184 protein-coding genes, 8 tRNA genes and 3 pseudogenes (1 of these 195 cut by a window edge) are annotated in these 229,438 nt (G+C 73.0%); 73 read left to right on the top strand and 122 right to left on the bottom strand.

Annotated features, from left to right (window positions below):
• Window positions 1-320, bottom strand: the beginning of a protein-coding gene (locus ACIRBY_RS20835; protein ID WP_403902271.1) for an MFS transporter. 934 nt of this gene lie to the left of the window's left edge; the window shows 320 of its 1,254 coding nt (coding positions 1-320); its start codon is at window positions 318-320; the stop codon falls past the left edge of the window.
• Between the two features lie 245 nt (window positions 321-565).
• On the opposite strand from ACIRBY_RS20835, the gene ACIRBY_RS20830 reads away from it, so the two are divergent.
• The gene (locus ACIRBY_RS20830) at window positions 566-1,744 is read left to right on the top strand and encodes a glutamate--cysteine ligase (RefSeq protein ID WP_403902270.1); all 1,179 of its coding nucleotides are present in this window, start codon (window positions 566-568) and stop codon (window positions 1,742-1,744) included.
• A 100-nt stretch (window positions 1,745-1,844) separates the two neighbouring features.
• Here the strand turns inward: ACIRBY_RS20830 and ACIRBY_RS20825 are convergent, their stop codons facing one another.
• From ACIRBY_RS20825 to ACIRBY_RS20795, 7 genes are all read right to left on the bottom strand, one after another.
• Entirely contained in the window at window positions 1,845-3,713 is a 1,869-nt protein-coding gene (locus ACIRBY_RS20825) for a protease pro-enzyme activation domain-containing protein (protein WP_403902268.1), read from the bottom strand.
• Between the two features lie 139 nt (window positions 3,714-3,852).
• Complete coding sequence (locus ACIRBY_RS20820) at window positions 3,853-5,658, bottom strand: ABC transporter ATP-binding protein (protein ID WP_403902266.1); 1,806 nt, start codon at window positions 5,656-5,658, stop codon at window positions 3,853-3,855.
• The gene (locus tag ACIRBY_RS20815) at window positions 5,655-6,947 is read right to left on the bottom strand and encodes a helix-turn-helix domain-containing protein (RefSeq protein WP_403902265.1); all 1,293 of its coding nucleotides are present in this window, start codon (window positions 6,945-6,947) and stop codon (window positions 5,655-5,657) included. Before ACIRBY_RS20815 ends, ACIRBY_RS20820 begins: the two co-directional genes overlap by 4 nt.
• A 173-nt stretch (window positions 6,948-7,120) precedes the next feature.
• Window positions 7,121-8,338 (bottom strand): cupin domain-containing protein, encoded by a 1,218-nt coding sequence (locus ACIRBY_RS20810; RefSeq protein WP_403902263.1) that lies wholly within the window; start codon window positions 8,336-8,338, stop codon window positions 7,121-7,123.
• Window positions 8,335-10,995: a thiopeptide-type bacteriocin biosynthesis protein gene (locus tag ACIRBY_RS20805; protein WP_403902262.1), complete on the bottom strand. Its 2,661-nt coding sequence runs from the start codon at window positions 10,993-10,995 to the stop codon at window positions 8,335-8,337. Before ACIRBY_RS20805 ends, ACIRBY_RS20810 begins: the two co-directional genes overlap by 4 nt.
• A gap of 49 nt (window positions 10,996-11,044) precedes the next feature.
• A complete protein-coding gene (locus tag ACIRBY_RS20800; RefSeq protein ID WP_366453110.1) occupies window positions 11,045-11,191 on the bottom strand; it encodes a hypothetical protein in 147 nt (48 codons plus the stop codon).
• Window positions 11,192-11,732: 541 nt separating this feature from the next.
• Window positions 11,733-12,719 carry a LuxR C-terminal-related transcriptional regulator gene (locus ACIRBY_RS20795; RefSeq protein WP_403902261.1) on the bottom strand — a complete coding sequence of 329 codons (987 nt, stop codon included), beginning with the start codon at window positions 12,717-12,719 and terminating at the stop codon, window positions 11,733-11,735.
• 275 nt (window positions 12,720-12,994) lie between these two features.
• Between ACIRBY_RS20795 and ACIRBY_RS20790 the strand changes: the two genes are divergently transcribed.
• Window positions 12,995-13,195, top strand: a complete 201-nt coding sequence (locus tag ACIRBY_RS20790; protein WP_403902259.1) for a hypothetical protein — start codon at window positions 12,995-12,997, stop codon at window positions 13,193-13,195.
• Window positions 13,196-13,415: 220 nt separating this feature from the next.
• Here ACIRBY_RS20790 and ACIRBY_RS20785 read toward each other — a convergent pair.
• From ACIRBY_RS20785 to ACIRBY_RS20775, 3 genes are all read right to left on the bottom strand, one after another.
• Window positions 13,416-13,492: transfer RNA gene (locus tag ACIRBY_RS20785), tRNA-Ile, on the bottom strand.
• 184 nt (window positions 13,493-13,676) lie between these two features.
• Window positions 13,677-13,749: transfer RNA gene (locus ACIRBY_RS20780), tRNA-Asn, on the bottom strand.
• 5 nt (window positions 13,750-13,754) lie between these two features.
• A tRNA-Asn gene (locus ACIRBY_RS20775) sits at window positions 13,755-13,827 on the bottom strand.
• Window positions 13,828-13,973: 146 nt separating this feature from the next.
• On the opposite strand from ACIRBY_RS20775, the gene ACIRBY_RS20770 reads away from it, so the two are divergent.
• From ACIRBY_RS20770 to ACIRBY_RS20755, 4 genes are all read left to right on the top strand, one after another.
• On the top strand, window positions 13,974-14,273 hold the full coding sequence (locus tag ACIRBY_RS20770) for a YtxH domain-containing protein (protein ID WP_403902258.1): 300 nt from the start codon (window positions 13,974-13,976) through the stop codon (window positions 14,271-14,273).
• Window positions 14,274-14,313: 40 nt separating this feature from the next.
• Window positions 14,314-15,750, top strand: a complete 1,437-nt coding sequence (locus ACIRBY_RS20765; RefSeq protein WP_403902257.1) for an FGGY-family carbohydrate kinase — start codon at window positions 14,314-14,316, stop codon at window positions 15,748-15,750.
• Window positions 15,751-15,937: 187 nt separating this feature from the next.
• Window positions 15,938-17,671, top strand: coding sequence for an ABC transporter ATP-binding protein (locus tag ACIRBY_RS20760; RefSeq protein ID WP_403902255.1), 1,734 nt, complete (start codon window positions 15,938-15,940; stop codon window positions 17,669-17,671).
• Entirely contained in the window at window positions 17,668-19,590 is a 1,923-nt protein-coding gene (locus ACIRBY_RS20755) for an ABC transporter ATP-binding protein (RefSeq protein ID WP_403902254.1), read from the top strand. Before ACIRBY_RS20760 ends, ACIRBY_RS20755 begins: the two co-directional genes overlap by 4 nt.
• A gap of 61 nt (window positions 19,591-19,651) precedes the next feature.
• Here the strand turns inward: ACIRBY_RS20755 and ACIRBY_RS20750 are convergent, their stop codons facing one another.
• The 5 genes from ACIRBY_RS20750 to ACIRBY_RS20730 form a co-directional block, all read right to left on the bottom strand.
• A complete protein-coding gene (locus tag ACIRBY_RS20750; protein ID WP_403902364.1) occupies window positions 19,652-20,791 on the bottom strand; it encodes an RNA polymerase sigma factor in 1,140 nt (379 codons plus the stop codon).
• A 206-nt stretch (window positions 20,792-20,997) separates the two neighbouring features.
• On the bottom strand, window positions 20,998-21,672 hold the full coding sequence (locus ACIRBY_RS20745; RefSeq protein WP_366453102.1) for a DUF6445 family protein: 675 nt from the start codon (window positions 21,670-21,672) through the stop codon (window positions 20,998-21,000).
• A gap of 87 nt (window positions 21,673-21,759) precedes the next feature.
• Window positions 21,760-23,838: a molybdopterin oxidoreductase family protein gene (locus tag ACIRBY_RS20740; RefSeq protein WP_403902252.1), complete on the bottom strand. Its 2,079-nt coding sequence runs from the start codon at window positions 23,836-23,838 to the stop codon at window positions 21,760-21,762.
• 158 nt (window positions 23,839-23,996) lie between these two features.
• Entirely contained in the window at window positions 23,997-24,767 is a 771-nt protein-coding gene (locus ACIRBY_RS20735; protein WP_403902251.1) for a glucose 1-dehydrogenase, read from the bottom strand.
• Between the two features lie 49 nt (window positions 24,768-24,816).
• Window positions 24,817-25,524 (bottom strand): vancomycin high temperature exclusion protein, encoded by a 708-nt coding sequence (locus ACIRBY_RS20730; protein WP_403902250.1) that lies wholly within the window; start codon window positions 25,522-25,524, stop codon window positions 24,817-24,819.
• Window positions 25,525-25,698: 174 nt separating this feature from the next.
• Here ACIRBY_RS20730 and ACIRBY_RS20725 point away from each other — a divergent pair.
• From ACIRBY_RS20725 to dnaG, 4 genes and pseudogenes are all read left to right on the top strand, one after another.
• Window positions 25,699-26,567 (top strand): annotated as a pseudogene (locus tag ACIRBY_RS20725) (sirohydrochlorin chelatase).
• Between the two features lie 57 nt (window positions 26,568-26,624).
• Entirely contained in the window at window positions 26,625-27,941 is a 1,317-nt protein-coding gene (locus ACIRBY_RS20720; RefSeq protein ID WP_403902248.1) for a deoxyguanosinetriphosphate triphosphohydrolase, read from the top strand.
• Between the two features lie 93 nt (window positions 27,942-28,034).
• Entirely contained in the window at window positions 28,035-29,309 is a 1,275-nt protein-coding gene (locus tag ACIRBY_RS20715) for an NAD(P)/FAD-dependent oxidoreductase (protein ID WP_403902246.1), read from the top strand.
• Between the two features lie 34 nt (window positions 29,310-29,343).
• Window positions 29,344-31,254 (top strand): DNA primase, encoded by a 1,911-nt coding sequence (gene dnaG, locus ACIRBY_RS20710; protein WP_403902245.1) that lies wholly within the window; start codon window positions 29,344-29,346, stop codon window positions 31,252-31,254.
• Window position 31,255: 1 nt separating this feature from the next.
• On the opposite strand, the gene ACIRBY_RS20705 is transcribed toward dnaG, so the two are convergent.
• Complete coding sequence (locus ACIRBY_RS20705) at window positions 31,256-31,696, bottom strand: gamma-glutamylcyclotransferase family protein (protein ID WP_403902243.1); 441 nt, start codon at window positions 31,694-31,696, stop codon at window positions 31,256-31,258.
• Window positions 31,697-32,010: 314 nt separating this feature from the next.
• Here ACIRBY_RS20705 and ACIRBY_RS20700 point away from each other — a divergent pair, with 314 nt between their 5' ends.
• The 3 genes from ACIRBY_RS20700 (at window position 32,011) to ACIRBY_RS20690 (ending at window position 34,092) form a co-directional block, all read left to right on the top strand.
• Window positions 32,011-32,553: a hypothetical protein gene (locus tag ACIRBY_RS20700; RefSeq protein WP_403902242.1), complete on the top strand. Its 543-nt coding sequence runs from the start codon at window positions 32,011-32,013 to the stop codon at window positions 32,551-32,553.
• A 131-nt stretch (window positions 32,554-32,684) separates the two neighbouring features.
• Window positions 32,685-33,443, top strand: a complete 759-nt coding sequence (locus ACIRBY_RS20695; protein WP_403902241.1) for a class F sortase — start codon at window positions 32,685-32,687, stop codon at window positions 33,441-33,443.
• A 43-nt stretch (window positions 33,444-33,486) separates the two neighbouring features.
• The gene (locus ACIRBY_RS20690; protein ID WP_403902239.1) at window positions 33,487-34,092 is read left to right on the top strand and encodes a GNAT family N-acetyltransferase; all 606 of its coding nucleotides are present in this window, start codon (window positions 33,487-33,489) and stop codon (window positions 34,090-34,092) included.
• 39 nt (window positions 34,093-34,131) lie between these two features.
• Here ACIRBY_RS20690 and ACIRBY_RS20685 read toward each other — a convergent pair whose 3' ends face one another.
• Window positions 34,132-34,908 (bottom strand): sulfite exporter TauE/SafE family protein, encoded by a 777-nt coding sequence (locus tag ACIRBY_RS20685; protein WP_403902238.1) that lies wholly within the window; start codon window positions 34,906-34,908, stop codon window positions 34,132-34,134.
• Between the two features lie 195 nt (window positions 34,909-35,103).
• Here ACIRBY_RS20685 and ACIRBY_RS20680 point away from each other — a divergent pair, with 195 nt between their 5' ends.
• From ACIRBY_RS20680 to nirD, 3 genes are read left to right on the top strand one after another with little or no spacing between them, the layout of a single operon-like run.
• On the top strand, window positions 35,104-36,363 hold the full coding sequence (locus ACIRBY_RS20680) for an NAD(P)/FAD-dependent oxidoreductase (RefSeq protein WP_403902236.1): 1,260 nt from the start codon (window positions 35,104-35,106) through the stop codon (window positions 36,361-36,363).
• Between the two features lies 1 nt (window position 36,364).
• A complete protein-coding gene (nirB, locus tag ACIRBY_RS20675; RefSeq protein ID WP_403902235.1) occupies window positions 36,365-38,890 on the top strand; it encodes a nitrite reductase large subunit NirB in 2,526 nt (841 codons plus the stop codon).
• Window positions 38,887-39,219, top strand: a complete 333-nt coding sequence (nirD, locus tag ACIRBY_RS20670; RefSeq protein WP_366453091.1) for a nitrite reductase small subunit NirD — start codon at window positions 38,887-38,889, stop codon at window positions 39,217-39,219. The genes nirB and nirD overlap by 4 nt, the downstream gene beginning before the upstream one ends.
• 9 nt (window positions 39,220-39,228) lie before the next feature.
• On the opposite strand, the gene ACIRBY_RS20665 is transcribed toward nirD, so the two are convergent.
• From ACIRBY_RS20665 to dusB, 4 genes are all read right to left on the bottom strand, one after another.
• Window positions 39,229-39,636, bottom strand: coding sequence for a VOC family protein (locus tag ACIRBY_RS20665; protein WP_403902234.1), 408 nt, complete (start codon window positions 39,634-39,636; stop codon window positions 39,229-39,231).
• A 206-nt stretch (window positions 39,637-39,842) separates the two neighbouring features.
• Window positions 39,843-40,871, bottom strand: coding sequence for a helix-turn-helix domain-containing protein (locus tag ACIRBY_RS20660; protein WP_052291211.1), 1,029 nt, complete (start codon window positions 40,869-40,871; stop codon window positions 39,843-39,845).
• 455 nt (window positions 40,872-41,326) lie between these two features.
• On the bottom strand, window positions 41,327-44,035 hold the full coding sequence (ppdK, locus tag ACIRBY_RS20655; protein ID WP_403902233.1) for a pyruvate, phosphate dikinase: 2,709 nt from the start codon (window positions 44,033-44,035) through the stop codon (window positions 41,327-41,329).
• A gap of 366 nt (window positions 44,036-44,401) precedes the next feature.
• Window positions 44,402-45,544 (bottom strand): tRNA dihydrouridine synthase DusB, encoded by a 1,143-nt coding sequence (dusB, locus tag ACIRBY_RS20650; protein ID WP_390689089.1) that lies wholly within the window; start codon window positions 45,542-45,544, stop codon window positions 44,402-44,404.
• 51 nt (window positions 45,545-45,595) lie between these two features.
• On the opposite strand from dusB, the gene ACIRBY_RS20645 reads away from it, so the two are divergent.
• The 4 genes from ACIRBY_RS20645 (at window position 45,596) to ACIRBY_RS20630 (ending at window position 49,779) form a co-directional block, all read left to right on the top strand.
• On the top strand, window positions 45,596-47,119 hold the full coding sequence (locus ACIRBY_RS20645; protein WP_403902231.1) for an MFS transporter: 1,524 nt from the start codon (window positions 45,596-45,598) through the stop codon (window positions 47,117-47,119).
• A gap of 106 nt (window positions 47,120-47,225) precedes the next feature.
• Window positions 47,226-48,293, top strand: a complete 1,068-nt coding sequence (locus ACIRBY_RS20640; protein WP_403902230.1) for an aldo/keto reductase — start codon at window positions 47,226-47,228, stop codon at window positions 48,291-48,293.
• 21 nt (window positions 48,294-48,314) lie between these two features.
• Window positions 48,315-48,908: a TetR family transcriptional regulator gene (locus ACIRBY_RS20635; protein WP_403902228.1), complete on the top strand. Its 594-nt coding sequence runs from the start codon at window positions 48,315-48,317 to the stop codon at window positions 48,906-48,908.
• 82 nt (window positions 48,909-48,990) lie between these two features.
• Window positions 48,991-49,779: a VC0807 family protein gene (locus tag ACIRBY_RS20630; protein WP_403902227.1), complete on the top strand. Its 789-nt coding sequence runs from the start codon at window positions 48,991-48,993 to the stop codon at window positions 49,777-49,779.
• Between the two features lie 73 nt (window positions 49,780-49,852).
• On the opposite strand, the gene ACIRBY_RS20625 is transcribed toward ACIRBY_RS20630, so the two are convergent.
• Complete coding sequence (locus tag ACIRBY_RS20625) at window positions 49,853-51,235, bottom strand: glycine--tRNA ligase (protein WP_403902225.1); 1,383 nt, start codon at window positions 51,233-51,235, stop codon at window positions 49,853-49,855.
• A 155-nt stretch (window positions 51,236-51,390) separates the two neighbouring features.
• Here ACIRBY_RS20625 and ACIRBY_RS20620 point away from each other — a divergent pair, with 155 nt between their 5' ends.
• The 4 genes from ACIRBY_RS20620 to ACIRBY_RS20605 are packed head-to-tail and all read left to right on the top strand — an operon-like array spanning window position 51,391 to window position 54,529.
• Complete coding sequence (locus ACIRBY_RS20620; protein ID WP_403902224.1) at window positions 51,391-52,362, top strand: metal ABC transporter substrate-binding protein; 972 nt, start codon at window positions 51,391-51,393, stop codon at window positions 52,360-52,362.
• 26 nt (window positions 52,363-52,388) lie between these two features.
• A complete protein-coding gene (locus ACIRBY_RS20615) occupies window positions 52,389-53,183 on the top strand; it encodes a metal ABC transporter ATP-binding protein (RefSeq protein WP_403902223.1) in 795 nt (264 codons plus the stop codon).
• Window positions 53,183-54,049 (top strand): metal ABC transporter permease, encoded by an 867-nt coding sequence (locus ACIRBY_RS20610; RefSeq protein ID WP_403902222.1) that lies wholly within the window; start codon window positions 53,183-53,185, stop codon window positions 54,047-54,049. The genes ACIRBY_RS20615 and ACIRBY_RS20610 overlap by 1 nt, the downstream gene beginning before the upstream one ends.
• Before the next feature lie 51 nt (window positions 54,050-54,100).
• Complete coding sequence (locus ACIRBY_RS20605; RefSeq protein ID WP_150519707.1) at window positions 54,101-54,529, top strand: Fur family transcriptional regulator; 429 nt, start codon at window positions 54,101-54,103, stop codon at window positions 54,527-54,529.
• A 104-nt stretch (window positions 54,530-54,633) separates the two neighbouring features.
• Here ACIRBY_RS20605 and ACIRBY_RS20600 read toward each other — a convergent pair whose 3' ends face one another.
• The 5 genes from ACIRBY_RS20600 to leuA all read right to left on the bottom strand — a co-directional run bounded on the left by ACIRBY_RS20600 (window position 54,634) and on the right by leuA (window position 61,101).
• Entirely contained in the window at window positions 54,634-55,455 is an 822-nt protein-coding gene (locus tag ACIRBY_RS20600) for an isoprenyl transferase (RefSeq protein ID WP_403902221.1), read from the bottom strand.
• A gap of 23 nt (window positions 55,456-55,478) precedes the next feature.
• Window positions 55,479-56,225 (bottom strand): DNA repair protein RecO, encoded by a 747-nt coding sequence (recO, locus tag ACIRBY_RS20595; protein ID WP_403902219.1) that lies wholly within the window; start codon window positions 56,223-56,225, stop codon window positions 55,479-55,481.
• Between the two features lie 99 nt (window positions 56,226-56,324).
• Window positions 56,325-57,869, bottom strand: coding sequence for a nucleobase:cation symporter-2 family protein (locus tag ACIRBY_RS20590; RefSeq protein WP_403902218.1), 1,545 nt, complete (start codon window positions 57,867-57,869; stop codon window positions 56,325-56,327).
• A gap of 556 nt (window positions 57,870-58,425) precedes the next feature.
• Window positions 58,426-59,121, bottom strand: a complete 696-nt coding sequence (locus ACIRBY_RS20585) for a TerB family tellurite resistance protein (RefSeq protein WP_403902216.1) — start codon at window positions 59,119-59,121, stop codon at window positions 58,426-58,428.
• 216 nt (window positions 59,122-59,337) lie between these two features.
• Window positions 59,338-61,101 carry a 2-isopropylmalate synthase gene (gene leuA / locus ACIRBY_RS20580; RefSeq protein ID WP_403902214.1) on the bottom strand — a complete coding sequence of 588 codons (1,764 nt, stop codon included), beginning with the start codon at window positions 61,099-61,101 and terminating at the stop codon, window positions 59,338-59,340.
• 364 nt (window positions 61,102-61,465) lie between these two features.
• On the opposite strand from leuA, the gene ACIRBY_RS20575 reads away from it, so the two are divergent.
• From ACIRBY_RS20575 to ACIRBY_RS20565, 3 genes are all read left to right on the top strand, one after another.
• Window positions 61,466-62,545: a M4 family metallopeptidase gene (locus tag ACIRBY_RS20575; RefSeq protein WP_403902213.1), complete on the top strand. Its 1,080-nt coding sequence runs from the start codon at window positions 61,466-61,468 to the stop codon at window positions 62,543-62,545.
• A 39-nt stretch (window positions 62,546-62,584) separates the two neighbouring features.
• Window positions 62,585-62,857 (top strand): protealysin inhibitor emfourin, encoded by a 273-nt coding sequence (locus ACIRBY_RS20570; protein ID WP_403902212.1) that lies wholly within the window; start codon window positions 62,585-62,587, stop codon window positions 62,855-62,857.
• A 219-nt stretch (window positions 62,858-63,076) separates the two neighbouring features.
• On the top strand, window positions 63,077-63,757 hold the full coding sequence (locus ACIRBY_RS20565; protein ID WP_403902211.1) for an SAM-dependent methyltransferase: 681 nt from the start codon (window positions 63,077-63,079) through the stop codon (window positions 63,755-63,757).
• A gap of 21 nt (window positions 63,758-63,778) precedes the next feature.
• On the opposite strand, the gene era is transcribed toward ACIRBY_RS20565, so the two are convergent.
• The 3 genes from era to ACIRBY_RS20550 form a co-directional block, all read right to left on the bottom strand.
• Entirely contained in the window at window positions 63,779-64,729 is a 951-nt protein-coding gene (era, locus tag ACIRBY_RS20560; RefSeq protein ID WP_079426822.1) for a GTPase Era, read from the bottom strand.
• Between the two features lie 228 nt (window positions 64,730-64,957).
• On the bottom strand, window positions 64,958-66,172 hold the full coding sequence (locus tag ACIRBY_RS20555; RefSeq protein WP_403902209.1) for a beta-xylosidase: 1,215 nt from the start codon (window positions 66,170-66,172) through the stop codon (window positions 64,958-64,960).
• A 60-nt stretch (window positions 66,173-66,232) separates the two neighbouring features.
• A complete protein-coding gene (locus ACIRBY_RS20550; protein ID WP_403902208.1) occupies window positions 66,233-67,255 on the bottom strand; it encodes a GlxA family transcriptional regulator in 1,023 nt (340 codons plus the stop codon).
• A gap of 71 nt (window positions 67,256-67,326) precedes the next feature.
• Between ACIRBY_RS20550 and ACIRBY_RS20545 the strand changes: the two genes are divergently transcribed.
• Window positions 67,327-68,640, top strand: coding sequence for an MFS transporter (locus ACIRBY_RS20545; protein WP_403902207.1), 1,314 nt, complete (start codon window positions 67,327-67,329; stop codon window positions 68,638-68,640).
• 52 nt (window positions 68,641-68,692) lie between these two features.
• Here the strand turns inward: ACIRBY_RS20545 and ACIRBY_RS20540 are convergent, their stop codons facing one another.
• The 12 genes from ACIRBY_RS20540 to hrcA all read right to left on the bottom strand — a co-directional run bounded on the left by ACIRBY_RS20540 (window position 68,693) and on the right by hrcA (window position 79,469).
• Window positions 68,693-69,070 carry a cytidine deaminase gene (locus ACIRBY_RS20540; RefSeq protein WP_403902205.1) on the bottom strand — a complete coding sequence of 126 codons (378 nt, stop codon included), beginning with the start codon at window positions 69,068-69,070 and terminating at the stop codon, window positions 68,693-68,695.
• A 175-nt stretch (window positions 69,071-69,245) separates the two neighbouring features.
• Window positions 69,246-69,599 carry an MmcQ/YjbR family DNA-binding protein gene (locus ACIRBY_RS20535; protein ID WP_403902204.1) on the bottom strand — a complete coding sequence of 118 codons (354 nt, stop codon included), beginning with the start codon at window positions 69,597-69,599 and terminating at the stop codon, window positions 69,246-69,248.
• Window positions 69,596-70,903, bottom strand: a complete 1,308-nt coding sequence (locus ACIRBY_RS20530; RefSeq protein ID WP_403902203.1) for a hemolysin family protein — start codon at window positions 70,901-70,903, stop codon at window positions 69,596-69,598. The genes ACIRBY_RS20535 and ACIRBY_RS20530 overlap by 4 nt, the downstream gene beginning before the upstream one ends.
• The gene (gene ybeY / locus ACIRBY_RS20525; protein WP_366453064.1) at window positions 70,900-71,397 is read right to left on the bottom strand and encodes an rRNA maturation RNase YbeY; all 498 of its coding nucleotides are present in this window, start codon (window positions 71,395-71,397) and stop codon (window positions 70,900-70,902) included. The genes ACIRBY_RS20530 and ybeY overlap by 4 nt, the downstream gene beginning before the upstream one ends.
• A 13-nt stretch (window positions 71,398-71,410) precedes the next feature.
• Window positions 71,411-72,472, bottom strand: a complete 1,062-nt coding sequence (locus ACIRBY_RS20520; RefSeq protein WP_403902202.1) for a PhoH family protein — start codon at window positions 72,470-72,472, stop codon at window positions 71,411-71,413.
• A 203-nt stretch (window positions 72,473-72,675) separates the two neighbouring features.
• Entirely contained in the window at window positions 72,676-73,773 is a 1,098-nt protein-coding gene (locus tag ACIRBY_RS20515) for a carbohydrate kinase family protein (protein ID WP_403902200.1), read from the bottom strand.
• A gap of 158 nt (window positions 73,774-73,931) precedes the next feature.
• Window positions 73,932-74,834, bottom strand: coding sequence for a ribonuclease Z (locus ACIRBY_RS20510; protein WP_403902199.1), 903 nt, complete (start codon window positions 74,832-74,834; stop codon window positions 73,932-73,934).
• 6 nt (window positions 74,835-74,840) lie between these two features.
• Complete coding sequence (locus ACIRBY_RS20505) at window positions 74,841-75,200, bottom strand: histidine triad nucleotide-binding protein (RefSeq protein ID WP_366453060.1); 360 nt, start codon at window positions 75,198-75,200, stop codon at window positions 74,841-74,843.
• A gap of 121 nt (window positions 75,201-75,321) precedes the next feature.
• A complete protein-coding gene (locus ACIRBY_RS20500; protein ID WP_403902197.1) occupies window positions 75,322-76,068 on the bottom strand; it encodes a 16S rRNA (uracil(1498)-N(3))-methyltransferase in 747 nt (248 codons plus the stop codon).
• A complete protein-coding gene (locus tag ACIRBY_RS20495; protein ID WP_403902196.1) occupies window positions 76,065-77,156 on the bottom strand; it encodes a nitronate monooxygenase in 1,092 nt (363 codons plus the stop codon). The genes ACIRBY_RS20500 and ACIRBY_RS20495 overlap by 4 nt, the downstream gene beginning before the upstream one ends.
• Window positions 77,157-77,312: 156 nt before the next feature.
• Window positions 77,313-78,452, bottom strand: a complete 1,140-nt coding sequence (gene dnaJ / locus ACIRBY_RS20490; protein ID WP_403902194.1) for a molecular chaperone DnaJ — start codon at window positions 78,450-78,452, stop codon at window positions 77,313-77,315.
• Window positions 78,453-79,469, bottom strand: a complete 1,017-nt coding sequence (gene hrcA / locus ACIRBY_RS20485; RefSeq protein WP_042809531.1) for a heat-inducible transcriptional repressor HrcA — start codon at window positions 79,467-79,469, stop codon at window positions 78,453-78,455.
• Between the two features lie 167 nt (window positions 79,470-79,636).
• Here hrcA and ACIRBY_RS20480 point away from each other — a divergent pair, with 167 nt between their 5' ends.
• Together ACIRBY_RS20480 and ACIRBY_RS20475 are read left to right on the top strand one after the other, a co-directional pair.
• Window positions 79,637-80,368 (top strand): MBL fold metallo-hydrolase, encoded by a 732-nt coding sequence (locus tag ACIRBY_RS20480; protein ID WP_403902192.1) that lies wholly within the window; start codon window positions 79,637-79,639, stop codon window positions 80,366-80,368.
• Between the two features lie 28 nt (window positions 80,369-80,396).
• Window positions 80,397-81,206, top strand: coding sequence for a DUF3097 domain-containing protein (locus ACIRBY_RS20475; RefSeq protein WP_403902191.1), 810 nt, complete (start codon window positions 80,397-80,399; stop codon window positions 81,204-81,206).
• Between the two features lie 175 nt (window positions 81,207-81,381).
• On the opposite strand, the gene hemW is transcribed toward ACIRBY_RS20475, so the two are convergent.
• The 3 genes from hemW to lepA form a co-directional block, all read right to left on the bottom strand.
• Window positions 81,382-82,614, bottom strand: coding sequence for a radical SAM family heme chaperone HemW (gene hemW, locus ACIRBY_RS20470; RefSeq protein WP_403902189.1), 1,233 nt, complete (start codon window positions 82,612-82,614; stop codon window positions 81,382-81,384).
• 67 nt (window positions 82,615-82,681) lie between these two features.
• Complete coding sequence (locus tag ACIRBY_RS20465) at window positions 82,682-84,574, bottom strand: AMP-dependent synthetase/ligase (RefSeq protein WP_403902188.1); 1,893 nt, start codon at window positions 84,572-84,574, stop codon at window positions 82,682-82,684.
• 252 nt (window positions 84,575-84,826) lie between these two features.
• Complete coding sequence (gene lepA / locus ACIRBY_RS20460; RefSeq protein ID WP_403902187.1) at window positions 84,827-86,692, bottom strand: translation elongation factor 4; 1,866 nt, start codon at window positions 86,690-86,692, stop codon at window positions 84,827-84,829.
• A gap of 198 nt (window positions 86,693-86,890) precedes the next feature.
• On the opposite strand from lepA, the gene rpsT reads away from it, so the two are divergent.
• The gene (gene rpsT / locus ACIRBY_RS20455) at window positions 86,891-87,151 is read left to right on the top strand and encodes a 30S ribosomal protein S20 (RefSeq protein ID WP_030030523.1); all 261 of its coding nucleotides are present in this window, start codon (window positions 86,891-86,893) and stop codon (window positions 87,149-87,151) included.
• A 282-nt stretch (window positions 87,152-87,433) separates the two neighbouring features.
• Here the strand turns inward: rpsT and holA are convergent, their stop codons facing one another.
• Window positions 87,434-88,426 (bottom strand): DNA polymerase III subunit delta, encoded by a 993-nt coding sequence (holA, locus tag ACIRBY_RS20450; protein WP_403902186.1) that lies wholly within the window; start codon window positions 88,424-88,426, stop codon window positions 87,434-87,436.
• Window positions 88,427-88,487: 61 nt separating this feature from the next.
• Between holA and ACIRBY_RS20445 the strand changes: the two genes are divergently transcribed.
• Window positions 88,488-88,730, top strand: coding sequence for a hypothetical protein (locus ACIRBY_RS20445; RefSeq protein ID WP_403902185.1), 243 nt, complete (start codon window positions 88,488-88,490; stop codon window positions 88,728-88,730).
• 17 nt (window positions 88,731-88,747) lie between these two features.
• Here ACIRBY_RS20445 and ACIRBY_RS20440 read toward each other — a convergent pair whose 3' ends face one another.
• From ACIRBY_RS20440 to ACIRBY_RS20375, 14 genes and pseudogenes are all read right to left on the bottom strand, one after another.
• Window positions 88,748-89,629 (bottom strand): YceI family protein, encoded by an 882-nt coding sequence (locus ACIRBY_RS20440; RefSeq protein ID WP_403902184.1) that lies wholly within the window; start codon window positions 89,627-89,629, stop codon window positions 88,748-88,750.
• 118 nt (window positions 89,630-89,747) lie between these two features.
• Window positions 89,748-92,159, bottom strand: a pseudogene (locus ACIRBY_RS20435) (ComEC/Rec2 family competence protein); the annotation flags it as partial.
• A gap of 254 nt (window positions 92,160-92,413) precedes the next feature.
• Window positions 92,414-93,055 carry a helix-hairpin-helix domain-containing protein gene (locus ACIRBY_RS20430; protein WP_403902182.1) on the bottom strand — a complete coding sequence of 214 codons (642 nt, stop codon included), beginning with the start codon at window positions 93,053-93,055 and terminating at the stop codon, window positions 92,414-92,416.
• 505 nt (window positions 93,056-93,560) lie between these two features.
• Complete coding sequence (locus ACIRBY_RS20425) at window positions 93,561-94,406, bottom strand: DegV family protein (RefSeq protein ID WP_403902181.1); 846 nt, start codon at window positions 94,404-94,406, stop codon at window positions 93,561-93,563.
• Window positions 94,407-94,526: 120 nt separating this feature from the next.
• The gene (locus tag ACIRBY_RS20420) at window positions 94,527-95,312 is read right to left on the bottom strand and encodes a hypothetical protein (protein WP_403902180.1); all 786 of its coding nucleotides are present in this window, start codon (window positions 95,310-95,312) and stop codon (window positions 94,527-94,529) included.
• Between the two features lie 144 nt (window positions 95,313-95,456).
• On the bottom strand, window positions 95,457-98,327 hold the full coding sequence (gene leuS, locus ACIRBY_RS20415) for a leucine--tRNA ligase (RefSeq protein WP_403902179.1): 2,871 nt from the start codon (window positions 98,325-98,327) through the stop codon (window positions 95,457-95,459).
• 289 nt (window positions 98,328-98,616) lie between these two features.
• Window positions 98,617-98,689: transfer RNA gene (locus ACIRBY_RS20410), tRNA-Ala, on the bottom strand.
• A gap of 146 nt (window positions 98,690-98,835) precedes the next feature.
• On the bottom strand, window positions 98,836-99,069 hold the full coding sequence (locus ACIRBY_RS20405; RefSeq protein WP_007264019.1) for a hypothetical protein: 234 nt from the start codon (window positions 99,067-99,069) through the stop codon (window positions 98,836-98,838).
• Window positions 99,070-99,212: 143 nt separating this feature from the next.
• Window positions 99,213-99,285, bottom strand: a tRNA-Ala gene (locus tag ACIRBY_RS20400).
• Between the two features lie 113 nt (window positions 99,286-99,398).
• Window positions 99,399-100,079 carry a histidine phosphatase family protein gene (locus ACIRBY_RS20395; protein ID WP_403902363.1) on the bottom strand — a complete coding sequence of 227 codons (681 nt, stop codon included), beginning with the start codon at window positions 100,077-100,079 and terminating at the stop codon, window positions 99,399-99,401.
• On the bottom strand, window positions 100,076-100,522 hold the full coding sequence (gene rsfS / locus ACIRBY_RS20390) for a ribosome silencing factor (RefSeq protein ID WP_042815634.1): 447 nt from the start codon (window positions 100,520-100,522) through the stop codon (window positions 100,076-100,078). The genes ACIRBY_RS20395 and rsfS overlap by 4 nt, the downstream gene beginning before the upstream one ends.
• Window positions 100,523-100,588: 66 nt before the next feature.
• A complete protein-coding gene (locus tag ACIRBY_RS20385; RefSeq protein WP_403902178.1) occupies window positions 100,589-102,268 on the bottom strand; it encodes an LCP family protein in 1,680 nt (559 codons plus the stop codon).
• 26 nt (window positions 102,269-102,294) lie between these two features.
• Window positions 102,295-102,912 carry a nicotinate-nucleotide adenylyltransferase gene (gene nadD, locus ACIRBY_RS20380; RefSeq protein ID WP_079426883.1) on the bottom strand — a complete coding sequence of 206 codons (618 nt, stop codon included), beginning with the start codon at window positions 102,910-102,912 and terminating at the stop codon, window positions 102,295-102,297.
• Window positions 102,913-102,971: 59 nt separating this feature from the next.
• Window positions 102,972-103,139, bottom strand: a complete 168-nt coding sequence (locus tag ACIRBY_RS20375) for a hypothetical protein (RefSeq protein ID WP_366453043.1) — start codon at window positions 103,137-103,139, stop codon at window positions 102,972-102,974.
• A gap of 140 nt (window positions 103,140-103,279) precedes the next feature.
• On the opposite strand from ACIRBY_RS20375, the gene ACIRBY_RS20370 reads away from it, so the two are divergent.
• The gene (locus ACIRBY_RS20370) at window positions 103,280-104,368 is read left to right on the top strand and encodes a M48 family metallopeptidase (RefSeq protein WP_403902175.1); all 1,089 of its coding nucleotides are present in this window, start codon (window positions 103,280-103,282) and stop codon (window positions 104,366-104,368) included.
• Here ACIRBY_RS20370 and ACIRBY_RS20365 read toward each other — a convergent pair.
• The 7 genes from ACIRBY_RS20365 to ACIRBY_RS20335 form a co-directional block, all read right to left on the bottom strand.
• A complete protein-coding gene (locus ACIRBY_RS20365; protein WP_403902174.1) occupies window positions 104,352-105,614 on the bottom strand; it encodes a hypothetical protein in 1,263 nt (420 codons plus the stop codon). The two genes, ACIRBY_RS20370 and ACIRBY_RS20365, sit on opposite strands and share 17 nt — an antisense overlap.
• 68 nt (window positions 105,615-105,682) lie before the next feature.
• Window positions 105,683-106,216, bottom strand: coding sequence for a hypothetical protein (locus ACIRBY_RS20360; RefSeq protein ID WP_403902172.1), 534 nt, complete (start codon window positions 106,214-106,216; stop codon window positions 105,683-105,685).
• 77 nt (window positions 106,217-106,293) lie between these two features.
• A complete protein-coding gene (locus ACIRBY_RS20355) occupies window positions 106,294-107,577 on the bottom strand; it encodes a glutamate-5-semialdehyde dehydrogenase (RefSeq protein WP_403902170.1) in 1,284 nt (427 codons plus the stop codon).
• A 442-nt stretch (window positions 107,578-108,019) separates the two neighbouring features.
• Entirely contained in the window at window positions 108,020-108,427 is a 408-nt protein-coding gene (locus ACIRBY_RS20350; protein WP_351885046.1) for a hypothetical protein, read from the bottom strand.
• An 81-nt stretch (window positions 108,428-108,508) separates the two neighbouring features.
• Window positions 108,509-109,636: a glutamate 5-kinase gene (gene proB, locus ACIRBY_RS20345; RefSeq protein WP_042818108.1), complete on the bottom strand. Its 1,128-nt coding sequence runs from the start codon at window positions 109,634-109,636 to the stop codon at window positions 108,509-108,511.
• Window positions 109,637-109,718: 82 nt separating this feature from the next.
• On the bottom strand, window positions 109,719-110,165 hold the full coding sequence (locus tag ACIRBY_RS20340) for a GtrA family protein (protein ID WP_403902168.1): 447 nt from the start codon (window positions 110,163-110,165) through the stop codon (window positions 109,719-109,721).
• Complete coding sequence (locus ACIRBY_RS20335; protein WP_403902167.1) at window positions 110,162-111,139, bottom strand: glycosyltransferase family 2 protein; 978 nt, start codon at window positions 111,137-111,139, stop codon at window positions 110,162-110,164. The genes ACIRBY_RS20340 and ACIRBY_RS20335 overlap by 4 nt, the downstream gene beginning before the upstream one ends.
• A 159-nt stretch (window positions 111,140-111,298) precedes the next feature.
• Between ACIRBY_RS20335 and ACIRBY_RS20330 the strand changes: the two genes are divergently transcribed.
• Entirely contained in the window at window positions 111,299-114,169 is a 2,871-nt protein-coding gene (locus ACIRBY_RS20330) for a CDP-glycerol glycerophosphotransferase family protein (protein ID WP_403902165.1), read from the top strand.
• On the top strand, window positions 114,166-115,314 hold the full coding sequence (locus ACIRBY_RS20325; RefSeq protein WP_403902164.1) for a glycosyltransferase: 1,149 nt from the start codon (window positions 114,166-114,168) through the stop codon (window positions 115,312-115,314). The genes ACIRBY_RS20330 and ACIRBY_RS20325 overlap by 4 nt, the downstream gene beginning before the upstream one ends.
• A gap of 76 nt (window positions 115,315-115,390) precedes the next feature.
• Here ACIRBY_RS20325 and galE read toward each other — a convergent pair whose 3' ends face one another.
• The 18 genes from galE to ACIRBY_RS20235 form a co-directional block, all read right to left on the bottom strand.
• Window positions 115,391-116,407 carry a UDP-glucose 4-epimerase GalE gene (gene galE, locus ACIRBY_RS20320; protein WP_403902163.1) on the bottom strand — a complete coding sequence of 339 codons (1,017 nt, stop codon included), beginning with the start codon at window positions 116,405-116,407 and terminating at the stop codon, window positions 115,391-115,393.
• Between the two features lie 16 nt (window positions 116,408-116,423).
• The gene (locus ACIRBY_RS20315) at window positions 116,424-118,055 is read right to left on the bottom strand and encodes a glycosyltransferase family 2 protein (protein ID WP_403902161.1); all 1,632 of its coding nucleotides are present in this window, start codon (window positions 118,053-118,055) and stop codon (window positions 116,424-116,426) included.
• Between the two features lie 94 nt (window positions 118,056-118,149).
• Window positions 118,150-119,595, bottom strand: a complete 1,446-nt coding sequence (gene obgE, locus ACIRBY_RS20310) for a GTPase ObgE (RefSeq protein ID WP_403902160.1) — start codon at window positions 119,593-119,595, stop codon at window positions 118,150-118,152.
• Window positions 119,596-119,765: 170 nt separating this feature from the next.
• Window positions 119,766-120,020, bottom strand: coding sequence for a 50S ribosomal protein L27 (gene rpmA / locus ACIRBY_RS20305; RefSeq protein WP_007264038.1), 255 nt, complete (start codon window positions 120,018-120,020; stop codon window positions 119,766-119,768).
• 13 nt (window positions 120,021-120,033) lie between these two features.
• Window positions 120,034-120,354 (bottom strand): 50S ribosomal protein L21, encoded by a 321-nt coding sequence (gene rplU / locus ACIRBY_RS20300; RefSeq protein WP_042812502.1) that lies wholly within the window; start codon window positions 120,352-120,354, stop codon window positions 120,034-120,036.
• Window positions 120,355-120,635: 281 nt separating this feature from the next.
• On the bottom strand, window positions 120,636-124,727 hold the full coding sequence (locus ACIRBY_RS20295) for a ribonuclease E/G (protein WP_403902158.1): 4,092 nt from the start codon (window positions 124,725-124,727) through the stop codon (window positions 120,636-120,638).
• Between the two features lie 233 nt (window positions 124,728-124,960).
• Entirely contained in the window at window positions 124,961-125,740 is a 780-nt protein-coding gene (locus ACIRBY_RS20290) for a TIGR03936 family radical SAM-associated protein (protein WP_403902157.1), read from the bottom strand.
• 109 nt (window positions 125,741-125,849) lie between these two features.
• Window positions 125,850-126,791, bottom strand: coding sequence for a hypothetical protein (locus ACIRBY_RS20285; protein ID WP_403902155.1), 942 nt, complete (start codon window positions 126,789-126,791; stop codon window positions 125,850-125,852).
• A 116-nt stretch (window positions 126,792-126,907) separates the two neighbouring features.
• On the bottom strand, window positions 126,908-128,833 hold the full coding sequence (locus ACIRBY_RS20280; protein ID WP_403902153.1) for a TIGR03960 family B12-binding radical SAM protein: 1,926 nt from the start codon (window positions 128,831-128,833) through the stop codon (window positions 126,908-126,910).
• A gap of 72 nt (window positions 128,834-128,905) precedes the next feature.
• A complete protein-coding gene (locus ACIRBY_RS20275) occupies window positions 128,906-130,471 on the bottom strand; it encodes a CHAD domain-containing protein (RefSeq protein WP_403902152.1) in 1,566 nt (521 codons plus the stop codon).
• A 71-nt stretch (window positions 130,472-130,542) separates the two neighbouring features.
• Complete coding sequence (gene rodA / locus ACIRBY_RS20270; RefSeq protein ID WP_403902150.1) at window positions 130,543-131,742, bottom strand: rod shape-determining protein RodA; 1,200 nt, start codon at window positions 131,740-131,742, stop codon at window positions 130,543-130,545.
• A gap of 6 nt (window positions 131,743-131,748) precedes the next feature.
• The gene (gene mrdA, locus ACIRBY_RS20265; protein WP_403902148.1) at window positions 131,749-133,923 is read right to left on the bottom strand and encodes a penicillin-binding protein 2; all 2,175 of its coding nucleotides are present in this window, start codon (window positions 133,921-133,923) and stop codon (window positions 131,749-131,751) included.
• 13 nt (window positions 133,924-133,936) lie between these two features.
• Entirely contained in the window at window positions 133,937-134,632 is a 696-nt protein-coding gene (gene mreD / locus ACIRBY_RS20260; RefSeq protein WP_403902147.1) for a rod shape-determining protein MreD, read from the bottom strand.
• A gap of 12 nt (window positions 134,633-134,644) precedes the next feature.
• Window positions 134,645-135,592: a rod shape-determining protein MreC gene (gene mreC, locus ACIRBY_RS20255; RefSeq protein WP_403902146.1), complete on the bottom strand. Its 948-nt coding sequence runs from the start codon at window positions 135,590-135,592 to the stop codon at window positions 134,645-134,647.
• A gap of 165 nt (window positions 135,593-135,757) precedes the next feature.
• A complete protein-coding gene (locus ACIRBY_RS20250; RefSeq protein ID WP_008738981.1) occupies window positions 135,758-136,777 on the bottom strand; it encodes a rod shape-determining protein in 1,020 nt (339 codons plus the stop codon).
• A gap of 306 nt (window positions 136,778-137,083) precedes the next feature.
• On the bottom strand, window positions 137,084-137,494 hold the full coding sequence (gene ndk / locus ACIRBY_RS20245; protein ID WP_361136923.1) for a nucleoside-diphosphate kinase: 411 nt from the start codon (window positions 137,492-137,494) through the stop codon (window positions 137,084-137,086).
• 64 nt (window positions 137,495-137,558) lie between these two features.
• On the bottom strand, window positions 137,559-137,909 hold the full coding sequence (locus tag ACIRBY_RS20240; protein WP_366453020.1) for a DUF4233 domain-containing protein: 351 nt from the start codon (window positions 137,907-137,909) through the stop codon (window positions 137,559-137,561).
• A gap of 7 nt (window positions 137,910-137,916) precedes the next feature.
• Window positions 137,917-139,443 carry a bifunctional folylpolyglutamate synthase/dihydrofolate synthase gene (locus ACIRBY_RS20235; protein WP_403902145.1) on the bottom strand — a complete coding sequence of 509 codons (1,527 nt, stop codon included), beginning with the start codon at window positions 139,441-139,443 and terminating at the stop codon, window positions 137,917-137,919.
• A gap of 117 nt (window positions 139,444-139,560) precedes the next feature.
• Here ACIRBY_RS20235 and ACIRBY_RS20230 point away from each other — a divergent pair, with 117 nt between their 5' ends.
• Window positions 139,561-140,610 carry a rod shape-determining protein gene (locus ACIRBY_RS20230; RefSeq protein ID WP_403902143.1) on the top strand — a complete coding sequence of 350 codons (1,050 nt, stop codon included), beginning with the start codon at window positions 139,561-139,563 and terminating at the stop codon, window positions 140,608-140,610.
• Window positions 140,611-140,747: 137 nt separating this feature from the next.
• On the opposite strand, the gene ACIRBY_RS20225 is transcribed toward ACIRBY_RS20230, so the two are convergent.
• Window positions 140,748-141,896, bottom strand: a complete 1,149-nt coding sequence (locus ACIRBY_RS20225; protein WP_403902141.1) for a sensor histidine kinase — start codon at window positions 141,894-141,896, stop codon at window positions 140,748-140,750.
• 157 nt (window positions 141,897-142,053) lie between these two features.
• A complete protein-coding gene (locus ACIRBY_RS20220) occupies window positions 142,054-144,675 on the bottom strand; it encodes a valine--tRNA ligase (protein ID WP_403902140.1) in 2,622 nt (873 codons plus the stop codon).
• A 98-nt stretch (window positions 144,676-144,773) separates the two neighbouring features.
• Between ACIRBY_RS20220 and ACIRBY_RS20215 the strand changes: the two genes are divergently transcribed.
• Window positions 144,774-145,403 carry a hypothetical protein gene (locus ACIRBY_RS20215; RefSeq protein WP_403902139.1) on the top strand — a complete coding sequence of 210 codons (630 nt, stop codon included), beginning with the start codon at window positions 144,774-144,776 and terminating at the stop codon, window positions 145,401-145,403.
• A 93-nt stretch (window positions 145,404-145,496) separates the two neighbouring features.
• On the top strand, window positions 145,497-146,465 hold the full coding sequence (locus ACIRBY_RS20210; RefSeq protein WP_403902138.1) for a hypothetical protein: 969 nt from the start codon (window positions 145,497-145,499) through the stop codon (window positions 146,463-146,465).
• 75 nt (window positions 146,466-146,540) lie between these two features.
• On the opposite strand, the gene clpX is transcribed toward ACIRBY_RS20210, so the two are convergent.
• From clpX to ACIRBY_RS20185, 5 genes are all read right to left on the bottom strand, one after another.
• Complete coding sequence (clpX, locus tag ACIRBY_RS20205) at window positions 146,541-147,827, bottom strand: ATP-dependent Clp protease ATP-binding subunit ClpX (RefSeq protein WP_030297265.1); 1,287 nt, start codon at window positions 147,825-147,827, stop codon at window positions 146,541-146,543.
• A 153-nt stretch (window positions 147,828-147,980) separates the two neighbouring features.
• Complete coding sequence (locus ACIRBY_RS20200) at window positions 147,981-148,649, bottom strand: ATP-dependent Clp protease proteolytic subunit (protein WP_045947945.1); 669 nt, start codon at window positions 148,647-148,649, stop codon at window positions 147,981-147,983.
• Window positions 148,650-148,726: 77 nt separating this feature from the next.
• Window positions 148,727-149,344: an ATP-dependent Clp protease proteolytic subunit gene (locus ACIRBY_RS20195; protein ID WP_365145081.1), complete on the bottom strand. Its 618-nt coding sequence runs from the start codon at window positions 149,342-149,344 to the stop codon at window positions 148,727-148,729.
• 276 nt (window positions 149,345-149,620) lie between these two features.
• On the bottom strand, window positions 149,621-151,015 hold the full coding sequence (tig, locus tag ACIRBY_RS20190) for a trigger factor (protein WP_403902136.1): 1,395 nt from the start codon (window positions 151,013-151,015) through the stop codon (window positions 149,621-149,623).
• Between the two features lie 165 nt (window positions 151,016-151,180).
• A tRNA-Pro gene (locus tag ACIRBY_RS20185) sits at window positions 151,181-151,257 on the bottom strand.
• A 178-nt stretch (window positions 151,258-151,435) separates the two neighbouring features.
• Between ACIRBY_RS20185 and ACIRBY_RS20180 the strand changes: the two genes are divergently transcribed.
• Window positions 151,436-151,506, top strand: a tRNA-Gly gene (locus ACIRBY_RS20180).
• 82 nt (window positions 151,507-151,588) lie between these two features.
• Here the strand turns inward: ACIRBY_RS20180 and ACIRBY_RS20175 are convergent.
• The 4 genes from ACIRBY_RS20175 to ACIRBY_RS20160 form a co-directional block, all read right to left on the bottom strand.
• Window positions 151,589-151,783 carry a hypothetical protein gene (locus ACIRBY_RS20175; protein ID WP_030229627.1) on the bottom strand — a complete coding sequence of 65 codons (195 nt, stop codon included), beginning with the start codon at window positions 151,781-151,783 and terminating at the stop codon, window positions 151,589-151,591.
• Between the two features lie 164 nt (window positions 151,784-151,947).
• Window positions 151,948-152,403 (bottom strand): HD domain-containing protein, encoded by a 456-nt coding sequence (locus tag ACIRBY_RS20170; protein ID WP_403902134.1) that lies wholly within the window; start codon window positions 152,401-152,403, stop codon window positions 151,948-151,950.
• Window positions 152,400-153,788 (bottom strand): pyridoxal phosphate-dependent decarboxylase family protein, encoded by a 1,389-nt coding sequence (locus ACIRBY_RS20165; RefSeq protein WP_403902132.1) that lies wholly within the window; start codon window positions 153,786-153,788, stop codon window positions 152,400-152,402. Before ACIRBY_RS20165 ends, ACIRBY_RS20170 begins: the two co-directional genes overlap by 4 nt.
• A 176-nt stretch (window positions 153,789-153,964) precedes the next feature.
• The gene (locus ACIRBY_RS20160) at window positions 153,965-155,110 is read right to left on the bottom strand and encodes a PP2C family protein-serine/threonine phosphatase (protein WP_403902131.1); all 1,146 of its coding nucleotides are present in this window, start codon (window positions 155,108-155,110) and stop codon (window positions 153,965-153,967) included.
• 117 nt (window positions 155,111-155,227) lie between these two features.
• On the opposite strand from ACIRBY_RS20160, the gene ACIRBY_RS20155 reads away from it, so the two are divergent.
• Window positions 155,228-156,460: a GNAT family N-acetyltransferase gene (locus ACIRBY_RS20155; RefSeq protein WP_403902130.1), complete on the top strand. Its 1,233-nt coding sequence runs from the start codon at window positions 155,228-155,230 to the stop codon at window positions 156,458-156,460.
• A gap of 51 nt (window positions 156,461-156,511) precedes the next feature.
• On the opposite strand, the gene ACIRBY_RS20150 is transcribed toward ACIRBY_RS20155, so the two are convergent.
• Together ACIRBY_RS20150 and ACIRBY_RS20145 are read right to left on the bottom strand one after the other, a co-directional pair.
• Window positions 156,512-157,318 carry an Fpg/Nei family DNA glycosylase gene (locus tag ACIRBY_RS20150; RefSeq protein WP_403902128.1) on the bottom strand — a complete coding sequence of 269 codons (807 nt, stop codon included), beginning with the start codon at window positions 157,316-157,318 and terminating at the stop codon, window positions 156,512-156,514.
• A gap of 82 nt (window positions 157,319-157,400) precedes the next feature.
• A complete protein-coding gene (locus ACIRBY_RS20145) occupies window positions 157,401-157,889 on the bottom strand; it encodes a ribose-5-phosphate isomerase (RefSeq protein WP_403902127.1) in 489 nt (162 codons plus the stop codon).
• A 219-nt stretch (window positions 157,890-158,108) separates the two neighbouring features.
• On the opposite strand from ACIRBY_RS20145, the gene ACIRBY_RS20140 reads away from it, so the two are divergent.
• Entirely contained in the window at window positions 158,109-159,563 is a 1,455-nt protein-coding gene (locus ACIRBY_RS20140; protein WP_403902126.1) for an amino acid permease, read from the top strand.
• An 86-nt stretch (window positions 159,564-159,649) separates the two neighbouring features.
• On the opposite strand, the gene ACIRBY_RS20135 is transcribed toward ACIRBY_RS20140, so the two are convergent.
• A complete protein-coding gene (locus tag ACIRBY_RS20135; protein WP_403902125.1) occupies window positions 159,650-160,234 on the bottom strand; it encodes a biotin transporter BioY in 585 nt (194 codons plus the stop codon).
• Window positions 160,235-160,518: 284 nt separating this feature from the next.
• On the opposite strand from ACIRBY_RS20135, the gene ACIRBY_RS20130 reads away from it, so the two are divergent.
• The 3 genes from ACIRBY_RS20130 (at window position 160,519) to ACIRBY_RS20120 (ending at window position 164,300) form a co-directional block, all read left to right on the top strand.
• Window positions 160,519-161,916, top strand: a complete 1,398-nt coding sequence (locus tag ACIRBY_RS20130; RefSeq protein WP_403902123.1) for an amino acid permease — start codon at window positions 160,519-160,521, stop codon at window positions 161,914-161,916.
• A 154-nt stretch (window positions 161,917-162,070) separates the two neighbouring features.
• The gene (locus ACIRBY_RS20125) at window positions 162,071-163,471 is read left to right on the top strand and encodes an amino acid permease (protein WP_403902121.1); all 1,401 of its coding nucleotides are present in this window, start codon (window positions 162,071-162,073) and stop codon (window positions 163,469-163,471) included.
• Between the two features lie 172 nt (window positions 163,472-163,643).
• A complete protein-coding gene (locus ACIRBY_RS20120; protein WP_403902119.1) occupies window positions 163,644-164,300 on the top strand; it encodes a superoxide dismutase in 657 nt (218 codons plus the stop codon).
• 135 nt (window positions 164,301-164,435) lie between these two features.
• Here ACIRBY_RS20120 and ACIRBY_RS20115 read toward each other — a convergent pair whose 3' ends face one another.
• Complete coding sequence (locus tag ACIRBY_RS20115; protein ID WP_403902117.1) at window positions 164,436-165,083, bottom strand: DsbA family protein; 648 nt, start codon at window positions 165,081-165,083, stop codon at window positions 164,436-164,438.
• A gap of 125 nt (window positions 165,084-165,208) precedes the next feature.
• Between ACIRBY_RS20115 and pepN (ACIRBY_RS20110) the strand changes: the two genes are divergently transcribed.
• Together pepN (ACIRBY_RS20110) and ACIRBY_RS20105 are read left to right on the top strand one after the other, a co-directional pair.
• The gene (pepN, locus tag ACIRBY_RS20110) at window positions 165,209-167,755 is read left to right on the top strand and encodes an aminopeptidase N (RefSeq protein WP_403902115.1); all 2,547 of its coding nucleotides are present in this window, start codon (window positions 165,209-165,211) and stop codon (window positions 167,753-167,755) included.
• Between the two features lie 183 nt (window positions 167,756-167,938).
• Window positions 167,939-168,901, top strand: coding sequence for a hypothetical protein (locus tag ACIRBY_RS20105; protein WP_403902113.1), 963 nt, complete (start codon window positions 167,939-167,941; stop codon window positions 168,899-168,901).
• Here the strand turns inward: ACIRBY_RS20105 and ACIRBY_RS20100 are convergent.
• Both ACIRBY_RS20100 and ACIRBY_RS20095 read right to left on the bottom strand, forming a co-directional pair.
• On the bottom strand, window positions 168,877-169,821 hold the full coding sequence (locus ACIRBY_RS20100; protein WP_403902111.1) for a pyridoxamine 5'-phosphate oxidase family protein: 945 nt from the start codon (window positions 169,819-169,821) through the stop codon (window positions 168,877-168,879). The genes ACIRBY_RS20105 and ACIRBY_RS20100 overlap by 25 nt on opposite strands.
• Before the next feature lie 23 nt (window positions 169,822-169,844).
• Window positions 169,845-170,303 carry a VOC family protein gene (locus tag ACIRBY_RS20095; RefSeq protein WP_403902109.1) on the bottom strand — a complete coding sequence of 153 codons (459 nt, stop codon included), beginning with the start codon at window positions 170,301-170,303 and terminating at the stop codon, window positions 169,845-169,847.
• Between the two features lie 122 nt (window positions 170,304-170,425).
• On the opposite strand from ACIRBY_RS20095, the gene ACIRBY_RS20090 reads away from it, so the two are divergent.
• Both ACIRBY_RS20090 and ACIRBY_RS20085 read left to right on the top strand, forming a co-directional pair.
• Window positions 170,426-170,995 (top strand): CGNR zinc finger domain-containing protein, encoded by a 570-nt coding sequence (locus ACIRBY_RS20090; protein ID WP_403902108.1) that lies wholly within the window; start codon window positions 170,426-170,428, stop codon window positions 170,993-170,995.
• Window positions 170,996-171,268: 273 nt separating this feature from the next.
• On the top strand, window positions 171,269-174,601 hold the full coding sequence (locus tag ACIRBY_RS20085; RefSeq protein ID WP_403902107.1) for a S8 family serine peptidase: 3,333 nt from the start codon (window positions 171,269-171,271) through the stop codon (window positions 174,599-174,601).
• 84 nt (window positions 174,602-174,685) lie between these two features.
• Here the strand turns inward: ACIRBY_RS20085 and ACIRBY_RS20080 are convergent, their stop codons facing one another.
• Window positions 174,686-176,167: a M28 family metallopeptidase gene (locus ACIRBY_RS20080; protein WP_403902106.1), complete on the bottom strand. Its 1,482-nt coding sequence runs from the start codon at window positions 176,165-176,167 to the stop codon at window positions 174,686-174,688.
• A gap of 291 nt (window positions 176,168-176,458) precedes the next feature.
• Between ACIRBY_RS20080 and ACIRBY_RS20075 the strand changes: the two genes are divergently transcribed.
• Window positions 176,459-177,487 carry an aspartate-semialdehyde dehydrogenase gene (locus ACIRBY_RS20075; RefSeq protein ID WP_403902105.1) on the top strand — a complete coding sequence of 343 codons (1,029 nt, stop codon included), beginning with the start codon at window positions 176,459-176,461 and terminating at the stop codon, window positions 177,485-177,487.
• Between the two features lie 151 nt (window positions 177,488-177,638).
• The gene (gene pepN / locus ACIRBY_RS20070) at window positions 177,639-180,212 is read left to right on the top strand and encodes an aminopeptidase N (protein WP_403902103.1); all 2,574 of its coding nucleotides are present in this window, start codon (window positions 177,639-177,641) and stop codon (window positions 180,210-180,212) included.
• Window positions 180,213-180,517: 305 nt separating this feature from the next.
• Here the strand turns inward: pepN (ACIRBY_RS20070) and ACIRBY_RS20065 are convergent.
• The 4 genes and pseudogenes from ACIRBY_RS20065 to ACIRBY_RS20050 all read right to left on the bottom strand — a co-directional run bounded on the left by ACIRBY_RS20065 (window position 180,518) and on the right by ACIRBY_RS20050 (window position 183,980).
• Window positions 180,518-180,746, bottom strand: a pseudogene (locus ACIRBY_RS20065) (hypothetical protein).
• A gap of 202 nt (window positions 180,747-180,948) precedes the next feature.
• Window positions 180,949-181,851 carry a LysR family transcriptional regulator gene (locus ACIRBY_RS20060; RefSeq protein WP_403902102.1) on the bottom strand — a complete coding sequence of 301 codons (903 nt, stop codon included), beginning with the start codon at window positions 181,849-181,851 and terminating at the stop codon, window positions 180,949-180,951.
• Window positions 181,852-181,860: 9 nt separating this feature from the next.
• Complete coding sequence (locus ACIRBY_RS20055) at window positions 181,861-182,805, bottom strand: DMT family transporter (protein ID WP_403902101.1); 945 nt, start codon at window positions 182,803-182,805, stop codon at window positions 181,861-181,863.
• 206 nt (window positions 182,806-183,011) lie between these two features.
• The gene (locus ACIRBY_RS20050; RefSeq protein WP_403902099.1) at window positions 183,012-183,980 is read right to left on the bottom strand and encodes an EamA family transporter; all 969 of its coding nucleotides are present in this window, start codon (window positions 183,978-183,980) and stop codon (window positions 183,012-183,014) included.
• A gap of 159 nt (window positions 183,981-184,139) precedes the next feature.
• On the opposite strand from ACIRBY_RS20050, the gene ACIRBY_RS20045 reads away from it, so the two are divergent.
• Window positions 184,140-184,649, top strand: coding sequence for a MarR family winged helix-turn-helix transcriptional regulator (locus ACIRBY_RS20045; protein ID WP_403902098.1), 510 nt, complete (start codon window positions 184,140-184,142; stop codon window positions 184,647-184,649).
• Between the two features lie 132 nt (window positions 184,650-184,781).
• Here the strand turns inward: ACIRBY_RS20045 and ACIRBY_RS20040 are convergent, their stop codons facing one another.
• Genes ACIRBY_RS20040 through ACIRBY_RS20030 form a run of 3 tightly spaced genes read right to left on the bottom strand, consistent with a single transcriptional unit; the run spans window position 184,782 to window position 187,288 of the window.
• On the bottom strand, window positions 184,782-185,021 hold the full coding sequence (locus ACIRBY_RS20040; protein ID WP_042814142.1) for a hypothetical protein: 240 nt from the start codon (window positions 185,019-185,021) through the stop codon (window positions 184,782-184,784).
• A 20-nt stretch (window positions 185,022-185,041) separates the two neighbouring features.
• Entirely contained in the window at window positions 185,042-187,042 is a 2,001-nt protein-coding gene (locus ACIRBY_RS20035; RefSeq protein ID WP_403902096.1) for a 4-alpha-glucanotransferase, read from the bottom strand.
• An 18-nt stretch (window positions 187,043-187,060) separates the two neighbouring features.
• A complete protein-coding gene (locus tag ACIRBY_RS20030; protein ID WP_403902095.1) occupies window positions 187,061-187,288 on the bottom strand; it encodes a hypothetical protein in 228 nt (75 codons plus the stop codon).
• A 228-nt stretch (window positions 187,289-187,516) separates the two neighbouring features.
• Between ACIRBY_RS20030 and ACIRBY_RS20025 the strand changes: the two genes are divergently transcribed.
• Entirely contained in the window at window positions 187,517-190,519 is a 3,003-nt protein-coding gene (locus ACIRBY_RS20025; protein WP_403902094.1) for a beta-N-acetylglucosaminidase domain-containing protein, read from the top strand.
• Window positions 190,520-190,571: 52 nt separating this feature from the next.
• Here the strand turns inward: ACIRBY_RS20025 and ACIRBY_RS20020 are convergent, their stop codons facing one another.
• On the bottom strand, window positions 190,572-191,120 hold the full coding sequence (locus ACIRBY_RS20020; protein ID WP_403902092.1) for an HNH endonuclease: 549 nt from the start codon (window positions 191,118-191,120) through the stop codon (window positions 190,572-190,574).
• Between the two features lie 248 nt (window positions 191,121-191,368).
• Here ACIRBY_RS20020 and ACIRBY_RS20015 point away from each other — a divergent pair, with 248 nt between their 5' ends.
• From ACIRBY_RS20015 to ACIRBY_RS19950, 14 genes are all read left to right on the top strand, one after another.
• Window positions 191,369-192,445, top strand: coding sequence for a mechanosensitive ion channel family protein (locus ACIRBY_RS20015; protein WP_403902091.1), 1,077 nt, complete (start codon window positions 191,369-191,371; stop codon window positions 192,443-192,445).
• A gap of 125 nt (window positions 192,446-192,570) precedes the next feature.
• Complete coding sequence (locus ACIRBY_RS20010) at window positions 192,571-193,773, top strand: ROK family protein (protein WP_403902090.1); 1,203 nt, start codon at window positions 192,571-192,573, stop codon at window positions 193,771-193,773.
• A 92-nt stretch (window positions 193,774-193,865) separates the two neighbouring features.
• Window positions 193,866-195,209 carry an ABC transporter substrate-binding protein gene (locus ACIRBY_RS20005; protein WP_403902089.1) on the top strand — a complete coding sequence of 448 codons (1,344 nt, stop codon included), beginning with the start codon at window positions 193,866-193,868 and terminating at the stop codon, window positions 195,207-195,209.
• Between the two features lie 4 nt (window positions 195,210-195,213).
• Window positions 195,214-196,155 (top strand): carbohydrate ABC transporter permease, encoded by a 942-nt coding sequence (locus tag ACIRBY_RS20000; RefSeq protein ID WP_403902088.1) that lies wholly within the window; start codon window positions 195,214-195,216, stop codon window positions 196,153-196,155.
• The gene (locus ACIRBY_RS19995) at window positions 196,152-196,994 is read left to right on the top strand and encodes a carbohydrate ABC transporter permease (protein ID WP_403902086.1); all 843 of its coding nucleotides are present in this window, start codon (window positions 196,152-196,154) and stop codon (window positions 196,992-196,994) included. The genes ACIRBY_RS20000 and ACIRBY_RS19995 overlap by 4 nt, the downstream gene beginning before the upstream one ends.
• Window positions 196,995-196,999: 5 nt before the next feature.
• On the top strand, window positions 197,000-198,265 hold the full coding sequence (locus tag ACIRBY_RS19990; protein ID WP_403902085.1) for a 6-phospho-beta-glucosidase: 1,266 nt from the start codon (window positions 197,000-197,002) through the stop codon (window positions 198,263-198,265).
• Window positions 198,256-199,245 (top strand): N-acetylglucosamine kinase, encoded by a 990-nt coding sequence (locus tag ACIRBY_RS19985; RefSeq protein ID WP_403902084.1) that lies wholly within the window; start codon window positions 198,256-198,258, stop codon window positions 199,243-199,245. Before ACIRBY_RS19990 ends, ACIRBY_RS19985 begins: the two co-directional genes overlap by 10 nt.
• Before the next feature lie 200 nt (window positions 199,246-199,445).
• Window positions 199,446-200,831: a hypothetical protein gene (locus tag ACIRBY_RS19980; RefSeq protein WP_403902083.1), complete on the top strand. Its 1,386-nt coding sequence runs from the start codon at window positions 199,446-199,448 to the stop codon at window positions 200,829-200,831.
• A 5-nt stretch (window positions 200,832-200,836) separates the two neighbouring features.
• Window positions 200,837-201,862 carry a glutamate ABC transporter substrate-binding protein gene (locus tag ACIRBY_RS19975; protein ID WP_403902362.1) on the top strand — a complete coding sequence of 342 codons (1,026 nt, stop codon included), beginning with the start codon at window positions 200,837-200,839 and terminating at the stop codon, window positions 201,860-201,862.
• A gap of 68 nt (window positions 201,863-201,930) precedes the next feature.
• A complete protein-coding gene (locus ACIRBY_RS19970) occupies window positions 201,931-203,193 on the top strand; it encodes a hypothetical protein (protein WP_403902361.1) in 1,263 nt (420 codons plus the stop codon).
• The gene (locus tag ACIRBY_RS19965) at window positions 203,190-206,138 is read left to right on the top strand and encodes a tetratricopeptide repeat protein (RefSeq protein WP_403902081.1); all 2,949 of its coding nucleotides are present in this window, start codon (window positions 203,190-203,192) and stop codon (window positions 206,136-206,138) included. Before ACIRBY_RS19970 ends, ACIRBY_RS19965 begins: the two co-directional genes overlap by 4 nt.
• A gap of 3 nt (window positions 206,139-206,141) precedes the next feature.
• Window positions 206,142-208,277 (top strand): protein phosphatase 2C domain-containing protein, encoded by a 2,136-nt coding sequence (locus ACIRBY_RS19960; protein ID WP_403902080.1) that lies wholly within the window; start codon window positions 206,142-206,144, stop codon window positions 208,275-208,277.
• Window positions 208,278-208,350: 73 nt separating this feature from the next.
• On the top strand, window positions 208,351-209,676 hold the full coding sequence (locus tag ACIRBY_RS19955) for a VWA domain-containing protein (protein WP_403902079.1): 1,326 nt from the start codon (window positions 208,351-208,353) through the stop codon (window positions 209,674-209,676).
• Between the two features lie 16 nt (window positions 209,677-209,692).
• Entirely contained in the window at window positions 209,693-210,721 is a 1,029-nt protein-coding gene (locus tag ACIRBY_RS19950; RefSeq protein WP_403902077.1) for an FHA domain-containing protein, read from the top strand.
• Between the two features lie 12 nt (window positions 210,722-210,733).
• Here ACIRBY_RS19950 and ACIRBY_RS19945 read toward each other — a convergent pair whose 3' ends face one another.
• On the bottom strand, window positions 210,734-211,786 hold the full coding sequence (locus ACIRBY_RS19945) for a methyltransferase domain-containing protein (RefSeq protein WP_403902076.1): 1,053 nt from the start codon (window positions 211,784-211,786) through the stop codon (window positions 210,734-210,736).
• A 103-nt stretch (window positions 211,787-211,889) separates the two neighbouring features.
• Between ACIRBY_RS19945 and ACIRBY_RS19940 the strand changes: the two genes are divergently transcribed.
• A complete protein-coding gene (locus tag ACIRBY_RS19940) occupies window positions 211,890-212,294 on the top strand; it encodes a globin (RefSeq protein ID WP_042818584.1) in 405 nt (134 codons plus the stop codon).
• Between the two features lie 49 nt (window positions 212,295-212,343).
• On the opposite strand, the gene ACIRBY_RS19935 is transcribed toward ACIRBY_RS19940, so the two are convergent.
• From ACIRBY_RS19935 to ettA, 3 genes are read right to left on the bottom strand one after another with little or no spacing between them, the layout of a single operon-like run.
• Entirely contained in the window at window positions 212,344-213,072 is a 729-nt protein-coding gene (locus ACIRBY_RS19935; RefSeq protein WP_403902074.1) for a hypothetical protein, read from the bottom strand.
• Window positions 213,069-213,548, bottom strand: coding sequence for a thioesterase family protein (locus tag ACIRBY_RS19930; RefSeq protein WP_366455983.1), 480 nt, complete (start codon window positions 213,546-213,548; stop codon window positions 213,069-213,071). The genes ACIRBY_RS19935 and ACIRBY_RS19930 overlap by 4 nt, the downstream gene beginning before the upstream one ends.
• Window positions 213,549-213,557: 9 nt before the next feature.
• Window positions 213,558-215,222, bottom strand: a complete 1,665-nt coding sequence (gene ettA, locus ACIRBY_RS19925) for an energy-dependent translational throttle protein EttA (protein ID WP_366455982.1) — start codon at window positions 215,220-215,222, stop codon at window positions 213,558-213,560.
• Window positions 215,223-215,425: 203 nt separating this feature from the next.
• Between ettA and ACIRBY_RS19920 the strand changes: the two genes are divergently transcribed.
• Window positions 215,426-215,986 (top strand): hypothetical protein, encoded by a 561-nt coding sequence (locus tag ACIRBY_RS19920; RefSeq protein ID WP_403902072.1) that lies wholly within the window; start codon window positions 215,426-215,428, stop codon window positions 215,984-215,986.
• 2 nt (window positions 215,987-215,988) lie between these two features.
• Here ACIRBY_RS19920 and ACIRBY_RS19915 read toward each other — a convergent pair whose 3' ends face one another.
• The 5 genes from ACIRBY_RS19915 to ACIRBY_RS19895 form a co-directional block, all read right to left on the bottom strand.
• On the bottom strand, window positions 215,989-217,542 hold the full coding sequence (locus tag ACIRBY_RS19915; protein ID WP_403902071.1) for a bifunctional phosphatase PAP2/diacylglycerol kinase family protein: 1,554 nt from the start codon (window positions 217,540-217,542) through the stop codon (window positions 215,989-215,991).
• Between the two features lie 49 nt (window positions 217,543-217,591).
• Complete coding sequence (locus ACIRBY_RS19910; protein WP_403902069.1) at window positions 217,592-218,890, bottom strand: TQXA domain-containing protein; 1,299 nt, start codon at window positions 218,888-218,890, stop codon at window positions 217,592-217,594.
• A 188-nt stretch (window positions 218,891-219,078) separates the two neighbouring features.
• Window positions 219,079-219,486, bottom strand: a complete 408-nt coding sequence (locus ACIRBY_RS19905; RefSeq protein ID WP_403902067.1) for a single-stranded DNA-binding protein — start codon at window positions 219,484-219,486, stop codon at window positions 219,079-219,081.
• 101 nt (window positions 219,487-219,587) lie between these two features.
• Complete coding sequence (locus tag ACIRBY_RS19900; protein ID WP_403902065.1) at window positions 219,588-221,633, bottom strand: GTPase; 2,046 nt, start codon at window positions 221,631-221,633, stop codon at window positions 219,588-219,590.
• Between the two features lie 4 nt (window positions 221,634-221,637).
• Window positions 221,638-223,257, bottom strand: a complete 1,620-nt coding sequence (locus tag ACIRBY_RS19895) for a dynamin family protein (RefSeq protein ID WP_403902063.1) — start codon at window positions 223,255-223,257, stop codon at window positions 221,638-221,640.
• Between the two features lie 322 nt (window positions 223,258-223,579).
• On the opposite strand from ACIRBY_RS19895, the gene ACIRBY_RS19890 reads away from it, so the two are divergent.
• Window positions 223,580-223,652 (top strand) — tRNA-Arg (locus tag ACIRBY_RS19890).
• 345 nt (window positions 223,653-223,997) lie between these two features.
• Window positions 223,998-224,540, top strand: a complete 543-nt coding sequence (locus ACIRBY_RS19885) for a hypothetical protein (RefSeq protein ID WP_403902061.1) — start codon at window positions 223,998-224,000, stop codon at window positions 224,538-224,540.
• 4 nt (window positions 224,541-224,544) lie between these two features.
• Here the strand turns inward: ACIRBY_RS19885 and ACIRBY_RS19880 are convergent, their stop codons facing one another.
• The gene (locus ACIRBY_RS19880; RefSeq protein WP_403902059.1) at window positions 224,545-225,315 is read right to left on the bottom strand and encodes an alpha/beta fold hydrolase; all 771 of its coding nucleotides are present in this window, start codon (window positions 225,313-225,315) and stop codon (window positions 224,545-224,547) included.
• A gap of 82 nt (window positions 225,316-225,397) precedes the next feature.
• On the opposite strand from ACIRBY_RS19880, the gene ACIRBY_RS19875 reads away from it, so the two are divergent.
• The 3 genes from ACIRBY_RS19875 to ACIRBY_RS19865 all read left to right on the top strand — a co-directional run bounded on the left by ACIRBY_RS19875 (window position 225,398) and on the right by ACIRBY_RS19865 (window position 229,308).
• Window positions 225,398-226,099 (top strand): 4'-phosphopantetheinyl transferase family protein, encoded by a 702-nt coding sequence (locus tag ACIRBY_RS19875; protein WP_403902057.1) that lies wholly within the window; start codon window positions 225,398-225,400, stop codon window positions 226,097-226,099.
• 438 nt (window positions 226,100-226,537) lie between these two features.
• A complete protein-coding gene (locus ACIRBY_RS19870; RefSeq protein WP_403902055.1) occupies window positions 226,538-227,788 on the top strand; it encodes a S8 family peptidase in 1,251 nt (416 codons plus the stop codon).
• Between the two features lie 224 nt (window positions 227,789-228,012).
• Complete coding sequence (locus ACIRBY_RS19865) at window positions 228,013-229,308, top strand: hypothetical protein (RefSeq protein ID WP_403902053.1); 1,296 nt, start codon at window positions 228,013-228,015, stop codon at window positions 229,306-229,308.
• The last annotated feature ends 130 nt before the right edge of the window (window positions 229,309-229,438 follow it).

Genomic DNA, 229,438 nt, shown 5'->3' with positions numbered 1-229,438 from the left:
AGGCCGGCGGACAGGACGGTGAGCCCGATCTGGCTGTGGAGGCCGAGCTTGCGCCGGTCCACGGTGTCGGCGATGGCGCCGCCGTACAGGCCGAAGGCGACGAGCGGGACGAGGGAGAAGAGGCCGACCAGCCCGACGGAGAAGCTGGAGCCGGTGATCTCGTACACCTGGAGCGAGATCGCCAGGGCCGTCATGGCCTGGCCCATCCAGGAGATGGTGCCGCCCACCCACAGCCGTCTGTAGTGGGCGGAGGTGCGCAGGGGCGTCAGGTCGGCGAGTATGCGCCGCTTCGGTCGGGTCGGGGAGGCGGTACCGGTCACACGGGATGGTAACCGGACCTTTCTAGGGCGCTCCTGGAGCCCGGAGGGCGTTCATACGGGCATCACGCGCGCGCAACGCGCGACCGCACACCCGCACCGCGCGACCCATCCGGACCGGTGGTTTCAGTACGCGATCGGTCTTGCCGCTAACTCGCCATTATCGCCTGACATTTGACCGGATCGGCGTTGCGTCCCGGCCGCCTGTTCGGCTCATGATGAAAGACTCGTATGTCCAGGGAGGCGTAGTGATCGATCCTGGCAACAGCACCACGAGCACCAGTGACACCGGCCCCGCGGGCCACGGCCTGCGCACCGCGAGCGGTGTCACCACCCCCCTCACGGTCGGGGTCGAGGAAGAGTTCCTGCTCGTCGACGACCGCACCCTGCGGGTCGTCCCGGCCGCGCCGCTCGTCCTCGCCACCGCGGCCGGACTCCCCCAGCAGCTGCACCCCGAGGGGACCCGGTACCAGGTGGAGATCTCCACCCCGGTCGCCGACTCGGCGACCGGTCTGCGCGAGGAGCTCGCCGCCCTGCGGCGGACCCTCGCCGCGGCGGCCCGCGAGCACGGCTGCCGCCTGCTGGCCGCGCCCTCGCCCGTCGTGGCCGTCGAAGGTCCGCTGCACCTGACCGACGACGAGCCGCGCCAGCGCGAGCAGCACCGCCGCTTCGGCGCGCTGACCGACACCCTGGTCAGCTGCGGCCGTCACATCCACATCGGCACCCTCGACGTGGACACGGCGGTGGCGGTGTCCAACCGGGTCCGGCCCTGGCTGCCCACGCTGATCGCGCTGGCGGCCAACTCCCCCTTCTGGAACGGCCGCGACACCGGCCACTCCAGCTGGCGGGCGATGGCCTGGGCGGGCTGGCCCTCGGCGGGCCCGCCCCCGCACTTCCCGTCCACGGCCGATTTCCGGCGCTCGGTGCAGACCCTGCTCGGCTCCGGGGCCGCCCTGGACACCAAGATGGTCTACTGGGACCTCCGCCCCTCCGGGAACTGGCCCACGCTCGAGATCCGGGCGCCCGACATGTCCCCGGACATCGACACGGCCGTGCTCCAGGCGGAGCTGGGCCGCGCCCTGGTCTCCTCGGCGCTGCGCGACATCGCGGAGCAGCGACCCGAACCTCCCGTACGGGACGAGGTACTGCGCCTCGCGCGGTGGCGGGCGGCGCACGACGGCCTGGAGGGCTTCGGCCTGGACCCGTACACGGGCGCCGAGCTCCCGGCGGCCGACCTGGCGGAGGCCCTGCTCGACCTGGTCGCCCCGGACCTGGCCGCCGCCGGCGACCTGGACCACGCGGCGAAGACCCTGGGCGGGCTGCTGCGCGACGGCTCGGGCGCGGCCCGCCAGCGCGCGGCGTACGCCCGCCGCCAGGACCTGTCGGACGTCCTGCGCCACTTGGTGGAGGAGACGGAGAACGCCTGAGTCCTCCCGGAGGACCGAAAGGCCGCAGGCGCAGACCTCTCCGCCTGCGGCCGGTCCTGCCGCCCGGAAGCCGACACCGTGGTGCGGGGCGACGGGGTCGCTACAGCGGCGGACGGAGGTAGGCGCCGATGTACGCGGCGCCCGGCGACCCCAGGCCGGTGGTGTTGTCGAACCCCTTCGTCGCCCGGAGGCGGGCCGCGCCTTCGCCGTTCCTTCCGGTGGTCGCGAGGTAGGTCGACCACGGGCCTGTCTCGTTGGCCTGGTCCTCGTAACGGTTCACGGTCCAGGCCACGGGGTGATCCGCGCCCAGAGGGGTGTCCGTGACGTCGGTGATCGCGCCCGACCCGTGCAGAAGGTACAGGGCCGGGTTCGCGAAGCCCAGAGCCCGCCCGCCGCCGGCCTGCTGCACCAGAGCCTGCATCCCGGCGAACAGCGGGCAGGACAGGCTCGTACCGCCCGAGCGCCGTTCGCCGTAGTGCAGGTCCTTGCCGTCGGCCGTGGCGGTGGTTTCACCCACGAGCATGCCCGTCAGCGGATCGGCCACCAGCGCGATGTCGGGAACGACGCGCATGGCACGCTTCCCGGTCGCGCCTCCGGGGAGCGCCCTGCTCAGCGCTTCCGGCACGACCGGGGCCTGGTACCAGGGCTGTTCGTACATGATGCTGGTCCCGCCTCCCGTTCCCGCGACCCAGTCCCGCGGGTAGTCGCCCGGTGGAACGTCCCTCCATGTCCTGGCGTCGGCTCTGGCGGCGACACGGTACTGGCCCCAGCTCGTCTCGTGGGCGTAGGCACCGTTGGCACCCACGCTCAGGGAGGTACCGCCCACGGCGGTGACCAGGGGATCCGAGGCGGGGTAGTCCACCTGGAGCCGCCGGGACCCGCTGGCCCGCCCGGGACCGGTCGACGGATCCTCGTAGCCGGCGTCTCCGGACGCGACGTAGAAGCCGATCCCTTCGATCGCCCCCTGTTCGAAGACGCTGTGTGAGATGAGGCGTTCCTGCACCCCGTAGCCGTCCGTCGTCTCGCCCCACGAACAGCTGACGACGTCCGCCAGACGCAGGTCGACCACCTTCAGGAGGGCTTCGTTGAATGCGCTCGGGGTGCAGTTGCGCGCACCGACGTACACGATGTCCGCCTCCGGCGCCATCCCGTGCACGGCTTGGACGTCCTTCGTCTGCTCCCCGTACCAGGTGTTCGCGGAACAGCTGTCCAGCTGGTCCCAGACCTGGCTGTTGACCTCCCGGTACTGGCCCGGGCGCAGCGGTTCGCCGTGATCGTGCGAGTACCGCTCCAGGTCGGCCGCCATGGTGGGTGAGGTGTAGGCGTTGACGACGGCGATGGTGACGCCCTTGCCCGTCAGTCCGGGGTCGCGCACTCCGTAGGCTTCCCGGAGCTGCTCGGGTGTGTAGCCGCAGGGAGCCCAGGACACCACACGGCCGTCGGCTCCGGTGAACCCGCTGGGCTCCTCCTTGCCCACGGGACTGCACGGTCCTGGCGCACTGGGCTGAGGGCCCGGGGCCGGGAGTTCCGCAACGGCCGGGTGAGCCGTGTTCAGTCGGTCGAGTCCGGTCACCGTCAGGACGGCGGAGGCGAGCTCGTGCGGGATCGTGGGCGTCCGCGCGGGTGCGGTACCGCTCCGCCCGTGATCGTCGTAGGTGTGGAAGGGCACGGCGAGCGCCTTCTCCATCGCGCCCACCGGCCCTGAGACGCTGATGTAGTGAGCGGTCGTCTCCGTGGTCTTCAGCCCGTTCTTCCCGGCCCAGGCAGCCACCTGCTGCGACTGCAGGGCGGAAGGGCCGAAGCGTTCTTGGAATTCCGCCGGTGTGAGGAAGTGCCGGTAGAGGGGGTCGCGCGGCGTGGAAACCGCCTGGGCATAACGGGTGGCGGCCTCCGGGTCGCGCCCCGCCAGCCAGATCCGTGCTTCGACGGGCCCCTCCTCGGCCGCCTCCCCGCGGTCGGAGCCGGACATGGCCCAGGCGGGCCTTGCGATCGGCAAGGGAGTCCGCGCTTCCCCCGAGCCGACCAACCCCCCTGGTGCCAGGACGACCGTGCCAGTGACCAGCGGCAGGGCGATCGCACCGGCGAGGCCTGCCCGCTTCCGCCATCGGTTACGCATGTCGGCCGGCCTCCATGGGCTCGAGCTGGTTCTCGTCGGCGCGGGAGCCCCGCAGGAACATCGACGCATAGGTGCGTCCGAGGAGGAGGAGCTCATCGTGGCTGCCGCGCTCGGAGATCCTGCCGCCCTCGAGCACGACGATCTCGTCGGCGTCCCGCGTGGTGGAGAGGCGGTGCGCAATGGTGATCACCGTGCGCCCTGCCGCGAGAGTGTCCAGGGCCCGCTGGACCGACAGCTCGGTCTGGCTGTCCAGTGCACTGGTCGCCTCGTCCAGCACCAGGACGGGCGGGTTGCGGAGCAGGGTCCTGGCTATGGCTATCCGCTGGCGCTCCCCGCCCGACATGCGCAGCCCTCGCTGGCCGACGACCGTGTCGTATCCATCGGGAAGCCCCTCGATCAGATGATGGATCTGTGCGGCCTTGGCCGCTTCGACGAGCTCCTGGTCGGTGGCCTCCGGTTTGGCGAAGCGGAGGTTCTCGGCGATCGACGCGTGGAACAGGTAGGTCTCCTGGGACACGACTCCGATGCTCGAAGTGAGCGTGTGCGAGGCGAGCTTCCTCAGGTCGACACCATCGAGGGTGATGCGGCCGCCGGTGACGTCGTACAGCCTCGCGACGAGATAGCCGATGGTGGTCTTCCCGGCGCCCGTCTCGCCGACCACGGCCAGGCTGCCGCCCGCGGGGACGGTTATGTCGATTCCGCTCAGCGTCGGCGTGTCACCGTAGGAGAAGTCGACGTCCTCGAAACGGATGTGGCCCTCTACCTCCGCCAGTCGGACAGGCTCTTCCGGCTCGGCGATCGTCTTGGGGAGGTCCAGATACTCGAAGACGCGCTCGAAGAGGGCCAGGGATCCCTGAAGGGCCACACCGACACCCAGCAATGACAGGGTCGGACCGAAGAGCCCCTGCTGAAGGGAGACGAAGGCAATCAGCGTGCCGAGCGAAATGGCTGCGTGGCCCTGGGCCGCGGTCATCCCGCTCGACCAGTAGATCAGGACCGGCATCAACGACATGACCGTTTGAATGACCGACTGGCGCCATCGTCCCGCCATGCTGGACTGCACCTGCAGGTCGCAGAGGGCTCGCGATTCGGCGATGAAATCCTCGGACAGCTCCTTGGACCGGCCCATGGTGCGGCTGAGCAGGATGCCGCTCACCGACAGTCGCTCTTCGACCATCGCCGACATGGAAGCCATCTGCCGCTGCCGCTGCCGGATGAAGACGCGCCGGAGTTCACCCACTCGCCGACTGATCATGACGAACAGGGGAAGCACGGAGAACGACAACAGGGCCAGGCGCCAGTCCATGATCAGAAGAGCGATGGAGCTCGCGAGGACGGTCGTCAGGCTGGAGACCAGCGAACTGACGGTCGAGGTCACCGTCGCTTGCATGGCGCCGATGTCGTTCGCGATCCGCGACTGGACCTCACCGGTGCGCGTCCTGGTGAAGAACGCGAGCGGGAGTTCCTGCAGGTGCGCATATATCTGCGACCGCAGATCGTGCATGACACGCTGGCCGACCGAGGTCGAGATGTAGGACTCCAGAACGGATATCACACTACCCGTGACAGAGGCCAGCGACATTCCGAGCGCGAGCGCCGAAAGCAGCCCCGTACGCCCCTGAGGAAGGGCCGTGTCGAAAAGCTCCCGCACCATGATCGGAACCGTCAGCGCAATGAGGGACGCACTGGCGATGAGAATGACGACGACGAAGAGCCGCCCTCGGTAGGGCCGGAAAAGACGGACGATGCGGCGCACTGGGGCCCGGGTAGGCTTTTCCAGGAGGAAATCCTGCCTCATCCGCCTACCCCACCTTCCAGTTCATTTGCGTACCACCAGATCAGCTTGTTTATGCCATACGTTCCGGGCACCTCCTCCTCGAGGAGATGCATTTCGACAAGCCATTCAAGGGAGTCGGCGATTCCATCCACGCTCGGCCTTCCCTCGGGAAATAGCTCCACCACGCGACCGAATTCGAAATGAGCAGCACCCAGCCGGGCCAGACGCACGAAGACCTCAGCCACCAGCGGCGGAAGGTTGCGATAGGACCAGGAAAGGAGGGCCCGCACGCTGGAATGCGGATCGCCGGGAGCATCGAAGGCGCTGAGTGGCGTCTTTCTGGACACGAGCCGGGCGGCGAAGCCCGTCCGGCAGATGCACTGCCGGCGCCGGACGCGTTCGGCCACGAGTCGAATGGCCAACGGGCTGCCGTCGCAGAAGGCCAGCAACGCGTCGACCTCGTCGCGGCAGTGGGAACCTACCGCTCCGGCCAGCGACTCGAACAGCTCGAAGGCTTCCCTCCCGGGCAGGTAGCCGACGCGGTGGCGGTGCACGCCGTTGCGTACCACCAGTCCGGTCATGGCGTTCCTGCTGGTGATGACGACGCGGCAGTTCGGCGCGCCGGTCAGCAGCGGACGCACCTGCTCCACCGTGGCGGCGTTGTCGAGGACGATCAGCGACCTGCGGTCGGCGAGCGACGCGCGGAACATGGCCGAGCATTCCTCAAGAGTCAGCGGAATCTGATGATCCGGGACACCGTTGGCTCGCAGGAGCCTGCGGAGCGCATGCTCAGGACTCAGAGCCGGCCTCGCATCGAATCCACGTAAATCCACATACAGGACTTCACCGGAAAAACTCGCCGCCCGGTCATGCGCCCAGCGCAGCGCAACCGCCGTTTTACCCACTCCGGGGCCGCCGGACAAAAGAGTGACGGCAGCCCCTCCATCGCAATCACCGAGGCGCGTGTCCAGCCAGTCCAGCACGTCACGGCGCCCCACGAAGCCAGCCGGCTCCGGCGGCAGGTGAACGAGACCGGGCTTCGTTCCGTTGTGGCACCTCTCGGGGCCGTGGAAGCGGTCACGTGAACGGCGACTTCGCACCTGAGGCGGCATGTAGACCGATCCGATCAGTTCGGCGGTGGCGTTTTCACTGAGCCCCATGCCTTCGGCCACGAGCTTGAGCGACTGGCGGTAGGGTCGGCGCGTAGAGCCGCGCTCGATATCACGAATCGCCCGGACGCTCAAACCAGAATTTTCTGCCAACTGTTCCTGAGTAAGCCCCGATTCCACACGTAGCCGCTTGATATCCATGCCTATATCCCCCATGAATATGCACGCTACACGGGCCCCTTCATCTGAATGGTCAATTTCAGGCAAAGCTGCTGGTGGGTGGCGTGGAGCGGTTCGGCGGGTCTCGGGCGACCGGCTTCGCAAAGCCGGTCGCCCGCCCGGTCCACGCGGCCCTCGACAGGCGTCGAACCGGGTCAGAAGGTGAGGAGTCCCTCGCGGAGGAAGGTCTGCAGCAGGAGCATGCGACCCGGCTGGTCCAGGCGGCCCGGCAGGTCGGCGGCGCTGAAGGCGCCGCCCTGGTGCCCGGCGAGCCAGCGGACCTCCCGCTCGACCTGCCGCGGCAGGGCCACGGACTTGTTGTGGAACGCCACGGTCACCCGGGTGTCCGTGACCGCGGTGTGCGAGACGACTCCCGGCCGCCGCCGTACCGGCGTGGCAGGTGTCAGATCGCGGACGCGCTCCAGGTCGAGCAGATGTCCGCCGAGGGAAGGCGAGTTGACCGACACGGACTGCGTCACCGTCTCTTCGATCGCCCGCTCCGCGGACAGCCCTTCCTGGAGGACCCCCACGAGCTGCCGCAGGCGCTCCACGGCAGCGCGCTGGATGTCTTCGTCACCGGCGAGACCGGCCGGAACGCCCTGCCGGAACCGGACGTCCTCGTCGAAGAGCTTCTCCATCGCGCTCTGCAGGACGTTCGCCCAGCGGAGCGAATGGACACCGATGGTCAGGTGGACGGACGCCTCGTCGTTCGACGTGGCCGCGTGCACCACGCCGCGGGGGAGGTAGAGGAAGTCCCCGCGCTTCAGCGTGAGCTCCCGCTCGGGTACCGCGTCACCCGGGATCTCGTCCCCGAACTTCGGCCGTCCGGCCAACGGCAGCTCATAGGGAGCGCCGTAGAGCCTCCACTGCTTGCTGCCGTGGACCTGGGCCACGAGGACGTCGTGGGTGTCGTAGTGGGGCTTGAAGCCCTGCGCCTTGCCGGCGGGCGTCAGGTAGACGTTGACCTGGAACCCGGCGCCGAGCTCGGCCCCGAGGGCGTGGGTCAGCCTCTGCAGCGGCGCCCAGCGGTCGTCCAGGGAGTTCAGGACGACCGTGGATCCCCGCCGGTAGTGGTCGTAGATCGCTTCCAGCGTGTTGGCGCGGCCATGGGGCCCTCGCTGCGCCATCGCCTCGATCGGCGTCTCCTCGCCGTCCACCACGACACGGATGGTCTCGAAGCCGGGACCGGCCATCATCAGGAGCCGGTCCACATCGTCGAGCGTGAGCAGGTCGCCGTAGTGGTCCGGGGCATCCCGCTCGATGTGGAGGGGCTCCTTCTCCCAGTGATCGCGGAGGAAGAGCTCGGGTTCCACCGGGTCGATCAGGCGGGACAGGCCGAAGACGGCTTCGGGTGACGTCTCGTGACTGCTCATGTTCTTCCATCCTCCTGTTCATCGCCTCGGGGTACCGCCCGGGCGCGTTGTTCCAGCAGCTTGCGGACGGTCACGTCGTAGGCGAGCCGTTCCAGGCGTTGTACGTCGAGTGGGAAAAGGCGATTCATATGCATGTGGACGACCGAACGGAAGATCTCCTCTGCGACGGCCTCCGGAATCGGAGCCCCGTCGTGCGTGCTCCGCCGGAGCCTGCCCAGTACCGCAAGGATCTGTCCGGAGGTGGTGTGCTCCGCGAGGAAGGCGTCGAGCGGTTCCCGCACGTCCCGGAAGTACGTGCCGTATCTGCTCCCCAGCCGTCCGCCCTTCTCCCGCGGGCCGACCCGACGGCGCAGGACACCGATCAGCTGCTCTTCGCTCGGCGAATCGCCGTAGAATCCCCGAACCCAGCCGAGAAGGGCGGATACGGCGTGAAAGAGCCGGAGCTCTTCCGAGGGTGATTCCGCCAGCAGGTCGCTGACCAGGTCGCTGTCGAGGGCGAACAGCTCCTCCGCGAGGGAGATGCCCTGCGGGCCCCCGTATCGCACGGTTTCCGGCACGTAGCGGTCCGTACACGCTCTGCTGACGAGTCCCTGGGCGCGGAGCTCCTGGCCGAGCCCTTCAAGTGCCATGAAGACGGCCGCGCGGTCTGCTGCGCATGCGGGGCGTACGCGGAGGCGCACATGATGTCCGCCTTCGCCGTAACGGAGGAAGAACCAACTCGACACTTGTCCGCGCGAGCGCAGCCGGTCGACCCGGCTCCTCGCCCGCACGATCACCGAGTCCGCGGTGAAACTGCTGCAGTAGTACTTCCAATAGACCCATTCGTCCCCTGGAACAGGAGCGGCGAACACGGTGCGTCCGCGTGTACCGGCAGGCCGCGGTCCCTTCAAGGGGATGCAGACCTCCGCCACATGGCGGCCGCGCGGGCCGCTCACGGCCGGGCTCTCCACCTGGGGAACCTCACTGAACGCGAGTCGCCCCCGGCCGGCCGCCTTCTCGACGACGGCCTTCACGGCCCGCGGGGAGTCGAGGTCGACGGCCAGTACACGGTCTCCCGTGCCGCATCCGACCCAACGCCGGTCACCCAACCCCGGAAGCAGGTCACGCAGGACCGCCGCGGGGTTCGCCGAAGCGATCAGGCGCCGAACGCTTTCGGGCCCGACCGTCCAGCGTTCCGGGCGGACGATGACCCGGCCGCAGGTCACACGGGGCAAGTGGGAGAGCATGGACAGTCCTCCCCAGTGCCACCCCACCGACCGAACGCCGCTGATGTGGGCGAGGAGGCGGAACTGCGGATCGTTCGCCCGAAAGTCCACGGAGTGGGTCGAGTTGAGCTCCAGGACCACGCGACGGCCCGAAGCCGCCTCGCGCAGGGTGAAGCCGCGCTCGCCGAGGCTCAGCCGTAGCGAGCCCAGGTCCAGCGCGCCGCCTTCCGCGCCTCTCAGCGCGAGCGCCCGGGCATGGACGGCAGGCCGGAGGAGGACGTTGCCGATCCGTCCCCCCGGTGTGTGCACCAGCTCGGCGACGATCGGATCGTCGTCCTCGTGCCCCGCGGCGGCGAGCCACTGGTGCAGGGCCTGCTCGCGTTCCGGCCGCGACACGGCGAACCTGGCCAACGAGGCCAGGGGCGCCCGCTCCTGCCCGCTGAGCAGGACGGCGTCGAAGGCGTTCTCGTGGTTGTCCAGCAGTGCCGCCTGGACCGACCTGGCCACGCCGCGCTCCGCTGCCGGATGCGCCTCGATGTCGTAGGGCCGACCCGTCTCACGCCAGTGGTCGTAGGCGCGGAGGGCCGCCTCGGGCACACGCACCTCCCTGCGGGAGGTCCCCGGCCCGACCACTCCGGCCCTGCCGGCGAGCGCCGAACCCGCCGAGAGGGTCGTGTCCATGAGACCGGTGCGGAAGTCCAGCACCTCTCCCAGCGGGACCTCACCGCCCTCGTAACGGCGTTGGAATTCCTCCCGGAAGTCGGCGAGGGGATCCGGCTCGGCAAAAAGGATCTGGAGGCGGCGCAGGGTCCGGTCGAGCGACTCGACCAGTTCGCTCTCGACGTTGCTCCGAGTCGTCGTGAAGTCCAGATCGACATGGAAGCGAGCCTTGTCAGGTATTTTCGCAATGCCAGGAATTCCGCACGCCTCCCAGGCGGAATTCAGGCGGCCCGTGGAGACCTGTACAGCCGGCCGGGGGCCACAGACGGCCGAGACGAGACGCTGCAGGGAATCCGCCGCTTCCGAAGCGCCGTGGCTGCGAAGAATTCGCAGCGCAAGCTCGTGCGGTTCGCGGCCGGGTTCGAGCAGTCGAGGACTCTGACGCCCAGTGGCGGAGGTGACCACGGCCTCAAGCGCCGCCATGTCGATCCGGACGAAGGCCTGGTGCTCTGCGCGGTCCGCAAGCGTCAGCGACCGGTTCTCGGCCGTCTGCACGAACGCGGTGCCGGCCAGCAGGCCGAACGGCGTGGCCCGACTCGCCATCCTGGTCGCGTACCGTTCCACCGCCGCGCTCGCGTTGCGACCCGAACCCGCGGTCAGCGCGGTACCGGCCGCCAGGCCGATCGCCTGTTCGATGAATTCATCGGCCAGGCGACCGGCCCCGAAAGCCGGCCCTGAAATCTCGTCGACGCTCAGGCTGGCTGCCCTAAGGAGTACGACGGTTGATTCCATTACTCGACTTCCTTTACTTGCCGATCAACACGAGGAGAACGGGGTGGATTTACCAGTCCCGGTCGTCCACGCCATCCTCGTTCCAGTGGGCGAGGGAGAAGTCCCGGCCTCCCCGGTCGGCGTCGTTCGGCGTCACCACACCGGTCGGGTAGGCGATTTCGATGCTCGAAGCATCGAGCGAGTACTCCTCGTTCATGAGTGCTCCCCCTTCTGAATGGCGGCCGCAAGCCAACCCTGCGGCCCTTCGATCTCGATTCTGTTCCCCGCCCCGCGACGCCACCAGGCACTCCGAGAGGCAGACTCTCCGGCGAAGTCACCGGCGGGATGAACGATGCTGCCGGGGCCTGCGCAGACAAGCGGCGCGGACCGCAGTCCCTCGCAATCGACCTGGAGGGCTTCGGCGCCGACGGCCGCCGAGACGCAGGCCGAGAGCGGACAACGGGCCCTGCGCCCGGGGCGGTTGCGACGGCGGCGTGAAGCGGTACAGCAGCCGCAACGGGTGCCGCGGGCGGGCTCACGCCCGGTGGGCGGACTCCGTCGGCCGGGGCTGGTCGAGGCACGGCGTCCAGGACACGGCCACGCTGACGAGCGCCGCGTCCGGCTCCGCCTTCCAGCCGGCCTGTGGCGGTACCCCTCCCCCGCTCAGGCTTCGACGCCCTGTCAGGAGCCGGGACTCCTGACAGGGCAGCCGGAACCGGTTCCGCAGCGACCTCGCCCGACCCCTTCCGGGGCCGGTGTCAGAGCCAGCCCCGCTGGGCGGCCCTCAGGCCCGCCTCGAAGCGGCTGGTGGCGTTGAGGCGTTCCATCAGCCCGGACATCTGGCGGCGGACGGTCCGCAGGGAGACCCCGAGCCGCTTGCCGGCGGCCTCGTCGGTCATGCCGGAGGCCAGCAGCTTGAGGAGTTCCCGCTCGCCGGCGGTGATGCCGTCCTCCGGGGCCTGCTCGCGGGCGGCGCCGAGCGGGACGGCGGTCTCCCAGGTCTGCTCGAAGAGGGTGACGAGGGAGGCCACGATGCCGGGGGCGGTGGTGCACAGCGCACCCAGCCGGGAGTTCGCGGGGTCGATGGGGACCACGGCGGTCTTCCGGTCGAAGATCACCAGACGGGGCGGCAGGACCGGGCTGGTGCGCACCTGTCCGCCCCGGTCGGTGGTCCACTGGGCGTAGGCCAGGGTGGCCTGGTCGTTGCGGGCGCTGTCCTGGTAGACGACCCGCATCTGGATGCCGCGGGCCAGCGCCTCCTCGTCCAGCGGCTTCGACGCGTCCATGCTGGCCTGGGACTGGGCGCCGCCCGGCATGATCGCCAGGCATTCCGCGGCCAGCCCGCGGCCGAGGACCTCCAGCCGGGACTGGATGGCGTCGAGGCCCACGAGCCGCTCCGCCCCGTCGGTCTCGGTGTTCGGCCGCAGCCCCGCGAACTCGGCGACGGCGCGGGCCGCTGCCGCCTTGCTCAGCGCCAGCTCCTGCTGGCGGCGGAGCAGGTCCTCCTCCTGGCGGCGCAGGATCTGCTCCAGCCCCGCCTCGGGGCTGACGGCCCGCAGGCCGCCCGCGTTCTCCCGGGACGGAGTGAGCAGGTCCAGGTCGACGAGCCGGTCCAGCCCCTCGCGTACCTGGGCCTCGGCCATGTCGAGGCGGGCGCACAGCTCCGCCACTCCCCCCGTCGGATCCGCGAGCATCTCGCGGTAGACGGCCTCCACGTGCGTGTCCAGTCCCAATGCTTCCAGCATCTGTGCCCCCCGGCCCGGATCCTGACGGCGGACGACCGTCCGCCGACTCGAGCGATCTTAAAGGTGTGCAGGTCGGAGGCCCTAGGCGACATCATGGTGTCAGTCACTTTGGTGCCATCCGGGACCCCTTCTGCGGGCTCCCGCGGACCAGCAGGATGGTGTTCACCGGGACGGCGGGGCACGGAGCCCCACCCCAGGCCAGGGCCGCGAGGCCGGACCGGTACAGCGCGCAAGCCCACCGCTCCAGCCGACCGTGCCCGTCCCAGGGGGATTCCATGTCTCGCACCGCCCGCCTCGTCACCGCCGCCGCCCTCACCGCCCTGCTGTCCGCCGCCGCGACCGCCACGGCCACCGCCTCGGAGCAGACCCCGGGCGTCATCGGCTGGGACTCGGTCCGCGCCTCGGCCCCGGCCACCGCGAAGGTGATCGGCTGGGACTCGGCCCCGATGGACAAGAAGGTCATCGGCTGGGACTGACCGCCCCCTCACCACCCCCTGCGGTGGAGACGACGCGCGACGGCATACGAAGGCGGCCCCCCGGGGCCGCCTTCGCCGCGTTGCGGCACACGGGCCATGGCGCGCATCACACACCGGCCGGACCGGGCGCCCGGCCCCGGACGCAGAAGTGCCCCGCCCGGATCTCCCGGGTCGGGGCACTGATCGCGCTGGTCGCAACGTTTCTGCGACACGGGCCTCGTGGTGGGGCGGGTGGGACTCGAACCCACGGCCGACGGATTATGAGTCCGCTGCTCTAACCGGCTGAGCTACCGCCCCTTCACGGCGTGGCGCGTACATGTGTGCGCGCCGTCTGCCGCAGCATAGCCGCTCATACGATCTCCTGCTTCGGATGCCCCGCATGATCGGCTTCGCATGTCCAGAGAGACCGCGCTGGAGGCTGCCCGGTTCCGGGTCCGGGGCAAAAAGAAAGAGGACCCGACCGGGTCCTCTCCTCTTCTTGCTCCCCCGACTGGACTCGAACCAGTAACCTGCCGGTTAACAGCCGGCTGCTCTGCCAATTGAGCTACAGGGGACCGCGCTCCCCCGACTGGACTCGAACCAGTAACCTGCCGGTTAACAGCCGGCTGCTCTGCCAATTGAGCTACAGGGGATTGCTGCGGTGCCACGAACAGCCCACCTCCGGCCTTGCCGGGGGGCGAGCGCCCGTTGCGAGTCATAGATTAGCGCAAGCAGGGGGGTGCTCCGCCAATCGGTATCGCCAGCCGGCCGGGCACCGACACGACGAAGGGTGGCAGGCATGCGGTACAAGGTCACGTTCCTCGCCGGAGTGGCCCTCGGCTACGTGGTGGGAACCGCCGCGGGGCGGGAGCGGTACGAGCAGATGAAGAAGTCCGTCCGGCGCTTCGCGCAGAACCCGGTGGTGCGCAACGCCGCCGAGACGGCGGGGCAGAACGGGCGGGCGTTCGCGGGGAAGGCGTTCACCGCCGTCGGCGGCAAGGTCGGCGACGCCCTGCCGCCCTCCGTGGCCCGGCGGGTGCCCGGACTGCGGGAGCGGGGGCAGGGGTCCGAGGACGAGTGGGGAACCAGCAACACCTGACCCTCCTGGCAGGGCCGTTCGGTGGGGCAGAATTCTCCGCATGGGGATAGTCGCCGGGCTGGACAGCTCTTCCACCTTCACTCGCATCGTCGTCTGCGACACGGACACGGGCGCCGTGCTGCGCCAGGGCTACGCACCCCATCCGCAGCCGGCGGGCGAGGCGGTCCCGCACGAGACCGACCCGCAGGCCTGGCTGCTCTCCCTCGGCGAGGCCGCCGGCGGCGGGCTGCTGGAGGGCGTCCAGGCCATCGGGGTCTCCGCGCGGCGCGGCCTGCTGGCACTGGACGCACAGGGCGGGCCGGTCGGGCCCGCGCTGGTCGGCAACGACCGGCGCGGGCAGGTCGCCGCCGCCGACCTGGTCGAGGCGCTCGGCGGCAAGGCCGCCTGGACGGCGGCCGTGGGCTCGGTCCCGCACCCCGCGCAGCCGATCGTGAAGCTCGCCTGGCTGGCCCGTACCGACCCCGAGGCCGCGCGCCGGGTGGCGGTGCTGATGTCCCCGCACGACTGGCTCGTCTGGCAGTTGCTGGGCCGGCCCGCCCGCCGCACCACCGACCGGGCCGACGCCTCCGGGACCGGGTACTGGTCGGCGGCCACCGGCTCCTACCGGCCGGACCTGGTCGAGCTGGCGCTCGGGCACCAGGCGCTGCTGCCCGAGGTGCTCGGCCCGTGCGACGCCGCCGGGATGACCCCGGAGGGGCTGCTGATCTCCGCCGGGACCGGGGAGACCACGGCGGCCGTGCTCGGGCTGGGCCTGGGGCCGGGGGACGCGGTGGTCTCGCTGGGGGCCACCGGTTCGGTGATGGCCGTGCACCACGAGGCGCTGTCCGAGCCGGGCGGCCTGGTCACCTCCCTCGCCGACGCCGGCGGCATGCACCTGCCGGTGGTGAACACCTCCAACGCCGTACGGACCCTGCGCGGCACCGCCGACATGCTGGGAACCGACCTGGAGGGGCTGAGCGCGCTCGCGCTGAAGTCGACGCCGGGCGCCCACGGGCTCGTGCTCCTGCCGTACCTGGAGGGGGAGCGCACCCCGAACCTGCCGCACAGCGCCGGGACCCTCTCGGGGCTGCGCCGGGACTCGATGAAGCCGGAGCACCTGGCGCGGGCCGCGTTCGAGGGGATGCTGTGCGGGCTGGTCGACGCCCTCGACGTGCTGCGGCACCGGGGCGTGGGGATCCGGCGCGTGTTCCTGCTGGGCGCGGTGGCCGAGCTGCCCGCCGTACAGGCCGCCGCTCCGGGGCTGTTCGGGACGCAGGTCGTCGTGCCCGCCCCGGCGGACTACGCGGCGCTGGGCGCGGCCCGGCAGGCGGCGTGGGCGCTCGGGGTGCAGCAGGGCACGCTGGCCCCGCACACCCCGCCGCTGTGGCCGGCGTCGGCCGCGCAGGTCTTCGAGCCGGGCGAGGAGTTCGCGGCCTGGCAGGCGGTGCGCCACCAGTACGTCGCGACGCGGGAGCAGCTGCACCCGGGGGCCTTCTGAGCGGGAAGTGACAGCATGCGCGCCCGGTCCGCAAGGCCTTGCGCGTGCGGGTTCTGGCAGCAAGGGGACCTTGGCATGAAGAGGCCTCCTCCTTTTGACCCGGTTTTGCGAAAAGCGGTAGGGATCAAGCCTGCGCTTGGCACAAGATGGAGTGAACCCCCTCGATCTTGCCTACCGGAGCCTGCGCGTGCTCATACGACTTCTGCGGACGTACCTGCGTCCGCACCGGAAACCCATCGCCGCACTGGTGCTGCTGCAACTCCTGCAGACCAGTGCGAGCCTCTACCTGCCCACGCTCAACGCCGACATCATCGACCACGGTGTCGTCAGCGGTGACACGGGTTACATCCTGCGCTTCGGCGCACTGATGCTCGGTGTCTCGCTCGTCCAGCTCGTCTGCAACGTCGGGGCCGTCTACTTCGGTGCGCGGACCGCCGCCGCGCTGGGCCGCGACCTCCGCGCCGCCGTCTTCGACCGGGTGCAGAGCTTCTCCGCCCGCGAGCTGGGCCAGTTCGGCGCACCGTCGCTGATCACCCGTACGACCAACGACGTCCAGCAGGTCCAGATGCTGGCGCTGCTGACCTTCACGCTGATGGTCTCGGCGCCGATCATGTGCATCGGCGGCATCGCCATGGCGCTCTCCCTGGACGTGAAGCTGTCGGGCGTGCTGCTCGCCGTGGTCCCGGTGCTGGGCATCTCGGTCGGCGCGATCGTCTGGAGGACGCGCCCGCTGTTCCGCCGGATGCAGGAGCGTCTCGACGTGGTCAACCGGGTGCTGCGCGAGCAGATCACCGGCAACCGCGTGATCCGCGCCTTCGTCCGCGACGGCTACGAGGAGGAGCGTTTCCGCGGGGCGAACACCGAGCTGACCGGCGTCTCGCTGGCCTCGGGCCGGCTGCTCGCGCTGATGTTCCCCGTCGTCATCCTGGTCGTGAACATCTCCAGCGTGGCCGTCATCTGGTTCGGCGCGATGCGCGTGGACGGCCGGGAGATGGAGATCGGCCAGCTGACGGCCTTCCTCGCCTACCTGATGCAGATCGTGATGGCCGTGATGATGGCCACCTTCATGTTCATGATGGTGCCGCGCGCCGAGGTCTGCGCGGAGCGCATCCAGGAGGTCCTGGACACCGAGTCCAGCGTGGTCCCGCCCGCGGACCCGGTGCGTTCGGTGTCCCTGCGCGGCCGGCTGGAGCTGCGCGGCGCCGACTTCCACTACCCGGGCGCCGAGGTGCCGGTGCTGCGCGGGGTGGACCTGGTGGCCCGCCCCGGCGAGACCACGGCGGTGATCGGCTCCACCGGCAGCGGGAAGTCCACCCTGCTGGGCCTGGTGCCGCGGCTGTTCGACGCGACCGGCGGCGAGGTGCTCGTCGACGGCGAGGACGTGCGCCGGCTGGACCCGCAGCTGCTGGCCCGGACGGTCGGCATGGTGCCGCAGAAGCCGTACCTGTTCTCCGGCACCGTGGCCTCGAACCTGCGCTACGGGCGTCCGGACGCGACGGACGAGGAGCTGTGGCGGGCCCTGGAGGTGGCCCAGGCCAAGGAGTTCGTCTCCGAGCTGGAGCACGGCCTCGAAGCGCCCATCACCCAGGGCGGGACGAACGTCTCCGGCGGCCAGCGCCAGCGCCTGGCGATCGCCCGCACGCTGGTGCAGCGCCCGGAGATCTACCTCTTCGACGACTCATTCTCGGCCCTGGACTACGCGACGGACGCGGCGCTGCGCGCGGCTCTGGCCCGTGAGACGGAGGAGGCGACGGTGGTCATCGTCGCCCAGCGGGTCTCCACGATCCGCGACGCCGACCGGATCATCGTCCTCGACGAGGGCCAGGTGGTCGGCGAGGGCCGTCACCACGAGCTGATGGCCGGCAACGAGACCTACCGGGAGATCGTGCTCTCCCAGCTGACGGAGGCGGAGGCCGCATGAGCGGGCCCGGAGGACGGATGATGACGGGCTCGCCCCAGAGGTCCATGGACTTCAAGGGGTCGGGCAAGCGGCTGCTGGGGCAGCTGGCGAAGGACAAGGCGAAGCTGTGGGGCATGGTCGCGGCCGTGGTCGGCAGCGTCGGCTGTTCGGTGGTCGGGCCGAAGATCCTGGGCGAGGCCACGGACCTGGTGTTCGCGGGGATCGTCGGCCGGGAGATGCCCGAGGGCCTCACCAAGGAGCAGGCGCTGGAGGGACTGCGCGCGCAGGGGCACGGCGGCATGGCGGACATGCTGGCGAGCACCGACTTCACGCCGGGCGAGGGCATCGACTTCGGCGCCGTCGGGGTCGTGTCGCTCTGGGCGCTGGCGGTCTTCGTCATGGCGGCCCTGCTGATGCTGGTCGCGACGAGGCTGTCGAACCTCGTGCAGAACGGCATGGTGTACCGGATGCGCGAGGAGCTCCAGGCCAAGCTGTCGCGGCTGCCGCTGTCGTACTTCGACCAGCAGAAGCGCGGCGAGGTGCTGAGCCGGGCGACGAACGACATCGACAACATCGGGCAGACGCTCCAGCAGACGTTGGGTCAGCTGATGAACTCGCTGCTGACGATCGTCGGCGTGCTGGCGATGATGTTCTGGATCTCGCCGCTGCTGGCGCTGGTCGCGCTGGCGACCGTACCGGTGGCCATGGTGGTCGCGGCGAAGATCGGCAAGAAGTCGCAGCCGCAGTTCGTGGCCCAGTGGAAGAGCACCGGCGCGCTGAACGCCCACATCGAGGAGATGTACTCCGGCCACGCGCTGGTGAAGGTCTTCGGGCGGCAGAAGGAGTCGGCGGAGGTCTTCGCCGAGCAGAACGAGGAGCTGTACCGGGCCTCGTTCAAGGCGCAGCTGGTCAGCGGCATCATGCAGCCGGTGATGTTCTTCGTCTCGAACATCAACTACGTGCTGGTGGCGGTCGTCGGCGGTCTGCGGGTGGCCTCGGGCACCCTGTCGATCGGTGACGTGCAGGCGTTCATCCAGTACTCGCGCCAGTTCTCGATGCCGTTGACGCAGGTGGCGTCGATGGCGAACCTGGTGCAGTCCGGCGTCGCCTCGGCGGAGCGGGTGTACGAGCTGATGGACGCGCCCGAGCAGGAGCCGGACGCCGAGGTGCCGGAGCGCCCGCAGGAGCTGCGCGGACAGGTCGTCCTCGACAAGGTGGCCTTCCGCTACGAGCCGGACAAGCCGCTGATCGAGAACCTGTCGCTGCGCGTGGAGCCGGGCCAGACGGTCGCGATCGTCGGCCCCACCGGCGCGGGCAAGACCACGCTGGTCAACCTGCTGATGCGGTTCTACGAGGTCACCGGCGGCGAGATCGCCCTCGACGGGGTGGACATCGCGAAGATGACCCGCGAGGAGCTGCGCTCCGGGATCGGCATGGTCCTCCAGGACACCTGGCTGTTCGGCGGGACCATCGCGGAGAACATCGCGTACGGCGCCTCCCGCGAGGTCACGCGCGCCGAGATCGAGGAGGCCGCGCGGGCGGCGCACGCGGACCGGTTCGTCCGTACGCTGCCCGACGGCTACGACACGGTGCTCGACGACGAGGGCGCGGGCGTCAGCGCGGGCGAGAAGCAGCTGATCACGATCGCCCGGGCGTTCCTGTCGGACCCGGTGATCCTGGTGCTGGACGAGGCGACCAGCTCGGTGGACACCCGTACCGAGGTGCTGATCCAGAAGGCGATGGCCCGCCTGGCGCACGGCCGTACGTCGTTCGTGATCGCGCACCGCCTGTCGACGATCCGCGACGCCGACGTGATCCTGGTGATGGAGAGCGGCTCGATCGTGGAGCAGGGCACGCACCAGGAGCTGCTGGACGCGGACGGCGCGTACGCGCGGCTGTACGCGGCGCAGTTCGCGCAGGCGGTGGCCGAGGTCGACTGACCGGGTCACGCGCGAGCGGTGGGGGCGTCCTTCGGGGCGCCCCCTTCCCGTGGGGGCCCGGTCAGTCGAGGTAGCCGCGCAGCTGGTCCGCGAAGGCGTGGTCGCGGAGCTTGGCGAGGGTCTTGGACTCGATCTGGCGGATCCGTTCGCGGGTGACGCCGAAGATGCGGCCGATCTCCTCCAGGGTGCGCGGGCGGCCGTCGGCGAGCCCGTAGCGGAGCTGGACGACCTTGCGTTCGCGTTCGCCGAGGGTCGACAGGACGGCTTCGAGGTGTTCGCGCAGCAGGAAGAAGGCGGCGGACTCCATGGGGGAGGCGGCGTCGCCGTCCTCGATGAGGTCGCCGAGCGCGACGTCCTCCTCCTCGCCGACGGGGGCGTGCAGGGAGACCGGCTCCTGGGCGAGGCGCAGGACCTCCAGGACCCGTTCGGGGGTCAGTTCCAGGTGGAGGGCGACCTCTTCGGCGGTGGGCTCGTAGCCGCGTTCCTGGAGCATGCGGCGCTGGACGCGGACCACGCGGTTGATGAGTTCCACGACGTGGACGGGGACGCGGATGGTACGGGCCTGGTCGGCGAGGGCCCGTGACATCGCCTGGCGGATCCACCAGGTGGCGTAGGTGGAGAACTTGTAGCCGCGCGCGTAGTCGAACTTCTCGACGGCCCGGATCAGTCCGAGGTTGCCCTCCTGGACCAGGTCGAGCATGGTGAGCCCGCGGCCGACGTAGCGTTTGGCGACGGAGACGACGAGGCGCAGGTTGGACTCGATGAGCCTGCGTTTGGCCATCCGGCCCATGACGACGAGTTTGTCGAGGTCGACGGCGAGCTGGGAGCCGAGGTCGGCGGCGCCGCCGAGCCTCTCCTCGGCGAAGAGTCCCGCCTCCACCCGCCGGGCGAGTTCCACCTCCTCGGCGGCGGTGAGGAGGGGGATCCTCCCTATCTCGCGCAGGTACTGGCGGAAGAGGTCGGCGGAGGGTCCTCCCGCGGCCGGTCCCGCCGGCGACCGGCCGGGCTGCGGGGGTGCCGGCTCGATGAGTTCGAGCACCTCGGGCCCGTCGTCCCCGGCGTGCTCCGCGGCTGCGCGTGCGGCGGCGTCTGCGGTTTCGTCCACGGCCTCGACCTCGGCCTCTGCGGTTGCGACGGCGTCGGCGTGGAAGGGGCTGCCGGCGGGGTGGCTCACGTTCACGGTCAGGGTCCGGGTCTGCACGGGGGCGACCTCCAGGGGCTCCGAGGACGGTGGCACCGCACCTCAGTGTGGGGTACGACACATCGCCGCCACGAGGGGCGTGCGGGCATTTTCTGGGCCCGCTGCGTGACCGGATGGTTACCCCCCGGCGGCAACCCCGATGCGGATCGGACTCATGTCCGAGACGATCGGGGGCCGCCCGCGCCGGGCCCGTGCAGGGCGTCCGGTCAGGCCATCCAGAAGAAGACGGCCGTCATCCGCTTGTCCTCCAGGGTGGTGCCCCAGTAGCCGGTGGCGCTGTGGATCAGGTTGGCGGAGTAGAGCAGGAGGCGGTTGTAGCGGTGGGGGACGCGGAGGTCCTCGGTGAAGGAGTCCTCGGGGACGAAGCGGGTGCCGAGGGCGTCGACGAGGTTGTTGTGCGGGGCGAGGACCTGGTTGCCGCCGAGGACCCCGCCGGGGAGGCTCTGGCGGTAGAAGCTGGTGCCGCAGTCCTTGGGGATGCCGGGGGTGAGGTAGAGCACCGCGGCGTAGCGGCACACGGTCCGGGAGTCGGTGTGCGGGCGGGACTCGCACTCCCCCTCGCCGACGACCTGGACGCAGTTGTGGTTGAAGGTGCCGGCGCCGGCGGGGTCCTCGGCCCAGATCCGCTTCGCCCCGGTGGCCTGCCGCACCAGCTTCTCCACGTGGGCGAGCTCGTCCGGCTCCAGACCGGGCATGGCGCGCAGGCCGGGCCAGGGCTCGGGCTTGTGCGGGGCGCCCTGCACCCAGTCGCCCTTGGCGAGGCAGCGTTCCCGTACGGCGTCCACGTCGGGCAGGACGTTGTCCAGCACCCAGTAGTCGCGGCCGCGCGTGGGCTTGCGGTAGGGCAGCACGGGGAGGGTGTTCGGGGGTCGGAGTGACATGCGCGGAAGGCTAGTTGGGGCAGCTGTGAGGCTCCCCAAAGCGGGCGCCAAGACTGCGGCAAGAGATGGTCCGCGGCCGGACCGGCGCTAGGCCGGCTCCACGCGGACCGCGCAGACCTTGAACTCGGGCATCCGGGAGACGGGGTCCAGGGCGGGGTTGGTGAGGGTGTTGGCGCGGCCCTCGCCGTACCAGTGGAAGGGCATGAACACGGTGTCCGCCCGGATGGCGTCGGTGATCCGGGCCGGGGCCACCGCACGGCCGCGCCGCGAGGTGACGGCCAGCGGGGCGCCGTCGGCCACCCCGAGGCGGGCGGCGAGGCGCGGGTGGAGTTCCACGAAGGGGCCGGGCGCGGCCTCGTTGAGCTCGGGCACGCGGCGGGTCTGCGCCCCGGACTGGTACTGGGCGACGACCCTGCCGGTGGTGAGCAGCAGGGGGTATTCGGCGTCGGGGCTCTCGGCGGCCTCGCGGTGGGCGACGGGCGTGAAGCGGGCCCGGCCGTCCTCGGTGGCGAAGCGGTCGAGGAAGAGCCGGGGCGTTCCCGGGGAGCCCTCGGGGCAGGGCCAGAAGACGCCCTGTTCGGCGGTGATGCGGTCGTAGGAGATGCCGGAGTAGTCGGCGGGGCCGCCCTCGGAGGCGCGGCGCAGTTCCCCGAAGACCTCCTCGGGGTCGGTGGGGAACCCCTTCTCCACGCCGAGGCGGACGGCGAGGCCGTGCAGGACCTCCAGGTCGCTGCGGACGCCGGCGGGCGGGGTGAGGGCGCGGCGGCGCAGCAGGACGCGGCCCTCCAGGTTGGTGGTGGTGCCGGTCTCCTCCGCCCACTGGGTGACGGGCAGGACCACGTCGGCGAGGGCGGCCGTCTCGGAGAGGACGACGTCGGCGACGGCGAGGAAGTCCAGGGAGCGGACGCGTTCCTCGACGTGCGCGGCGCGGGGGGCGGAGACGACCGGGTTGGAGCCCATGAGCAGGAGGGCCTTCACGTCGGTGCCGAGGGCGTCGAGGAGTTCGTAGGCGCTGCGGCCGGGGCCGGGCAGGGTCTGCGGGTCGACGCCCCAGACCCGGGCGACGTGTTCCCGGGCGGCGGGGTCGGTGAGCTTGCGGTAGCCGGGGAGCTGGTCGGCCTTCTGGCCGTGTTCGCGGCCGCCCTGGCCGTTGCCCTGCCCGGTGAGGCAGCCGTAGCCGGAGAGGGGGCGGCCGGCGCGGCCGGTGGCGAGGCAGAGGTTGATCCAGGCGCCGACGGTGTCGGTGCCCTTGGCCTGCTGTTCGGGGCCGCGGGCGGTGAGCACCATGGCGGAGGAGGGGGCGCAGAACATCTCGACGGCGCGGCGCAGCCGGGGTACCGGGACGCCGGTGATCCGCTCGACGAGTTCGGGCCAGTGGGCCATCGCGGCGGCCCGGGCGTCCTCCCAGCCGGTGGTGCGGGCGGCGATGAACTCCGTGTCGGTGCGGCCCTCGGCGACGACGAGGTGCAGCAGGCCGAGGGCCAGGGCCAGGTCGGTGCCGGGGCGGGGGGCCAGGTGCAGGTCGGCGTGTTCGGCGGTGCGGGTGCGGCGGGGGTCCACGACGATGAGGGTGCCGCCGTTGGCCTTGAGCTCGGTGAGGTAGCGCAGGGCGGGGGGCATGGTCTCGGCGGGGTTGGAGCCGACGAGGATCACGCAGCCGGTGCGCGGGACGTCCTCCAGCGGGAAGGGCAGCCCGCGGTCGAGGCCGAAGGCGCGCTGGTGGGCGGCGGCGGCCGAGGACATGCAGAAGCGGCCGTTGTAGTCGATCTGCGAGGTGCCGAGGGCGACGCGGGCGAACTTCCCGAGGGCGTAGGCCTTCTCGTTGGTGAGGCCGCCGCCGCCGAAGACGCCGACCGCGTCGGGGCCGTGGGCGCGGCGGGTGCGGGCGAGGCCGGCGGCGACGGCGTCGAGGGCCTCCTCCCAGGTGGCCGGTACGAGCGGCCCGTCGGCGCGGGTACGGACCAGCGGCTCGGTGAGGCGCACCCGGGAGGAGAGCACGGCGGGGGCGGTGCGGCCCTTGCCGCAGAGCGCGCCCCGGTTCACGGGGAAGTCGGCCCGCTCCTCGACCGCGACGTCCTCGCCGTCGGGCCCGGGGCGCAGGTTCATGCCGCACTGCAGGGCGCAGTAGGGGCAGTGGGTGGGGATGGCTTCCTCGGTGCGGTGCATACGGGTCAGGGTGCGGGTGGGGTGTTACGCCGGGCCGCGCCGTTGCGTTACGGGCGGGGGTGCGGGGGCTCAGCGCGGGCGGACGGGGGCGGTGAGGCCCGGGCGGCGGGGGCCGGGGCTTCTCCCCGCCCCGCGCCGCGGCCCCGGGGCCGGGCCGGTTACCGGCCCGTCAGGTAGCGGACCGTCAGGCCCGCCGTCCAGCCGCCGTCGACGGCCAGCTCGGCGCCCGTCATGTAGGAGGCGGCGTCCGAGAGGAGGAAGGCGACGGCGGCCGCGATCTCCTCGGGAACGCCGACGCGGCCCAGCGGGGCGCCCGGGTAGTTGCCCTCCCCGGCCTGGATGCCCACCGGCGCCGTCATCGGGGTCAGGGTCATCCCCGGGTGGACCGAGTTCACCCGGATCCCCGCCTCCGCGAGCTCCACCGCACCGATCTTCGACAGTCCGCGCACGCCCCACTTGGAGGCGCCGTACCCGGCGGTCAGGGCCAGTCCGGTGAGCCCCGCGGCCGACGAGATGTTGACGATCGATCCGCCCCCGCCCGCCCGCAGCGGCGGGATCGCGGCCTTGATGCCGATGAACGTGCCGACCAGGTTGACCTCGACGCAGCGGCGGAAGTGCTCGACGCTCTCGTGCTCCAGGAACTGCCCGGTGGCGATGCCGGCGTTGTTGACCAGCCCGTCGAGCCGGCCGAACTCGGCGAGGGCGTGGTCCATTACCGCCTGCCAGTCGGCCTCGGCGGTGACGTCGTGGCGCAGGAAGCGGGCCGCGTCGCCGAGCTTCGCGGCGGTCTCGGCGCCCTCGGCCTCCAGCACGTCGGTGATCAGTACCCGGCCGCCGCCGTCGACGACGGCCTGCGCGGCGGCCGCGCCGAGGCCCCGGGCCCCTCCGGTGATGACGACGGCCTTGCCGCTCAGATCCACAACAGCCACGGTTCCACTCCCTCGGATATGACTAATCGGAATACCGGCGATCGCGGCGTCAGTCTGCCAGAGCGCCCAGCGCCCGCGACACCCCCTCCTCCTTGGGCCCGAGGAACCTGGGGGACGGCTCGAAGACGGCGTCGACGGCCGCCTTCCCGGCCGCGAAGACCTCGCGGACGCCGCCGTAGTACCAGGTGGCGTCGTGCGCGTTGTCGACGCCGACCCCGTACGCGTCGACGCCCGCGGCCCGGCACAGCGTGACCGCCCGGTGGATGTGGAAGCTCTGGCTGACCAGCACCGCCCGGCGCACCCCGAAGACCTCCCGGGCGCGGACGCAGGAGTCCCAGGTGTCGAAGCCGGCGAAGTCGCTGACGATCCGGGCGTCGGGAACCCCGTGCCCGGTGAGGTAGGTGCGCATCGCGTCGGGCTCGTCGTACTCGGTGCGGCTGTTGTCCCCGGTCACCAGGACGGCCTTCACCTTCCCGGCCCGGTACAGCTCGACGGCCGCGTCCAGGCGGGCCGCGAGGTAGGGGGTGGGCCGGCCGTCCCACAGCCCGGCCCCGAACACGACGGCCACCCCGGCGGCGGGCGCCCCCGTCGTGTCGCGCAGCCGGCCGGCGGCGGTGGCGTGGGTCCAGGCCGAGGGCAGCAGGGCCAGCACGCACAGCGCCATCACGGCCTGCACGGCCCGCCGCCGGGCCGCCACGGTGCGCGGCATCCGGTTGCGCAGGGCGCGCGCGATCCTGCTCGGGCGCGGTGTGCGCATGAACGTTCCCCCTGGTCGTCCCGCCGGGCGCGGTCGCCCGGCTCGCAGACCAGGACGCGCCGGGAGATCGCCCCGGTTTCAGCCCGGGGCGCCCGACCGGCGGTGTGAGGAGGCGGCAAACACCCGTCACCGCCGCGCAACGCACACGCAATCTGCGGCCCGCAGGATCGGTTCATGACGGAGCCGGTGCACCCTCCCGAAAGCCAGTCCCCCTTCTCCCCCTCCCTCCCCTTCGGCAGCGCGGCCGAGCTGCTGACCCGGATCACCGACCAGCTCGGCGCCCAGCTGAGCGGCGTGCGCCCGCCGCGCGCCCGGCCCCACGGAGCCCCCTCATGCACCCCACCCTCGTCGCCGTGGCCCACGGCAGCCGCGACCCCCGCGCCGCGCACACCGTCCTCGCCCTCCTCGAACGGGTCCGCGAGCTGCGTCCGCGTCTCGACGTCCGGCTCGGGCACGTCGAGCTGAACCGGCCGCTGCTCGCCGACACCCTGCGGGAGGCCACCGGCGCGGCGGTCCTCGTCCCCCTGCTGCTCGGGCGGGGGACCCACGTCAAACGGGACCTCCCCGCCGCCGCGGCCCGGGCCGGGCACCTGCGGACCCGGGTCGCGGCTCCGCTCGGCCCGCACCCGCTGCTGGTGGAGGCCCTGTTCGAGCGGCTGCTGGAGGCCGGCTGGCAGCCGGGCACGGCCGTCGTCCTGGCCTCGGCCGGCTCCCTCGACCCGGACTCCGCCGCCGACGCCCGCCGCGCCGCCGCCCTGCTCGCGGAGCGGATCGGCGGGGTGCCCGTGGTCACGGCGTACGCCTCGGCGGCCGCTCCGGGCGTGCCGGAGGCCGTACGGGCGCTCGCGGCGCGGGGCCACCGGGTCGCGGTGGCCTCGTACTTCGCCGCCCCGGGCCGCTTCGCCGCCGCGAGCGCGGCCGCCGCACCCGGTCCGGCGGCCGCCCCGCTGGGCGCCCACCCGGCCCTGGCCCGCCTCGTCCTGCACCGCTACGACGAGGCCCTGGCACGCCCGGCCCACCACCGGGAACTGGCCAGCGCCTGAGGGCGGGACGGGACCGGATCGCTCGGATTGTCGGTGTCTGCGGCTACCGTCTGAACCATGGAAGGCACCGCGCACACCCCCGCGTACGACTCCTACGACCCCGCCGCCACCGAGCGGTGGGCCCCCGAGCCCGACAAGCGGCCCGGACGGACCGCCTTCCAGCGCGACCGCGCCCGCGTGCTGCATTCGGCCGCGCTGCGCCGCCTCGCGGGGAAGACCCAGGTGGTCACCCCGGGCACCCGCTCCTACGACTGGGACGCGAGCCCGCGCACCCGGCTGACCCACTCGCTGGAGTGCGCGCAGGTCGGCCGGGAGCTCGGCGCGGCCCTCGGCTGCGATCCCGACCTGGTCGAGGCGGCCTGCCTCTCGCACGACATGGGCCACCCGCCGTTCGGCCACAACGGCGAGGAGGCCCTCAACGAGTTCGCCAAGGACTGCGGCGGCTTCGAGGGCAACGCCCAGTCGCTGCGCCTGCTGACCCGGCTGGAGCCCAAGCGGTTCGTGCCCGACCCGGCCACGGGCGACCCTGTGAGCGTCGGCCTCAACCTGACCCGGGCCTGCCTGGACGCCGCCACCAAGTACCCGTGGGCCCGCGGCGGGCACCCCACCGACCCCGACTCGGTCAAGTTCGGGGCCTACGAGGACGACCTGCCGGTCTTCGACTGGCTGCGCCGCGGCGCGCCCGCCGACCGCAAGTGCTTCGAGGCCCAGGTGATGGACTGGTCGGACGACGTCGCGTACTCGGTGCACGACTTCGAGGACGGCCTGCACGCCGGGCACCTCGACCCCAACCTGCTGTTCGCCGAGCCCGAGCGCACCGCCATCTGGCAGGTCGCCATCGGCCGGTACGTGCCCGCCGGCACCGAGCCCGAGGAGCTGCGCGAGGCCCTGGACCGGCTGATGGAGCAGGAGTGGTGGCCGCACGGCTACGACGGCTCGGCCGTGGCGCAGGCCCGCCTGAAGGACGCCACCAGCCAGCTGATCGGCCGGTTCTGCCTGGCCGCCGAGGGCGCCACCCGCGAGGCGTTCGGCCCCGGCCCGCTGACCCGGTACGCGGCGGAGCTGGTGGTGCCGCGCCGGGCGCGCAACGAGTGCGCCGTCCTGAAGGCGGTCGCCGACCTGTACGTGATGCAGCGCGACGAACAGGAGCGGCTGCGGGCCGACCAGCGCATCGTCCTGGCCGAACTCGCCGAGGCGCTCAGCGCCCGCGCGCCGGAGGGACTCGACCCGCAGTTCCGGGCGATCTTCGACGCGGCGCCGGACGACAAGGCCCGCAAGCGCGCGGTCATCGACCAGATCGCCTGCCTCACCGACGCTTCCGCCCGGTCCCTGCACGCCCGCCTCACCCGTCGCGGGCGGCGCGCCGAAGGGTGAGCCGATCGGGCCATTCCCCCTTCACGGGGCAGGCTCGGTGCGGGACGCTCGCATGTGGCCGCACATGGCGGAGAGGTTATGAGGAGGCATCAGGTGGTCGACGCACACCAGACGTTCATCATCGTCGGCGCGGGGCTGGCCGGGGCGAAGGCCGCCGAGACGCTGAGGTCGGAGGGGTTCACCGGCCGGGTGATCCTGATCGGCGACGAGCGCGACCATCCGTACGAGCGGCCCCCGCTGTCCAAGGGCTACCTGCTGGGCAAGGAGGAGCGCGACAGCGTCTTCGTGCACGAGCCGTCCTGGTACGCGGGCGCCGACATCGAGCTGCACCTGGGCCAGCCCGCCGTGCACCTGGACCGCGCGGCGAAGACGGTGCGCCTGGGTGACGGCACCCTGCTCCACTACGACAAGCTGCTCCTGGCGACCGGCTCCGAGCCGCGCCGCCTGGACATCCCGGGCACCGGCCTGGCCGGGGTGCACCACCTGCGCCGGCTCGCCCACGCCGACCTGCTGCGCAAGGCCCTGACCTCCCTGGGCCGCGACAACGGGCACCTGCTGATCGCGGGCGCGGGCTGGATCGGCCTGGAGGTGGCGGCCGCGGCCCGCTCCTACGGCGCCGAGGTGACCGTGGTCGAGCCGCTGCCCACCCCGCTGCACACGGTGCTCGGCCCTGAGATCGGCCAGTTCTTCGCGGACCTGCACGCCGAACACGGGGTGCGCTTCCACTTCGGGGCGACGCTGACGGAGATCGTCGGCCAGGACGGCATGGTGCTGGCCGCCCGTACGGACGACGGCGAGGAGCACCCGGCGCACGCCGTGCTCGCCGCGATCGGGGCGGCGCCGCGCACCGCGCTCGCCGAGACCTCCGGGCTGGCCCTGGTGGACCGGGAGCACGGCGGCGGGATCGCCGTGGACGCCTCGCTGCGCACCTCCGACCCGGACGTCTTCGCGGTCGGCGACGTGGCCGCCGCCCAGCACCCGGGGCTGGGGGCCCGGCTGCGGGTGGAGCACTGGGCCAACGCCCTCAACGGCGGGCCGGCCGCCGCGCGGGCGATGCTGGGGCAGGAGGTCTCGTACGAGCGGGTGCCGTACTTCTTCTCCGACCAGTACGACGTGGGCCTGGAGTACTCCGGGTACGCCCCGGCGGGCGGCTACGACCAGGTGCTGGTGCGCGGGGACGTGGGCAAGCGGGAGTTCATCGCGTTCTGGCTCTCCGGGGGCCGGGTGCTGGCCGGGATGAACGTGAACGTGTGGGACGTCACCGAGCACATCCAGAACCTGATCCGGTCGAAGGCCCCGGTGGACCGGGAAAAGCTGGCGGACCCGTCCGTTCCGCTCGACTCCCTGGTCCCGGCCGAGGGGGCCTGACGGGTTTGCCGCCGCCCCACCGTAGAATTCTCGGGTGGCAGGACGGATCAACGACGACGACGTGAAGGCGGTACGGGACGCGGTCCCGATCGACGCCGTGGTCTCGGAGTACCTCCAGCTGCGCAACGCCGGCGGCGGCAACCTCAAGGGCCTGTGCCCCTTCCACGACGAGAAGTCCCCGTCCTTCCAGGTCAGCCCGAGCAAGGGGCTCTACCACTGCTTCGGCTGCCAGGCCGGCGGGGACACCCTCGACTTCATCATGAAGATCGACCACCTCTCCTTCTCGGAGGCGGTCGAGCGGCTGGCCGGCCAGGCCGGCATCACCCTGCGCTACGAGGAGGGCGGCTACACCGCCGGCACCAGCGGCCGCGGGGAGCGGATCCGCCTGGTCGAGGCGCACAAGGCCGCCGCCCAGTTCTACGTGGACCAGCTCGGCGGCGCCGAGGCCGAGATCGCCCGCCGCTTCCTGGCGGAGCGCGGCTTCGACCAGGCGGCGGCCGGGCACTTCGGCGTGGGCTACAGCCCGGCGGGGTGGGACCACCTGACCCGGTTCCTGCGCGGGCGGGGCTTCAGCGACAAGGAGCTGATCCTCTCCGGGCTGGCCCAGGACAGCCGCAGCGGCAAGCCCATCGACCGCTTCCGCGGCCGGCTGATGTGGCCGATCCGGGACATCAGCGGCGAGGTGGTCGGCTTCGGCGCGCGCAAGCTGCGCGAGGACGACAACGGCCCCAAGTACCTGAACACCCCCGAGACGCCGATCTACAAGAAGTCCCAGGTGCTGTACGGCATCGACCTGGCCAAGAAGGAGATCGCGAAGACCTCCCGGGCCGTGGTCGTCGAGGGCTACACCGACGTGATGGCCTGCCACCTGGCCGGGGTCACCACCGCCATCGCCACCTGCGGCACCGCCTTCGGCGGGGAGCACATCAAGATCCTGCGCCGGCTGCTGATGGACAACGCCACCGCCGAGGTGATCTTCACCTTCGACGGCGACGCGGCCGGGCAGAAGGCCGCGCTGCGCGCCTTCGAGGACGACCAGAAGTTCGCGGCGGAGACCTCGATCGCGATCACCCCGGGCGGGATGGACCCCTGCGACCTGCGGCTCGCGCAGGGCGACACGGCCGTCTCCGGGCTGGTGGAGTCCCGCACCCCGCTGTTCGAGTTCGCACTGCGGCACATCGTGTCCCGGCACAACCTGGAGAACCCGGCCGGGCGCGCGGCCGCCCTGGACGAGGCCGCTCCCGTCGTCGCCGGGATCAAGAACATCGCGATCCAGCACGAGTCGGCGGTGCAGCTGGCGGGCATGCTGGGCATCCGCGACGAGCAGTTCGTGGTCAAGCGCGTCGCGCAGCAGGCCCGCTGGGCGCGCGAGCGCGGCCAGCAGTCGGCGCCGCGGCAGCCGCAGCAGTCCGGCCGCCGCTACGAGGAGGCCCCGGCCGCGCCCGCCGCGGCGCAGCCGAGCGGTCCCGCCCTGAACCTGCGCAGCCCGGCGCACCGCACGGAGCGGGAGCTCCTCAAGCTGGCGCTCCAGCGGCCGGCCCTGGTCTCCCCGGCGTTCGACGCGTACGGGGCCGACGAGTTCACCGCCCCGCCGTACGCGCAGGTCCGCCAGGCCATCCAGGACGCGGGCGGAGCCGCCCAGGGCACCGAGGACTACCTGGCGCGGGTGCGCGAGGCCGCCCCGAACGACACCGTGCGCGCGCTGGTGACGGAGCTGGCGGTGGAGGCCATCCACGCCAAGACGGTGGACGAGGTCTACGCGGGGGTCCAGCTGGTGCAGGTCCGCCTGCGCGCCGTGGACCGGCGGGTCCACGAGATCCAGGGCCAGATGGCCCGCCTCGGCCCCCAGGCCCCGCCGGAGCAGCACGCGGCGGTCCAGCAGGAGCTGTGGGTCCTCCAGCAGTACGGCCAGCGCCTGCGCAACCGCGGCGCGGAAGGACTGTGACCTACCGCCGCAGCCAGTCCCCGCCCGGTATCTCGGTCCCCGACCGGGCGAGCCGGCGGGCCAGCGGCGCGGCCGCCAGGTACACCCAGGCCCGCACCCGGCTCCCGTCGGGCCGGACGGCGTCCCGCGCCACCCGGTCGTAGACGTTCCCGGGGCGGTCCGGCCCGGCGTACTCCTCCAGCAGGTCCAGTGCGTCCAGCAGCTCCCCGTACGCGTCCGCGGCCGGGGTGACCAGTTCCCCGGCTATCACCGAGCCGGCCCGCTCCACCGCGTACGGGTACCCCGGGCCCTCGTACAGCACGGCGCCCGGCAGCCGGGCCGGCTCCTCGGCCGCGGTGCGGCCGCGCAGGAACAGGTCGTGGTTGACCTCCCCGGGCCGCAGCGTCCCGTACACGAAGAACGGCAGGACGCCGCCGGATCCCGGCTGTTCGACCGATGCCACGAGCCCCTCCTCCGATACACCGGCTCCGACTCCACCGGACCTGCGCGGGCCGGGCCCGAAGGCCCCCCTTTCCCGTGCACCCCCACCGTACGCACCGCTGCCGCACGATCGCCGGGCCCCCGTGCCGGTGTGGGTGCGCACCGACGCTTCACCCGGACGGGGTGGGGGCGCACGGATGGCCGCGCAGGGCCCCTGACGTGCCCGGACGGCATCGCGGAGGGCGGCCGGGGCGATATCTGACGAGGGGTCAGCAGGCGGCCGCCGGGCGGCCCGGTTTTCCTCGGAACACGACCCCGTGTCCCCTGGAGTGACCCATGCGCCGCAGGACCGCCCACGCGCTGACCGCCGCCGCACTGACCGCCGCCGCCTTCGCGGGCCCGGTCGCGGGAGCGGTGGCCGCCGCGGACCTCGGCATGCCGCCCTTCGCGCCGGGGGACTTCGCCGTGCTGGAGGTCTGGCCGAAGTCCGCGCTGCCGGGCACCACCGTCACCGTGAACACCAAGGCCTGCGGCCCGGGCGGGCATGCGGAGGGCGACGCCACCACCGTGGGCGGGGGCCGCTTCAAGCTGACGCCGGGCACCCACAAGGAGGTGGTGGCGGGCCAGTTCCAGGTCGCCCGCGACCTGCGGCCCGGCACCTACGGCATCGGCGCCACCTGCGCCGACGGCAAGTTCGCCACCGGCGACCTGGTCGTCACCGCGCACGGCCCCCAGGGCCACGTGCGCACCGGGGTGGGCGGTGGCACGTCCACCACCACGGACCCGGCCAAGATCGCGGCGGGAGCGGCAGTGCTGGCCGCGGCCGCCGTCGGCGGTACCTGGCTCCTGCGTCGCCGGGCGAGCGGCACGCGGAGCTGACGGGCGCCCACCGCGGCTGCGGCCGCGGTCCGACCGGTACCGCCCCCCGTCGCCCGCCCCGCGAGGTCCCCCCGTTCGCGGGGCCGGGCGACGGCCACTCCTGTCCACGGCGAGGCAAGGGGGTACGACGCATGGCCGGCGGCTTCCCGGGCTTCCGGGGCATCCGTGACATCCGGGAGGCCGCGCGCGCCCGCGGCCGCCGGCCCGGGTCCGGCGGGGGCGCGGATGACGGCCGCGGGCGGGACAGTGCCGGCCACGGGGCGCGCCCCGGTCCGGCGGCCCGGCGCGGGCGGGCCGGCCTGGTCGCGGTGGCCGTCTGCGTCGGCGTGTGGCTCATCACCACCGGGTCGAACGAGACCGTCCGGCCGCCGCTCCCCTCCCCCGCCGACGCCCTGAGTGCGCAGGCCGTCTACCCCGGGAGCATCGACCCGCTCCCCGGCTCTCCCCCGACCCGGATCCGGATCCCGGCCATCCGCGTGGACGCCCCGCTCACCGGGCTCGGCCTGGAGCGCGACGGCAGCCTCGAAGTGCCGCCGCCCGCCCGGGGCGACCTCGCGGGCTGGTACCGCGACGGGACCGCCCCGGGCGCGACCGGCACCGCCGTGATCGCGGGCCACGTGGACAACGCGAGCGGCCCGGCGGTCTTCTACCACCTGGGGGCGCTGCACCGGGGGGCCGTCATCGAGGTCGCCCGCGCGGACGGGCGCACGGCGGTGTTCACGGTCCACGCGGTCGCGGTATACGACGCGAAGTCCTTCCCCGACCGGCGCGTGTACGGCCCCTCGCCGCGCGCCGAGCTGCGGGTGATCACCTGCGGCGGGGGCTTCTCGCCGCGCACCGGCTACCAGGGCAACGTGGTCGTCTTCGCACACCTCACCGGGACCTACTGAACCGGGCACCCCGCCTTCCGGACCAAGATCATCAACTTGCAGAATGACCCTTATGTCGAAAACGAACACGCCCAGAGCAGCCACGATCGACGACGCCGCGGACCTCGGCCGGACCCTGGCCCGCGCCTTCGCCGACGACCCGATGATGTGCTGGTTCTTCCCCGACGAGACCACCCGCGAGGAAGGCCTGACCCGCTACTTCTCGACGATCTTCACCCGGCAGTACGGCCGTCACGGCTTCTGCGAGCGCACCGACCTGGCCGCTTCCTTCTGGGTGGCGCCGGAGGCGCAGGCCAAGGCCGTTCCGGACGCGGAGACCATCGCGGAGCTGACGGACATCCTCGGCGACACGGCCCCGCTGTTCCGCGAGGCCGTCGAGGCGGCCGCCGAGCACGCACCGCCGGAGGAGCACTGGTACCTGGCCGTGGTCGGAGCCGACCCGGCGGGCCAGGGCCAGGGGCACGGGGCCGCGCTGCTGCGCTCCGGCCTGGCCCGGGCCGACGCGGCGGGCCTGCCCGTCTACCTGGAGTCCTCCAAGGAGTCCAACCTGCCCTTCTACGAGCACTTCGGCTTCACGGTGCTCGGCGAGGCGCAGCTGCCCGGCGGCGGGCCGACCCTGTGGGTGATGCGCCGGGCCCCGCGCGCCTGACCCCTCGGCGGGTGCGGGGCCCACGGGTCCCGCACCCGCTCAGCCCCACTGCTCCAGGCCGAGCTTGACCACCAGCGCGCCGACGACCGTCAGCAGCACGCCCCGGACGAAGCCGCTGCCCTTCTTGAGGGCCATCCGCGCCCCGACCATGCCGCCGGCCAGGTTGAACACGGCCATCAGCGCGGCCAGCTGCCAGAAGACCGTCCCCTGGTAGGCGAACATCGCGAGCGCGCCCGCGTTGGTGCAGCAGTTGACGATCTTCGCGGTGGCGGAGGCGGCGACCAGGTCGAGGTGGAGCAGGGCGGTGAGGGCCAGTACCAGGAACGTTCCGGTGCCGGGTCCGACGAGGCCGTCGTAGAAGCCGATGCCCAGGCCGGCGAGGGCGATGGTGAGCAGCACCCGCTTCCGGGAGACCGGCGAGGCGGAGGGGGCGGCGCCGAAGCCCGGCTTGAAGATCACCACGGCGGCGACCACCACCAGCACGCCCATGATCAGCGGCCGCATGGTGTCCTTGCCGATCCCGCCGGCGAGTGCGGCCCCGCCGATCGAGCCGGCCAGCGCGGCCAGGCCGATCCGGACGGCGAGCTTCACGTCCACGGGGGTCTTGCGCGCGTAGGTGACGGCCGCTCCGGCCGTGCCGACGATGGCCACCGCCTTGTTGGTCCCCAGGACGTAGCCGGGTTGGGCGTGCGGCAGGCCGAGCAGCAGGGCGGGCAGGAGCAGCAGTCCGCCGCCGCCCACCACCGCGTCGATCCAGCCGGCCGCCGCGGCGGCCGTGCACAGCACGATGATCATGGTCGTTGATATGTCAGGCACGGACCCGACCCTAGGGAGCGGATCCGTGCATGTCCCATCGATCCCCGGAAAGTTGCGCGAAGCTTGAGGTTCACGGCCCGCGCCCGGCGGCGGGCGAAAGCCTCACCGGCCGCCGCCGCGGGCGCTGAGGCCGGCGTTCCGTCCGGGTAACAGGAGCGATGCCACGGGGAAACAGCCGCCCCGCACGCTCGTTCCATGACCTCTCAGCAGCGTGTGGTGGTGATCGGCGGCGGCCTGGCGGGCCTGCGGCTCGCCGCTCGGCTGGGACCGGCCGCCGCGGTGACCGTCCTCGGCGAGGAGTCCCGCGCCCCCTACAACCGGGTCCTGCTGGCGGAGGTGCTGGCCGGCCGGTACGCCCCCGACGTGGCCGCGCTCCCGGACCCGGGCCCGGTGCTGCGGCGCGGGGTGCGGGCGGTGCGGATCGACCGCGCCGCGCGGCGGGTGCACTGCGACGACGGCACGGCCCCGGAGTACGACGCCCTCGTGCTGGCCACCGGCTCGAACCCGGTCCTGCCGCCGCTGCGCGGGCTGTTCCCGCCCGGCGGCGGGGAACTCCCCGAGGGGGTGCACGCGTTCCGCACCATGGACGACTGCCTCGCCCTGGGCGCGGCCGTCCGTCCGGGCGTGCGCGCGGTGGTGATCGGCGGCGGGCTCCTCGGCGTCTCCGCGGCCCGGGCGCTGGCCGCCCGGGGCGCCCAGGTGGTCCTCGCCCAGCAGGCCGAACGACTGATGGAGCGGCAGCTCGACGCCGACGCCTCGGCGCTGCTGCACGCCCACCTGACCGCCCTCGGCGTGGAGATCCACACCGAGTGCCGCGTCAGGGGCCTGGCCACGACCGGTGCGCCGCCGCACGCAGCCCCTTCCCGGCCCGGCCGGGCCCACCGCAGGGTCACCGGGGCCGAGCTCGCCGACGGCTACCGGCTCGACGCCGACCTCGTCGTCCTCGCCTGCGGCGTGCGCCCCCGCACCGGACTGGCCCAGGCCGCCGGGCTGGAGGTCCGCAAGGGCGTCGTGGTCGACGACCGGCTGCGCACCGCCGACCCGTGCGTCCACGCCATCGGCGACTGCGCCGAGCACGCCGGCCGGCTCTACGGCCTGGCCGGGCCCGCCCTGGAGCAGGCCGACGCCCTCGCCGCCACCCTCTCCGGCTCCCCCACCGACTACACCGGCACCCGCACCCTGACCCGGCTCACCCTGGGCGGCGCCGACCGCCCCCTCGACCTCGCCGCCTTCGGCGACCCCACCCCGCTGCCCGGCGACGACGTGGTCCGCCTCGCCGACGCCACCCGCCGCACCTACCGCAAGGTCGTCCTGCGCGGCGACCGGCTCGTCGGCGGGGTCCTCCTCGGCGAGCTCTCCACCGTGGGGGCCCTGGCCCGCACCTGGGAGGGCGACGAGTCCCTGGACGCACCGCACGACATGTTCCACCTGCTCACCGACGACGGAGGCCACTGACATGACCGAGCCCCTGCCCGCGATCGTGCTCATCGGGCACGGCATGGTCGGCCAGCGCTACCTGGAGGCGCTCGCCGAACGCGGGGCCACCGCCACGCACCGCGTCACCGTGCTCTGCGAGGAGCCCCGGCCCGCCTACGACCGGGTGCACCTCACCTCGTACTTCTCCGGCAGCAGCCCCGAGGAGCTCTCCCTCACCCCGGCCGGCTTCATGGAGGAGCACGGCATCGAGCTGCACCTGGACGACCCCGCCGAGGCCGTCGACCGCGAGGCCCGCACCGTCACCTCGCGCTCCGGGCGCGTCTTCCCGTACGACGTCCTCGTCCTGGCGACCGGCAGCCACCCCTTCGTCCCGCCCGTCCCCGGCAAGGACGCCCCGGGCTGCTTCGTGTACCGCACCATCGAGGACCTCCTCGCGATCGAGGAGTACGCGAAGACCCGGTCCAACGGCGCCGTGGTCGGCGGCGGGCTCCTCGGGCTGGAGGCCGCCGGCGCCCTCCAGGGCCTCGGGCTCGCCACCCGCATCGTGGAGTTCGCGCCCCGGCTGATGCCCGTCCAGGTGGACGAGGGCGGCGGCGCGGCCCTGCTGCGCACCATCGAGGGCATGGGCCTGACCGTGCACACCGGCGTCGGCACCCAGGCGGTGCTGACCGGCGCGGACGGCTCCGTCACCGGGATGAGCCTGTCCGACGGGTCCACGGTCGACACCGAGCTCGTCGTCTTCTCCGCCGGGGTCCGCCCCCGCGACCAGCTCGGCCGTGACTGCGGCCTGGCCGTCGGCGAGCGCGGCGGGATCTCCGTCGACGCCCGCTGCCGCACCTCCGACCCGCGCGTGTACGCGATCGGCGAGTGCGCGCAGGCCGTCGACGGCCGCGTCTACGGCCTGGTCGCGCCCGGCTACGAGATGGCGGAGACCGCCGCCGAGGACCTGCTGGGCCGCGAACGGGAGTTCACCGGGGCCGACCTGTCCACCAAGCTCAAGCTGCTCGGCGTGGACGTGGCCTCCTTCGGCGACGCGCACGGCGCCGCCGAGGGCAGCCTGGACGTCGTCTGGTCCGACTCCCGCTCCGGGATCTACAAGAAGCTCGTCATGTCCTGCGAGGGGGTCCTGCTCGGCGGGGTGCTGGTCGGCGACGCCGACGCCTACGGGCTGCTGCGCCCGCTGACCGGCAGCGTCCCGCCCGTCGCCCCCGAGCAGCTGGTGCTGCCCGCCGGACTCGGCCCCGCCGCACAGCTCGGCCCGTCCGCGCTGCCCGACACCGCGGTGATCTGCTCCTGCCACAACGTCACCAAGAAGGCCATCACCGCCTGCTCGACCCTGCCCGAGGTCAAGAAGTGCACCAAGGCCGGGACCGGCTGCGGCGGCTGCCTCAAGGTGATCGGGCAGCTGCTGCCGCCCGCCGCCGACCCGGGGCTGTGCGGCTGCTTCGCGTACACCCGGGCGGAGCTGTACGAGATCGTCCGCACGCGGCGCCTCGCGTCGTTCCGGGAGCTCCTCGACGGGCACGGCCGGCCGGAGGCCCGGGGCGGCGAGGGCTGCGAGGTCTGCAAGCCCGCCGTCGGCTCGGTCATCGCCTCCCTCGCCCCCGCCGTGGGCGCCAGCGGCTACGTCCTCGACGGGGAGCAGGCCGCCCTCCAGGACACCAACGACCACTTCCTGGCGAACCTCCAGCGCAACGGCTCGTACTCGGTCGTCCCGCGCATCCCGGGGGGCGAGATCACCCCCGAGAAGCTGATCGTGATCGGCGAGGTGGCCCGCGACTTCGGCCTCTACACGAAGATCACCGGCGGCCAGCGCATCGACCTGTTCGGGGCGCGCGTGGAGCAGCTGCCGGGGATCTGGGCCCGGCTGGTCGACGCCGGCTTCGAGTCAGGGCACGCGTACGGCAAGGCCCTGCGGACGGTGAAGTCCTGCGTGGGGCAGACCTGGTGCCGCTACGGGGTCCAGGACAGCGTGCGGATGGCCATCGACCTGGAGCTGCGCTACCGGGGCCTGCGCGCCCCGCACAAGCTGAAGTCGGCGGTGTCCGGCTGCACCCGCGAGTGCGCGGAGGCGCAGAGCAAGGACTTCGGGGTCATCGCCACGGCCAACGGCTGGAACCTCTACGTCGGCGGCAACGGCGGCGCCGTCCCGCGCCACGCGGACCTGCTCGCGCAGGACCTGTCGGACGCCGAACTGGTGCGGCTCATCGACCGCTTCCTCATGTTCTACATCCGCACCGCCGACCGGCTGGAGCGGACCTCCACCTGGCTGGAGCGGCTGGAGGGGGGCCTGGACCACCTGCGGGACGTGGTGGTGCACGACTCGCTCGGGCTGTGCGCGGAGCTGGAGTCGCTGATGGCCGAGCACGTGGCGCACTACCGCGACGAATGGGCCGAGACGCTCCGGGACCCGGACCGGCTGCGGCGGTTCGTGTCCTTCGTGAACGCGCCCGGCGCCCCCGATCCGACCGTGAGGTTCGTCCCCGAGCGTGACCAGGTCAAGCCCGACCTGGCCGTCCTGACCATAGGAGGTCCTGTCCGATGACCGTCGAACTGCGCGTGGCCGAGGGCTGGCTGACGGTGTGCGAGCTGTCCTCGCTCACCCCGGGCCGCGGGGTCGCGGCCCTGCTCCCGGACGGGTCCCAGGCCGCGGTGTTCGTCGACCGCACCGGGCGCCCGTACGCGATCGGCAACCAGGACCCCTTCACCGGCGCGCAGGTGCTGTCGCGCGGGCTGGTGGGGTGGGCGGCGGGCCGGGCGTTCGTGGCCTCGCCGCTGCTGAAGCAGCGCTTCGACCTGGAGTCGGGGCGCTGCCTGGACGACGAGGAGGTGGCGGTCCGGACGTACCCGGTGCGGACCGCCGCGACCTCGTAGGGCGGAGGGTCAGCCCTGGACGACGGCCGGGTCCATCCACATGATCTCCCAGGTGTGGCCGTCGAGGTCGTCGAAGGCCCGGCCGTACATGACGCCGTGGTCCTGGGCGGGGCGGGGCTCGGTGGCGCCGGCCGCCAGGGCCCCGTCGACCAGCTCGTCGACCGCGGCGCGGCTCTCGGCGCTCAGGCAGAGCAGCACCTCGGAGGTGGTGCGGGCGTCCGCGATGGCCTTGTGGGTGAAGTCCTTGTAGCGGGCCTCGGTCAGGAACATCGCGACGATGCTGTCGGTGATGGGCATGGAGGCGCAGTTCTCGTCGGTGAACTGGGCGTTGAAGGAGTAGCCGAGCTTGCCCCAGAACGCCTTCGTGGCCTCCAGGTCGCTGACGGGCAGGTTGACGAAGATCATGGTGGAGGGCATCCCGGTGTCTCTTCTCTCTGGTGGGGCGCGGCGCGCGGCGCGCGTGCTCCGTTCGTTGCTGTCGAGAGGTAGACCGGGGCCGGCGCGGGAACTCATCGCCCCGCGCGGGATTTTCTTCGACTTTTTTCGACGGGCCAGGAAACCGCAGGTCAGTGCCGGTTCCAGGGCGGCGGCCGGAGGGGCCGCCGCCCTGGTGAACCGATCCTTCAGGAGACCACCGCGCCGCCCTTGAGGAGGGCCGCGCCCAGCGGGGTCACCGTGTGCAGGACGGCGTTGCCGTGGCGCAGGGTGGTCACCAGGCCCGCCTCGCGCATCACGCAGGCGTGCTGGCTCGCCGAGGCCAGGGAGACCCCGGCCCGGCGGGCGAGTTCGCTGGTGGTGGCCCCGTCGCCGATGGCCCGCAGCACCACCGAGCGGGTGTGGCCCACCAGCTTGCCCAGGGTGCGCTGGCGCTGTTCCTCGGCCGGCCGCGCGGCCTCCCCGCCGGCTCCGGCGGAGGCCAGCTGGGCGGCCGCCGGATAGACCAGCACGGGCGGCAGCTCCGGGTCGTGGAGGGTCACCGCGGTGCGCCGGCAGAAGAAGGACGGCTGGAGCAGCAGGCCGCGCCCCCGCAGCCGTACGTCCCGGTCCACCGGGTACTCGCATTCGAGCACCGGGGCCCGCCAGCGCAGCATCGGCGGCAGCGAGGCCAGCAGCTCGTCGGCGCCCCCGTCGAGGAGGGCGCGGCCGCGGGCGGCCCGCTCCGCCTCGATCTGGGCCTGGATGTGGGTCCAGTACGGTTCCACGGCCGCCCGGTGGTAGCCGCGCAGCTCGCCCAGCAGCCGGGGCAGGTGCTTGGTGCCGCCGTCCATGAACTCCCGCAGCCGGGTCGGCGGCGGGGTCCCGAAGGCCGCGCCGAAGCCCGCGGCGGCGCCCGCGCCCACCAGGGACAGTTCGTGGCGCAGCCGGTCCGCGTGGAGGCCGCGCAGGGCGTCGAGGCCGACGTCCCACCCGTACTGCCCCTCGGACGGGGTCAGGAAATCGGGGAAATAGCCGCGAGCCGGTATCAGCGCGCTCAGCAGCCTTGTTTCACCATTCAACCGGCTCCGGGCTTCCGTACGCCATTCGCCGAACAGCCGGGCGTCACGCCGGTCTCTTAAGCGATGAAAACTAAGAATCGTTTCCCACAACGCATCGGGACGCCCTGCCATCCGTACGCGTGCCAGGTCCACTCCAGTGAAATGGATACGCAGCACCGAACCCCCACCTGTGCAACCGCAATCCCCCCGCCCCACGAGTATGCATGCCGTCACACGTGGTCACCACGCCCTTTCGGCCACAGTTGAAACCCCTTTCGGCAGGGGCGTGACAAGCGAAATCCTGTACTCCGCCAGGCACACTCCGGCGCGACCGAAACGCTCCGTGAAGGCCGTGGGGGGCTTTGCGGGGCCTGGCGGTCGGTCGCACCGGGAAGCGCCGACGTGCCTGGCGGATAGGCGGCAGGCGGCGGACGGGTGGGGATCCGTCCGCCGCCTGGCGCCGTAATGACTTCGTTGAATATTCGCGAAACCCGGTCCGGGTGAGGCGCACGGGGCTTCCCGGGGCATCACGGGGCTTCCGGGCGGCTTCCCGGCGGCTTCCGAATAGTTGGAAGCGCCCGCCCCCGGCAGTCAGGGAACCGGGGGCGGGCGCTGTCGGGGGGGGGCCGGGCTCAGCGGCTGTCGGAGCCCTTGGCCTCGGCGGCGGCCCGGCCGGCCTCCAGGCGCGCCACCGGGATCCGGAACGGCGAGCAGGAGACGTAGTCGAGGCCGACCTCGTGGAAGAAGTGCACCGACTCGGGGTCGCCGCCGTGCTCGCCGCAGACGCCGAGCTTGAGGTCGGGGCGGGTGGCCCGGCCCTGCTGGACCGCGTGGCGCACGAGGGAGCCGACGCCGTCCTTGTCGATGGTCTCGAAGGGCGAGACCCCGAAGATGCCCTTCTCCAGGTAGGCGGTGAAGAAGCTGGCCTCGACGTCGTCGCGGGAGAAGCCCCACACCGTCTGGGTCAGGTCGTTCGTGCCGAAGGAGAAGAACTGCGCGGCCTCGGCGATCTGGGCGGCGGTCAGCGCGGCGCGCGGCAGCTCGATCATCGTGCCGACGCTGAGCTTGAGGCTGGTGCCGGTGGCGGCCTCGACCTCGGCGATGATCGCGTCGGCCTCCTCGCGGACGATCTCCAGCTCCTGGACGGTGCCGACGAGCGGGACCATGATCTCGGCCCGCGGGTCGCCCTTGGCGTTCTTGCGCTCGGCGGCTGCCTCGGCGATCGCCCGGACCTGCATGGCGAACAGGCCGGGGATGACCAGGCCGAGGCGGACGCCGCGCAGACCCAGCATCGGGTTCTGCTCGTGCAGCTTGTGCACGGCCTGGAGCAGGCGCAGGTCGTTCTCGTTGGCGTCCTGGCGGGACTCGGCGAGGGCGACGCGCACCGACAGCTCGGTGATGTCGGGCAGGAACTCGTGCAGCGGCGGGTCCAGGAGGCGGACGGTGACGGGCAGGCCGTCCATCGCCTCGAACAGCTCGACGAAGTCCTTCTTCTGCAGCGGCAGGAGGGCACTGAGTGCCTCCTCGCGCTCGGAGTCGGTGTCCGCGAGGATCAGGCGCTCGACCATCTCGCGGCGCTCGCCGAGGAACATGTGCTCGGTGCGGCACAGGCCGATGCCCTGGGCTCCGAAGCGGCGGGCGCGCAGCGCGTCCTCGGCGTTGTCGGCGTTGGCGCGCACCCGCAGGCGGCGGACGCGGTCGGCGTAGGCCATGATCCGGTGCACGGCGCCGACCAGCTCGTCGGCGTCGTCGGCGCCGGCGTGCATGCGGCCCTCGAAGTACTCGACGACCGGGGACGGTACGACGGGTACCTCGCCGAGGTAGACCTTGCCGGTGGAGCCGTCGATGGAGACGACGTCGCCCTCTTCGATGACCTGCCCGCCGACCGTCATCCGGCGGCGCTTGGTGTCGACGTCGAGGTCCTCGGCGCCGCAGACGCAGGTCTTGCCCATGCCGCGGGCGACGACGGCGGCGTGCGAGGTCTTGCCGCCGCGCGAGGTCAGGATGCCCTCGGAGGCGATCATGCCGTCGAGGTCGTCGGGGTTGGTCTCGCGGCGGATCAGGATGACCTTCTCGCCGGAGCGGGACCACTTGACGGCCGTGTAGGAGTCGAAGACGGCCTTGCCGACCGCCGCACCCGGGGAGGCGGCGATGCCGCGGCCCAGGAGGGTGGTCTGGGCGGACTCGTCGAAGCGCGGGAACATCAGCTGGGCCAGCTGGTGGCCGGTGACGCGCTGGAGGGCCTCGGCCTCGGAGATCAGGCCCTGGTCCACGAGCTGGGTGGCGATGCGGAAGGCGGCGCCGGCGGTGCGCTTGCCGACGCGGGTCTGGAGCATCCACAGCTGGCCGCGCTCGATGGTGAACTCGATGTCGCAGAGATCCTTGTAGTGGGTCTCCAGCTTCGTCATGATCGCCATGAGCTGGTCGTACGAGGCCTTGTCGATGGCCTCCAGGTCCGCGAGCGGCACGGTGTTGCGGATGCCCGCGACGACGTCCTCGCCCTGGGCGTTCTGCAGGTAGTCGCCGTAGACGCCGGCGTGGCCGCTGGCGGGGTCGCGGGTGAAGGCGACGCCGGTGCCCGAGTCGGGGCCGAGGTTGCCGAAGACCATGGAGCAGACGTTGACGGCGGTGCCCAGGTCGCCGGGGATGCGCTCCTGGCGGCGGTAGAGCTTGGCGCGGTCGGTGTTCCAGGAGTTGAAGACGGCCTCGACGGCGAGGTCGAGCTGCTCGCGGGCGTCCTGCGGGAACTCGCGGCCGGCCTCCTTCGCGACGATCTTCTTGAAGGCCTTGACCAGCTTCTTGAGGTCGGCGGCGTCGAGGTCGGTGTCGACGGTGACCTTCTTGGCGGCCTTGGCCGCGTCGAGGGCGTCCTCGAAGAGCTCGCCCTCGACGCCGAGGACGGTCTTGCCGAACATCTGGATGAGGCGGCGGTACGAGTCCCACGCGAAGCGCTCGTTGTCGGCCTGGGCGGCGAGGCCGACCACGGACTCGTCGGAGAGGCCGATGTTGAGGACCGTGTCCATCATGCCGGGCATGGAGAACTTGGCGCCGGATCGCACGGAGACCAGGAGCGGGTCGTCCGACTGGCCGAGCTTCTTGCCCATCTTCGCTTCGAGGGCGGCGAGGTGCGCGCTGACCTCGTCGCGCAGCTCGGCCGGGGCCGTGCCGCTCTCGAGGTAGACCTTGCAGGCCTCGGTGGTGATGGTGAAGCCGGGGGGGACCGGGAGACCGAGGTTGGTCATCTCGGCGAGGTTGGCCCCCTTGCCGCCGAGGAGGTCCTTGAGGTCCCGGTTGCCCTCGGTGAAGTCGTAGACGAACTTCTGATCTTTGTTTTCCGACACGGGTCTCGACTCCTCGAGGACTCGGGTGGCTGCCCTGACGGCCAGGAACATACCCAGATCGAAGGCTTATCGGTACGTCCACTTGGCGGTCATGAGGCCGTAACCACCCGTGCGCCACCGTATCGAAAGTAACCGGTCGGTAATGAGAACGCACAAACAGCGTTCACATCCCGAAGGGTGAGGTGCCCAGAAAGGCTTGATCCCGCTCGGATGAGCGATCATCGATACATTTGCGTTCAAGTCTTGAACGCACAAAGGGTGGCACCCAGTGCCACCCTTTGGAAGTCTTACCCGTGACTTACGCGCTCATCTGAGCGAAACCTCTCCCATGCGTGGCGTATATCACGCGCCCCGCAGGGCGATTTGTCAGCCTCCGGACGTGTCCAGCTCGGCGTCCTCGCTCACACCGGCGCAGTCGTACGGATCCTTCAACCAGCCGTCCGGCAGGACAACCCGGTTGTTTCCGGACGTCCGGCCCCGCGGTCCGTCCGCGCTCTCGGGCCACGCCTGGTCCAGGTCGAGCTCGCTCAGATGAGCGTCCAGCTCGGCCAGGGAGGAGACGACCGCCAGCTTCCCGCGCATCTCGGACCCGACCGAGAACCCCTTGAGGTACCAGGCCACGTGCTTACGGAAGTCGATCACCCCGCGCGCCTCGTCGCCGATCCACTCCCCCAGCAGCTGCGCGTGGCGCAGCATGGTGCGCTTGACCTCGCGCAGCACCGGCTTGTGGAAGTCCTCGGGACGGCCCTCGAAGGCCGCGACCAGGTCGTTGAAGAGCCAGGGCCGGCCCAGGCAGCCGCGCCCCACGACCACGCCGTCGCAGCCGGTCTCGCGGACCATGCGCAGCGCGTCCTCGGCGCACCAGATGTCGCCGTTGCCGAGCACCGGGATCTCCGGCACGTGCTCCTTGAGGCGGGCGATGGCCTCCCAGTCGGCGGTGCCGCCGTAGTGCTGGGCGGTGGTGCGGCCGTGCAGGGCGATGGCGGTCACCCCCTCCTCGACGGCGATCCGGCCGGCGTCGAGGTAGGTGAGGTGGTCGTCGTCGATGCCCTTGCGCATCTTCATGGTCACCGGCAGGTCGCCGGCGCCCGCCACGGCCTCGCGGAGGATGGCGCGCAGCAGGTGGCGCTTGTACGGCAGGGCGGAGCCGCCGCCCTTGCGGGTCACCTTGGGGACCGGGCAGCCGAAGTTGAGGTCGATGTGGTCGGCGCGGTCCTCCTCGACGATCATGCGGACCGCCTTGCCGACCGTCACGGGGTCCACCCCGTACAGCTGAATCGACCGCGGCTTTTCGGTCGCGTCGAAGTGGATCAGCTGCATGGTCTTCTCGTTGCGCTCGACCAGGGCGCGGGTCGTGATCATCTCGCTCACGAACAGCCCCTTGCCGCCCGAGAACTCGCGGCAGAGGGTCCGGAAGGGGGCGTTGGTGATGCCGGCCATCGGCGCGAGCACCACCGGGGGCTGCACGGTGTGCGGGCCGATCGCGAGGGGGGCGGGAAGCGTGGTCATCCCCCCATTGTCCCGCAGCGCCACTCCCTACTTATTCGTACGATCGGCGGTATGCATCACATGAGTGGCGTGGATCAGGCGGGCCGCCGGCGCCGCCTGCTCGTCCTGGCGGTCTGCTGCATGAGCCTGCTGATCGTCAGCCTGGACAACACCGTCCTGAACGTGGCCCTGCCGGCGATGCGCCGCGAGTTCGACGCCTCGGTCTCGGGGATGCAGTGGACCATCGACGCCTACACGCTGGTCATCGCCTCGCTGCTGATACTGGCCGGGTCCACGGCGGACCGGATCGGGCGGCGCAGGGTCTTCGCGTGGGGGCTGGTGCTGTTCACGGCCGGATCGGTGCTGTGCTCCCTGGCGCCCGGCCTCCACTGGCTCATCGCCTTCCGGATGGTCCAGGCCGTCGGCGGGGCGATGCTCAACCCCGTCGCCATGTCGATCATCACCAACACCTTCACCGACCCCAAGGAGCGCGCCCGGGCCATCGGCGTCTGGGGTGCGGTGGTCGGCATCTCCATGGCCGCCGGACCGCTGATCGGCGGCCTGCTGGTGGACTCGGTGGGCTGGCGGTCCATCTTCTGGGTCAACCTGCCGGTCGGGCTGCTCGCGCTGGCGCTGACCCTGCGCTTCGTACCGGAGTCCCGGTCCGAGCGTCCGCGCCGGCCGGATCCGGTGGGGCAGCTGCTGGTCGTGGTGCTGCTGGGCGGGATGACGTACGCGATCATCGAGGCGCCGGCCCAGGGCTGGAGCTCGCCGCCGATCCTCGGGTGCGCGCTGGGCGCGGCGGCGGCGCTGGGCGGGCTCCTGTTCTACGAGTCCCGGCGGACCGACCCGCTGATCGACCCCCGGTTCTTCCGCAGCGCCCCCTTCAGCGGGGCGACCGTGATCGCGGTGAGCACCTTCGCCTCGCTCTCCGGGTTCCTCTTCCTGACCACGCTCTACCTCCAGGAGGTGCGGGGGCTGAGCGCCCTGGACGCGGGGCTGCACATGCTGCCGATGGCCGCCTTCGCCTTCCTGTGCGCGCCGGTCTCGGGACGGCTGGTCGCCAACCACGGGCCCCGGCCGTCGCTGCTGGTGTCCGGGGTGGCCATGGGGGCGAGCGGGCTGCTGTTCGCGGCGTTCTCGGCGGAGGCCTCCAATCCGCTGATGTTCACCGGGTACGTGCTCTTCGGCATCGGCTTCGGGCTGGTCAACGCGCCGATCACCAACACGGCGCTGTCCGGGATGCCGCGCAGCCAGGCGGGGGTGGCGGCCGCGGTGGCCTCCACCAGCCGGCAGACCGGCGGGGCGCTCGGCGTGGCCGTCATAGGAGCGGTGCTGGCCGCCGGGACGGCGGGCGGGGCGGACTTCGCGACGGCGGCCCGGCCCGCCTGGTGGATCATCACCGGCTGCGCGTTCCTGGTGCTCGTCGTGGGCGCCGTCACCACCGGCCCGTGGGCCCGTGCCACCGCGCTGCGGACGGCCCGGGCGCTCGAACCGTCGCCGCCCTCCCCCGCCGCCCCGGCCCAGGGGCAGACCCCCGGACCCCGCAGGGACGGCGGGATGCCCCCGGCTCCGGGGCCCGCCCCGGCGGGCTGACCCCGGCGGCACCACGACCGTCCTCCCGATGCGCCACCCGGCGGCCCTGTCAGCCTCACGAGTGACAGATATTGAAATCTGTCACTCGTCATGCCATTCTCGTTCCATGACCACGAACGAGAACACCTCCGCGTCCCCCTCCACCGCCGCCGCCCGCCGGCTCGGAGCCACCGGGCCGTCCGTCTTCCCCCTGGGTCTGGGCTGCATGGGCATGTCCGCCCTCTACGGCGAGGCCGACCGGGCCGAGTCCCTGGCGACGATCCACGCCTTCCTGGAAGCCGCCCCCGCGGGCATGAACACGCTCCTGGACACCGGCGACTTCTACGGCATGGGCCACAACGAGCTGCTGATCGGCGAAGCCCTGCGCACCGCTCCCACCGCGGCCCGCGAGCAAGCCCTGACCAGCGTCAAGTTCGGCGCCCTGCGGACCGTCGAGGGCGGGTTCACCGGGTACGACGGGCGGCCTGAGGCCGTGAAGAACTTCCTGGCCTACTCGCTCCAGCGGCTCGGCCGGGACCACATCGACATCTACCGGATCGCCCGCGTGGACCCGGACGTCCCCATCGAGGAGACCGTCGGAGCCATCGCCGAGGCCGTGCAGGCGGGGCACGTCCGGCACATCGGCCTCTCGGAGGTCGGCGCGGACACCCTGCGCCGGGCCGCGGCGGTCGCCCCGATCTCGGACCTCCAGATCGAGTACTCGCTGATCTCGCGCGGCATCGAGGACCGGATCCTGCCGACCGCCCGGGAGCTCGGCATCGGCGTGACGGCGTACGGGGTGCTGTCCCGGGGCCTGATCAGCGGGCACTTCAGCCGCGACCGCGCGCTGGCGCCCGGCGACTTCCGCGGGATGAGCCCCCGCTTCCAGGGCGGGAACCTGGACCACAACCTCGACCTGGTCGAGGCCCTGCGCAAGGTCGCCGGGGAGAAGGGCGTGACCGTCGCCCAGATCGCGATCGCCTGGGTGCTCGCCCAGGGCCCGCGCCGCGGCGTCGACATCGTGCCGCTGGTGGGCGCCCGCCGCCGGGACCGGCTGACGGAGGCGCTCGGTGCGGCGGAGGTCGCGCTGACCGAGGCCGACCTGGCCGCCATCGAGGCCGCGGTCCCCGCCGGGGCCGCTTCCGGGGACCGGTATCCGGCGGCGCAGATGGCCCACCTCGACAGCGAGCACTGAGCTGGCGGTACGGTCGTACCCATGCCCTCCGCTGCTGCCGAGCCCCTGACCCCCGAGCGCATCCTCGAGACCACCGAGGAGGTGCTGCGCCGCTTCGGCCCCACCAAGGCGACCGTGGTGGACGTGGCGCGCGCCCTGGGCGTCAGCCACGGCAGCGTGTACCGGCACTTCCCCTCGAAGGCGGCGCTGCGCGAGGCCGTCACGGACCGCTGGCTCGCCAAGAGCGTGGTCATGCTGGAGGGGATCGCCTCGGCGCCGGGCGAGGCCGCCCCCTCCAAGCTGGAGTCCTGGCTGGAGGCCCTCTTCGAGGCCAAGCGCCACAAGGCGGGCGACGACCCGGAGCTGTTCGCGACGTACACGGTGCTGCTCACCGAGAACAGCGGGGTGGTCGACGCCCACCTGACGGAGCTGATCGACCAGCTGACCCGGATCATCGCCGAGGGCGTCACCGCCGGCACCCTGGCCGCGCCCGACGTACCGGCCGCCGCGCGCGCCGTCTTCGACGCCACCGGCCGGTTCCATGACCCCCAGTACGTGGCGGAGTGGCTCTCCCCCACGATCATCACGGAGTTCGAGGCGGTCGTCGCGCTCGTCATCCGGGGCCTGCGCGCCTGAACCGGCCCGTTCCACGCCCCGTTGGGCGGAATCAGGCGCTCCGGACGGCTTGGCGATCATTTTGAGCCGTGTCGACTTGTACATGCCATCGACAGTTCCTTACGGTCCCCTTACCGCACTACTCAAGCACGTTCCAGGGGGAACCTTGTCCACGGCATCAGCACAGCCCTCACCTCCCGCCCGCTCCGGCGGCGCCGCAGCCATCGGCTTGATCCTGACCATCGTGCTCAGCATCGTGGCGCCGATCGTCACCTACAACACCCTCGTCGACGACCACGGCTGGAGCGAGGCCTCGGCGCTGCTCGTCAGCGGCGCCTGGCCGGTGCTCGACACCGCCATCATGGTGGCCTGGCGGCGCAAGCTGGACGAGTTCGCCATCGTCACGCTGGTGTTCCTGGCGATCACCGCCGCCGTGTCCCTGATCGGCGCGAACTCCACGCGGGCCCTGCTCGTCAAGGACTCCGCCGTCACGGGGCTGTTCGGGCTCCTGTGCCTGGCCACGCTGCTCGCGCCGCGTCCGCTGATGTTCTACTTCGGCCGGAAGTTCGGCACGGACGGCACCCCGGAGGGCGTGGCGTACTACAACGGCCTGTGGCAGTTCGAGGGCTTCCGCAACGCCCAGCGCCGCATGACCCTGGTCTGGGGCGTGGTCTACCTGATCGAGGCGGCGGTCCGGATCGCCCTGTCGTACGTCCTGGACACCTCCACCATGGTGACCATCAGCCCGTTCATGATCTACGGCACGCTCGGCGGGCTGGCCCTCTGGACGATCGGCTTCGTCAAGCGGACCAAGGCCGAGGGCGAGAGGCGCGCCGCCGCGAACGCCGCCGCCGCGGCCGCGGCCGCGCAGGCCGAGAGCTCGGCGGCCTGACCGCCGCACACGGGGAAAGGCCGGTGGCCCGGTGCGCGGATCGCGCACCGGGCCACCGGCCTTCGAGCGGGAACTAGCAGCCCAGCAGACGGCTGCCGAGGTAGGTCTGGATCTGGTCCAGGGAGACGCGCTCCTGCTTCATGGTGTCGCGCTCGCGCACGGTCACCGCGTTGTCGTCCAGGGTGTCGAAGTCGACGGTGACGCAGAACGGCGTACCGATCTCGTCCTGGCGGCGGTAGCGGCGGCCGATGGCGCCCGCGTCGTCGAACTCGATGTTCCAGTTCTTGCGCAGGTCGGCGGCCAGGCCCTTGGCCTTCGGCGACAGCTGCGGGTTGCGGGACAGCGGCAGGACGGCGACCTTGATCGGGGCCAGGCGCGGGTCGAAGCGCATCACGGTGCGCTTCTCCATGACGCCCTTGGCGTTCGGGGCCTCGTCCTCGACGTACGCGTCGAGCATGAAGGCGAGCATGGCGCGGTTGACACCGGCCGCCGGCTCGATGACGAACGGGGTGTAGCGCTCGCCGGCCTCCTGGTCGAAGTAGGTGAGGTCGGTGCCCGAGGCGGCGGAGTGCGCCTTCAGGTCGTAGTCCGTGCGGTTGGCGACGCCCTCGAGCTCGGAGAACTCACTGCCACCGAAGTTGAAGCGGTACTCGATGTCGGCGGTGCGCTTCGAGTAGTGGGACAGCTTCTCCTTCGGGTGCTCGTACCAGCGCATGTTCTCCTCGCGCATGCCCAGGCCGCGGTACCAGTTCCACCGCTCCTGCATCCAGTACTCCTGCCACTGCTCGTCCTCGCCCGGCTTGACGAAGAACTCCATCTCCATCTGCTCGAACTCGCGCGTGCGGAAGATGAAGTTGCCCGGCGTGATCTCGTTGCGGAAGGACTTGCCCATCTGCGCGATGCCGAACGGGGGCTTGCGGCGCGAGGTGGTCTGGACGTGGGCGAAGTTGGTGAAGATGCCCTGGGCGGTCTCGGGGCGCAGGTACGCCTTCGAGCCCGTGTCCTGGGTCGGGCCGAGGTGGGTCTCCAGCATGCCGGAGAACTGCTTCGGCTCGGTGAACTGGCCCTTCACGCCGCAGTGCGGGCAGTTGATGTCGGCGAGGCCGTTCTCGGGGAGGCGGCCGTGCTTGGCCTCGTAGGCCTCTTCGAGGTGGTCCGCGCGGTGACGCTTGTGGCAGGCGGTGCACTCGGTCAGCGGGTCCGAGAAGGTCGCGACGTGGCCGGAGGCCACCCAGACCTCGGGGGCCAGGATCACCGAGGAGTCGAGGCCGACGATGTCCTCGCGTCCGGTGACCATCGCCTTCCACCACTGGCGCTTGATGTTCTCCTTGAGCTCGACACCCAGCGGACCGTAGTCCCAGGCAGCCCTGGAGCCGCCGTAGATGTCACTGCAAGGGAAAACGAAGCCACGGCGCTTGCTCAGGCTGACGATGGTTTCGATCTTGTCGGCGGCCACGGTGCTCTCTTCATTACGAGGACGAACGGCGAAGGCTTTAGGTTACCGGCGCCCGCACCCTCCACTTCAAGTCGGTACCCCTCTTCCAGCATGCGCTCCGGCCCCTCCACCCGGCCTTTTGACAACGGTTTCCATCTTTGATGAAAATGGATGTCATGAACGTACGACGCCTCATACCCACCGCCGCGCTCGCCGGTGCCGTCGCCCTCGCCGCGACGGCCCTCACCGCCTGTTCCGGGGCGGGAGCGGCGGGCGCGGACAAGGGCGGCAGGCTCGCCGTCACGGCGTCGTTCTACCCCCTCCAGTTCCTCGCCGAGCGGATCGGCGGGGACCACGTGAAGGTCACCACCCTGACCAAGCCGGGCGTCGAACCGCACGACCTGGACATCACCCCGCGGCAGACCGGCCAGCTGGGCGACTCGGACGTCGTCCTCTACCTCAAGGGCCTCCAGCCCGCCGTCGACAAGGCCGTAGCCCAGTCCGGCGTGAAGAACACCGTCGACGCGGCCTCCCTCACCAGGCTCGAGGTGCACGGCACCTCCGGCGCGGAGGACCACGACCACACCGCCGGGGAGCACGACCACGGCCACGACCACGGGGAGGCCGGCGAGGACCCCCACGTCTGGCTCGACCCGGTCAAGTACGCGGAGATCGCCAAGGGCTTCGGCGCCGCGCTGGAGAAGACCGACCCCGACCACGCGGCCGACTACCGCAGGAACACCGACGGGCTCGTGGCCGAACTGGGCGTGCTGGACACCGAGTTCAAGGAGGGCCTGCGGAACACGGCCTCCAGGACCTTCATCACCACCCATTCCGCTTTCGGCTACCTCGCCGAGCGCTACGGCCTCGACCAGGAGGGCATCTCCGGAGTCGACCCCGAGGCCGAACCCAGCCCGGCCCGGATGAAGGACCTCCAGGCCGTCGCGAAGAAGGACAATGTCACCACCGTCTTCTTCGAGGCCCTGGCCAGCGACAAGACGGCCAAGACCCTGGCCCGGGACACGGGGCTGCGGACCGACGTCCTCGACCCCCTCGAGGGGATCACCGAGAAGTCGCAGGGCGCCGACTACTTCGAGGTCATGCGCTCCAACCTGAAGAACCTCCAGAAGGCCCTCGGAACCAAGTGATGACAGCAGCAACGGAGGCGCGAGCCATGCAGTCAACGCCCCGACCGGCGGACGATGACCAGACCGTCATATCCCTGCGCGGGGCCACGGCCTCGCTCGGCTCCCGGCCCGTGCTGCGCGGGGTCGACCTCACCGTCCGCCGGGGCGAGGTGGTCGCCCTGCTCGGCGCCAACGGCTCCGGCAAGTCCACGGCCGTGCGCGCCGTGGTCGGCCAGGTCCCGCTCACCGGCGGCGGCCTGAGCCTCTTCGGCACCGACTTCAAGCGCTTCCGCCAGTGGTCGCGCATCGGCTACGTCCCCCAGCGCACCACCGCCGCCAGCGGCGTCCCGGCCACCGTCCGGGAGGTCGTCTCCGCCGGCCGCCTCGCCCGCTCCCGCTTCGGGATCCTGCGCAAGGCCGACAAGGCGGCCGTCGAGCGGGCCCTGGCCCTCGTCGACATGGACGCCCACGCCGACGCCTCGGTCAACGCCCTCTCCGGCGGACAGCACCAGCGCGTGCTCATCGCCCGGGCGCTGGCCGTCGAACCCGAGCTGCTGATCATGGACGAGCCGATGGCCGGCGTGGACCTGGCCAACCAGGAGGTCCTCGCGAACGCCCTGCGCGAGCAGGTCGCCGCCGGCACCACGGTCCTGCTCGTCCTCCACGAACTGGGCCCGCTGGAGCCCCTGATCGGCCGCGCCGTCGTCCTGCGCGACGGCTGCGTCGTCCACGACGGCCCGCCGCCGGAGGCCGTCGGGCAGCACGCCCTCCCCGGCCACGACCACGTACACCCCCACGCGGCGCACGACGCCGAGCCCCTGCGGACGGGACTGCTGAGCTGATGGAAATCCTGCACCAAGCCTTCATGCAGCGGGCGCTGATCGCCGCCGCCCTGGTGGGCCTCACCGCGCCCGCGATCGGCACGTACCTCGTCCAGCGCCGCCAGGCGGTCATGGGCGACGGCATCGGCCACGTCGCCATGACCGGTGTCGCCCTGGGCTTCCTGCTCAACACCAGCCCCATCTGGATGGCCACCCTCGTCGCGGTCGTCGGCGCCGTCGGCATGGAGCTGATCCGCTCCCGCGGCAAGACCAGCGGCGACATCGCGCTCGCCATGCTCTTCTACGGCGGCCTGGCCGGCGGCGTCATGATCATCAACCTGGCCCCGGGCGGCTCCACCGCCAACCTGAGCAGCTACCTCTTCGGCTCGATCAGCTTCGTCTCGCCCGAGGACGTCACCGCGGTGGTGGTCCTGGCCGCCTTCGTCCTCGCCGTCACCGTCGGCCTGCGCCGCCAGCTGTTCGCGATCAGCCAGGACGAGGAGTTCGCCCGCGTCACCGGACTGCCCGTGCGGGCGCTGAACCTCCTGATGGCCGTCACCGCCGCCGTCACGGTCACCGTGGCCATGCGCATCGTGGGCCTGCTGCTGGTCAGCGCCATGATGGTGATCCCCGTCGCGGCCGCCCAGCGGGTCACCCGCGGCTTCGCCGCGACCCTGTCGCTGGCGATGGGCATCGGCGTGGTGGTCTCGCTCGGCGGTACGGCTGCCACGTACTACATCGACGCGCCGTCCGGTGCCACGATCGTGCTGCTCGCCATCGCCGTCTTCGTGGCCACGACGGCCCTGTCCACGCCCGTGGCCAGGCGCCGCGCCAGGGCCGTCCGCGCCGCCGAGGAGCTCTGCACCCAGGACGACGTGAAGGTCTAGGAGGACCGGCCGCCTGGCACAATGAGGCGAGGCCGAAACGAGGAGGAACCGGTGGCGACTGCGCCTGGCGAGACGAATACCGCGCCAGTACGAGGACGGTCCACCCGGCAGCGGGCAGCCGTCGCGGCGGCGCTGGACGAGGTGGACGAGTTCCGCAGCGCCCAGGAGCTGCACGACATGCTCAAGCACCGCGGCGACTCCGTGGGCCTGACCACCGTGTACCGCACCCTCCAGTCCCTGGCGGACGCCGGCGAGGTGGACGTGCTGCGCACCAGCGACGGCGAATCCGTCTACCGCCGCTGCTCCACCGGCGATCACCACCACCACCTGGTCTGCCGCAAGTGCGGCAAGGCGGTCGAGGTGGAGGGCCCGGCGGTGGAGAAGTGGGCGGAGTCCATCGCGGCCGAGCACGGCTACGTGAACGTGGCCCACACCGTCGAGATCTTCGGCACCTGCGCGGACTGCGCGGCCGCCGGCTAGATCGGAAGCACCGGATTCCGGTCGAACACCGATCGGAATCCGGCCGATGTCGTACGACCTCCGCCGCCGGGCCCAGGGCCTCGGCGGCGGAGCCGTTTCCCGGGTCAGCCCTGGGAGCCCTCGGTCTGGTTCGGGACCGCGCCGCCGAAGCGGCGGTCGCGCTTGGCGTACTCCAGGCAGGCGTCCCACAGGTGGATCCGGTCGAAGTCCGGCCACAGCACGTCCTGGAAGACCATCTCGGCGTAGGCGCTCTGCCAGATCAGGTAGTTGGACGTGCGCTGCTCGCCGCTGGGCCGCAGGAACAGGTCCACGTCCGGCATGTCCGGGTAGTAGAGGTACTTGGCGAGGGTCTTCTCGGTGACCTTCGACGGGTCGAGCCGGCCGGCCTTCACGTCCTCGGCGAGGGCCTGGGCGGCGTCGGCGATCTCGGCGCGGCCGCCGTAGTTCATGCAGAAGTACAGGGTCAGCTTGTCGTTGCCCTTGGTCTGCTCCTGGGCGATCTGGAGCTCCTTGGCCACCGACTTCCACAGCTTGGGCATCCGGCCCACCCAGCGCACCCGGATGCCGAGCGCGTCGAGCTGGTCGCGGGTCTTGCGGATGAAGTCGCGGTTGAAGTTCATGAGGAAGCGCACCTCGTCGGGCGAGCGCTTCCAGTTCTCGGTGGAGAAGGCGTAGAGGGAGATGTTCTTGACGCCCATCTCGATCGCGCCCTGGAGGACGTCCAGCACCCGCTCGGCGCCGACCTTGTGGCCCTCGGTGCGCGGCAGGCCCCGCTCCTTGGCCCAGCGGCCGTTGCCGTCCATCACGATCGCGACGTGCTCCGGCACCAGCTCGCCCGGGATCTTCGGCGGGCGGGCGCCGGTCGGGTGCGGTTCGGGGATCGTGTACTCGCGGCGGGAGAGTCCCAGGAATCCGCGTACTGCCATGGCGCTTCGGTCTCCGATCTCGGTCACTTCTCTACGTAACGCAAGGAACGCAGCCCGCGTTCCAGATGCCAGTGCAGATAGGCGGAGACGAGTCCGCTCCCCTCGCGCACGTGCCGCGGCTCGGCCGCGTCGGCCGTCGGCCAGTCCCCCGTCAGCAGGGCGCTGAGCAGCCCGATGGCCTCAGCAGATGGTACGACGCTTCCGGGAACCCGGCAGTCGCCGCATACGACCCCGCCGGCGGCGACGGAGAAGTGCCGGTTGGGGCCGTGGATCCCGCATTTCGCGCAGTCCTCGAAGCTGGGCGCGTAGCCGTTGACGGCCAGGGAGCGCAGCAGGAAGGCGTCGAGGATCAGGTGCGGTGCGTGTTCGCCGCGCGAGAGCGTGCGCAGGGCGCCGACCAGCAGCAGGTACTGCTGGACTGCGGGCTCGCCCTCGTTCTCGGTGAAGCGCTCGGCGGTCTCCAGCATGGCGGTGCCGGCGGTGTAGCGGGCGTAGTCGGTGACGATGCCGTTGCCGTACGGGGCGATGATCTCGGTCTGGGTGCACAGGGGCAGGCTGCGGCCGACCAGCTCGCTGCCCCGGGCGAAGAACTGCACGTCGGCGTGGGAGAAAGGTTCCAGCCCGGCACCGAACTTGGACTTCGTGCGCCGTACTCCGCGGGCGACGGCGCGGACGCGGCCGTGGCCGCGGGTGAGCAGCGTGATGATGCGGTCCGCCTCGCCGAGCTTCTGGGTGCGCAGCACGATGCCGTCGTCGCGGAACAGACTCATGCGCCCATTGTCCCCTGTGCGCGGACAGCACCGGCCCCCGTCCGGAGCGGTCTTCCGGACGGGGGGCGGCACCCCTTGGGAGGTTCGGTGGGGCGGCTGTCAGACGGCGGCAGCCCCCGCCTCGTCGGCCTCCGCGGCTGCGGCGCCGGCCGCCCCGCCCTTGGCGGAGCCCTTCTCGGCGGCCGCGGGGGCGGCGGCCGGCTGGGCGGGCACCTCGGCCTGGCCGGTCATGGTCTCGGCCAGTGCCTCGGCGAGGGCCTCGGCCGGGGCGGCCGTGTGGGCGTCGTCCTTGGCCAGGCCGTTGAAGATCAGGTTCAGGACGATGGCGGCGGTGGCACCGAGGGTCACACCGCTGTTGAGGAGCGAGGACAGGTCCGCGTTCACGTGCTTGTCGAAGTAGGCCGGGACCGTGGCGGGGAAGAGCGCGAAGGCCAGCGAGACGCCGACGATCAGGGCGTTCTTCTCCTCCTTGAGGTCCACCTTGGCCAGGGTCTGGATACCGGCGAGGGCGACCATGCCGAACATCACGGTGGCGGCGCCGCCGAGCACGCCCGGCGGGACCGAGGCCACGATCGCGGCGGCCTTGGGGATCAGACCGAGCACGATCATGAAGACGCCGGCGGCCACGACCACGAAGCGGCTCTTGACCTTGGTCATCCGCACCAGGCCGACGTTCTCGGCGAAGGCGACGTAGGGGAAGGAGTTCAGCAGGCCGCCGAGGGCGGTGGCGGCGCCGTCGGCCCGCAGGGCGCGGGCCACGGTCTCGCTGTCGATGTCCTTGCCGACGATGTCGCCGACGGCGTAGGTGTCACCGGTCGTCTCGACCATGGTGATCAGCATGACGATCAGCATGAGGAGGATCGGGAACCATGCGAACTTCGGGGCGCCGAAGTGGAAGGGGGTGGTGACGCCGATCCAGTCGGACTGGCCGACGTTGCCGAACTTGGCGTCGCCCAGCAGGAACGCGACGGCCGTGCCGCCGACCAGGCCGAGCAGGATGCCGATGCTGCGCAGGAAGGGCCCGCCGAACTTCATCAGGACGAGGATGAAGAGCATGGTGCCGCCGGCGTAGGCCAGCTGCGTGGGGACGCCGCCGTCGGCCACGGTGGGGGCGCCGCCCGCGGCGTCCTTGAGGCCCACCGGGATCAGGACGATGCCGAGGACCGTGATCACGGTGCCGGTGACCACCGGCGGGAACAGCCGCATGACCGCGCGGAAGGCCTTGGCGGGCAGCCAGGCGAAGGCGAAGGTCGCGAGGCCGGCGGTGATGACGGCGCCGTAGATGACCAGCAGGGCGGCCGTTCCGCCGCCCGCGCCGAGGCCGATGGCGATCATCGGGGAGACCGCGGTGAAGGTGACGCCCTGGATCAGCGGGAGCCGGGCGCCGACGCGGCCGACGCCGAAGGCCTGGATGATCGAGGCGATACCGCAGGTGAAGAGGTCCGCGTTGATCAGGTAGACCAGCTGTTCAGGGCTCAGCTTCAGCGCACTGCCGACGATGATCGGGACGATCACCGCGCCGGCGTAGAAGGCGAGTACGTGCTGGAAGCCGTACAGCGCGAGCTTGGGGAGGGGGAGCACCTCGTCGACCGGGTGCGAGCTCTGCTCTCCGCTTGCGGAAAGCCGGGCGGCGACACGTGCCATCTCTGCCTTGCCCTTCAAGGAGGTAGGTAAGTGAGAGGAAGCTGGTTATCCCCTGGCCGGAGTGGGTCGTTAACCCGTTGGTCCGCCGGGGTTGTCAGTCGGAACACGCGGAATTCGTCGTGTGACCGGAATTGAACGCCTGTGGAAGTGCTCACAGGTATCGGAGACTTCGACAAAGTGTTGACGTTCACGGACGCCCGCTTTGGAGCTTCCCCCAATGGCGGCAGGACGCCCGCAGGAGTATGGGAAGCGGCCCGCCCGCCCTGCCGTTCCCCCTGCGCACCTGCGAAGTTCCCGGCCCTGACAGGGGATTACCGGGCCCACAAGCCTTCGGCCACGCAAATCAGAGGGTGCAGTTCCGGCCGTCCGGAATGCGGAAATTGTGTACGGAATTGGGGACTCCCCCGCCTGCCGGGGTGCCGGGGGGCTCCGTTTCCGGCCGGTACGGCCCAATCGTTATCTCCCGGACGCCCACATGCCGGGATTCCTCCCGGAAAAGACGTCCGGGTCCGGCGGAAAACCTCCGCCGGACCCGGATCGACGTACGGAAGATCCCTTATGGGGCGCGCACCGCCGACAGCAGCCCGGCCACCTCTTCCGAGCCCATCCGCAGCGCCGCGCCCACGGTGGCGAGCACCTCGCGCTCGGCCGGGATGTAGGGCCCGTCCGCGAGGGCGATCCGCGCGCCCTGCAGCAGGATCGATTCGCGACCGGGTCCGGCCAGGTGGGCGGCGAGCGGTTCCAGCGCCTCGTGGAGCTCGATCGATAGCGCCGCCCCGCAGCACTCGGGCCCGTCGTACAGCCCCAGCCGGCCCTCGTCGGTCGCCAGGGCCTCGACGAGGGACTCCAGCTGCTCCTCGGTGCAGTCGGGGAAGCCGGCGCCGCGTACGGCCGACACGGCGGCCTCCAGGGCGCTGCGCGAGGAGGTCCCGCCCGCGGCGAGCACGGCCAGCGCGACGGTGTGCACCGCGTCGCGCAGGAGCGAGGAGAAGCGGGTGGTGGTGAGGTGGTCCAGCACCTCGGTGCCGAAGCGCTGCCGGCAGGCCTGGCACTCGACGACGGGTCCGGCCTCCCCGCGCGGCAGCAGCGGCAGGCCGAGCACGGTGAACCGGCGGCGCCCGGTGCGCCGGCGGTAGTTGCGGTCACCGCCGCAGCCGGGGCAGAAGAACTCCCCGTCGCCCACGGTGTTCCAGATGGTACGGATGCCCCAGAACGTCAGCTTCCGGCCGTCCCCACCCCGAACTGGCAGCACGTCGCACCTCCGTAACTCCCCCGGCAACGACGCCGGGTTGGCGTGATGTTAGCCACATCGGTGAGTGTGCGTCAGTCGTGCGGCAGGACAACATGGGCCCGGGGGCCCACTTGGCCGATCTGCGCCCCCGCCCGACGGGCCCCTGGCGGCGGCCCCCCGGGGTACGGCGGAGCCCCGCCGCTCCGGCTGGAGGGGCGGGGCTGCGTCGGGGGTGGTTCAGCGGCCCGCGCGGTTGACGGCGGAGATGACCGCCTTCAGGGAGGCGCGGGTGGTGTTGGCGTCGATGCCGATGCCCCACAGGACCCGGCCGTCGATCGCGCACTCGATGTACGAGGCGGCCACGGCGGAGGCCCCCTCGCTCATCGTGTGCTCGGTGTAGTCCAGCAGACGGGCGTCCACGCCGATGCCGGCCAGCGCGTCGAAGAAGGCCGAGATCGGACCGTTGCCGGTGCCGTTCAGGACCGTCTCCACGCCGTCCACGACCGCCTCGACGGTCAGCGTGTCCGTACCGTCCTTGTCGGTGGCGGTCGATCCGGAGCGCAGCTGGATGCGGCCCCACGGGTTCTCGGGGTTGGGCAGGTACTCGTCCGAGAAGACCTCCCAGATCGCCTTCGGCGTGACCTCGCCGCCCTCGGCGTCGGTCTTGGCCTGGATGATCCGCGAGAACTCGATCTGCATGCGGCGCGGCAGGTCCAGCTTGTGGTCGTTCTTCAGGACGTAGGCGATGCCGCCCTTGCCGGACTGCGAGTTGACCCGGATGACCGCCTCGTAGGAGCGGCCGACGTCCTTCGGGTCGATCGGCAGGTAGGGGACGGCCCACTCGATCTCGTCGACCGTCTTGCCGCGGGCGGCCGCGTCGGCCTCCATGGCGTCGAAGCCCTTCTTGATGGCGTCCTGGTGGGAGCCGGAGAAGGCGGTGTAGACCAGGTCGCCCGCGTAGGGGTGGCGCGGGTGGACCTCCATCTGGTTGCAGTACTCGCTCGTGCGGCGGATCTCGTCGATCTGCGAGAAGTCGATCTGCGGGTCGATGCCCTGGGAGAACAGGTTCATGCCCAGGGTGATCAGGTCGACGTTGCCGGTGCGCTCGCCCTGCCCGAACAGGCAGCCCTCGATGCGGTCGGCGCCGGCCATCAGGGCCAGCTCGGCGGCGGCGACGGCGGTGCCGCGGTCGTTGTGCGGGTGCACGGAGATGCAGACGTGCTCGCGGCGGGTCAGGTTGCGGGCCATCCACTCGAAGCGGTCCGCGTGGGTGGAGGGCGTCGAGCGCTCCACGGTGGCGGGCAGGTTCAGGATGATCTCGCGGCCCTCGCCCGGCTGCCAGACGTCGCAGACGGCCTCGCAGACCTCCAGGGCGAAGTCCAGCTCGGTGTCGGTGAAGATCTCGGGGCTGTACTGGTAGCCGAAGGCGGTCTCGGGGCCCAGCAGCTTGTCGGCGTACTCCATGACCAGGCGGGTGCCGTCGACGGCGATCTGCTTGATCTGCTCCTTGGAGCCGCGGAAGACGACCCGGCGGAACGTCGGGGCGGTCGCGTTGTACAGGTGCACGGTGGCGCGCTTGGCACCGACCAGCGACTCCACGGTCCGCTCGATCAGGTCCTCGCGGGCCTGGGTCAGTACGGAGATGGTGACGTCGTCCGGGATCGCGCCCTCTTCGATGATGGAGCGCACGAAGGCGAAGTCGGTCTCGCCGGAGGAGGGGAAGCCGACCTCGATCTCCTTGTAGCCCATGCGCACCAGCAGGTCGAACATCTCGCGCTTGCGGGCGGGGGTCATCGGGTCGATCAGCGACTGGTTGCCGTCGCGCAGGTCGGTGGACAGCCAGCGCGGAGCCTTGGTGACGCGTGCGTCCGGCCAGGTGCGGTCGGGGATGTCCACCTGCTCGTACCGGCCGTACTTGTGGATGGGCATCCCGGAGGACTTCTGGGTGTGGGTCGCGTTGGTGATGGGCGTGGGGCGACCGACAAAAGGCTGCTGGCTCATGGCGTTGGGCTCCTCGCGTGTCCGCGTGTAGTTCGCTGAACGGCCGACGGCGGTAGTGAAAACCGCAACACCAAACTCCGCGGGGAGGGGGCCGGCCTACGACTACAGACCCTCGCCGCGGCAGCTAAGGAGAAGCAGCCCGAAACGCATGATGGGCCGAGCCTAACCGAGCCGCGCCGTGTCGCGAGGACCTGTTTCAGTATGCAAGACCGGGGCGTCCGATTTACACCCTTTGTGGCCCAGGACTCCTTTCATCCGGCAAGGTCCGGTGGATCCGTCAACACGGCGCGTCGCCTTTGAGACAACCGAATGAATCATGCTCGCTGCTAGTGACACCGACATCACCCACTGCCACATTTCCGGCATGGATGCCTTCCTTTCGCACGGACACGCCCCCCACCACCCGGTCTTCTGCACCGTGGTGCCGCCGCACCTGCTGGACAAGGCCGCCCGCTCCGCCGACTCCGCCCGGGCCGACGCCGCGCAGCGCACCCTGGAGACCGACGCCCTCCTGCGCACCCGGCGCCGGATCAGCACCGTCCGGGGGATCGCCCCGGCCGTCGCGGACACCCCCGCCGCGGACGGGCCGCGCCGCACGGTCTACGACGCCCAGCACCACACCCGGCTGCCGGGGAAGAAGGTGCGCGCGGAGGGGGCCGACACGTCCAAGGACGCCACCGTCAACCGCGCGTACGCCGGGCTCGGGGCGACGTACGAGCTCTACCTCAAGGGCTTCGGCCGGCGCTCGATCGACGGCTCCGGCCTGCCGCTGGACGCGAGCGTGCACTACGGCGAGGACTACAACAACGCCTTCTGGGACGGCCGGCAGATGGTCTTCGGCGACGGGGACGGGGACCTGTTCCTCGACTTCACGGTGTCGGTGGACGTGATCGGACACGAGCTGACCCACGGGGTCACCCAGTACACGGCCAACCTCGACTACCACGGCCAGTCCGGCGCCCTCAACGAATCGATGTCGGACGTCTTCGGCTCGCTGATCAAGCAGTACTCGCTCGGCCAGACCGCCGACCAGGCGGACTGGCTGATCGGGGCCGGGCTCCTGGGCCCGAACGTCACCGGGGTCGCCCTGCGCTCGATGAAGGCGCCGGGGACCGCGTACGACGACGACGAGCTCGGCAAGGACCCGCAGCCGGCCACGATGGACGGCTACGTGACCACCTCGCGCGACAACGGGGGCGTCCACATCAACTCCGGCATCCCCAACCACGCCTTCTACATCGCGGCGACCGAACTGGGCGGCAAGGCCTGGGAGCGGGCCGGGCAGATCTGGTACGACACCCTGACCGGCGGGCAGCTGGGCGCGCGGGCGGACTTCAAGGACTTCGCCCGGCTGTCGGTGGCGGCGGCCGTCGCCCGGTACGGGGAGGGCGGCGCCGAGCACCAGGCCCTCCAGAAGGCGTGGTCGACCGTCGGCCTGGGATAGCCGGGACAGGACGGGGCCCGTCCGGGTAGAAGGGGGACCATGAAGATCGAAGTGGTACGGACGGGCGGATTCGCGGGGATCGAGCGCCGGGCCGAGGTGGACACCTCGGGCCGGCCCGACGAGCAGGAGTGGCAGGCGCTGGCCCAGCTGGCTCTGCGGCCCGACCCCCGGGCCGCCGAGGGGCCGGGCGGGGTCAGGGACGGGTTCTCGTACCGCATCACGGTGGACGGGCGGACGGTGTCCTGCCACGACCCCCACCTCTCCGACGCCCAGCGCAGCCTGATCACACGGGTGCTGAAGGAGGGCGCCTAGCCGGCCGGGGGCCGTCGGCCGGCGACGGGAGGGGCCGGAGGGGCGGCAGGAGCCGGAGGGGCCCGACACCTTCGCACGGATGGCCGAAAACAGCCCCTCCGTTCGGGCCGGGAAAGCGACCCAGCGGCTTTTTGCGGGAACGGCAAGAAACGTTGCCCCGGTCGCGGCGGGGGACGCAGCATCGGCGGTGTCCGTACAGGCGCCCACCGAGGAGACCGCGTGCCCACCCCCTCCCCCCACCACGACCACGACGGCCACGACCACGGGCGGGGCCACCGCGGTGACGCGGCCGGCCAGGAGTTCTGGGACTCCCGCTACCGCGAGAGCGAGCGGATCTGGAGCGGCCGGCCCAATTCCGTCCTGGTCCGGGAGGCCGGGGAGCTCACCCCCGGCCGGGCCCTGGACCTCGGCTGCGGCGAAGGGGCCGACGCGGTGTGGCTGGCCGGGCGGGGCTGGCGGGTGACCGGCACCGACATCTCGCCCGTGGCCCTGGAACGGGCGGTCGGGCACGCGGCCGAGGCGGGCGTGGCCGACCGGATCGCCTTCGAGCGCCACGACCTCGGGGAGTCCTTCCCCGCCGGGGAGTTCGACCTGGTCGCGGCCTGCTTCCTGCACAGCCCGGGCGAGATGCCCCGCGAGCGCATCCTGCGCACCGCCGCAGGGGCCGTCGCCCCCGGCGGGGTCCTGCTGGTCGCCGGGCACGGCGGCCCGGCGCCGGGCGCCGAGGACCCGCACCCGGACCTGCACTTCCCCACCCCCGAGGAGGTGCTGGCCGGCCTGGACCTGCCCGGGGACGGCTGGGAGGTGCTGGTCTGCGCCGAGCACGAGCGGGTCGGCGCGGAGGCCGACCGGCCCGGGCACGGCTACGACAACACCCTCAAGGTCCGCCGCCTGGCCTGACGGGAGGCGGCGGGCCCGGGGTCAGAAGCCCAGCTTGCGCAGCTGCTTGGGGTCCCGCTGCCAGTCCTTGGCGACCTTCACGTGCAGGTCGAGGAAGACCGGCGTGCCGAGCAGCGCCTCGATGTGCTTGCGCGACTTCATGCCGACCTCCTTCAGGCGGGAGCCCTTGGGGCCGATGATGATGCCCTTCTGGCTGGGCCGCTCGATGTAGACGTTGGCGTGGATGTCGAGCAGCGGCCGGTCCGCCGGGCGGTTCTCGCGCGGGATCATCTCCTCGACCACGACGGCGATGGAGTGCGGGAGCTCGTCGCGGACGCCCTCCAGCGCGGCCTCGCGGATCAGCTCCGCCACCATGACCATCTCGGGCTCGTCGGTGAGGTCGCCCTCCGGGTAGAGCGGGGGGCTCTCCGGCAGCATCGGGGCGATCAGGTCGGCCAGCAGCTGGACCTGGTTGTCGCCGACCGCCGACACGGGGACGATCTCGGCCCATTCGATGCCGAGCTCGGCGCCGAGCTGCTGGATCGCGATGAGCTGCTCGGCCAGCTGCTTGGACTCGACCAGGTCGGTCTTGGTGACGATGGCGATCTTGGGGGTCTTCTTGATCCCCGCGAGCTCCTTGGCGATGAACTTGTCACCGGGGCCGAGCTTCTGGTCGGCGGGCAGGCAGAAACCGATGACGTCGACCTCGGCCCAGGTGGTGCGCACGACGTCGTTGAGCCGCTCGCCGAGCAGGGTGCGCGGCTTGTGCAGGCCGGGGGTGTCCACCAGCACCAGCTGGGCGTCGGGGCGGTGCACGATGCCGCGGACGGTGTGGCGGGTGGTCTGGGGCCGGTTCGAGGTGATCGCGACCTTGGTGCCCACCAGCGCGTTGGTCAGGGTCGACTTGCCCGCGTTGGGGCGGCCGACGAAGCAGGCGAAGCCCGCGCGGTGCGGGGCGGTGGGCTCGGGGGAACGATCGCTCATACGGGCCATTCTCCCCGATGCCGCCCGGCCCGCCGACCAGCCCGCCCCGGCGGGGTCCCGGACCGCCGCGCGGAGCCGCCTCCCCGCCCCGCCCTTCCGCCGCTCCTCCCCCGGCCACCGACGGGAGGTGCTCCAGGGGCTCCGCCCCCCCGGACCCGCGCGCCTCGACCGCCGGCGGGGCCGGACGGCGGCGCCGCGCGGCGGTTCCAGCCCGCGCAGGGCCCCGGCGACCCCCGGCTACGACAGGGTCAGGGTCAGGGCCGCCCGGTACGCGCCCGGCGGGGTGTACGGGGGCACCCGGAGGACGAGCGTCGCGTCGACCGTGAACGTCCCGCCCGTCCCGGAGGCCAGCACCGCGCCGTCCGGCCCCACCGCACCGGAGGGACCGGCCTCGCACCCGCCCCCGCACGAGGGGGTCCACGCCGGCGGAGCCCCCGGCACCGGGACCCCGTCCGCCCCCTCGAACCCCGTCAGCCTCCCGCGCAGGGTCCACCGCCCCGCACCCGCGCCCCGGGTGTCCGTCACCGTCACCGTCCCGATCCGCCCGGCGGCCGCGCCCCCGCCGCCGAACCCGACCGCGCCCAGCGCGACCGCCGCCCCGGCCTGCGTCATCGTCAGGGAGCCCGCCGCCGGGGCGGCCGCCTCGACGACCGCGTACGCCGCCGGGTCCGAGCCCCGCGCCGCCGTCCAGGAGGGGCCCTCGTACGCCACGACCCCCGTCGTCCTGCGGTCCCCCACCGCCAGCTCCGCGCCGAAGGCCCCGAACGCGTCCGCCGTGGCCGCCACCCGGTCGGCCGTCCCGGCGGTGCCCGCGCGCCCCGCGACCGTCACGGCCGCGCCCGGGGTGAATCCGGCCCCGGTGACCCGGACCCGGGCGCCCGGCTCCCCGTACGCGGCGGCGAGGGCGACGCCCCGCAGGTTCATCACCGGCCGACGGACGGCGACGATCCGCCGCGCGACCGGCGCCGGCGCCCCGGCCGCCGCGCAGGCGGCACCCGGCAGGGTGTAGCCGCCCGGGGCGAGGGTGATCCCACCGGGCTCGGTGACGGTGAAACTCCCGCTCATGACCGCACCGGGCGCCCCCGCCACCGCGGCCACCGGCACCTCCCCGGCCTGGGCCCCGCCCAGCAGGATCCGCCCGGTCGCGGCCGGCAGCCCGCCCTGCGCAGGGAGCACGGCGGGGAGCCCGGCCTCCGGAGGGGGCGCGGACGGGGTCCGGTCCAGCCGGTAGGTCACCGTGACGGTGTCGCCGACCGCCGGGGCCGGGTCGTCGACCTCGATACGGGCCGCGGTCGTCCCCTCGGCGGACGGCAGGCAGCGGGTGGGGAACTCCACCCGCCCGGCGGGCGCCGCCCCGTCGGCCGCCGCCGGCGTCCCGGCCGCGGCTGCGGCCGCGAGGACGGCGAGGCCCGCGGCCGCCGCCCAGCTCCTCCCGCGCGCGCCTCTTCGCACCGCCCGGCCCCCTCCCGCCGCCCCGACAGAAGGCCATTCACGGCCGGGCTCCGGGAGAAGTCAATGCACGGGACGCCCGGAATCTGACGGAGCATCAGAATCCGTGCGCTCCGCCCGGAACGTCCGCCGGTAGGCCGTCGGGCTCACCCCCAGCGCCGCCTGGACGTGCTTGCGCAGCGACTGCGCCGTCCCGAAGCCCGTCTCGCGGGCGACCTCCTCCATCGACAGCTCCGTCCGCTCCAGCAGCCGCCGCGCCCGCTCCACCCGCTGGGCGGTGATCCACTCCCCCGGACTGACCCCCGACTCCTGGCGGAAGCGGCGCGTGAAGGTCCGCACCGACACGGCCTCCTGCCGGGCCAGGTCGCTCAGCCGCAGCGGCTCGTGCAGCCGGTCCAGCACCCAGGCCCGCGCGGCCGTGGTGCTGGCCTGCTGCGGCTCGGGCACGGGCCGGTCGACGAACTGTGCCTGCCCGCCGTCCCGGTGGGGCGGCACGACGGTCCGGCGGGCGGTCTCGTTCGCGACGGCCGCGCCGTGGTCTCGGCGCACGATGTGCAGGCACAGGTCGATGCCGGCGGCGACCCCGGCGGAGGTCAGCACGTCGCCGTCATCGGTGTAGAGGACGCCCGCGTCGACCCGTACGGCCGGGAAGAGCGCCTGGAAGTGCTCGGCCAGGGCCCAGTGGGTGGTGGCGGGGCGCCCGTCCAGGTATCCCGCGGCGGCCAGGAGGTAGCCGCCCGTGCAGATGGAGACCAGCCGGGTCCCGGGCCGGATGTGGGCGAGGGCCGCCACCAGCTCACCGGTCAGCCGGCCCTCCTCGTAGACCGGCCCCAGCTCCCAGGAGGCGGGCACCACCACGGTGTCGGCGGTGGCGAGCAGCTCGGGGCCGTGCTCGACGTGGACCGCGAAGTCGGCCTCCGTCCGCACCGGTCCGGGGGCGAGCGCGCAGGTCAGGATCTCGTACAGGTGCCGCCCGGCGGAGTCCTTGGCCCCGCCGAAGATCCGGTGCGGGATGCCGAGTTCGAAGGGCAGCAGCCCGGCGAGGGCGAGGACGACGACACGGTGCGGCTTCGCGACGGTGGCCATGGCCCGATCGTATCGAAGGGTGTCGGTCAGGCCACTGTCGTAGGATGCCCCGCCGACCGGAAGCTGTCCGGGTGACGCAGACAGCACCCCCCTCCAGCCCCCGGGCCGCCTCCCGCGCGCCCCGCGAGCCCGGCCGCATCCACCGGGCCTGGTTCGCCGCGGCCGTCGCCTTCGTGACGATCATCGGCGCCGCCGCCTTCGCCTCCCTCCCCGGACTGCTCATCGAGCCGCTGCACGAGGAGTTCGCCTGGTCGCGCGGCAGCATCGGCTTCGCGGTCTCCGTCAACCTGGCGCTCTACGGGCTCACCGCGCCCTTCGCCGCCGCCCTGATGGATCGTTTCGGCATCCGGAAGGTCGTCGCGGTGGCCCTGACCGTCATCGCCGGCGGCTCGCTGGCCACCGTGTGGATGACCGCGTCCTGGCAGCTGGTGCTGTTCTGGGGCGTGCTGGTGGGCACGGGCAGCGGCTCCATGGCGCTGGCCTTCGCGGCGACGGTGACCAACCGCTGGTTCACCGCCCGGCGCGGACTCGTCACGGGCGTCCTGACGGCCGCGGGCGCCTCGGGACAGCTGATCTTCCTGCCGCTGCTGTCCTGGCTGGTGGAGCGCCACGGCTGGCGCCCGGCCTCGGTCACCGTGGCGCTGGCGGCCCTGTCCGTCGTCCCGTTCGTGTGGCTGCTGCTGCGCGACCACCCGGCGGACGTCGGCCTCGCCCCGTACGGGGGCGCCTACGAGCCCAAGCCCGCGCCGGTCCGAGGGGCGGCCCGGCGGGCGGTGACCGTGCTCTTCCGGGCGGCCCGGACCGGACCGTTCTGGCTGCTGGCGGGCACCTTCGCGATCTGCGGGGCCTCGACGAACGGACTGGTCCGCACCCACTTCGCACCGGCCGCGCACGACCACGGCATGCCGGTGACGGCCGCCGCCGGACTGCTCGCGGTGATCGGCGTGTTCGACGTGCTCGGCACCATCGCCTCCGGCTGGTTCACCGACCGGTTCGAGCCGCGCCGCCTGCTGGCGGTGTACTACGCCCTGCGCGGGGTGTCCCTGCTGTTCCTGCCGGTGCTGCTGGCACCCGCCGTGCACCCGCCGATGGTGTTCTTCATCGTCTTCTACGGACTGGACTGGGTCGCGACGGTCCCGCCGACCATCGCCCTGTGCCGGGAGCACTACGGGCAGGACGGCGCGATCGTCTTCGGCTGGGTGCTGGCATCGCACCAGGTGGGCGCGGCGGTGGTGGCGTTCCTCGGCGGAGTGGCCCGGGACGCGCTCGGCTCGTACGACCTGGTCTGGTACGCCTCGGGCGCGCTGTGCGCGGTGGCGGCGCTGATGGCGATGGTGATCCGGCGCCGCCCGGAGCGGGGCGCCGCCGTCCCGGCCGCGGCCTGAGCCCGGCCGGGGACGGCGGTTCCGCGCGGAGCCGCCGGGTCCGGCCGGCGGATCAGGCGCCGGCGGGGGTGGTGGACTTCAGGGTGCCGTCGGGGCCGGCGAGCAGGACCGGGGTGGCCGGGCCGCCGAGGTCGCGTACGGCCGCGCGGTCGGCGTCGGCCGGGGCGTCGGCCGCGCTGACCACGGCCGCGGCCTCCAGGGAGCGGGCGCCGCTGGCCACCGCCATGGCCACGGCCGTCTGGAGGGCGCTGAGCTTGAGGGAGTCCAGCTCCACGGTCCCGGCGACGTACGTGCGGCCGGTCTCGTCCCGTACCGCGGCCCCCTCGGGGACCCCGTTGCGGGCACGGGCGCTGCGCGCCAAGGTGATGATCTTGCTGTCCTCGGGGTCGATCCCCGCTCCCACGCTGCTCTCGGTCATAGGCGAAAGCATAGGGAGCGCCCCGGCGGTGCCGCGCAACGACCCCGCCGGGGCACTGTTCCCCCGTCGCGTCTCCCCCCGGGACGCAGGACAAACCTAAGCAGTCAGCCACCCACACCCTGCAATCCGAAGGTCCCGAACCCGTGTGACCTTGGACCCTAACCTTCGACCTCGGGGCGGCCGAGACCTACGGCCGGTCCAGCCGGAGCCGCTCCGCCCTCGGCAGCCCAGCGACGACCAGGTCGTACGAGTCCTCCACCAGCTCCCGCACCAGCGCGTCCGGCAGGTCGCCGACCGTCACCGTGTTCCAGTGCCGCTTGTTCATGTGCCAGCCCGGGACGATCGCGGGGTGCTGCGCCCGCAGGCGCACCGCCGCCTCCGGATCGCACTTGAGGTTGACCTTGAGCGGCTCGCCGTCCAGGGCCGACAGGGCGAACATCTTGCCGAGCACCTTGAAGACCGAGGTCTCGGGGGTGAAGGGGAACTCCTCCACCGCTGCGTTGAAGCCCAGACAAAACGCGCGCAGCTCCGCCGGCGTCATTGCGCCCCCTCCCCTTCACCGGCCTCGGCGAGCACCGGCTCCACGAGCACCGTGACGATCTTGTTCCGGCGGCCCGCCGGGGATTCGGCCGTCAGCCGCAGCGGACGCCCGTCCGGCAGGTCGACCACCGCCGAGGCCCCGGCGATCGGCACCCGGCCCAGGGCCTTGGCCAGCAGTCCGCCGACCGTCTCCACGTCCTCGTCGTCGAAGGCCAGGGCCCCGAACAGCTCGCCGAGGTCGGTGATGTCGAGGCGGGCCGTGACCCGGTAGCGGTCGTCGCCGAGCTCCTCGACGGGCGGGGTCTCCCGGTCGTACTCGTCGGTGATCTCGCCGACGATCTCCTCCAGGATGTCCTCGATCGTGACGATGCCGGCCGTGCCGCCGTACTCGTCGATGACGACGGCCACGTGGTTGCGCACCGACTGCATCTCGCGCAGCAGGTCCCCGGCGTTCTTGGTGTCGGGCACGAAGACCGCCGGCCGCATCACCGTCGAGACCAGGTCGGTCTCGGCCTCCCGGTTGATGTGGGTGCGGCGGACGAGGTCCTTGAGGTAGACGATGCCGACGATGTCGTCCTCGTTCTCCCCGGTGACCGGGATCCGCGAGAATCCGGAGCGCAGGGCGAGGGTGGTCGCCTGGCGGATCGTCTTGTAGCGCTCGATGCAGACCAGGTCGGTGCGGGGCACCATCACCTCGCGCACGAGCGTGTCGCCGAGCTCGAAGACCGAGTGCACCATCCGGCGCTCCTCGTCCTCGATCAGCGACTCCGCCTCGGCGAGGTCGACCATCGCGCGCAGCTCGGCCTCGGAGGCGAAGGGCCCCTTGCGGAAGCCCTTGCCCGGGGTGAGGGCGTTGCCGATGAGGATCAGCAGCTGCGGGACCGGCCCCATGATCCGCGCCAGCGGGACGAGGACGTACGCGGCCGCCGTCGCGGTGTTCAGCGGGTGCTGGCGGCCGATCGTACGGGGGGACACGCCCACCGCCACGAACGAGACCAGCACCATCACGGCGATGGCCACCAGCAGCGCCGTCCAGTTCTCCCCGAACGCGTCGAGGCAGACGTAGGTGACGAGCACGCCCGCCGCCATCTCGCAGGTGACGCGCACCAGCAGGGCCACGTTGACGTAGCGGGTGGGGTCGCCGGCGACCTGGGCCAGCTTGGCGCTGCCGCGCCGCCCCTCCCGTACGGCCTGTTCGGCGCGGAAGCTGGAGACGCGGGCGATCCCGGACTCGGCGCAGGCCGCGAACCAGGCCACCACGGTCAGCAGGACCGCCCCGGTGATCAGCTGATAGGCGCTGCTCACGAGACGGTCGGGGCCGGGGAGGGGCCGGTCATCCCGCGCTCACCGCGCCAGCCGTCGACGATGGCCGCCTGGAGGCCGAACATCTCGGCCTTCTCGTCCGGCTCCTCGTGGTCGTACCCGAGCAGGTGCAGCACCCCGTGGACGGTCAGGAGCTGGAGCTCCTCGTCCATGGAGTGCTGCGTCGGGGCGTCCTGGCCCTGCTTCTTCGCCACCTCGGGGCACAGCACGATGTCGCCGAGGAGCCCCTGCGGGGGCTCCTCGTCGTCCTTCGACGGCGGACGCAGCTCGTCCATCGGGAAGGACATGACGTCGGTGGGTCCGGGCAGGTCCATCCACTGGATGTGGAGCTGCTCCATCGCCTCCTCGTCGATGACGATGACGGAGAGCTCGGAGAGCGGGTGGATCCGCATCCGGGTGAGCGCGTAGCGGGCAATGTCGAGGATCGCCTGCTCGTCGACTTCGGTTCCGGACTCGTTGTTGACGTCGATCGACATGGTGCGCTGGGTTCTACTTCCGCTGGTTGCCGTTCCGGGCCGCGCCGGTCTCCCGGGCCGCCTGGCTGTCGTCGTACTTCTCGTACGCGTCGACGATACGGCCGATCAGCTTGTGCCGGACGACATCCTCGGACGTGAGCCGCGAGAAGTGGATGTCGGGCACCCCTTCGAGGATCTCCTGGACCTGGCGCAGACCGCTCCTGGTGCCGTTCGGCAGGTCGACCTGCGTGATGTCACCGGTGATCACGATCTTCGTGTCGAACCCGAGCCGGGTCAGGAACATCTTCATCTGCTCGGGGCTGGTGTTCTGCGCCTCGTCGAGGACGACGAAGGCGTCGTTCAGCGTCCGGCCGCGCATGTACGCCAGAGGCGCCACCTCGATGGTCCCCGCCGCCATCAGCCGGGGGATGGAGTCCGGGTCCATCATGTCGTGCAGGGCGTCGTAGAGCGGGCGCAGGTACGGGTCGATCTTGTCGAAGAGCGTGCCCGGCAGGAAGCCGAGCCGCTCCCCCGCCTCGACGGCGGGCCGGGTCAGGATGATGCGGCTGACCTGCTTGGACTGCAGGGCCTGCACCGCCTTGGCCATGGCCAGGTAGGTCTTGCCGGTACCGGCGGGGCCGATGCCGAAGACGATCGTGTTCTTGTCGATCGCGTCGACGTACCGCTTCTGGTTGAGGGTCTTGGGCCGGATGGTGCGGCCGCGGCTGGAGAGGATGTTCTGGGTGAGCACCTCGGCCGGGGTTTCCAGCGGGCGCCCCTCGGCGTCGCTGCCGTTCGCCTTGAGCATGGCGATCGAGCGTTCCACTGCGTCCTCCGTCATCGGCTGCCCGGTGCGGAGCACCAGCATCATCTCGTCGAACAGGCGCTGGACGAGGGCGACTTCCGCCGCCTCCCCGACCGCGCTGACCTGATTGCCCCGCACGTGGATGTCGGCCCTCGGGAAGGCCTTCTCGATCACGCGCAGCAGCGCGTCACCCGAGCCGAGCACGGTCACCATGGGGTGCGTCGCGGGGACGGTGAAGTGGGCTCGCGCCTGGCCCGGCACGGGGCTGTGGGCTGTCGGTGTCTGAGTCATGGGCCGGCACTGTGGCCTGCGCATACCTCCCGCTGAGGGGCCGCGCCGATCGACGGCCTCCGGAGTACCAAGGGTACGTCCACCCCGGACCGTTCCCGAGGGGTTTTCCGGCCCGGCCCCGGGCCGCGGCGGGGCCGGGCCCAGGGGCTGTCGTCACAGTCCTGTCGTCGGCCGGAGGGCGGCCGGGAGTTTGACGACAGCCCCTAGGCGGGACTGCGGAAGCCGATGGTGGGGACGGCCCGGCGGCGGGAGCAGGGTCCGGCGCCCGGCGGGACGAGGGCGTCCAGGAAGGCGTAGCTGCCCCGCAGGGCCTCCGGGGCGGTGCGCCACCAGTGGGCCACCTCGGCCCAGCCGGGGGCGGAGAGGGAGCCGCCGAACTCCTGCACCGAGAGGGCGGCGGTCAGGCCGGCGAAGGCCAGCCGGTCCGCGAGCGGCCACCCGGCGAGGCTGCCGGTGACGAAGCCTGCCACGTAGACGTCCCCGGCGCCGGTCGGGTCCAGGGCGTCGACGGCGATGGCGGGGACCTCCGCCGTCTCGCCGGTCCGGGAGTCCACGGCGTACGAGCCCTCCGAACCCATGGTCACCACGGCGACCGGCACCTTCTCGGCGAGCGCCCGGGCGGCGGCGCGGGGGCAGTCGGTGCGGGTGTACCGCATGGCCTCCCCGGCATTGGGCAGGAAGGCCTCGCAGTGCTCCAGGTCGGCCAGGGCGCCCAGGTCCCAGCGGCCGGTGTCGTCCCAGCCCACGTCGGCGAAGATCCGCGAGCCGCGGCGGGCCGCCTCGCCGATCCAGTCCTCGCGGCGGCCGGCGGCCAGCGAGGCCACGGCGGCGCGGGTCCTCGGCGGACACCAGGGGAAGGGGCCGGGGCCGGCCGGGGGCGGGGCCTCGTGGCCGTGGGAGACCATCGTGCGCTCGCCCTCGTAGGCCATGGAGACGGTGACGGGGCTGTGCCAGCCGGGGACGGTGCGCGACATCGACAGGTCGATGCCCTCGCCCTGCTCCAGGGCGTCCCAGCAGTACTCGCCGTAGTGGTCGTCGCCGAAGGCGGCGGCGAGGGAGGTGCGCAGGCCGAGGCGGGCCAGGGCGGTGGCCATGTTGGCGACGCCCCCGGGGCTGGAGCCCATGCCGCGCGCCCAGGACTCCGTCCCGCGGACGGGGGCGGAGTCGAGCCCGGTGAAGATGATGTCGAGGAAGACCGTGCCGGTCAGGAAGACGTCGCAGCCCGGCTCGTGGGGGTCGCGCAGCGGGCCCAGCGGGTCGAGCGTCACGAGGCGGCTGGTGCGGCTGTCCCGACTGGTCACGGTGTACTCCCCGTTGAAGTGTCGTTTCTGCGTTCGGCTGGCGGGCTGCCAGGTCTGCCCGGGCACCCCACGGCCAAACCCAGTGTGACGCACCTCACCTGAGCCCGGCTCTCCTGCCGCCCTCGCCCCGCTGGTCCCGCCCTTGACGCGCCGTGCGGCTAACGCTTCGGCAGGGGCACCCGGGCCAGGTCGGCCGCGATCGTCAGCTCCCCCTCGAACCCGGCCCCGCGGGCCTCCCGTTCGAACTCCGAGGGGTCCGGGTAGCGCTGGGAGAAGTGCGTCAGCACCAGGTGCCGGACCCCCGCGTCCCGGGCCACCCCCGCCGCCTGCGCGGCGGTCAGGTGCCCGTGGTCGGCGGCCAGGGCGGCGTCCGCGTCCAGGAACGTGGACTCGATGACCAGCATGTCGCAGCCCTGCGCCAGTTCCTCGACCCCCGCGCACAGCCGGGTGTCCATCACGAAGGCGAACCGCTGCCCGGCCCGGTGCTCGCTGACGTCCTCCAGGGAGACCTCGCCCAGCCGCCCCTCGCGCTGGATCCGCCCCACGTCCGGGCCCTTGATCCCGTGCCGCGCGAGCAGCTCCGGCCGCATCCGGCGCCCGTCCGGCTCGGTCAGCCGGTAGCCGAAGGACTCCACCGGGTGCGAGAGGCGCCTCGCCTCCAGGACGTACGAGGGCCCGTGCGCGAGCACCCCGTCCTGCGCCACCGGCTCCTCCCCGAGCCGGACCGTCTCCCGGTAGGCGGTCGCGTACCGCAGCCGGTCGAAGAACTCCTGGCCCGAGGCCGGGTAGTGCGCGGTCACGGGGTGCGGAACCTGGTCGAGGTTGATCCGCTGGATCACCCCGGCCAGGCCCAGGCTGTGGTCACCGTGGAAGTGCGTGATGCAGATCCGGTCGATGTCGTGGGCCGCGACCCCGGCCCGCAGCATCTGCCGCTGGGTGCCCTCGCCCGGGTCGAAGAGGATGCCCTCGCCGTCCCAGCGCAGCAGGTAGCCGTTGTGGTTGCGGTGCCGGGTGGGTACCTGGCTGGCGGTGCCGAGGACCACGAACTCGCGTACGGACACGGACCGCTACCCGGGGGGCCACTGGAGGCCGCGGCCTCCCAGGACGTGCAGGTGGGCGTGGAAGACGGTCTGGCCCGCGCCGGCGCCGGTGTTGAACACGACCCGGTAGCCGTGGTCGGCGATGCCCTCGGCGGCGGCGATCTCCCCGGCCTCGCGCAGTATGTCGGCGATCACGGTCGGCTCGGCGGCGGCGAGGGAGGCCGCGTCGGGGTGGTGCACCTTGGGGATGACGAGCACGTGGGTCGGCGCCTGCGGGTTGATGTCCCGGAAGGCGACGGTGGTCTCGGTCTCCCGGACCACGGTCGCCGGGATCTTCCCCTCGACGATCTTGCAGAACAGGCAGTCCGCCTGCGGTTCCCCGGCCATGGCCGCGCCTCCCGTGATGTTGATCGGTCGGGGCATGCTACCGGCCCGGCCCCCGCCGCGCGGCGTCGGCCGAGCGGGGCTCGACCCGCCGCCCCGCCCGCCCCGAGGGGCCCGCCGCGGGCTACCCCCAGCGGCCCGTGCGCGCCAGCAGGACCGCGGTGGCCGCCGTGCCCGCCGTCGAGGTGCGCAGGACGCTGTGCCCCAGGCGGTACGGGCGGGCGCCCGCCTCCGCGAAGACGGCCAGCTCCTCCGGGGAGACCCCGCCCTCGGGGCCGACGACCAGGACCACCGAGCCGGACGCGGGGAGCGCGGCCGTCGCCAGGGGCTCCGAGGCCGCCTCGCGGTCCTCGTGGAGCACCATCGCCAGGTCGGCGCCGGCCAGCAGCGCGGCCACCTGCTTCGTGGACAGCGCCTCGCCCACCTCCGGGAAACGGACCCGGCGCGACTGCTTGCCCGACTCCCGGGCGGTGGCCCGCCACTTGGCCAGGGACTTGGCTCCGCGCTCGCCCCGCCACTGGGTGATGCACCGCGAGGCCTGCCACGGCACGATCGCGTCGACGCCCGTCTCCGTCATCGTCTCCACCGCGACCTCGCCCCGGTCGCCCTTCGGCAGCGCCTGCACCACCGTGATCCGGACGGCCGGCTCCGGCTCCTCCCTGATCTCGTGCAGGTCCGCGACCACCAGGCGGTCCTTGCCCTCGGCCGCCCTGACCACGCCCTCCGCCCAGCGGCCGCGCCCGTCGGTGAGGACCACGTCCTCACCCGGACCCAGCCGCTTCACGGAGACCGCGTGCCGCCCCTCGGGGCCCTCCAGCACGAACTCGGGCCCCGCGGGGACCTCTTCGACCACGAACACGGGGGCCGTCATGACGCTCTCCTCATCTGCAACACCTTCGACGCGTTCTGCGCCTGGGCCGTTTCGGCCGCCAACACCTCCACCAGCTCCCCCGCCGGCAGCGCCCGGGCCAGCCGGTGCCCCTGCCCCGCCCACAGGGCCATGCCCTGCGGGTCCCCGGCCGCGGCCGCCGCCGCGCGCAGCCCCGAGGTCATGTGGTGGATCTGGGGGTAGGCGGCCGGGGCGTAGGGGCCGTGATCGCGCATGAAGCGGTTCACCAGGCCCCGCGCGGGCCGGCCCGAGAAGGCCCGGGTGAGCTCCGTGTGCGGGAACACCGGATCGGTCAGGGCCTTCTTGTGCAGCGGGTGGGCGCCCGACTCCGGGCAGGCCAGGAAGGCCGTGCCGAGCTGCGCGGCCTCCGCGCCGGCCGCGAGCAGGGCGGCGATCTGGGCCCCGCGCATCACCCCGCCCGCGGCGATGATCGGCAGTGCCACGGCTTCCCGGACCTGGGTGACCAGGGCGAGCAGGCCGACGCCCGCCGTGCCGTCGGTCTGCGGGTCGTCGCGATGGGTGCCCTGGTGGCCGCCGGCCTCGACGCCCTGGACGCAGACGGCGTCGGCGCCGGCCGCCTGGGCGGCGCGGGCCTCCTCGGGCGAGGTCACGGTGACGATCGTGTACGTGCCGACCGCCCGCAGGCGCGCGAGCGCGGCGGGTTCGGGGCAGCCGAAGGTGAAGGAGACGACCCGCACCGGGTCCTCGATCAGGATGGCGAGCTTGGCGTCGTAGCCGTCGTCGCAGGTGCCGATGATGTCCTCCTCGGCGAGGGAGACGTCGTACCAGCTCGCCTCGCCGGCCAGCTGCCCGCGGTAGGCCTCGACGGCGGCGGGTTCGGCGTGGCCGCTCTGCGGCAGGAAGAGGTTCACGCCGAAGGGCCGCCGGGTGAGCCCGCGCGCCTGCTTGATCTCCTGGTACATGCCGTCGGCGGTCTTGTAGCCGCCGGCCAGGAAGCCGAGCCCGCCCGCTTCGCACACGGCGGCGACGAGCGGCGGGCCGGAGATCCCGCCCGCCATGGGAGCCTGCACGATCGGGTACGGGTGGAGACCGTTCGGTGCGGAGGACATGGACTGCATCGTGCCATGTCCGGGTCACGGCGCCGAATCATGGCATTCGCCTGGCATAGTCCGCTTTCCGGAGCCGGGGCGGCGCCGGGCCCTACGGCGAGGAGCCCGGTACGGGGTGTCCGTACCGGGCTCCTGCGCGCGCTGCCGCCGGGGCGGTCAGCGGCCGTTGAACGCGTCCTTCAGACGGCTGAACAGGCCCTGCTGGCCCGGCGCGAACTGGCCCATGGGCCGCTCCTCGCCGCGCAGCTTGGCGAGCTGGCGCAGCAGCTCCTCCTGCTGGGCGTCCAGCTTGCCGGGGGTAGTGACCTCGACGTGGACGATCAGGTCGCCGCGGCCGCCGCCGCGCAGGTGCGTGACACCGCGCCCGTGCAGCGGGATGGCCTGGCCGGACTGGGTGCCGGGCCGGACGTCGATCTCCTCCATGCCGTCCAGCGTCTCCAGCGGGCACTTCGTGCCCAGGGCCGCGGCCGTCATGGGGATGGTGACCGTGCAGTGCAGGTCGTCCCCGCGCCGCTGGAAGGTCGGGTGCGGCAGCTCGTGGATCTCCACGTAGAGGTCGCCGGCGGGACCGCCGCCGGGGCCGACCTCGCCCTCGCCCGCGAGCTGGATCCGGGTGCCGTTCTCGACGCCGGCCGGGATCTTGACCGTCAGGCTGCGGCGGGAGCGGACCCGGCCGTCGCCCGCGCACTCGGGGCACGGGGTCGGGACCACGGTGCCGAAGCCCTGGCACTGCGGGCAGGGGCGCGAGGTCATGACCTGGCCCAGGAAGGACCGGGTGACCTGGGAGACCTCACCGCGGCCGCGGCACATGTCGCAGGTCTGCGCGGAGGTGCCGGGGGCGGCGCCCTCGCCGGAGCAGGTGCCGCACACCACGGCGGTGTCGACCTGGATCTCCTTGGTCGTGCCGAAGGCGGCCTCGTCCAGCTCCAGGTCCAGGCGGATCATGGCGTCCTGGCCGCGGCGGGTCCGCGAGCGCGGTCCGCGCTGCGAGGCCTGGCCGAAGAAGGCGTCCATGATGTCGGAGAAGTTGCCGAAGCCGCCCGCACCGAAGCCGCCCGCGCCGCCACCGCCGCCCGAGGAGGACAGCGGGTCGCCGCCGAGGTCGTAGACCTGCTTCTTCTGCGGGTCGGAGAGGACCTCGTAGGCCGCGTTGATCTCCTTGAAGCGCTCCTGCGTCTTCGGGTCCGGGTTCACGTCCGGGTGGAGTTCACGCGCGAGGCGGCGGAAGGCCTTCTTGATCTCGTCCTGCGATGCGTCGCGGCGCACGCCGAGGACGGCGTAGTAGTCCGTGGCCACTTACGACTCCGCCAGGATCTGTCCGACGTAACGTGCCACTGCGCGTACCGCTCCCATCGTTCCGGGGTAGTCCATGCGGGTCGGTCCGACCACGCCGAGTTTGGCGACTGCCTCGCCGCCCGAACCGTAGCCGACGGAGACGACCGACGTGGAGTTGAGTCCCTCGTAGGCGTTCTCGTGCCCGATCCGTACGGCCATCCCCGACTCCCCGGCCTCGCCCAGCAGCTTGAGGAGCACCACGTGCTCCTCGAGGGCTTCGAGCACCGGCCGGATCGTCAGGGGAAAATCATGTCCGAAGCGCGTGAGGTTGGCGGTGCCGCCGATCATCAGCCGCTCCTCCGCCTCCTCGGCCAGGGTTTCGAGAAGGGTCGCGAGCACCGCCTTGACGGTCGCCCGGTCGTCGATCTCGAACGACTCCGGAAGGTCCTGCACCAGGTTCGGGACGTCGGTGAAGCGACGTCCGACGACCCTGCTGTTGAGCCGCGCCCGCAGGTCGGCGAGGGAGTTCTCGCCGAAGGGGGTCTGGGTGTCGACCATGCGCTGCTCGACCCGCCCGGTGTCGGTGATCAGGACGAGCATCAGCCGGGCCGGGGCCAGCGACAGCAGCTCGACGTGCCGGACGGTGGAGCGGGTCAGCGACGGGTACTGGACGACGGCGACCTGGCGGGTCAGCTGCGCGAGCAGCCGTACCGTGCGGCCGACGACGTCGTCGAGGTCCACGGCCCCGTCGAGGAAGTTCTGGATGGCGCGGCGCTCGGGCGTCGACAGCGGCTTGACTCCGGCCAGCCTGTCGACGAAGAGCCGGTAGCCCTTGTCGGTGGGGATCCGGCCGGCGCTGGTGTGGGGCTGGGCGATGTAGCCCTCCTCCTCCAGCACGGCCATGTCGTTGCGCACGGTGGCCGGTGAGACGCCCAGCTTGTGCCGCTCGGTGAGGGCCTTGGAGCCGACGGGCTCCTCCGTCCCGACGTAGTCCTGGACGATGGCGCGCAGCACCTCGAGTCTGCGTTCACTGAGCATCGCGCACACCTCCGGATGCGGTCGGTCGTCGGGCGGTCCTGGTCGGGCGGTCCTGCGGCGGTGATCGGCTGGCACTCTGCTCGCCCGAGTGCCAGAGAACCCCCGGTCAGTGTACGGCCGGGTAGTGCGCCGCAGGCAAGGGCGGCCCGCCAGGGTAGCGTCGCGGCATGGAGATGCGATGGGAAGAGGCGGGCTGGGAACGGCTGACCGGGCGGGCGGGCCGACGACGGCTCCCGGTGTGGGACTGCACGGTGGGGCTGGTGGTGGGGGACGACTCGGTGCTCCTGATCGACCCCGGGTCGAGCGTCCGGGAGGGCGCGGGGATCCGGGCCGAGGCGGAGCGGCTGACCGGCCGGCACGTGACCCATATCGCATTCACCCACGGACATTTCGACCACGTACTGGGCGGCTCCGCCTTCGCGGGCGCCCAGTTCTACGGGGCGGTCGGCCTGGACCGGCTGGTGGGGACGTCCGCCGGCCGGGAGGAGCTGCGGGCGGGCGCGGTGGCCCAGGGCCTGGCGGAGGACGAGGCCGCCGAGGCCTGCGACCTGCTCAAGGCTCCGGCGCACCTGGTGTCGGGCGAGTGGACCCTGGAGCTGGGCGGGGTGCAGGTGCTGCTGGCCAATGTGGGGCCCGCGCACTCCCAGCACGACCTGGCCGTCTTCGTGCCGGGCGAGCGGGAGACGGTGTTCTGCGGGGACCTGGTCGAGGAGTCCGGGGAGCCGCAGGCCGGATCGGACGCGGTTCCGGGCCAGTGGCCGGCCGCCCTGGACCGGCTGCTGTCGCTGGGCGGGCAGGACGCGCTGTACGTACCGGGTCACGGAGCGGTCGTTGACGCGGACTTCGTGCGTGCGCAACGCGACACACTGGCGGACCGGTTCGGCGTGTCGCGGGCGTGAGGACGGCCGCGCTCCTAGTGTCGGCCGGATGCGCGAGTACTCCCCCGACCTGACCCCGCAGTGGAAGCGCCCCAAGGCCGTGCCGGAGGTGCCGGCCGACCCCGATCTGGTGGTCGAGGTGGCGGGCACGGACTTCTGCGGTGCGGTGGTCGCGTGCGAGGCGGGCACGGTGACCCTGGAGGACCGGTTCGGCAGGCGGCGGGTGTTCCCGCTGGAGCCGCGGGGCTTCCTGCTCGACGGTGCGGTGGTGACGCTGACCCGCCCCGCGCGGGCTCCGGCCGCGCCGGCCCGTACGGCCTCGGGCTCCGTCGCCGTCCCGGGGGCGCGGGCCCGGGTGGCGCGGGCGGGGCGGATCTATGTGGAGGGGCGGCACGACGCCGAGCTGGTCGAGCGGGTGTGGGGCGACGACCTGCGGATCGAGGGCGTGGTGGTGGAGTACCTGGAGGGGATCGACGACCTCGCGGCCGTGGTGGCGGAGTTCGCCCCGGGGCCGGACGCCCGTCTGGGGGTCCTGGTGGACCATCTGGTGCCGGGGTCGAAGGAGTCGCGGATCGCGGCGTCGGTGACCTCGCCGGACGTTCTGGTGGTGGGCCACCCGTACGTGGACGTCTGGCAGGCCGTGAAACCGTCGGCGCTGGGCATCCGGGCGTGGCCCGAGGTGCCGCGGGGGCAGGACTGGAAGACGGGCGTCTGCCGGGCCCTGGGCTGGCCGCAGAACACGGGGGCCGCCTGGCAGCACGTCCTGTCCCGCGTGACGTCCTACCGCGACCTGGAGCCGACGCTGCTGGGGCGGGTGGAGGAGCTGATCGACTTCGTCACGGCCGCCGGTGCCGCTTGAGCTCGGGCAAGGTGGCGAACTCGCTGGAGTCCAGCCGGACGTCCAGCACGTCCAACGGCGGGGGATCGCCGAACCTGTGGGTCCGCCGACGCATGCGTCCGGCCTCGTCGGCGGCAGCCTGGGGACAGCCCAGGCAGCCGCAACGGATCGCGTAGGCGTTCACCCCACCGGGTGATCAGTCCACCAGGTCCCGCACCACCGCGTCCGCAAGCAGCCGCCCGCGCAGGGTCAGGACCGCGCGCCCGGCCTCGTACGGGGCCGCCTCCAGCAGGCCGTCGGCCAGGGCGCGGCGGGAGGCCGCCAGGCCCGCCGGGGCCAGCAGGGACAGCGGGACGCCGTCGACGAGGCGGAGCTCCAGCAGGATCCGCTCCACCCGCCGGTCCTCCTCCGACAGGAGCTCGCGCCCCGCGCCCGGGGAGCGTCCCTCCGCCAGGGCGGCGGCGTAGGCGCCGGGGTGCTTGACGTTCCACCAGCGGACCCCGCCCACGTGCGAGTGGGCGCCCGGGCCCGCGCCCCACCAGTCGGCCCCGCGCCAGTACAGCTCGTTGTGCAGGCAGCGGCCGGCTTCTGAGGTGGCCCAGTTCGACACCTCGTACCAGGAGTACCCGGCCCGCTCCATGACCTCGTCGGCGATCAGGTACCGGTCGGCGTGGACGTCGTCGTCGGTCATCGGGACCTCGCCGCGGCGGATCCGGCGGGCCAGCTGGGTGCCCTCCTCGACGATCAGGGCGTAGGCGCTGATGTGGTCGGGCCCGGCGCCGAGCGCGGCCTCCAGGGAGGCCCGCCAGTCGTCGTCGGACTCGCCCGGGGTGCCGTAGATCAGGTCGAGGTTGACGTGCTCGAAGCCCGCCGCGCGGGCCTCGGCCACGCAGGCCTCGGGGCGGCCGGGGGTGTGGGTGCGGTCGAGGACCTTCAGGACGTGCTGCCGGGCGCTCTGCATGCCGAAGGAGATCCGGTTGAACCCGCCCGCGCGCAGCTCCGCCAGGTACTCCGGGTTCACGGACTCGGGGTTGGCCTCGGTGGTGACCTCGGCGTCCTCGGCCAGGCCGAACTCGTCGCGGATCGCCGCGAGCATGCGGACGAGGTCCCCGGCGGGCAGCAGCGTGGGCGTGCCGCCGCCGACGAAGACGGTCCGCACGGCGCGCGGGTCGTCCCCGAGCACCTTGCGGGCCAGGCGGACCTCGTCGATCAGCGTGTCGGCGTAGTTCTCGCGCGAGGCGAGGACGCCGCCGGTGCCGCGCAGCTCGGTCGCGGTGTAGGTGTTGAAGTCGCAGTACCCGCAGCGCGTGGCGCAGTACGGGACGTGGAGGTAGAACCCCAGCGGCCGCCCCCCGGCGCCCGCCAGGGCGTGCGACGGCAGCGAGCCGTCTTCGGGCATGGGTTCACCGTCGGGCAGTGCGGAAGGCATGGACCCATTGTCCCGCACCGCCCCATGGTCGTTTACGCCCTCGTCCGCGCCTCGTCCGCGCCCTCGTCTACGCCTCGCGGGACCCGGCGTACATCTCGTCGATGAGGTGCTTGAACTCGCGCTCGACGACCGGCCGCTTCAGCTTGAGGCTGGGCGTGAGGTCGCCGTGCTCGACGTCGAGGTCGCGCGGGAGGATCCGGAACTTCTTGATCGTCTGCCAGCGCTGGAGGTTCTCGTTGAGGGTCTGGACGTAGGTCTCGACCAGGCGGTTGGTCTCGGGCGCGGCCAGGACCTCGCCGTACGTCTTGCCCTCCAGGCCGTTCTCGGCGGCCCAGCCGAGGATGGCGGGCTCGTCGAGGGCGACCAGGGCGGAGCAGAAGTTCCGGTCGGCGCCGTGGACGACGATGGAGGAGACGTACGGGCAGATCGCCTTGAACTGGCCCTCGATCTCGGCCGGGGCGACGTACTTGCCGCCCGAGGTCTTGATCAGGTCCTTCTTGCGGTCGGTGATGCGCAGGTAGCCGTCGGGGGAGAGCTCGCCGATGTCGCCGGTGTGCAGCCAGCCGTCGCTCTCCAGGACCTCGTCGGTCTTGTCGGGCTGGCGGTGGTAGCCCTGCATGATGCCGGGGCCGCGCAGCAGGACCTCGCCGTCGTCGGCGATGCGGACCTCGGTGCCGGGCAGGGGCTTGCCGACGGTGCCGGTGCGGTAGGCCTCGCCCGGGTTGACGAAGGAGGCGGCGCTGGACTCCGTGAGGCCGTAGCCCTCCAGGATGTGGATGCCGGCGCCGGAGAAGAAGTAGCCGATCTCGGGGGCCAGCGCGGAGGCGCCGGAGACGGCGGCGCGCAGCTTGCCGCCGAAGGCCTCACGGAGCTTGGAGTAGACGAGCGCGTCGGCGACCTTGTGCCGGGTGGAGAGGCCGAAGGGGGCCGTGGCCCGGCCGGTGCGGCGGTAGTTGTCCTGGGTGACCTTGGCGTACTCGCGGGCGACGCCGGCCGCCCACTGGAAGATCTTGTACTTGGCGCCGCCGCCGGCCCGGGCCTTGGCGGCCACGCCGTTGTAGACCTTCTCGAAGATGCGGGGGACGGCCGCCATGTAGGTCGGCTGGACGACCGGCAGGTTCTCGATGATCTTGTCGATGCGGCCGTCGACGGCGGTGACGTGCCCGACCTCGATCTGGCCGGAGGTGAGGACCTTGCCGAAGACGTGCGCGAGCGGCAGCCACAGGTACTGCACGTCATCGCTGTGGATCATGCCGGTGGCGACGGTGGCCTTGGCCATGTACGACCAGTTGTCGTGCGGGAGGCGGACGCCCTTGGGGCGGCCGGTGGTGCCCGAGGTGTAGATGAGCGTGGCGAGCTGGTCGGCGGTGATGGCCGCGATCCGGTCCTTGACGGCCGCCGGGTGCTGCTCCAGGTACTCGTTGCCGCGCGCCTCCAGCTCGGCGAGGGAGAGCACCCAGCCCTCCGGGTCGCCCTCCGCGGCGACGGCGTCGGCGGCCTCGACGACGACCACGTGGGCGAGGTCGGGGAGGTCGGCGCGACGCTCGCGGGCCTTGGCCAGCTGCGCGCCGTCCTCGGCGATCAGCACCCGGCTCTCGGAGTCCGAGAGGATGAAGGCGGACTCCTCCGCGTTGGTGCTGGGGTAGATGGTGGTGACGGCGCCGCCGGCGCACATCACGCCCAGGTCGGCGAGGATCCACTCGACGCGGGTGTTGGAGGCGAGGGCGACGCGCTCCTCGGGGCGCAGGCCGAGGGTGATCAGGCCGGCCGCGATGGCGAAGACCCGGTCGGCGGCCTGCCCCCAGCTGAGCGACTTCCAGTCGTCGGGGCCGCCCTCGGGGCGGGCCGAGGGCACGGGGTAGCGGTAGGCCTCCCCGTTCGGCGTGGCGGCGACGCGGTCAAGGAAGAGGGCCGCCACGGTGGGCGGGCGGTTCTCGATCAAGGTCTGTGTGTCGCTCACGACATCCTCCGGACCGGGTCCACGCGGGCAGGGCGTGGGCGTGGGGCGCTTGGGACTGGCGGGTGCAGCCGCCGGGTACGCGACCGGCGTGCTTCGTTACCGGCCGGTTAACTGGCCGGTAACCGTCGGGCTTTGATCAGGGTAGAGGTCGCCCGGCCGGTGCGTAAGGGCCCCCGAGCGGCCGCTTCATAACGAAAAGGGCCCCCATGCGTGTGCATGTGGGCCCCTTTCGCGCGACATGGGACGGCGCGGCTACTTCTTCTTGCCGCTGGACTCGTCGCTGGAGAGGACGGCGATGAAGGCCTCCTGCGGCACCTCCACGGAGCCGACCATCTTCATGCGCTTCTTGCCTTCCTTCTGCTTCTCCAGCAGCTTCCGCTTACGGGAGATGTCACCGCCGTAGCACTTGGCGAGGACGTCCTTGCGGATCGCGCGGATGGTCTCGCGGGCGATGACGCGGGAGCCGACGGCCGCCTGGATCGGCACCTCGAAGGCCTGCCGCGGGATGAGCTCGCGCAGCTTGGCGACCAGGCGCACGCCGTAGGCGTAGGCGGCGTCCTTGTGGCAGACGGCGGAGAAGGCGTCGACCTTGTCGCCGTGCAGCAGGATGTCCACCTTGACCAGGCTGGAGGCCTGCTCGCCGGTGGGCTCGTAGTCCAGGGAGGCGTAGCCGCGCGTCTTGGACTTCAGCTGGTCGAAGAAGTCGAAGACGATCTCCGCGAGCGGGAGCGTGTAGCGGATCTCGACGCGGTCCTCGGAGAGGTAGTCCATCCCGAGCAGGGTGCCGCGGCGGGTCTGGCAGAGCTCCATGATCGCGCCGATGAACTCGGTGGGCGCGAGGACGGTGGCCCGGACGACCGGCTCGAAGACGTCCTTGATCTTGCCTTCGGGGAACTCGCTCGGGTTGGTGACGGTGACTTCCTTGCCGTCCTCCAGCACCACCCGGTAGACCACGTTGGGCGCGGTGGCGATCAGGTCGAGGCCGAACTCGCGCTCCAGGCGCTCGCGGACCACGTCCAGGTGGAGCAGGCCGAGGAAGCCCACGCGGAAGCCGAAGCCGAGCGCCGCCGAGGTCTCCGGCTCGTAGACGAGCGCGGCGTCGTTGAGCTGGAGCTTGTCCAGGGCCTCGCGCAGCTCGGGGTAGTCCGAGCCGTCGAGCGGGTACAGGCCCGAGAAGACCATCGGCTTCGGGTCCTTGTAGCCGCCGAGGGACTCGGTGGCGCCACCGACCTGCTGGGTGATGGTGTCGCCGACCTTGGACTGGCGGACGTCCTTCACGCCGGTGATCAGGTAGCCCACCTCGCCGACGGACAGGCCGTCGGCCGGCAGCATCTCGGGCGAGTTGGTGCCGATCTCCAACAGCTCGTGCGTGGCGCCGGTGGACATCATCCGGATGCGCTCGCGCTTGTTGAGCGTGCCGTCGACGACACGCACGTAGGTGACGACGCCCCGGTACGAGTCGTAGACCGAGTCGAAGATCATCGCGCGGGCGGGGGCGTCCTTGACGCCGACCGGGGCCGGGACGGTGGCGACGACCTTGTTGAGCAGGGCGTCGACGCCGAGGCCGGTCTTCGCCGAGACGCGCAGGACGTCGTCGGGGTCGCAGCCGACCAGGTTCGCGAGCTCCTCGGCGAACTTCTCCGGCTGGGCGGCCGGCAGGTCGATCTTGTTCAGGACCGGGACGATCGCGAGGTCGTTCTCCATCGCCAGGTACAGGTTGGCGAGGGTCTGGGCCTCGATGCCCTGGGCGGCGTCCACCAGGAGGATCGTGCCCTCGCACGCCGCGAGGGAGCGCGAGACCTCGTAGGTGAAGTCGACGTGCCCGGGGGTGTCGATCATGTTCAGGATGTGCGTGGTCCCCTGGCCCTCGCCCTCGGTGGGGGCCCACGGCAGGCGGACCGCCTGGGACTTGATCGTGATGCCGCGCTCACGCTCGATGTCCATGCGGTCGAGGTACTGGGCGCGCATCTGCCGCTGGTCGACGACGCCGGTGAGCTGGAGCATCCGGTCGGCGAGGGTCGACTTGCCGTGGTCGATGTGCGCGATGATGCAGAAATTGCGGATCAGCGCCGGGTCGGTACGGCTCGGCTCGGGCACGTGGCTGGGGATGGCGGGCACGCAGTGTCCTGATTCTCGGGTCGCTGTCGGATCTGCTGTCGAACGGTACGCAGGCTCCCATGGTCCCATGGACCGGGCGATGCGCTCGGTTTGGGCCGGTAGGAGCGCGCCTGGTAGCCTGGGTGGCTGTGTCTCGCATGCCCTCTCAGCAGACGAGGCACATCCGGAAAAATACTCTGAACCTGAAAAGGCTCTTTCGTGGCGAACATCAAGTCCCAGATCAAGCGGAACAAGACCAACGAGAAGGCCCGCCTTCGCAACAAGTCGGTCAAGTCCGAGCTGCGCACCTTCATCCGCAAGGCCAACGAGGCCATCCTCGCCGGCGACGCGGAGAAGGCCACCGCTGCGGCCCGCCTGGCTTCCAAGAAGCTGGACAAGGCCGTCTCGAAGGGTGTCATCCACAAGAACGCCGCCGCCAACAAGAAGTCGGCGCTGGCCTCCAAGGTTGCCGCCATCTGAGGTTCCGCACTCGATGTGAACGCCGGGAAGGACCCAGCGGGCCCTCTCATCCGCTCCTGACCGGCACCCCGCGCCGCACGCGGCCTGCGTTCGCCACGCGGGTGCGGCGCACACAGCAGTGACCGAAGGCCCCGGCCTCCGCCCTTCCCCAGGACGGTGGCCGGGGCCTTCGCGTGTCTGTGTTCCCGCCGTCCCCGCCGTCCCCGCCGTCCCTGCCGTCCGCCGCCCGGGAGGGAGCCCGGCAGGGCCTCGGCGAGGCCCCTGCGGGCTCCCCGAGCCGCCTCAGCGGCGCTGCGGCCTGGCGGCCCGGGCCACCGCCACGACGGCCTTCTCCAGCGCGTACTCGGGGTCGTCCCCGCCGCCCTTGACGCCCGCGTCGGCCAGGGCGACCGCGCGCAGCGCCTCCGAGACCCCGTCCGCCGACCAGCCGCGCATCTGCTGCCGGACCCGGTCGATCTTCCACGGGGGCATCCCGAGGTCCCGGGCGAGGTCGCCGGGGCGTGCTCCGCGCGGGGCGGAGGCCAGCTTGCCGATCGCCCGGACGGCCTGCGCGAGCGCGCTGGTGATCAGCACCGGCGCCACCCCGGTGGCCAGGGACCAGCGCAGGGCCTCCAGGGCCTCCGCCGCCCGTCCCTCGACCGCCCGGTCGGCCACGGTGAAGCTGGAGGCCTCGGCCCGGCCGGTGTAGTAGCGGCCGACCACGGCCTCGTCGATGGTGCCCTCGACGTCCGCGCACAGCTGCGCCGCCGCGCTCGCCAGCTCCCGCAGGTCGGCGCCGATCGCGTCGACCAGGTTCTGGCAGGCCTCGGGGGTGGCCGAACGCCCCAGCGCCCGGAACTCCCCCCGGACGAAGGAGAGCCGGTCCGCGGCCTTCGTCATCTTCGGGCAGGCGACCTCCCGAGCCCCCGCCTTGCGGGCGGCGTCCAGCACGGCCTTGCCCTTCACCCCGCCCGCGTGGAGGAGGACGAGCGTGATCTCCTCGTACGGTGCGGCGAGGTAGGCCTTGACCTCCTTCACCGTGTCCGCGCCCAGGTCCTGCGCGTTGCGCACGATCAGGACCTTGCGCTCGGAGAAGAGCGACGGGCTCGTCAGCTCCGCCAGGGTGCCCGGCTGGAGCTGGTCGGAGGTGAGGTCCCGCACGTCCGTGTCGGCGTCGGCCGCGCGGGCGGCCTTCACCACGTCCCGGACGACGCGGTCGAGCAGCAGGTCCTCCTGCCCCACCGCGAGGGTGAGCGGAGCGAGGGGATCGTCGGTGGGGTTCTTCCTGGTGGCCATCGGCTCCAGCATCCCACGCCGCACTGACAGCAACCGGCCCCCGGTGCCCGAGAATGGTCCGGTGAACCTGCGACATGTACTGGTCCTGCCCGACCGCGACGCCGCCGAGGAGGTGGCCCAGGAGGCCGTCGACCGCTTCGGCCTCCCCGAGGAGCCCCAGCTGGTGCGCGACGCCCTGGCCGGCGAGGACGACGCCGAGGACGCCCAGTGGCTGGTGGTCGTCGAGGACCCGCGGGAGCGGCTCGACACCGCCGTACTGGACGAGCTCGCCGCCGCGTACGAGGGCTGGCTGGAAGCCCCCTGAGCCGGGCGGCGCCGCCCTCAGGCCTTGTGGACGATCTGGACGTCCAGCGCCACTTCCACGCTCGACCCGATCGCCGCGATCCCCTGCGCCAGCACCGACTGCCAGTTCAGGGTGAAGTCCTCGCGGTGCAGCTCGGCCGTGGCCCGGCAGGCGGCGCGCGGCTCGCCCTCCAGGCCCGTGCCGACGCCCAGGTACTGGGTGTCGAGGGTGACGGAGCGGCTCACCCCGTGGAGGGTCAGGGCGCCCGCGACCGCCCAGCGGCTGCCGCCGCGGTGGATGAACCGCTCGCTGTAGAACTCCACCGTGGGGTAGCGGGCCGCGTCCAGGAAGTCCGCCGAACGCAGGTGGTCGTCGCGCATCCGCAGCCCGGTGTCGATGCTCGCCGCGTCGATGATGACGTGCATGGAGGAGTCCTCCATGCGCTCCGCGATCCGCACCGCGCCGGCGAAGGTGGTGAACCGGCCGTGGATCCGGGCGAAGCCGATGTGCTTCGCCGTGAACCCGATCGAGGAGTGGCTCGGGTCCAGCTCCCAGTGGCCGGGCTGCGGGAGCACCGGCGGCTCCACCGAGTCCAGGATGATCTCAGCGGTGCCGGGCTGCGCCGGGTCCCCCACGAGGGTCGCGCCGTGGAACGAGGCGTAGCCCTCGGCGCTGACCGACAGCCGGTACTCCCCCTCCGGCATGGCCGCCGTGAACCCCCCGTACGGGTCCGTCTCCCCGCTGACGACCCGTCGGCCGATCGGATCGGTCACCTCGAACTTGGCCTGGCGGATGGGCTGGTGGACCGTGTCGAGGACCCGGCAGCTCAACAGGCGTGCCGTGGGCGGCAGTGTCAGTGTGGCGGACGTCTGCGAACTGCCGCTCCCGGCCGAATCCGTCCCCCGTCGGCGACCGAACATGGCTGATGCACCCCCGTGCTGTGTGTACTTGGTCGGTTCTGGCGAAGAGGCATTCGATCATGCTGTCGGGTTGTGGGCAAACAGAGCGGTCACGCCCGGTATGACCGCGCCTTTTCGGACGCCGCCCGGCCGGAAAGGCACGCACCCCCGCACCGCCTCCGCAGACGGCCACGGAACCGTCCTCGTCGGTGCGCAGCACGGCCGCCCCAAGGGCTCTGAGCCGCGCGAGGGTGCCCCGCGCCGGATGCCCGTAGCGGTTGCCGGCACCGACCGGGACCAGGGCGAGCCGTGGCCTGATCCGATCGGTGAGGCCGGGGTCCTGGTGCGCCGAACCGTGGTGGGCGACCTTGAGCACGTCCACCGGACCCAGCTCCGGATGCTCCCTCAGCAGGGCCTGCTGGGCGGGCGGTTCGAGGTCCCCCAGCAACAGGAACGTCAGCCCTGCCGTGCGCGCCAGCAGGGCCACGCTGGCGTCGTTGGGCCCCTGCGGCGGCGGCCCGGACGCCGACGGCCACAACACCTGCCACTCCAGCCGCCCCGCCCTCCGCCGCTCCCCCGCCACGGCCTGCACCACGGGCACCCCGGCCCTCGCCGCCACCCGCCGCACCAGCGCCGCCCGGGCGGGCGGATCCGCGAACGCGGTGGTCTGGATCACACCCACGGAACGGCCCCGCAGCACCCCGGACAGCCCGCCCACGTGGTCGGCGTGAAAGTGCGTCAGCAGCAGCAATGGGACGCGTTTCACACCGAGGGCCCGCAGACAGGCGTCCACCGGACCCGGCTCGGGCCCGGCGTCCACCACGACGGCCTCCTCCGGCCCCACGGCGAGCGCGGCGGCGTCCCCCTGCCCCACGGCGCACTGGACGTAGCTCCAGCCGGGCGGCGGCCAGCCGGTGAGCACACGGGTGAGCTGCGGCGGCCGCACCACCGCGACGAGCAGCACCACCACCACGGCCGCGCGGACCGCGCGCCCCCGCCCGAACCGGACCCCCAGCCACACGAGGGCGGCCGTGACCGCCGCCAGCAGCAGGCCCCCTCCCGGCCCGCCCGGCCACGGCAGCTCCGCCCCGGGAAGCCGCGCCCCGGCCCGCGCGACGGCGGCGATCCACCCGGCCGGCACCCCCGCGCACCGGGCGAGCAGCTCCGCGACGGGCACGCTCAGCGGGGCCGCGGCGAGCGCGGCGAAGCCGAGCACCGTGGCCGGCCCGGCGGCCAGCTCCGCCAGCAGGTTGCACGGCACGGCGACCAGGCTCACCCGGGCCGACAGCACGACCACCACCGGGGCGCACACGGCCTGCGCCGCGGCGGCGGCCGCCAGGGCCTCGGCGAGCCGCGGCGGCACCCCCCGCCCCCGCAGCGCCGCCGCCCAGCGCGGCCCGAGCGTGAGCAGCGCCCCGGTGGCCAGCACCGAGAGCAGGAACCCGTACGCCCGGGCCAGCCAGGGGTCGTACAGCACGAGGAGCAGCACCGCCGCGGCCAGCGCCGGGAGCAGGGACCTGCGCCGCCCCGTGGCCAGGGCCAGCAGCGTCACGGCCCCGCAGGCGGCGGCCCGCAACACGCTCGGATCGGGCCGGCACACCACGACGAACCCCAGCGTCAGGGCCGCCCCGCACAGGGCGGTGAACCGCAGCGACAGCCCCAGCCGGGGCGCCAGCCCGCTCCGCTCCGCGTACTGCGCCCGTCCCGGCGGCCCGATGAGCAGGTACAGCACCACGGTCAGGTTGGAGCCGGAGACGGCCAGCAGGTGCAGCAGGTCGGTGGCCTCGAACGCGTCGTGCAGGTCGGTCGGGACCCTGGAGGTGTCCCCCACCACCAGCGCCGGCAGCAGGGCTCCCGCGTCCCCGGGGAGCCCCTCGGAGGCCGTGCGCAGCCCGGCCCTGAGCGTCCCGGCGATCCGCTGCGCGGGGTCCGGGCCGCCCGTCACCCGGGGCGGGACGTCCCCGGCGGGCCGGAGCAGCGCCACGGCCCGCTCGCCGTCCCGCGCCGGGGCCAGCCGGGCCGCCACCGCGACCCGGGTCGAGGGCTGCAGCCGGGCCCACCCCGGATGCCCGGCCAGCACCCGTACCGGGGTCCTCACCCGGGTGGAGGCGCCGTCGGGACCGGTCACCCCGGTCACCACCGCGTCCAGCACCACCACGGGCGGCCCGCTCCCGCTCCGGGCGGCCCGGGGATCGGAGCCCACGGTGAGCTCGGCGCGCACCCGGGCGTGCTCCCCGGCCAGCCGGGCCACGGGCCCCGCCCGCGCCTCGGCCCGCTCCAGGCCGGCCACCCCGGCCCCGGCGGCCGCGCACAGCAGGGCGGCGGCCACCGCCGTACCGGCCCGCCACACCGGGCCCGTCCCGCGGCATCCGGCCACCAGCGACACCCCCGCCGCGGCCACCGCGGCCACCGCCCCGACGGCGCACCACCCGCCCGGCACCCCGAGCCCGAGGGCGGCCGCGCCCCAGGCGGCCAGAGCCGGCACCACGAGCCGCAGGTCCACCGGCCCAGCCCGCTCGACCCCACCCCCCTCCGGCCCGAAGTCCGCCACGCCACCCCCGGCCCCGCTCCCCGGCACCCCGCCACCCCCGGGCCCGACAGCCGCCCGCCCGCCACCCTCCGGCCCGACGACCGCCGCACCGCCACCCCCGACCCCGCTCCCCCGCGCACCGCCACCCCCGGGCCCGACAGCCGGCCGCCCACCGCCTTCCGCCCCGGCCCCGCGGCCCTGCCCGGCCCCCGTTCCCAGCCCCAGCCCTGTTCCCGGCCCCGGCCCCGGCCCCGGCCCCGGCCCCCCGACGGTGCTCACAGCCGCACCAGCTTCCGCAGCTCGGCGAACCTGCGCTCGCCGATGCCGTCGACCTGCCGGAGGTCCTCCACGGTCCGGAACCCGCCCTTGGCGGAGCGGAACTCCACGATGTGCCGGGCCAGTACGGGGCCGACCCCCGGCAGCCCGTCCAGCTGCTCGACGGTCGCGCTGCCGAGGCTCAGCGGGCCGGGGCCCGGTCCGCCGCCGGCCCCCGCGCCGCCGGGCGGCGCGGGCTGTGCGGTGACGCCCACCAGCACCTGTTCGCCGTCCACCAGGAGCCGGGCCCGGTTGAGCCCGGTGGTGTCCGCCCCCGGCCGCACTCCCCCGGCCGCGGCCAGGGCGTCCTCCACCCGCGAGCCGCCGGGCAGCCGCCGCACACCCGGATCGCGGACCTTGCCGCCGACGTCCACCACGATGCGGCCGCCCGGCCCGCCGGACCCCGCTCCCGCCGCCGGCGGCGGGGTCGCGGGCGGCGCCGGGGCGAGCACCGCGGGCGCCGTCACCGTCTGCGGCCGGGCCGCCGCGTACTGCTGGACGGCGAACCCCACCGCCACGGCCAGCACCACGCCCACGGCGGCCACCGCCCGGGGCTCCACCCCGCACCGGGCCTGCACCCACACCGGCAGCCGCTCCCGCACCGCCAACCACCTCCCCGCCCCGGGCACGGCCCCGGGCTGCGGCGGCGAAGCCCCCGGCGGGGCACCGGCCGGCCCCGCACCGGCCCCCCGCTCCGCCACGGGCACAGCCGCGGGCGAAAGCACCGGAGGCTCGGGCCGGACCCGCTCCGCAACCGCGGCCGGAACCGGCCCCGGGACCGGCGGCGAAGCCCCCGCCAGCAGCACCTCCGCCCTGCGCCGCACGGCGACGGGGTCGGGGCGGGGCCGGGACCGGGACCGGGGACCGCCCTGCTCGCGCGGAGCGGCGGGCGGCCGCCGGCGTTCGGTGGATCCGGGGCGTCCCGAGGGGCGCTGAGCACGCGTTCGAAGAGTCATGCCCCGACGCTAGGGCCGGTCCCCGGCACCCTGCTCGGACCCCTCAATTCCGGTGCACAACCATCCCGTTGTGGAAATCCCCGCCACCCGTTCCGGTGAACGGCACGGCGAGGGAACCCGCCCGCGAACGGGGAGACCCGCCGCGAAGGCGTCAGCGCGGCGAGACGACCGCCGCCAGCAGCCCCGGCCCGGTGTGCGCGCCGATCACCGCGCCGACCTCGCTCACGTGCAGCTCGACCAGCCCGGGAATGCGCTCCCGCAGCCGCTCCGCGAGCTTCTCGGCGCGTTCCGGGGCCGCCAGGTGGTGCACGGCCACGTCGACGCTGCGCGCCCCGGCGCGCTCGACGGCGAGCTCCTCCAGCCGCGCGATGGCCCGGGAGGCCGTCCGGACCTTCTCCAGCATCTCGATCCGCCCGCCGTCCAGCGTGAGCAGCGGCTTGACCGCGAGCGCCGACCCGAGGAGGGCCTGAGCCGCCCCGATCCGGCCGCCGCGCCGGAGGTAGTCGAGGGTGTCCACGTAGAAGTACGCCGCCATCTCCGCGGCCCGCTTCTCGGCGGCGGCCACGGCCTCGTCGACGGAGCCGCCCGCCCCGGCGGTCTCGGCGGCGGCGAGGGCGCAGAAGCCGAGGGCCATCGCGACCATGCCGGTGTCCACGACCCGGACCGGGACCGGGGCGCTTTTCGCCGCGACCACCGCGGCGTCGTAGGTGCCGGAGAACTCGGCGGAGAGGTGCAGGCTCACGATGCCGGTCGCCCCGGCGTCCGCCGCCGCCCGGTAGGCCCGTACGAACTGCTCGGGGCCCGGGCGGGAGGTGGTGACCGGGCGGCGCTTCTGCAGGGCCGCGGCCAGGCTGCGGGCCGAGATCTCGGTGCCCTCCTCGAGGGCCTCGTCCCCCAGGACGACGGTCAGGGGGACGGCGGTGATCCCGTGCCGCGCCATCGCCGGAGGGGGCAGATAGGCCGTGGAATCGGTGACGATCGCGACATGGCGGGACATGAGCCGGAGGTTACCGCCCGAGGAGGCGATCCGGCAGCCCGGGCCACATCCGTCACCCCCGCCTCCCCGGATCACCCGGTCCGGGACTCCCCAGGTACCGGCTCCGCCCCGGCGCGCCGCTCAGGAAGTGGCCTCAGGCCTGGGGGCCTTCTGCCAGGGGTAGGCCACCGCGGGCCCGGAGGCGTCCAGCGCGGGCCGCTGCTGCCGCCCCGGGGCCCGTCCCTGCTCCGACGCGCCGGACGCACCACCGCCGGCACCACCGGCAGCCGACCGCTGCCCCGGCCCCTGCCCCTGCCCCTGCCCCTGCCCGGCGTCCCATGCCGCCGCGGCGGCGGCCAGGTCGTCGACCGACTCCCGGGACCAGTCGCGCAGCGCGCTCGACTCCACCTCGATCTGCGCCGACAGCGTGGCCAGGTCCTCGTCGGCGAACTGGCGGGCCCGGTCGCGCGCGGCCCACCGCAGCGAGTCGGCGGACTCGGTGATCTTGGCGGTGCGCTCCCGCAGCTCGGGCAGCCGCTGCGCGATCCGCTTGCGGTCGGGCTCCTGCTCCAGCCGCTTGAGCTCGTCGTCCAGCTCGTGCCCGTGCCGGCTCAGCCGCTCGAAGAGGGCGATCGACTCCTTCAGCGAGTCGTCGGCCTGGACGCCCTGGTAGAGGGCCGCCTGCGTGGCCCGCATCGAGGTCCGCAGGTCCAGCCGCAGCTGGGCCAGCCCGGCCGTGACCCCGACCTGGCCGAGGCTCTTGGCTTTGAGGGTGGTGTCCTCGACCGTCCGGCGGGCCTGCGTGATCGTCCGGTCCACACCTCGCTTGGCGGCGCCGACCGCCTTGACCGTGGCCCAGGCGCCCAGCCCCAGGAAGGCGAACAGCACCACCAGGGCAAAGATGATGACCAACGCGCCTACCTCCATGAGGTTCCCTTCCCCGGCCTTTTCCCGTCACCTCCACCGTAAACGCCACGGGCAGGTCGGGGGTCCTGTTCGAACCCCCAACCTGCCCGTACGGGATCACCCCGAGAGGCCGGCGCCCGGCCGGCCCCCCGGATCGGCCGGTGCTCAGATGACGATGTTCACCAGCTTCGGGGCGCGGACGATCACCTTGCGGATCTCGGCGCCGCCCAGTGCGGCCACGACGGCCGCGTCGGTGACCGCCAGCTGCTCCAGGTCGGCCTCCGAGATGGTCGGCGGCACCTCCAGGCGGGCCTTGACCTTGCCCTTGACCTGGACGACGCAGGTGACCGTCTCGTCCACGACGTACGCCGGGTCCGCCACCGGGAAGTCCTGGTGGACCACCGAGTCGGCGTGGCCCAGGCGGTGCCACAGCTCCTCGGCGATGTGCGGGGCCAGCGGGGCGATCAGCAGCACCAGCCGCTCGGCCACGGACCGCTCCAGCGGGCGGCCCGCCTTCGTCAGGGTGTTGTTCAGCTCGGTGATCTTGGCGATGGCGGTGTTGAACCGCAGGCCCGCCATGTCCGAGCCGGCCCCGTCGATGGCCTTGTGCAGGGCGCGCAGCGTGTCCTCGGCGGGCTCCGCGTCGACGACCGTCACCGCGCCCGTCTCCTCGTCCACCACGTTGCGCCACAGGCGCTGGAGCAGCCGGTACTGGCCGACCACGGCGCGGGTGTCCCACGGACGCGAAACGTCCAGGGGGCCCATCGCCATCTCGTACAGGCGCAGCGTGTCCGCGCCGTACTCCTCGCAGATCTCGTCCGGGGTGACGGCGTTCTTCAGGGACTTGCCCATCTTGCCCAGCTCGCGCTTGACCGGCTCGCCCTCGAAGAAGAACGCGCCGTCGCGCTCCTCGACCTCGGTGGCCGTGACCGGGAAGCCGCGCTCGTCACGGTAGACGTAGGCCTGGATCATGCCCTGGTTGAACAGCTTGTGGAACGGCTCGACCGAGGAGACGTGGCCCAGGTCGAACAGGACCTTGGACCAGAAGCGCGCGTACAGCAGGTGCAGCACCGCGTGCTCGGCGCCGCCCACGTAGAGGTCGACGCCGCCGTGCGGGGCGCTCTCGCGCGGCCCCATCCAGTACTGCTCGATCTCCGGGTCGACCAGCGCGTCCGCGTTGCTCGGGTCCAGGTACCGCAGCTCGTACCAGCAGGAGCCGGCCCAGTTGGGCATGGTGTTGGTCTCGCGGCGGTACGACCGCACGCCGCGGCCGTCGCCCAGGTCCAGCTCGACGTTGACCCAGTCGGCCTTGCGCGACAGCGGGGTCTCCGGCTGGGAGTCCGCGTCGTCGGGCTCGAAGGTGCGCGGCGAGTAGTCCTCGACCTCGGGCAGCTCCAGCGGCAGCATCGACTCGGGCAGCGAGTGGGCGACGCCGTCCTCGTCGTAGACGATCGGGAAGGGCTCGCCCCAGTAGCGCTGGCGGCTGAAGAGCCAGTCGCGCAGGCGGAAGTTGACGGTGCCCTCGCCCAGGCCCCGCTCCGCCAGCCAGTCGGTGATGGCGGCCTTGGCCTCGACCACGCCCAGGCCGTCCAGGGAAACGCCCTCGCCGGCCGAGTTGACCAGCTTCGCGTCGTAGGAGCCGAAGGCGTCGTCCCACTCGGCCGGGTCGGTGCCCCGGCCGTCCGTGGGCTCGACCACGCAGCGCATCGGCAGCTCGAAGGCCCGGGCGAACTCGAAGTCGCGGGCGTCGTGCGCCGGGACGGCCATGATCGCGCCGGTGCCGTAGCCCATCAGCACGTAGTCGGCGATGAAGACGGGTACGTTCTCGCCGCTGACCGGGTTGACGGCGTACGCGCCGGTGAAGACGCCGGTCTTCTCCTTGGCGTCGGCCTGCCGCTCGACGTCCGACTTGGAGGCGGCCTGCTTGCGGTACGCGGCGACGGCCTCGGCCGGGGTGGCGTGCCCGCCGGTCCACACGTCGTGGGTGCCCTCGGGCCAGGCGGCCGGGACGAACTCCTCGACCAGCGGGTGCTCGGGCGCCAGCACCATGTAGGTGGCGCCGAACAGGGTGTCCGGGCGGGTGGTGAAGACGGTGATGGCCTGGTCGCCCAGGGCGAAGTCGACGCGCGCGCCCTCGCTGCGGCCGATCCAGTTGCGCTGCTGCAGCTTGATGGCCTCGGGCCAGTCCAGCGCGTCCAGGTCGTCCAGCAGCCGGTCGGCGTACGCGGTGATGCGCATGTTCCACTGGCTCAGGCGGGACTTGAAGACCGGGAAGTTGCCGCGCTCGGACCGGCCGTCGGCGGTGACCTCCTCGTTGGCCAGCACGGTGCCCAGCCCGGGGCACCAGTTGACGGGCGCGTCCGAGGAGTAGGCCAGCCGGTACCGGTTCAGGACGTCGGCGCGCTCGGCGGCGGTCAGCTCGGCCCAGGCGCGGCCGCCGGGGACCTCACGGGAGCCGTTCTCGAAGGCGGCGACCAGCTCGGCGATCGGCCGGGCCTTGTTCGCGTCCGCGTCGTAGTAGGAGTTGTAGATCTGCAGGAAGATCCACTGGGTCCACTTGTAGTACTCGGGGTCGATCGTCGCGAACGAGCGGCGCTTGTCGTGGCCCAGGCCCAGGCGGCGCAGCTGGGCCTTCATGTTCTCGATGTTCGCCTCGGTCGACACGCGCGGGTGCGTGCCGGTCTGCACGGCGTACTGCTCGGCCGGCAGGCCGAAGGCGTCGAAGCCCAGGGTGTGCAGGACGTTGTGGCCGGACATGCGCTGGTGGCGGGCGTAGACGTCGGTGGCGATGTACCCGAGCGGGTGGCCGACGTGCAGGCCCGCACCGGAGGGGTACGGGAACATGTCCATGATGAACTTCTTGGGCCGGGCGACGACCGCCGGGTCGCCGGCCAGGTCACCGCTGGGGTTGGGCGCCTCGTAGGTGCCCTCCGCGTCCCATACGTCCTGCCAGCGTGCCTCGATGTCGGCGGCCATGGCAGCCGTGTAACGGTGCCCCTCGGCCGCCTCGGGGGCCGGGGTGTTCGTCTCGCTCATGATTCCTGAAGCTCCATCGATCGTCTCTGCCGTCTCTGCCTGCCCAAACGAAAAAACCCCTCGCACAGGAGGGGACGCCGCGCCGATGCCGACCTTCTCGGGGTCGGTGCTGCTCAGCGCGGCTCGGTAAGCAGAAGGCGTACGGCACGCATGGCGTCAGGGTACCGCAGGGGCCCCGACGGCCGCTCGATCGTTCCGCACGGTGAACACGGCGCGGACGGCCCCGCGGACGGGAAGGGACCACGACGAGAAGAGGGTCACCCGAACCGGGTGACCCTCTTCCACACTGTGGAGCTAAGGAGAATTGAACTCCTGACCTCCTGCATGCCATGCAGGCGCTCTACCAACTGAGCTATAGCCCCTTGTTTCTCTCTGCCGCCGGGCCCCTTCTCGGTTTCCCTTGCCGGTTCCCCCTGGCGACATCGAGAACATTACACGGTCCTGGCCCCAGACCAAAAATCGGTTTCCCGGGGCCCTGTTATGTCCGGTTCATCCCTCGTTGACCCGGTCAAGCCCGGGCGAACTGGTAGAAGCGCTTGAGCGTGCAGTGCTCGTCGAGGAGCCGGCCGTAGATCGGCTCGCCCTCCAGCTCCCGGTACGTCTCGATGGGGTCGCCTTTTATGATCAGCGCCCGCGCGCATTCCTCGCACCAGTACTGGTAGTCGGGGTTGACCGGCTCCATGTCCCGAACGATCGGCGTGCCGTTGTTGCACCAGTCGCACCGCCGCCGGTGTGCACCCATCCGTCAGCGACTCCCTCCCGCGTCGGACCGTCGTGTCCCCCTCCGGCCGTCCGATTCTGCCACGCCGGTCCCGGCGGGGGCAGCAAGCACAGAGGGAACAAACGCAAGGATCCCGCCCCCTGTTGGGGACGGGATCCTGATTGTGGAGCTAAGGAGAATTGAACTCCTGACCTCCTGCATGCCATGCAGGCGCTCTACCAACTGAGCTATAGCCCCGCTCTCCGCGGCGTTCCCCCCGTTTCCGGTGTTCTTCGCTGCGAACAAGAAGAACTCTAGCCTGTGACCAGCCGGAAAGTGAAATCCGGGGCGGAGCGGCCCCGCGGAGGGGCTCAGTCGTCGTCGCCGAGCACCGGTTCCGGCAGGGTGCCGGCGTTGTGCTCCAGCAGCCGCCAGCCGCGCGCGCCCTCACCGAGGACGGACCAGCAGCAGTTGGAGAGCCCGCCCAGGCTCTCCCAGTCGCGCGCCTCCAGCCGCAGCAGGCGGCCGATGGTCGTGCGGATGGTGCCGCCGTGGCTGACGACGACGAGCGTGCCGCCCTCGGGCAGCCGGTCGGCGTGGCTCAGCACCACCGGGGCGGCCCGGTCGGCGACCTCGGTCTCCAGCTCGCCCCCGCCGCGGCGGACCGGCTCGCCGCGCTTCCACGCCGCGTACTGCTCGCCGTACTTCTCGACGATCTCCTCGTGCGTCAGGCCCTGCCACTCACCGGCGTACGTCTCGCGCAGCGCCTCGGTGTGCGCCACGGGCAGGTGCGTGACGGAGGCCAGCTCGGCGGCCGTGGCCGCGGCGCGCTTCAGGTCGGAGGCCACGATGGCGTCCGGCTTCAGCGAGGCGAGCAGCCGGGCGGCGCGGCGCGCCTGCGCCAGCCCCGTCTCGGTCAGCTCGATGTCCGTGGAGCCCTGGAAGCGGCGCTCCAGGTTCCAGGAGGTCTGGCCGTGCCGCCAGAGGACGATCTTCCTGCCGGTGCGGGCGGAGCCGCCGGCACGCCCTCCCGTGCTGGTGGCCGCGCTCAGAACAGATCACCGTCCAGGTCGTCGTCGCCCTGCGCCTCGCGCAGCTTGGCGTGCTCCTCGGCCTTGCCGATGGTGAGCTTGGCGTCCTCGGGCAGCTCGATCTCGGGGCAGTCCTTCCACAGGCGCTCCAGCGCGTAGAAGACGCGCTCCTCGCTGTGCTGGACGTGGACCACGATGTCGACGTAGTCGAGCAGGATCCAGCGGGCGTCGCGGTCGCCCTCGCGGCGCACCGGCTTGGCGCCGAGCTCCTTGAGGAGCCGCTCCTCGATCTCGTCCACGATCGACTTGACCTGGCGGTCGTTGGGCGCGGAGGCGAGCAGGAAGGCGTCGGTGATCGACAGCACGTCGCTGACGTCGTACGCGATGATGTCGTGCGCGAGCCGGTCGGCCGCGGCCTGGGCGGCGGCGGTGATGAGCTCGATGGAGCGGTCCGTGGCGGTCACTGGCCATGCTTTCGGGTTGGCGGGCAGATCCCTACAAGGGTCTCATGTACTGCCGGCCCCGCCCGGTCAGGACGGTTTCCAGTCCTTGCCCAGGGTCACCACGACGTCCGCGTTCACCACGCTCTCGGCCTTCTTCACGACCGTCTCCGGCAGCCCCAGCGTCTTGGCGACCTCGACCGCCCGGCCCCGCTGGCCCTCGTCCTGGTACGTGACCTGCGTGGTCGCGGCGGCCCGGTCGGCCTTGCCGCCGTCCACGAAGGCGTAGCCGCCGTTGAGCAGGGCCGCCTTCGCCGCGATCTGCGCCTTCGCGTCCCCGGTGGCGTCCTTGAGGCCCACGCGAGGGGCCGCGCCGGGCTGGGCCGCCGTGACCGTGCCGCCCAGGAGGTCCTTGACCGTCTTCCTGGAGGCGTCGTCGGTGAGGCCGCCGTCCGGCTTCACCGAGAGCGTCTCGGTGCGGTACGCGGCCACCTTGGCGTGCTCGCCGATCCGCGACAGGAGGCCGCCGAGGTTCTGCGCGTCCAGGCCGGGGTCCAGGATCTGGCCCATGCTCTCGACCGTCGTGGCGGCCGCCTTCGGGTCGGAGGGGATCTTGCGCAGGACGGCGTAGAGGACCCGGCCCGTGCGCTCCAGCTGCCTGGCCTCCGGCTCGCCCTGCGCCCGGTAGGTGGCGTAGGCGACGGCCATGGCGCCGGTCAGGCTCTGCCCGGGGCCCTGCCCGACGGCCGGCGTCTTGGCCTGGTCGTCGGCGGGCACGGCGGCGTCGGTGTCGACCTCGATGCCTCCGACCAGCTCGACGAGCCGCTCCAGGAAGGGGGTGTCCAGGCGCCAGGTGCCGCCGATGCGGGTCCCGAGGACGGTGTCGAGGGCTTCGCGGGTGCCGATGCTGCCGTCCTCGACGGACTTGCCGAGGGTGGTGGGCGTGCCGTCCTCCTTGGTGACGGCGAGGGCGTTGGGCAGCAGGACGGTGGCGCCCTGCCGGGTGGTGACGTTGTCCACGAGGAGGGCGGTGGAACTGCCGCCCCGCTTGGTGTTGTGCAGGTGGACGACGATCATGTCCCGCTTCTGGGCGCCCGCGGCGGCCGCGGGGCCCTTCTTCTGTCCGGGTCCGTCGAGGAAGGGCAGCGCGCCCGCGTACCAGAGCCAGCCGAGCCCGCCGACGACGAGGAGGGTCAGGACGACGCCCAGCGCGACGACCCGGTTGCGGCCGCGGCGGCGGGCCTCCTCGCGGCGCTCGGTGCGGCTCTCGGTGAAGGCGAGCCAGTCGATGACGTCCTCGGAGTCCTCGTCCTGCTGGTCGAGGAAGGCGAACTGCTCGGTGCGGTAGCCGGCGGCCGGGCCGCCCGGGGCCGGGTCCGCACCGGCGGCAGCCGCGCCGGCCGGGTCCGCCGCCTCCGGGCGGCGCGGCTCGGGGACGGGGGCCGGGGAGGGGGAGGCCGGCGGGGCGGGGGCCTCCGGGGCGGCGGCCTGCTGCGGGATCCACTGCTGCGGCTGCCGGGCGTCGTACCCGTGGGAGGGGCCCGGGGCGTACCCCTGTGGCTGCTGCCCGTGGTCGTACTGCTGTGCCGGGGACTCCTGCGCGTACGGCTGCCCGTACGGGGGCTCGTACTGCTGCCCGTACGGCGGCGGGGCGGGCTGGAGGGGCTGCTGCGCGGGCACCTGGCCGTACAGCGGCCGGCCGTACGCGTCGTAGCCGATGAGCTGCTGCTGGGCGGCGTACGGGTCGTACGGATCCTGTGGGTCGTTCACCGCGGGCCTCTCGTCGTTCCGGAAGCTCAGGCTCCCCGGTACAGCTCACGCTTGTCGATGTAGCGGACCACGCCGTCCGGGACCAGGTACCAGACGGGATCGCCCTCGGCGACGCGCGCGCGGCAGTCCGTGGAGGAGATCGCCAGCGCGGGCACCTCGACGAGCGAGACGCCGCCCTCGGGCAGGCCGTCGTCGGTCAGGACGTGGCCGGGCCGGGTCACGCCGATGAAGTGGGCGAGGGAGAAGAGCTCGTCGGCGTTGCGCCAGGTCAGGATCTGCGCGAGGGCGTCGGCGCCGGTGATGAAGAAGAGGTCGGCGTCCTCGTTGAGGGCGCTCAGGTCCCGCAGGGTGTCGATCGTGTACGTCGGTCCGCCGCGGTCGATGTCGATGCGGCTCACCGAGAACTGCGGGTTCGAGGCCGTCGCGATGACGGTCATCAGGTAGCGGTCCTCGGCGGGCGACACGGCCCGCTGGGACTTCTGCCACGGTTCGCCCGTGGGGACGAACACCACCTCGTCGAGGTGGAAAAGGGCGGCCACCTCGCTGGCGGCCACCAGGTGTCCGTGGTGGATCGGGTCGAACGTCCCGCCCATCACGCCGAGCCGGCGCTTGACCGGGCCCGTAGGCACTTCCTGCTCTCCCATGAGCGCAGAGCCTACTGGCCCGGTGGCACGTGCGCGGAGGCCCGGTCCGAACGAGTGGTTCAGCGGTCGCGGTTCAGGCGCGTGGTCACCCAGAGCATCAGCAGCAGGATGAAGAGCGCGCCGCCACCGGTCAGGTAGGGGCTCAGGCTCTCGTGGTTGCCGCCGTGCTGCTCGGCGCCCTCCGAAGCGAGGACGACGAGGTTGTGGGCGGTGGTGGAGAGGCTCATCAGGCAGGTACCTATCGAGTCGGGGAGCGGGCGGAGACTTCCCTCACATCGTATGCGGGGCCCCGGGGCACGCTCACGCCGACTCAGGCGTTGGAGAGGATGGACGCAGTGCAGCACAGGCCGATCCAGGGGGAGGCGCCATGACGGACACCGGATTCGAGAAGACACCGGCCCGCGACCGCAGGAGGTTCCCGGGGATCTCCTCCCGGGCCTACGAGCACCCGGCGGACCGCTCGGCGCTGGTCGCCCTGCGGAAGCTGAGCGGCTTCGACACGGTCTTCAAGGCCCTCAGCGGGCTGCTCCCGGAGCGGAGCCTGCGGCTGCTGTTCCTGTCCGACTCGGTGCGCGTGGGCGAGACCCAGTTCCCCCATCTGTACGGGATGCTGCGCGACGCCTGCTTCATCCTGGACCTGGAGAAGGTCCCCCAGATGTACGTGCAGCAGGACCCGCGGCCGAACGCCATGTGCATCGGGCTGGACGAGCCGATCATCGTGGTGACGACCGGGCTGGTGAAGCTGCTCGACGAGGAGGAGATGCGGGCGGTCGTGGGCCACGAGGTGGGCCACGCGCTGTCGGGGCACGCCGTGTACCGCACGGTGCTGCTGTTCCTGACGAGCCTGGCGCTGAAGGTGTCGTGGATCCCGCTGGGCAATGTGGCGATCTCGGCGATCGTCACCGCGCTGCGGGAGTGGTTCCGCAAGTCGGAGCTGTCGGCGGACCGGGCCGGGCTGCTGGCGGGCCAGGACGTGAACGCCTCGATGCGGGGGCTGATGAAGATCGCGGGCGGGGACAACCTGCACGAGATGAACGTCGACGCCTTCCTGGCCCAGGCCGAGGAGTACGAGTCGAGCGGCGACCTGCGCGACTCGGTCCTGAAGATCCTCAACGTGCTGCCGCGCACGCACCCCCTCACCGCGGTGCGCGCCGCCGAGCTGCGCAAGTGGTCGCTGAGCCGGGACTTCCAGCGGATCATGGACGGGCACTACCCGCGACGGGACGAGGACAAGGACACCTCGGTGACGGACTCGTTCCGCCAGTCCGCCTCGCACTACGCGGACTCGGTGCGCGCGAGCCGGGATCCGCTGATGAAGCTGGTCGGCGACCTGGCGGGCGGTGCGGGCGACCTGGGCGGGAAGCTGCGCGACCGGTTCACCGGCGGGTCCGGCTCCGGCGGCGGCCCCTCGGCCCCGGCGGACGGCGGGGACAAGGGCTCTAACGGACCGGGCTGACGGAGGCGGGGGGCGGCGGCTGGGCCCCGGCCACGGGCGCCGGGCCGTCCCCCGGCCGGGCCGGCTCCGCGGACTGCGGGGGCTGCACTGACGGGGGCGCGGCGGACGGGGGCTCCGCGGAAGGGTTCTCGGCCGTCGCGGCCGGGTCCATGACCCCGCACAGCCCGGCCGTGCGCCGGGGGTGGCCGCTGGCGTACGGGTCGCTCACGGGCGGGCCCACCGTGGTGGGACCGGCGCCGGCCAGCAGCGGGCGGAACCCCCCGGCCGGGTCGGCGGCGCAGTCCTGGGGCCCGGCCATCGCGTAGGAGGAGGCCACCTCCGCCCGCCGGGCGGTGAGGTCCTCGTGGTCGAAGCGCAACCTCAGCTCGCGCCGGACGGTGAAGAGCGAGGCGCCGTCGGGCCCGCTCGGCGGCCCGGACGCGCCCCGCACGGCGTACACGAAGGTGTGGTCGGTGGTGACCACCAGCACCTCCGGGCTGATCTCCTCGAAGGCGAGGGTCCCGCTGACCCGGACGCGGGAGTCGGCCAGGGCGGCGGTCTGCGGGTCGAAGCGGACCAGCCAGCCCGTGGCGGCGTGCCGGCCGTCCCCCGAGGGCGTGGTCATGCTCTCGTCGAACTGGGCCAGCTGGCCGGGGTCCAGGAGCACCCGCACGGGCCGGGTGGCGGTGCCGGAGAGCACGTCGGGGTCCAGGGAGGACTGCACGAGGTAGTCCTTGGCGATGGACAGCGCGGCGAGGACCTGGCTCTCGGTGAAGTGGTGGGTGCGGCGCACGGCCGGCAGGGTGATGCCGGCCGCGCCGGTCCGGTAGTCGGCCGCGGGGCTCCGGGCGTAGAGGTCGGCCGGTCTGCCGCCGGGCACGGCGGCCGACGGCGTCAGGGGCACGACGGTGCTGCCGAGCGGCTCGGCCTCGCCGCCGGCCGGGGCCACGTAGGGGTTGCGCAGGCCCAGGTAGACGGCGACCGCGAAGGCCGTGGCGATGAGCAGGACGAGCAGCATGCCCTGGCGGGCGCCCCGGCCCGGGGTGCCGGTGCCGCGGCCCGGGGAGCCGCCCGACCAGATGGAGCGGCTACGGACGGCCCGGGCGTGCTCGCCCATGCGTTCCCGGGCGGAGAACTCCTGCAGCCGGGCAGCACGGACGAAGTCCTCGTCGAACACCACCGACCGGTACTCGTCCGGGCGCAGCTCGTCGTCGCCCCCGCCGATTCCCTCGGGGGTGCCGTTGGGCGGATCTCCTGGTACGGCCATCGCTTCTCCCCGCTGTCGCCGCTCCAGAGAAGCCCCCGGCTCCGGAACGGGCGAGCGGGGTCGTACCTTCAGGGTTGGCGGCCGACGGGGTACGTAAACGCGCCGACGCCGGCGACTTCCCCGAGCGGGGTACTGGCGGGGGCGGGTGCGGGGTCCGCTTCACCCGCGGCGCTGCGGTAGACGGCGCTGAAGGCCAGCGCGACCATCCCGAGCCCCATGACGACGGCGAGCACCCAGGCGACCGGTCTCAGCCAGCCGGCCCGGCCGCGGTAGGGCCGCAGACTGCCGCCGTAGGCCCCGTACGGGCCCTCGGGGTAGCCGTAGTGGCCGCCCTCCCAGGCGGGGTCGTCCAGGGCGTACCCGTCCGGGTGGCCGTAGTCGTCCTCGCCCGCCCAGCCTCCGGCGACGCGGGCGGCCTCGGCCTCCGCGCGGGCCCGGTCGGCGGCGCGCTGGCGTTCTGCCGCGCTCGGTTCATGGATCTCGGCGTTCCGGACGAAGTCCTCGTCGAACACCACGGAGGCGAAGTCCTGATCCGCGCCTCCGCGGTCGTCGTCGGGCTCCCCGTCGTCCGGGAACGGCTTGCCCCCCACGTCGTCCGGCACGGGAACAGCGTAGACCTGGGGGGCCGCTTTGGGCAGGGTGAAAGCCGGAATCCGGCCACACCGGGTCGAGGGCCCGGTTACCGGATGTGACCGTCGCCGGTGACGATGTACTTGGTGGAGGTGAGCTCGGGCAGGCCCATCGGGCCGCGGGCGTGCAGCTTCTGGGTGGAGATGCCGATCTCGGCGCCGAATCCGAACTGGCCACCGTCGGTGAACCGGGTGGAGGCGTTCACGGCGACGGTGGTCGAGTCGACCAGCTGGGTGAAGCGGCGCGCGGCGGCCTGCGAGGTGGTGACGATCGCCTCGGTGTGGCCGGAGGTCCAGCGGCGGATGTGGGCGACGGCGTCGTCGAGGGAGTCCACGACGGCGGCGGCGATGTCGTACGACAGGTACTCGGCGGCCCAGTCCTCGTCGGTGGCGGGCAGGGCGGTGACCTTGCCGCCCTCGGCGGCGGCCAGCACCCGCTCGTCGCCGTGGACGGTCACGCCGGCGTCGGCGAGCGCGTCGAGGGCGCGGGGCAGGAACGCCCCGGCGATGTCGCGGTGGACGAGGAGGGTCTCGGCGGCGTTGCAGACGGAGGGACGCTGCGCCTTGGAGTTGACGAGGATGTCCACGGCCATGTCGAGGTCGGCCTGCGCGTCGACGTAGACGTGGCAGTTGCCGGTACCGGTCTCGATGACCGGGACGGTGGACTCCTCGACGACCGTCTTGATGAGGGAGGCACCGCCGCGCGGGATGAGCACGTCGACGAGGCCGCGGGCGCGCATCAGCTCGCGGACGGAGTCCCGGGACTCGCCGGGGACGAGCTGGATCGCGTCGGCGGGCAGGCCGGCGCTCTCGATGGCGTCGCGCAGGATGCCGACGAGGGCGGTGTTGGAGGCGTAGGCGGAGGAACTGCCGCGCAGCAGGACCGCGTTGCCGGACTTCAGGCAGAGCGCGGCGGCGTCGACGGTGACGTTGGGGCGGGCCTCGTAGATGATACCGACGACGCCGAGGGGGACGCGGATCTGGCGCAGGTCGATGCCGTTGGGGAGGGTGGAGCCGCGGACGACCTCGCCGACGGGGTCGGGGAGGGCCGCGACGTCGCGCACGTCGGAGGCGATGGCGGCGACCCGCTCCGGGGTGAGGGTGAGCCGGTCGATGACGGTCTCGCTGGTGCCGGCGGCACGGGCCTTGTCGATGTCCCGGGCGTTGGCCGCGACGATCTCGTCGGTACGGGCCGTCAGCGCGTCCGCGACGGCCAGGAGGGCCGTGTCCTTGGCGGACCGCGGGAGTGGGGCGATGGCCGCGGCGGCGGTGCGGGCGGCTGCCGCGGTGGCGAGGACGGGGGAGGTCGCGGTGGCGTCGTCGAGCGAGGTCATGCGGCCCAGGGTAATCCCCGGGTCCCCGGCCCCTCACGGGAGTTCCACCCCGCGAGACGGCCCGGTGGACGGAACCCGCGGCCGCTGCGCGGAGCCGTCTCCCCGCCCCGCCCTTCGCCCGTTCCCCGGGGCTCGGCCCCAGCCCCCGCGCCGCACGCGCCGGCGGGGCCGGGGGGTGCCGCTGCGCGGCGGTTCCGGCCCGCGCGGCGTTGGGGCGCACCGCGCGCGCCGGCGCCCGGAACGGGGGCCGGGGCAGAGCCCCGGGGCACGGTGGAAGGGCGGGTGGGGGACCTCGCCCCGCGCAGCGGCCCGCCCCCCGCACCGGACCGCCGGACCCCGGCCGGGACGGGCGGCGCCCCGCCCCGCCACCGGCGGACGGAGTCCGGCGCGGCGGCCCGAAGCCGGGGAGGCCGCTCGCGGCCGGGACGCGCGAGCGGCGCGTCTAATAGGGGTGCACGCCCACCGGGTGGGCCGGGGGCGGACCGTAGCCCTCCGCCACGCGCTGGTGGTAGGTCGTGCGGTCGATGACCTCCAGCCCGACGATCTCCCACGGCGGCAGCTGCGCCGTCGACCGGTGCTCGCCCCACAGCCGCAGGGCGACGGCCGCCGCGTCGTGGAGGTCGCGGGCCTCTTCCCAGTACCGGATCTCCGCGTGGTCGTCGGCGTACCGGCTGGTCAGCAGGAAGGGGTGGTCGTGCGCGAGCTGCTCCAGCCCGCGGCGCACCTCCGGCAGCGGCGTCGGCTTGCCCGAGACGCTCAGCGTCACGTGCCAGAGGCGGGACACCGGGCCCGGCTCCTCACCGCCGGCGCCGTCCCCGGTACCGACGCTGGTCAGCGCTCGTCTCACCAGCCGCCTCCTGTCTGCGCTACGCGTGTCCGCCCCTCACAGTTGACCAGTCCCCGGCCCGCCGCGCGGTGGTTTTCCCGAACCTCAGCCCTGCAGCAGGACCAGATCGTCCCGGTGCACGACCTCCCGCTCGTACGCGGGTCCGAGCTCCCGCGCAAGCTCGCGGGTGGAGCGTCCGAGGAGCTGCGGGAGTTCCTTGGCGTCGAAGTTGACCAGGCCCCGGGCCACCGCGACCCCCTCGGCGGAGCGCAGCTCGACGGGGTCGCCGGCCACGAAGTCGCCCTCGACGGCGGCGATCCCCGCAGGGAGCAGGGAGCTGCCGCGCTGGGTGACGGCGCGGACGGCGCCGTCGTCCAGGACGAGGTGCCCCTGCGGGGTCGAGGCGTGCTGGAGCCACAGGAGCCGGTCGGCCGAGCGGCGGCCGGTGGGGTGGAAGAGGGTGCCGGTCTCACGGCCGGCCAGCGCGTCCGCCGCCCGGCTGGCGGAGGTGAGGACGACGGGAACGCCCGCCGCGGCGGCGATCCGGGCGGCCTCGACCTTGGTGACCATGCCGCCGGTGCCGACGCCCGCCTTGCCGGCGCTGCCGATGGAGACGTGGGCGATGTCCTCGGGCCCGCGGACCTCCTCGATGCGGGTGGTGCCGGGCAGCGAGGGGTCCCCGTCGTAGAGGCCGTCGACGTCGGAGAGGAGGACGAGGAGGTCGGCGCGGACCAGGTGGGCCACCAGGGCGGCCAGCCGGTCGTTGTCGCCGAAGCGGATCTCGTCGGTGGCGACGGTGTCGTTCTCGTTCACGACGGGCATCGCGCCCATGGCCAGCAGCTGGTCCAGGGTGTTGAACGCGTTGCGGTAGTGCGCGCGCCGGCTGGTGTCGTCGGTGGTGAGCAGCACCTGGCCCACGCGGACGCCGTAGCGGGCGAAGGAGGCGGTGTAGCGGGCGACGAGCAGGCCCTGTCCGACGCTGGCGGCCGCCTGCTGGCGGGCCAGGTCCTTGGGGCGGCGGGCCAGGCCGAGCGGGGAGAGCCCGGCGGCGATGGCTCCCGAGGAGACCAGGACGATCTCCTTCTCCCCGCCGCTGCGGGCCTTGGCCAGCACGTCGACCAGCGCGTCCACGCGGTCGGCGTCGAGCCCGCCCGCCGCGGTGGTGAGGGAGGAGGAGCCGACCTTGACCACGATCCTGCGGGCGTCCACGACACCCTGCCTAGCCGCTGACACGTCTTTCCCCTCGCACACGCACGAAACCGGACCAACCAACGGGTCAATCTACGGGGTCGCCCGCCGACCCCGCCCGCCGGTTTCAGCCCCTGGACGCGGAGCCCGCCCCGGCACGCTCCGGTTCGGCCGCCGCGGCGGCGCCCGTGCCGGGGATGAGGATCCGGCGGGAGAGCAGGAAGGTGAACGGGATGGCCACGACGGCGGCGACCAGCGGGGCGATGCGGGTGTCCATGCCCGCCCAGCTCACCAGGGCGTAGAGGCCGACGGACTGGATCACGTAGTTGGTGACGTTCGTCAGCGGGAAGAGCAGGAACTTCTTCCAGGTGGGGCGGGTGCGGTAGGTGAAGTAGGTGTTCATGAAGAACGAGCCGACCATCGACAGCAGGAAGGCGAGGGTGTAGGCGGCGAAGTACGGCATCCACGGGTGCAGGAGCAGGTAGATGCCGAAGAACGTGCCGGTGTTGACCCCGCCCACCAGGGCGAAGCGGAAGATCTGGCCGAGCTGGTCGCGGCGGGCGGGGGCGCTCATCGGCCGCCGCGCTCCGCGACGACCGGCTCCGACGCCGCGGGGGCCGGGCGGGCGCCGTGGGCCTCCTTGACCAGGAAGTGCGGGCGGCGCTTGGTCTCGTAGTAGATGCGGCCGATGTACTCGCCGATCAGACCCAGCATGATCATCTGCATTCCGCCGATGCCGGCGATCATCGCGATGATCGTCACGTAGCCGGGGGCGTCGATGCCGTTGGTGATCGCCATCACAGTGATCCACAGCGCGTACAGGCCGGTCAGAGCGACGAGCGACACGCCGAGCCAGATACCGATGCGCAGCGGGCGGTTGTTGAAGGAGATCAGCCCGTCCATGCCGTAGTTCAGCAGGGAGGCGAACTTCCACTTGGTCTCGCCCGCCTCGCGCTGGGCGTTCTGGTAGTCGAAGTGGACGGTGTCGAAGCCGATCCAGGAGAAGAGCCCCTTGGAGAAGCGGTTGTACTCGGGGAGCGCGAGCAGGGCGTCCACGGCGGGCCGGGACAGCAGCCGGAAGTCGCCGACCCCGTCGGTGAGCTCGACGTCGACCCAGCGGTTGACCCCGCGGTAGTAGAGGCGGCTGAGGGCCGAGCGGAGCTTCTTGTCCCCTTCACGGGTGCGCCGGGCGATGACCTGGTCGTGGCCCTGGCGGTAGTGCTCCAGCATGGTGGCGATGAGCTCCGGCGGGTGCTGGAGGTCCGCGTCCATGATCACCACGGCGTCGCCGGTGGCCTCGCGCAGGCCGGCGAGCATGCCCGCCTCCTTGCCGAAGTTCCGGCTGAAGGAGACGTAGCGGGTCCGGTCTCCGTGCTCCGCGGCGATCTTCCGGAGTCTGCCGAGGGTACCGTCACGGCTGCCGTCGTCGACGTAGCAGACCTCGTACTCGACGGGCAGGGCGTCCAGAACCTTGCGGATCTCCTCGTCGAAGCGGTCGATGACGGCTTCTTCGTTGTAACAGGGGACAACTACCGACAGCTTGGTCATGGGCACTTCCTGCTGGGGTCCGAACGGGTGATTGTCGGCGACCGGACCCGCGACTCACCTCTTCCTTAGAAGTATGCACGGCGGAGGTCGCCCTGCCCGAGTCGTGTGCGGCACACGGTAGCTTTGACGGGATAAGCGGAATGGAACGAAGGGATCGAGGTGCACGTGCCTGACGTCTCCGTGGTCGTCATCGTCTACAACGACGCAGAGCGTCTGCCGACAGCCGTCCGGTCGGTTTTGGACCAGACCCTCAGCGGGGTCGAAGTCGTGATCGTGGACGACTGCAGCAAGGACCGGTCCTACGAGGTGGCCCGGGAGCTCGAAGCGGCGAACCCGGGACGGGTCCGCGCCTTCCGGCTGCCCGAGAACAGCGGCGGCTGCGGCGCGCCCCGCAACCACGGCATCCAGCAGGCCACCGGCACCTACGTCATGTTCCTGGACAGCGACGACGTCCTGGAGCGCAACGCCTGCCGCAACATGCTGGCCGCCGCCGAGCGCACCGGCTCCGACCTGGTCTCGGGCATGTGCGTGCGCGTGCACCTCGACAACCGCTGGGGCAAGACCACCGAGTGGTACCCGTGGATCTACGCGCGCACCCGCACGCTGGAGTCGATCACCGAGTACCCGGACCTGCTGGTCTACGACACCCTCTCCACGAACAAGTGCTACCGGCGCTCGTTCCTGCTGGAGCAGGGCCTGGAGTTCCCGGTCGGCATCCACTACGAGGACCTGCTGTTCTCGGCCCAGGCGTACGTCGCGGCGCGCCGCATCACGCTGATCCCCAACCACGTCTACTACTGGAACGTGGTCGAGAAGGCCGCCGCCAAGTCGATCAGCAACCGGCGCCACGAGATCGCGAACTTCGTCCACCGGATGGAGATCCACCGCCGGGTCGACGAGCTGCTGGCCGCCAAGGGCCACACCGCCATCAAGTCCGCCAAGGACGCCAAGTTCCTCAAGCACGACCTGGTGCTGCACCTGCGCGACCTGCCGCTGCTGAGCGACGCGTACCGCCAGGAGTTCGCCCGGCTCGCCAACGGCTACCTGGCCGGCATCGACCCGGACGCGTACGAGCACGTCACCCACCTCCAGGCCATCTGCGCCTACCTGCTGGGCAAGGAGGACTGGAAGAACCTCCTCGCGGCCGCCGACGCGATGACCAACAAGGGCCGCCTCTCCTCCCCGCTGGCCGAGCGCGACGGGCGGATCTACTGGTGCGCCGGGCACCTCGACGACGCCGAGGGCCGCCGGATACTGGACGTCACCGACCAGGGCTTCCACACCGCGCCGCTGTCCTCCCTGGCCCTGGGCAACCGGCTGACCTCGTACGAGGACGACGGACGCGGCACCGTCACGCTCTCCGGCGCCGTCGTCAACCCGCTGGGCCGGATCGCGGAGGACGCCCCTCTGTCGGCCTCCCTGGAGTTCCGGGCCCGGCGCCAGATCGGCGTGCGCTCCTTCAGCTTCCCCGTGGCAACCGTGCGCCACGCGGGCGACACGATCGAGTGGAGCACCACCGCCGATGTCGGCGGCACCGTCCGCCCCCTCGGCATCATCGACGCCGTCTGGGACGTACGCCTGAAGCTGACCGCCGGCGGGAACCGGATGACCACCCGCGTCTCGGTCGGCGGCGTGGACCTGGACTCCGCGGCCCGCCTGCGCGTGCGCCCGCGCCTGACCCGGCTGGTCTCCGACCGCTTCGAGCCGGAGATGACCAAGAAGGGCAACCTCTCCTACGTCCTGACCGCCCAGGGCCCCGCCGCCGTCCGCACCCAGTCGCTGATCAGCAGTGCCATGCACGGCAGGGCCGCCGGAGTGGTCAAGCGCAGCCTGCGCCGGGCCCTGAAGGCGCGCCGCAACATCGGCTCGGGCGAGCAGAAGGTGAAGGTCTACCACGAGGTCTTCTCCAAGCTGCCGGTCAAGAAGGGCACGGTCGTCTTCGAGAGCCACATGGGCAAGCAGTACAGCGACAGCCCGAAGGCCATCTACGAGGAGCTGGTCCGCCAGAACGCCCCCTTCGAGGCGATCTGGTCCTACGCGGGCGCCAAGCCCACCGGCTTCCCCAAGGAGGCCACGCTGGTCAAGCGCTGGAGCTGGCAGTACCTGCGGGCGCTGGCGCAGGCCGAGTACTGGGTCGACAACCAGGGCTTCCCGCTGGCGCTGTCCAAGCGCCCCGGGACCACGTACATCCAGACCTGGCACGGCTCCGCCCTCAAGCGGATGGGTTTCCACGAGCCCCGCACCAAGGCCCAGGGCAAGCCCGCGCAGGACCGCTTCCAGGCGGCCGTCAACCGCTTCGACCACTTCCTGGTCCGCTCCGAGCACGACGTCCGCACCCTCGCCAAGGGCTTCCGGCTCCGTGACGAGGTGCTGCTGCGCAGCGGCTACCCGCGCAACGACGCCCTCGTCGAGGCGCACCGCGCCGAGGCGGACAGCGGGGAGCGGGTGCGCGGGCCGCTCGCCGCCGAGCTGGGCCTCGACCCCGACAAGCGGGTCCTGCTGTACGCGCCGACCTTCCGGGCCACCGCGGACGGCGCGGTGGAGGGCTTCGAGTTCCCCTTCGACGTGGAGGAGTTCGCCGACCGGCTCGGCGACCGCTGCACGCTGCTGGTGCGCACGCACTACCTCAACAGCGTCTCCCTGCCGCCGTCGGTCGCGGGCCGGGTGATCGACGTCTCCCGGCACCACGACATCACCCCGCTGCTGGCGCTCGCGGACGGGCTGATCACCGACTACTCGTCCGTGATGTTCGACTACGCGGTGCTGGACCGGCCGATGATCTTCTTCGCGTACGACTACGAGAAGTACGCGACGGACATCCGCGGCACCTACTTCGACCTGAAGGACAAGGCCCCCGGCCCGGTGGTCGCCACGGCGGACGAGCTGATGCAGGCCGTCGCCGCCTTCGACGAGGCCGACGCCAAGTACGCCGAGGCCCGCCAGCGGTTCCTCGCCGAGTTCGGCGAGTACGACCGCGGGGACGCCGCCCGCCAGATCGTCGAGAAGTTCTTCACCAGGAGCGCCAAGTGAGCCGGGACATCTTCATCGTCTCCAACAGCGTGGACGAGCTCGGCGGTGTGACCACCTGGTCCCACCAGATGGCCCGGCTCTTCACCGACCGCGGCCACCGCGTGCACATCGTCGGCATCGCCCCCGTCGCCGAGGAGATCCGGCAGAAGCTGCCCGCCGGCCTGCCGTACGAGACGACCACGCTGTACGAGACCCACCCGCCGAAGGCCCGCCGGCTGCGCGGCATCAAGGGCCGCCTCAACGCCCCCGAGCGGCGCCGCCAGGCGGCCCGGCGGGCCGGCATGCGGGCCAGGGCCGAGCAGCTGAGCGAGATGTTCCGGGCGGCCGGCCCGGGCGCCGTCGTGATCGTCACCCAGGTCTGGGCGATGGAGTGGGTGGCCCTCGCCGACACGAAGGGGCTCTCCGTCGTCGGCATGAGCCACGAGTCCTTCGAGGCCAGCCAGAAGTCCACCCGCGGCGACCGTGTCCGCCGCTGGTACCCGGAGGTCGACCGGCTGCTCGTCCTCACCCCGGAGGACGCCGACCTGTGGATCCGGGCCGGCATGGAGAACGTCGACAGCATGCCGAACCCGCTGCCGTTCATGCCGGACTCCCCCGCCCCGCGCACCGCGAAGGTCGTCGCGAGCGTCGGCCGCCTCGCCTTCGAGAAGGGCGTGGACCTGCTGCTCGACGCCTGGGCGGACGCCGCACCGCGCCACCCGGACTGGACCCTGCGGATCTATGGGGCGGGCACCGAGGAGGCGACGCTGCGGGCGCACTGCGCCTCGCTCGGGCTGGACGACTCCGTGGAGTGGATGGGCAGCACCGACGACGTCCTGGGCGCGCTGAGCGGGGCTTCCGTCTTCGCCCAGGCCTCCCGGGCCGAAGGCTTCCCGATCACCCTGCTGGAGGCGATGGCGGCGGGCCTGCCCGTGGCCGCGTTCGACTGCGCCCCGGGCGTGCGGGAGATCGTGCGGCACGGCGAGGACGGCCTGCTGGCCCGCCTCGGCAACACGATGGAGCTGGCCGGACACCTCGACACCCTGATGTCGGACGCCGACACCCGCGACCGGCTCGGCGACGAGGCCTTCCGCAGCGTGCGCCGCTACTCCAGCGCGGAGATCACCGACCGGTGGGAGGAGCTGTTCGCCTTCCTGGAGCGCTGACCGCCCGCACACCGTACGAAGCCGCCCGCCCCGGACCTGTTCCGGGGCGGGCGGCTTCGTACGCGGCGCAGCGGCGTCAGACCGTGTGGGCGTCCTTGCTGCGGTCGCGGCCCGAGCCCGCCCGGTTGGCCTCCCAGCCCGCCCAGGCCGAGCTGATCATCTCGCGGACGTCGTGCCGTGCCTTCCAGCCCAGCTCCGCGGCGATCCGGTCGGCCGAGGCCACGACCTTCGCCGGGTCGCCGGGACGGCGCGGGGTGACCACCGGCGCGTACGTGTGCCCGGTGCCCTCGTTCAGCAGCTCGACCATCTCCTTGACGGAGACGCCCTCGCCGCGCCCGATGTTGACGGTGAGGTCCTTGTACTCGCCCGCCGCGCCCCACTCGGCGAGCCTGCGGGCCGCCACCACGTGGGCGTCCGCCAGGTCCTCGACGTGGATGTAGTCGCGGATGCAGGTGCCGTCCGGGGTCGGGTAGTCGTCCCCGAAGATCCGGGCGCCCTCGCCGGCGTCGTAGCGCTCGAAGACCATCGGGACCAGGTTGAAGACCCCGGTGTCCGCGAGCTCGGGAGCGGCCGCGCCCGCCACGTTGAAGTAGCGCAGGCAGGCCGTGGAGATGCCGTGGGCCCTGCCCGCGGCCCGGACCAGCCACTCGCCGGCCAGCTTGGTCTCGCCGTACGGGCTCAGCGGCCGGCAGGGGGTCTCCTCGGTGACCGAGTCCACGTCGGGCATCCCGTACACCGAGGCGGAGGACGAGAAGAGGAAGTTGCGGATGCCGGCCTGGGCCACCGCCGCGAGCAGGACCTGGAGGCCCTCCACGTTCTCGTGGTAGTAGTACAGCGGCTTCTCGACGGACTCGCCGACCTGCTTCTTGCCCGCCAGGTGCACCACGCCGGTGATCTTGTGCTTGGCGAGGGCCTCGTCCAGGGCCTTGCGGTCCAGCACCGAGGCCGTCACCAGGGGCACTCCCTCCGGTACGCGGTCCTCGCGGCCCGTGGACAGGTCGTCGAAGACCACGACCTTCTGCCCCGCGAGCAGCATCGCGCGGACGACGTGCGCGCCGATGTATCCGGCGCCACCGGTGATCAGAAACGTCATGCGTGTCTCCCGAGCTCTAGCGTGACCTGCGCGTGCGGGCGCGGTCGAGGCGGTTGCGTACGAAGGTCAGCGCGCCCCCGGCACCGGGGGCGAGGCGCAGCGCGAGCGCGCCGGAGGCCGTGCGGTAGGGCTGCGCCAGCAGAACACCGTACCGGCTGCTGGGCAGGGCCCTGCGGCGGAGCAGTCCGCCCAGGGGGCGCAGCGAGGTGACCGGGGAGCTCCCGTCGGCGCAGTCCACGCCGGCCCGGACGTCCCAGGCCTGCATGCCGCGCAGGCCCCGGCGGCGGCCCTCGGCGGCCAGCGAGGCGAGCCTGAACGGGACCTCGGCGGTCCAGCCGTCCCCGTCCGCGGCGGGCCGCAGCTCCGCCGGGCGCACCAGGACGGGATCGCCGCCGGTGCGGGGCAGGAAGCTCAGCCGGACGGTCCGCGGGCCGGCCTCGGCGAGCCGCCCGTACAGGTCCCGCACCCGGACCCGGACGGCCGCTCCCCCGGCGGGCCGGGCGTCGACGGTCAGGGGCAGCTCGGCGACGGGCAGCTCGGCGAGCCCGTCCAGCGGGACCGGGACCTCCTGGCTCCACACCGGCTCCCCGGCGGCGTCCGCGGCGTACGGGGGCAGCAGCCGGGCGGGCTCGGCGGCGAGGCCGGTCATCAGCCGCTCGACGTCGGCGGGCGGGGCCTCGCAGGCCAGCAGCACGCGGGCGGTCCAGCGGGCGCGGGCGGGGGCCGCGTCGAGGTCGGCCGCGTCGAAGCCGGCCAGGTACTCGCGCGTCAGGGTCCACCAGGCGGCCCGGTAGCCGGGGTCCCTGCCGAGCTCGCGCAGGTACATGCGCAGGTCGTAGTCGAGGAACTTCACCCGGCAGGCGTGGCCCAGCTCCGGGGAGGCGGCGGCCAGGATGCCCGCGGCGGTGCGGTGGGCCTCGACGCGGGAGCCCCAGTTCCCGATGTCCTTGCGGTCCAGGGAGATGGACACCTGGGCGGCGCTCCGGCGCACGTGCCACACGTAGACGAGGTCGCCGACGACCGCGATGCGGGGGGCGGCGGCCAGGACGCGGGAGGTGAAGACGAAGTCCTCGTAGACGAACCGGCCGTCGGGGAAGCGGATCCCGTGCTCGTCCAGGAAGGCGCGTTCGTACAGCTTGTTGACGCAGAGGGTGTCGCGGACCAGCTCGGGCCGGTCGGCGGGCCGCTCGACGACCTCGCCCGGCGTGTAGAGCCCGGGCATCCACGGAACGTCGCGGCCCTCCGGCAGCTCGCGCCGGACGCACGCGCCGACCGTGACGGGGGCGCGGTGCTCCCCGGCCGCCCGGACCAGGGCCTCGGCCGCACCCGGCGGCAGGACGTCGTCGCTGTCCAGGAAGAGGACGTACGGGGAGGTCGCGGCGGCGATCCCGTCGTTGCGCGGGGTGCCGCAGCCGCCGCTGTTCTGCGCGCGGTGGATGACCTTCAGGCGCGGGTGGACCGCGGACAGCTCGTCCAGGACCCGCGCGGTCGCGTCCGAGGAGGCGTCGTCGACCGCGATGACCTCGGCGACCACCGGGCCCTGGGCGAGGGCCGAGGAGACGGCCTCGCCCACGAGCCCGGCGTCGTTGTACGCGATCACGACCACGGACACCGAGGGGGTGTCACTGCTGGAATTGCTGCTGCTCACCCGCAGGATCCTAGGCGAACGGTGTAAAGCCGGCTTCAATCCGCTCCGCCGGACCGCTGCGGCCGGCCCGGCGGGACGGATCGGAGGGGACCGATCAGAAGGGACGGAACTCGTCGTACTCCTGCTGGGCGGCGTCGCCGCGCTTGGCTTCCTTCTCCTTGCGGCGCTGGGTGGCCGGACGCGGGGCCTCCATGCGGTGGTCCTCACCGCGGCGGCCCAGCATCTCGGCGCCGGCCATCATGGTCGGCTCCCAGTCGAAGACGACCGCGTTCTCCTCGGAGCCGATCGCGACGCCGTCGCCCGCCTTGGCACCGGCCTTCTTCAGCGCGTCCTCGACACCGAGGCGGTTGAGCCGGTCGGCCAGGTAGCCGACGGCCTCGTCGTTGTTGAAGTCGGTCTGGCGCACCCAGCGCTCCGGCTTCTCGCCGCGCACGCGGTACACGTCCTCCACCTCGTCGTAGGTGACGGTGAAGCCGGTGTCGTCCACGGCCTTCGGGCGGATGACGATGCGGGTCGCCTCCTGCTTGGGCGTGCGGGCGCGCGCCTTGGCCACCACCTCGGCGAGGAAGTACGAGAGCTCCTTGAGGCCCGTACGGGCGACCGCGGAGACCTCGAAGACCTTGTAGCCGCGGGCCTCCAGGTCCGGGCGGACCATCTCGGCGAGGTCCTGGCCGTCGGGGATGTCGACCTTGTTCAGGACGACGAGGCGCGGGCGCTTCTCCAGGCCGCCGCCGTAGAGCTTGAGCTCCTCCTCGATGAGGTCGAGGTCGCCGACCGGGTCGCGGTCCGACTCCAGGGTGGCGGTGTCCAGGACGTGCACGAGGATCGAGCAGCGCTCGACGTGGCGCAGGAACTCCAGGCCGAGGCCCTTGCCCTGGCTGGCGCCGGGGATCAGGCCCGGGACGTCGGCGATCGTGTAGACGGTCGAGCCGGCGGTGACCACGCCCAGGTTCGGGACGAGGGTGGTGAAGGGGTAGTCCGCGATCTTCGGCTTGGCGGCGGAGAGCACCGAGATCAGCGAGGACTTGCCGGCGCTGGGGAAGCCGACGAGCGCCACGTCGGCGACGGTCTTCAGCTCCAGGACGACGTCGCCGCCGTCGCCGGGCTCGCCGAGGAGGGCGAAGCCGGGGGCCTTGCGGCGGGCGGAGGCCAGCGCGGCGTTGCCGAGGCCGCCGCGGCCGCCCTGGGCCGCCACGTACGTGGTGCCCTGGCCGACCAGGTCGGCGAGGACGTTGCCCTGCTTGTCGAGGACGACGGTGCCGTCCGGCACGGGCAGGATCAGGTCCTGGCCGTCCTTGCCGGAGCGGTTGCCGCCCTCGCCGGGCTTGCCGTTGGTGGCCTTGCGGTGCGGGCTGTGGTGGTAGTCCAGCAGGGTGGTGATCGCCTGCTCCACCACCAGGATGACGTCACCGCCGCGGCCGCCGTTGCCGCCGTCGGGGCCGCCGAGGGGCTTGAACTTCTCCCGGTGAACGGAGGCGCAGCCGTGGCCTCCGTTACCCGCGGCGACGTGCAGCTCGACGCGGTCCACGAAGGTGGTCATGGGTGTTCCTCCAGATACTTACGGGAATGTCCCGGACAGGCCTTGCTGCCCATTAAACGTGTCTCTGTGACAACGCGCCGAGGGCGGACCTCTCTTCCCGGCGTGAGCCGGGAAGAGTTGAGATCCGCCCTCGGGCTGTTACGAACGCGTGTGATTCAGCAGGAGCTGGATCAGGCGGCCGGAACGATGTTGACGACCTTGCGGCCACGGTGCGTACCGAACTGCACCGCACCCGGCAGCAGCGCGAACAGCGTGTCGTCGCCACCGCGACCGACACCCGCACCCGGGTGGAAGTGGGTGCCGCGCTGGCGGACGAGGATCTCGCCGGCGGAGACGACCTGACCGCCGAAGCGCTTCACGCCGAGCCGCTGAGCATTGGAATCGCGCCCGTTCCGGGTGGACGATGCGCCCTTCTTGTGTGCCATGTCTCAGTCCCTCTTACTTCGCAGCCGCGGGGATACCGGTGACCTTGATCGCCGTGTACTGCTGGCGGTGACCCTGGCGACGGCGGTAGCCGGTCTTGTTCTTGTAGCGCAGGATGTCGATCTTGGCGCCCTTGTGGTGGTCCACGACCTCGGCCTGGACCTTGATGCCCGCCAGGACCCACGGGTCGCTGGTCACGGCGTCGCCGTCGACAACGAGCAGGGTCGAGAGCTCGACCGTGTCGCCAACCTTGGCAGTGGAAATCTTGTCAACCTCAACGATGTCGCCGACAGCAACCTTGTGCTGGCGACCACCGCTGCGCACGATGGCGTACACGCGGATCTCTCTCTCACTCGGGGCGGATACTCCTGAAGCCAGCCGCTCACACGGGCCGGGGCCCACGGTGATCCGGAATGGACGAGCGGCCTCTCCCGTGTCCCGTCCGCTTGCGCGGAGGTGCGGGAGGAAGGTGCTCAGGAGCGTGGCGCGCGCTGCACGGTAAACGTCCAGGACACGCCGACGGTCTAGGTTACGGGGCCGGTTGCGGAGGGTCAAACCGGGCCCCGCACGCCCGTGGGGCCCCGCCCTTCGGCGGGACCCCACGGACAGGGCGTCGATCAGGCCTCGGCCGGAGCCGAGACGGACGGCGGGGTCTGCTGCTCCGCCGCCGCGGTCTTCTTCGTCGCCCGCTTCGCGGCGGTCTTCTTGACCGTCGTCGTCTTCTTCGCGGCGGTCTTCTTCGCGGCCGCCGCCTTCTTGGCGGGGGCCTTCTTCGCCGTGGCCGCCTTCTTGGCCGGAGCCTTGCGGGTGGCCTTCTTGGCCGGCGCCGGGGCCTCGGCCTCGGCGTCCGCCTCGACGGCGGGCTCGGCCGCGGCCTCGACCGGAGCGGCGGTCTCGGCCGCGGGGGCCTCGACGACCACGACGGCGGCCTCCGCCGCGCCGGCCGGTGCGGTGGCCTTGCGGACGGCACGGCGGCGCGGACGCGCCGGGGCGGCCTCCACGACCGGCTCGGGCTCGACGACCGGCTCGGGCTCGACCACGGCCTCGACGGCCGGCTCGGGCTCGGCGGCGGTCTCCACGACCGGCTCCGGCTCGGGCTCCGCCTCGACCACGGCCTCCACGACCGGCTCGGGGGCCGGTGCGGTGGCCTTGCGGGTCGCCCGGCGACGGGTACGGCCCTTCGGTGCGGCCTCCTCGGCCACCGGAGCGGCCTCGACCGGAGCGGCCTCGACCGTCTCCACGGCCTCCACCGCCTCGGCGACGGCCTCCACGACCGGCTCCAGCACCGTGTCGGCGGGCTCGGTGACCGGCTCGTCCACGACGACCGGGGTCACCGGCGCCGGGGCGGCCTGCCGCTCCCCGCCGCGCGGGGCGCCCGCCGGAGCGGTCGCCTTGCGGGTGGCGCGGCGACGGTTGCGGCGCCCGCTGATGCCCGCCGCGGCCTCGGCCTCGGCCGGGCTGCCGTACAGCTCCTCGCCCGGGACGAACTCCGGCTCCGGCAGCGCCCGCGGCGCGGCGGCCTCGGCGGCCACCTCCGCCTCGGTCTCGGCCTCGAACACCTCGGCCTCGACGGTCTCGACCGTCTCCAGCTCGTGCTCGTGCTCCAGGGCGCGGCCGCCGCGGCGCTTGGCGCGCTTGCCGTTGCCGCCGCCGCCGACCGCGGCCGGGGTGTCCATGTGGACGATGACACCGCGGCCGTTGCAGTGGACGCAGGTCTCGGAGAAGGACTCCAGCAGGCCCTGGCCCACCCGCTTGCGGGTCATCTGGACCAGGCCCAGCGAGGTGACCTCGGCCACCTGGTGCTTCGTGCGGTCGCGGCCCAGACACTCCAGCATCCGCCGCAGGACCAGGTCGCGGTTGGACTCCAGGACCATGTCGATGAAGTCGATGACGACGATGCCGCCCAGGTCGCGCAGCCGCAGCTGGCGCACGATCTCCTCGGCCGCCTCCAGGTTGTTCCGGGTGACGGTCTCCTCGAGGTTGCCGCCCTGACCGGTGAACTTGCCGGTGTTGACGTCGATGACGATCATCGCCTCGGTCTTGTCGATCACCAGGGAGCCGCCCGAGGGCAGCCACACCTTGCGGTCGAGCGCCTTGGCGAGCTGCTCGTCGATCCGGTACGTCGCGAAGACGTCCACCTCGGAGGTCCAGCGGGACAGCCGGTCGGCCAGGTCCGGGGCCACGTGGGACACGTAGCCGTGGATGGTCTCCCACGCCTGGTCACCGCTGATGACGACCTTGGAGAAGTCCTCGTTGAAGATGTCGCGCACGACGCGGACGGTCATGTCCGGCTCGCCGTACAGCAGGCTCGGCGACGAGGTCGTGATCTGCTTCGACTTCTTCTGGATGTCCTCCCACTGCGCCTGCAGACGCTCGACGTCGCGGCGCAGCTCGTCCTCGCTCGCGCCCTCGGCGGCGGTGCGCACGATGACGCCCGCGTCCTCGGGGACGATCTTCTTGAGGATGGTCTTCAGACGCGCGCGCTCGGTGTCGGGCAGCTTGCGGCTGATGCCGGTCATCGAGCCCTCGGGCACGTAGACCAGGTAGCGGCCGGGCAGCGAGACCTGGCTGGTCAGGCGGGCGCCCTTGTGGCCGATCGGGTCCTTGGTGACCTGCACCAGGACCGACTGGCCGGACTTGAGGGCGGACTCGATGCGGCGCGGCCCGTTGGCCATGCCGAGCGCCTCGAAGTTGACCTCGCCGGCGTACAGGACGGCGTTGCGGCCCTTGCCGATGTCGATGAAGGCGGCCTCCATCGACGGCAGCACGTTCTGGACCTTGCCCAGGTAGACGTTGCCGACGTACGAAGTGGCCTCTTCCTTGTTGACGTAGTGCTCGACGAGCACGTTGTCCTCGAGGACGCCGATCTGGGTGCGCTCGCCGGCCTGGCGGACGACCATCACGCGCTCGACGGCCTCACGGCGGGCCAGGAACTCGGCCTCGGTGATGATCGGCACGCGGCGGCGGCCCTGCTCGCGGCCCTCGCGGCGGCGCTGCTTCTTCGCCTCCAGGCGGGTCGAGCCCTTGATGGACTGGACCTCGTCGGACGGCTCGGCCTTCTCGCGCGCCGGGCGCGGCTCGCGGACCTTGACGACGGTGCGGACACCGTCCTCCTCGCCCGCCTCGACCTCGGCGGCCTCACCGCTGCGACGGCGACGGCGACGGCGACGGCGGCTGGAGGAGGAACCGAGGGCCTCGTCGGACTCCTCGTCCTCTTCCTGCTCGGCCTCCTCGTCGGCGGCCTCGGCCTCCTCGTCGGCGGCCTCGTCGAGGTCGGCGGCCTCACCGCGACGGCGCCGACGGCCACCACGGCGACGGCGGCGCGACGGGCGGTCGCCCGACTCGTCGCCCTCCTCCTCGTCGAGCTCGGCGGCCTCGGCCTCCGGCTCCTCCTCGGCGGACTCCGCCTCGGCCACGACGTCGGCCAGGGTCACGGGCTCGGCGGCGGCGCCACGACGGCGGCGGCGACGGCCGGCCGGCTGGGCGGCGGGGGCCTGGACCTCGGCGGCCTCGGCCTCGGCCTCGACCTCTTCCTCCTCGACCTCCTCCGCCTCGGCGGCGGCAGCGGCGGCCGCGGCGGCGAGGGCGGCGGTCTCCGGGGTCTGGAACATCGGCTCGGCGAAGACCGGGGCCTGGAAGACGGGCACGGCCGGACGCGCGGCGCGGCGGGCGGCGCGGTTCGGGGCGGCGGGCGCCTCCGGCTCGGCGGCGGCCTCGGGCTGCGCCGGGGCGGCGGCCGGGGCGGCCGGAGCGGCGGCACGGGTGGCGCGGCGGCGGCCCCGCCTGGGGGCGTCGACGGCGTCGGCGACGGTGACGGCGCGGGTCGCGGCCTTGGGGGCCTCCTCCACGACCGGAGTCTCCTCGGCGGGCTCTTCCGCCGGGGCCGGGGCGGCCTCGGCGGCAGCGGCGGCCGGGGCGGCCTCGGCGGCAGCGGCGGCCGGGGCGGCCTCGGCGGCAGCGGCGGCCGGGGCGGCGACGGCGCGGGTGGCACGACGGCGGGTGCGCGGAGCCGGAGCGGCCGGAGCCTCCTCCTCGACGACCGGCGCGGCGGCGGCCGGGGCGACGGCCTCGGCCGGCTCCGCCGGCTCGGCGGCAGCGGCGACCGGGGCGGACGGCGCGGCGACGGCGCGGGTGGCACGACGACGGGCACGCGGAGCCGGAGCCGCCGCAGCCTCCTCCTCGACCACGGCGGGCGCCGGCTCGACCACGGCGGCGGGCGCCTCGGCGGCAGCGGCGGCCGGAGCGGCGACGGCACGGGTCGCACGACGACGGGCACGCGGAGCCGGAGCGGCCGCAGCCTCCTCCTCGACCACGGCGGGCGCCGGCTCGACCACGGCGGCGGGCGCCTCGGGGGCGGCGACGGCACGGGTGGCACGGCGGCGGGTGCGCGGGGCGGGAGCGGCCGCAGCCTCCTCCTCGGCGACCGGCGCGGGAGCGGCCTCCACGACGGCCTCGGCCGGCTCGGCGGCAGCGGCGGCCGGGGCGGCGACGGCACGGGTCGCACGACGACGGGCACGCGGAGCCGGAGCGGCCGGGGCCTCCTCGGCCGCGGCCGGAGCGGGGGCGGCGGCCTCCGCGGGCGCCTCGGCGGCGCCACCGCCGGGCGGGCCCGCCGGCCGGGAAGCCGCGCGGCGACGCCTGCGCGGGGGCAGGTTGTCGCTGGGGCTGCCGTTGTCGGCGGGGGTGTTCTCGTTCTCGTTCTCGAGCATGCGGGCGGTTCTCCCGTCACGCTCCCGGGCGCCGCGGCTGACATCCGGTCCGGCGCGGCTCCGCACGAGGTGCGCGGAGCCGGCCTCCGGGGCGCGTTCGCCACACGGGAGCTGTAGTCCATGGCCGCCGGTTCCGTACGTCTTGTCGTACGGCCTGGCGGAAGTCTTCAGGTCTGTGCGCTGCCCGACCCAGGTGGCTCCCGAGTGCCAGGGCGGCGCGACGACGACGATCCCTACGCGGCGGGACCTTCCGGCGCCTTCGCGTCGGCGTTCACGGCGGCCGTGGGTGGGGCGGCCGTGACAGCCTCGCGGTCGGGCGCGAGCGGGTCGGTCACCGTGCCGGACTCCTCGTCGAAGAGCCCCTGCGCCAGCCTGGTCACCGCAGCGGGGACCGGCGGCGCCAGGTCGGCCACAGCGTGAAGACCGGACAGGACGTCGTCGGGTCGCACGGCAGGTGTCAAATGCCGAACAACCAGCCGCAGTATCGCACAGGCATTGTCCAGCGGCCTATCAACCTGGGCAGGAAGCGCCTCGAGGCTGACGACCGCGCCGCGGGTGTCGAAGGTCCGCATCCCGTTCTTGGTGCGTCGCTGCACCTCCACCGTTTCGGCGGCGAGGAACGCCTCGACCGCGCGCTGGGCCTCGGCGGGTTCCACGCCTTCGAGGCGCAGCTCCCAGATGGAGGCCGTGAGCCGGTCCGCGAGCCCGGAGGTGCGGGCCTCGACGGCGTCGACGATGTCCAGGCCGAGCGGCATCGACTCGTCGAGCAGCTTGCGCAGCGTCTCGGGGTCGCGCGACGCGGCGAGGGCGATCTCCAGGTACTCGGCCTCGCTGCCGGTGCCGGTCGGCGCGGCGTTCGCGTACGAGACCCGCGGGTGCGGGGTGAAGCCGGCCGAGTACGCCATGGGCACCTCGGCGCGGCGCAGGGCGCGCTCGAAGGCGCGCTGGAAGTCTCGGTGGCTGGTGAACCGGAGGCGGCCACGCTTGGTGTAGCGCAGTCGGATGCGCTGCACCACCGGTGCGGGGGGCGGGCCTTCGGGCTGTCGCTTGCCCAGTGGTTCTTCTCCTTGTGCGGGGCGTCGCGGCTCGCGCGCCGCCCTGAGGTCTGTCGACCCGTCCGGCTCACCCCTGCCGGTGGGGCAGGGAGATCTCGGCAGCGGGTGCCGCGTCGGCGGCTGTCGTACTACCCAGAGTACGCGCCCGTGACCTCGCCGGTTCCCGGGCGGGCCCCCCGAAGAGCGCCCGCCGCACCTCGGCCCGCGCCTCCCGCACCGCGGCGCGCGAGGTGCGCCACACCTGGCGCAGGGCGTGGCCGACGGGGGTGGCCACCTGCCGGTGGACCCAGGCGGCGGGGCGGGCGACGCAGCCGCGCCACAGCCAGCGCAGTCCGCGCCCGAGGGCGGCGGTGATCCGGCCGGCGAGGTGCCAGGCGGGCACGAGGACGTGCCGCCCGAGGAAGACGGCCGGCGGGACGACCACGTGGACCAGCACCCAGCCGGTCCCGCGCCCCAGCGGCAGGGCGCCGTACCGCCACAGCCCCACCCAGGGCCAGACGAACAGCAGCAGGCAGACGCCCCGGACCAGCCACCGCGCCCCGTGTCCGAGCGGGGTCAGCACGCGCCGGTAGGTCCAGGCCAGCGGCGGCGCGACGAGGTCCCGCAGCACCCACCCGAGCCCGGTCCCCACCGGCGCGAGCACGTACCGCCCGAACCCCAGCACCACCCAGGCGGCCCCCAGCCCGAGGGGCCGCAGCACGTACCGGTAGAGCGCGCCCCCGGCCGGGGCGACGGCGTACCGCCACAGCCCGACCCAGGGCCAGTAGAAGACGGCCGCCCCCAGCGGCCGCAGCGCGTACCGCCACAGCCGTACGGACAGCCACCCGAGGCCGTTCCCCAACGGCGCGAGCACGTGCCGGCCCAGCCCTCGCGCACAGGCCGCGACCAGGTCCCACACCACCCGCACGGGCAGCACCACCAGCACGGCCACGACCTTCACGGGAACCCTGACGACCCCCGCCAGACACCCGTCGCCACCCTGCGGGGCCTGCGGCTTCTCGATTTCCATGCCGCTAAGGACACCAGACCGCGCCGAGCCGTTGCGCCGCTCCCCGACGATTGCCGAGCTCACGCACGTGTGCCCCTCACCGAAACCGGTGAGGGGCACACGGGGAAGACGTCAGATCACTTCACGACCGACAGGGGCAGCAGCTTCTTGCCGGTGGGGCCGATCTGGATCTGGGTGTCCATCTGGGGACACACGCCGCAGTCGAAGCAGGGGGTCCAGCGGCAGTCCTCGACCTCGGTCTCGTCGAGGGCGTCCTGCCAGTCCTCCCACAGCCAGTCCTTGTCCAGGCCGGAGTCCAGGTGGTCCCAGGGGAGGACCTCCTCGTACGTGCGCTCGCGGGTGGTGTACCAGGCCACGTCCACGCCGTACGCCGGCAGGGTCTTCTCCGCCGCCTGCATCCAGCGGTCGTACGAGAAGTGCTCGCGCCAGCCGTCGAAGCGGCCGCCGTCCTCGTAGACGGCGCGGATGACGTCGCCGATGCGGCGGTCGCCGCGCGAGAGCAGGCCCTCGACGATGCCCGGCTTGCCGTCGTGGTAGCGGAAGCCGATGGAGCGGCCGTACTTCTTGTCGCCGCGGATCTTGTCGCGCAGCTTCGCCAGGCGGGCGTCCGTCTCCTCGGCGGAGAGCTGGGGGGCCCACTGGAACGGGGTGTGCGGCTTCGGGACGAAACCGCCGATCGACACCGTGCAGCGGATGTCGTTCTGGCCCGAGACCTCGCGGCCCTTGGCGATGACGTTGATCGCCATGTCGGCGATCTGGAGGACGTCCTCGTCGGTCTCCGTCGGCAGGCCGCACATGAAGTACAGCTTCACCTGGCGCCAGCCGTTGCCGTAGGCGGTGGCGACGGTGCGGATCAGGTCCTCTTCCGAGACCATCTTGTTGATGACCTTGCGCATGCGCTCGGAGCCGCCCTCGGGGGCGAAGGTGAGGCCGGAGCGGCGACCGTTGCGGGTCAGCTCGTTGGCCAGGTCCACGTTGAAGGCGTCGACGCGGGTCGAGGGCAGCGAGAGGCCGATCTTGTCGTCCGTGTAGCGGTCCGCGAGGCCCTTGGCGATGTCCGCGATCTCGGTGTGGTCCGCGGAGGAGAGGGAGAGCAGGCCGACCTCTTCGAAGCCGGTGGCCTTCAGGCCCTTCTCCACCATCTCGCCGATGCCGGTGATGCTTCGCTCCCGCACGGGGCGCGTGATCATGCCGGCCTGGCAGAAGCGGCAGCCGCGGGTGCAGCCGCGGAAGATCTCGACGGACATCCGCTCGTGGACGGTCTCGGCGAGCGGGACCAGCGGCTGCTTGGGGTAGGGCCACTCGTCGAGGTCCATGACGGTGTGCTTGGAGACCCGCCACGGCACGCCGGAGCGGTTCGGGACGACACGGCCGATGCGGCCGTCCTCCAGGTACTCCACGTCGTAGAAGCCCGGGATGTAGACGTTGCCCGTCTTCGCGAGGCGCAGGAGGACCTCCTCGCGGCCGCCGGGGCGGCCTTCGGCCTTCCAGGTGCGGATGATCTCGGTCATGTCGAGGACGGCCTGCTCGCCGTCGCCGATGACGGCCGCGTCGATGAACTCCGCGATCGGCTCGGGGTTGAAGGCCGCGTGGCCGCCCGCGAGGACGATGGGGTGGTCGACGGTGCGGTTCCTGGCCTCCAGCGGGATGCCCGCGAGGTCGAGGGCCGTGAGCATGTTGGTGTAGCCCAGCTCCGTGGAGAAGGACAGGCCGAACACGTCGAAGGCGGAGACCGGGCGGTGGCTGTCGACCGTGAACTGCGGCACCTCGTGCTCGCGCATCAGGGCTTCCAGGTCCGGCCACACCGAGTAGGTGCGCTCGGCCAGGACGCCCTCGCGCTCGTTCAGTACCTCGTACAGGATCATGACGCCCTGGTTGGGCAGACCCACCTCGTACGCGTCGGGGTACATGAGCGCCCATCGGACGTCACACGCGTCCCAGTCCTTGACGGTGGAGTTCAGTTCACCGCCGACGTACTGGATGGGCTTCTGCACATGCGGGAGCAGAGCTTCGAGCTGTGGGAAGACCGACTCGGACATCACGCGACTTTCGTGAAGCGGGCAGGGGGCGACTCTCAAGCGTACCTTGAGGCCCGGCCCCCCTTCTCCACATGATCACTTCGCGGCCGCCCGGGACCGTCGGGACACGGCCTTGGCCCAGACGGCCGGGAGGCGGTGCTCCAGGCGGGCGGAACGGGCTTCCTCCCGGCCGTGGAGCAGGCCCCAGGCGAAGGCGGACTCCCCGGCGTCGGCGGCCTGGGATCCGAGGCCGAGCAGGGCCTCGCGGGCCACGACCCCGTCCTGGTGTTCGCCGAGCAGGCTCTGCACCGACTTGGCGGCCTTGGCCAGGCGCCGGGCGGGCTTGCCGAGGGCGGGGGCGGCCGCCTCGGCGGCGTAGCGGGCGCGTTTTGCGGCCTTGCGGGCCTGGTGGAGGGCCCGGTCGCGCTCCTCGCCCGGGTCGAGGTCGAGGGCGGTGGCGACCCGGTCGGCGAGCCGGTCCCAGTCGCGCAGGGCGGCCTTGCGCAGGCGTTTCGCGGCGGGGCGGGCGGCGGCCTTGCGCAGGGGCGGGGCGTCGAGGAGGGCGTCGAGGGAGTCGAGGAGGTCCAGGTAGCGCTCGTCGTCGAGGGCGGCGACGGCGCGGGGGCGGGTGCGGGCCCGGCGGGTGGTGTTCCAGGCGCGCAGCCGGTCGCGGACGGGGCCGGGGCGCAGGGCGGGCGGGAGCTGGGCGAGGTGGGTGCGCAGGCGTTCCAGGAGGACTTCGCGGTCGCGGTCGGCGCCGAGTTCGGCGGCGAGCCAGCGCAGCTCCTCGCGGAGGGGGTCGGTGGCGGTGCGGTCGAGGACCTTGCGGTGGGTGGCGAAGGCGCTGCGCAGGCGGCGGGTGGCGACGCGCATCCGGTGGACGGAGTCGGGCAGGTCGCGGCGTACGGCGGGGTCCTGTGCGACGAGGGTGTCGCGCTGTTCGCGCAGGTACGCCAGGACGTGCGCGCCGGCCGTCCCGTCGGCGGGGCCGGGGGCGGGGCGGGCGGGCGGCGGGGCGGCGCCGGTGCGGTCGAGGGCGCGGGCGAGTTTCGAGGGGGCGTCGGAGGGGCGCAGGCCGGCTGCGGCGAAGCGTTCCTGCACGGCGTCGAGGAGGGCGGGGGCGCCGTCGTCGGCGAGTTCCACCTCGACCTCGGTCCAGGCGGTGGCGGCCCGGCCGCGTTCGGCGCGGACGGAGTCGGTGCACAGCTGCGCGAGGAGGTGTCCGTCGGCGTCGAGGAGGTCGCGGGTGTGGCGTTCGGAGCGCAGCCGGACCTGGGGTTCGAGGCGGGAGCGCCGGCTGCGGGAGCGGACGAGGGCGGCGAGGTCGGCCGGGAGGGTGTCGGAGAGGGGGGCGCGGACCTCGTCGCGGACGCCGGGGGCGACGGGGAGTTTGAGGTGCCATCCGGCGTCCTCGCCGCCGGTGCGGCGGCGCAGGGTGAGGCCGTCCGCGGCGAGGGCCCGGTCGGGGGTGTCGTAGTAGACGGCGTCGAGGTGGGCGGTGCCCCGGTCGCGGACGGCGGTGATCCCGGCGGTTCCGGTCAGGTCGGGCACTTGTCGCCGGGCGTCGTCCTTCTTGCGGGTCCGCTTCCCGTCGGCGGGCGTCTTCCCCCGGTCCCCCGTGAACTCGAATTTCCGCTCGATCTCGCGCTGGGTCTCCGCCATGCATCGAATCTAGCGCCGAATCGGGGGCGGCGGCGGGCGCCGGGCGCCGACCCCGCCGCCGCCCCCGGGGTTCAGGCCGACATCGGCCGCTGCACCCTTATCGACTGGAGCAGTCCGACGGCCACCCAGACGGCGAACATCGAGGAGCCTCCGTAGGAGACGAAGGGCAGGGGCAGGCCCGCGACCGGCATGATGCCGAGGGTCATCCCGATGTTCTCGAAGGCCTGGAAGGCGAACCAGGCGATGATGCCGGCGCAGACGATCGTGCCGTAGAGCTCGGTGGTCTCGCGGGCGATCACGCAGGCCCGCCAGAGGATGACGCCGAGGAGGACCAGGATCAGTCCGGCTCCGACGAAGCCGAGTTCCTCGCCCGCGACCGTGAAGACGAAGTCGGTCTGCTGTTCGGGGACGAACTGGCCGGTGGTCTGGGAGCCCTTGAAGAGCCCGGAGCCGAGGAGTCCGCCGGAGCCGATGGCGATGCGCGCCTGGTTGGTGTTGTAGCCGACGCCGGCGGGGTCGAGCTCGGGGTTGGCGAAGGCGGCGAAGCGGTTGATCTGGTACTCGTCGAGGACGCCGAGCTGCCAGATCAGGACGGCTCCGGCGGCGCCGGAGGCGAGCAGGCCGACGACCCAGCGGTTGGAGGCGCCGGAGGCGAGCAGGACGCCGAGCACGATGACGACCATGACCATGACGGAGCCGAGGTCGGGCATCAGCATGACGATGCCCATGGGGGCGGCGGCCAGGCACAGGGCCTTCACCACGGTGCGGTGGTCGGGGTGGTCGAGGTCGCCCGCGTCGACGCGGGCGGCCAGCAGCATGGCCATGCCCAGGATGATGGTGATCTTGACGAACTCGCCGGGCTGGAGCGAGAAGCCGCCTCCGATGACGATCCAGGCGTGGGCGCCGTTGATGGTGGAGCCGAGCGGGGTGAGCACGGCCAGGACCAGGACCAGGGAGAGCCCGTAGAGGATCGGGACGGCTCCGCGCAGGGTGCGGTGGCCGAGCCAGACCGTGCCGATCATCAGCACGAGGCCGATGCCGGTGTTCATGGCGTGCCGGGTCAGGAAGTAGTACGGGTCCCCCTGGTTGAGCGTGGTGCGGTTGCGGGTGGCCGACCAGACCAGGAGGGCGCCGAGGAAGGACAGGGCGAGGGCGGACAGCAGGATCGGCCAGTCGAGCCGGCGCAGTACCGAGTCCCGGGCGGTCAGCCGGGCGACGGGCCCGGGCTGGGGCGCGTACCGGGAGACGGAGAACTTGTTGGCGGTCTGCATCGGGCCTCAGTCCTGCTTGTGCGCGGGCGGGGCCGGCGGGCCGGCGAGGGCGGGCGGGGCGTCCTCGGGGGACGGCGGCACGTAGGGCCGGATCTCGGGGGCGTCGATGGAGCCGTCCGGCTGGATGGCGGGCAGGTTGGCCTCGGGCTTGAGCAGCAGGGCCTTGGAGGTGTCCTGCTTGCCGGCCATGTCGAGGCCGTAGATGGCGTTGTAGATGTTGCGCACGGCGGGGCCGGAGGCGCCGGAGCCGGTGCCGCCCTGGGAGATGGTCATGACGATGGTGTAGTCGTCGGTGTAGGTGGCGAACCAGGAGGTCGTCTGCTTGCCGTAGACCTCGGCGGTGCCGGTCTTGGCGTGCATGGGGATCTGCTTCTGCGGCCAGCCGCCGAAGCGCCAGGCGGCGGTGCCGCGGGTGGCGACGCCCTCCAGTGCTTCGCTTATCTGCTGCCGGGTCTTCTCGTCCATGGGGAGCTTGCCGTGGGCCTGCGGCTTGATCTGCTCGACCTTCTTGCCGTCGGCGCTGATGACGGCCTTGCCGATGGTCGGGTTCCACAGGGTGCCGCCGTTGGAGATGGCGGCGTAGATGGTGGCCATCTGGATGGGGGTGACGAGGGTGTCGCCCTGGCCGATGGAGTAGTTGACGGCGTCGCCGGCGCGCATGAGGTTGCCTTCGAGGCAGTTCTCGTAGGAGAGCAGCTCGACGTAGGTGCCGCCCTTCTTGCCGGTCTTGCACCACTGGTCCTTGTTGGCCTCCCAGAACCGCTGCTTCCACGCGCGGTCGGGGACGCGGCCCTTCTCCTCGCCGGGGAGGTCGACGTGGGTCTCGGCGCCCAGGCCGAACTGGTGGGCGGTCTTGTAGAAGATCTCCGCCGGGTTCTTGACCGGGTGGAGTCCGCCGTCCTTGAGCCACTGCTGGTGGCCGAGGGCGTAGAAGACGGTGTCGCAGGAGACCTCGAGGGCCTGGCCGAGGGTGATGCTGCCGTGGCCCTGGGACTCGAAGTTCTTGAAGACCTGCCCGCCGATGGAGTAGGAGCTGGGGCAGGGGTAGCTGCCGTCGAACGGGTATCCGGCGTTGACGGCGGCGGTGGTGGGGATGACCTTGAAGATGGAGCCGGGGGCGGCCTGGCCCTGGATGGCCCGGTTCATCAGGGGGACGTTGGACTCTTTGGCGGTGAGCTTGGCGTAGTCCTTGCCGGAGATCCCGCCGACCCAGACGTTGGGGTCGTAGCTGGGGTTGGAGGCCATGGCGACGACGCGGCCGGTCTTGGATTCGAGGACGACGACGGCTCCGGCGTCGGCCTTGTAGGGGACGCCGGTGTTGCGGTCGATCTGCTTGCGGGCCTCGACCATGGCGGCGTTGAGCTCGTACTCGGCGACGCCCTGGACGCGGGCGTCGATGCTGGTGACGAGGTGGGCGCCGGGGATCGCGGGGTCGTTCTCGGCCTCTCCGATGACGCGGCCGAGGTTGTCGACCTCGTAGCGGGTGACGCCGGACTTGCCGCGCAGCTGCTTGTCGTAGGTGCGTTCCAGGCCGAAGCGGCCGACCTGGTCGGAGCGCAGGAACGGCGAGTTGGTCTTCTTGGCCTTGACGATCTCGTCGTCGGTGACCGGGGAGAGGTAGCCGAGGACCTGGCCGGTGTTGGCTCCGCCGGGAGCCGGGTAGCGCCGTACGGCGGTGGGCTCGGCGGTGATGCCGGGGAAGTCCTCGGGGCGCTCGCGGATCTGGAGGGCCTGCTGGGTGGTGGCCTCCAGGGTGACCGGGATCGGCTGGTAGGGGGAGCCGTTCCAGCAGGGCTGGGGGGTCTTGGAGTCGCAGAGCCGGACCTTGTCCATGACGTCCTGCGGCTTCATGTCCAGCACCCCGGCGAGCCGGGTCAGGACGCCTTTGCCCTTGTCCTTTATCTTCATCAGCTCGGTGCGGCTGGCGGAGACGACGAGGCGGGTCTCGTTGTCGGCGAGCGGGATGCCGCGGGCGTCGAGGATGGAACCGCGCACGGCGGGCTGGACCACCTGCTGGACGTGGTTGTTCTTGGCCTCGTTCGAGTACTCGGCGCCGTTGCGGATCTGGAGGTACCACAGCCGCCCGCCGAGGGTGAGCAGCAGCGAGAAGACGAGCACCTGGAGGATGACGAGCCGGATCTGCACCCGGGGGGTGCGGCCGGTCTCCGGAATGTTGGTCACTACTGCTCCCCCGTCACAGCTTCCTGACGCTCTTCACGCCCTTGAGGCCCTTTATGCGGCCGGCCCGGTTGGCGCGGCCGCGCGCGGTCATCATCCGCAGACCGCCGCGCTGGCTGCCGATGCGCAGGCCGGTGCCGCCGGCCAGCCAGCCGGAGGCGACGTCCTTGCCCTGCGGCGGGCCGCCGTTGGCCTCGACGGCCATCGGGTCGTTCTCGGCGCGGCGGGCCAGGGCCATGATGAACGGCACGGTGAACGGCGCGAGCAGCAGGTCGTAGAGGGTCGCGGTGAACAGCAGCCCGACCAGGCCCACGTGGCGGGCGGCGGTGTCGCCGACGAGGGCGCCGACGCCCGCGTAGAGGAGGGTGGAGACGACCGCGGCGGCCAGGACGGTCAGCATCGGCCCCCAGGCGGAGCGGAAGCGGCCGTTGTCGGGGCGGACGAGGCCCACGAGGTAGCCGATGAGGCACAGGACGAGGGCGTACCGTCCGGCGGCGTGGTCGGCGGGCGGGGCGAGGTCGGTGAGCAGGCCGGCGGCGAAGCCGATGAGGGCCCCGCTGACGTGCCCGTAGACCAGGGCGAGGGCGACGACGGTCAGCAGGACGAGGTCGGGGACGGCTCCGGGCAGCTGGAGCCGTCCGAGGACGGTGACCTGGAGGACGAGCGCGACGGAGACGAGCGAGCCCGCGAGCAGGATCCGGTTGATGCGCATGGCGGTCAGCTCCTACTCGTCGGCCGGCTTGCCGGAGACGTTGGCGGAGGGCGACGGGGTGACCGTGACGGTGACCGTCGGGGTGGGCTTGGGCGGCTCGGGCTTGGGGGGCAGGACGGCGTCGCGGGGGTCCTCGCGCGGGGGCATGACGACGACGCCGACGATGTCGAGGCGGGAGAAGCCGACGAAGGGCCGGACCCAGACGGTGCGGGTCAGGTCGCCGTGCGAGGGGTCGACCTTGACGACCTCGCCGATCGGGACTCCGGGGACGAAGGGCTTGTTGGCGCGGGAGCCGAAGGTGACGAGCCGGTCACCCGGGTTGATCTTGGCGCGGCCGTTGAGCATCTGGACGGAGAGCGCGCGGTCGCCCTGGCCGGTGGCGAAGCCGAGTTCGCCGGTCTTCTCCAGGCGGGTGCCGACGGTGAAGCCGGGGTCGTTGGCGAGGACCACGGTGGAGGTGTCGGGGCCGACGGTGGCGACGCGGCCGACGAGTCCGTCCCCGTTGAGGACGGTCATGTCCCGCTCGATGCCGTCCTTGCTGCCCGCGTCGATGGTGACGGTCCAGGAGAAGCCCTGGGCCGCTCCTATCCCGATGACCTCCGCGCCCTTGATGCCGTACTGGCCGGCCCCGGCCCGCTTGAGCATCTCGTCGAGCTCGTGGATGCGGCTGCGGGTCCGCTCGTCGCTGCCGAGCCTGGTCTTCAGCGCGGTGTTCTCGCGCTCCAGCGCGGCGACGCGGTTGTGGCGCCGGTCGGAGTCGCGGACGGCTCCTATGGCGTTGGCGACCGGGTCCACGGCGGTCGCGACGCCCATCTCGACGGGGCCGAAGACGGCGGCGGCGGCCCGCCGGGCGCCGTCGACCGGCGAAGCCTCTCCCGCTCTGATGTCCACCGTGATCAAAGCGAACGCGATGGCGATCAGCAGCACCAGGAGCAGCCGGCTCTCTCGTGTGTCCCTCACGTGCGGCGGCCGTGCCTTCCTCGTAGAAACTCGTACGGCGGAACCGTTCCGGCGGAGCCGGGGCTGCACCGGACTGTGCCTGTATATCAACGATCCGCCGCACGGGCGCGGCAGCACCCGTACGGCGGATCCTTGTGTTCCGCATGCCCCGTTCAGGGGATTTGATCACCGCCGGGGCTGGGCGTCCAGTACCTGCTGGAGGGCCTCGAACTCCTCGACGCACTTGCCGGAGCCGAGGGCCACGGAGTCGAGGGGGTCCTCGGCGATGTGGATCGGCATGCCCGTCTCGCGGCGCAGCCGCTCGTCGAGGCCGCGCAGCAGGGCGCCGCCGCCGGTGAGCACGATGCCGCGGTCCATGATGTCGCCGGAGAGCTCCGGCGGGCACTTGTCCAGGGTGGTCTTGACGGCGTCGACGATGGCGTTGACGGGCTCCTCGATGGCCTTGCGCACCTCGGCCGCGGAGATGACCACGGTCTTGGGCAGGCCCGAGACCAGGTCGCGGCCGCGGATCTCGGTGTGCTCGTCCTTGTCGAGGTCGTAGGCCGACCCGATGGTGATCTTGATCTGCTCGGCGGTGCGCTCGCCGAGGAGGAGCGAGTACTCCTTCTTGATGTGCTGGATGATCGCGTTGTCCAGCTCGTCGCCGGCGACCCGGATGGACTGCGCGGTGACGATTCCGCCGAGGGAGATGACGGCGACCTCGGTGGTGCCGCCGCCGATGTCCACGACCATGTTGCCGGTGGCCTCGTGGACGGGCAGGCCCGAGCCGATGGCGGCGGCCATGGGCTCTTCGATGATGTGCACCTGGCGGGCGCCGGCCTGCGTGGACGCCTCGATGACGGCGCGGCGCTCCACTCCGGTGATGCCGGAGGGCACGCAGACCACCACGCGCGGGCGCGCCAGGTAGCGACGCTTGTGGATCTTGAGGATGAAGTACCGGAGCATCCGCTCGGTGATCTCGAAATCGGCGATCACGCCGTCCTTGAGGGGGCGTACGGCGACGATGTTGCCGGGCGTGCGCCCGATCATCTTCTTCGCCTCGGAGCCGACCGCCAGGATGCCACCGGTGTTCGTGTTGATGGCGACCACGGACGGCTCGTTCAGGACGATTCCCCGGCCCCTCACGTACACCAGCGTGTTGGCGGTCCCGAGGTCGATCGCCATGTCACGGCCGATGAACGACATGTTGTTCCCCTTGTTCCCCATGAGGAGCGTCTGGCCTTCCAGTTGATAGCGGATGCTGTCAGGTCGGCGAGGTGGGTGTGTGGGTGGAGGCCCCATCGTAGTCCCGCAGGTACGGACATCGCGCGACGGGACTCCGGCGATCCCGCCGGAACGGATACCCGCCCCCTTAGTGGTGACGTCGTGTCCTGTCCATGCGTTCCCGGACACCGCCGTTCATACCGAAGGGCGACCGAAATTACTTCGGTCGCCCCAGGTCATGAGCGCTATTCGGCTGATGTCGCGTCAGGAAGGAGTGTTCGCGGCCGCTCAGAGGGCGGGGAAGAACAGCTTCAGCTCGCGCTCCGCGGACTCCTCGGAATCCGAGGCGTGGATCAGGTTCTCCCGGGTGATGGACCCGAAGTCGCCCCGGATGGAGCCGGGCGCGGCGGCGATCGGGTCGGTGGGTCCGGCCAGCTGGCGGACACCCTCGATCACGCGTTCCCCTTCCACCACCAGGACGACGACCGGGCCGCTCGCCATGAAGCCCATGAGGGGCTCGTAGAAGGGCTTGCCCTTGTGCTCGCCGTAGTGGGTCTCCAGGGTCTCCTGGTCCAGCGTGCGCAGCTCCAGCGCCGGAATGGTCCAGCCGGCCTTCCGCTCGATCCGGCCGATGATCTCGCCGATCAGGCCACGGCGGACGGCGTCCGGCTTGAGGATGACGAGCGTGCGCTGGGTCATGTTCCAACTCCTTGCGGCATACGGGTGCGGTACGGCGAATCTACAGGGCCGCTGCGGGGACCCGTCACGCAGCGTCAGCCTCCGCCTGGCGGGCGGCCCAGCTCGCCTTGATCGCGTCGATGCGCCGGCCGTAGTGCACCGAGCACCACCACAGGCCCGCGAAGACCGCGCCCAGGAAGAACATCATCGGGACCACGAAACCGCTCGCGATCAGCCCGATCTGCAGCGCCCATCCGAGCTCCACCGCGCCGCGGCGCGAGAGCATCCCGCACAGCAGCACCGACAGCAGCATCGTCACGCCGCAGACCGTCCACACCTCGGCCTGGGTCAGGTCCGGGTTCTTCATGGCCACCAGGCCCGCGAAGCCGACGACGAAGAATTCACCGATCAGCGTGCTCGCGCAGAGCGTGCGCATCGATCCCTCAGCCCCTCTTGAACAGCAGGCGCGCCTCGCCCACCGTGATCACGGAACCGGTCACGAGGACCCCGGCCCCTCCGTATTCGGCCTCTTCCTCCGCCAGGGTGACGGCCGCCTCCAGGGCGTCGTCCAGCCGCGGCTCCACCTGCACCCGGTCGGGGCCGAAGACCTCGACCGCGATCGCGGCCAGCTCGTCCGCGCCCATGGCCCGGTGGCTGGTGTTCTCGGTGACGACGACCTCCGCGAAGATCGGTTCGAAGGCCTCGAAGACGCCCTTGACGTCCTTGCCCTCGCTCGCGGCCACCACGCCGATCAGCCGGCTGAAGCCGAACGCCTCGGTGACGGCGTCCGCGGTCACCTGCGCCCCGGCCGGGTTGTGCGCGGCGTCCAGGATCACCGTCGGGCTGCGGCGCACGACCTCCATGCGGCCCGGCGAGGTCACCGAGGCGAAGGCCTGCCGCACCGTGTCCACGTCCAGCTCGCGCGCCTGCTGCCCGCCGACGCCGAAGAAGGCCTCGACGGCGGCCAGCGCGACCGCCGCGTTGTGCGCCATGTGGGCGCCGTACAGCGGCAGGAAGATGTTGTCGTACTCGCCGCCCATCCCGCGCAGGGTCAGCACCTGGCCGCCGACGGCCACCTCGCGGGAGACCACGCCGAACTCCATGCCTTCGCGGGCCACGGTCGCGTCGACCTCGACGGCCCGCTTCAGCAGCACCTGCGCAGCGTCCACCGGCTGCTGCGCCAGGATGACGGTGGCGTCCTGCTTGATGATGCCGCCCTTCTCCCCCGCGATCTCACCGGGCGTGGAGCCCAGCCGGTCCGTGTGGTCCAGGCTGATCGGGGTGATCACGGCGACGGACGCGTCGATCACGTTGGTGGCGTCCCAGGTGCCGCCCATGCCGACCTCGATCACGGCCGCGTCGACGGGCGCGTCCGCGAAGGCCGCGTAGGCCATGCCCGTGAGGACCTCGAAGAAGGACAGCCGGAAGTCCTCGGCGGCGTCGACCATCTCCACGTACGGCTTGATGTCGTGGTAGGTCTCGATGAAGCGCTCGGCGGTGATCGGGGCGCCGTCCAGGCTGATCCGCTCGGTGACGGACTGGACGTGCGGGCTGGTGTAGCGGCCGGTGCGCAGCTCGAAGGCGTTCAGCAGGGCCTCGATCATGCGGGCCGTGCTGGTCTTGCCGTTGGTGCCGGTGACGTGGATGGTCGGGTAGGCGCGCTGGGGCTGGCCCAGGACGTCCATCAGCGCCTCGATGCGGCTGACGGACGGGTCCAGCTTGGTCTCGCCCCAGCGGGTGGAGAGCTCCTGCTCCACCTCCTGCAGCGCCTTGGCCACCTCGGGGTCCTCGGGGCGGGAGGGCACCGGGTCGCCCGTGGGCGGGCCGGCCTGGGCGCGCAGGGTGCGGCTCCCGGCCTCGATCACCGCCAGGTCGGGGTCTCGGTCGGCTTCTTCCGCCACTATCTGGTCGAACTCGTCGAACGTGCCGTCGCGGTCGCGGTCCTGGCCCTCGGGCTGCTGCTCACTCACAGGCCCAGTCTACGGACGCGGGCCCCGGGGACTTTCGGCCCGGCCGTTTCGGGACCTTCGGCGGCGAAAGCGACCGGATCGTTATGGAAGCCTTGCGGACGGGAGATTGGGGAACAAATGCCGCAGGCCAGTACCGACAAGACCGCCTCCAGCCGGGACATAGGCATCGATCTGGGGACCGCGAACACCCTCGTCTACGCCCGCGGACACGGGATCGTCCTCAATGAGCCGTCCGTGGTCGCGGTCAAGGCGGGTACGACCACCGCCCTCGCCGTCGGCGCGGAGGCCAAGGAGACCATCGGCCGCACACCGGGCTCCATCACCGCGATCCGCCCCCTCAAGGACGGGGTGATCTGCGACTACGAGGCGGCCGAGGAGATGATCCGGCACTTCGTGCGCAAGGCGGTCCCCGGACGGCGTCCCCGCGCCCGGATGGTGATCTGCGTCCCGTCCGGGGTCACCCCGGTCGAGCGGCGGGCCATCGTCCACGCCTCCACCCGGGCGGGCGCCCGGTCCGTCCACCTGATCGAGGAGCCGATGGCGGCCGCGATCGGGGCCGGGCTGCCGGTGGCGGAGCCGCGCGGCTCGATGGTCGTGGACATCGGCGGCGGCACCTCCGAGGTGGCGGTCATCTCCCTCGGCGGGATCGTCACCTCGCGGTCCCTGCGGATCGGCGGGGACCGGTTCGACGCCGCGGTCATGGACCACGTGCGCAAGGAGCACTCCCTGCTCATCGGCGAGCGCACCGCCGAGGACGTCAAGGTGGCCATCGGCTCGGCCTGGCCGGTGCCCGAGCGGCCGGAGCTGGAGACCCGGACCGCCACCGTGCGCGGCCGCGAGCGGGTCGGCGGGATGCCCAAGACCCTGGAGCTGACCGCGGCCGACGTACGGGCCGCCCTGGACGAGCCGGTCGAGGCCGTCATCGCGGCCGTCCGCGCCACCCTGGAGGAGTGCCCGCCCGAGCTCTCGGGGGACGTCATGGAGCACGGCATCGTCCTCACCGGCGGCGGCGCGCTGCTGCCCGGCCTGGACCTGCGCATGGCCTCCGCGACGGGCATCCCGGTCTTCGTCGCCGACGCCCCCCTGGACTGCGTGGCCCTCGGCTCGGGGCGCTGCGTGGAGGACCTGGACACCCTCGGCTCCCTGCTCTCCCCGGCGAAGGCCTGACGCACGGCCGGCGGGGGCCCGGCAGGGCCGGTGCCGGACCGGCGCGGGCCGGGGCGGGGCTCGACGCGGGCCGGGGCGGGGCTCGACGCGGGCCGGGGCGGGGCTCGACGCGGGCCGGCGTGCGGCCCGGGCCCGGGTCAGCCGCGCGGCAGGGTCGCGACGACCTCGTACGCGTCCTCGCCGCGCCGCGCCGTCAGGGTCCCGCCCAGGCTGCGGACGCGCTCGGCCATGCTCGCCGTCCCCGAGCCCGCCGAGACCGGCGCCCGGCCCGGGGTGCGGGCCGGCAGGCCGTTGCTGACGGCGATCCTCAGGTGCGGGCCGTCGGCGCGGATCGTCACGTCGATGGTCTCGCCCTGCGCGTGCTTGGCCGCGTTCGTCAGGCACTCCTGCACCACCCGGTAGACCGCCGCCTGCCGCAGCGGCGACAGCGCGTGCGCCTGCGGGTCCATGGCCAGCCGGACCGGGGAGCCGGCCCGCCCGCTCTCCTCCGCCAGCGCCGCCAGCCCCTCCACACCGGGGGTCGCGGCCCGCTCCCCGCGCTGGACGATGATGTCGTTCAGCACGAGGTGGGCCCGCCGGGCCGTGTCGGACAGCTCCTCGAAGTCCTTCGCGTACGGGGTCTCGCGCGCCCGCATCGACAGCACCTCGGAACGCACCGTCAGCAGGGTCAGCTCGCGCCCGACGAAGTCGTGGACGTCGCGGGCGACGGAGGTCCGCTCCTGCTGGACGGCGTGCAGCACCGCCGCCTCGGCCCGCCGGGCCTCCAACTCGCGCACCAGGTCGTGCCGGTAGGCGGCGATCCCGACGGCGGAGGCGAGGACCCCGATGGGCACGACCAGGCTGAGGAAGGCGCTGAGGGTCGCGGCCTTGGGTTCGGGCCAGCCCGGCAGGCAGAACACGGCGAGCGCGAAGACCACGTAGCCGGCGGTGGCCGCCACCGCGGCCCGCCGGCCCCGGTGGCGGCCGACGGAGTACAGGGCGAACTGGATCAGGGTCAGCTCGTGCAGCCAGCCGATGAACAGCAGGGCGGTGACGTACGCCGCCCAGGGCGTCCGGCGCCGCACCAGCAGGGTCGAGCAGCCGGCCGTGAGCACCAGGGCGGCCTGCCAGCCGGTCAGCGAGTTGTCCGCGGCGGCCAGGCCCGGCAGGTCCAGCGCCATCAGGCCCAGGCAGCTCAGGGCCGCGAGGGCGTCCTGCGCCCGGGGCGAGCCGCCCCAGCCCTCGACGAGCCGTCGCCCGGAGGCCACGGCCCGGTTCAACGCCGGGACGGAGGGCTTGAGGTGCATGCCCCCATCATGCGGGGTCCGAGCCCGGGTCCGGCTCGGCCATCTGGACATATCGCGTGATAAACGGCACTCCGGTTCGTGCCGGGCGTCCCGTCCGGGCACGGCAAAGGCCCCCACCGGGCGGGTGGGGGCCTTTCACCGGGTGCCGCGCCGGCCGCTAGGCGGCGGGCAGGGCCGCCAGCTGCGCCTGGATCCGGGCGATGTCCGCCTCGGCCTTGGCCAGCCGGCCCTTGATCTTGTCCACGACGTTGTCGGGGGCCTTGGCCAGGAAGGCCTCGTTCCCGAGCTTCGCCTCGGCCTGCTGCTTCTCCTTCTCGGCGGCACCGAGGTCCTTGGAGAGGCGCCCCCGCTCTGCGGCCACGTCGATGGTGCCGGACAGGTCGAGGGCGACCGTGGCGCCGGCGACCGGCAGGGTGGCGGTGGCGCTGAAGCCCTCGCCCTCCGGCTGGAGGCGCAGCAGCTGGCGGATGGCGCCCTCGTGCGCGGCGAGCGGCGTACCGGCCAGGTCCAGGCGGGCCGGGACCTTCTGGCCGTCCTGCAGGCCCTGCTCCTTGCGGAACCGGCGGACCTCGGTGACGACCGCCTTGACCAGCTCGATCTCGCGCTCGGCGGCCTCGTCGCGGAAGCCGCTGTCGGCGGGCCAGTCGGCGATCACCAGGGACTCGCGCCCGGTCAGCGTGGTCCACAGGGTCTCGGTGACGAACGGGACCACCGGGTGCAGCAGCCGGAGCATGACGTCGAGGACCTCGCCGAGGACGCGGCCGGAGACCTGCGCCTGCTCGCCGCCCGCGAAGAACGTCGTCTTCGACAGCTCGACGTACCAGCTGAAGACCTCGTCCCACGCGAAGTGGTAGAGGGAGTCCGACAGCTTCGAGAACTGGTAGTCCTCGTAGAAGGCGTCGACCTCGGCCACGGTCTTGTTCAGCTGCGACAGGATCCACCGGTCGGTCGCCGACATCTGCTCGGGGGCCGGCAGTTCGCCCTCGGTGGTGGCGCCGTTCATCAGCGCGAAGCGGGTCGCGTTCCAGATCTTGTTGGCGAAGTTGCGGGAGGCCTGGACCCAGTCCTCGCCGATCGGGACGTCGACGCCCGGGTTGGCGCCGCGGGCCAGCGTGAAGCGGACCGCGTCGGAGCCGTAGGTGTCCATCCAGTCCAGCGGGTTGACCGCGTTGCCGAAGGACTTCGACATCTTCTTGCCGAACTGGTCGCGGACCATGCCGTGCAGGGCGATGGTGTGGAACGGCGGGACGCCGTCCATCGCGTACAGGCCGAACATCATCATCCGGGCGACCCAGAAGAAGAGGATGTCGTAGCCGGTGACCAGGACGGAGTTCGGGTAGAACTTCGCGAGGCTCTCGGTCTGCTGCGGCCAGCCGAGGGTGGAGAAGGGCCACAGGCCCGAGGAGAACCAGGTGTCGAGGACGTCGGTGTCCTGGTGCCAGCCCTCGCCCGTGGGCGGCTGCTCGTCCGGTCCGACGCAGACGATCTCGCCGTTCGGGCCGTACCAGACGGGGATGCGGTGACCCCACCACAGCTGGCGCGAGATGCACCAGTCGTGGAGGTTGTCGACCCAGTCGAAGTACCGCTTCTCCATTTCCTGCGGGTGGATCTTGACCTTGCCCTCGCGGACCGCGTCGCCGGCCGCCTTGGCGAGCGGGCCGACCTTGACCCACCACTGCATCGACAGGCGCGGCTCGATGGTGGTCTTGCAGCGCGAGCAGTGGCCGACGGAGTGGACGTACGGGCGCTTCTCGGCGACGATCCGGCCCTCGGCGCGCAGTGCGGCGACGATGGCGGAACGGGCCTCCAGGCGGTCCAGGCCCTGGAAGGGGCCGGGCGCGGTGATGATGGCGCGCTCGTCCATGACGGCGAGGTTCGGCAGGTCGTGGCGCTGACCGATCTCGAAGTCGTTCGGGTCGTGCGCCGGGGTCACCTTGACGCAGCCGGTGCCGAACTCGGGGTCCACGTGCGTGTCGGCGACGACCGGGATGGAGCGGTCGGTCAGCGGCAGCTTGATCTGGCGGCCGACGAGGTGCTTGTACCGCTCGTCGTCCGGGTGGACGGCCACGGCGGTGTCGCCGAGCATCGTCTCGGCGCGCGTGGTCGCGACGACCAGGGAGTCCTCGCCCTCGCCGTAGCGGATCGAGACGAGCTCGCCGTCGTCGTCCTGGTACTCGACCTCGATGTCCGAGATCGCGGTCAGGCAGCGCGGGCACCAGTTGATGATGCGTTCGGCGCGGTAGATCAGCTCGTCGTCGTAGAGGCGCTTGAAGATGGTCTGGACGGCCTCGGACAGGCCCTCGTCCATCGTGAAGCGCTCGCGGGACCAGTCGACGCCGTCGCCGAGGCGGCGCATCTGGCCCGAGATCTGGCCGCCGGACTCGCCCTTCCACTGCCAGACCCGCTCGACGAAGGCCTCGCGGCCCAGGTCGTGGCGGGACTTGCCCTCCTTGGCGAGCTCGCGCTCGACCACGTTCTGGGTGGCGATACCGGCGTGGTCCATGCCCGGCTGCCACAGGGTCTCGAAGCCCTGCATGCGCTTGCGGCGGGTCAGGGCGTCGATCAGGGTGTGCTCGAAGGCGTGGCCCAGGTGCAGGCTGCCCGTGACGTTCGGCGGCGGGATGACGATGGTGTACGCGGGCTTGTCGCTGTTCGCGTCGGCCTCGAAGTAACCGCGCTCTACCCAGCGCTCGTAGAGCTTCCCCTCTACCTCGGCCGGCGCGTACTGGGTCGGCAGTTCGGAGTTGGGGGCACTGGGTGTCTGCGTGTTCTCGGTCACGGGGCACAGGATACGGCGGGCCCAGCCCGCGTCACGAATCCATTCCACCGCGGGCGCCCCCGTTGACCTCGGTCGCCGGGGGGACGTCTGATGCGCCCATGAACGAGATCGACCCGCCCGCCGCCTTCCCCTACCGGCCCGTGTCGCCCGCGCGGCGCAGGCGCGGGCGCTTCCTCGGCGCGGCCGGGACCGTACTGGCCCTCGCGGCCGCGGCGTTCCTCGGCCGGTGGGCCGTGAACGCGGCCCTCGCCGGGCCCGAGGACGCCGGCCGGTACCGACTGGCCCCGCCCGCGTCCTTCCAGGGACTGGCCCTCCAGGAGACCGGGCCGCGGGTGGACGCGATCAAGCGGGGCCAGGGCGCTCCGAAGAAGGGCACCTCCCCGGTGGCCGTGGTCTACGCCGACCAGGCGGGGACCGCGCAGCTGGTGGTCAGCGGGGCGGCGGGTGCCTTCACGGACGAGGACCCCGGGCACGTCCTCGTCCGCGGCCTCCACGCGATGGGCGCCGACGGGACCACCCCGCAGGACGCCGGAACACCGGCGGGCGGGGCGATGCAGTGCGGCACCCCGGCGTCCGGGGCGGGGCCGGTGACGATGTGCATGTGGGCCGACCACAGCTCCGTGGTGACGGTCACCGTCCCCGTCGAACACGAGCCGGTCGCGCCCGACGCGCTGGCCGCCCGGGCGCGTGCGCTGCGGGCGGCGATGGAAGTCCCGGCGGAGTCGTGATTCGGTAACGGCCCGGACCCCGATGCCCCGGTCGAACAGGCCTTCCGCCAGGATGTGTGAAACGGATAAAGGAACCTCACAGGGGGACTCGGGATGAGTTACAACCAGCCAGGGCCGTACGGCCAGCAGCCGCAGCAGCCGGGCCCCTACGGGCAGCAGCCCCCGCCGCCGCCGAACCCGTACGGCCAGCCCGCCCCGCAGCCGGGCTACGGCTACCCCCAGCAGGCCCCGCCCCCGCCGGCCTACCCCCAGCCGACCCCGCCCCCGCCCCCGCCGCCGGCCTTCCCCCAGCAGGGCGGCTACCAGCAGCAGCCCCCGCAGCCCGCGTACGGCTACCAGCAGCCCCCGCAGCAGGGCTACATGCCCCCGCCGACGCCCCCGAAGAAGTCCAAGGCGGGCCCGATCATCGCGGCGGTCGTCGCCGTGGCCGTGATCGGCGGCGCCGGCTGGTGGTTCCTGGGCGGCGGCGCGGGCGGCGTCTCCGACGCCACGAAGGGCTACAAGCTGGTCGCGCCGGCGAGCGTGGGCGAGTTCCAGAAGAACCCGAGCTACAAAGAGACGCCGATCACCGACAAGGACAAGCAGGATGCCGAAGCCGCCGGCATCAAGAACCCCACGAAGGTGGGTATGAGCTACCTGTCCGGCGACCCCAAGACCCCGCTGACCAACAAGACCCTGACCTTCAACGGGCTCTACGGCGAGATCGCCGACCCGGAGAAGACGGTCGACGGCTACTTCGCCATGGCCAAGCTGAACCTCTCCAAGAGCAACGACAAGATGACCGCCGACCTCGTCGGCAGCCCCAAGGAGATCACCCCGTCGGGCTTCAAGGGCGCGGTGCTCAAGTGCCAGGAGATCAAGTTCACCTCGAAGGACCCGAAGGCGACCGGCGGCATCAAGGAGTTCGGTGCGCCGATCTGCATCTGGGGTGACTACAGCACCCTGGCCGTGATCAGCGCCGGTGACACGGCCTCCGCAGTGGCCGGCAAGCTCGGCTACACCCTGGAGCAGGACGCGGACTTCGCCGCGAAGCTCTACAACACCGCCCGCGTGAAGAAGTAGCCACGGCGGTACGCACCTACACGGAAGGGGCGCTCCCCATCGGGAGCGCCCCTTCCGCGTGCAACGATCGTGCGGTTACGCCGACTTCTCCTGCGGGCCCTGGTCCTTCGGGACGATGCGGGGGACGAGGGTCGGGTTGACGTTCGAGCGGACCACGTCCGCCGTGATGACCACGCGGGCCACGTCCTTGCGGGACGGGACCTCGTACATCACCGACATCAGGACCTCTTCCATGATGGCGCGCAGGCCGCGCGCGCCCGTTTGGCGGAGGATGGCCTGGTCCGCGATGGCCTCCAGCGCCTCGCGCTCGAAGTCCAGTTCCACGCCGTCGAGTTCGAACAGCCGCTGGTACTGCTTCACCAGCGCGTTGCGCGGCTCGACCAGGATCTGGAGGAGCGCCTCGCGGTCCAGGTTGTGGACCGAGGTGATGACGGGCAGGCGGCCGATGAACTCGGGGATCATCCCGAACTTCACCAGGTCCTCCGGCATGACCTCCTGGAACTGGTCGCTCGCCTCGATCTCCCGCTTCGAGCGGATCGTCGCCCCGAAGCCGATGCCCTTGGCGCCCGCGCGCGACTCGATGATCTTCTCCAGGCCGGCGAAGGCGCCGCCCACGATGAAGAGCACGTTCGTCGTGTCGATCTGGATGAACTCCTGGTGCGGGTGCTTGCGGCCGCCCTGCGGCGGGACCGAGGCCGTCGTGCCCTCCAGGATCTTGAGGAGGGCCTGCTGCACGCCCTCGCCCGAGACGTCACGCGTGATCGACGGGTTCTCGCTCTTGCGGGCGACCTTGTCGATCTCGTCGATGTAGATGATCCCGGTCTCGGCCTTCTTGACGTCGTAGTCGGCCGCCTGGATCAGCTTGAGGAGGATGTTCTCCACGTCCTCGCCCACGTAGCCGGCCTCCGTCAGGGCGGTGGCGTCGGCGATGGCGAACGGGACGTTCAGCATGCGGGCCAGCGTCTGGGCCAGCAGGGTCTTGCCCGAGCCCGTGGGGCCCAGCAGCAGGATGTTGGACTTCGCGAGCTCGATCGCGTCGTCACGGCCCTGCGCGCCGCCGTTCTCGCCGGCCTGGACGCGCTTGTAGTGGTTGTAGACCGCTACGGAGAGCGCCTTCTTCGCCGGCTCCTGGCCGACGACGTAGCTCTCCAGGAACTCGTAGATCTCACGGGGCTTGGGGAGTTCCTCCCACCGGACCTCGGAGGTCTCCGCGAGCTCCTCTTCGATGATCTCGTTGCAGAGGTCGATGCACTCGTCGCAGATGTACACACCGGGTCCTGCGATGAGCTTCTTCACCTGCTTCTGGCTCTTCCCGCAGAACGAGCACTTGAGCAGGTCGCCGCCGTCACCGATGCGTGCCACGAGGTGCTTCCCCTTCGCCTGGGAGACGCTTGGTTCAGCGCTCCTGGTGCCTCATATCCGACGGTACCTTGCCGGGGGCCCCGTACGGGGCCCCCTTGACGCGGTTCACATCGCAGAATCCTGCGGTGCGGCCGCGCCAACTGACGGCAAGGATCAGGCCGCGTTCATCTTGCGGGTCGAGACGATCTGGTCGATCAGCCCGTAGGCCAGCGCGTCCTCGGCCGTGAGGATCTTGTCGCGCTCGATGTCGTCGCGGATCTTCTCGATCGGCGTGGTCGAGTGCTTGGCCAGCATGGTCTCCAGCTGGTCGCGCATGCGCAGGATCTCGTTGGCCGCGATCTCCAGGTCGGAGAGCTGCTCGCGGCCGGTGCCGCCGGACGGCTGGTGGATCAGCACGCGGGCGTTCGGGAGGGCCATGCGCTTGCCCGGGGTGCCGGCGGCGAGCAGGACCGCGGCGGCGGAGGCCGCCTGGCCCATGCAGACCGTCTGGATGTCGGGCTTCACGAACTGCATCGTGTCGTAGATGGCCGTCAGCGCCGTGAAGGAGCCGCCGGGGCTGTTGATGTAGATCGAGATGTCGCGGTCCGGGTCCATCGACTCCAGGCACAGCAGCTGGGCCATGACGTCGTTGGCGGAGGCGTCGTCGATCTGCACGCCGAGGAAGATCACGCGCTCCTCGAAGAGCTTCGCGTACGGGTCGTACTCGCGCACGCCCTGCGAGGTGCGCTCGACGAAGCGCGGGACGACGTAGCGGTTGTCCACCTGCGGGCCGGAGTAGAGGCCGCTCGCGGAGAAGTTGTTCTGCATCTGGGTGTTCACCATCCTGGTGGCGTTCAGCGGGCTGGGGTTGCCTGGAGCGGCCTGCGGGCGTACGGGGCCGTACGCCGGGCCCGGGGCGGTCAGGCCCCGGTGCCGCCGCCGCCCGGAGCGAGGGACGCGGCCGCGATGATGTCGTCGATGAGGCCGTACTCCTTGGCCTCCTCGGCGGTGAACCAGCGGTCGCGGTCGCCGTCGCGGATGATCGCCTCGACGGTCTGGCCCGAGTGGTGGGCGGTGATCTCGGCCATGCGCTGCTTGGTGCGCAGCAGGTACTGGGCCTGGATCTTGATGTCCGACGCGGTGCCGCCGATGCCGGCGGAGCCCTGGTGCATCAGGATGTCGGTGTTCGGGAGCGCGAAGCGCTTGCCCGGGGTGCCGCCGGTCAGCAGGAACTGGCCCATGGAGGCGGCCATGCCCATGCCGATGGTGACGACGTCGTTCGGGATGAACTGCATGGTGTCGTAGATCGCCATGCCGGCCGTCACGGAGCCGCCGGGGCTGTTGATGTACAGGTAGATGTCCTTCTCCGGGTCCGCCGCCAGGAGGAGGAGCTGCGCGGTGATCTTGTTGGCGATCTCGTCGTCGACCTGCTGGCCGAGGAAGATGATGCGCTCGCCGAGCAGCCGGTTGTAGACATGGTCGCCGAGGCCGCCACCGATGGACGGCTCACCCGCGGCGTAAGGCTTCAGATTCGTCACGTATCCACCTGCTCGTCTCCGACGGCCGCATGCCGTCTCAGCGTCTCGTTCTGGGGCGCGGACCGGCCGGTGGTGCGATGCCCCGCCGGCTACGGGTAGTCCCGTGCCCTCGTATTCATGGACCCTAACGCGCAGGTCGGACAACGCCATCCCGCTTCCCGAACTGTTCGCTCGGAGCGCAAGCTCCCGAGGGCCTTCCGGGGGCGCGCGGAAGGGCCCGTACACGCCTGTGTACGGGCCCTTCGCGGCACTGCTCAGCGGGCTTCGCCCGGGGTGTTACTTGGCCTCGTCGGCCTTCGCCTCGTCGTCACCCTCGACGGCGGCCTCGACGACCTCGGCGGCCGTCTCGACCTCGTCCTCGTCGTCGGACAGGTCGATGACCTCACCGTTGGTGTCGACGACCTTGGCGGCCTCGACGACGACCGCGAGGGCCTTGCCGCGGGCGACCTCGCCGACCAGCATCGGGACCTGGCCGCCCTCGACGACGGCCTGGGCGAACTGGTCGGGGGACATGCCGGAGGACTGCGCGCGGCGCATGAGGTGCTCGGTGAGCTCCTCCTGGTTGACGCCCAGCTTCTCCTTGTTGACCAGCGCGTCGAGGACGAACTGGGTCTTGATGCCCTTGACGGCCTGCTCGGAGGTCTCGGCGTCGAACTCCTCGACCGTCTTGCCCTGGATCTCGAGGAACTTCTCGAGGTTCAGGCCCATCTGGCCGAGCTGGTGGTGCTCCAGGTTGTGCTTGCGGGTCTGGACCTCGTCCGCGAGGAGCTTCTCGGGGATCGGGACCTCGACGAGCTCCAGCAGCTTCTCCAGGACGCGCTCCTGGGCCTGCGTGGCCTGGTCGTACTGCTTCATGTTCTCGAGGCGCTTGCGGCTGTCGGCCTTGAGCTCGTCGAGGGTGTCGAACTCGCTCGCCATCTGGGCGAACTCGTCGTCCAGCTCCGGCAGCTCACGGGCGGAGACCTTGGTGACCTTGACGGTGACCTCGGCGTCCTTGCCCTCGGCGGAGCCGCCCTTCAGCTGCGAGGTGAAGGTGGCCTCGCCGCCGGCCTCGAGGCCCTTGACGGCCTCGTCGATGCCGTCGAGGAGCTCGCCCGAGCCGATGGTGTAGGAGACGTCGGTGGCGACGCCGTCCTCGAGGACCTCGCCGTCGACCTTGGCCTCGAGGTCGATGGTGACGACGTCACCCTCGGCGGCGGCGCGCTCGACGTCCTTGGTGGACGCGAAGCGGCTGCGCAGCTGCTCGACCGACTTCTCGACGTCCTCGTCCGAGACCTCGATGGCGTCGACCTCGACCTCGATGCCGGAGTAGTCCGGGATCTCGATCTCGGGGCGCACGTCGACCTCGGCGGTGAAGGCCAGCAGCTCGCCGTCCTTCAGCTCGGTGATGTCGACCTCGGGCTGGCCCAGCGGGTTCAGGTCGGCCTCGTTGACGGCCTCGGTGTAGAACTTCGGGAGGGCGTCGTTGACGGCCTCCTCCAGCACCGCACCGCGGCCGAAGCGCTGGTCGATGACGCGGGCCGGGATCTTGCCCTTGCGGAAGCCCTTCACCGTGACCTGCTGGTTGATCTTCTTGTACGCCGCGTCGAGGCTGTCCTTGAGCTCCTCGAAGGGCACCTCGACAGTGAGCCGAACCCGAGTCGGGTTCAGGGTCTCCACGGCGCTCTTCACGGTTCGGTCTCCTTGTGGCTGACTGCTGGGGGTTCTGCCGGAACGCTGCTGTTCAGCGGCCTCGGCGGATTCGGCCCGGTACATCAGACACACGGGCACGCAGCTTGCATAGTAACCGCAAGCGGCAATCAGCCCACAACGCGATCTTCGTGGTGGCACTGCTGGTGGTCGGGGTGGCCGGATTCGAACCGACGACCTTCCGCTCCCAAAGCGGACGCGCTACCAAGCTGCGCCACACCCCGTCGGTGCGACACGTAGGGTACACGCCCGAAAACCCTCCGACGCCCCCCGTTTTCCCGCCGAGCGCACGCGAGCGCGTCGCGGGCGGGGACACGGCGCTCGAAAGCGGTGTGCACTCCCCCGGTGCGACCCGCTAGGATGCTGTCCGTTGCCGCGGTCTCCGGACCGGCGGCGCGCGTTGCGGGTGTAGCTCAATGGTAGAGCCCTAGTCTTCCAAACTAGCTACGCGGGTTCGATTCCCGTCACCCGCTCTGAACGGCTCAGGGCCGGGTCGAGGACGTCTCCTCGACCCGGCCCTGACGCGTTGTGCGGCGCCGCGCGCGGCCCGGCACCTCAGAGCTTGATGCCGGCGATGGTGTCCGCGAGGGAGTTCAGGAAGCGGTTGACGTCCGGGGCGATGGAGCTGGACGCCAGGAAGAAGCCGAAGAGGACGGCGACGATCGCCGGGCCCGCCTTCATGTGCTTGCCGCGGATCAGGATCACCAGGATGACCGCCAACAGAACCACCACTGACAGCGAAATGGCCACTTCTGATCACACCTTCGGTCGTCCCCTGGCCGGCCCGGGGGTCACGCCCGTGCACACCCCCACATGGACCATCCTCCCACCAACCGGGCCCTCCTATCCGCCCCGTGACGAATCGGCAACACGTCTTTCCCGCCAAGCCGACACGAACCGGGCACATTTCGGGGTCAAGGGGCGGTGATGCCGAGGAGGGAGCGGACGCGGGCGTACTTGGCGGTCAGCCGGTCGCGGGTGGGGGCGTCCAGCACGGAGAGGCGCACGGGGTCCGCGTTGTGCGCGAGGTCGGCCTCCTTGACGAGGACGGCGCCGGGGGTGGCGAGGATGCGGGCCGTGTACTCCTCGACCGCTTCTCCAGGGCGCTTGGTGAGCGCCAGGACCATGTCCTTGACCTCCTGGGGGAGGGCGGCGGCCGCGAGCTGGGCGGGGCTGAGCGCCTCGTCCTCGACGGAGTCGTGCAGCCAGGCGGCGGCCTGCTGGGCGGGGCTGCCGCCGCGCAGGCGGACGCCCTCGGCCACGGCCGCGAGATGCTCGGCGTAGGGGCGGCCGGCCTTGTCGGTCTGGCCCTCGTGCGCGGAGCGGGCCAGGGCCTCGACCTCGGCAAGGGTCAGGGAGCGGTCGGTCATGCGATCTCCTTCGCTGCTGTACACAGGGCTTCAGCGGCCCGCCGCACGTCGGCCGGCGTCGTACGCCAGTTGGAGAACGCGGCGCGCAGGGCGGGGGTTCCCCCGAGGACGGTGGGGGTCACGAAGACCTCGGCGGAGACGGCCCCGCGCAGGGCGGCCAGCCGTTCGGGGGTGGGGTCCTGGGCGAGGGTGAAGCAGACGACGTTGAGGCGGACGGGGGCGAGCAGGCGCAGGGCCGGGTCGCGGCCGAGGAGCCCGCCGAGCTCGCGGGCGCAGGCGACGTCCCGTTCGACGATCTCGCGGTGGCCCTCGCGGCCGTAGGCGCGCAGGGTGAACCAGGCGGCCAGGGCCCGCAGCCGGTGGGAGTTCTCCGGGGTGAGGTGGACGAGGTCGGGGTCGTCGCCGAGGGGGCCGAGGTAGGCGGCGGAGTTGGCGAAGACCCGGGCTTGGAGGTCGCGGCGGCGGGTGAACTGGACGGCGCTGTCGTAGGGGACGTTGAGCCACTTGTGCAGGTCGACGCAGACGGAGTCGGAGGCGTCGAGGCCCGCGGTGAGGTGGGCGTGTTCCGGGGAGAGGGCCGCGAAGGCGCCGAAGGCGGCGTCGGTGTGCAGCCAGAAGTCGTGGCGGTCCTTGAGCGCGGCGACGGCCCGGAGGTCGTCGAAGTCGACGGTGTTGACGGTGCCGGCGTTGGCGACGACGACGGCCGGGCCGGGGGTGTCGGCGAGGGCGCGGTCCAGGGCGGCGGGGTCGACGGCCTCGCGGCCGGGCAGGGTGGGCACCGGGACGAGCGCGGCGCGCCCGAGGCCGAGGACGGAGAGGGCCTTGGCGATGGAGGAGTGCGGGGCGCCGGACAGGACGCGGACGGGGCCGAGCGCGGCCGCGCCGTCCTGGGCGGGGCAGACGCCCAGGCGCTCGCCGAGCCACTCCCGGGCGAGGGCCAGGCCCACGGTGTTGGACAGGGTGGCGCCGCTGACGAAGGTGCCCGTGTGGGCGGCGGAGAGCCCGAAGAGCTCGCGCAGCCAGGTGACGGTCTCGCGTTCCAGGTGCTGGCCGGCGCCGTCCATGGCGGAGTTGGAGTTCTGGTCGTGGACCGCGGTCAGCCAGTCCCCCGCGACGGCGGCGGGGGTGGCGCCGCCGGTGACGAAGCCGAGGTAGCGGGGGCCGGCGGAGGCGGAGAGCCGCGGCTCCCAGCGGGCCCGGAAGTCGGCGAGCGCGGCCTCGGCGCCGGCGCCGTGCACGGGGAGGGGACGGGGGTCCGGCGGCCCGTCCTGCGCCGGCACGACGGGCCGCCCGTCCAGTGCTTCGAGGGCCTCGACGGCGGCGTGCCGGGTGGCGTCGAGGAGGGCGGGGAGCCGGGCGAGATCGGCGGCGAGCGTGGCGTCCATGCGCGGACGGTAACCCCGGCGGGGGCGGGGGAAACGTGCCAATCGCCATGCAGTGGCCCGGAACACCGAGCCCTGCCGTGCCGCTCCCGGGGGGGGGCGGCGGTGTGGCGGGGCCGGGGCGGCCGGCGCTGCGCGCAGCGGACCCCGGCCGGGGCCGCGCCGTGCGAGCGGTGCGGTCAGAAAGGGGCGCGGCGGATCAGGAGGAGGGCTCGGTCGTCGTTGACGTCCTTGGCCACCTTTTCGATCAGGTGCCACGCCGCGCCCTCCCAGCCCGCCGCGACGTACCGGTCGGCCTCCCCCGTCAGCCGGTCGATGCCCTCGCTGATCTCGCGGTCGGAGGTTTCGACCAGGCCGTCGGTGAAGAGCATCAGCACGTCGCCGGGGCGGAGGCTGCCGCGGGCCGGTTCGAACTCGGCGCCGTCGTAGACGCCCAGCAGCGGGCCCTCGCCGGACTTCTCCTGCCAGCGGCCGGTGCCGGCGGACAGCTGGAGCGCGGGCAGGTGGCCGGCGGAGAGGAGCTCGTAGTCGCCGGTCTCCAGGTCCAGGACGAGGTGGATGGAGGTGGCGAAGCCCTCGTCCCAGTCCTGGCGGAGCAGGTATCCGTTGGCGGCGGTCAGGAAGTCCTGGGGCGGGAGGGCGCCGAGGAGGCCGCCGAAGGCGCCCGAGAGGAGGAGGGCGCGGGAGCCGGCCTCCATGCCCTTGCCGGAGACGTCGGTGAGGACGACCTCCAGGGTGCGCCCGCCGTTGGTGCGGGCGGCGACGACGAAGTCCCCGGAGAAGGACTGGCCGCCGGCGGGCCGCAGGGCCATCTCGCGGTGCCAGCCCGGTGGCAGCGCGGGCAGCTTGCTCTGGACCCGGATGCGTTCGCGCAGGTCGAAGAGCATGGTGCCGCCGCGCCGCCAGGGCACGCCGACGCGGCTGCGGAACTGGGCGATGATCAGGCCGAAGAAGCCGCAGGCGGCGACGACGAGGACGGTTCCGGGGGTGACCCGGGCCGGCCCCTCGGTGTACGGGCCGAGGACGAGGGCCTCGACGATCAGGGCGGTCGCGGAGGCGGCGTAGAGCCCGAGCAGGCTGGCGGGCCGCAGCAGCAGGCCGCCGGCCACGATGGGCAGGACGAGCGCCGACGGGGAGAACCAGACGGGCAGCATCAGGGTGCCGCAGGCGATGGCGGGCACCGTCAGCAGGAGGCCGGCGAAGGCCAGCCAGTCGGAGGCGTCCCCGCGGAAGTAGTCGACGGCGGATTTGCGCAGGGCGGTGCGAGCCCGGTGCGACAGCATGCGCGTCCGGGCCCTGAGCGTCTCGACACGTGCTCCGGCCATTGCATCGGGACCCTATCCATCATGGCTGTGTGCGCGCAGGGGTACCCCCGTTCCGCCGGTCCCCGCGCGCCCGAAAACTGGTCGACCGGGCGGTATTGCCCTGGTAGGGATGGCCCCATGGCTCTTGATACGCGCGTATTGCAGGCTGCTGAGTGGGATGTCTGGTACGACCATCTGGAACTGGCGTTCGGCGGTGTCCCGGAATCGCCGGAGGAGCGGACGCTCTACCGGTCCCTGACGGAGCTCGACCGTTCGCTGGGCGTCTGGGACGGGGAGACCTGCGTCGGCTCCGCCGGGGCGTTCAGCTTCCGGCTGTCGGTGCCGGGCGGGGCGGTGGTCCCGGCGGCGGGCGTGACCATGGTCGGCGTGGCGCCGACCCACCGCAGGCGGGGCGTGCTGACCTCGATGATGCGGCGCCAGCTGGACGACGTCCGGGCGGGCGGCGAGCCGGTCGCCGTGCTGACGGCCTCGGAGCCGGAGATCTACGGGCGCTTCGGCTACGGCACGGCCGCCCACGCCCTGTCGTTCGACATCGACACCACCCGCGTACGGCTGGACGTGCCGCCGGGGACGGACGGGGTGCGGCTGCGGCTGGTGGACCCGTCGACCGCGCTGGCGGACTGCGAGCGGGTGTACGCCGCCCTGGTCCCGGGCCGGCCGGGGATGCCGGCCCGGCGGCCGGGGTGGGAGCGGCAGGGGCTGCTGGACCCGGAGTCGCTGCGGCAGGGGGCGTCGCCGCTGAAGTGCGTGGTGGCGCAGGACGCGGCGGGCCGGGTCGCCGGCTACGCGCGCTACCGGGTGCGGCCGGACTGGGAGCCGGCCGGGTCGGACGGCACGGTGCTGGTCGGCGAGGTGAACGCGGTGGATCCGGCGGCGTACGCGGCGCTGTGGCGGTACCTCTTCGAGATCGACCTGACCTGGCACGTACGGGCGTACGGGCGGCCGGTGGACGATCCGCTGCTGCACCTGGTCAACGACGTCCGGCGGATCCGGGCGCGGCAGCGGGACGCGCTGCACCTGCGCCTGGTGGACCTGCCGGGGGCGCTGGAGGCGCGGGGGTACGGGGCCGCGGTGGACGTGGTGATGGAGGTGGAGGACGCGTTCTGCCCGTGGAACGCGGGGCGGTGGCGGCTGACGGCCGACGGGTCCGGGGCGCGGTGCGTGCGCAGCGACGGGGCGGCGGAGCTGGCGCTGTCCGTGCGGGAGCTGGGCTCGGCGTACCTGGGCGGGGTGACGCTGGCCTCCCTCGCGGCGGCCGGCCGGGTCCGGGAGCTGCGGCCGGGGGCCCTGCGGGAGGCCTCGCGGGCCTTCGCGGGGGACGTCGCCCCGTGGCTCCCGCACAACTTCTGACCGGCCCGCCGGCGGGGGCCGCCGCGCCGGGCCCGGCGGCCCCCCGCGCGGCTAGCGCTGTTGGCAGGTGGGGCACCAGAAGAGGTTGCGGGCGGCGAGGTCGGCCGTGCGGATCTCCGTGCCGCAGACGTGGCACGGGAGCGTCGCCCGGCGGTAGACGTACACCTCTCCGCCGTGGTCGTCGACGCGCGGCGGGCGGCCCATGGCCTCCGGGAGGTGTTCGTCCCGGACGGTGTCGATGCGGTTCCTGCGGACGCCCTCGCGCATCAGCCCGGCCAGGTCGGTCCAGATCGCGTCCCACTCGGTGCGCGTGAGGTCCCTGCCCTGGCGGTAGGGGTCGATGCCGTGCCGGAAGAGGACCTCGGCGCGGTAGACGTTGCCGACGCCCGCGATGATCTTCTGGTCCATCAGCAGGGCGGCGATGGTGGTGCGGCTGCGGGAGACGCGGGACCAGGCGCGGCCGGGGTCGTCGGCCGGGCGCAGGGGGTCGGGGCCCAGGCGGTCGTGTATCGCCTTCTTCTCGGCCCCGGTGACCAGGGCGCAGGCGGTGGGTCCGCGCAGGTCCGCGTAGTGGTCGTCGTTCAGCAGGCGCAGCCGGACGGTGTCGGTGGCCGGCGGGGCCGGGGCGGGGCCGAAGCCGAGCTTGCCGAAGAGGCCGAGGTGGATGTGGATCCAGGCGTCGCCGAGTTCCAGGAAGAGGTGCTTGCCGTGCGCCTCGGCGCTCTCCAGTTCGCGTCCGTCGAGGAGGGCGGCGCTGTCGGCGAAGCGTCCCTGGGGGCTGCTGACCCTGACCGGGCGGGCGGCGAAGCGCTCGGTGTGGTCCTGGGCGAGGCGGTGGATCGTATGGCCCTCGGGCACGCCTTGCTCCTACGTCGCTTCGTCTCGTGGTCCGGCGGACTGCGTGCCGCCGGACGACGGGCGTCCGGCGGCACGGGGGGCCTTACTGGTCCTGCGGGTGGTGGGCCGGGATCGGGGGGAGCTCGCCGGTCCGCTCGTAGGCGGAGAGCATGTCGATGCGGCGGGTGTGGCGCTCCTCGTCGGAGTACGGGGTCGCCAGGAAGGCCTCGATGAAGCCGGTGGCCTCGTCCTGGGTGTGCATGCGGCCGCCGACGGAGATGACGTTGGCGTTGTTGTGCTCGCGGCCGAGCTTCGCGGTCTCCACGCTCCAGGCGAGGATGGCGCGGACGCCCTTGACCTTGTTGGCGGCGATCTGCTCGCCGTTGCCGGAGCCGCCGATCACGATGCCGAGGCTGTCGGCGTCCGCGGCGGTCTTCTCCGCGGCGCGCAGGCAGAACGGCGGGTAGTCGTCCACGGCGTCGTAGATGTGGGGCCCGCAGTCGACGGGCTCGTGGCCGTTGTTCTTGAGCCAGTCCACGAGGTGGTTCTTGAGCTCAAAGCCGGCATGGTCGGATCCGAGATACACGCGCATGGGTCGAGTGTGGCATGCGCGACCTCGAGAGAGGTCGGAGGGGTGTCGCATAAATCACTTCTAAACCTCAAGTAAACCCAAAGAACGCAGACGGGAGGGGTCGGAACCTTGATCCCGGGATGGGGGCCTTGGGTAACCATCGGAAGAAGGTCTTCCGTACTGGCCGGAAATCGGGTTTGAATGCCGGAACTCTCCACCCGAGAACCTAAGGATTCGTCCATGAGCACGACGACGACCCTGCAGAAGGCAGGCGGCCCGACCGGCGAACCCGGCTCCGCACAGCCCTCCGACGGTCTCAAGGCCGGTCTCAAGAACCGCCACCTCTCCATGATCGCCATCGGCGGCGTCATCGGCGCCGGCCTGTTCGTCGGCTCCGGCGGCGGTATCGCCAAGGCCGGCCCCGCCATCCTGATCTCGTACCTCCTCGTCGGCGCCATGGTCGTCTTCGTGATGCGGATGCTCGGCGAGATGGCCGCCGCCAGCCCGAACTCGGGCTCCTTCTCCGCCTACGCCGACCGGGCGCTGGGCCGCTGGGCCGGCTTCTCCATCGGCTGGCTGTACTGGTTCTTCTGGGTCGTCGTGCTCGCCGTCGAGGCGACCGCCGGCGCGAAGATCCTCGAAGGCTGGGTCCCGGCCGTCCCGCAGTGGGCCTGGGCCCTGATCGTGATGGTCGTCCTGACCGCCACCAACCTCGGCTCCGTCGCCTCCTACGGCGAGTTCGAGTTCTGGTTCGCGGGCATCAAGGTCGTCGCCATCGGCGCCTTCGTGGTCATCGGCATGCTCGCCGTCTTCGGCGTGCTGCCGGGCTCGGACAACCCGGGCGCGGGCTTCGCCCACCTCACCGACGCCGGCGGATTCATGCCGAACGGCTGGGGTTCGGTCCTCACCGGTGTGCTGATGGTCGTCTTCTCCTTCATGGGCAGCGAGATCGTCACCCTGGCGGCCGGCGAGTCCGAGGACCCGCGCCGCGCGGTCACCAAGGCCACCAACTCGGTGATCTGGCGCATCGGCGTCTTCTACCTGGGCTCGATCTTCATCGTCCTGACGCTGCTGCCGTGGAACGACGAGTCGATCGTCAAGAAGGGCTCCTACGTCGCCGCCCTGGACTCGATCGGCATCGCGCACGCCGGCCAGATCATGAACGTGATCGTCCTGACGGCCGTCCTGTCCTGCCTGAACTCGGGCATGTACACGGCCTCCCGCATGGCCTTCTCGCTGGGCGAGCGCGGTGACGCGCCCAAGGCCTTCGCCAAGGTCAACAAGAGGGGCGTGCCCGTGGCCGCCATCCTGGGCTCGGTCGTCTTCGGCTTCGCCGCCGTCTACTTCAACTACACCTCCCCGGACACGGTGTTCAACTTCCTGCTGAACTCCTCCGGCGCCATCGCCCTCTTCGTGTGGCTGGTCATCTGCCTGACCCAGCTGCGGATGCGCGGGATCCTGATGCGCGAGGCCCCGGAGAAGGTCACCGTCAAGATGTGGCTCTTCCCGTACCTCACCTGGGCCACCGCCGCGATGATCACCTTCGTCCTCGGCTACATGGTCTACGACAAGGACAACCGCGAGACGGTGCTGTACTCCCTGCTCGTCGCGGCCGCCGTGATCGTGATCGGCGTGGTGCGCAACGCCCGCCGCAAGAACGAGGCCCTGGCCGAAGCCCCGGCCGACGCCGCCTGACCGGCCCGTACACAGCAGCAGCCCCGGACCGCCCGCTCGCGGTCCGGGGCTGCTGCGCAGGCTCCGGCAGGAGGATCCGTACGGGGTCAGCCGCGGCGGCCGGCCAGCTTCCAGGCGGCCGGCAGCGCGCCCATGGCCAGCGCGGCCTTGAGGGCGTCGCCGATCAGGAACGGGGTCATGCCCGCCGCGACGGCCGCGGAGAGGGACATCCCGGTGGCGGCCATCAGGTACGGCACGCCCACCGCGTAGATCACGGCCGAGCCGAGCACCATCGTGCCCGCCGTGAACAGCACCGAGCGGTCGGCGCCGCGCCGCGCGAGGGCGCCGACGACGGTGGCGGCCAGCAGCATGCCGAGGACGTAGCCGAAGGAGGCCCCGGCCGCGCCGGAGGTGCCGCCCGCGAACCACGGCAGACCGGCCGCGCCCAGGGCCGCGTACAGGCCGAGCGCGAGGAAGCCGCGGCGGGCGCCGAAGGCGGTGCCCACGAGCAGGGCGGCGAAGGTCTGGCCGGTGACCGGCACGGGAGAGCCGGGAACGGGTACGGAGATCTGGGCGGCCAGACCGGTGAGCGCGGCTCCGCCGACGACGAGGGCGACGTCGCGGACGCGGCTCGCGGGCAGCAGGTCGGCGAGGACGGCGCCGGGCCGGAAGGAGACGGAAGCAGTGCTCATGAGGGGGCTCCGGGGGGTGGTGATCGACAGGACACCGTGACGCTAGTGCGCCCCGCCGCGCCGCCCCACCGCCGGCCGGGACAAAGGCATACTGTCCGGTTTGGTGGGGACCACACAAAGCCCACGCCTTACACCCGAGTTGAAGTGATCCCCATCACGGGGAACATCCGGCGACACATCCTTTTTGCTCCCAGGGGCGCCCTCCAGCCAGACTGTAGGGTCCCGCCAATCCCTTGCGCAGCCCCCAGCGCCGCTTGGCCGACCGAGAGTACGAGCACCTCCTCATGCGCGACCATCTGCCCGAACCGTCCGTCACCGAGGGCGGCCTGCCCCCGGAACCCCTGAGCCACAGCCTCAAGCAGCGCCACCTGACCATGCTCGGCCTCGGCGGCGTGATCGGTGCCGGGCTCTTCGTCGGCTCCGGCGCCGGCATCGCCATCGCCGGCCCCGCGATCATCTGCTCGTACCTGCTCGCGGGCGCGCTCGCGATGCTGGTCATGCGGGCGCTCGGCGAGATGTCGGCGGCGATGCCCGCCTCCGGCTCCTTCTCGGTCTACGCGGAGAAGGCCCTGGGGCGCTGGGCGGGCTTCTCGGCCGGCTGGCTGTACTGGTTCCTGCTGGTCGTGGTGCTCGCCGTGGAGGCGACCGGCGCCGCGAAGATCGCCCACGGCTGGCTGCCGTCGGTCGACCAGTGGGTGTGGGTGCTGCTGTTCATGGTGGTCTTCACGCTCGCCAACCTGGCCGCCGTCCGGAACTTCGGCGAGTTCGAGTTCTGGTTCGCCGCGCTGAAGGTCGGCGCGATCGTGCTGTTCCTGGTCCTGGGCACCCTGGCGATCTTCGGCCTGCTGCCCGACACGGACCCGGTGGGCCTGGCCAACCTGACCGGCCAGGGCGGGTTCTTCCCCCAGGGCATCGGCGGGGTGGTCGCCGGCATGCTCGCGGTCGTCTTCGCCTTCGGCGGCCTGGAGGTCGTGACCATCGCGGCCGCAGAGTCGGACGACCCGGCCCGGTCGGTGTCCCGCGCGGTGCGCAGCGCGGTGTGGCGCATCCTCTTCTTCTACGTCGGCTCGATGCTGGTCATCGTCACCCTGCTGCCGTGGGACTCGATCCAGCCGGGCCAGAGCCCGTACGTGGCCGTCCTCGACTCGATCGGGATCCCGGGGGCCGGGCAGATCATGAACATCGTGGTGTTCGTGGCGCTGCTGTCGGCGCTGAACGCGAACCTGTACGGGTCCTCGCGCATGGTGTTCTCGCTGGCCGAGCGGGGCGACGCGCCGAAGGCGCTGCTGAAGGTCTCGGGCGGCGGGGTGCCGCGGCGGGCGGTGCTCGCCTCGGTGGTCTTCGGGTTCGCCTCGGTGGTGCTGAACCTGCTGTGGCCGGACACGGTCTTCCTCTACATGCTCAACGCGGTCGGCGCGGTGCTGCTGTTCGTGTGGGCGCTGATCGCGGTCTCGGAGCTGCGGCTGCGGCCCCGGCTGGAGCGGGAGATGCCGGAGCGGCTGACGCTGCCGATGTGGGCGTTCCCGTACCTGACGTGGGCGGCGCTCGCCGGGATGGCCGCGGTGCTGGTGCTGATGCTGTTCGACGACTCGGCGCGGCCGCAGCTGCTGTGGTCCTCGGGTGCGGCGGCGGTCGTCCTGCTGGTGGCCTGGTACCGGGAGGTGCGGGCGCGCCGGGGCTGAGACCCCGTCACCGCCGCACGGAGGCCGAACGGCCCGGGACCACCGTCCCGGGCCGTTTGCGTTCTGCGCTGGGGCGCGGTCACGGCGCGTGAGCCGAGTGTCCGGATACTGGACAACGAACGTCCGATAAACGGACGATCGGCAGACTGGGCCCATGAGTCAGAGCACCATCACGCCTCCCGAACTGCGGCCGTCCGCGCCCGGATCCCCCCTCGGCAACGGCCTCAAGCAGCGCCACCTCTCGATGATCGCCCTCGGCGGGGTCATCGGCGCCGGCCTCTTCGTCGGCTCCGGCGCCGGCATCGCCGCCGCGGGGCCCTCGATCGTGCTCGCGTACGCCGCGTCGGGCCTGCTGGTGATGTTCGTGATGCGGATGCTCGGCGAGATGTCGGCGGCCAATCCGGCGTCGGGCTCCTTCTCCGTGCACGCCGAGCGGGCGATCGGCCCCTGGGCCGGGTTCACGGCGGGCTGGATGTTCTGGACCCTGCTGTGCGTGGGCGTGGCCATCGAGGGCATCGGCGCGGCGCACATCATGACGGGCTGGTTCCCGGGCACGCCGTCGTGGCTGTGGGTGCTGGTCTTCATGGCGCTGTTCTGCGGCAGCAACCTGGGCGCGGTGCGCAACTTCGGCGAGTTCGAGTTCTGGTTCGCCGCGCTGAAGATCGGCGCCATCGCCCTCTTCCTGGGCCTGGGCGTGCTCGCCGTCCTCGGCCTGCTGCCCGGGACCTCCGCCCCCGGCGCTGCCAACCTGGCGCACGAGGGCGGGTTCCTGCCCAACGGGGTCGACGGCCTGCTCGTCGGCGTGCTGGCCTCGGTCGTCGCGTACGGCGGCCTGGAGACGGTGACCATCGCGGCCGCCGAGTCCGACGACCCCGTGCGGGGCGTGGCCAAGGCCGTGAGGACCACCATGTGGCGGATCGCGATCGTCTACGTCGGCTCGATGCTGGTCATCGTCACCCTCCTGCCCTGGAACGACCCGGCCGTCACCGAGCAGGGCCCGTACGCCGCGGCCCTGGACCACCTGGGCATCCCGGCGGCCGGCCAGGTCATGAACGCGGTCATCCTGATCGCCCTGCTGTCCGCGATGAACGCCAACATCTACGGCTCCTCCCGCATGGCCCACTCGCTGGTCTCCCGGGGACAGGGCCCCAAGGCGCTGGGCAAGGTCTCGGGCGGGGTGCCGCGCCGGGCGGTGCTCGCCTCCTGCGGCTTCGGCTTCGTCACGGTGCTGCTGTCGTACTGGTACCCGGACACCCTGTTCGCCTGGCTGCTGAACATGGTCGGCGGGGTCATCCTCGTCGTCTGGGGCTTCATCGCGGTCTCCCAGTTCGTGCTGCGCCGGCGGCTGGAGCGGGAGGCGCCCGAGAGGCTGACCGTGCGGATGTGGGGCTTCCCGTACCTGACGTGGCTGGCCCTGGCCGGGGTGGCCGGGGTGCTGGTGCTGATGGCCGCGGGCGAGGACACCCGGACGCAGGTGCTCTTCACCGGCGGGCTGGCGGTGGCCCTGGCGGCGACCGGGTACGTGATGCAGCGCCGGGCGGCGAGCCGGGGCTGACGGCCCGGCAGCCCCCCGGCCCCCTCGGAGGCGGATCCCGTGTGCGACACGGGATCCGCCTCTCTTCACACCCAGGCAACCCTTACGTGTGGCTCGGAATAGATACTGCTAGCGTGCAGTTGCGCATTGATTGCAATAAGGGATCGGCACGCCGAGGGGACCGGACACACGCATGGCCATCTACACGCTTCCTGAGCTTCCTTACGACTACGCGGCGCTCGAGCCGGTGATCAACCCGCAGATCATCGAGCTGCACCACGACAAGCACCACGCGGCCTACGTCACGGGCGCCAACACCACGCTGGAGCAGCTGGCGGAGGCCCGCGACAAGGAGAACTGGGGCGCGCTCAACGGGCTGGAGAAGAACCTCGCCTTCCACCTCTCCGGCCACATCCTGCACAGCATCTACTGGCACAACATGGCCAGCCCGAAGACCGGCGACGGCGGCGGCGTGCCGACCGCGGCCGACGGCCTGGGCGACCTCGCCGACGCGATCACCGAGTCCTTCGGCTCCTTCGAGAAGTTCAAGAAGCAGCTGACCTTCGCGTCCTCCGCGACGCAGGGCTCGGGCTGGGGCGTCCTGGCGTACGAGCCCGTCAGCGGCCGCCTGGTCGTCGAGCAGGTCTACGACCACCAGGGCAACGTCGGCGTGGCCAGCACGCCGATCCTGGTCTTCGACGCCTGGGAGCACGCCTTCTACCTGCAGTACAAGAACCAGAAGGTGGACTTCATCGAGGCCATGTGGAACGTCGTCAACTGGCAGGACGTGGCCGGGCGCTACGCCGACGCCAAGGCGAACACCCCGCTGCTGATCCCCGCCAAGGGCTGACCGGCACCCCGTAGACCGCCCGCCTCGTGATCGTCTTCTCAGCCTTCGCGCGCGGGCGTTTCCAGCGGAAGACCCCCGTGAGGACGTGACTCACGGGGGTCTTCTGTGTTCCGGGAAGGGATCCCGACCTGCGGGCTACTCGAAGCTGGGGCCCTTGGTGCGGGTGCGCTTGATCTCGTAGAAGCCCGGGGTGGAGGCGACCAGCAGGGTGCCGTCCCACAGGCGGGCGGCGGCCTCGCCGCGCGGGGCCGGGGTGACGACGGGGCCGAAGAAGGCGACTTCCTCGCCGTCGGCGCCGGGTACGGAGATCACCGGGGTGCCGACCTCCTGGCCGACGCGCTCGATGCCGTCGTTGTGGGAGTCGCGCAGCACCTGGTCGTACTCGTCGGAATCGGCGTAGGCGAGCAGCTCGGGCGGCAGGCCGACCGCCTCCAGGGCGTCGGCGATGACCTCGCGGGTCGCGCCGCGGTCCTCGTTGTGGATCCTGGTGCCGAGCGCCGTGTACAGCTTGCCGGTGACCTCGTCGCCGAACTTCTGCTGGGCGGCGACCACCACGCGCACCGGGGCCCAGCCCTTGGGGCCGAGGAGCTCGCGGTAGCGCTCGGGGAGTTCGTCCAGCTTGTCCTCGTTGAGCACGGCCAGGCTCATCACGTGCCAGCGGACCTCCACGTCGCGGACCTTCTCGACCTCGAGCATCCACCGGGAGGTCATCCACGCCCAGGGGCAGAGCGGGTCGAACCAGAAGTCCACCGGGGTCTTCTCGCGCACCTGGGTGTCGGTCATGTCTCTCCTCACGTCGCACGGGGCGTCTGCCGTCCTGTTCCTTCTGGCCAACCGGGCCGGAACCGCACGCATTCCCCCGTGGGAGGATTCGGCCGAAGAAGCGATCACGCACGAAGGAGTGCCACGTGCCCGGTGAGAATCTGTCCCGCGACGAAGCCCGTGCGCGGGCCGAGCTGCTGTCCGTCGACGGGTACGAGGTGGTCCTCGACCTGACGTCCGCGGTGGACGAGGCCGAACCGGCCGAGGGCCCCCGGACCTTCCGCTCGGTGACGACCGTGCGCTTCCGGTCGGCGGTGCCGGGCGCCTCCTCGTTCGCGGACCTGATCGCGCCCTCGGTGAACTCGGTCACCCTGAACGGGCACGCCCTGGACCCGGCCTCCGTGTTCGACGGGTCGCGGATCGCCCTGGACGGGCTGGCCGCCGAGAACGTCCTGGTCGTCGACGCGAACTGCGCCTACAGCCGGACCGGCGAGGGCATGCACCGCTTCGTCGACCCGGAGGACGGCGAGGTCTACCTCTACACCCAGTACGAGCCGGCGGACGCCCGGCGGGTCTACGCCAACTTCGAGCAGCCTGACCTGAAGGCCCCCTACCGCTTCGAGGTGACGGCCCCCGAGGGCTGGACCGTGTGGAGCAACGGGGCGGAGGAGTCCCGCGAGGGCGGGGTGTGGCGCTTCGCCGAGACCGCGCCCATCTCCACGTACATCACCTGCGTGGTGGCGGGCCCGTACCACTACGTCACGGACACCTACACGCGCGGGGACCTGACGATCCCGCTCGGCGCGATGTGCCGCAAGGGGCTGGCGAAGCACTTCGACGCGGACGACGTCTTCCTCGTCACCAAGCAGGGCTTCGACCTCTTCCACGAGATCTTCGACTACCCCTACCCCTTCGGGAAGTACGACCAGGCCTTCGTGCCCGAGTACAACCTCGGCGCCATGGAGAACCCGGGCATGGTGACCTTCCGCGAGGAGTACATCTTCCGCGGGAAGGTCACCCAGGCCTCCTACGAGCGGCGCGCGAACGTCATCCTGCACGAGATGGCGCACATGTGGTTCGGCGACCTGGTCACCATGAAGTGGTGGGACGACCTGTGGCTGAAGGAGTCCTTCGCGGACTTCATGGGCTCCTTCGGGCTGGTCGAGGCCACCCGCTTCGACCAGGCCTGGGTCACCTTCGCCAACAACCGCAAGGCGTGGGCCTACCGGGCCGACCAGCTGCCCTCCACCCACCCGATCACGGCCGACATCCGTGACCTGGAGGACGCCAAGCTGAACTTCGACGGGATCACCTACGCCAAGGGCGCGGCCGTGCTCAAGCAGCTCGTCGCCTACGTGGGCCGGGAGGCCTTCCTGGAGGGCGCGCGGCGCTACTTCAAGGCGCACGCGTACGGGAACACCACCCTGGACGACCTGCTGTCGGTGCTCGGCGAGGTCTCCGGGCGGGACATGGCCGAGTGGTCGCGGGCCTGGCTCCAGACGGCGGGAGTCAACGCGCTGACGCCGGTGGTGACCACGGACGCGGGCGGGCGGCTGACCGAGCTGGCCGTGGTCCAGGAGGGCGACGAGCTGCGTCCCCACCGGGTCGCGGTGGGCCTGTACCGGCTGGAGGCCGACGGGGCGCTGGTGCGCTACGCGCGGGCCGAGGCCGACGTGGCGGGCGTGCGGACGGTGGTCGCGGAGCTGACCGGACTGGAGCGGCCCGACCTGGTCCTGGTCAACGACGAGGACCTCACCTACTGCAAGATCCGCTTCGACGAGGGCTCGCTGGCCGCCCTCCGGGGCCACCTGGGCGACCTCACGGACCCGCTGGCCCGCGCCCTGTGCTGGTCGGCGCTGTGGAACCTGACGCGGGACGCGCTGATGCCCGCCCGGGACTTCCTGTCGCTGGTCCTGGCCCACGCGGGCCGCGAGAGCGACGTCGGCGTGCTCCAGCAGCTGCACGCGCAGGCGCTGGCCGCGGTCTGCCTCTACGCGGCGCCCGACTGGCGCGAGCAGGGCGGCCGGGAGCTGGCGGCGGGCGCGCTGCACGAGCTGCGGCTGGCCGAGCCGGGTTCCGAGCACCAGCTGACCTGGGCCCGGTTCTTCGCGGCGAGCGCCGCCAGCGAGGGCGACTTCCAGCTGCTGCTGGGGCTGCTGGAGGGCTCGGCGCGGATCGACGGGCTGGAGGTGGACCAGGAGCTGCGCTGGGACTTCCTGCTCCCGCTGACCGCGCACGGCGTGGTCGACGAGGCCGTACTGGCGGCCGAGCTGGTCCGCGACGACACCGCCTCGGGCAAGCGCCACCAGGTGCGCTGCCTGGCCGCGCGGCCGTCGGCGGCGGTCAAGGACCAGGCGTGGGCGGTGGTGGTCGAGTCGGACGCGCTGTCGAACGCGCTGGTCGAGGCGACCATCAACGGCATGCAGCAGGCCTCGCAGCGGGAGCTGCTCGCCCCGTACACCGGGCGGTACTTCGAGGCGATCGAGCGGATCTGGGCCGAGCGCTCGATCCAGATCGGCATCGACGTGGTGAAGGGGCTGTACCCGGTGCTCCAGGACTCGCAGGCCACCCTGGACGCGACGGACGCCTGGCTGGAGGCCCGTCCGGACGCGGCCCCCGCACTGCGCCGACTGGTGTTGGAGTCCCGCGACGACCTGGCCCGCGCGCTGCGCGCCCAGTCCCGCGACGCCTGAGTCCCCCGGCGCCCCCGGCTCCGCTCCGCCCCGTCCGGCATCCGCCGGGCGGGGCGGACCCCTGTGCGGGAAGATGGGCTATCGGCCGTCGAACGTCCGTACTTTAGCCCCGTCTTGTCCGGATTTGTCGACGAACGTGTAACAGGCGTTAGCAAGGCCATGGCCTGAGGGAATCACCGCGTCATGAACCAGAACGCACCCCTCCCCCTCGCCCACCTCACCGCCAGCCGCCCCCGCGTGCTGACCCTCGCGCAGCTGCGCGAGCACGGAGTCAGCGCCGCCGAGGCCGCCGGCCGGCCGTGGCAGCAGGTGCTGCCCGGGGTGTTCCTGCTGCACACCGGACCCGCGACGAGCGAGGAGCGCCTCCACGCCGCCCTCCTGTACGCGGGCCGGCGCGGCAACGGCGAGGCCATGATCACCGGGCTGGCCGCGCTCGCGCTCTACCGCTTCTCCTCCACCCCCGCCCTGCTCTCCCTCGCGCACATCGACGTCCTCGTCCCGAACACCCGCCGGCTGCGCTCGACCGGCGACGTGCGCATCGTGCGCGCCCACACCCCGCCCCGCGCACTGGAGGTCACCGGGGTGCCCGTGGCACCGGTGGCGCGGGCCGTCGCCGACGCCGTCGCCCAGCTCGACGACGCCGACGCGGTGCGCCGCGTCCTCAGCGAGGCCGTCCGCGGCGGCCACTGCGAACCGGCCGCCGTCGTAAGGGAGCTGACGGTGGCCCGGCTGCTGAACCGGCCGCACGTGGTCGAGGCCGTCGAGGCCCTGCTCGCCGAGGGCCGGGCCATCGCGGAGGAGCGGCTGTACCAGCTCGTACGGGGCTACGAGCTCCCCGAGCCGGTCTGGAACGTGGACCTGCGGCTGCCCGGCGGCCCGCACCTGGGCGGGGTGGACGCGTACTGGCCCGAGCAGGCCGTGGCCGTCGAGATCGACACCCGGGCCCCGCGCCAGGGCGAGGACGAGGACTGGGCCGAGACCGTCCGCAAGCGCGACGCCCTGGAGCGGCTCGGGGTGACCGTCCTCCACCTCACCCCGCGCAAGCTGCGCGACTGGCCCGAGCAGCAGGCCGCGGTCGTCCGGACCGCCCTGACCGCGGCCTGCGACCGCGAGCCCGCCGCCTACCTCGTCGTCCTGCCCCGGTGAGGCCGGTCGGCCGCCCCACCGGGAAGAACCGCCGGGTTCGCCGGGACGGCCGGGTTCGCCGGGGAGTACTCCGGGGCGCTCCACAGCAGCCGCCCCGGATGCAGGCTCTCCACCACCGACTCCACCCGGAACCGAACGCTACGGCCCCCGTCGGCCCCGAACTCGGTCCGGGCCCGCCCGCTCAGCTGCAGCAGCCCGCCGCCCTCCCAGTCGGGGAAGAGCAGCCCGGCCCGGTCGTCGACGGCCAGGTTGCCCAGGGTCAGGAACATCGCGTTGCCCGGATAGTCCGGCCAGCGCAGGCCGGTGGGCGAGAGCACCTCCACGAAGCCCGGCATCCCGCCCCGGTGGCTCGCGTCGGCCCCGCCCGCGCCGGCGGTGGTGGCCACGAAGAAGGTGTCGGCGGCGCGCACGGCCCGCTCCTGGTCCGGGGTGAGTGCCGAGGAGCGCCGTACGACCCCGGGCCCGTCGGCCGCCAGGGACAGCGGCTGCCGCTTCTGCAGGTACTTCGGGCAGTTGGAGAAGACCTCCTCGGCCGCCACCGCGAAGCCCCCGGGGGTCACGGCGAGGGTGCCGTTGAGCCGCATCCGGCGCCGGGTGCGCGGGTCGAGGGCGATCGTGCCGACCCGGGTGCCGTCGGCGGCCAGCGCCCCGGCGAGCGGGTCCCCGTCCGGCAGGCCGCCGCGGACCGCGATCCGGTCCGGTCCGGTGGCCCGTGCGAACCCGGGCGCGCCCGTGAGCAGCGAGGCCCACAGCCGCCCCGCGCCGTCGGCGGCGCCGACGACGAGGTGGGGCTGGAGGGCGAGGAAGGCGGCCGCCACGTCCCGGATGCCCGGGCCGATGGAGCGGCCGACGTGCTCGGCGAGCTCGCGGACGCCGACCCGCTCCTGGACGGCCAGCGAGCCCTGGTGGTACCGGTCCATGACGACTCCCCTTCCCTGAGGGCCTAGAAGAACCCGCAGGTCGGAGCATCTGCGGTCGGGGCGGGAGCGCCCTCGGCGCCGGTCGGCACGGAGATCTCCAGCCGGGTGCCGTCCGGGTCGTGGAAGAAGATCCCGCCGGATGTGGCGCCCTCGCGGTGGGCGACGACGCCCTCGTAGGCGAAGTCGACGCCCAGGCCGCGCAGCCGCTCCTCGTACGCCCGGACCTCCTCGATGGCGCCGGCGGAGAACGCGAGGTGGTGCAGTCCGGCCGCCCGCGGCGCGTACCGGTCGTCCGCCTGCTGCCAGAGGGTGAGGACGAGCTCCCCGTCGCGGCCGAGGAAGGCGAAGCGGCGGCCGTCCTCCTTGCCCTCCCCGAGGAGATCGAAGCCCAGGGCGTCGCGGTAGAAGGCGAGCGAGCGGTCCAGATCGGTGACGTTGAGGCCGACGTGGCCCGTGCGGAGCGTGCTGACGGCAGTGGTCATGAGGGTTCCCTTTCCCGGGGCGTTCCGGCATTTCTAACCTTCTAAATCGAGATTAAGGGTTAGGGATCCGGGCGTCAACCGGTCACGTACCCTTGAGGGGTTAGCGGCGCGAGGAGGCGGACATGACGGCAGTACCGACGACGGACCCCCGTCCGCTCATCGGGGAGCCGATCGCCCTCGACCTGCTGAACACGCGGTGGATGCGGGAGGGCGAGCTCACCGACCTCTTCGCCGGGGCCTTCGGGCTGAGCCGGCTGGAGGGGCTGGCCCTGTGGCTGGAGAGCACGGGCCTGGCCGGGCGCTTCCGCGCCGACAAGTCGACCCTGGTCCACCTGCTCACCGCGCGCGAGGCGCTGGCCCGCGCCGTCGCGGACCCGGCCGACGCCTCCGCCCGCGAGCTGATCGACGCCGTGCTGGAGCACGGCCGCATCCGGGCCACCCTGACCGCCGAAGGCCCCGGCGAGCGCGCCGAGTTCGACGACCCCTCCTGGGGGCCGGCCTGGACCGCGGCCCGGGACTACCTCGGCCTGCTGGGCTCGGCGCCGGACCGGATCCGCAAGTGCGCCTCCGAGACGTGCGTGCTGCACTTCCACGACAGCTCGCGCAACGGCACCCGGCGCTGGTGCTCGATGGCCGTCTGCGGAAACCGCGCCAAGGCCTCGCGCCACTACGCGCGCACGCGCGAGCGCTGAAGGAACGGAATCTGTCACACCCGGGGTGAGACCCGGCCCCGACACACCCCCGTCACACGGCCTGTAAGTCGATAAATCCACTACCTGACCGACGCGAGTCGCCCGGGCTTGCCCCGACATGTTCCCGATGGCGGAAACTCCGCCCTGGCGAGTGTCCGCCATGTCAGGTCTCGGTCAATGACAACCCTCCCCAAACAGCTGTCACTTGCGCAAAGCTGACCGGTCATCCGGCACCGAAATCCGGACCGTATCGATCTCTAGCCAGGGATGCTGATGACCCTCGAATCCCCCAGCACCACCGGGGCCATACCCGGCGCCCGGCGCGCGGCGCGCGTCGCGGCGGCCGCGGGCCTGGTGGCCGCGCTCTGCGCCACCGGCGCCGTACCCGTCTTCGCGGCGACCGGCGACAACCCGTCGGCCCCGGCCCCGGCCAAGTCGGCCGACCAGAAGCTCGGTTCGGCGGACGCCGAACTGCTCCAGGAGGCCAAGGCCAAGGGTGACGCGACCGTCACCGTCATGGTCGCGACCGCGCCGGGCCAGACCAAGCAGGTCTCGGACCAGCTGCACGCCGTCCAGGGTGCTTCGGTGGGCCAGACGTACGACAAGCTCGGCTACGTCCGCGCCACCCTCCCGACCGACAAGGCGGAGGCGGCGCTGAAGGCGGCCGCCAAGCTGGAGTCGGTGCACGGCATGGACCTCAAGCAGGAGATCCAGCTGCCGGACCCGCGCCCCGATTCGGGCAAGGACGGCGCCGGCAAGAAGACCGCCGCCGAGACCTACCCCGGTCCGGACAAGAACACCCCGGCGAAGAACCCGTACAACCCGTCCTTCGAGACCGGTGCGGTGGACTTCGTCCAGAAGAACCCGCAGGCCGACGGCCGCGGCGTCACCATCGGCATCCTGGACTCCGGCGTCGACATCGCCCACCCGGCGCTGCAGAAGACCACCACCGGCGAGCGCAAGATCGTCGACTGGGTCACCGCGACCGACCCGATCCTGGACAACGACGCCACCTGGCGCCCCCAGGTCACCCCGGTCACCTCCACCGGCGGCTCCTTCACCGCGGGCGGCCAGAGCTGGAAGGCCCCCGAGGGCACCTTCCAGTGGAGCCGCTTCAGCGAGTCGATCACCGCCACCGGTGACATGAAGGGCGACGTCAACCGGGACGGCGACACCACCGACAAGTTCGGCATGCTGTACGACCCGGTGGCCGGCACCGTCCGCGTGGACACCGACCAGGACGGCGACTTCACCAACAACGAGCCGATGAAGCCGTACAAGGACGGCTACCAGATCGGCTACTTCGGCACGGACAACCCGGCCACGGACGTCGCCGAGCGGATCCCCTTCGTGATCCAGATCCGCAAGGACGTCCCGATGGACCCGTTCGGCGGGGACTGGGTCGGCAAGAAGGCCGACTTCGTCAACATCGGCATCATCGAGTCCGAGCACGGCACGCACGTCGCGGGCATCACCGCCGCCAACAGCCTCTTCGGCGGCAAGATGAACGGCGAGGCGCCCGGCGCCAAGATCGTCTCCTCGCGCGCCTGCTCCTGGTCCGGCGGCTGCACCAACATCGCGCTGACCGAGGGCATGATCGACCTCGTCGTCAACCGCGGCGTCGACATCGTCAACATGTCGATCGGTGGTCTCCCGGCGCTGAACGACGGCAACAACGCCCGTTCCGAGCTGTACAAGAACCTCATCGACACCTACGGCGTCCAGCTCGTCATCTCGGCGGGCAACGAGGGCCCCGGTGTCAACACCATCGGCGACCCCGGTCTCGCCGACAAGGTCGTCTCGGTGGGCGCCGCGGTCTCCAAGGAGACCTGGGCCGCCAACTACGGCTCCGGCGTGACCAAGAAGTACGACATGTTCCCCTTCTCCTCGCGCGGTCCGCGTGAGGACGGCGGGTTCACGCCGACCATCACCGCCCCCGGCGCGGCCATCAACACCACCCAGACCTGGCTGCCCGGCAGCCCGGTCAAGGAGGCGGGCTACAACCTGCCGGCCGGCTACTCGATGCTCCAGGGCACCTCGATGTCCTCGCCGCAGGCGGCGGGCGCCAGCGCCCTGCTGATCTCGGCCGCCAAGCAGGCGAAGATCGCCCTGCCCCCGGCCAACCTGCGCGTGGCGCTGACCAGCACCGCGAAGAAGATCGACGACGTCCCGGCGCACGCCCAGGGCGCGGGTCTCATCGACATCAACAAGGCGTGGGAGTCCATCCAGCGCGGCGCCAAGGCCAACGAGTTCACGGTCAAGGCCCCCGTCGACACCGCGCTCGACCAGTTCCTGAAGACCCCGGGCTTCGGCACCGGCCTCTACGACCGCGAGGGCGGCCTGAAGGTCGGCCAGAAGAAGGTCTACGACGTCGTCGTCACCCGCACCACCGGCCCGAAGTACGGCACCCGCCACAACCTGAGCTGGCGCAACAACGACGGCACCTTCAAGGTCGTCGGCGGTGGCGGCTACGACTACGTCACCCTGCCGCTGAACAAGCCCGTCACCATCAAGGTCGAGGCCAACGTCAAGTCGGCCGGCGTCCACAGCGGCATCCTGCAGCTCGACGACCCGACCACCGAGGGCATCGACAAGCAGATCCTGGCCACGGTCGTCGCCTCCACCCCGCTGGCGCAGCCGTCGTTCGCGCTCTCGGCCACCTCCTCGGTGCAGCGCAACAGCCACAAGTCGTACTTCGTGACGGTCCCGCAGGGCGCCAAGACCCTTGAGGTCGCGCTCGGCGGTCTCGCCGCGGGCAGCCAGACGCGCTTCATCTCGATCCACCCGTACGGCACGGGCGTCGAGGACAGCGCCACCACCCAGTGCTACCCGAACTACGACAACCCGGCCAACAAGTGCCGCCCCGACCTGCGCTCCTACGACAACCCGCAGCCGGGCGTCTGGGAGATCGAGGTCGAGTCGCGCCGTACGTCGCCGCTGCTGGACAACCCGTTCAAGCTGGACGTCTCCGTCCTCGGCGCGGGCTTCGACCCGGCGGTCAAGGTCCTCCCCGAGGTCAAGCAGGGCACCCCGGCCCCGGTCCAGTGGACCGTGAAGAACACCGGCGCGGCCATCTCCGGCGGCAAGCTCCAGGGCGGCCCGCTCGGCTCCGCGAAGGTCGACAAGCCGACCATCGCCGCCGGCGAGACCAAGACCACCGAGGTCACCGTCGGTGAGGGCGTCTCCCGTCTGGACGTGGCGATCAACCACACCTCCGACGCCGGCGCCGACCTCGACCTCGAGGTCTACAAGGACGGCGTGAAGGTCGCCTCCTCGGCCGACGGCGACTCCGACGAGTCCGTGAGCATCGACAAGCCCGCCGCCGGCACCTACACCGTCAAGGTCATCGGCTACGCGGTCCCGTCCGGCTCCACCACGTACGACTACCGCGACGTCTACTTCTCGTCCGGCCTGGGCACCGTCCAGGTCGACGAGGCCGCCGCGGTCAACCTCGCCAACGGCGCCTCCGCGCAGGTCTCGGCGAACGTCCTGGTCTCCAGCGCGGCCCCCGAGGGCCGTCAGTTCTTCGGCCAGGTCCAGCTGCTCAACGGCCGCGGCACCGCCGCCGGCACCGGCAGCGTGCAGATCGACAAGGTCACCCCGTAAGGGCGTGAGCTGAAGGCATGACGAAGGGGCGGGTGCTCGACGAGCACCCGCCCCTTCCGCATGTCCCCCCTCGGGCCCGCTGCGTCACTTCCCCAGCGGGCTCAGGTCCTGGGCGTAGGTGCCCACCGCGTACGCGATCACGTCCAGGTTGGTGTCGAACGCCTTGAGGTCGAGGTTCTTCAGGGTGTCCCCCGCCCCGTGGTAGTTCGGGTCGTACGGGGCCCCGGCCGTGCCGCCGTACCGCTTGGCCTGCTCGGCGGTCTTGACGCCCTCGGCTCCGGTGAAGGTTCCGCCCGCCGGGATGCCGTTCTCGATGAACGGGCCGTAGTCGGAGCGGCCGTCGAAGTCGCTGCCCTCGTGCGGCTTGCCCTTGCGGTCCAGGAAGCCGTTGATCAGCGACTCGATCTGCGCCGAGCCGGCGGGGCCGGCGCCCGCGCCCGTCTTGTCCGAGTCGTCGCCGTCGTAGACGAACTGCACCGGGTTCGGCGAGGCGATCATGTCGAAGTTCAGGTAGAGGGCGATGTCCTTCTTCTGCTTCTCGGACAGCTGCGCCACGTAGTGCTCGGAGCCCAGCAGGCCCAGCTCCTCCGCCGACCACCAGGCGAAGCGCACCTTGTTGGCGGGACCCCTGCCCTTCCTGTCGGCGCCCTCGTCGGCGAGCTTGAGGGCCACCTCCAGCAGGCCGGCCGAGCCGGAGCCGTTGTCGTTGATGCCGGGGCCCTCGGGGACGGAGTCCAGGTGCGCGCCGACCGCGACCACGCGGTCGGCGCGGCCCCCCTTGGTCTCGGCGATCACGTTGCGGGTGGTCTTCTTGACGTGCTCCTGGTCCAGGTCCAGGCGCACCGTCACCTCCCCCTCGGCGGCGGCCGCGGCCAGGGCCTCGCCGTCGGCCAGGCTGATGCCCGCGCTGGGGATGGTCCCCTCGGAGGGGGAGGAGAACCCGCCGCGGACGGGGGTGGTGCCGCTGTGGTTGTAGACGATCACACCGGCCGCCCCGGCCGCGGCGGCGGCCCGCTGCTTCTCCACGAAGGTGCACGCACCCCGCTTGACCAGGGCGATCTTCCCGGTGAAGGCGCCGGCCGGGTAGTCGTCGGCGGTGCAGCCGGGGGTGTCGTCGACCCGGGCGAGGGCCAGCGGGGCGGTCAGGCCGCCGGCCGGGGTGGACCTGGTGAAGGTGAAGGCGGCGGTGGCCAGCTCGCGCGGCCGGTCGCCGAGGACGGTGGTCTTCTCCGTCTTCGTGTGCGCCTCGTAGATGTCGAAGTCCTGGTACGCGACGTCGTAGCCGGCCTTCTTCAGGGTGTCGTGCACGTAGGCGGCGGACGCGGCGTGGCCGGGCGTGCCCGCGGCACGGTTGCCGCCGTTGGCGTCGGCGATCTGCTGGAACTTCGCCAGGTGGCGGTAGGCCCCGCGCGCGGTGACCTCCTCGACCAGCTCCTTGGCGAGCCGGCCCTCGCGCGGATGGGCGGACGCCGGAGCGGCGGCCAGCAGGACGGGTGCGGCGACGGCGGCGGCCGCGAGGGCGGCCAGGGCCGGTATGGACCGGCGGCGGTGGCGGATGGTCCGCATGGTGGTCTTCCCCCCGGGATGGGCGTTCCGGTCTCCGGTGTTCCGGTTTCCGGTGGTTCGGCTCCTGGTGCGCCGCGTTCGGATAACGATCACGGCTGAACGGACGCTAACCGCCCCCGACCAGGCAAAACGGACCTTCGGCCGCCCTGAAACACGGCCGTCACGGACTCGTCACCGGGGTTCACGGGCCCGACACTGTCCGCACCTCGGACAATGGATTGGACAAGCCTCGTGGGGTCGAACGCATGATGGCTTCACGCGCGCCCGCGTCCACGTATCGAAGGAGTCACCGTGAGGGTCGGAATCGTCGGAGCCACCGGACAGGTCGGCGGAGTCATGCGCAGCATCCTCGCCGAGCGGAAGTTCCCGGTCGACGAGCTGCGGCTCTTCGCCTCGGCCCGGTCCGCCGGCACGACCCTGGAGTGGCAGGGCCGCGAGATCACCATCGAGGACGCTTCCACGGCCGACTACTCCGGCCTGGACATCGTGCTGTTCTCCGCGGGCGGCGCGACCTCCAGGGCCCTCGCCGAGAAGGTCGCCTCCCAGGGCGCCGTCGTGATCGACAACTCCTCCGCCTGGCGCAGCCACCCCGAGGTCCCCCTCGTGGTCTCCGAGGTGAACCCGCACGCGATCAAGAACCGCCCCAAGGGCATCATCGCGAACCCGAACTGCACCACCATGGCCGCGATGCCCGTCCTGCGCCCCCTCCACGACGAGGCCGGCCTGACCGCGCTCGTCGCCACCACCTACCAGGCCGTCTCCGGCTCCGGCCTGGCCGGCGTGGCCGAGCTCAAGGGCCAGGCCTGCGCCGTCTCCGAGGCCGCCGACCAGCTGACCTTCGACGGCGACGCGGTGGAGTTCCCCGAGCCGGCCGTCTACAAGCGCCCGATCGCCTACAACGTGGTCCCGCTCGCGGGCAACCTGGTCGACGACGGCAGCTTCGAGACCGACGAGGAGCAGAAGCTCCGCAACGAGTCCCGCAAGATCCTGGAGATCCCCGGGCTCAAGGTCTCCGGCACCTGCGTGCGCGTCCCCGTCTTCTCGGGCCACTCCCTCCAGGTCAACGCCCGCTTCGAGCGCCCGATCGGCGTCGAGCGCGCCTACGAGCTGCTGAAGGACGCCCCGGGCGTCGAGCTGTCCGAGATCCCGACCCCCCTCCAGGCCGCCGGCAAGGACGCCTCGTACGTGGGCCGCATCCGGGTGGACGAGACGGTCGACAACGGCCTCGCGCTGTTCCTCTCCAACGACAACCTCCGCAAGGGCGCGGCGCTGAACGCGGTGCAGATCGCGGAGCTCGTGGCCGAGGAGCTGCGCGGCTGACCGCCGCCACTGCGGTCGGAAGGGGCGGTGCCGTCGCGGCGCCGCCCCTTCCGCGCGTCCGCCCGTGTTCGCCTCTGGATTACTCCCGCCCGGTGGAGCGGCCCGCATGGAAGGATGACGGGGCAACGTCACCATCAAAGGAGATGAACGCGTGCCTGGCACGAATCTCACCCGTGAAGAGGCTCAGCAGCGGGCGAAGCTGCTCACCGTCGACTCGTACGAGATCGAGCTCGATCTCAGCGGCGCGCAGGAGGGCGGCACCTTCCGGTCCGCGACCACCGTGCGCTTCCGGTCGGCCGAGGCAGGGGCCGGGACCTTCATCGACCTGGTCGCGCCGGCCGTGCACGAGGTCGTGCTGAACGGCACGGCCCTGGACGCCGCCGCCGTCTTCGACGACTCGCGGATCGCCCTGGACGGCCTCGCCGCCGGGGCCAACGAGCTCCGCGTCGTCGCGGACTGCGCCTACACCAACACCGGCGAGGGCCTGCACCGCTTCGTCGACCCGGTCGACCAGCAGGCTTACCTGTACACCCAGTTCGAGGTGCCGGACGCGCGGCGGGTCTTCGCCAGCTTCGAGCAGCCCGACCTGAAGGCGACGTTCCAGTTCACCGTGACGGCCCCCGAGGGCTGGACGGTCATCTCGAACTCCCCGACGCCGGAGCCCAAGGACCGGGTGTGGTCCTTCGAGCCGACGCCGCGCATCTCCTCGTACATCACCGCCCTGATCGTGGGCCCGTACCACGCGGTGCACAGCTCCTACGAGGGCAAGGACGGCCAGGTCGTCCCGCTCGGCATCTACTGCCGCCCCTCGCTGGCCGAGTTCCTCGACGCGGACGCGATCTTCGACGTGACCCGGCAGGGCTTCGACTGGTTCCAGGAGAAGTTCGCGTACGACTACCCGTTCGCCAAGTACGACCAGCTCTTCGTACCGGAGTTCAACGCGGGCGCGATGGAGAACGCGGGCGCGGTCACCATCCGCGACCAGTACGTCTTCCGGTCGAAGGTGACGGACGCGGCGTACGAGGTGCGCGCCGAGACCATCCTGCACGAGCTCGCGCACATGTGGTTCGGCGACCTGGTCACCATGGAGTGGTGGAACGACCTGTGGCTGAACGAGTCGTTCGCCACGTACACCTCGATCGCCTGCCAGGCCTACGCCGAGGGCTCGAAGTGGCCGCACGCCTGGACCACGTTCGCGAACTCCATGAAGACCTGGGCGTACCGGCAGGACCAGCTGCCGTCCACGCACCCGATCATGGCCGACATCCGCGACCTGGACGACGTCCTGGTCAACTTCGACGGCATCACGTACGCCAAGGGCGCCTCGGTGCTCAAGCAGCTCGTCGCGTACGTCGGCATGGACGCCTTCTTCAAGGGCGTGCAGGCGTACTTCAAGGCGCACGCGTTCGGCAACACGCGCCTGTCGGACCTGCTGGGCGCCCTGGAGGAGACCTCGGGCCGCGACCTGACCGCCTGGTCGAAGGCGTGGCTGGAGACGGCCGGCATCAACGTGCTGCGGCCGGAGGTCGAGACGGACGCCGACGGCGTCGTCTCCTCCTTCGCCGTACGGCAGGAGGCCCCGGCCCTGCCGGCCGGCGCCAAGGGCGAGCCGGTGCTGCGGCCGCACCGCATCGCGATCGGCCTGTACGACCTGGACGGCGGGAAGCTGGTCCGTACGGACCGGATCGAGCTGGACATCGACGGCGAGCTGACGGCCGTCCCGGAGCTGGTCGGGCGCGCCCGTCCGGCGGTCGTCCTGCTCAACGACGACGACCTCTCGTACGCCAAGGTCCGCCTGGACGAGGTCTCGCTGGCCAACGTCACCGCGCACCTGGGCGACTTCACCGAGTCGCTGCCGCGGGCGCTGTGCTGGGCGTCGGCGTGGGACATGACGCGTGACGGCGAACTGGCGACGCGCGACTACCTGGCGCTGGTGCTGTCCGGCATCGGCAAGGAGTCGGACATCGGCGTGGTGCAGTCCCTGCACCGCCAGGTGAAGCTGGCCATCGACCTGTACGCCGACCCGGCGTGGCGGGAGCAGGGCCTGGCCGCCTGGACCGTGGCCACGCTGGAGCACCTGCGCGCGGCCGAGCCGGGCAGCGACCACCAGCTGGCTTGGGCGCGCGCCTTCGCGGCGACGGCGCGCACCGGGGAGCAGCTCGACCTGCTGGGCGCGCTGCTGTCCGGTGCCGAGACGGTCGAGGGCCTGGTCGTGGACACCGAGCTGCGCTGGGCGTTCCTGGAGCGGCTCGCCGCGACGGGGCGCGCGGACGAGGCCGAGATCGCGGCGGAGCTGGAGCGGGACGCGACGGCGGCCGGCGAGCGCCACGCGGAGACGGCGCGGGCCGCGCGTCCGACGGCGGAGGCCAAGGCCGAGGCCTGGGCCGCCGTGGTGGACTCCGCCGACCTGCCGAACGCGGTGCAGGAGGCCGTGATCGGCGGCTTCGTCCAGACCGACCAGCGCGAGCTGCTCGCGCCGTACGCGGAGAAGTACTTCGCGGTGGTCAAGGGCATCTGGGAGAGCCGCAGCCACGAGATCGCGCAGCAGATCGCGGTGGGCCTGTACCCGACGCTCCAGGTGTCCGCGCAGACCCTGGCGGCGACGGACGCCTGGATGGCCTCGGCCGAGCCGAACGCGGCCCTGCGTCGCCTGGTGTCGGAGTCCCGCTCGGGCGTCGAGCGCGCCCTGAAGGCCCAGGCCGCAGACGCGGCTGCGGGGGCCTGACCCTTCGACCCCCGGCCCCGCCTCCTCCCTGTGGGGGGCGGGGCCGGGGGTTTCGTGCTTTCTCGGCGCTGGGTGCGGGCCCGCCATCACCCCCGCGAGGGGTCGGGGGCGGATCGGCGCCTACCCACCCGCCTCCCCGGGTGCGGGCCGGTGGGGCCGTGGGCGGCGCCCCGCAGGGCGCGACCTGAACGTCAGACCGGAACCGGGGAAGGCGGTACCTCGGCCGGGCGGTCTGGGGAGGGCTTGGGGGTTTCCCGTCAGTCTCATCCTCCTTCCGCCTCGGGCCGCCCTTACGCGCCGGATCGCTACGCACTGCCCAGGTCCCGGCGTCTGCGCCCCGTCCGGGGCTGGTCATAGGCGGGCTCGACGTTGGCGACGGCGGTGGTGAATTCGCGGCCGGACGCGTTACGGATGTAGGCCAGTTCCATCCAGCGCTCGATGCCGGTGTCCGACACGTTCTCGTTGATCACGGCCATCAACACGCCCTCGACGCCGGAGGAGGCGGTGGGGGACGTACTCGTACGTCCCACTCATCGTCCGGCTCCGTCCGCTCGGGTGCACTGCGCAGGAACCTCGCCCACCCAGCCGCCGCCCGCCCCACCCCCGGTCCCGCCCCACCCCACGTTGCCGCCCCACCCCCGGTCCCGCCCCACCGGCACGTGCCGCCCGGGCTGGTACCGCCGGGAGGCCGGGCGGCGGATAACGGCCGAGGCCCGCCGAACCGCGGCCGAACGCCTCAGGGGCGGGTGGAGGCGGTGGTTCGGAGGGCCTGTAGGACCCGGGAGATGGTCGGGGAGGTTTCCGCGCCGCGTCGGAGGGCCGCCACGACGTGGCGGGTCGGGCGGTCGTGGGGGAGGACGCGCAGGGCGACGCCCGTCGCGCGGGCCGAGACCATGCGGGGGACGAGGGCCACGCCCATGCCCGCCTCCACCATCGCCAGGATCGCGGTCCAGCCCGACGCCGAGTGCGCCTGCTGCGGGAGGAAGCCCGCCGCCTCGCAGGCGCTGCGGGTGATCTCCGACCAGGGGCCGCTGCCCCCGTAGATCCACCGATCGCCCGCGAGGTCGGCCAGGCGGACGAGGGAGGCGTCCGCCAGCGGGTGGTCCGGGGGGAGGGCCACGTCCAGGGGGTCTTCGAGGAGGGTGATCCGGGTGAAGCGGGCGTCGGCGGTGCCCGGGGGGTGGGCGGCCAGGGAGAGGGCCAGGTCGACGGCTCCGGTGGCGAGCAGGTCGTACGATTCCGCCGCCTCGGTCTCACGGATGTGGACCTCGATGCCCGGGTGGTCGCGCTTCAGGGCGGCCACGGCCGGGACGACCAGGGACGGGACGGCGGTGGAGAACGCGCCCACGCGGACCTCGCCGACGTCCCCCACGAGGTAGCCGGCCAGTTCGGCGTCGGCGCGTTCGAGTTGGGCGAAGACGGCTTCGGTGTGGCGCAGGACGAGGTGGGCCGCGTCGGTGAGGCGGACGCCCCGGCCCTGGGCCTCCAGCAGGGTCACGCCCAGCAGGCGTGCCAGGTTGGTCAGTTGCTGCGAAACGGCCGAGGGCGTCATGTGCAGCGCCTCGGCCGTGGCGGTCACGGTGCCCCGGTCGGCCAGGGTCCGCAGGATCCGCAGCTTCTTGATGTCCCAGTCGGTCACGGGGTGAAACTACCGGCGGGCCGCGCTGCCCAGGGCGACACCGCCCAGGATCAGTCCCATGCAGAGCAGTTGGGCCGGGCCGGTCCGCTCGCCCAGGAGGAGCAGGCCGAGGCCGGCGACGCACACCGGCTGGAGGTAGTAGACGACGCCCGCGCGGGCCGCGCCGATCAGGGAGACGGCCTTGTTCCAGGCGAAGAAGGCGACGGCGGAGGAGAAGACGCCGACGTAGAGCAGCGGGCCGATGGCGGCGGGCGTCGCCTCGAAGCCGCCCTGGACGGTGAGGGAGACGGCGTAGGCGGGGGCCAGCATCAGGGCGCCGAGCACGAAGGTGGTCAGGAGGAAGGCGAGGCCGCCGATCTCGGCGGGCTTGCGCTTGAGGAGCGCGCTGTAGGTGGCGAAGGAGAAGGCGGCGGCGAACATCCACAGGTCGCCGGCGCCGAAGTCGAAGCCCAGGGAGCCGTCACCGACGAGGAGCAGCACGCCGAAGGCCGCCAGCAGCATCCCGAAGGTGCGGCGGGTGCCGAGGCGTTCGCCGCCGAGGCGGGCGTACAGGGCCATGATGACCGGCGAAGCCGCCATGATCATGCCCATGTTGGAGGCGGAGGTGGTCAGGCCGGCCTGGTGGACGAGGGTGTTGTAGAGGGTGACGCCGAAGAGGGTGGCCAGGCTGATGTAGCCGAAGTGCCTGCGGATCAGGGCCCGCTGCTGCCAGGCCTGGCGGGCGGCGAACGGGGTGACCGCGACGGCGGCGATGATCCAGCGCCAGAAGACGGCCTGGACGGGCGGCACCGTGCCGGCCATGCCGCGGGTGGCGACGAAGCTGCCGGACCAGACGACCGTGGCCAGCAGGGCGAGGAGTACGCCGAGTCCCACGGCCCCCTTCTTCCCGCTGCTGCTCGTGGTCTGCTGCCGTTCCTCTCGAGGTGTGGTCCGGGCGCGGTCCGTGACGGCCACTTCTTGTGTCCCCTTCCGGGTGGTGGTGGGTGTGGTGGGATTACCGTCGCACCTCTGACCGTCCAGGTCCATCGAAAGATTTCGACAAGTTGGTTCAGGAGAAATGAAAGATCCCCGGGGAGGTCGGGGGCCGACCTCTCCGGGGACCGGGGCGAGGGGGTGAGGAGGGTGAGCGGGGCGAGGGTCGCGCGGCGGCCGGTGGGGTCTCAGGCAACTCGGACCTTGGGGGCTTCGACCTGCGGCGCCCCGGCCCCGGGGGCCTCCGCCTGGAGGGTCTCCGCACTGGCGGCGTCCGCACTGGCGGCGTCCGCCCTCGCGGCGCGGCCCGGGAGCTGTCCGAAGACCGTGGCGCCGAAGGCGATCACCATGCCCAGGACCTGTACGGGCGTCAGCGCCTGGCCGAGGGCGGCCCAGCCGATGACGGCGGCGGTGAGCGGGGAGAGCGGGCCGAGCAGGGTGACCGAGGTGGCGGAGAGCTTGCCGATGCCGCGGAACCAGAGGAGGTAGGCGGCGCCGGTGTTGATCAGCATCATGTAGCCGTAGCCGAGGAAGGCGTTGCCGTCGAGCGCCGGCGGGGCGCCTTCGACCAGGGCGGCGATCGGGATGATGACCAGGCCGCCCGCGGTGAGCTGCCAGCCGGTCACGGCCAGCGGGCCGACGCCCTCGGGGCGTCCCCAGCGCTTGGTCATCACGGTGCCCGCGCCCATGGAGGCCGAGGAGACGATGCCGGCGATGACGCCGACGAGGTCGAGCCGGGCCTGCGAGGTCAGTACCACCATGCTCACGCCGAGCGCGGCGACGACCGCGGCGAGCACGGTGCGCAGCCGGGCCCGCTCCCCCAGCAGGAGGGCGGCCAGTCCGACGACGAACAGCGGGCCCGCGGAGCCCAGGACCGCCGCGACGCCGCCGGGGAGGCGGTAGGCGGCGAGGAAGAGGAGCGGGAAGAAGGCGCCGATGTTGAGCGTGCCGAGGACCGCCGACTTCCACCACCAGGCGCCCTTGGGCAGGGTCCGGGCGAGGGCGACCAGCAGGAGACCGGCGGGCAGGGCCCGCATCGCGCCGGTGAAGAGCGGCCGGTCCGGCGGCAGCAGCTCACTGGCGACGAAGTAGGTCGAGCCCCAGGAGACGGGGGCGAGTGCGGTCAGGACGATCGTGGTGACACGGTTCACGGTCACTCCTCGGGCAGGGCGCGGGCGGTGGCTTGGGAGGCGACCTACCCGGGGGCCCGTCCCGGCCTCCCCGAGTAGGTCGCTCGTAAGTAGCTTAGCACTAAGCTACTTTTTAGCAAGCTACTTTCTTGTGGGCGAGCAAACGGAACGCGGATACTTGCGGGTATGACCGCACTGAAGAAGGACACCGCCCCGGACGCCGTCGACGCGATCACCGACCAGTGGTACGCGGTGCGCCCCGACCTGGACACCACGCCGATGGCCGTCTTCGGCCGGATCTACCGGATCTCCAAGGCCATGGGCGACGCGGTGGAGCGGGAGTACAACCGCCACGGGGTGTCCCGCGGGGAGTTCGACGTCATCGCCACGCTGCGGCGGTCGGGGAGCCCGTTCACGCTCTCGCCGCGCGAGCTGTCGGCCACGCTGATGCTCACCACGGGCGGTATGACCGGGCGGCTGGACAAGCTGGAGAAGGCCGGGCTGCTGACCCGCAGCCCCGACCCGCACGACCGGCGCGGGCTCCAGGTGACCCTCACCGAGCGCGGGCTGGCCCTGGTGGACGAGGCGGTCACCGCCGGCATCGAGGTGAACCGGGCCGCCCTGGCCGACTTCGCCCCCGAGGAGGTCGACGCGCTCGGCGGGCTGCTGCGCAAGCTCCTCGCCGACATGCCCTGAGGCGGCCGGCGCCGGGCGCCCCGCGTCCGGGTACGCCAAGGCGCCGGAGGTCGCCACGGGTCCGGCTCACGCCGGCTCCGCGGACCTCCGGCGCCCGGAAGTGCTGGAGTTGTGGGACCGCCCGGGGGCGGGTCAGCCCTGGTTCTGCTGCTTGCGCGACTTGTCGCCGACCATCACGAGACCCGCGATGATCAGGAAGATCACGATCGGCAGGGCCACGTACAGGCCGAGCGTCTCGCCGATGCTCAGTCCCGGGCCCGGGTCGTCGCCGTCGTCGCGGGTGAGCGCGAGGGCGGGAGACGTCATCAGCAGCATCATCAGCGCAGTTCCGGCCGAGACGGCGCCGGCGCGCAGAGCGTTCTTCTTGTCCACGGTGCAAACGTAGCGAACACCTAAAGCGGGCGCGCGCCCGGGGGTGCCGTACGGGTTCGCACGCCCTCCCGCACCGCGCCCAGCAGGGCGTTCGCCCGCGGCGAGGCCGTCAGCGCCTCCAGCGTCAGGGGCCGGCCCGCCGCGTCGGCCACCGGCAGCCGCCAGTTGGGGTACTGGTCCCAGGTGCCCGGGAGGTTCTGCGGCCGCCGGTCCCCCACCGCGTCCGGCAGCCACACGCCGACCAGCCGGGCCGGCGTGCGCAGCAGGAAGGCGTACAGGGCCCGTACGGCCTTCTCCTCGCCCTTGGCCTCCAGTCCCATCCGGTCCAGCACCCGCAGCCACTGCGCGGTGTCGGCGGCGTCCTCGGCCCGCTCCAGCTCCACGGGGCGGGTCAGCAGGCCCAGCCGGTCGCGGAGTTCGACATGGGCGCCGGCCAGTTTGGCGGCGGTGGGCGGCAGGTCGTGGGTGGTGGCGGTGGCCAGGCAGTCGGCCCGCCAGGCCCCGGGGGGCAGCGGCTGGCCGTTCCCGGACCAGTCCCGCTCGAACCAGAGCACGGAGGTGCCGAGGATCCCGCGCCGGGCCAGTGCCTCCCGTACCCGGGGCTCGACCGTGCCCAGGTCCTCGCCGACCACCACGGCTCCCGCCCGGTGGGCCTCCAGGACCAGGACCGCGAGCATCGCCTCGCCGTCGTAGGAGACGTACGTGCCCCCGGCGGGCGGGGTGCCCTCCGGGATCCACCAGAGCCGGAACAGGCCCATGACGTGGTCCACGCGCACCGCGCCCGCGTAGCGGAACACCCCGCGCAGCAGGGCCCGGAAAGGGGCGTACGCGGACTCCGCCAGGACGTCGGGCCGCCAGGGCGGCAGCCCCCAGTCCTGGCCGCGCGCATTGAAGGCGTCCGGCGGGGCGCCGACGGAGACGTGGCGGGCGTGGAAGGGGCCGAAGCGGGCGTCGGAGCCCTCGGGGTGCACGCCGACGGCCAGGTCGTGGACGATGCCGACCTCCATCCCGGCCTCCCGGGCGGCCCGCTGGGCGGCGGTCAGCTGGGTGTCCGTCAGCCAGACCAGCCAGGCGTGGAAGCCGGCCCGCGCCCCCGGGTCCTCCCCGGCGGCGGCCGCGCACCAGGCGGCGTGCCGGGCGAGCCCCTCGCCCTGGGCGGCGAGGAACGCCCGGTAGGCGGCCTCGCGGGCGGGGGTGCGCGGGACGGCGTACAGCAGTTCCAGTGCGGCCCGCTTGAGGGCCCAGACGGCGTCCCGGTCGATCAGGGCGCCCTTCTCCAGCACCTCGCGGCGCAGCTCGCCGCCCCGCGCGGCCAGTTCGGCGAGGGCCTCGCGGTCCGGGCAGGCCTCCCACTCGGGCAGGTCCTCGACGCGCAGGTGGACCGGGTCGGGGAAGCGGCGGGAGGCGGGCCGGTAGGGGGAGGGGTCGGTCGGGGTGCCGGGGACGGCCGCGTGCAGGGGGTTGACCTGGATGAACCCGGCGCCGTGGGTGCGGGCGGCCCAGCGGGCCAGTTCGGCGAGGTCGCCGAGGTCGCCCATGCCCCAGGAGCGCTCCGAGAGCAGGGAGTACAGCTGGACGAGCAGCCCGTGGGCCCGCTCCGGGGCCGCCGGGGCCCGGTCCGGGGCCACGATGAGGGTGGCCCCGGCGGTGCGGCCGTCGGGGGTCTCGGCGGTCAGCCGGTGCACCCCGAGGGGCAGGCGGGGGTCCCACGCGGCCTCTCCGGCCCCGTCCTCCAGGGTCACCCGCAGCCGGGTCCCGTCCGGCAGTCCGGCCAGGGCCGCGGGGGCGGGCTCGCCGCGCCACTGGACCAGGGTCGGCGGCAGCAGCCGCCCGGCCGCCTCCCGTTCGGCGGATTCGGCCGTCCGCCGTACGTCCTCGGGGGTGTCGACGGGGACGCCGATCCGTGCGAGCACGGTGCGGACCGTGGCCGGCGGCACCTGGACGGTGACGTCCTCGGCGGGCTGGTAGGAGGTGGCGACGCCGTGGTGGGCCGCGAGCCGGGCGAGGTCGTCCATCTGCATCCTTGGGGCTGGAAGGGGCTAGGAGATCGCCTCGCTCGTGAGCGGGGCCTCGTGCACGAGCGGGGTCTCGCTGGTCAGCGGGGCGTACGCCGCTCCGGGCAGCGGGGTCTCACTGGTCAGCGGCGCGTCCGCGCACCCGGACAACGGGGATGTGCCCGTCGGGGGCACGTCCCCGGGGCCCGACTGCACGGGCAGATGGGCGAGCGGGGCGCGGCTGCGGGCGGCGGGCGCGGTGCGGGTGGTCATGGGGGCTCCCTCGTACGTGCTGCGGACCGGTGCTCCGGACCCGGCCGGTCCGGCGGACGTGCCCATGCAACACCTGCTCCGGACACCGCAGCCATACCCAGTCCGGGGCACCGCATTCCTGGCCGATCTTGGTCAGATCACCCCACCCGGATTGACACTTCAGCCGCACGGGTGGTGGGCTCGGGCTCATTCGTACGGGCGGGGGACGACTCGGGACGGGGAGGCTCCGTGCAGCTCAGGGGCAGGAAGCGGAGCACCGCCGCGGCGGTCGCCGTCATAGGTTCGCTGCTGGGCGGGGCGGTGGCCTCGGTGCCGGAGGGCATGCTGGCCGCCACGCCCAAGTCCCCGACCGTGCCGCGTCCCGACGGCGGGTCCGCCGCGGTCGCCTCCGGCGGTTCGGGACCGCTGCTCGACCCGGCGTACGACGTTCCGCGATCCCCTTCCGAGGGTCCGGCCGTGTGGCCGCGGCCGCAGTCGGCGTCGGCCGATCCGGCCCGCGAGGTGCCGGTGGCGGCGGAGGCCGTGCTGGTGGTGCCGGAGGACGTGGACCCGTACGCCGCGGACGTGGTGCGCACCGCCCTGCGCGCGGCCGGCGTACGGACCCTGCACGACCGGCCTCCGGGGGCGGTGCTGCCCGAGGGGGCGCTCGTCGTCAGGCTCCAGGGGCCGGACGCGGAGGTGGCGCTGCGGGCGCTGGGCGCGGCGCCGGCCGGGGACCTGCCCGAGGGCGGCTACCGGCTGGCGGTGGGGAAGACCGGCGGCCGGGACACGGTCGCGCTGGCCGGGGTGGGCGCGGACGGCCTGTTCCACGGCGCGCAGACGCTGCGTCAGCTGCTGGCGGCCGGGGGCGGGAAGGTGCCCGGGATGCTGGTGCGGGACTGGCCCGTCGCGCCGGTGCGCGGGGTCACGGAGGGGTTCTACGGGCAGCCCTGGACCCGTGAGCAGCGGCTCGCCCAGCTGGACTTCCTGGGCCGCACCAAGCAGAACCGGCTGCTGCTGGCGCCCGGTGACGACCCGTACCGGACGACGGCCTGGCGCGAGGAGTACCCGGCGGCGGCCCGCGAGGAGTTCCGGGAGCTGGCCGAGCGGGCCCGCGCCAACCACGTGACGCTGGGCTGGGCGGTGTCGCCGGGGCAGTCCATGTGCCTGGCGTCGGCGGACGACCGGGCGGCGCTGCTGCGCAAGGTGGACTCCCTGTGGGACCTGGGCTTCCGGGCGTTCCAGCTGCAGTTCCAGGACGTCAGCTACGCCGAGTGGGGCTGCCGGGCCGACCGGGTGCGGTACGGGACGGGGCCGGCGGCGGCGGCGAAGGCGCACGCGGAGGTCGCGGGCGAGCTGGCGGCGCACCTGGCCGAACGGCACCCCGGGGCGGCCCCGCTGTCGCTGCTGCCGACCGAGTACTTCCAGGACGGCGCCACCGCCTACCGGACGGCCCTGGCCGGGGCGCTGGACGCGCGGGTGGAGGTGGCGTGGACGGGCGTGGGCGTGGTGCCGCGCACCATCACCGGCAAGGAGCTGGCCGGGGCGCGGTCGGCGCTGGGGCACCCGCTGGTCACGATGGACAACTACCCGGTCAACGACTGGGACCCGGACCGCATCTTCCTCGGCCCGTACGCCGGGCGCGATCCGGCGGTGGCGAGCGGTTCGGCGGGGGTGCTGGCCAACGCGATGCCGCAGGGCACCCTGTCGCGGATCCCGCTGTTCACAGCGGCGGACTACGCCTGGAACCCGAGCGGGTACCGGCCCGGGGAGTCCTGGGCGGCGGCGGTGCGCGACCTGTCGGGCCCCGACCAGCGGACCCGGGCGGCGCTGGCCGCACTCGCCGGGAACACGGCGTCCTCGGGGCTGAAGCTGGAGGAGTCGGCCTACCTGAAGCCGCTGATGGAGGAGTTCTGGCGGGCCCGCGCGGCCGGGGACAAGGCCGCGGGGGAAAGGCTGCGTGCGGCGTTCACCGTGCTGCGCGAGGCCCCGGCGCGGCTGCCCTCCCTCTCCGGCGAGGCGGGGCCGTGGCTGGACCGGCTCTCGCGGTACGGGGCGGCGGGCGAGCTGGCGGTGGACCTGCTGCGGGCGGAGGCCCGGGGTGACGGGGCGGCCGCCTGGCAGGCCTCGCGGGACCTGGCGGCGGCCCGGAGCGCGCTGGCGGAGCAGGACGGGGTCCGGGTGGACTCCTCGGTGCTGGACCCGTTCCTGGCGAAGGCCGCGGCGGAGTCGGACGCCTGGACCGGCGCGTCCCGGCCGGCCGGGACCGTGCGGCGGGAGCCCGGCTCCTGGACCGTGCCGCTGGAGGAGCCGCGTCCGCTGGCGGCGGTGACGGTGATGACCGACCCACTGGCGCCGGGCTCGCGGGGCGCGGCGGTGGAGGTGCACGTCCCGGGCGAGGGCTGGCGCCGGATCGGTGAGGCCGCGGGATCCGGGTGGACCCAGGCCGACGCGGGCGGCGTTCGGGCGGACGCCGTGCGACTGTCGTGGGCGGGCGAGGACCCGGTGGTCCACCAGGTGGTCCCGTGGTTCGCGGACGACCCGCAGGCGGGGTTCGAACTGGCCGACGGGGGCCGGGTGGACGTGGAGATCGGCGGGGCCGCGCGCACGGTGTCGGCCCAGCTGGCGGCGGTCCGCCCGGGCGAGGTCCGGGGCGCCCTGTCCCTCTCGGGCCCCCCGCCGGCGGGCATCGAGGTCCGTCTCCCGGGCCAGGTCACGCTCCCGCGCGGCGGCCGGCTCTCCCTCCCGGTCGAGATCCGCCTCCCGGCGTCCACCCCGGCCGGCACCTACGCGATCCCCGTCTCCTTCGACGGGCAGGTGCGCACGCTCACGGTCCGGGCGGTCCCGCGCACCGGCGGGCCGGACCTGCTGCGCACGGCCCGGGCCACCTCCTCGGGGGACGAGTCGGCGCGGTTCCCGGCGTCGGCGGCGGTGGACGGGAACGAGGGGACCCGCTGGTCCTCGAAGCCGGTGGACGGGGCGTGGTGGCAGGCGGAGCTGGCCGCCCCGGCCCGGGTGGGGCTGCTGACCCTGCACTGGCAGGAGGCGTACCCGTCGGCGTACCGCGTGGAGACCTCGTCGGACGGGGTCACCTGGCGGGCGGCCGCCTCCGTCTCCTCCCGGGGCGGTACGGACACGCTGCGCCTGGACCCGTCCGCGGAATCCCGCTTCCTCCGCGTCACCTGCGACCGGCGCGCGACCCCGTACGGCTGCAGCCTCTGGTCCGCGACGGCCTTCGCGGCGGCTCCGTGACCCGGCGGAGGTCCGCCGCCGCGCGGGTCGGTGCCCGCGCGGCGGCGGCCCGTCAGGAGGCGGCGGCCGTCACCCCCACCCCGATGCGCTCCAGCGCGTCGTCCGCGCCGTACGGCTGGAGGTAGGGCATCCACCGCGGATCCCTGTGCCCGGTCCCGATGATCCGCCAGGCCAGCCCCGACGGCGGGGCCGGCTGGTGCCGCAGCCGCCAGCCGAGTTCGAGCAGGTGGCGGTCCGCTTTGACGTGGTTGCAGCGGCGGCACGCGGCGACCACGTTGTCCCAGACGTGCTGGCCCCCGCGGCTGCGCGGGATGACGTGGTCCACGCTCGTCGCGACGGCCCCGCAGTACATGCAGCGGCCGCCGTCGCGGGCGAACAGCGCGCGGCGGGTGAGTGGAACGGGCCCCCGGTAGGGGACCCGCACGAAGCGCTTGAGCCGGACCACGCTGGGCGCGGGGACGGCTTGGGTCGCGCTGTGCAGGAAGGCGCCGGATTCCTCGAGGGAGATGGCCTTGTTCTCCAGGACGAGGACGAGCGCGCGGCGGAGCGGTACGACGCCGAGGGGCTCGTACGACGCGTTGAGGACCAGGACGTGCGGCACGGACTGCCTCCTTGTACGCCGGCGGCGCGTGGCTCGCGCCGGGACGATCTGTTCTCCAGTCTCCCCTTACGGCTGGTCGAAACGCCACCACGCGCCGGTAACGGGCCCGAGGTGTTTTCAACCACACTCCCTTCTTCCCCAGGTGAGGAGGGTCTCTCCCTCGAACACGGCAACGAGGTCGGGCCCGTGCCCGGTTAGTGTGGAAGGCCTGCCCGTACACCCCGTTCCGTTTCCGCGGGCAGGACGCCATGCCTGGAGGTTCCCCCGTGCCCTCGCCCGCCGCCCTGCTCCCGTTGGCAGCGACCACCGACGACGCCGCCGAGAGCGTGACCAACGCCGCGAGCTTCATCGAGGAGAACTGGGCCACCTGGCTGAGCATCGGCCTGCGGATCCTGCTGATCATCGTGATCGCGGCCGCGCTCCGCTCGGTCGTCCGCAAGGCCCTGACCAAGCTGATAAGCCGGATGAACACGAGCGCGGAGGCCGTCGAGGGCACCGCGCTCGGCGGGCTGCTGGTCAATGCCGAGCGGCGGCGCCAGCGTTCCGAGGCGATCGGCTCGGTGCTGCGCTCGGTGGCCTCGTTCCTGATCCTGGGCACGGCGGCGCTGATGGTGCTGGCCGCCCTGAAGATCGACCTGGCCCCGCTGCTGGCGAGTGCCGGTGTGGCCGGTGTGGCGATCGGTTTCGGTGCCCGCAACCTGGTGACGGACTTCCTGTCCGGCGTGTTCATGATCATGGAGGACCAGTACGGCGTCGGCGACAAGATCGACGCGGGCGTGGCCTCCGGCGAGGTGATCGAGGTCGGCCTGCGCGTGACCAAGCTGCGCGGCGACAACGGTGAGATCTGGTACGTCCGCAACGGCGAGATCAAGCGGATCGGCAACCTCAGCCAGGGCTGGGCGACCGCGGGCGTGGCCGTGCAGGTCAAGCCGACCGAGAACCTGCCGCGGCTCCGCGCGACCCTCCAGGAGGTGGCGGACTCCTTCGCCAAGGAGTCCCCGTGGGACGAGCGCCTGTGGGGCCCGGTGGAGGTGCTGGGCCTGGACGAGGTGCTGCTGGCCTCGATGACCGTGAAGGTCTCGGCGAAGACGATGCCGGGCCAGCAGTTCGCCGTGGAGCGCGAGCTGCGCTGGCGGATCAAGGAGGCCTTCGACGCCGCCGGCATCCGGATCATCGGCGGTCTGCAGGCGGCCGGCGAGGAGGAGGCCCCGGCCGACCCCTCGGCCTCGGTCGCGCCGCCGTCGGCGCTGGCCAACCCGGCCTCGCCGCAGTCCCTGGCCACGACCCCGATCCCGGCGCCGGCCACGCCCCGGCTCCCCAAGTAGCCCGCACCGCGCCACCGCCGCCCCACCGCCCCGCCGGCCTTCCGGCGGGGCGGTTTCATTGACACCGCTCAGCAAGCGATAGGAAACTTACCTAACAGTTCGCTTCGGTGAGGGAGAGCCTCGTCATGCCCGCCGCCACGCCCGGAACGCCCAGCCTGCTGCGCGCCATGAACGACCGCGCCGCCCTGGAGCTGCTGCTGACGCACGGCCCCCTGTCGCGGACCCGCATCGGACAGCTCACCGGCCTCTCCAAGCCCACCGCCTCCCAGCTGCTGGCCCGGCTGGAGGCCGCCGGACTGGTCGTGGCCACCGGAACGGACGGCGGCCGGCCCGGCCCGAACGCCCAGCTGTACGCGCTCGACGCCCGCGCCGCCCACGTCGGCGGCCTCGACGTGACCCCCGACCGGGTGCTCGCCGCCGTCGCCGACCTCACCGGCACCGTCGTCGGCCGCTTCGAACTGCCCTACGCGGAGGGCGCCGACGCCGTCGGCCAGGTCACCGGCGCCCTCGCCGGAGCCCTCGCGGACGCCGGACTCCACCGGGACGCCCTGCACCGCGTGGTCATCGCCACCCCCGGCGCCTTCGACCCCCGCTCGGGCCGGCTGCGCTACGCCAGCCACCTCCCCGGCTGGCACTCCCCCACCCTCCTCGACGAGCTGGCGGCGGCCCTGCCCGTCCCCGTCGAGTACGAGAACGACGTCAACCTCGCCGCCGTCGCCGAGCAGCGCCTCGGCGCGGCCCGCGGCCACGAGGACTTCGTCCTGCTGTGGAACGAGGAGGGCCTCGGCGCCGCCCTGGTGCTCGGCGGCCGGCTGCACCGGGGCTGGACCGGCGGCGCCGGCGAGGTCGGCTTCCTGCCCGTCCCCGGACACCCCCTGGTCCGGCAGGTGACCCGGGCCAACACCGGCGGCTACCAGGAGCTGGCCGGCGTCCAGGCGCTGCCCGCGCTCGCCGCGCGGGCCGGGGTCGACGCCCCGGGCCTCCCCCGCGACGCCCAGGTGCCCGCCGCCGTCGAGCTGCTGCGGCGGGCCGCCGCCGCGCCCGAGGGGGCGCACCTGGACTTCCTCCGGTCGTACGCCACCGCGCTCGCGACCGGCCTGGCCTCGCTGGTCTCCGTGCTCGACCCGGAGATCGTGGTCCTGGCCGGCGACGCGATCGCCGCGGGCGGCGAGCCGCTGCGCGCACTGCTGGAGGCCGAGCTCGCCGAGCTGGCCCCCTCCCGGCCCCGGCTGGTCTCCGGCGAGGTCCTCGAACGGCCCGTCCTGCGCGGCGCCCTGGAGAGCGCCCTGGCCGCCACCCGCGAGGAAGTGTTCGACACCTCCCGATAGCACCGCCCCGTCCAGCCCCGTCCCGTCCCGTCCCGTCCCTGACCGGCATTCCCCCCTCGGAAGTTCCTCCCCCCCAGAGAGCGAGCCCCGCCATGCCCACAGCCGGACGAACCACCCCGGCGGCCACCGCACTGGCCGCCGTGTCCGCCCTGGTCCTCCTCGCCACGGCCTGCACCGGCCGGGGCGCAGCCACGGCCTCCGACGACCCGAGGGCGGACACCACCCTCACCTTCTGGCACGGCTGGTCCGCGCCCGGCGAGGTCAAGGCCATCGAGGAGAACATCGCCCGCTTCGAGAAGGCCCACCCGAACATCAAGGTCAAGGTCACCGGCAACATGACCGACGACAAGATCAACCAGGCGCTGCGCGCGGGCGGCGAGAAGGCCCCCGACGTGGTCTCCTCCTTCACCACCGACAGCGTGGGCAAGTTCTGCAACTCCGGCGCCTTCGTCGACCTGAACCCCTTCCTGAAGAAGTCCGGGGTCGACAAGGCCCAGGTCTTCCCGGCGAGCCTGCTGGAGTACACGCAGTTCAAGGGCGACCAGTGCACGCTGCCCCTGCTGAGCGACGCCTACGGGCTCGTCTACAACAAGACCGCCTTCGCCGCCGCCGGCATCAGCGGGCCGCCCCGGACCTGGAGCGAGTTCGCCGAGGACGCCCGCAAGCTGACCAAACCCGCCGGGGACTCCTACGAACAGCTCGGCGTGATGCCCGTCTTCCACGGCTACGAGACCACCCCCGTGCGCCTGGCCGCCCAGTGGAGCCCCTCCTGGTTCACCCCCGACGGCCGCTCCAACCTGGCCGGGGACCCCGCCTTCGCGAAGATGCTCACCGCGCAGAAGGACCTGGTCGACCAGCTGGGCGGGTACGAGAAGCTGGAGCGGTTCCGGGCCGGCTTCGGCGACGAGTGGAGCGCCGAACACCCCTTCCACAAGGGACTGGTCGCCATGCAGGTCGACGGGGAGTGGCGGGTCTCGATGGCCGAGGAGGCCGGGGTCGGCTTCGAGATCGGCACCGCGCCCCTGCCCGTACCGGACGACCAGGCCGCCGACTACGGCAAGGGCTACCTCTCCGGAACCGTCATGGGGATATCGGCGGCGAGCCGCAAGCAGAACGCCGCCTGGGAACTGGTGCGGTACATGACCACCGACACCGAGGCGGTGGTCTCCTTCGCCAACGCCATCCACAACGTGCCCTCGACGCTGGCGGCCCTCGCGTCCCCGCAGCTGAAGGTGACACCCGGGTTCCGGACCTTCCTCGACATCGCCCGCCACCCGAAGTCCAACACCACCCCGGCCCGCGCCGACGGCGGCACCTACCAGCTGACCTTCCAGAACTTCGCGTACCGCACCGAGAAGGGCGACGTGCCCGACCTGCGCGCCGGACTCGCCGCCACCGACCGGCAGATCGACACCGACATCGCCAAGGCCGAGTAGCCCGATGGCCCCGACCGCCCTCGCGGCCAAACGCCGCCGGTCCGCCCTGCGGACCCTCGCGTTCCTCTCGCCCTGGTTGATCGGCTCCGCCGTCTTCTTCGCCTACCCGCTGCTGTCCACCGCCTACTTCTCCTTCACCCGCTACGACGGCTTCCGCCCGCCCGCCTTCAGCGGCACGGCCAACTGGAGCTACGTCTTCACCGACTACCCGCTGTTCTGGCCGGCCCTGCGCAACACCCTGTGGCTGGTGGCCGTCATGGTGACCTGCCGGGTCGTCTTCGGCCTCGGCGTCGGCCTGCTCGTCACGAAGGTCAAGACCGGGGCCGGGGTCTTCCGCACCCTGTTCTACCTGCCCTACCTGGCCCCGCCGGTGGCCGCGACCCTCGCCTTCGTCTTCCTCCTCAACCCCGGCACCGGGCCCGTCAACACCCTCCTCGACGGGGTGGGACTGCCCGCCCCCGGCTGGTTCACCGACCCCGGATGGTCCAAACCCGCGCTGACCGCGCTCGCGCTGTGGGGGGTGGGCGACCTGATGGTGATCTTCATGGCCGCGCTGCTCGACGTACCGAAGGAGCAGTACGAGGCCGCCGCGCTGGACGGGGCCGGCGCCTGGGCGCGCCTGCGCCACATCACCCTGCCGAACATCTCCCCGATCATCCTGTTCGCCGTGGTCACCGGGGTCATCCAGGCCATGCAGTACTACACCCAGCCGTTCGTCGCAGGAAAGGCCGCCGCCGGCGTCATCGGCGGCTCCGGGCAGCAGTTCGAGCCGGGCTACCCCGACGGGTCCACGCTGACCCTGCCCCAGCTGGTCTACAACCTCGGCTTCCAGCGGTTCGACTACGGGGCCGCCAGCGTGCTCGCGCTGGTCCTGTTCGCCCTGTCCATGGCCTTCACCGCGCTGCTGATGCGCCGCCGCGGCGGACTGACGGGAGCGGGCGGATGACCGTACGCGCCGGCCGCCGGGCCGTACTGCACTGGATCGCCGTCCACGCGCTGGCCGTGGCCGCCGGCCTGTTCTTCGTCCTCCCGTTCGTCTTCCTGCTGCTCACCTCCCTGATGGGCGACCAGCAGGCCCTCACCCGCGACCTGTGGCCGCGCACCTGGGAATGGGGCAACTACGCGAAGGTCTGGCACACCCCCGGATTCCTCACCTGGTGGCGCAACACCCTTCTCTACGCGGGCCTGGGCACCCTGCTCACCGTGGTCTCCTCGGTCCCCGTCGCCTACGCCCTCGCCAAGTTCCGCTTCCGGGGCCGGCGGCTCGCCCTGCTGCTCGTGATCGCGGCGATGATGCTGCCGCCGCAGGTGGTCGTCATCCCCATGTACCTCTTCTGGGCGAGACAGCTCGACCTGTCGGGCACCCTGTGGCCGCTGATCGTCCCGATGGCGTTCGGCGACGCCTTCTCCGTCTTCCTGCTGCGCCAGTTCCTGCTGACCATCCCCGACGAGTACCTCGACGCGGCCCGGGTCGACGGCTGCGGCGAGCTGCGCACCCTGCTGCGGGTGGTCCTGCCGATGGCGAAGCCCGGCATCGCGGCCGTCGCCCTGTTCCAGTTCTTCGCCGCCTGGAACGACTACTTCGGCCCCCAGATCTACGCCTCCGACAACCCCGCCGCCTGGACCCTCAGCTACGGGCTGGAGTCCTTCAAGGGCGCGCACCACACCGACTGGAACCTCACCATGGCGGCGACGGTGCTCGTCATGGCACCGGTGATCCTCCTCTTCTTCCTCGCCCAGAAGGCGTTCGTCGAGGGCGTCACCCTGACCGGAGTGAAAGGCTGAGCCCGATGAAACTCGCAGTGGTGGGCGGCGGTTCCACCTACACCCCCGAACTGGTCGACGGGTTCGCGCGGCTGCGCGACACCCTGCCCGTCACCGAACTCGTCCTGATCGACCCCGCCGCCGAGCGGCTGGAGCTCGTCGGCGGGCTGGCCCGGCGGATCCTCGCCCGGCAGGGGCACCCCGGCCGGATCACCACCACCTCCGACCTGGACGCGGGCGTCGCCGACGCGGACGCGGTGCTGCTCCAGCTGCGGGTCGGCGGGCAGGCGGCCCGCCTCCGGGACGAGACCTGGCCGCTGGAGTGCGGCTGCGTCGGCCAGGAGACCACCGGCGCGGGCGGGCTGGCGAAGGCCCTGCGCACCGTCCCCGTGGTGCTGGACATCGCCGAACGGGTGCGGCGGGCGGCTCCCCGGGCCTGGATCATCGACTTCACCAACCCCGTCGGGATCGTCACCCGGGCCCTGCTCCAGGCCGGGCACCGGGCGGTCGGGCTGTGCAACGTCGCCATCGGACTCCAGCGGAAGTTCGCCGCGCTGCTGGGCGCGGCGCCCGCCGAGGTCCACCTCGACCACGTCGGGCTCAACCACCTGACCTGGGAGTTCGGTGTACGCCTGGGCGGGCCGGGCGGCACGGACGTGCTGCCGCGGCTGCTGGCGGAGCACGGGGAGGCCATCGCCGCCGACCTGCGGCTGCCGCGTGCCGTGCTGGACCGGCTCGGCGTGGTGCCCTCGTACTACCTGCGCTACTTCTACGCCCACGACGAGGTGGTGCGCGAGCTCGGCGCGAAGCCCTCGCGGGCGGCCGAGGTCGCCGCGATGGAGCGCGAACTCCTCGCCCTGTACGCGGATCCCGCGCTCGACGAGAAGCCCGCGCTGCTGGCCAAGCGGGGCGGGGCCTTCTACTCGGAGGCCGCCGTGGACCTCGCGGCGGCCCTGCTGGGCGGCGGCGGCCCGTCCGTCCAGGTCGTCAACGCCCGCAACGGCGGCACCCTGCCCTTCCTCCCGGACGACGCGGTCGTCGAGGTCCAGGCGGCCGTCGACGGCTCCGGCCCGGTACCGCTGGCCGTCCCCCGCCCCGACCCGCTGTACGCGGGACTCCTCGCGCACGTGACGGCGTACGAGGACCTCGCGCTGGACGCCGCGCTGCGCGGCGGGCGCGAGCGGGTCGCCCGGGCGCTCCTCGCGCACCCGCTGGTCGGGCAGTTCGACCTGGCCGAGGCACTCACGGACCGGCTGCTCGCGCACAACGGGGAGCACCTGCCATGGGCGTGAACCGCCCCTCCCCGGCCGCGGTCCTCGCGCTGGACGCGGGGAACAGCAAGACGGACGCGGTCCTGGTCGGCGCCGACGGCACGGTCCTCGGCACCGGCCGCTCGGGCGGCTTCCAGCCGCCCCGGGCGGGGGTGGAGGCGGCCGTGGACGTCCTCGGTGAGGCCGTGGCGGCGGCCGCCGCGGCCGCCGGCCTGGCCGCGCCGCCCTTCGCCGCGCGGGTCTCGGCCTGTCTGGCCAACGCCGACCTGCCGGTGGAGGAGCGGCAGCTGGCCGGGGCGATCGCGGCGCGGGGCTGGGGCGCGGCCACGGAGGTCCGCAACGACACCTTCGCGGTCCTGCGGGCCGGGGTGGACCGGCCGCGCGGGGTCGCCGTGGTGTGCGGGGCGGGCATCAACTGCGTGGGGATGCTGCCCGACGGGCGCACCGCCCGCTTCCCCGCCCTCGGGCGGCTCTCCGGGGACTGGGGCGGCGGGGGCGGCCTGGCGGAGGAGGCCGTGTGGTGGGCGGCGCGGGCCGAGGACGGGCGCGGCGGCCCCACCGCGCTGGCGCGGGCCCTGCCGGGGCACTTCGGGCTGGCGGCGATGGCCGGGCTGATCGAGGCGGTGCACCTGGGCGGGATCCCGCGGGGGCGGCTGCACGAGCTGGTGCCGGTGCTGTTCTCGGTGGCCGCGGCGGGCGACGCGGTGGCGTCGGCGATCGTGGAGCGGCAGGCCGAGGAGGTGGTGGCGCTGGTGTCGGTGGCGCTGGAGCGGCTCGGGCTGCTGGAGGAGGAGGTGCCGGTGCTGCTGGGCGGCAGCGTGCTCGCGGCGCGGCATCCGCAGCTCAACGGCCGGATCGGGGAGCTCCTGTCCGGCCGGGCCCCGCGCGCCCGGGTCTCGGTGGTCACGGCCCCGCCGGTGCTGGGCGCGGCCCTGCTCGGCCTGGACGCCCTGGGCGCGGCGGCGGGGGCGCACGGCAGGCTCCGTACCCAATTCGGCTGAACCCGCGCCGGGGAGGGGTCCGGGCGGAACCGCGGGGGCGGGCCGGGCGTATTCACGGTGAAGGGGCGGTGGGGATGCCGGGGGGAGGGTGACCGGGGCGGTCCGGGGAGGGGATCGCCCAAGATCGAGCACCGGGTGCTGTGGTCCGGCGCCACTACGGCCATACTGCTGCGGAGCAGAGGGACCGAGGGGGAGGCAGGGTGGCCATCACGACACGCCCGTCCGCGCCCGGGGGCGGTGCCTCCGGGGCACCCGCCGGGCCGGCCGGGCGGGGTACCGCCTGGGCCGAGGGCGTGGAGCGGCTGCGGGCGGCGGCGACGACCGAGCCGGGCCGGCTGCGGATCGTCGGCGCGGTCATGGCGGCGCTGGTGCTGCTGTTCGGCGCGGTGGCGGTCTGGGAGGTCTCCGGCCGGGTCACCGCCGCGCAGGACGTGGTGGGCCGCAGCCAGCCGCTGAGCGCGGACGCGGCGAACATCTACCGCTCCCTGGCCGATGCCGACACGGCCTCCTCCAGCGGGTTCCTCGCGGGCGCGCAGGAGCCCCGCGAGGTCCGCCAGCGCTACGAGAAGGACATGGCGAACGCCTCCCGGCTGCTGGTGAGCGCCGCGGCGAACACCGGGGCGGGCGGGGAGTCCCGCAAGGAGATAGCGCTGCTGGGCGAGCAGCTGCCCCGGTACACGGGCCTGATCGAGCAGGCCCGTGCGAACAACCGGCAGGGGCTGCCGCTGGGCGGCGCGTACCTGCGCTACGCCAACGAGCAGATGAGCACGGTGCTGCTGCCGGCCGCCCAGCGGCTGTACGAGGCGGAGACCGGCCGCCTGTACACGGACTACGACGAGGCCCGCGACTGGCCGCTGGCCGCGACGGGCGCCGGGCTGCTGGCGCTCGCCGCGCTGGTGTGGGCGCAGCGGCGGGACTACCTGCTCACCAACCGGGTCTTCAACCACGGTCTGCTGGCGGCGACGGCGGCGGCGGCCGTGGTGCTGCTGTGGCTGACGGGGGGGCAGGCGGTGGCCCGGTCGGGGCTGGGCGAGGCCCGGGCGGGCGGGCAGGAGTCGCTGAAGGTGCTCAACGACGCCCGGATCGCCTCCCTCCAGGCGCGGGCGAACGAGAACCTGACGCTGATCGCGCGGGGTGCCGTACTGGCCGCGGACAAGAAGTCCGACAAGTACGACGTGGACTACGAGAAGAACATGAAGCAGCTCGACGCGGGGCTGGCGCGGGCGCTGGAACTGGCCGACGACACGAGCGGCCGGGATCCGGTGTCCAAGGCGCTGGCGGGTGCGGCGCAGTGGAAGCAGCGGCACGCGGCGGCCCGGGAGGCGGACATGAGGGGCGACTACGAGCTCGCCCTGACCCAGGTGATCGGGGGCAAGGGGCGCAAGGACAGCAGCGGTGCCTCGTTCGACACGGTGGACGCCTCCCTGGAGCAGGCCGTGACCCATGAGCAGAAGCAGTTCACCCTGGCCGCCCGGGGCGGGCTCGGCGCGCTGGGCGGGCTGGTGACGGGCTCGGCGGCGCTGGCGGTGGTCGGCGCGGGCGCGGCCCTCCTCGGCATCGGCCGCAGGCTTTCGGAGTACAGGTGAGTGCGATGCGGGTACGGCGGACACGGGCGGAGCGGGCCGGCCGGCTGCGGCGTGCGGCGGGGCGGCTGCGCGGCTGGGGCGGGGTGAGCGCGATGGCCGCCGCCTGCGCGATGACGGCCGCCGCCGTGCTGCTGCCGCTGGCGCAGTCCTCGCCGGGTACCGCGCACCACCCGGGCGTGGTGCACGAGCCCGCCTCGATGGCGGCGGCCCCCTTCGTGCCCGCCGACACCTGCCCGGACCCGGAGGCCAGCCTGCGCCCGTCCGCGCTGGACGGGCCGACGATCGAGCGGATCCGCAAGGCGGGCAAGCTGGTCGCGGGCGTGGACCAGAACAGCTTCAAGTGGGGCTACCGGAATCCGGACGGGCACCTCGACGGCTTCGACATCGACCTGGTCAAGGCCATAGCCAAGGACATCCTGGGCAACGAGGAGGCGGTCATCTACCGGGCCATCCCCACCAGCCAGCGCATCCCGGCGCTCCAGGAGGGCCGCGTCGACGTCGTCGTGCGGACCATGACGATCAACTGCAAGCGGCTGGAGGACGTGGCCTTCTCCACGGCCTACTTCGAGGCGGGCCAGCAGGTCCTGGCGCCCAAGGGGTCCCCGATCACCGGGTACGACGCCTCGCTGAAGGGCCGCCGGATCTGCACGGCCGCCGGCTCCACCGCGGAGGCGGCCCTGAAGTCCCAGGGGTACGGTGCGGTGCCGGTCTCGGTGCCGAACCAGCTGGACTGCCTGGTGCGGCTCCAGCTGGGCGAGGTCGACGGGATCATCACCGACAACGCGCTGGCCGCCGGGCAGGCGGCGCAGGACCCGTCGGTGCAGCTGGTGGGCGCGCCGTTCACCCGCGAGTTCTACGGTGTGGCGATGAACAAGGACGCCTCGGACCTGGTGCGCCGGGTCAACAAGGTGCTGGAGAACTACCGCGCGGGCGGTGACCAGAGCCCGTGGGCGACGTCCTACCGCAAGCACTTCGAGGACGTACTGCCGAAGGCCGCGGTGCCGCCCGCGCCCAAGTACCGGGAGGGCTGAGGCCGGTGGTGGGGGTACCGCCCGCCCACGGGGCAGGATCGGAGCCGTACGTGAGCCGCACGGGGCTGATGGACCGGGACGACGTCGACCGCGCGCTGACGCGCCTGGGCGCCGAGCACGAGGCCGTCGAGACCTCGCTGCTCGCGCTCCAGGACCACGCCGGGCGCCGGCTGCTGGAGGGTGCGGCGCTCAGCGGGGTCACCAAGGAGCGCTGGGCCGCCGCCGACGCGGCCGTCACCCGGCTGTGGACGTACTTCGACGCCTACAGCGGGGCGCTGGCGGCCGCCCGGGAGATCCGTGAGCGGCGGCGCTGGCCGAGCCGCGAGGACCTGGCCGAGCTGACGGAGCGGCTGCGCGGGCCGGGCGTGACGATCGCCGGGGCCGGGGCGGAGGGCGCCGCGCTCGCGGAGCGCTTCTCGCTGGCCGAGCTGGTGGCCCGGATGAACGAGCTGTACGCCGGCTCGCTGGACGTGGTGGTCGCCGCCGACGCCGTGTGGTCGGCGCTGCCCGCGCGGATCGACCTGCTCGCCGCCGAGCTGCACCGGACGCGCTCGCTGGCGCACTCGGTGGGGGTCCGGCCGGGCGAGCACCCGTCGGGGGACGACCTGGAGGAGATCACCGCCGAGCTGGCGCATCTGCGGGAGGCGGTGATCGCGGACCCGCTGGCCTTCTGGGTTCCGGCGGCGGGGAGTGCCGCCCCGGGCGGCGGCCGTCCCGACACCGCCCGCTACGACCGGGCGGCCCGCGCGCTGGACGACGTACGCCGGGAGGTCGAGGCGGTCCTGACCGTACGGCAGGACGCGGAGGCCCGGCTGATCGCCCTGCGGGACGTGCTCTCGCGGGCCGACCGGACCCTGGCGGAGGCGCGCACGGCGCGCGGCGAGGTGCTGGCGAAGATCGCGGCGTCGGAGGTCCCGGCGGTCAGCGGCCCGCCGACGGCCCTCCAGGAGCATCTGGCGGCGGCGGCCGAGTACCGGCGGCAGTCGCAGTGGCACCGGCTGTCCCCGCTGCTGGACGCCCTGGAGGACCGGGCCGACGAGGAACTGAGGCGGGCCCGCGAATCGTTGACCGCGGTGACGGCGCCCCTGGCCGTGCGGGCCGAGCTGCGCGGGCGGCTCGACGCGTACCGGGCGAAGGTGGCCCGGCACGGCCTGGCGGAGGATCCGCTGCTGATCGAGCGCTACGACACGGCCCGGCGGATGCTGTGGAGCGCGCCGTGCGACCTGCGGGCGGCGGAGGGGGCGGTGCTGCGCTACCAGCAGGCGGCGGCCGAGGCACTGGCCCCGCCGGAGGACCGACGGCCCGACGGGCCCGGAGAGGAGGAGGCATGAGCCTGATCGGAACGCCCTGCCTGCGCTCCGGCTGCCCGGGCGCGTACGAGGACATGGGCGGCGGCGAGGTGTACTGCGACACCTGCGGGCTGGCCCCGGTGGGTGCGGTCGCGGCGGGCGCGGAGGAACTGGTGTCCCCGCCGACGGGGATGACGAGCGCCGCCCGGCACGGGGACTCCCGGGGGTCGGCGGGGTCGCGCGGCTCCGGCCGTTCCTCGGCGTCGGCGCGCTCCGCGTCCTCCCGGTCCTCGTCCTCGCGCCGCTCGGTGTCCGGTCGGCTGTCGCGTTCCCTGCCGGGTTCGGGGTCCAGCAGGTCGGTCTCGGTGCGCAGTTCGGGTTCGGCGCCCGGCTCGTCGGGACGGAGCCGGCTGGGCGCCGGCCTGGTCAGCGTGCCGGAGGTGCCGCGTCCGGATCCTTCGTCGGCGGTGCTGGAGAACCCGGAGGTCCCGGAGCGCAAGCGGTTCTGCTCGCGTTCGGACTGCGGGGCTCCGGTGGGCCGTGCGCGGGGGGACCGGCCGGGCCGGACTGAAGGGTTCTGCACCAAGTGCGGGCATCCGTACTCCTTCGTCCCGAAGCTGCGCGCCGGTGACGTGGTGCACGGCCAGTACGAGGTGGCCGGCTGCCTGGCGCACGGCGGGCTGGGCTGGGTCTACCTGGCGGTGGACCGGGCGGTCTCGCACCGGTGGGTGGTGCTCAAGGGCCTCCTGGACACCGGGGACCAGGACGCGATGGAGGCGGCGATCTCCGAGCGGCGCTTCCTCGCGGAGATCGAGCACTCCAACATCGTGCGCATCTACAACTTCGTGGAGCACCTCGACCAGCGGACGGGTTCGCTGGACGGGTACATCGTCATGGAGTACGTGGGCGGCAAGTCGCTGAAGGAGATCGCGAACGAGCGGCGCCGGCCGGACGGGCGGCGCGATCCGCTGCCGGTGGAGCAGGCGTGCGCGTACGGCATCGAGGCCCTGGAGGCCCTCGGCCACCTGCACAGCCGCAACCTGCTGTACTGCGACTTCAAGGTGGACAACGCGATCCAGCAGCAGGACCAGCTGAAGCTGATCGACATGGGCGCGGTGCGGCGGATGGACGACGAGGAGTCGGCCATCTACGGCACGGTGGGCTACCAGGCGCCGGAGGTCGCGGAGCTGGGGCCGTCGGTGGCCTCGGACCTGTACACGGTGGCGCGGACGCTGGCGGTGCTGACGTTCGACTTCCAGGGCTACACGAACGTGTTCGTGGACTCCCTGCCGAATCCGGAGCACATCGAGGTGTTCCAGCGGTACGAGTCCTTCTACCGGCTGCTGGTGCGCGCCACCGACCCCGATCCGGGGCGGCGGTTCGCGTCCGCGCAGGAGATGGCGGACCAGCTGACGGGCGTGCTGCGGGAGGTGGTCGCGCTCCAGACGGGCCGGCCGCGGCCGCAGCTGTCGACCCTGTTCGGTCCGGAGCTGCGGGTCCCGGACACCCAGCTGTACGAGGACGCCCCGGAGGCGGAGGTCTCCCGCCTGGGCCCCCGCCCCGTTCCCCGCCGGGGCTTCGCCCTGGGCCGCCGCACGGCGCGCGCGGGCGCGGTCGTCGCGGCGGGTCCGGGGCCGGACGGTCTCGCGGGACCGGGTTCGGTGGGCCCGGCGGGTCCGGTGCCGGGCGGTCTCGCGGAACCGGGCGCGGCGGGCCCGGCGGCCGCCGGCCCCTTCACGGCCTCCGGGACCGGCGCGCCGGGTGCGGGCGGGCCGGCGGGGGCCGGGGTGCCCGGCGCCCGGGCTTCCGGGACCGGGGCGGCGGGACCCGCCGGGGCGGCGCCCCGGGCGTTCGGGCTCGCCGGGCCGGGCGTCGTGGCCGGCGGCGGCACGCCGGTGTCCGGCGGGGCCGCGGCCGGGGTTTCCGCGCTCGGGACCACCGCCACGCACGTGGGTGGTGCCGGTGTGCCCGGGCCCCGGCAGGCGCCGGCGGCTCCCGCGGCCGCAGCCGTCTCCGCTCCCTTCACGGCGGCCGCGGGACCGGCGCCGGTGGCGGCCTGCGCACTGGCTCCGCTCGACGCCGCCGACACCGCCCTGGCCCTGCCCGTACCGCTGGTGGACCCGGCCGACCCGAACGCCGGGTTCCTGGCGGGCCTGCTCGCCTCCGCCCCCGCCGACCTGCTCGGCGCCCTGGGCGCGGCCGCCGCCGACTCCGCCGAACTGCGGCTGCGGGAGCTGCGCGCCCGGCTGGAGCTGGGCGAACTGGTCGCGGCCGCAAGGGCCCTGGCCGAGCTGGAGGCCAAGTACCCCGACGACTGGCGGGTGGTGTGGGCGCGCGGCATCGCCTCGCTGGCCACCGGGGACGACGAGATAGCGGCCCTGTCCTTCGACGCCGTCTACGACGCCTTCCCGGGGGAGCCCGCGCCGAAGCTGGCGCTCGCGCTGTGCGCGGAGATCCTGGGCCAGTTGGACAACGCGGCCGAGTACTACCGGCTCGTCTGGATCACCGATCCGGGCTTCGTGAGCGCGGCATTCGGCCTGGCCCGGGTCCAACTGGCGTGCGGGGACCGGGCGGCGGCGGTCCGTACGCTGGAATCCGTGCCGGAGGCCTCGATCCACTACACCGCCGCACGGGTGGCGGCCGTACGGGCACGCCTGCGCGACCGGTCCCCGCAGGAGGAGCTGCTGGCCGACCTCGGAGCGGCTTCCGACCAGGTCGAGGCGTTGCGGCGGTTCGGGCTGGACCCGGAGCGGCAGGAGCGGCTGGCGACGGAGGTTCTGGGCGCGGCCCTGGACTGGGTACTGTCGGGCAGCCGGGGTGCCGACCCCGGCCGGAGCTCGTTGCTCGGCAGTCAACTGGACGAGCGGGGGCTGCGCTTCGGCCTGGAGCGCTCCTACCGCATCCTCGCCCGGCTGGCACAGCGGGGCGAGGAGAGGATCGAACTGGTGGAGCGGGCCAACCGTTTCCGTCCCCGGACGTGGGTGTGAGTGATGTCGATGCATCGGCCGTCGGGCTGCCCCAGCTGTGCGGAGCCCCTGGAAGAGGGTGACCGTTTCTGCGGGGTGTGCGGTTACGCCCTCTCCGCCCCGCCCCCTCCGCCGGACCACGCGCCGACCCTGCCCGACCGGGCGCCGGGCGAGGGCTTCGGCGCCGGCCGGGCGGCGGGCGGGGCACCGGGTGCCGCCCTCGGGACGGCAGGCGTCCCCGCAGCCGGGCGCGCGTCCGGCGGCCCGGCGGGCGGCGGCAACCCGGCGGCCCCCTGCGGCCCCGGCCGCGCGGGCGATCCCGACCCAGCCCCGGGCTTCGGCGGCCCGACCGGGTCCGCGTACGCGGCGCGCGTCCCGGCTCCGGCGACCGGCGGGCCCGTCGGCGTGCCGGGCCCCGGCGCCCGGGCGGGCACCCCGGCCCACGGCGCACCGGCGGGCGGGTACTCCGGCGCCCCCGCGCGGCAGGCCGGGCCGGGCTTCGGCTCGGCCGTCGGGGTCCCCGCACCCGGCTGGGAGGGCACGCCCGTGGCCCCGGGATCCGCGTCCGCCGACGACACCCCCTGGGGCGCCCCGGCGGCCGGGTCCGAGGCCCGGGGCGGCCCCCACGGCCCGGCCGGAAGCACCGCGCCCGCAGCGGCGTACGGCGCCACCCCGCAGGGCGCCCGGCACGAGACCCCGTACGACGGCACCCCCCAAGGCGACCCGCACCAAGCCCCGTACGCCACCGCCCCGGAGGGCGACCGGCACGAAGCCCCGTACGGCGGCACCCCGCAGGGCGACCGGCGCGAGACCCCGTACGACGGCATCCCCCAAGGCGACCCGCACCAAGCCCCGTACGCCACCCCCCAAGGCAACCGGCGCGAAGCCCCGTACGGCACCACCCCCCAAGGCGACCCGCACGAAACCCCGTACGGCACCGCGCAGCACGACCCGCACGGAGCCCCGTACGGCACCCCCCACGGCGACCGGCGCCCGGCCCCGTCCGGCGGCGCCCCCCGTGCGGAGGCGCATCCGGACGCCCATGACGCCCCGCAACCGGACCCCGACGGTGCCGCCGCGCAGAGGACCCCGCACGAGGACCCGTACGGCGGCGCCCCGCAGGGGACCCCGCCCGAGGGCGCCCGCACCGGCACCCCGCAGGGCAGCGGCGGCGGCCGGACCTGTGTGGCCTGCCGCGCCGGGTACGTGGACACCGACGGGTACTGCGAGCACTGCGGCCACGCCCAGCCGCGCGAGCGGGACCACCTGGAGGAAGAGCTCTGCAGCGTGGCCGCCGTCAGCGACCGGGGCCTGCGCCACCACCGCAACGAGGACTCCTTCGCGGTGGCGGCCACGGCCCTGCCCGACGGATCGGCCGCCACCGTCGCCATCGTCTGCGACGGCGTCTCCTCCGCCAGCCGCCCCGACGACGCGTCGGCCGCCGCCGCCGGCGCCGCCAGCGAGGCACTGCTCGACGCGCTGCCCCGGGGCGCGCACCCGGCGGAGGCCATGCACGAGGCGATCCTCACGGCGGGCGCCGCCGTGAGCGCCCTCGCCCCGCAGCCCCCCGGCGCGCAGAACGCCCCCGCCTGCACCCTGGTCGGCGCCGTCGTCTGCGGCGGCCTGCTGACCATCGGCTGGGTCGGCGACAGCCGCGCCTACTGGATCCCCGACGACCGCACCACCCTCCCCCGCCGACTGACCGAGGACGACTCCTGGGCCGCCCAGATGGTCGCGGCGGGCCTGATGGGCGAGGCCGAGGCCTACGCCGACGTCCGGGCCCACGCCATCACCGGCTGGCTCGGCGCCGACGCGTACGAGCTCGACCCGCACACCGCCAGCTTCAGACCCGACCACCCCGGTGTGGTCGTCGTCTGCACCGACGGCCTGTGGAACTACGCCGAGTCCGCGGCCGACATGGCCCGGATCCTTCCGCCGGACGCCGCCGACCGCCCCCTGCACTGCGCACAGGTGCTGGTCGGGCACGCCCTCGACGGGGGCGGGCACGACAACATCACCGTCGCCGTCGTCCCGTTCGCGCCCCCCGCTGCGGAACAGGAGGCGGAGCACGAAGCGGAACCCGAACGCGGCCCGGAACCGGAAGCCGCGGCGGAAGCGGGCCCGGGGGCCGCGGCCGAGCGGCCGCGCCCGCCGGCCTGAGCCCGCGCCACCGCCCGAGCCGCGCCACGGGCGCCGGTCCGCCCGCCCCGACAGCCCCCGAGGAGTCACCCCGATGGCGAACTTCGCCAAGCCGCGCGCCCCGCGCTTCAGCGTGGAGGTGTACCAGAACGAGTTCCTCCCCGAGGGCGGGCGGGACGTGCACGCCATCGTGACGGTCACCTCCACCGGCGGCGCCACCGCCACCTCCGCGCGGGCGCTCGGCCGGGACGCGGCCGTCGTGATCATGGTCGACTGCTCCGGCTCGATGGAGTACCCGCCGGAGAAGATGCGCGGCGCCCGCGAGGCCACCGCCGCCGCGATCGACACCCTGCGCGACGGCACGGCCTTCGCCGTGATCGCCGGGACCCACGAGGCCCGCGAGGTCTACCCCGGCCAGGGCCTCCTCGCCACCGCCGACCCGGCCACCCGCGCCGGGGCCAAGGAGGCCCTGCGCGGCCTGAGCGCCGGCGGCGGTACCGCCATCGGCACCTGGCTGCGGCTGGCCGACGGCCTGCTGCGCCGGTCCCGGGCCTCCATCCGGCACGGCATCCTGCTCACCGACGGCCGCAACGAGCACGAGGACCCGGCCGCGCTGCGCGCCGTCCTCGACGCCTGCGCGGGCCGCTTCACCTGCGACGCGCGCGGGGTGGGCACCGACTGGGAGGTCAAGGAGGTGACGGGGATCGCGAGCGCCCTGCTCGGCTCCGCCGACATCGTCGCCGATCCGGCCCACCTCGCCGAGGACTTCACGCTCATGATGGAGAAGGCCATGGGCAAGGAGGTCGCGGACGTCGCGCTGCGCGTCTGGACCCCGGTCGGGGCGGAGATCCGGTACGTCAAGCAGGTCTCGCCGTCCGTCCAGGACCTCACGGGCCGCCGTACCGAGGCGGGCCCCCGCGCCGGGGACTACCCGACGGGCTCCTGGGGCGACGAGTCCCGCGACTACCACGTGTGCGTACGGGTGCCGGACGCCTCGGTGGGCCAGGAGATGCTGGCCGCCCGCGCCTCGCTCGTCCTGCCGGGCCCGGACGGCGAGCCGCGGCCCCCGCTCGCCCAGGGGCTGGTCCGGGCGGTGTGGACGAACGACCTCGCCGCGTCGACCGCGATCAGTCCGCAGGTGGCGCACTACACGGGACAGGCGGAGCTCGCGCAGGCTATCCAACAGGGCCTGGAGGCCCGCAAAATGGGCGATGTCGACGGCGCCACGGCCAAACTCGGGCGTGCCGTGCAGTTGGCGAGCGTCTCCGGGAACGCCGACACCGCCAGGCTGCTGGCCAAGGTGGTGGATGTGGTGGACGCGGCGGCGGGTACTGTGCGCCTGAAAGCCAAGGTCGCCGATGCCGACGAGATGACCCTTGAAACGCGTTCGACACAGACCGTCCGAGTGAAGAAGACCTGACAAGAAGCCTGCCGCGATGCCGCAGGGAGAAGGGGGAAGCGCCGCGATGCCGACCTGCCCGAACGGGCACCAGTCCGCCTCCGACGACTGGTGCGAGGTCTGCGGCCACCGTATGGCCGCCCCGACGAGCCCCCCTCCGGCGCCCTCCTACGGCTACGGCTTCCCTCCCACCACCGGTGAGCCGACCGCCCAGGCGGAGCTGTGCCCGCAGTGCCGGACGCCGCGCGAGGCCATGGCCCCGTTCTGCGAGGAGTGCCGGTACAACTTCCTGACGCGGGCGGCGACCCCGTACACCCCGCCGCCCGTCCCGGACGCGGCCCCGGCCGGTACGGGTGCGCAGCCCGTCGCGGGCCCGGCAGGCGCCGGGACCCCGCCGCCCCCGCCGCCGCTCCCCCCGCAGCCGGTGTACTCCCAGGACCACTTCGACTACCAGGGCTCCCGGCCCTCCCGGGTCAACCGGCCGGCCGAGCCGCTCCAGGCCGAGGACGACTGGCTGCTGCCGCCGCCCGCCGCCCCGGAGCCGCCCGCCCCGCCGGTGGCGGCACCGGCCCCGCCGCCCGCTCCGCCCGAGTACGCCCCGTCGGAGCCCGCCGCCCGGCCCGACTACCCGCCGCACCCCGTCCCGGAGCAGCAGGTCAGCACCTCCTGGACGGCGACGATCGGCCCCGACCGCGCGTACTTCATGGCGATGATGCGGCGCAGCGGCCCCGAGGCGGCCGGGCTCAACCTGCCCGCCTACTCCCCGGAGCTGCACCTTCCGCTCTCGGGCGGCCAGATCACCATCGGCCGGCGCCGCGCCTCGACGGGCGAGTCCCCGGACGTCGACCTCTCGGTGCCGCCGGAGGACCCGGGCGTCTCGCACAGCCACGCGGTGCTCGTGCAGCAGCCGGACCTCACCTGGGCCGTGGTGGACCAGAACTCGACCAACGGCACCACCGTCAACATGGGCGAGGAGCCGATCCAGCCCTACGTCCCGGTCCCCCTCGCCGACGGCGACCGGGTCCACCTGGGCGCCTGGACCACCATCACCATCCGGCGCGGCTGAGCGGTCGGCCGGCTAGCCCTCCGCCGTTCCGGCGGCCTCCCCCAGGGGCCACACGTAGGGTCCCTGGGGGTCGTCGAGCCAGGCCCACTGCCCCTCGCGGGTGACCGTGACGCCGAACCGCTCGCGCGGCGGTCTGCCCTCGCCGCGCCACAGGTCCAGCGCCTCCCGGGGGCGCAGTACGCCCGCGGTCAGGATCAGCAGGAACTGGAGGCGCTCGTTCTCCACCAGCTCGTACGGGACCCCGTGCAGCGGCCCTCCGGCGCCGGGCGGCGGCGGCCCGGCCGTGGCCCCGCGCAGCGGGACGAAGTAGGCGGAGGTGTGCAGGAAGCGGCCCTCCGCGAAGTCGGCGTCGTGGACCGTGAGCGCGATCAGCCCGGTCGACAGGGGGGCCAGGATCCGCGCCCCAGGCCGGCACTGGCCGAGCCAGGCGTGCGGGATCAGCGGCAGGGTGCAGGTCACCAGGATCCGGTCGAAGGGGGCGCGGGAGGGGCAGCCGCGCGCCCCGTCGCCGGTGACGACGGCGGGCCGGTAGCCCAGCAGCGCCAGGTGCGCCCGCGCCGACTCGGTGATCTCCTCGTCCAGGTCCACGGTGGTGACGTGCTCCTCGCCGAGCCGGTGGCAGAGCAGGGCGGCGTTGTAGCCGGTGCCCGCGCCGATCTCCAGCACGTCGTCCCCGTCGCGGACGTCGAGGGCCTCCAGCATCCTCGCCATCAGGGAGGGCTGGCTGCTGGAGGAGAGCAGCTCGCCGTCGCGCAGCCGGGTCGCGAGCGGGCCGTCGGTGTAGACCCCGCGCAGCCAGCGGGCCCGGCGCTCGGGGTCCGGGTCCTCGGCCCACAGCCGCTCGTGGCCGGCGCCGCGGCCGGTCCAGAAGTACGGCACGAAGAGGTGCCGGGGCACGGCCGCGAAGGCGGCCCGCCAGGCCGGGTCCTCCAGCGCCCCGGCGGCCGTGAGCTCGCGCACCTGGGCGGCGTGCGCGATCTCCCGCAGATCGCGAGCCGGCTCCTGGGGTTCCCGCGCGGTGTGTGCGGTGTGTGCCGCGTGCGCGCGCCTGCCTCCCGTGCCCATGTCTCCACTGTGCGGCGGGCGGCCGCCTCGTGCGAGCCCTCCGCCGCCGCAGAGCGGTCCTAGGACCGGGGTCCTCCGTCCGGGCGTCTGAGACGATGGTCGGGTGAATGACGATCCGCAGAGCAACGTCCAGGAGACCACCTTCTTCGAGCAGGTGGGCGGCGAGGCGACCTTCCGTCGCCTGGTCCACCGCTTCTACCAGGGTGTCGCGGAAGACCCGCTGCTGCGTCCGATGTACCCGGAGGGGGACCTCGGGCCCGCCGAGGAGCGGTTCGCGCTGTTCCTGATGCAGTACTGGGGCGGCCCGGGCACGTACAGCGAGAACCGCGGGCACCCGCGCCTGCGCATGCGGCACGCCCCGTTCCAGGTGGACTCGGCGGCGCACGACGCGTGGCTGAAGCACATGCGGGAGGCGCTGGACGAGCTGGGCCTGGCACCGGAGCACGAGGCGCAGCTGTGGCGGTACCTGACCTACGCGGCCGCCTCGATGATCAACACGGCGGGCTAGCCGGCCCGCGGGGCGGGGCGCCCGCGGCCCCGGGAGGGGCTGCGGGGCCTCAGAGCGGTCGGACCTGGAGGGCGCCGAGGCCACCGCCGCCGGGGCCGGGCGTCCGGGTCGCGACCGATCCGTACGGGGTGCTCAGCCGGAGCCACCCGCCGGAGGCGAACAGCGCCACGGGGGCGGGCGCGCCGGGGGCGCCCGCGGACGCGGGGGCCGGCACGGTGGCGCGGACGGGCCGCAGGAAGCCCAGGGACTGGGCGGCGTGCGCGGCGCGCAGCGGGAGCTCGGTGTCGCCGAGCGTCCGCGACCAGATCTCGCGGCCGATGCGGTCGCGCTCGGAGCGGGTCCGGTGCTGCGGGGGCAGGGCCTCGTCCCGGGCCCGGAACTCGGCGACGGCAGCGGCCAGGACCGCCCGCACCGCCTCTGGGCGGGGCAGTCCGGGCACGGGCCGCCAGCCGCCCTGGGGCGGCAGGACGCCCGTCCAGGGCGGGCCGGTGACGGCGCCCGGCACCCGGGCCCCGGCGCCGGTCTCGTCGACGGACTCCAGCAGCTCGCCCGCGGACACGGTGACGTCCAGCGGCGTCGCGAGGGGCGCGGCGAGGCGCACCGCGCGGACGGCCAGGACCTCGAAGGACGGGGGCCGCCCGAAGACGGCGAGCGCGCCGCCGCCCGCCCGCGCCTGCAGGCGGACCGCGGCGGCGCGGTCGTAGTGCACCAGCCGGCCCAGGAAGGCGGCGAGGTCCGCCGCCTCCCCGGAGTCGGCGAAGTGCAGCTGATCGGTCATGCCGCGAGGCGCCCTTCCGCGCCGCCGGGGCGTCCGGTGACACGGCCGACGGGCTCCTCCAGGTACTCCTGGAGGAAGACCCGCTCCTCGTCGGTGATGCGGCGGGGCCGCCCCTCGGCGAGGTTGTAGGGCACGACGACCGTCTCGGCCCGGACGTAGACCGTCTCGGGCGCGTCCTCGGTCGCCTCGTCCTTGACCTCGTAGCGGATGGTCAGGGACGCGGCGCCTATCCGGGTGACCCAGGACTCGATCAGCACCGGCTCGTGCCGGTGCACGAGGGGCAGCTTGTAGTCGATCTCGTGACGGGCCACGACGGAGCCGCCCGTGAAGGACTCACTGCCCTCCCCCGGCGCCAGGCGGAACATGAAGTCGATGCGCGCCTCCTCCAGGTAGCGGAGGAAGACCACGTTGTTGACGTGCCCGAAGGCGTCCATGTCCGCCCAGCGGAGGGGGCACCGGTAGTGGTGTCTGGCCATGTGCGCGACCTAGCCCCGGGTGAGCTTCTTGTAGGTGGCGCGGTGCGGACGGGTGGCGTCCGGGCCGAGCCGCTCGACCTTGTTCTTCTCGTAGGACTCGAAGTTGCCCTCGAACCAGAACCACTTCGAGTCGCCCTCGTACGCCAGGATGTGCGTGGCGACGCGGTCCAGGAACCAGCGGTCGTGGGAGACGACCACGGCCGCACCGGGGAACTCCAGCAGCGCGTTCTCCAGCGAGCCCAGGGTCTCGACGTCGAGGTCGTTGGTGGGCTCGTCGAGGAGCAGCAGGTTGCCGCCCTGCTTGAGGGTGAGCGCGAGGTTCAGGCGGTTGCGCTCACCGCCGGAGAGCACGCCGGCCGGCTTCTGCTGGTCCGGGCCCTTGAACCCGAAGGCGCTGACGTACGCGCGGGACGGCATCTCGACGTTGCCGACGTTGATGTAGTCCAGCTCGTCCGACACGACCGCCCAGAGGGTCTTCTTGGGGTCGATGTTGGCGCGGCCCTGGTCGACGTAGGAGATCTTGACGGTCTCGCCGACCTTGATGTCGCCGGAGTCCGGGGTCTCCAGGCCCTGGATCATCTTGAACAGCGTGGTCTTGCCCGCGCCGTTCGGACCGATGACGCCGACGATGCCGTTGCGCGGCAGCGTGAAGGACAGGTCGTCGATGAGGACCTTGTCACCGAAGGCCTTGGTGAGGTTGTTGACCTCGACGACGATCGAGCCCAGGCGCGGGCCCGGCGGGATCTGGATCTCCTCGAAGTCCAGCTTCCGCATCTTGTCGGCCTCGGCCGCCATCTCCTCGTAGCGCGCGAGACGGGCCTTGGACTTGGCCTGACGGCCCTTGGCGTTGGAGCGGACCCACTCCAGCTCTTCCTTGAGGCGCTTGGCGCGCTTCTCGTCCTTCTTGCCCTCGACCTTGAGGCGCTCGGCCTTCTTCTCCAGGTAGGTGGAGTAGTTGCCCTCGTAGGGGTGCGCGCGGCCGCGGTCGAGTTCGAGGATCCACTCGGCGACGTTGTCGAGGAAGTAGCGGTCGTGGGTGACGGCCACGACGGCGCCCTTGTACTGGGCCAGGTGCTGCTCCAGCCAGTTCACGGACTCGGCGTCGAGGTGGTTGGTGGGCTCGTCGAGGAGCAGCAGGTCGGGGGCCTCCAGCAACAGCTTGCAGAGGGCCACGCGGCGCTTCTCACCACCGGAGAGGTTGGTGACGGGCCAGTCGCCGGGCGGGCAGCCCAGGGCGTCCATGGCCTGCTCCAGCTGGGCGTCGAGGTCCCACGCGTTGGCGTGGTCCAGGTCGTCCTGGAGCTTGCCCATCTCCTCCATCAGCTCGTCGGTGTAGTTCGTCGCCATTTCCTCGGCGATCGCGTTGAACCGGTTGAGCTTGGTCTTGATCTCGCCGACGCCGTCCTCGACGTTCTCGAGGACCGTCTTGGACTCGTCGAGCTTGGGCTCCTGCATGAGGATGCCGACCGTGTAGCCGGGCGACAGGAAGGCGTCGCCGTTGGACGGCTGCTCGATGCCCGCCATGATCTTCAGAACGGTGGACTTGCCGGCGCCGTTCGGGCCGACCACGCCGATCTTCGCTCCGGGCAGGAAGTTCAGGAAGACGTCGTCGAGGATCACCTTGTCGCCGTGCGCCTTGCGCGTCTTGCGCATGGTGTAGATGAACTCAGCCAAGAGAAACCGTCCGGCAGATCGATGGGTGGGCAGATACACCCCATACTGCCGTACGTCCATCCCCTGGGGGAAACGCGAATGGTCAGGGCCCTGATCTGGGCCCGGCTCCCCCGGGGAGGGAATTCCCCCGCGGGCGGCGCGCACGGGCGGCAGGATGGCGCCAGGTCACGGTCCCGACGCACCCACCGGAGGAAGCAGCGGCAATGGAGAGCACCCTGATCGCGCTCGCCGGTACGACGGTCGCCGTGGCGGGGACCCTCCTCGCCCCGGTCCTGTCGCAGCGCCTGCTGTCACGGGCGCAGTCGGACCAGTTCGAGCGGCAGGAGCGGGCGGCCGACGCCCAGTGGGCGCGCGAGCGGCGCGTCGCCGAGCTGGACAAGCGGCGCGCGTGCTACGTGGCGGCGAACTCCGACTACCGGCGGTACCGGGTCGAGCTGATGAACCACCTGTGGCGGGTCCACAAGGGGGAGGTCACCCCGGAGGCGCGGGCGGCGCTGGAGGACGCGCGGCACTCGATGCACGCCTCCTTCGCCGAGGCCCAGATGGCCTCCTCCGACACCGTCCTGGCCGAGCTGGACTCCATGGCGCAGACCCTCGCCCACGCGTACGACCGGGTCATGCGCCTGCACGAGGGCGTCCCCAGGGCGGACGGGACGTTCGAGGAGATACGGGTGATGCTGCTGCGGGCGAACGACCAGTGGATGGGGATGCGGACCGCCATGCGGGCGGACCTGGGGGTGGATCCGGGCCCGGCAGGGCCCTGAGGTCAGCGGGGGCGGTAGACGGGGAGGGCGTCGGGGAGGGTGTCGAGGACGAGGGCGGGCGGGGCCTGGGCGTATTCGCCGTCGTAGGCGAAGGGGGTGCCGGGCGGGATGTCGGAGACGTGCAGGCGGCGCACGCGGACGGCCACGTGGGCCGGTGAGCGGGTCAGCGGTCCGGCGAGGGCGGCGGCGAGGAGGCGGGGGCCGGGCCGGCCGCCGCCGTGGACGAGGCGCAGGTCGAGCAGGCCCTCGCCGAGGCCGTCGCGGCGGCGGGGGGTGGGGCCGGAGCCGTGGTAGGTGCCGTTGCCGGCGAAGAGCAGCCAGGCGCTCCGGGGCCGCCCGGCCAGCGTCAGCCGTACGGGGCGCTCGGCGCGCAGCACCCGCCAGGCGGCCGCGAGCGCGGCGGGCCCGCCCCCGATCCGCGGGGCCCAGCGCAGCCGGTGGCGCAGCAGCTCGGGGTAGACGCCGAAGCTGAAGGTGTTGAGGAAGTACCCGCCCTCCCCCCGACCGCCTCCCGTACCCCCGGCCGGCCCGCTCGGCCCGCTCCCGGCCCCCGGTCCGGAGTCCGCAGCCGCGCCGGCGGCCGGGGTGAAGCGGCCGACCGCCACACGGACCGCCTGGCCCTCGGCGACGGCCCGGCAGGTGTCCTCCGGGCCGACGAGGCCGAGGTCGAGGGCGAAGTGGTTCAGGGTGCCGCCCGGGAACACCGCCAGCGGCACCCCGGCCCGCAGGGCGGCGGTCGCGGCGGCGTTGACCGTGCCGTCGCCCCCGCACACCCCGAGCACGGCCGCCCGGTCCGCGGCCGCGGCCAGCTCCGCCTCCAGGGCGTCGCCCCCGCACTCCACGACCTCCGCCCGCGGCAGCCGCTCCCTCAGGACGTCGAGCACCTGGGCGCCGACCGTTCCCGCGCCGGTGTTCACCACCACCGTCAGCCCGGCCCCGTCGGGCAGCGCCGGCACCCCGGCCGCGGGCCGCTCGTCACCCGGGACGGCCCGCGCCTGCTGCACGCCCCGCGCGAGCCCGCGGACGGCGAACCCGGCCGCGACCCCGAGCAGCGCGCCCGCCGCCACGTCGGACGGATAGTGCACCCCGGTGTAGACGCGGGAGAAGGCCACCGACGCGGCCAGGGGTGCCACCACGGCCCCCCACGCCGGGGACTCCAGCGCCAGCCCGGCCGTGAAGGCGAAGGCCGAGGCGGAGTGACCGGACGGGAAGGAGGTGGTCCAGGGCGGCACGGCCGGCTGCCGCACCGGGGGCACCCCCTCCAGCAGGGGCCGGGGCCGCCGCACGGTCCACTTCCCGACGGTGTTGACGGTCGCGGAGGCCAGCGCGAGCGAGGCCGCCCCCCGCAGCGCCGCCTTGCGGGTGCGCGGCGTGCCGAGGGCGGTGAGCGCCACCGCGATCCCGCCCCACAGCACCCCGTGGTTCGCTGCCCGCCCGAGCGCGGGCAGCGCCCGCTCGGCCGCGGGCCAGTGCCGCCGGGCCACGGCGTCGAACAGCCGCCGGTCCCATTGCGCGGCGGTGCCCCGCCAGGTCAGTTGCTGATCCCGATCTGCCATTTCACGCCCTTACCCGGGCCCCGGCGGGATGAAGCACCCCACCGCTCGTTCAGCCCTCCCTCTCCCCCTCCTCCCCTTCCAACGGACGCCTGCGCACCATCAGGACCACCATTCCGCCCAGCACCACCAGCCCCACCGCCAGGGCGGCGATCACCGGGGTGGCGGCGGAGCTCCCGCTGACGGCCAGCCGCTCCTCCTCCGGAGACTGCGTCTCCGTGATGGCGTCGGGGGCCGGGGCCACCTCGGCGCTGCCCGCCAGCGTGCCCACCTTCCCGGCCGGTCCGGCGGGCGGCTGCGGCCAGACCGCCGTGGCGGTGGCGGCGGCCGCCGACTCGCTGGAGCCGGCCACGACCTGCGCCTCGGCCGGGATCCCGCTGGTGAAGACGCGCCCTACCGGCACCTTCGTCGAGCCCTGGACGATGACCGAGGCCGTCCCGTCCGGGGTGCCGGCGGGCACCTCGAAGTACAGCCGGCTGCCGTTGGCCGCGGAGCCCACGGGCTGCCCGTCGGCGTCGACCACCCGCACGCCCAGGGCCACGGCGGCCGCGTCGGGGGTGACGGTCACGCTCTGCGCCCCCGTGCGCACGGTCACCGGGCCGAGGCGGGTGCCGGCGGGCCCCGTCACCGTTCCGGTCACCCGGCCGGGGTCCAGCCCGAGCGAGGCCGGCGGCTCCGGCAGCCGGCCCGCCTCCCGCTGGAGGTAGTCGGCCAGCTTCTCGGCCGCCTGGTCGGTGGCCTCGACCTGGGCCCCGTCCGCGAGCCGCCAGATCGCCACCTGGGTCCCGGCGGCGGCGCTCTCGGCCGTCAGCGCCCCGGCTCCGGCCGCCTTCGCCAGTCCGGCCAGGTCGTTGTGCTGCGGGTAGGAGTGCTCCAGCACCCAGCGGATCCGGCCGCCGGCCTCGGTGTTCCCGGTGACGGGGATGCCGCCCCAGCCGCTCTCGGTGAACCGGGCCTGGGGCTGCGCGTTGCCGGCGACACCGACGCCGTACGTCTGGAGCATGCCGCCGCCGTTGACCCGCATCTCGTACAGCCCGGCGGGGATCTGCCGGACCGAGCCGTCCCCGGCGCGCAGGACCGCCTGGCCGTAGGTCTTCAGGCCGTCGAGCACGGCGCTCGCCCCTCCGGCCGCCGCGCTCGCCACCGCCGGGCCGGACTCGGCCCAGGCCCGGGCGCCCGGGGCGGCGGTGAGGGCCGCGGCCAGCAGGGCCACCGCCAGCGGCCGCCGCGCGGAGCCCCGCGCCGCGCCGCCCGCGGCGGCGGGAGCGGACCCGGCCCCGGCGGCACCCGCGCCGGAGCCGGGACGGGAGTCGGGAACGGGTCCCGCGGGAGCGCCGGAAGCGGCGTGCACGCCGGGAAGCGGAACCGCCGGTGCGGCGGCTCCGGCAGCCGCCGGGGCGGAGGCCGGTCCGTCCGTGGACGCGGTGTGGGACTCGAAGGACGCGCAGGACGCGGGAACAGCAATCGACACAGTCTTCCCCTTCGGGCCAAAGACCCAGGTGCCCGTGAGTACCGGGGAATCCTAGCCTCATCGAACACTCAGACCACCGCCGCCTTCTGAGGGCCCATCAGCGGGGTCTCCGTTTTGACCACCCTGCGGAAGGCCGCAGTTCCGCGGTTGAGGTCGTGTCCGACGGCGAAGGCGTCGATGTCCGCGGAGAACCAGCGGACCCCGTCGCCGTCCGGCGGCCCCTCCCGGACCCTCAACCTCCCGTGCACCACCAGTGGTTCCCCGACCGAGACGGAGCTGGCCAGGTTCACTGCCAGTACCCGTCGCGCCCACACGGTGTAGAAGCTGGTGGTGCCGTCCGTCCAGGCGTCGGTCCGCCGGTCGAGGTACCGCGGGGTCACCGCGAAACGGAACCTCGCCGACGGGCCGGTCGCCGTCTCCTTGAAGTCGATCTGCGTCGCCACGTGCCCCACCAGCGTCACCAGGGTGTCGTTCATCCCGGCCGCCCTCCCCGCGTTCCGTACGGCTCGCGCGGACCGTCCGCGCGAGGTACGACCATGCTGGCCCGGGCCCCCGACCCGCCGCTCCGGCCTGTGGACTACTGGCGGGTTGTGGACAACCTCGTCCCCCCTGCGGAGACGGTCGCGTACTGCTCCCGCACCTCCCGGTAGCGCAGCAGCTCCGCGGCCACCGGCTCCAGCACCCTGGCCCGCCCGCAGCCCGCCGCGGCCTGCCGCAGCCGCCGCTCGGCGTCCTGCCCGTACCGGCGGGCCGGCCCCCGGGCCGCGAGCGAACAGGCCCACTCCACCAGCGGCCCGCCGATGATGCCCGCCACCATGAACAGCACGGGCGGCAGCAGCCTCGGCTCCAGGACCCCGGCGATCTGCCCGACCAGCCACAGCCCGCCGAAGATCTGCACCAGCGTCATGGCGGCCTGGGCCAGTACCGCAGCCGGCCACCAGGCGGGCCGGGGCGGTTTCGTGCCGGGCACCGGGGCGGGGGCGCCGAGGGTCACCGCCAGCTCGTCCAGCGCCTCCGGCAGCCGGGCGGCCCCGCGTACGGCGGTCTCCCGCACGGCCTGCGCCCAGGGCTCGGGCAGTCCGACGACCGCCTCGTCCGCGACGGTCCGCACGGCCTGCTCCACCCGCTGGCGGGCGGTCACCTCCTCCTCGACCGGCGCGGGGGCCGCCGTCGAGGAGCGGCCGATCACCGCCAGGGCGGACAGCCCGGCCAGCGTGCGGGGGGCGCGCCGGTTCTCGTACCAGCGCCACAGCCGCAGCCAGGGGGTCCCGCAGGCCTTGCCGGCGTTGCGCCGCCAGGCCCGTTCGGCTGCGAGGCCGGCCGCGTACGCCCCGACCGCTTCGGCGAGCCGGTCCTCGAACTCGGCGCGCGCCGCCTCGCCGATCTCCGGCCCGGAGGGGCCGTTGGGCCCATCGGCGACGTACAGCGGGCGCAGGCGGGCGGCGGCCCGGTCGACGTCGGCGGCGATCCGCCGGGTCGCGGCGCCCTTCTCCTGGGTGAACTGTCCGAGGAGCTCGCGCAGTTCCCCGACCCCTTCACCCGTCAGGGCGGACAGCCCGAGGACGGTGGCACCGGGCTCGCCGTGCTCGCCGAGCGCGATGCCGTCCTCGTCCAGGAGTCGGCGCAGGTCGTCCAGGACGAGGTCGGCGGCCTCGCCGGGCAGCCGGTCGACCTGGTTCAGCACGACGAACGTCACCTCCGCGTGTCCGGCCAGCGGCCGCAGGTACCGCTCGTGCAGGACGGCGTCCGCGTACTTCTCCGGGTCCACGACCCAGACGACGGCGTCGACGAGCGCCAGCACGCGGTCGACGTGCTCGCGGTGCACGCCGAGCGCCGAGTCCAGGTCGGGCAGGTCGACGAGGACCATCCCGCGCAGGGCCTCGGCCTCGGGGGTCTCGCGAGGCCGGCGCCGCAGCCGTCCGGGGATCTCCAGCCGGTCCAGCAGTCCGGCGGCCCCGTCCGACCAGCTGCAGGCGATCGGCGCGGCGGTGGTCGGACGGCGCAGCCCGGTCTCGGAGATCTGCACTCCGGCGAGTGCGTTGAAGAGCGTGGACTTGCCGCTTCCGGTGGCTCCGGCGACGGCGACGACCGTGTGCTGCGCGGACAGGCCCCGGCGCGCGGCCGCCTCGTCGAGGACCCGGCCGGCCTCGGCGAGGGTCTTGCCGTCGAGGCGGGTGCGGGAGAGCCCGACCAGCTGGCGGAGTGCGTCGAGGCGGGTGCGCAGGGCCTGGGCCTCGGGGCTGAGCGGGGGTGCGGGGGACTTGCCGCCGTCGCTCCCGGCGCCGGAGACGGCGCGGACGAGGGCCTCCTCGCCCGCGTCCGGCTCCTCGTCGAGTTCCTCGGCCGGGAGTTCCTCCCCGGCGCCGCGCGAGCGGCCCCTGCCGAAGCCGCCCTTGCGGGTGGTCCGGTGGCGCGAGCGGGCGATGAACCCGTCGTCCCAGCGGTCGGCCGCGCGGTCGGCGGCCCGGTCGCCCGTACGGCCGTCCGGGGCGCCGTCCGGGTGGCCGGCGGCCGGTTCGGCGTTGCGGCGGGCGGCCCGGCCGCGGACGCGCACCCCGTCCCCGGCCTGGTCGCGGACGTGGTCGCGGTCTCCGGCCTGATCGCGGTCGGTCAAGGCGGTCACCCCGTCACCTCTCCTTCTGCAGTAGGGACAGCGCCGCGATCAGTTCGGCCTGTGGTTCCGGGGTCACTTCGAGCGCCTGGAGCGGTGCGAGCCGGCGGTCCCGTTCGGCGCGCAGGATCTGGTCGAGGTGGTCGCTGACCGCCTCCCCGCCCCGGTCGCGCAGGCGCACGGCGGCCTGGACGCCCATCCGCTCGGCGAGCTTCTCCCCCGCCGGACGGGCCCGTTTGCCGCCGAGGAGGGCGGCGACCAGGAGGGCGGCGATGCCGTCGGGGTCGGGCGCGGGCTGCTTGTCGAGCTTCGCGACCTCCTCCTCGGCGAGTTCCTCCAGCACGCGCCGCCAGCGCCGTACGGCCATGCCGATACGTTCCGCCGCCTCCCGGTCGGGCCCGGGCAGCGGTACCGCCCCGGCGGCCGGCTCGCGGCGCCAGACGTCGGCGATGCGCTCGTCGGCGGCGGCGACGGCGCACTGGAGCAGCGCCGCGAGGGATTCCGCGAGGGAGTCGAGCAGTTCGTCGGCACTGGTGTCGAGGGGGTAGCCGCGCCAGCGGGTGAGGGCGTCCCCGGCGAGGACGGCGCCGCTGTCGAGGCGGCCCTGCACCCGTTTGCCCTCCCTGCGGTACGCGTCCTCGACGGCCGAGGTCAGCCGGACGGCCGCGGCGTGCTGGGCGGCGACGGCGGAGGCGAGTTCCGGCATGCGGCGCCGGAGGGAGTCGAGGGCGCCGAGCGCGGTCCGGCCGACGGCGTACTGGCGGGCGGCGGGGTCCTGGACGTGGTGGCCGAGCCAGGCGAGCAGCGGTGCGACGGCGCTGGCCGGCAGCAGACCGCCGCCCCCGGCCGACTCGGGCAGCTCCGGCACCGTGAACCGCGGTACGTCGCCCAGTCCGGCCCGGTTGAGCAGGGCCCCGTACTGGCGCGAGACCTCGGCGAGCACCTGGTGCGGGACCCGGTCGAGGACGGTGATCAGGGTGGCGTTGTACTGCTTGGCGGTGCGCAGCAGGTGCCAGGGGATGGCGTCGGCGTACCGCGAGGCGGTGGTGACCATGACCCAGACGTCGGCGGCGCAGATCAGCTGGGCGGCGAGGGTCCGGTTCTCGACGACGAGGGAGTCGATGTCCGGGGCGTCGAGGAGGGCGAGTCCTCGCGGGAGGGTGGAGACGGTCTCGATCCGCAGTTCGCGGGTGGTGGGGCCGCGGTGCGCTCCGGGCGGGCGGCCCTTCCGTACGGGGAGCAGGTCGTCCTCGCCCTGGGGCGCCCACACGCGCATGAGGTCGGGGAGGATCCGCATCCCGGCGAACCAGTGGTGGTCGTCGGGGTGGCAGACGAGCACCGGGGTGCGGGTGGTGGGGCGCAGCACTCCGGCCTCGCTGACCTGGCGGCCGACGAGGGAGTTGACGAGGGTGGACTTACCGGCTCCGGTGGACCCGCCGACGACGGCGAGCATCGGCGCCTCGGGCGCCTTGAGCCGGGGGACGAGGTAGTCGTCGAGCTGCGCGAGCAGCTCGGCTCTGGTCTGGCGGGCGCGCGGGGCGCCGGGCAGGGGCAGCGGCAGACGCACGGACGCGACCCGGTCGCGCAGGGCGGACAGGGCATCGAGCAGCTGAGGCCGAACATCCAAGGTCACCACATGCGAAGAATGCCCAATTTGGGACCATTTTTGAAGCTTATACGCCCTCTGCGCGCCGACCGCGACTCCACGGGGACATCATGGACACGGAGGACGAGTGGGACGCAGGCATAACGAGTGCACAACACCCAGGCCGCCGCGGCGCAAAAGCGGTGCGAGAATCGCACCTGCCTGCGATTATCGGGACCGCTTCACCGAACCTCCACAACGTGGCACGCCAGCGAAGCAACCGGGACAAGGCAACCGGAGCCCTATCCTTGACCCGGCACGGACCGCAGTCCCACCCCCCTCAAGGGGCTCCAGGCCAACACGGTCACCACCGGCCCCCGTAGCTCAGCGGATAGAGCAGGCGCCTTCTAAGCGCTTGGCCGCAGGTTCGAGTCCTGCCGGGGGCACTCTTCCTCCTCCTCCCCGAGGGGCCCTGCGCGGGCGCCCCGGGGAACGCCGTCCACCACTGGCGGAAAATCACCCGACCGGATCCTTGCAGGCGCAAAACGGCCGTCGCCCGGACGGGCGGGCCGGCGCGCCGGGGCCGGACCGGGAGCGAAGGCCGCCGTCGGGGCGGGAGTTGACCGGGTCCGCTCCCACGACGCGGTCCGGGCACGGGTGTTCGTGCCCGCGGCGGGCCGACCGCACCGGGAACCACCCTCAGGTATGACTCCGTATGCGACTTGCGGCAGAGCCGAGGTTCGTACCGGGGAGGGACGCGCGAACGCCCACCGGCACGAACACTTGTAGGCATGAACCGCCGTCCGCTCGTGATCGCCGCCGCCATCGTGGGAGCCCTCGCCACCGCCGCCTTCGCCCTGCCCAACCTCCCGCCCAACCCGGTCAGCAACGCCCTCAACGACCGGTTCTTCAAGGAGAAGGGCCGGCACTTCGCCACCGCCGGCGTCGCCGAGGCGCACACCCGCGGGGACCGGACCCTCGCACTGCCCAGCTGGATGCCGAGGGACGCCACCGACATCCGCATACAGGCCCGCACCGACGGCAAGGCCCGGCTCATCCGGTTCACCCTCGGCAGGACGCCGCTCGACGGACCGCAGTGCGCCGCCGAGACCCCGAAGAAGGCGGGCGGCCCCCGGCTGGGCGCCCGCTGGTGGCCGCGCGACACCCGGGCCGAGGAGCGGCCCGAGTGCCGGGACCGCTACCAGTACCAGGTGTCGGTGCGCGGCAGGAAGGTCTACGCCTGGACCGACGGGACGCCCTCCCCGGGGTCGCGAATACCGCAGGGCGTCCCGGCCGTCCCCCAGCCGGGGGCCGTCCCGGCCGTACGCCGCTGACGGGTCAGTCCCGCGCGAGCGCCTCGGCCGCGGCCCGGGCGAAGCCTTCGGGGTTGTCGAGCATGATGTTGTGCCCGCACTGCGGTACGGGGACGACGGCGACCCCGGCGGCCTCCAGGTCCTCGGCCCCGGAAGGGGATCCGTCCGCCTCCGGGTGCAGGAAGCTGCGCGGGACCTCCAGCTCCAGCAGCAGCTCCCGCATGGTGGGCGTCGTGCCCGCGGCGAGGTTCACGGCACTGCGGTACAGGCCGGTGCGGCCGGCCAGCCGCATGGTCGACCACCAGTGGTCACCGACCCGGTCGCGGACCTCGGCCCAGCCGCCGGCCAGGAACTCCTCCTCCGTGTAGGAGGCGATGCCGCTGCTGCCCGCCGTGCCCGGTGCGGGCGGCGAGGGGTCCAGGTTGGCGTCGACCAGGACGAGGCGGGAGACCAGGTGCGGGTGCCTGGCGGCCAGCACGATGGCCACCGCGCCGCCCATGCTGTGGGCGATCACCTCGGCGGCGTCCACGCCGGCGGCGGCGAGTGCCCGCGCCACGGTGTCCGCGTGCGCCTCCAGGGTGTACGGGAACGTCTCGGGGCGGTCGCTGTGCCCGTGTCCGAGGAAGTCGAGCAGCAGCGAGCGCCGCCCGGCCAGCCGGGGGTGCACGGCGCTCGCCGCGAAGTAGGCGGGCGCGGTGGAGCCGAGCCCGTGCAGGTAGACGCGGGCCGGCTCCTCCCCCGGGAGCTCGACCCAACGGATCCGGTCGCCTTCCGGCGTCACGACGGCATGGTGCACGGTGTGTTTCCCCCTGAGTCGTCCACAGTTGATCGGGCACGAGGTTAACCGGGAGGCCAACTGCCCGGACTACTCTCGTGAGGTGATCGAGGAACTGAACCAACTCGGCGGGTCGGCACCCCGGCTCGGGGACCTGCCGACGGGCTCCAGCGCGGCGGTGTGGTCGCTGGACACCACGCGCGAGGTGATCGGCGGATACGACGCCGGCGGGGCGGCGGAGCTGCTGGACGCCGACGAGCGCAGGCGGGCGGCCCGGTTGCTGCGGCCCGGCGACCGGCGCACCTACCTGGCCTCGCACCTGGGGCTGCGGGTGCTGCTCGGCGGCTACCTGGGGACGGCGCCCGGGGAGGTGCGGTTCGTCCGGGAGGACTGCCCGAGCTGCGGCGGCCCGCACGGCCGGCCCGCGGTGGCCGGGGGCGGGGTGCACTTCTCGCTCTCCCACAGCGACGGCCTGGCGTACTTCGCCTTCGCCGGCGTACCGGTGGGCGTGGACGTCGAGGGGCTGCCGAGCGCGGGGGCGGTGGCCGACGTCCTGAGCAGCCTGCACCCGGCGGAGACGGCCGAGGTCACCGCCCTCCCGGAGGACGGGCGCCGGGCCGCGCTGGCCCGCGTCTGGTCCCGCAAGGAGGCCTTCCTCAAGGCCACCGGCACGGGCCTCGCCGAGGGCTTGGTCGAGCCCTACGTGGGCGCGGCCGCCGCCCCCGCCACGGTGCCGGGCTGGACCCTGCGCGACCTCCCGGCCCCACCCGGCTACGCCGCCGCCCTGGTCGTCCGCACACTCTGACGCCCGGACCACCCCGGCCACCGGGCCCGACGCCACACGGGCGGCGAGCGGGCACCATCCCGGCGGCGCCGCAGCCCCGCGCCGCCGCAGCCCCGCGACCCCGCCCCCACCGCCGGGCCCGACGCCACGCGGAGGGGGGCGGGCACCACCGCGGTGGCGCGCCCCCGCAGCCCCGCGCCGCGCCGCCGCAACCCCGCCCCCACCACCAGGCCCGACGCCACGCGGGCGGCGAGCAGGCACCACGGCGGCGCCGCAGCCCCGCGACCCCGCCCCCACCGCCGGGCCCGACGCCACGCGACCGTGGCGGCACGCCCCCGTGCCCCCCGCAGCCCCGCGCCCCGTGGTGCCGACTCGCCGCGCCCGTCCTGGCGGCGTGTCGTGCGGCCAGTCGGCGCACCCTCCGCGCGGGGCCGCGCGGGCGGGCCGAGCATCGGGCGCATGACCGCGATGACCACGCTCCTCCCGGCCGCCGCCCTGCTGGCGGCGGCCACCGTCCTGCCGCCGCACCCCGCCGCGCACGCCGACGGCGCCGACGCGCCCACCGCCCCGTACGTCGTCGTCCTCAAGGACGCCACCACCCGCGCCCCGGCCCGCGCCCTGGCCGCCGAGGCGGCTCGGGCGGGCGACCGGGTCGACGCGGTCTACGACACGGCCCTCGACGGCTTCGCCGTACGCACCACCGCGGCCCGCGCCGCGGCGCTCGCCGCCGACCCCCGCGTGGCCTCCGTCGAACCCGACACGGTGTACCGGATCTCCGACACCGCCGAGCGGATCCCCGACCGGCGGCCCGGCCGGCCCCCCGCCCCCGAGCGGCCCCCGGCCGCCGTCCCCGGGAACCAGCCGCAGGCGCCCTGGCACCTCGACCGCCTCGACCAGCGCACGCTGCCGCTCGACGGCTCGTACACGTACCCCGCCACCGGCGAGGGCGTCACGGTCTACGTGGTCGACACCGGGATCAACACCCTCCACCAGGAGTTCGGCGGCCGGGCCCGCAGCGGCTACAACGCGCTGTGGACCGAGGGCTCCGCCGACTGCAACGGCCACGGCACGCACGTCGCGGCGACCGTCGGCGGGGCCACCTACGGGGTCGCCAAGGGGGTCTCCCTCGTCGGGGTGAAGGTGGCCGACTGCCGGGGCGACGCACGGCTGTCGCACATCCTGCGCGGCCTCGACTGGATGGTGAAGGACGCCACGCGCGGCGGTCTGCCGCTGCGCCCCGCCGTCGCCAACATGAGCCTGGGCGGCTCCCGCAGCCACTCCATGGACGCGGCGGTCATCCGCGCCGCCGCCTACGGGATCACCGTCACCGTGGCCGCCGGCAACGAGGGCCGCGACGCCTGCTCGGGCTCCCCGTCCAACGTCCCGCAGGCCCTCACGGTCGCCGCCACCGATGCCGCCGACCACCACCCCTCCTTCTCCGACCACGGCCCCTGCGTGGACCTCTCGGCCCCGGGCGTGGCGGTCGTCTCCGCCTGGAAGGGCTCCACGACCGCGCTCGCGCGGGCCACCGGCACCTCCATGGCCGCCCCGCACGTCGCGGGCGCCGCAGCGCTGGTCCTGGCAGGCGGCACGGCCCACAGCCCCGAACAGGTCCGCGCGGCCCTGCTCCGGGACGCCGCCCCCGACCTGATCACCGGCCTGCCCGCCGGCACCCCGAGCCTCCTCCTCCAGGTCCCCTCGGCGGGCTGACCCGCCCCGCCCGGCCGGAAGCGCTTCACCGACCGGCCGGTATCCGATGTCCCATCAGACCGGGCCTGATGGGACATCAATGTCTGTGTGCTTCGGACCCGGGCAATCCATTGACTTCTCGACACCGCGACGCGTCAATGACGGCCATCCGCACCGGCTCGGCCTCCCCCACACAGCGGGTGGGGGGAGGGGTTCGTTCGCCATGACGAAGGAGTCGCGACCCAGTGAGTTCGAGAACCCTCAAACGAAGAGTGCTGGCCGGGGCGGGCGCCCTGTCCCTGGCCCTGACGGGCGGCGTCGTGGCCCTGACGGGACCGGCGCAGGCCGCGACCAAGACCACCCCCGTGCCCGTGAAGTGCGTCGCCCCGGCCCCGCAGCCGGGCGCCAACGGCACCCAGGACTACACGGTCACCGTCCCGGACACCGCCAAGGCGGGTGAGACCGTACCGATCACCATCGACCCGGGCGAGACGCCGGTCGTCCCGATGTTCACCATCGACACGGTCAACACCATCAAGGCGAAGCTGCTCGTCGGAGGGGTCGCCCAGACGGTCACCGGCCCCGCCGTCCCCAGCCACCAGGAAGCCGGCAAGAAGTCCGACCCGCCCGCCTTCTCCGGCACGGTCAAGATCCCGGACGGCAGCGAGGGCACCACGGTCCAGATCACCATCGACCAGGTGGTCACGGACGCCGATCTCGGCGGCACGGTCTACACCACGACCTGCACCCCGGACCCGCGCCCCAGCGGCGCCGTCGGCTCGATCGCCGTCGAGGCCCTGCCGAAGGACCCGGTCACCACCCGGCTGACGCCCAACAGCGGCAAGGCGGGCACCGCCGTCGTCGCCGCCGGAGCCAACTTCCCGGCCGGCCCCGTCACCTGCTCCGCCCTCCTCGCGGGCGCGGCCACCGGTGACACCGGCACCGGCACGGCCGACGCCTCCGGCGCCGCCACCTGCAACATCACCGTCACGAAGAAGGCCGACGCCATCAGGATCGACGGCTCGGTCCCACCGGCCAAGCCCTTCGTGTTCGTCGAGGAGCAGGCCGGCGTGAAGAACCCGGTGGACGTCGAGGTGCTGCCCGGGCCGCTGGCCCTCGGCCCGAAGGACGGCCAGCCCGCCGTCAGCTTCGGCTCGGTGACCATCAACGGCAAGGCCCAGTCGGTGTTCGGCGCGTTCAACGCCGCGACCGTCCAGGACTTCCGCGGCGGCACCCTCGGCTGGGACGTCACGGCGACCCGTACGCCGTTCCTGAACCAGACGACCGGCCACGCCATGGCCAAGGCGCAGATCGGCATCCAGCCGTCCTGCACCGTGACCAACCCGGACAGCCCCAGCACCTGCACCGCGGGCGCGCCCGGCGCGATCACGGAGACCCCGATGAAGGTCGCCTCGCAGGCGGCCGGCGGTGACGAGCTGACCGGCGGCGAGTTCGCCGTGGGCGGCGCGGCGATGCTCCAGCTGCCGCCGTTCATGTTCGCCGACACCTACCAGTCGGTCGTGACCTTCTCGATCGCCTGATCCCGCCACCGCAGCCCCGGGGTGGTGGGGGGCCCCCCCCCCCCCCCCCCCCCCCCCCCCCCCCCCCCCCCCCCCCCGGCCAAACCCCCCCCCCCCCCCCCCCCCCCCCGCCCGGCCCCCCCCCCCCCCC

The organism is Streptomyces sp. NPDC096136 (genome assembly GCF_044763325.1).
Taxonomy (GTDB): Bacteria; Actinomycetota; Actinomycetes; order Streptomycetales; family Streptomycetaceae; genus Streptomyces.
The sequence above is the reverse complement of the archived record's forward strand: the minus strand, read 5'-3'. Positions and strand labels throughout refer to the sequence as shown.

What these genes read in the sequence shown, in the direction of transcription:
- ACIRBY_RS20825 (WP_403902268.1), bottom strand. Translation starts at nt 3,713, where the DNA reads ATGTCCGGCTCCGACCGCGGGGAGGCGGCCGAGGAGGGGCCCGTCGAA.
- ACIRBY_RS20820 (WP_403902266.1), bottom strand. Translation starts at nt 5,658, where the DNA reads ATGAGGCAGGATTTCCTCCTGGAAAAGCCTACCCGGGCCCCAGTGCGC.
- ACIRBY_RS20815 (WP_403902265.1), bottom strand. Translation starts at nt 6,947, where the DNA reads ATGGATATCAAGCGGCTACGTGTGGAATCGGGGCTTACTCAGGAACAG.
- ACIRBY_RS20810 (WP_403902263.1), bottom strand. Translation starts at nt 8,338, where the DNA reads ATGAGCAGTCACGAGACGTCACCCGAAGCCGTCTTCGGCCTGTCCCGC.
- ACIRBY_RS20805 (WP_403902262.1), bottom strand. Translation starts at nt 10,995, where the DNA reads ATGGAATCAACCGTCGTACTCCTTAGGGCAGCCAGCCTGAGCGTCGAC.
- ACIRBY_RS20800 (WP_366453110.1), bottom strand. Translation starts at nt 11,191, where the DNA reads ATGAACGAGGAGTACTCGCTCGATGCTTCGAGCATCGAAATCGCCTAC.
- ACIRBY_RS20795 (WP_403902261.1), bottom strand. Translation starts at nt 12,719, where the DNA reads ATGCTGGAAGCATTGGGACTGGACACGCACGTGGAGGCCGTCTACCGC.
- ACIRBY_RS20790 (WP_403902259.1), top strand. Translation starts at nt 12,995, where the DNA reads ATGTCTCGCACCGCCCGCCTCGTCACCGCCGCCGCCCTCACCGCCCTG.
- ACIRBY_RS20770 (WP_403902258.1), top strand. Translation starts at nt 13,974, where the DNA reads ATGCGGTACAAGGTCACGTTCCTCGCCGGAGTGGCCCTCGGCTACGTG.
- ACIRBY_RS20765 (WP_403902257.1), top strand. Translation starts at nt 14,314, where the DNA reads ATGGGGATAGTCGCCGGGCTGGACAGCTCTTCCACCTTCACTCGCATC.
- ACIRBY_RS20755 (WP_403902254.1), top strand. Translation starts at nt 17,668, where the DNA reads ATGAGCGGGCCCGGAGGACGGATGATGACGGGCTCGCCCCAGAGGTCC.
- ACIRBY_RS20745 (WP_366453102.1), bottom strand. Translation starts at nt 21,672, where the DNA reads ATGTCACTCCGACCCCCGAACACCCTCCCCGTGCTGCCCTACCGCAAG.
- ACIRBY_RS20740 (WP_403902252.1), bottom strand. Translation starts at nt 23,838, where the DNA reads ATGCACCGCACCGAGGAAGCCATCCCCACCCACTGCCCCTACTGCGCC.
- ACIRBY_RS20730 (WP_403902250.1), bottom strand. Translation starts at nt 25,524, where the DNA reads ATGCGCACACCGCGCCCGAGCAGGATCGCGCGCGCCCTGCGCAACCGG.
- ACIRBY_RS20720 (WP_403902248.1), top strand. Translation starts at nt 26,625, where the DNA reads ATGGAAGGCACCGCGCACACCCCCGCGTACGACTCCTACGACCCCGCC.
- ACIRBY_RS20700 (WP_403902242.1), top strand. Translation starts at nt 32,011, where the DNA reads ATGCGCCGCAGGACCGCCCACGCGCTGACCGCCGCCGCACTGACCGCC.
- ACIRBY_RS20695 (WP_403902241.1), top strand. Translation starts at nt 32,685, where the DNA reads ATGGCCGGCGGCTTCCCGGGCTTCCGGGGCATCCGTGACATCCGGGAG.
- ACIRBY_RS20690 (WP_403902239.1), top strand. Translation starts at nt 33,487, where the DNA reads ATGACCCTTATGTCGAAAACGAACACGCCCAGAGCAGCCACGATCGAC.
- ACIRBY_RS20680 (WP_403902236.1), top strand. Translation starts at nt 35,104, where the DNA reads ATGACCTCTCAGCAGCGTGTGGTGGTGATCGGCGGCGGCCTGGCGGGC.
- nirB (WP_403902235.1), top strand. Translation starts at nt 36,365, where the DNA reads ATGACCGAGCCCCTGCCCGCGATCGTGCTCATCGGGCACGGCATGGTC.
- nirD (WP_366453091.1), top strand. Translation starts at nt 38,887, where the DNA reads ATGACCGTCGAACTGCGCGTGGCCGAGGGCTGGCTGACGGTGTGCGAG.
- ACIRBY_RS20665 (WP_403902234.1), bottom strand. Translation starts at nt 39,636, where the DNA reads ATGCCCTCCACCATGATCTTCGTCAACCTGCCCGTCAGCGACCTGGAG.
- dusB (WP_390689089.1), bottom strand. Translation starts at nt 45,544, where the DNA reads ATGACCACGCTTCCCGCCCCCCTCGCGATCGGCCCGCACACCGTGCAG.
- ACIRBY_RS20645 (WP_403902231.1), top strand. Translation starts at nt 45,596, where the DNA reads ATGCATCACATGAGTGGCGTGGATCAGGCGGGCCGCCGGCGCCGCCTG.
- ACIRBY_RS20640 (WP_403902230.1), top strand. Translation starts at nt 47,226, where the DNA reads ATGACCACGAACGAGAACACCTCCGCGTCCCCCTCCACCGCCGCCGCC.
- ACIRBY_RS20635 (WP_403902228.1), top strand. Translation starts at nt 48,315, where the DNA reads ATGCCCTCCGCTGCTGCCGAGCCCCTGACCCCCGAGCGCATCCTCGAG.
- ACIRBY_RS20630 (WP_403902227.1), top strand. Translation starts at nt 48,991, where the DNA reads ATGCCATCGACAGTTCCTTACGGTCCCCTTACCGCACTACTCAAGCAC.
- ACIRBY_RS20620 (WP_403902224.1), top strand. Translation starts at nt 51,391, where the DNA reads ATGAACGTACGACGCCTCATACCCACCGCCGCGCTCGCCGGTGCCGTC.
- ACIRBY_RS20615 (WP_403902223.1), top strand. Translation starts at nt 52,389, where the DNA reads ATGCAGTCAACGCCCCGACCGGCGGACGATGACCAGACCGTCATATCC.
- ACIRBY_RS20610 (WP_403902222.1), top strand. Translation starts at nt 53,183, where the DNA reads ATGGAAATCCTGCACCAAGCCTTCATGCAGCGGGCGCTGATCGCCGCC.
- ACIRBY_RS20600 (WP_403902221.1), bottom strand. Translation starts at nt 55,455, where the DNA reads ATGGCAGTACGCGGATTCCTGGGACTCTCCCGCCGCGAGTACACGATC.
- recO (WP_403902219.1), bottom strand. Translation starts at nt 56,225, where the DNA reads ATGAGTCTGTTCCGCGACGACGGCATCGTGCTGCGCACCCAGAAGCTC.
- ACIRBY_RS20590 (WP_403902218.1), bottom strand. Translation starts at nt 57,869, where the DNA reads ATGGCACGTGTCGCCGCCCGGCTTTCCGCAAGCGGAGAGCAGAGCTCG.
- leuA (WP_403902214.1), bottom strand. Translation starts at nt 61,101, where the DNA reads ATGAGCCAGCAGCCTTTTGTCGGTCGCCCCACGCCCATCACCAACGCG.
- ACIRBY_RS20575 (WP_403902213.1), top strand. Translation starts at nt 61,466, where the DNA reads ATGGATGCCTTCCTTTCGCACGGACACGCCCCCCACCACCCGGTCTTC.
- ACIRBY_RS20570 (WP_403902212.1), top strand. Translation starts at nt 62,585, where the DNA reads ATGAAGATCGAAGTGGTACGGACGGGCGGATTCGCGGGGATCGAGCGC.
- era (WP_079426822.1), bottom strand. Translation starts at nt 64,729, where the DNA reads ATGGCCCGTATGAGCGATCGTTCCCCCGAGCCCACCGCCCCGCACCGC.
- ACIRBY_RS20550 (WP_403902208.1), bottom strand. Translation starts at nt 67,255, where the DNA reads ATGGCCACCGTCGCGAAGCCGCACCGTGTCGTCGTCCTCGCCCTCGCC.
- ACIRBY_RS20540 (WP_403902205.1), bottom strand. Translation starts at nt 69,070, where the DNA reads ATGCTTTCGCCTATGACCGAGAGCAGCGTGGGAGCGGGGATCGACCCC.
- ACIRBY_RS20535 (WP_403902204.1), bottom strand. Translation starts at nt 69,599, where the DNA reads ATGACGCCGGCGGAGCTGCGCGCGTTTTGTCTGGGCTTCAACGCAGCG.
- ybeY (WP_366453064.1), bottom strand. Translation starts at nt 71,397, where the DNA reads ATGTCGATCGACGTCAACAACGAGTCCGGAACCGAAGTCGACGAGCAG.
- ACIRBY_RS20520 (WP_403902202.1), bottom strand. Translation starts at nt 72,472, where the DNA reads ATGACTCAGACACCGACAGCCCACAGCCCCGTGCCGGGCCAGGCGCGA.
- ACIRBY_RS20505 (WP_366453060.1), bottom strand. Translation starts at nt 75,200, where the DNA reads ATGGCCGGGGAACCGCAGGCGGACTGCCTGTTCTGCAAGATCGTCGAG.
- ACIRBY_RS20500 (WP_403902197.1), bottom strand. Translation starts at nt 76,068, where the DNA reads ATGACGGCCCCCGTGTTCGTGGTCGAAGAGGTCCCCGCGGGGCCCGAG.
- ACIRBY_RS20495 (WP_403902196.1), bottom strand. Translation starts at nt 77,156, where the DNA reads ATGTCCTCCGCACCGAACGGTCTCCACCCGTACCCGATCGTGCAGGCT.
- hrcA (WP_042809531.1), bottom strand. Translation starts at nt 79,469, where the DNA reads ATGCTCAGTGAACGCAGACTCGAGGTGCTGCGCGCCATCGTCCAGGAC.
- ACIRBY_RS20480 (WP_403902192.1), top strand. Translation starts at nt 79,637, where the DNA reads ATGGAGATGCGATGGGAAGAGGCGGGCTGGGAACGGCTGACCGGGCGG.
- ACIRBY_RS20475 (WP_403902191.1), top strand. Translation starts at nt 80,397, where the DNA reads ATGCGCGAGTACTCCCCCGACCTGACCCCGCAGTGGAAGCGCCCCAAG.
- hemW (WP_403902189.1), bottom strand. Translation starts at nt 82,614, where the DNA reads ATGCCTTCCGCACTGCCCGACGGTGAACCCATGCCCGAAGACGGCTCG.
- holA (WP_403902186.1), bottom strand. Translation starts at nt 88,426, where the DNA reads ATGGCCACCAGGAAGAACCCCACCGACGATCCCCTCGCTCCGCTCACC.
- ACIRBY_RS20440 (WP_403902184.1), bottom strand. Translation starts at nt 89,629, where the DNA reads ATGTTCGGTCGCCGACGGGGGACGGATTCGGCCGGGAGCGGCAGTTCG.
- ACIRBY_RS20425 (WP_403902181.1), bottom strand. Translation starts at nt 94,406, where the DNA reads ATGTCCCGCCATGTCGCGATCGTCACCGATTCCACGGCCTATCTGCCC.
- ACIRBY_RS20420 (WP_403902180.1), bottom strand. Translation starts at nt 95,312, where the DNA reads ATGGAGGTAGGCGCGTTGGTCATCATCTTTGCCCTGGTGGTGCTGTTC.
- leuS (WP_403902179.1), bottom strand. Translation starts at nt 98,327, where the DNA reads ATGAGCGAGACGAACACCCCGGCCCCCGAGGCGGCCGAGGGGCACCGT.
- ACIRBY_RS20405 (WP_007264019.1), bottom strand. Translation starts at nt 99,069, where the DNA reads ATGGGTGCACACCGGCGGCGGTGCGACTGGTGCAACAACGGCACGCCG.
- nadD (WP_079426883.1), bottom strand. Translation starts at nt 102,912, where the DNA reads ATGGGAGAGCAGGAAGTGCCTACGGGCCCGGTCAAGCGCCGGCTCGGC.
- ACIRBY_RS20375 (WP_366453043.1), bottom strand. Translation starts at nt 103,139, where the DNA reads ATGAGCCTCTCCACCACCGCCCACAACCTCGTCGTCCTCGCTTCGGAG.
- ACIRBY_RS20370 (WP_403902175.1), top strand. Translation starts at nt 103,280, where the DNA reads ATGACGGACACCGGATTCGAGAAGACACCGGCCCGCGACCGCAGGAGG.
- ACIRBY_RS20365 (WP_403902174.1), bottom strand. Translation starts at nt 105,614, where the DNA reads ATGGCCGTACCAGGAGATCCGCCCAACGGCACCCCCGAGGGAATCGGC.
- ACIRBY_RS20355 (WP_403902170.1), bottom strand. Translation starts at nt 107,577, where the DNA reads ATGACCTCGCTCGACGACGCCACCGCGACCTCCCCCGTCCTCGCCACC.
- ACIRBY_RS20340 (WP_403902168.1), bottom strand. Translation starts at nt 110,165, where the DNA reads ATGAGCGCCCCCGCCCGCCGCGACCAGCTCGGCCAGATCTTCCGCTTC.
- ACIRBY_RS20335 (WP_403902167.1), bottom strand. Translation starts at nt 111,139, where the DNA reads ATGACCAAGCTGTCGGTAGTTGTCCCCTGTTACAACGAAGAAGCCGTC.
- galE (WP_403902163.1), bottom strand. Translation starts at nt 116,407, where the DNA reads ATGACGTTTCTGATCACCGGTGGCGCCGGATACATCGGCGCGCACGTC.
- obgE (WP_403902160.1), bottom strand. Translation starts at nt 119,595, where the DNA reads ATGACCACCTTCGTGGACCGCGTCGAGCTGCACGTCGCCGCGGGTAAC.
- rpmA (WP_007264038.1), bottom strand. Translation starts at nt 120,020, where the DNA reads ATGGCACACAAGAAGGGCGCATCGTCCACCCGGAACGGGCGCGATTCC.
- ACIRBY_RS20295 (WP_403902158.1), bottom strand. Translation starts at nt 124,727, where the DNA reads ATGCTCGAGAACGAGAACGAGAACACCCCCGCCGACAACGGCAGCCCC.
- ACIRBY_RS20285 (WP_403902155.1), bottom strand. Translation starts at nt 126,791, where the DNA reads ATGGAAATCGAGAAGCCGCAGGCCCCGCAGGGTGGCGACGGGTGTCTG.
- ACIRBY_RS20275 (WP_403902152.1), bottom strand. Translation starts at nt 130,471, where the DNA reads ATGGCGGAGACCCAGCGCGAGATCGAGCGGAAATTCGAGTTCACGGGG.
- rodA (WP_403902150.1), bottom strand. Translation starts at nt 131,742, where the DNA reads ATGCAGACCGCCAACAAGTTCTCCGTCTCCCGGTACGCGCCCCAGCCC.
- mreD (WP_403902147.1), bottom strand. Translation starts at nt 134,632, where the DNA reads ATGCGCATCAACCGGATCCTGCTCGCGGGCTCGCTCGTCTCCGTCGCG.
- ACIRBY_RS20250 (WP_008738981.1), bottom strand. Translation starts at nt 136,777, where the DNA reads ATGTCGTTCATCGGCCGTGACATGGCGATCGACCTCGGGACCGCCAAC.
- ndk (WP_361136923.1), bottom strand. Translation starts at nt 137,494, where the DNA reads ATGACCCAGCGCACGCTCGTCATCCTCAAGCCGGACGCCGTCCGCCGT.
- ACIRBY_RS20240 (WP_366453020.1), bottom strand. Translation starts at nt 137,909, where the DNA reads ATGCGCACGCTCTGCGCGAGCACGCTGATCGGTGAATTCTTCGTCGTC.
- ACIRBY_RS20230 (WP_403902143.1), top strand. Translation starts at nt 139,561, where the DNA reads ATGCCGCAGGCCAGTACCGACAAGACCGCCTCCAGCCGGGACATAGGC.
- ACIRBY_RS20225 (WP_403902141.1), bottom strand. Translation starts at nt 141,896, where the DNA reads ATGCACCTCAAGCCCTCCGTCCCGGCGTTGAACCGGGCCGTGGCCTCC.
- ACIRBY_RS20215 (WP_403902139.1), top strand. Translation starts at nt 144,774, where the DNA reads ATGAACGAGATCGACCCGCCCGCCGCCTTCCCCTACCGGCCCGTGTCG.
- ACIRBY_RS20210 (WP_403902138.1), top strand. Translation starts at nt 145,497, where the DNA reads ATGAGTTACAACCAGCCAGGGCCGTACGGCCAGCAGCCGCAGCAGCCG.
- ACIRBY_RS20200 (WP_045947945.1), bottom strand. Translation starts at nt 148,649, where the DNA reads ATGGTGAACACCCAGATGCAGAACAACTTCTCCGCGAGCGGCCTCTAC.
- ACIRBY_RS20170 (WP_403902134.1), bottom strand. Translation starts at nt 152,403, where the DNA reads ATGACCGACCGCTCCCTGACCCTTGCCGAGGTCGAGGCCCTGGCCCGC.
- ACIRBY_RS20165 (WP_403902132.1), bottom strand. Translation starts at nt 153,788, where the DNA reads ATGGACGCCACGCTCGCCGCCGATCTCGCCCGGCTCCCCGCCCTCCTC.
- ACIRBY_RS20160 (WP_403902131.1), bottom strand. Translation starts at nt 155,110, where the DNA reads ATGGCCGGAGCACGTGTCGAGACGCTCAGGGCCCGGACGCGCATGCTG.
- ACIRBY_RS20155 (WP_403902130.1), top strand. Translation starts at nt 155,228, where the DNA reads ATGGCTCTTGATACGCGCGTATTGCAGGCTGCTGAGTGGGATGTCTGG.
- ACIRBY_RS20145 (WP_403902127.1), bottom strand. Translation starts at nt 157,889, where the DNA reads ATGCGCGTGTATCTCGGATCCGACCATGCCGGCTTTGAGCTCAAGAAC.
- ACIRBY_RS20140 (WP_403902126.1), top strand. Translation starts at nt 158,109, where the DNA reads ATGAGCACGACGACGACCCTGCAGAAGGCAGGCGGCCCGACCGGCGAA.
- ACIRBY_RS20135 (WP_403902125.1), bottom strand. Translation starts at nt 160,234, where the DNA reads ATGAGCACTGCTTCCGTCTCCTTCCGGCCCGGCGCCGTCCTCGCCGAC.
- ACIRBY_RS20130 (WP_403902123.1), top strand. Translation starts at nt 160,519, where the DNA reads ATGCGCGACCATCTGCCCGAACCGTCCGTCACCGAGGGCGGCCTGCCC.
- ACIRBY_RS20125 (WP_403902121.1), top strand. Translation starts at nt 162,071, where the DNA reads ATGAGTCAGAGCACCATCACGCCTCCCGAACTGCGGCCGTCCGCGCCC.
- ACIRBY_RS20120 (WP_403902119.1), top strand. Translation starts at nt 163,644, where the DNA reads ATGGCCATCTACACGCTTCCTGAGCTTCCTTACGACTACGCGGCGCTC.
- ACIRBY_RS20115 (WP_403902117.1), bottom strand. Translation starts at nt 165,083, where the DNA reads ATGACCGACACCCAGGTGCGCGAGAAGACCCCGGTGGACTTCTGGTTC.
- ACIRBY_RS20105 (WP_403902113.1), top strand. Translation starts at nt 167,939, where the DNA reads ATGAACCAGAACGCACCCCTCCCCCTCGCCCACCTCACCGCCAGCCGC.
- ACIRBY_RS20100 (WP_403902111.1), bottom strand. Translation starts at nt 169,821, where the DNA reads ATGGACCGGTACCACCAGGGCTCGCTGGCCGTCCAGGAGCGGGTCGGC.
- ACIRBY_RS20095 (WP_403902109.1), bottom strand. Translation starts at nt 170,303, where the DNA reads ATGACCACTGCCGTCAGCACGCTCCGCACGGGCCACGTCGGCCTCAAC.
- ACIRBY_RS20090 (WP_403902108.1), top strand. Translation starts at nt 170,426, where the DNA reads ATGACGGCAGTACCGACGACGGACCCCCGTCCGCTCATCGGGGAGCCG.
- ACIRBY_RS20085 (WP_403902107.1), top strand. Translation starts at nt 171,269, where the DNA reads ATGACCCTCGAATCCCCCAGCACCACCGGGGCCATACCCGGCGCCCGG.
- ACIRBY_RS20080 (WP_403902106.1), bottom strand. Translation starts at nt 176,167, where the DNA reads ATGCGGACCATCCGCCACCGCCGCCGGTCCATACCGGCCCTGGCCGCC.
- ACIRBY_RS20045 (WP_403902098.1), top strand. Translation starts at nt 184,140, where the DNA reads ATGACCGCACTGAAGAAGGACACCGCCCCGGACGCCGTCGACGCGATC.
- ACIRBY_RS20035 (WP_403902096.1), bottom strand. Translation starts at nt 187,042, where the DNA reads ATGCAGATGGACGACCTCGCCCGGCTCGCGGCCCACCACGGCGTCGCC.
- ACIRBY_RS20030 (WP_403902095.1), bottom strand. Translation starts at nt 187,288, where the DNA reads ATGACCACCCGCACCGCGCCCGCCGCCCGCAGCCGCGCCCCGCTCGCC.
- ACIRBY_RS20015 (WP_403902091.1), top strand. Translation starts at nt 191,369, where the DNA reads ATGCCTGGAGGTTCCCCCGTGCCCTCGCCCGCCGCCCTGCTCCCGTTG.
- ACIRBY_RS20010 (WP_403902090.1), top strand. Translation starts at nt 192,571, where the DNA reads ATGCCCGCCGCCACGCCCGGAACGCCCAGCCTGCTGCGCGCCATGAAC.
- ACIRBY_RS20005 (WP_403902089.1), top strand. Translation starts at nt 193,866, where the DNA reads ATGCCCACAGCCGGACGAACCACCCCGGCGGCCACCGCACTGGCCGCC.
- ACIRBY_RS20000 (WP_403902088.1), top strand. Translation starts at nt 195,214, where the DNA reads ATGGCCCCGACCGCCCTCGCGGCCAAACGCCGCCGGTCCGCCCTGCGG.
- ACIRBY_RS19995 (WP_403902086.1), top strand. Translation starts at nt 196,152, where the DNA reads ATGACCGTACGCGCCGGCCGCCGGGCCGTACTGCACTGGATCGCCGTC.
- ACIRBY_RS19990 (WP_403902085.1), top strand. Translation starts at nt 197,000, where the DNA reads ATGAAACTCGCAGTGGTGGGCGGCGGTTCCACCTACACCCCCGAACTG.
- ACIRBY_RS19985 (WP_403902084.1), top strand. Translation starts at nt 198,256, where the DNA reads ATGGGCGTGAACCGCCCCTCCCCGGCCGCGGTCCTCGCGCTGGACGCG.
- ACIRBY_RS19975 (WP_403902362.1), top strand. Translation starts at nt 200,837, where the DNA reads ATGCGGGTACGGCGGACACGGGCGGAGCGGGCCGGCCGGCTGCGGCGT.
- ACIRBY_RS19970 (WP_403902361.1), top strand. Translation starts at nt 201,931, where the DNA reads ATGGACCGGGACGACGTCGACCGCGCGCTGACGCGCCTGGGCGCCGAG.
- ACIRBY_RS19965 (WP_403902081.1), top strand. Translation starts at nt 203,190, where the DNA reads ATGAGCCTGATCGGAACGCCCTGCCTGCGCTCCGGCTGCCCGGGCGCG.
- ACIRBY_RS19960 (WP_403902080.1), top strand. Translation starts at nt 206,142, where the DNA reads ATGTCGATGCATCGGCCGTCGGGCTGCCCCAGCTGTGCGGAGCCCCTG.
- ACIRBY_RS19955 (WP_403902079.1), top strand. Translation starts at nt 208,351, where the DNA reads ATGGCGAACTTCGCCAAGCCGCGCGCCCCGCGCTTCAGCGTGGAGGTG.
- ACIRBY_RS19950 (WP_403902077.1), top strand. Translation starts at nt 209,693, where the DNA reads ATGCCGCAGGGAGAAGGGGGAAGCGCCGCGATGCCGACCTGCCCGAAC.
- ACIRBY_RS19945 (WP_403902076.1), bottom strand. Translation starts at nt 211,786, where the DNA reads ATGGGCACGGGAGGCAGGCGCGCGCACGCGGCACACACCGCACACACC.
- ACIRBY_RS19935 (WP_403902074.1), bottom strand. Translation starts at nt 213,072, where the DNA reads ATGACCGATCAGCTGCACTTCGCCGACTCCGGGGAGGCGGCGGACCTC.
- ACIRBY_RS19930 (WP_366455983.1), bottom strand. Translation starts at nt 213,548, where the DNA reads ATGGCCAGACACCACTACCGGTGCCCCCTCCGCTGGGCGGACATGGAC.
- ACIRBY_RS19920 (WP_403902072.1), top strand. Translation starts at nt 215,426, where the DNA reads ATGGAGAGCACCCTGATCGCGCTCGCCGGTACGACGGTCGCCGTGGCG.
- ACIRBY_RS19915 (WP_403902071.1), bottom strand. Translation starts at nt 217,542, where the DNA reads ATGGCAGATCGGGATCAGCAACTGACCTGGCGGGGCACCGCCGCGCAA.
- ACIRBY_RS19905 (WP_403902067.1), bottom strand. Translation starts at nt 219,486, where the DNA reads ATGAACGACACCCTGGTGACGCTGGTGGGGCACGTGGCGACGCAGATC.
- ACIRBY_RS19885 (WP_403902061.1), top strand. Translation starts at nt 223,998, where the DNA reads ATGAACCGCCGTCCGCTCGTGATCGCCGCCGCCATCGTGGGAGCCCTC.
- ACIRBY_RS19870 (WP_403902055.1), top strand. Translation starts at nt 226,538, where the DNA reads ATGACCGCGATGACCACGCTCCTCCCGGCCGCCGCCCTGCTGGCGGCG.